This is a genomic window from Pedobacter sp. WC2423, assembly GCF_040822065.1.
GTDB lineage: Bacteria > Bacteroidota > Bacteroidia > Sphingobacteriales > Sphingobacteriaceae > Pedobacter.
In genome coordinates this window covers 2,710,563-2,941,248 of record NZ_CP162005.1, presented here as the reverse complement: position 1 = coordinate 2,941,248, position 230,686 = coordinate 2,710,563, and the positions used below count along the sequence as shown (strand labels likewise).

203 protein-coding genes, 8 tRNA genes and 1 pseudogene (2 of these 212 only partly in view) are annotated in these 230,686 nt (G+C 39.2%); 135 read left to right on the top strand and 77 right to left on the bottom strand.

The window, feature by feature from the left end; all coding sequences use genetic code 11:
* From hisA to hisG, 6 genes are all read right to left on the bottom strand, one after another.
* A protein-coding gene (gene hisA, locus AB3G38_RS11950) for a 1-(5-phosphoribosyl)-5-[(5-phosphoribosylamino)methylideneamino]imidazole-4-carboxamide isomerase (protein WP_367868696.1) crosses the window boundary here: on the bottom strand, positions 1-72 show its start. 678 nt of this gene lie to the left of the window's left edge; only the first 72 of its 750 coding nucleotides appear in the window; its start codon is at positions 70-72; the stop codon falls past the left edge of the window.
* 1 nt (position 73) lies between these two features.
* Positions 74-667 carry an imidazole glycerol phosphate synthase subunit HisH gene (hisH, locus tag AB3G38_RS11945; protein ID WP_367868695.1) on the bottom strand — a complete coding sequence of 198 codons (594 nt, stop codon included), beginning with the start codon at positions 665-667 and terminating at the stop codon, positions 74-76.
* A gap of 1 nt (position 668) precedes the next feature.
* Positions 669-1,802: a bifunctional histidinol-phosphatase/imidazoleglycerol-phosphate dehydratase HisB gene (gene hisB / locus AB3G38_RS11940; protein ID WP_367868694.1), complete on the bottom strand. Its 1,134-nt coding sequence runs from the start codon at positions 1,800-1,802 to the stop codon at positions 669-671.
* A 2-nt stretch (positions 1,803-1,804) separates the two neighbouring features.
* Positions 1,805-2,851 carry a histidinol-phosphate transaminase gene (gene hisC, locus AB3G38_RS11935; RefSeq protein WP_367868693.1) on the bottom strand — a complete coding sequence of 349 codons (1,047 nt, stop codon included), beginning with the start codon at positions 2,849-2,851 and terminating at the stop codon, positions 1,805-1,807.
* Positions 2,841-4,139, bottom strand: coding sequence for a histidinol dehydrogenase (gene hisD, locus AB3G38_RS11930; RefSeq protein ID WP_367868692.1), 1,299 nt, complete (start codon positions 4,137-4,139; stop codon positions 2,841-2,843). Before hisD ends, hisC begins: the two co-directional genes overlap by 11 nt.
* Positions 4,140-4,291: 152 nt before the next feature.
* The gene (gene hisG / locus AB3G38_RS11925) at positions 4,292-5,143 is read right to left on the bottom strand and encodes an ATP phosphoribosyltransferase (protein ID WP_367868691.1); all 852 of its coding nucleotides are present in this window, start codon (positions 5,141-5,143) and stop codon (positions 4,292-4,294) included.
* 281 nt (positions 5,144-5,424) lie between these two features.
* Here hisG and AB3G38_RS11920 point away from each other — a divergent pair, with 281 nt between their 5' ends.
* The 21 genes from AB3G38_RS11920 to AB3G38_RS11820 all read left to right on the top strand — a co-directional run bounded on the left by AB3G38_RS11920 (position 5,425) and on the right by AB3G38_RS11820 (position 24,893).
* Positions 5,425-7,002: a L,D-transpeptidase family protein gene (locus AB3G38_RS11920; protein WP_367868690.1), complete on the top strand. Its 1,578-nt coding sequence runs from the start codon at positions 5,425-5,427 to the stop codon at positions 7,000-7,002.
* 152 nt (positions 7,003-7,154) lie between these two features.
* Complete coding sequence (locus AB3G38_RS11915; RefSeq protein ID WP_367868689.1) at positions 7,155-9,182, top strand: BatA domain-containing protein; 2,028 nt, start codon at positions 7,155-7,157, stop codon at positions 9,180-9,182.
* Positions 9,183-9,188: 6 nt separating this feature from the next.
* On the top strand, positions 9,189-10,451 hold the full coding sequence (locus AB3G38_RS11910; RefSeq protein ID WP_367868688.1) for a dihydroorotase family protein: 1,263 nt from the start codon (positions 9,189-9,191) through the stop codon (positions 10,449-10,451).
* Positions 10,444-11,118, top strand: a complete 675-nt coding sequence (locus AB3G38_RS11905) for a hypothetical protein (RefSeq protein ID WP_367868687.1) — start codon at positions 10,444-10,446, stop codon at positions 11,116-11,118. Before AB3G38_RS11910 ends, AB3G38_RS11905 begins: the two co-directional genes overlap by 8 nt.
* Positions 11,119-11,126: 8 nt before the next feature.
* On the top strand, positions 11,127-11,666 hold the full coding sequence (locus AB3G38_RS11900) for a DUF4199 domain-containing protein (RefSeq protein ID WP_367868686.1): 540 nt from the start codon (positions 11,127-11,129) through the stop codon (positions 11,664-11,666).
* 123 nt (positions 11,667-11,789) lie between these two features.
* Positions 11,790-12,743, top strand: a complete 954-nt coding sequence (locus AB3G38_RS11895; RefSeq protein ID WP_367868685.1) for a glycosyltransferase family 2 protein — start codon at positions 11,790-11,792, stop codon at positions 12,741-12,743.
* Between the two features lie 2 nt (positions 12,744-12,745).
* Complete coding sequence (locus AB3G38_RS11890; RefSeq protein ID WP_367868684.1) at positions 12,746-13,714, top strand: glycosyltransferase family 2 protein; 969 nt, start codon at positions 12,746-12,748, stop codon at positions 13,712-13,714.
* Complete coding sequence (locus tag AB3G38_RS11885) at positions 13,711-14,496, top strand: hypothetical protein (RefSeq protein WP_367868683.1); 786 nt, start codon at positions 13,711-13,713, stop codon at positions 14,494-14,496. Before AB3G38_RS11890 ends, AB3G38_RS11885 begins: the two co-directional genes overlap by 4 nt.
* Before the next feature lie 9 nt (positions 14,497-14,505).
* Positions 14,506-16,011 carry a GH3 auxin-responsive promoter family protein gene (locus AB3G38_RS11880; RefSeq protein ID WP_367868682.1) on the top strand — a complete coding sequence of 502 codons (1,506 nt, stop codon included), beginning with the start codon at positions 14,506-14,508 and terminating at the stop codon, positions 16,009-16,011.
* On the top strand, positions 16,008-17,174 hold the full coding sequence (locus tag AB3G38_RS11875) for a 1-deoxy-D-xylulose-5-phosphate reductoisomerase (protein ID WP_367868681.1): 1,167 nt from the start codon (positions 16,008-16,010) through the stop codon (positions 17,172-17,174). The genes AB3G38_RS11880 and AB3G38_RS11875 overlap by 4 nt, the downstream gene beginning before the upstream one ends.
* 30 nt (positions 17,175-17,204) lie before the next feature.
* Complete coding sequence (gene rseP / locus AB3G38_RS11870; protein ID WP_367868680.1) at positions 17,205-18,536, top strand: RIP metalloprotease RseP; 1,332 nt, start codon at positions 17,205-17,207, stop codon at positions 18,534-18,536.
* Between the two features lie 6 nt (positions 18,537-18,542).
* On the top strand, positions 18,543-19,067 hold the full coding sequence (gene hscB, locus AB3G38_RS11865; RefSeq protein WP_367868679.1) for a Fe-S protein assembly co-chaperone HscB: 525 nt from the start codon (positions 18,543-18,545) through the stop codon (positions 19,065-19,067).
* A 78-nt stretch (positions 19,068-19,145) separates the two neighbouring features.
* Complete coding sequence (locus AB3G38_RS11860) at positions 19,146-19,448, top strand: DUF3817 domain-containing protein (RefSeq protein ID WP_367868678.1); 303 nt, start codon at positions 19,146-19,148, stop codon at positions 19,446-19,448.
* Positions 19,449-19,525: 77 nt separating this feature from the next.
* A tRNA-Leu gene (locus tag AB3G38_RS11855) sits at positions 19,526-19,605 on the top strand.
* A 606-nt stretch (positions 19,606-20,211) separates the two neighbouring features.
* The gene (locus AB3G38_RS11850) at positions 20,212-20,454 is read left to right on the top strand and encodes a hypothetical protein (RefSeq protein ID WP_367868677.1); all 243 of its coding nucleotides are present in this window, start codon (positions 20,212-20,214) and stop codon (positions 20,452-20,454) included.
* Between the two features lie 487 nt (positions 20,455-20,941).
* Positions 20,942-21,553 carry a biopolymer transporter ExbD gene (locus AB3G38_RS11845; protein WP_367868676.1) on the top strand — a complete coding sequence of 204 codons (612 nt, stop codon included), beginning with the start codon at positions 20,942-20,944 and terminating at the stop codon, positions 21,551-21,553.
* A gap of 19 nt (positions 21,554-21,572) precedes the next feature.
* Entirely contained in the window at positions 21,573-22,049 is a 477-nt protein-coding gene (locus AB3G38_RS11840) for a signal peptidase II (RefSeq protein ID WP_367868675.1), read from the top strand.
* Positions 22,050-22,092: 43 nt separating this feature from the next.
* The gene (locus AB3G38_RS11835; RefSeq protein ID WP_367868674.1) at positions 22,093-22,971 is read left to right on the top strand and encodes a helix-turn-helix domain-containing protein; all 879 of its coding nucleotides are present in this window, start codon (positions 22,093-22,095) and stop codon (positions 22,969-22,971) included.
* 338 nt (positions 22,972-23,309) lie between these two features.
* A complete protein-coding gene (locus AB3G38_RS11830; RefSeq protein WP_367868673.1) occupies positions 23,310-23,792 on the top strand; it encodes a hypothetical protein in 483 nt (160 codons plus the stop codon).
* A gap of 25 nt (positions 23,793-23,817) precedes the next feature.
* Positions 23,818-24,414, top strand: a complete 597-nt coding sequence (locus AB3G38_RS11825; protein ID WP_367868672.1) for a Crp/Fnr family transcriptional regulator — start codon at positions 23,818-23,820, stop codon at positions 24,412-24,414.
* A 92-nt stretch (positions 24,415-24,506) separates the two neighbouring features.
* Positions 24,507-24,893 carry a VOC family protein gene (locus AB3G38_RS11820; protein WP_367868671.1) on the top strand — a complete coding sequence of 129 codons (387 nt, stop codon included), beginning with the start codon at positions 24,507-24,509 and terminating at the stop codon, positions 24,891-24,893.
* A 216-nt stretch (positions 24,894-25,109) separates the two neighbouring features.
* Here AB3G38_RS11820 and AB3G38_RS11815 read toward each other — a convergent pair whose 3' ends face one another.
* The 13 genes from AB3G38_RS11815 to AB3G38_RS11755 all read right to left on the bottom strand — a co-directional run bounded on the left by AB3G38_RS11815 (position 25,110) and on the right by AB3G38_RS11755 (position 37,421).
* A complete protein-coding gene (locus AB3G38_RS11815) occupies positions 25,110-26,024 on the bottom strand; it encodes a DUF5996 family protein (RefSeq protein WP_367868670.1) in 915 nt (304 codons plus the stop codon).
* A 9-nt stretch (positions 26,025-26,033) separates the two neighbouring features.
* Positions 26,034-26,591 carry an NADPH-dependent FMN reductase gene (locus AB3G38_RS11810; RefSeq protein WP_367868669.1) on the bottom strand — a complete coding sequence of 186 codons (558 nt, stop codon included), beginning with the start codon at positions 26,589-26,591 and terminating at the stop codon, positions 26,034-26,036.
* Positions 26,592-26,758: 167 nt separating this feature from the next.
* Positions 26,759-27,745: an amidohydrolase family protein gene (locus tag AB3G38_RS11805; protein ID WP_367868668.1), complete on the bottom strand. Its 987-nt coding sequence runs from the start codon at positions 27,743-27,745 to the stop codon at positions 26,759-26,761.
* Between the two features lie 38 nt (positions 27,746-27,783).
* The gene (locus tag AB3G38_RS11800; protein WP_367868667.1) at positions 27,784-29,259 is read right to left on the bottom strand and encodes an aldehyde dehydrogenase family protein; all 1,476 of its coding nucleotides are present in this window, start codon (positions 29,257-29,259) and stop codon (positions 27,784-27,786) included.
* 112 nt (positions 29,260-29,371) lie between these two features.
* Positions 29,372-29,932 carry a Crp/Fnr family transcriptional regulator gene (locus AB3G38_RS11795; protein ID WP_367868666.1) on the bottom strand — a complete coding sequence of 187 codons (561 nt, stop codon included), beginning with the start codon at positions 29,930-29,932 and terminating at the stop codon, positions 29,372-29,374.
* Between the two features lie 153 nt (positions 29,933-30,085).
* Positions 30,086-30,445, bottom strand: coding sequence for a hypothetical protein (locus tag AB3G38_RS11790; RefSeq protein WP_367868665.1), 360 nt, complete (start codon positions 30,443-30,445; stop codon positions 30,086-30,088).
* 203 nt (positions 30,446-30,648) lie between these two features.
* A complete protein-coding gene (locus tag AB3G38_RS11785; RefSeq protein ID WP_367868664.1) occupies positions 30,649-31,284 on the bottom strand; it encodes a DUF2652 domain-containing protein in 636 nt (211 codons plus the stop codon).
* Positions 31,285-31,517: 233 nt separating this feature from the next.
* Positions 31,518-32,435 (bottom strand): helix-turn-helix transcriptional regulator, encoded by a 918-nt coding sequence (locus AB3G38_RS11780; protein ID WP_367868663.1) that lies wholly within the window; start codon positions 32,433-32,435, stop codon positions 31,518-31,520.
* Between the two features lie 28 nt (positions 32,436-32,463).
* The gene (locus AB3G38_RS11775) at positions 32,464-34,041 is read right to left on the bottom strand and encodes a GMC family oxidoreductase (RefSeq protein WP_367868662.1); all 1,578 of its coding nucleotides are present in this window, start codon (positions 34,039-34,041) and stop codon (positions 32,464-32,466) included.
* A gap of 122 nt (positions 34,042-34,163) precedes the next feature.
* Positions 34,164-34,451 (bottom strand): hypothetical protein, encoded by a 288-nt coding sequence (locus AB3G38_RS11770; protein WP_367868661.1) that lies wholly within the window; start codon positions 34,449-34,451, stop codon positions 34,164-34,166.
* A gap of 149 nt (positions 34,452-34,600) precedes the next feature.
* Entirely contained in the window at positions 34,601-35,353 is a 753-nt protein-coding gene (locus tag AB3G38_RS11765) for an SDR family oxidoreductase (protein ID WP_367868660.1), read from the bottom strand.
* Positions 35,354-35,535: 182 nt separating this feature from the next.
* Positions 35,536-36,399, bottom strand: a complete 864-nt coding sequence (locus AB3G38_RS11760) for an SDR family NAD(P)-dependent oxidoreductase (RefSeq protein WP_367868659.1) — start codon at positions 36,397-36,399, stop codon at positions 35,536-35,538.
* A 104-nt stretch (positions 36,400-36,503) separates the two neighbouring features.
* A complete protein-coding gene (locus tag AB3G38_RS11755; RefSeq protein ID WP_367868658.1) occupies positions 36,504-37,421 on the bottom strand; it encodes a helix-turn-helix domain-containing protein in 918 nt (305 codons plus the stop codon).
* Positions 37,422-37,739: 318 nt separating this feature from the next.
* On the opposite strand from AB3G38_RS11755, the gene AB3G38_RS11750 reads away from it, so the two are divergent.
* From AB3G38_RS11750 to AB3G38_RS11725, 6 genes are all read left to right on the top strand, one after another.
* Entirely contained in the window at positions 37,740-38,975 is a 1,236-nt protein-coding gene (locus AB3G38_RS11750; protein WP_367868657.1) for an MFS transporter, read from the top strand.
* 156 nt (positions 38,976-39,131) lie between these two features.
* Positions 39,132-41,147 carry a BCCT family transporter gene (locus AB3G38_RS11745; RefSeq protein ID WP_367868656.1) on the top strand — a complete coding sequence of 672 codons (2,016 nt, stop codon included), beginning with the start codon at positions 39,132-39,134 and terminating at the stop codon, positions 41,145-41,147.
* A 331-nt stretch (positions 41,148-41,478) separates the two neighbouring features.
* The gene (locus AB3G38_RS11740) at positions 41,479-41,997 is read left to right on the top strand and encodes a hypothetical protein (protein ID WP_367868655.1); all 519 of its coding nucleotides are present in this window, start codon (positions 41,479-41,481) and stop codon (positions 41,995-41,997) included.
* Between the two features lie 4 nt (positions 41,998-42,001).
* Entirely contained in the window at positions 42,002-42,208 is a 207-nt protein-coding gene (locus tag AB3G38_RS11735; protein WP_367868654.1) for a helix-turn-helix domain-containing protein, read from the top strand.
* Positions 42,209-42,248: 40 nt separating this feature from the next.
* Positions 42,249-43,373: a serine hydrolase domain-containing protein gene (locus tag AB3G38_RS11730; protein ID WP_367868653.1), complete on the top strand. Its 1,125-nt coding sequence runs from the start codon at positions 42,249-42,251 to the stop codon at positions 43,371-43,373.
* Positions 43,374-43,811: 438 nt separating this feature from the next.
* Entirely contained in the window at positions 43,812-45,446 is a 1,635-nt protein-coding gene (locus AB3G38_RS11725) for an ABC-F family ATP-binding cassette domain-containing protein (RefSeq protein WP_367868652.1), read from the top strand.
* A 108-nt stretch (positions 45,447-45,554) separates the two neighbouring features.
* Here the strand turns inward: AB3G38_RS11725 and AB3G38_RS11720 are convergent, their stop codons facing one another.
* From AB3G38_RS11720 to AB3G38_RS11700, 5 genes are all read right to left on the bottom strand, one after another.
* Positions 45,555-46,457, bottom strand: coding sequence for a PhzF family isomerase (locus tag AB3G38_RS11720; RefSeq protein WP_367868651.1), 903 nt, complete (start codon positions 46,455-46,457; stop codon positions 45,555-45,557).
* Between the two features lie 158 nt (positions 46,458-46,615).
* On the bottom strand, positions 46,616-47,398 hold the full coding sequence (locus AB3G38_RS11715; protein WP_367868650.1) for a helix-turn-helix domain-containing protein: 783 nt from the start codon (positions 47,396-47,398) through the stop codon (positions 46,616-46,618).
* A 90-nt stretch (positions 47,399-47,488) separates the two neighbouring features.
* Positions 47,489-48,136 carry an epimerase gene (locus tag AB3G38_RS11710; protein ID WP_367868649.1) on the bottom strand — a complete coding sequence of 216 codons (648 nt, stop codon included), beginning with the start codon at positions 48,134-48,136 and terminating at the stop codon, positions 47,489-47,491.
* Positions 48,133-49,170 carry an SDR family oxidoreductase gene (locus tag AB3G38_RS11705; RefSeq protein WP_367868648.1) on the bottom strand — a complete coding sequence of 346 codons (1,038 nt, stop codon included), beginning with the start codon at positions 49,168-49,170 and terminating at the stop codon, positions 48,133-48,135. The genes AB3G38_RS11710 and AB3G38_RS11705 overlap by 4 nt, the downstream gene beginning before the upstream one ends.
* Positions 49,171-49,344: 174 nt before the next feature.
* Positions 49,345-50,622, bottom strand: coding sequence for a hypothetical protein (locus AB3G38_RS11700; RefSeq protein WP_367868647.1), 1,278 nt, complete (start codon positions 50,620-50,622; stop codon positions 49,345-49,347).
* A 122-nt stretch (positions 50,623-50,744) separates the two neighbouring features.
* Here AB3G38_RS11700 and AB3G38_RS11695 point away from each other — a divergent pair, with 122 nt between their 5' ends.
* The 3 genes from AB3G38_RS11695 to AB3G38_RS11685 all read left to right on the top strand — a co-directional run bounded on the left by AB3G38_RS11695 (position 50,745) and on the right by AB3G38_RS11685 (position 53,203).
* Entirely contained in the window at positions 50,745-51,434 is a 690-nt protein-coding gene (locus AB3G38_RS11695; protein WP_367868646.1) for a hypothetical protein, read from the top strand.
* A 206-nt stretch (positions 51,435-51,640) separates the two neighbouring features.
* The gene (locus AB3G38_RS11690) at positions 51,641-52,498 is read left to right on the top strand and encodes a helix-turn-helix domain-containing protein (protein ID WP_367868645.1); all 858 of its coding nucleotides are present in this window, start codon (positions 51,641-51,643) and stop codon (positions 52,496-52,498) included.
* Between the two features lie 102 nt (positions 52,499-52,600).
* Complete coding sequence (locus tag AB3G38_RS11685; RefSeq protein ID WP_367868644.1) at positions 52,601-53,203, top strand: class I SAM-dependent methyltransferase; 603 nt, start codon at positions 52,601-52,603, stop codon at positions 53,201-53,203.
* A gap of 102 nt (positions 53,204-53,305) precedes the next feature.
* Here AB3G38_RS11685 and AB3G38_RS11680 read toward each other — a convergent pair whose 3' ends face one another.
* Complete coding sequence (locus AB3G38_RS11680) at positions 53,306-54,097, bottom strand: DUF2625 domain-containing protein (protein ID WP_367868643.1); 792 nt, start codon at positions 54,095-54,097, stop codon at positions 53,306-53,308.
* A gap of 157 nt (positions 54,098-54,254) precedes the next feature.
* On the opposite strand from AB3G38_RS11680, the gene AB3G38_RS11675 reads away from it, so the two are divergent.
* Positions 54,255-55,079: an energy transducer TonB gene (locus AB3G38_RS11675; RefSeq protein ID WP_367868642.1), complete on the top strand. Its 825-nt coding sequence runs from the start codon at positions 54,255-54,257 to the stop codon at positions 55,077-55,079.
* Between the two features lie 61 nt (positions 55,080-55,140).
* On the opposite strand, the gene AB3G38_RS11670 is transcribed toward AB3G38_RS11675, so the two are convergent.
* Entirely contained in the window at positions 55,141-55,647 is a 507-nt protein-coding gene (locus tag AB3G38_RS11670; protein ID WP_367868641.1) for an N-acetyltransferase family protein, read from the bottom strand.
* Between the two features lie 94 nt (positions 55,648-55,741).
* The gene (locus AB3G38_RS11665) at positions 55,742-57,970 is read right to left on the bottom strand and encodes a multicopper oxidase domain-containing protein (protein ID WP_367868640.1); all 2,229 of its coding nucleotides are present in this window, start codon (positions 57,968-57,970) and stop codon (positions 55,742-55,744) included.
* Between the two features lie 445 nt (positions 57,971-58,415).
* On the opposite strand from AB3G38_RS11665, the gene AB3G38_RS11660 reads away from it, so the two are divergent.
* The 12 genes from AB3G38_RS11660 to AB3G38_RS11605 all read left to right on the top strand — a co-directional run bounded on the left by AB3G38_RS11660 (position 58,416) and on the right by AB3G38_RS11605 (position 79,072).
* Positions 58,416-58,895: a peroxiredoxin family protein gene (locus tag AB3G38_RS11660; protein ID WP_367868639.1), complete on the top strand. Its 480-nt coding sequence runs from the start codon at positions 58,416-58,418 to the stop codon at positions 58,893-58,895.
* A gap of 122 nt (positions 58,896-59,017) precedes the next feature.
* Positions 59,018-59,209: a hypothetical protein gene (locus AB3G38_RS11655; RefSeq protein ID WP_068395261.1), complete on the top strand. Its 192-nt coding sequence runs from the start codon at positions 59,018-59,020 to the stop codon at positions 59,207-59,209.
* Positions 59,210-59,834: 625 nt separating this feature from the next.
* Complete coding sequence (locus tag AB3G38_RS11650; protein WP_367868638.1) at positions 59,835-66,863, top strand: SDR family NAD(P)-dependent oxidoreductase; 7,029 nt, start codon at positions 59,835-59,837, stop codon at positions 66,861-66,863.
* Between the two features lie 26 nt (positions 66,864-66,889).
* Entirely contained in the window at positions 66,890-71,197 is a 4,308-nt protein-coding gene (locus tag AB3G38_RS11645; RefSeq protein WP_367868637.1) for a beta-ketoacyl synthase N-terminal-like domain-containing protein, read from the top strand.
* Between the two features lie 41 nt (positions 71,198-71,238).
* Positions 71,239-71,493, top strand: coding sequence for a phosphopantetheine-binding protein (locus AB3G38_RS11640; RefSeq protein ID WP_367868636.1), 255 nt, complete (start codon positions 71,239-71,241; stop codon positions 71,491-71,493).
* The gene (locus AB3G38_RS11635; protein WP_367868635.1) at positions 71,475-72,236 is read left to right on the top strand and encodes an alpha/beta fold hydrolase; all 762 of its coding nucleotides are present in this window, start codon (positions 71,475-71,477) and stop codon (positions 72,234-72,236) included. Before AB3G38_RS11640 ends, AB3G38_RS11635 begins: the two co-directional genes overlap by 19 nt.
* 20 nt (positions 72,237-72,256) lie before the next feature.
* Positions 72,257-73,462 (top strand): glycosyltransferase, encoded by a 1,206-nt coding sequence (locus AB3G38_RS11630; RefSeq protein WP_367868634.1) that lies wholly within the window; start codon positions 72,257-72,259, stop codon positions 73,460-73,462.
* Positions 73,463-73,472: 10 nt separating this feature from the next.
* Positions 73,473-74,678, top strand: a complete 1,206-nt coding sequence (locus AB3G38_RS11625; protein ID WP_367868633.1) for a glycosyltransferase — start codon at positions 73,473-73,475, stop codon at positions 74,676-74,678.
* Positions 74,679-74,694: 16 nt separating this feature from the next.
* Positions 74,695-75,972: a condensation domain-containing protein gene (locus AB3G38_RS11620; protein WP_367868632.1), complete on the top strand. Its 1,278-nt coding sequence runs from the start codon at positions 74,695-74,697 to the stop codon at positions 75,970-75,972.
* Between the two features lie 3 nt (positions 75,973-75,975).
* The gene (locus AB3G38_RS11615) at positions 75,976-77,250 is read left to right on the top strand and encodes a condensation domain-containing protein (protein ID WP_367868631.1); all 1,275 of its coding nucleotides are present in this window, start codon (positions 75,976-75,978) and stop codon (positions 77,248-77,250) included.
* A 1-nt stretch (position 77,251) separates the two neighbouring features.
* The gene (locus AB3G38_RS11610) at positions 77,252-77,800 is read left to right on the top strand and encodes a hypothetical protein (protein WP_367868630.1); all 549 of its coding nucleotides are present in this window, start codon (positions 77,252-77,254) and stop codon (positions 77,798-77,800) included.
* A gap of 213 nt (positions 77,801-78,013) precedes the next feature.
* Positions 78,014-79,072: a PLP-dependent cysteine synthase family protein gene (locus AB3G38_RS11605; RefSeq protein WP_367868629.1), complete on the top strand. Its 1,059-nt coding sequence runs from the start codon at positions 78,014-78,016 to the stop codon at positions 79,070-79,072.
* Between the two features lie 13 nt (positions 79,073-79,085).
* Here the strand turns inward: AB3G38_RS11605 and AB3G38_RS11600 are convergent, their stop codons facing one another.
* The 6 genes from AB3G38_RS11600 to AB3G38_RS11575 form a co-directional block, all read right to left on the bottom strand.
* The gene (locus AB3G38_RS11600; protein ID WP_367868628.1) at positions 79,086-79,241 is read right to left on the bottom strand and encodes a hypothetical protein; all 156 of its coding nucleotides are present in this window, start codon (positions 79,239-79,241) and stop codon (positions 79,086-79,088) included.
* Positions 79,219-79,593 carry a hypothetical protein gene (locus tag AB3G38_RS11595; RefSeq protein ID WP_367868627.1) on the bottom strand — a complete coding sequence of 125 codons (375 nt, stop codon included), beginning with the start codon at positions 79,591-79,593 and terminating at the stop codon, positions 79,219-79,221. The genes AB3G38_RS11600 and AB3G38_RS11595 overlap by 23 nt, the downstream gene beginning before the upstream one ends.
* A 114-nt stretch (positions 79,594-79,707) precedes the next feature.
* On the bottom strand, positions 79,708-80,694 hold the full coding sequence (locus tag AB3G38_RS11590) for an aldo/keto reductase (RefSeq protein WP_367868626.1): 987 nt from the start codon (positions 80,692-80,694) through the stop codon (positions 79,708-79,710).
* A gap of 35 nt (positions 80,695-80,729) precedes the next feature.
* Positions 80,730-81,020: a putative quinol monooxygenase gene (locus AB3G38_RS11585; protein ID WP_367868625.1), complete on the bottom strand. Its 291-nt coding sequence runs from the start codon at positions 81,018-81,020 to the stop codon at positions 80,730-80,732.
* Positions 80,992-81,630 carry an NAD(P)H-dependent oxidoreductase gene (locus AB3G38_RS11580; protein WP_367868624.1) on the bottom strand — a complete coding sequence of 213 codons (639 nt, stop codon included), beginning with the start codon at positions 81,628-81,630 and terminating at the stop codon, positions 80,992-80,994. Before AB3G38_RS11580 ends, AB3G38_RS11585 begins: the two co-directional genes overlap by 29 nt.
* A 146-nt stretch (positions 81,631-81,776) precedes the next feature.
* The gene (locus tag AB3G38_RS11575) at positions 81,777-82,490 is read right to left on the bottom strand and encodes a helix-turn-helix transcriptional regulator (protein WP_367868623.1); all 714 of its coding nucleotides are present in this window, start codon (positions 82,488-82,490) and stop codon (positions 81,777-81,779) included.
* 174 nt (positions 82,491-82,664) lie between these two features.
* Here AB3G38_RS11575 and AB3G38_RS11570 point away from each other — a divergent pair, with 174 nt between their 5' ends.
* Both AB3G38_RS11570 and AB3G38_RS11565 read left to right on the top strand, forming a co-directional pair.
* Positions 82,665-83,171 (top strand): DinB family protein, encoded by a 507-nt coding sequence (locus tag AB3G38_RS11570; RefSeq protein WP_367868622.1) that lies wholly within the window; start codon positions 82,665-82,667, stop codon positions 83,169-83,171.
* 214 nt (positions 83,172-83,385) lie between these two features.
* The gene (locus AB3G38_RS11565) at positions 83,386-83,793 is read left to right on the top strand and encodes a VOC family protein (protein ID WP_367868621.1); all 408 of its coding nucleotides are present in this window, start codon (positions 83,386-83,388) and stop codon (positions 83,791-83,793) included.
* 163 nt (positions 83,794-83,956) lie between these two features.
* Here AB3G38_RS11565 and AB3G38_RS11560 read toward each other — a convergent pair whose 3' ends face one another.
* A complete protein-coding gene (locus AB3G38_RS11560) occupies positions 83,957-84,253 on the bottom strand; it encodes a Dabb family protein (RefSeq protein ID WP_367868620.1) in 297 nt (98 codons plus the stop codon).
* A gap of 135 nt (positions 84,254-84,388) precedes the next feature.
* Here AB3G38_RS11560 and AB3G38_RS11555 point away from each other — a divergent pair, with 135 nt between their 5' ends.
* Entirely contained in the window at positions 84,389-85,372 is a 984-nt protein-coding gene (locus AB3G38_RS11555) for a GlxA family transcriptional regulator (RefSeq protein ID WP_367868619.1), read from the top strand.
* Positions 85,373-85,379: 7 nt separating this feature from the next.
* Entirely contained in the window at positions 85,380-86,099 is a 720-nt protein-coding gene (locus AB3G38_RS11550; protein ID WP_367868618.1) for a glycerophosphodiester phosphodiesterase, read from the top strand.
* A 33-nt stretch (positions 86,100-86,132) separates the two neighbouring features.
* On the opposite strand, the gene AB3G38_RS11545 is transcribed toward AB3G38_RS11550, so the two are convergent.
* A complete protein-coding gene (locus tag AB3G38_RS11545) occupies positions 86,133-87,146 on the bottom strand; it encodes an LCP family protein (protein WP_367868617.1) in 1,014 nt (337 codons plus the stop codon).
* A 640-nt stretch (positions 87,147-87,786) separates the two neighbouring features.
* Here AB3G38_RS11545 and AB3G38_RS11540 point away from each other — a divergent pair.
* The 15 genes from AB3G38_RS11540 (at position 87,787) to AB3G38_RS11470 (ending at position 103,913) form a co-directional block, all read left to right on the top strand.
* Positions 87,787-88,188 carry a response regulator gene (locus AB3G38_RS11540; protein WP_367868616.1) on the top strand — a complete coding sequence of 134 codons (402 nt, stop codon included), beginning with the start codon at positions 87,787-87,789 and terminating at the stop codon, positions 88,186-88,188.
* A gap of 7 nt (positions 88,189-88,195) precedes the next feature.
* On the top strand, positions 88,196-89,263 hold the full coding sequence (locus AB3G38_RS11535; RefSeq protein WP_367868615.1) for a sugar transferase: 1,068 nt from the start codon (positions 88,196-88,198) through the stop codon (positions 89,261-89,263).
* Between the two features lie 46 nt (positions 89,264-89,309).
* Positions 89,310-90,002 (top strand): TolC family protein, encoded by a 693-nt coding sequence (locus tag AB3G38_RS11530; protein WP_367868614.1) that lies wholly within the window; start codon positions 89,310-89,312, stop codon positions 90,000-90,002.
* Positions 90,003-90,026: 24 nt separating this feature from the next.
* Positions 90,027-92,177: an exopolysaccharide transport family protein gene (locus AB3G38_RS11525; RefSeq protein WP_367868613.1), complete on the top strand. Its 2,151-nt coding sequence runs from the start codon at positions 90,027-90,029 to the stop codon at positions 92,175-92,177.
* 21 nt (positions 92,178-92,198) lie between these two features.
* A complete protein-coding gene (locus AB3G38_RS11520) occupies positions 92,199-93,686 on the top strand; it encodes an O-antigen ligase family protein (RefSeq protein ID WP_367868612.1) in 1,488 nt (495 codons plus the stop codon).
* 134 nt (positions 93,687-93,820) lie between these two features.
* Positions 93,821-94,975 carry a glycosyltransferase gene (locus tag AB3G38_RS11515; RefSeq protein WP_367868611.1) on the top strand — a complete coding sequence of 385 codons (1,155 nt, stop codon included), beginning with the start codon at positions 93,821-93,823 and terminating at the stop codon, positions 94,973-94,975.
* A gap of 5 nt (positions 94,976-94,980) precedes the next feature.
* Positions 94,981-96,195 carry a glycosyltransferase gene (locus AB3G38_RS11510; RefSeq protein WP_367868610.1) on the top strand — a complete coding sequence of 405 codons (1,215 nt, stop codon included), beginning with the start codon at positions 94,981-94,983 and terminating at the stop codon, positions 96,193-96,195.
* Positions 96,196-96,201: 6 nt separating this feature from the next.
* Positions 96,202-96,819, top strand: coding sequence for a DapH/DapD/GlmU-related protein (locus AB3G38_RS11505; RefSeq protein ID WP_367868609.1), 618 nt, complete (start codon positions 96,202-96,204; stop codon positions 96,817-96,819).
* A 31-nt stretch (positions 96,820-96,850) separates the two neighbouring features.
* A complete protein-coding gene (locus AB3G38_RS11500) occupies positions 96,851-97,681 on the top strand; it encodes a glycosyltransferase family 2 protein (RefSeq protein WP_367868608.1) in 831 nt (276 codons plus the stop codon).
* Between the two features lie 12 nt (positions 97,682-97,693).
* Positions 97,694-98,494, top strand: coding sequence for a glycosyltransferase family 2 protein (locus AB3G38_RS11495; protein WP_367868607.1), 801 nt, complete (start codon positions 97,694-97,696; stop codon positions 98,492-98,494).
* Between the two features lie 2 nt (positions 98,495-98,496).
* Positions 98,497-99,378 (top strand): glycosyltransferase family 8 protein, encoded by an 882-nt coding sequence (locus AB3G38_RS11490; RefSeq protein ID WP_367868606.1) that lies wholly within the window; start codon positions 98,497-98,499, stop codon positions 99,376-99,378.
* An 11-nt stretch (positions 99,379-99,389) separates the two neighbouring features.
* A complete protein-coding gene (locus AB3G38_RS11485; protein WP_367868605.1) occupies positions 99,390-100,190 on the top strand; it encodes a glycosyltransferase family 2 protein in 801 nt (266 codons plus the stop codon).
* Between the two features lie 6 nt (positions 100,191-100,196).
* Positions 100,197-101,633: an MOP flippase family protein gene (locus AB3G38_RS11480; RefSeq protein WP_367868604.1), complete on the top strand. Its 1,437-nt coding sequence runs from the start codon at positions 100,197-100,199 to the stop codon at positions 101,631-101,633.
* Positions 101,634-102,212: a gluconate 2-dehydrogenase subunit 3 family protein gene (locus tag AB3G38_RS11475; protein ID WP_367868603.1), complete on the top strand. Its 579-nt coding sequence runs from the start codon at positions 101,634-101,636 to the stop codon at positions 102,210-102,212.
* 3 nt (positions 102,213-102,215) lie between these two features.
* Positions 102,216-103,913, top strand: a complete 1,698-nt coding sequence (locus AB3G38_RS11470; RefSeq protein ID WP_367868602.1) for a GMC oxidoreductase — start codon at positions 102,216-102,218, stop codon at positions 103,911-103,913.
* A gap of 32 nt (positions 103,914-103,945) precedes the next feature.
* Here AB3G38_RS11470 and AB3G38_RS11465 read toward each other — a convergent pair whose 3' ends face one another.
* From AB3G38_RS11465 to AB3G38_RS11455, 3 genes are all read right to left on the bottom strand, one after another.
* Positions 103,946-104,839 carry a glycosyltransferase family 8 protein gene (locus AB3G38_RS11465; protein ID WP_367868601.1) on the bottom strand — a complete coding sequence of 298 codons (894 nt, stop codon included), beginning with the start codon at positions 104,837-104,839 and terminating at the stop codon, positions 103,946-103,948.
* Positions 104,840-104,899: 60 nt separating this feature from the next.
* Positions 104,900-105,691 (bottom strand): glycosyltransferase, encoded by a 792-nt coding sequence (locus AB3G38_RS11460; RefSeq protein WP_367868600.1) that lies wholly within the window; start codon positions 105,689-105,691, stop codon positions 104,900-104,902.
* 123 nt (positions 105,692-105,814) lie between these two features.
* Positions 105,815-107,194: a hypothetical protein gene (locus AB3G38_RS11455; RefSeq protein WP_367868599.1), complete on the bottom strand. Its 1,380-nt coding sequence runs from the start codon at positions 107,192-107,194 to the stop codon at positions 105,815-105,817.
* A 400-nt stretch (positions 107,195-107,594) separates the two neighbouring features.
* Here AB3G38_RS11455 and AB3G38_RS11450 point away from each other — a divergent pair, with 400 nt between their 5' ends.
* Complete coding sequence (locus tag AB3G38_RS11450; RefSeq protein ID WP_367868598.1) at positions 107,595-108,461, top strand: beta-1,6-N-acetylglucosaminyltransferase; 867 nt, start codon at positions 107,595-107,597, stop codon at positions 108,459-108,461.
* Positions 108,430-109,452, top strand: a complete 1,023-nt coding sequence (locus AB3G38_RS11445; RefSeq protein ID WP_367868597.1) for a hypothetical protein — start codon at positions 108,430-108,432, stop codon at positions 109,450-109,452. The genes AB3G38_RS11450 and AB3G38_RS11445 overlap by 32 nt, the downstream gene beginning before the upstream one ends.
* Positions 109,453-109,456: 4 nt before the next feature.
* On the opposite strand, the gene AB3G38_RS11440 is transcribed toward AB3G38_RS11445, so the two are convergent.
* Genes AB3G38_RS11440 through AB3G38_RS11425 form a run of 4 tightly spaced genes read right to left on the bottom strand, consistent with a single transcriptional unit; the run spans position 109,457 to position 112,575 of the window.
* Positions 109,457-110,272 (bottom strand): methyltransferase, TIGR04325 family, encoded by an 816-nt coding sequence (locus tag AB3G38_RS11440; protein WP_367868596.1) that lies wholly within the window; start codon positions 110,270-110,272, stop codon positions 109,457-109,459.
* Positions 110,273-110,278: 6 nt separating this feature from the next.
* Entirely contained in the window at positions 110,279-111,373 is a 1,095-nt protein-coding gene (locus tag AB3G38_RS11435) for a DegT/DnrJ/EryC1/StrS family aminotransferase (RefSeq protein ID WP_367868595.1), read from the bottom strand.
* Positions 111,360-111,731, bottom strand: coding sequence for an FdtA/QdtA family cupin domain-containing protein (locus AB3G38_RS11430; protein WP_367868594.1), 372 nt, complete (start codon positions 111,729-111,731; stop codon positions 111,360-111,362). The genes AB3G38_RS11435 and AB3G38_RS11430 overlap by 14 nt, the downstream gene beginning before the upstream one ends.
* On the bottom strand, positions 111,715-112,575 hold the full coding sequence (locus AB3G38_RS11425; RefSeq protein WP_367868593.1) for a beta-1,6-N-acetylglucosaminyltransferase: 861 nt from the start codon (positions 112,573-112,575) through the stop codon (positions 111,715-111,717). The genes AB3G38_RS11430 and AB3G38_RS11425 overlap by 17 nt, the downstream gene beginning before the upstream one ends.
* Positions 112,576-112,929: 354 nt before the next feature.
* Between AB3G38_RS11425 and AB3G38_RS11420 the strand changes: the two genes are divergently transcribed.
* The gene (locus AB3G38_RS11420) at positions 112,930-113,841 is read left to right on the top strand and encodes a glycosyltransferase family 2 protein (protein ID WP_367868592.1); all 912 of its coding nucleotides are present in this window, start codon (positions 112,930-112,932) and stop codon (positions 113,839-113,841) included.
* A gap of 6 nt (positions 113,842-113,847) precedes the next feature.
* Positions 113,848-115,017: a glycosyltransferase family 2 protein gene (locus AB3G38_RS11415; RefSeq protein WP_367868591.1), complete on the top strand. Its 1,170-nt coding sequence runs from the start codon at positions 113,848-113,850 to the stop codon at positions 115,015-115,017.
* Positions 115,018-115,029: 12 nt separating this feature from the next.
* Here AB3G38_RS11415 and AB3G38_RS11410 read toward each other — a convergent pair whose 3' ends face one another.
* From AB3G38_RS11410 to AB3G38_RS11395, 4 genes are read right to left on the bottom strand one after another with little or no spacing between them, the layout of a single operon-like run.
* Positions 115,030-115,785 carry a 4'-phosphopantetheinyl transferase superfamily protein gene (locus tag AB3G38_RS11410; protein WP_367868590.1) on the bottom strand — a complete coding sequence of 252 codons (756 nt, stop codon included), beginning with the start codon at positions 115,783-115,785 and terminating at the stop codon, positions 115,030-115,032.
* A 10-nt stretch (positions 115,786-115,795) separates the two neighbouring features.
* Positions 115,796-119,860 (bottom strand): amino acid adenylation domain-containing protein, encoded by a 4,065-nt coding sequence (locus AB3G38_RS11405; RefSeq protein ID WP_367868589.1) that lies wholly within the window; start codon positions 119,858-119,860, stop codon positions 115,796-115,798.
* A gap of 1 nt (position 119,861) precedes the next feature.
* Positions 119,862-126,407 (bottom strand): amino acid adenylation domain-containing protein, encoded by a 6,546-nt coding sequence (locus tag AB3G38_RS11400; RefSeq protein ID WP_367868588.1) that lies wholly within the window; start codon positions 126,405-126,407, stop codon positions 119,862-119,864.
* Complete coding sequence (locus AB3G38_RS11395; protein ID WP_367868587.1) at positions 126,400-127,191, bottom strand: FkbM family methyltransferase; 792 nt, start codon at positions 127,189-127,191, stop codon at positions 126,400-126,402. Before AB3G38_RS11395 ends, AB3G38_RS11400 begins: the two co-directional genes overlap by 8 nt.
* Before the next feature lie 463 nt (positions 127,192-127,654).
* On the opposite strand from AB3G38_RS11395, the gene AB3G38_RS11390 reads away from it, so the two are divergent.
* The 6 genes from AB3G38_RS11390 to AB3G38_RS11365 are packed head-to-tail and all read left to right on the top strand — an operon-like array spanning position 127,655 to position 137,468.
* Positions 127,655-128,242 carry a TetR/AcrR family transcriptional regulator gene (locus AB3G38_RS11390; RefSeq protein ID WP_367868586.1) on the top strand — a complete coding sequence of 196 codons (588 nt, stop codon included), beginning with the start codon at positions 127,655-127,657 and terminating at the stop codon, positions 128,240-128,242.
* A 25-nt stretch (positions 128,243-128,267) separates the two neighbouring features.
* Entirely contained in the window at positions 128,268-129,509 is a 1,242-nt protein-coding gene (locus tag AB3G38_RS11385; protein ID WP_367868585.1) for a Pycsar system effector family protein, read from the top strand.
* Between the two features lie 7 nt (positions 129,510-129,516).
* A complete protein-coding gene (gene ppk1 / locus AB3G38_RS11380; protein ID WP_367868584.1) occupies positions 129,517-131,583 on the top strand; it encodes a polyphosphate kinase 1 in 2,067 nt (688 codons plus the stop codon).
* Positions 131,580-132,449: an SdiA-regulated domain-containing protein gene (locus AB3G38_RS11375; RefSeq protein WP_367868583.1), complete on the top strand. Its 870-nt coding sequence runs from the start codon at positions 131,580-131,582 to the stop codon at positions 132,447-132,449. The genes ppk1 and AB3G38_RS11375 overlap by 4 nt, the downstream gene beginning before the upstream one ends.
* A 58-nt stretch (positions 132,450-132,507) precedes the next feature.
* Positions 132,508-134,862, top strand: a complete 2,355-nt coding sequence (locus AB3G38_RS11370) for a GAF domain-containing protein (RefSeq protein ID WP_367868582.1) — start codon at positions 132,508-132,510, stop codon at positions 134,860-134,862.
* Positions 134,863-134,873: 11 nt separating this feature from the next.
* Positions 134,874-137,468, top strand: a complete 2,595-nt coding sequence (locus tag AB3G38_RS11365) for a BamA/TamA family outer membrane protein (protein WP_367868581.1) — start codon at positions 134,874-134,876, stop codon at positions 137,466-137,468.
* 62 nt (positions 137,469-137,530) lie between these two features.
* Here AB3G38_RS11365 and AB3G38_RS11360 read toward each other — a convergent pair whose 3' ends face one another.
* The gene (locus AB3G38_RS11360) at positions 137,531-138,334 is read right to left on the bottom strand and encodes a hypothetical protein (protein ID WP_367868580.1); all 804 of its coding nucleotides are present in this window, start codon (positions 138,332-138,334) and stop codon (positions 137,531-137,533) included.
* Positions 138,335-138,558: 224 nt separating this feature from the next.
* Here AB3G38_RS11360 and AB3G38_RS11355 point away from each other — a divergent pair, with 224 nt between their 5' ends.
* Positions 138,559-139,965, top strand: a complete 1,407-nt coding sequence (locus tag AB3G38_RS11355) for a glycogen synthase (protein ID WP_367868579.1) — start codon at positions 138,559-138,561, stop codon at positions 139,963-139,965.
* Positions 139,966-139,973: 8 nt separating this feature from the next.
* On the top strand, positions 139,974-141,248 hold the full coding sequence (locus AB3G38_RS11350) for a glucose-1-phosphate adenylyltransferase (protein ID WP_367868578.1): 1,275 nt from the start codon (positions 139,974-139,976) through the stop codon (positions 141,246-141,248).
* A gap of 413 nt (positions 141,249-141,661) precedes the next feature.
* Here the strand turns inward: AB3G38_RS11350 and AB3G38_RS11345 are convergent, their stop codons facing one another.
* Genes AB3G38_RS11345 through AB3G38_RS11335 form a run of 3 tightly spaced genes read right to left on the bottom strand, consistent with a single transcriptional unit; the run spans position 141,662 to position 145,485 of the window.
* Positions 141,662-142,714, bottom strand: coding sequence for a 2Fe-2S iron-sulfur cluster-binding protein (locus AB3G38_RS11345; RefSeq protein ID WP_367868577.1), 1,053 nt, complete (start codon positions 142,712-142,714; stop codon positions 141,662-141,664).
* Positions 142,715-142,752: 38 nt separating this feature from the next.
* Positions 142,753-144,111 (bottom strand): PAS domain-containing sensor histidine kinase, encoded by a 1,359-nt coding sequence (locus AB3G38_RS11340; RefSeq protein ID WP_367868576.1) that lies wholly within the window; start codon positions 144,109-144,111, stop codon positions 142,753-142,755.
* A gap of 3 nt (positions 144,112-144,114) precedes the next feature.
* Complete coding sequence (locus AB3G38_RS11335) at positions 144,115-145,485, bottom strand: sigma-54-dependent transcriptional regulator (RefSeq protein ID WP_367868575.1); 1,371 nt, start codon at positions 145,483-145,485, stop codon at positions 144,115-144,117.
* A 220-nt stretch (positions 145,486-145,705) separates the two neighbouring features.
* On the opposite strand from AB3G38_RS11335, the gene AB3G38_RS11330 reads away from it, so the two are divergent.
* From AB3G38_RS11330 to AB3G38_RS11270, 13 genes are all read left to right on the top strand, one after another.
* A complete protein-coding gene (locus AB3G38_RS11330) occupies positions 145,706-146,950 on the top strand; it encodes an efflux RND transporter periplasmic adaptor subunit (RefSeq protein WP_367868574.1) in 1,245 nt (414 codons plus the stop codon).
* Between the two features lie 94 nt (positions 146,951-147,044).
* The gene (locus AB3G38_RS11325) at positions 147,045-147,743 is read left to right on the top strand and encodes an ABC transporter ATP-binding protein (RefSeq protein WP_068395383.1); all 699 of its coding nucleotides are present in this window, start codon (positions 147,045-147,047) and stop codon (positions 147,741-147,743) included.
* Between the two features lie 68 nt (positions 147,744-147,811).
* Entirely contained in the window at positions 147,812-150,184 is a 2,373-nt protein-coding gene (locus tag AB3G38_RS11320) for an ABC transporter permease (RefSeq protein WP_367868573.1), read from the top strand.
* 2 nt (positions 150,185-150,186) lie between these two features.
* Complete coding sequence (locus AB3G38_RS11315; RefSeq protein WP_367868572.1) at positions 150,187-152,574, top strand: ABC transporter permease; 2,388 nt, start codon at positions 150,187-150,189, stop codon at positions 152,572-152,574.
* An 11-nt stretch (positions 152,575-152,585) separates the two neighbouring features.
* Positions 152,586-154,979 carry an ABC transporter permease gene (locus tag AB3G38_RS11310; protein ID WP_367868571.1) on the top strand — a complete coding sequence of 798 codons (2,394 nt, stop codon included), beginning with the start codon at positions 152,586-152,588 and terminating at the stop codon, positions 154,977-154,979.
* Positions 154,980-155,016: 37 nt separating this feature from the next.
* A complete protein-coding gene (locus AB3G38_RS11305) occupies positions 155,017-155,700 on the top strand; it encodes an ABC transporter ATP-binding protein (protein WP_367868570.1) in 684 nt (227 codons plus the stop codon).
* Positions 155,701-155,717: 17 nt separating this feature from the next.
* The gene (locus AB3G38_RS11300) at positions 155,718-156,515 is read left to right on the top strand and encodes an ABC transporter substrate-binding protein (protein ID WP_367868569.1); all 798 of its coding nucleotides are present in this window, start codon (positions 155,718-155,720) and stop codon (positions 156,513-156,515) included.
* 112 nt (positions 156,516-156,627) lie between these two features.
* Positions 156,628-156,709 (top strand) — tRNA-Leu (locus AB3G38_RS11295).
* A 123-nt stretch (positions 156,710-156,832) separates the two neighbouring features.
* Positions 156,833-157,069, top strand: a complete 237-nt coding sequence (locus tag AB3G38_RS11290) for a hypothetical protein (RefSeq protein ID WP_367868568.1) — start codon at positions 156,833-156,835, stop codon at positions 157,067-157,069.
* Positions 157,070-157,248: 179 nt separating this feature from the next.
* Positions 157,249-158,604, top strand: a complete 1,356-nt coding sequence (tig, locus tag AB3G38_RS11285; RefSeq protein ID WP_354305761.1) for a trigger factor — start codon at positions 157,249-157,251, stop codon at positions 158,602-158,604.
* 248 nt (positions 158,605-158,852) lie between these two features.
* Positions 158,853-159,542: an ATP-dependent Clp endopeptidase proteolytic subunit ClpP gene (clpP, locus tag AB3G38_RS11280; protein WP_183867973.1), complete on the top strand. Its 690-nt coding sequence runs from the start codon at positions 158,853-158,855 to the stop codon at positions 159,540-159,542.
* Positions 159,543-159,545: 3 nt separating this feature from the next.
* Positions 159,546-160,787 (top strand): ATP-dependent Clp protease ATP-binding subunit ClpX, encoded by a 1,242-nt coding sequence (gene clpX, locus AB3G38_RS11275; RefSeq protein ID WP_367868567.1) that lies wholly within the window; start codon positions 159,546-159,548, stop codon positions 160,785-160,787.
* Between the two features lie 135 nt (positions 160,788-160,922).
* Positions 160,923-161,786 carry an AMP nucleosidase gene (locus AB3G38_RS11270; protein ID WP_367868566.1) on the top strand — a complete coding sequence of 288 codons (864 nt, stop codon included), beginning with the start codon at positions 160,923-160,925 and terminating at the stop codon, positions 161,784-161,786.
* Here AB3G38_RS11270 and AB3G38_RS11265 read toward each other — a convergent pair.
* The 6 genes from AB3G38_RS11265 to AB3G38_RS11240 are packed head-to-tail and all read right to left on the bottom strand — an operon-like array spanning position 161,783 to position 167,053.
* Positions 161,783-162,286 (bottom strand): histidine phosphatase family protein, encoded by a 504-nt coding sequence (locus AB3G38_RS11265; RefSeq protein WP_367868565.1) that lies wholly within the window; start codon positions 162,284-162,286, stop codon positions 161,783-161,785. The two genes, AB3G38_RS11270 and AB3G38_RS11265, sit on opposite strands and share 4 nt — an antisense overlap.
* A gap of 8 nt (positions 162,287-162,294) precedes the next feature.
* Complete coding sequence (locus AB3G38_RS11260) at positions 162,295-163,233, bottom strand: glycosyltransferase family 9 protein (protein WP_367868564.1); 939 nt, start codon at positions 163,231-163,233, stop codon at positions 162,295-162,297.
* 54 nt (positions 163,234-163,287) lie between these two features.
* The gene (gene rfaE2 / locus AB3G38_RS11255) at positions 163,288-163,779 is read right to left on the bottom strand and encodes a D-glycero-beta-D-manno-heptose 1-phosphate adenylyltransferase (protein WP_367868563.1); all 492 of its coding nucleotides are present in this window, start codon (positions 163,777-163,779) and stop codon (positions 163,288-163,290) included.
* Positions 163,780-163,789: 10 nt separating this feature from the next.
* Entirely contained in the window at positions 163,790-164,344 is a 555-nt protein-coding gene (gmhA, locus tag AB3G38_RS11250; protein ID WP_367868562.1) for a D-sedoheptulose 7-phosphate isomerase, read from the bottom strand.
* Positions 164,344-165,327: a D-glycero-beta-D-manno-heptose-7-phosphate kinase gene (rfaE1, locus tag AB3G38_RS11245; RefSeq protein ID WP_367868561.1), complete on the bottom strand. Its 984-nt coding sequence runs from the start codon at positions 165,325-165,327 to the stop codon at positions 164,344-164,346. Before rfaE1 ends, gmhA begins: the two co-directional genes overlap by 1 nt.
* Before the next feature lie 40 nt (positions 165,328-165,367).
* Positions 165,368-167,053 (bottom strand): helix-hairpin-helix domain-containing protein, encoded by a 1,686-nt coding sequence (locus tag AB3G38_RS11240; protein WP_367868560.1) that lies wholly within the window; start codon positions 167,051-167,053, stop codon positions 165,368-165,370.
* A 115-nt stretch (positions 167,054-167,168) separates the two neighbouring features.
* Here AB3G38_RS11240 and AB3G38_RS11235 point away from each other — a divergent pair, with 115 nt between their 5' ends.
* A complete protein-coding gene (locus AB3G38_RS11235; RefSeq protein WP_367868559.1) occupies positions 167,169-167,777 on the top strand; it encodes a hypothetical protein in 609 nt (202 codons plus the stop codon).
* A 57-nt stretch (positions 167,778-167,834) separates the two neighbouring features.
* Positions 167,835-169,148, top strand: coding sequence for a hypothetical protein (locus AB3G38_RS11230; protein WP_367868558.1), 1,314 nt, complete (start codon positions 167,835-167,837; stop codon positions 169,146-169,148).
* A gap of 41 nt (positions 169,149-169,189) precedes the next feature.
* Here AB3G38_RS11230 and AB3G38_RS11225 read toward each other — a convergent pair whose 3' ends face one another.
* Together AB3G38_RS11225 and sppA are read right to left on the bottom strand one after the other, a co-directional pair.
* The gene (locus tag AB3G38_RS11225; protein WP_367868557.1) at positions 169,190-170,080 is read right to left on the bottom strand and encodes an Rpn family recombination-promoting nuclease/putative transposase; all 891 of its coding nucleotides are present in this window, start codon (positions 170,078-170,080) and stop codon (positions 169,190-169,192) included.
* 160 nt (positions 170,081-170,240) lie between these two features.
* The gene (sppA, locus tag AB3G38_RS11220; protein ID WP_367868556.1) at positions 170,241-172,010 is read right to left on the bottom strand and encodes a signal peptide peptidase SppA; all 1,770 of its coding nucleotides are present in this window, start codon (positions 172,008-172,010) and stop codon (positions 170,241-170,243) included.
* 94 nt (positions 172,011-172,104) lie between these two features.
* Between sppA and folK the strand changes: the two genes are divergently transcribed.
* Both folK and AB3G38_RS11210 read left to right on the top strand, forming a co-directional pair.
* Entirely contained in the window at positions 172,105-172,602 is a 498-nt protein-coding gene (folK, locus tag AB3G38_RS11215) for a 2-amino-4-hydroxy-6-hydroxymethyldihydropteridine diphosphokinase (RefSeq protein ID WP_367868555.1), read from the top strand.
* Between the two features lie 20 nt (positions 172,603-172,622).
* Positions 172,623-173,000: an Hpt domain-containing protein gene (locus AB3G38_RS11210; RefSeq protein WP_367868554.1), complete on the top strand. Its 378-nt coding sequence runs from the start codon at positions 172,623-172,625 to the stop codon at positions 172,998-173,000.
* 77 nt (positions 173,001-173,077) lie between these two features.
* Here the strand turns inward: AB3G38_RS11210 and pssA are convergent, their stop codons facing one another.
* Together pssA and rho are read right to left on the bottom strand one after the other, a co-directional pair.
* On the bottom strand, positions 173,078-173,761 hold the full coding sequence (pssA, locus tag AB3G38_RS11205; protein WP_367868553.1) for a CDP-diacylglycerol--serine O-phosphatidyltransferase: 684 nt from the start codon (positions 173,759-173,761) through the stop codon (positions 173,078-173,080).
* A gap of 6 nt (positions 173,762-173,767) precedes the next feature.
* Complete coding sequence (gene rho / locus AB3G38_RS11200; RefSeq protein WP_367868552.1) at positions 173,768-175,504, bottom strand: transcription termination factor Rho; 1,737 nt, start codon at positions 175,502-175,504, stop codon at positions 173,768-173,770.
* A gap of 286 nt (positions 175,505-175,790) precedes the next feature.
* Here rho and pyrF point away from each other — a divergent pair, with 286 nt between their 5' ends.
* The 11 genes from pyrF (at position 175,791) to AB3G38_RS11145 (ending at position 185,630) form a co-directional block, all read left to right on the top strand.
* Positions 175,791-176,621 carry an orotidine-5'-phosphate decarboxylase gene (gene pyrF / locus AB3G38_RS11195; protein ID WP_367868551.1) on the top strand — a complete coding sequence of 277 codons (831 nt, stop codon included), beginning with the start codon at positions 175,791-175,793 and terminating at the stop codon, positions 176,619-176,621.
* A 127-nt stretch (positions 176,622-176,748) separates the two neighbouring features.
* On the top strand, positions 176,749-176,970 hold the full coding sequence (locus tag AB3G38_RS11190; RefSeq protein WP_367868550.1) for a PspC domain-containing protein: 222 nt from the start codon (positions 176,749-176,751) through the stop codon (positions 176,968-176,970).
* Between the two features lie 86 nt (positions 176,971-177,056).
* A complete protein-coding gene (locus tag AB3G38_RS11185; protein WP_367868549.1) occupies positions 177,057-179,681 on the top strand; it encodes a DNA translocase FtsK 4TM domain-containing protein in 2,625 nt (874 codons plus the stop codon).
* 12 nt (positions 179,682-179,693) lie between these two features.
* Complete coding sequence (locus tag AB3G38_RS11180; protein WP_367868548.1) at positions 179,694-180,344, top strand: outer membrane lipoprotein carrier protein LolA; 651 nt, start codon at positions 179,694-179,696, stop codon at positions 180,342-180,344.
* A gap of 114 nt (positions 180,345-180,458) precedes the next feature.
* Entirely contained in the window at positions 180,459-181,220 is a 762-nt protein-coding gene (locus AB3G38_RS11175; RefSeq protein ID WP_367868547.1) for an MBL fold metallo-hydrolase, read from the top strand.
* Positions 181,221-181,277: 57 nt separating this feature from the next.
* Positions 181,278-181,361: transfer RNA gene (locus AB3G38_RS11170), tRNA-Leu, on the top strand.
* A gap of 91 nt (positions 181,362-181,452) precedes the next feature.
* Positions 181,453-182,301: a sugar phosphate isomerase/epimerase family protein gene (locus AB3G38_RS11165; RefSeq protein ID WP_367868546.1), complete on the top strand. Its 849-nt coding sequence runs from the start codon at positions 181,453-181,455 to the stop codon at positions 182,299-182,301.
* Between the two features lie 55 nt (positions 182,302-182,356).
* Positions 182,357-183,070, top strand: a complete 714-nt coding sequence (locus AB3G38_RS11160; protein ID WP_367868545.1) for an SMI1/KNR4 family protein — start codon at positions 182,357-182,359, stop codon at positions 183,068-183,070.
* A gap of 192 nt (positions 183,071-183,262) precedes the next feature.
* Complete coding sequence (locus tag AB3G38_RS11155; protein ID WP_367868544.1) at positions 183,263-184,348, top strand: zinc-dependent alcohol dehydrogenase; 1,086 nt, start codon at positions 183,263-183,265, stop codon at positions 184,346-184,348.
* A gap of 16 nt (positions 184,349-184,364) precedes the next feature.
* Positions 184,365-184,847, top strand: coding sequence for a hypothetical protein (locus AB3G38_RS11150; protein WP_367868543.1), 483 nt, complete (start codon positions 184,365-184,367; stop codon positions 184,845-184,847).
* A gap of 27 nt (positions 184,848-184,874) precedes the next feature.
* Complete coding sequence (locus AB3G38_RS11145; RefSeq protein WP_367868542.1) at positions 184,875-185,630, top strand: OBAP family protein; 756 nt, start codon at positions 184,875-184,877, stop codon at positions 185,628-185,630.
* A gap of 4 nt (positions 185,631-185,634) precedes the next feature.
* Here the strand turns inward: AB3G38_RS11145 and AB3G38_RS11140 are convergent, their stop codons facing one another.
* On the bottom strand, positions 185,635-185,859 hold the full coding sequence (locus tag AB3G38_RS11140) for a hypothetical protein (protein WP_367868541.1): 225 nt from the start codon (positions 185,857-185,859) through the stop codon (positions 185,635-185,637).
* A 109-nt stretch (positions 185,860-185,968) separates the two neighbouring features.
* Positions 185,969-186,235, bottom strand: a complete 267-nt coding sequence (locus tag AB3G38_RS11135; protein ID WP_367868540.1) for a hypothetical protein — start codon at positions 186,233-186,235, stop codon at positions 185,969-185,971.
* Positions 186,236-186,437: 202 nt separating this feature from the next.
* Here AB3G38_RS11135 and AB3G38_RS11130 point away from each other — a divergent pair, with 202 nt between their 5' ends.
* From AB3G38_RS11130 to AB3G38_RS11100, 7 genes and pseudogenes are all read left to right on the top strand, one after another.
* A complete protein-coding gene (locus AB3G38_RS11130) occupies positions 186,438-186,833 on the top strand; it encodes an SPW repeat protein (RefSeq protein WP_367868539.1) in 396 nt (131 codons plus the stop codon).
* Positions 186,830-189,463, top strand: a pseudogene (gene cphA / locus AB3G38_RS11125) (cyanophycin synthetase). Before AB3G38_RS11130 ends, cphA begins: the two are co-directional and overlap by 4 nt.
* A complete protein-coding gene (locus tag AB3G38_RS11120; protein ID WP_367868538.1) occupies positions 189,453-190,301 on the top strand; it encodes a cyanophycinase in 849 nt (282 codons plus the stop codon). The pseudogene cphA and the gene AB3G38_RS11120 overlap by 11 nt, the downstream one beginning before the upstream one ends.
* A 242-nt stretch (positions 190,302-190,543) precedes the next feature.
* Positions 190,544-190,744 (top strand): hypothetical protein, encoded by a 201-nt coding sequence (locus tag AB3G38_RS11115; protein ID WP_367868537.1) that lies wholly within the window; start codon positions 190,544-190,546, stop codon positions 190,742-190,744.
* Positions 190,745-190,948: 204 nt separating this feature from the next.
* A complete protein-coding gene (locus tag AB3G38_RS11110; protein WP_367868536.1) occupies positions 190,949-193,948 on the top strand; it encodes a SusC/RagA family TonB-linked outer membrane protein in 3,000 nt (999 codons plus the stop codon).
* 12 nt (positions 193,949-193,960) lie between these two features.
* Positions 193,961-195,559: a RagB/SusD family nutrient uptake outer membrane protein gene (locus tag AB3G38_RS11105; protein WP_367868535.1), complete on the top strand. Its 1,599-nt coding sequence runs from the start codon at positions 193,961-193,963 to the stop codon at positions 195,557-195,559.
* A gap of 47 nt (positions 195,560-195,606) precedes the next feature.
* Positions 195,607-196,668, top strand: a complete 1,062-nt coding sequence (locus tag AB3G38_RS11100) for a phosphatidylinositol-specific phospholipase C1-like protein (RefSeq protein WP_367868534.1) — start codon at positions 195,607-195,609, stop codon at positions 196,666-196,668.
* Positions 196,669-196,757: 89 nt separating this feature from the next.
* Here the strand turns inward: AB3G38_RS11100 and AB3G38_RS11095 are convergent, their stop codons facing one another.
* On the bottom strand, positions 196,758-198,221 hold the full coding sequence (locus AB3G38_RS11095; protein ID WP_367868533.1) for an ArnT family glycosyltransferase: 1,464 nt from the start codon (positions 198,219-198,221) through the stop codon (positions 196,758-196,760).
* A gap of 60 nt (positions 198,222-198,281) precedes the next feature.
* On the opposite strand from AB3G38_RS11095, the gene AB3G38_RS11090 reads away from it, so the two are divergent.
* The 5 genes from AB3G38_RS11090 (at position 198,282) to AB3G38_RS11070 (ending at position 202,245) form a co-directional block, all read left to right on the top strand.
* The gene (locus AB3G38_RS11090) at positions 198,282-198,404 is read left to right on the top strand and encodes a hypothetical protein (protein ID WP_367868532.1); all 123 of its coding nucleotides are present in this window, start codon (positions 198,282-198,284) and stop codon (positions 198,402-198,404) included.
* A gap of 47 nt (positions 198,405-198,451) precedes the next feature.
* Positions 198,452-199,129 (top strand): HAD family hydrolase, encoded by a 678-nt coding sequence (locus tag AB3G38_RS11085; protein ID WP_367868531.1) that lies wholly within the window; start codon positions 198,452-198,454, stop codon positions 199,127-199,129.
* Between the two features lie 10 nt (positions 199,130-199,139).
* Positions 199,140-200,129, top strand: coding sequence for a UbiA prenyltransferase family protein (locus AB3G38_RS11080; RefSeq protein WP_367868530.1), 990 nt, complete (start codon positions 199,140-199,142; stop codon positions 200,127-200,129).
* 254 nt (positions 200,130-200,383) lie between these two features.
* Positions 200,384-201,826: a GMC oxidoreductase gene (locus AB3G38_RS11075; RefSeq protein ID WP_367868529.1), complete on the top strand. Its 1,443-nt coding sequence runs from the start codon at positions 200,384-200,386 to the stop codon at positions 201,824-201,826.
* 2 nt (positions 201,827-201,828) lie between these two features.
* Complete coding sequence (locus AB3G38_RS11070; protein WP_367868528.1) at positions 201,829-202,245, top strand: hypothetical protein; 417 nt, start codon at positions 201,829-201,831, stop codon at positions 202,243-202,245.
* Between the two features lie 93 nt (positions 202,246-202,338).
* Here the strand turns inward: AB3G38_RS11070 and AB3G38_RS11065 are convergent, their stop codons facing one another.
* Entirely contained in the window at positions 202,339-202,509 is a 171-nt protein-coding gene (locus AB3G38_RS11065) for a DUF2158 domain-containing protein (RefSeq protein ID WP_367868527.1), read from the bottom strand.
* 184 nt (positions 202,510-202,693) lie between these two features.
* Between AB3G38_RS11065 and AB3G38_RS11060 the strand changes: the two genes are divergently transcribed.
* The 6 genes from AB3G38_RS11060 (at position 202,694) to AB3G38_RS11035 (ending at position 208,193) form a co-directional block, all read left to right on the top strand.
* A complete protein-coding gene (locus AB3G38_RS11060) occupies positions 202,694-203,992 on the top strand; it encodes an esterase-like activity of phytase family protein (RefSeq protein WP_367868526.1) in 1,299 nt (432 codons plus the stop codon).
* A 242-nt stretch (positions 203,993-204,234) separates the two neighbouring features.
* Positions 204,235-204,318, top strand: a tRNA-Leu gene (locus AB3G38_RS11055).
* 105 nt (positions 204,319-204,423) lie between these two features.
* The gene (locus AB3G38_RS11050) at positions 204,424-205,467 is read left to right on the top strand and encodes a hypothetical protein (RefSeq protein WP_367868525.1); all 1,044 of its coding nucleotides are present in this window, start codon (positions 204,424-204,426) and stop codon (positions 205,465-205,467) included.
* Between the two features lie 115 nt (positions 205,468-205,582).
* On the top strand, positions 205,583-206,599 hold the full coding sequence (locus AB3G38_RS11045) for an LLM class flavin-dependent oxidoreductase (RefSeq protein WP_367868524.1): 1,017 nt from the start codon (positions 205,583-205,585) through the stop codon (positions 206,597-206,599).
* Between the two features lie 146 nt (positions 206,600-206,745).
* Entirely contained in the window at positions 206,746-207,177 is a 432-nt protein-coding gene (locus AB3G38_RS11040) for a DUF2147 domain-containing protein (RefSeq protein ID WP_367868523.1), read from the top strand.
* Positions 207,177-208,193 (top strand): WD40/YVTN/BNR-like repeat-containing protein, encoded by a 1,017-nt coding sequence (locus AB3G38_RS11035; RefSeq protein WP_367868522.1) that lies wholly within the window; start codon positions 207,177-207,179, stop codon positions 208,191-208,193. The genes AB3G38_RS11040 and AB3G38_RS11035 overlap by 1 nt, the downstream gene beginning before the upstream one ends.
* Before the next feature lie 5 nt (positions 208,194-208,198).
* Here AB3G38_RS11035 and pncB read toward each other — a convergent pair whose 3' ends face one another.
* A complete protein-coding gene (gene pncB, locus AB3G38_RS11030; protein WP_367868521.1) occupies positions 208,199-209,383 on the bottom strand; it encodes a nicotinate phosphoribosyltransferase in 1,185 nt (394 codons plus the stop codon).
* Positions 209,384-209,729: 346 nt separating this feature from the next.
* Here pncB and AB3G38_RS11025 point away from each other — a divergent pair, with 346 nt between their 5' ends.
* Entirely contained in the window at positions 209,730-210,875 is a 1,146-nt protein-coding gene (locus AB3G38_RS11025) for a fatty acid desaturase (RefSeq protein ID WP_367868520.1), read from the top strand.
* On the opposite strand, the gene AB3G38_RS11020 is transcribed toward AB3G38_RS11025, so the two are convergent.
* Positions 210,872-211,387, bottom strand: a complete 516-nt coding sequence (locus AB3G38_RS11020; protein ID WP_367868519.1) for a hypothetical protein — start codon at positions 211,385-211,387, stop codon at positions 210,872-210,874. The genes AB3G38_RS11025 and AB3G38_RS11020 overlap by 4 nt on opposite strands.
* Before the next feature lie 7 nt (positions 211,388-211,394).
* Positions 211,395-212,297: an NAD(P)-dependent oxidoreductase gene (locus AB3G38_RS11015; RefSeq protein WP_367868518.1), complete on the bottom strand. Its 903-nt coding sequence runs from the start codon at positions 212,295-212,297 to the stop codon at positions 211,395-211,397.
* 280 nt (positions 212,298-212,577) lie between these two features.
* Here AB3G38_RS11015 and AB3G38_RS11010 point away from each other — a divergent pair, with 280 nt between their 5' ends.
* Both AB3G38_RS11010 and AB3G38_RS11005 read left to right on the top strand, forming a co-directional pair.
* Entirely contained in the window at positions 212,578-213,477 is a 900-nt protein-coding gene (locus AB3G38_RS11010) for an oxidoreductase (RefSeq protein WP_367868517.1), read from the top strand.
* A 38-nt stretch (positions 213,478-213,515) separates the two neighbouring features.
* Positions 213,516-214,319 (top strand): helix-turn-helix domain-containing protein, encoded by an 804-nt coding sequence (locus tag AB3G38_RS11005; protein ID WP_367868516.1) that lies wholly within the window; start codon positions 213,516-213,518, stop codon positions 214,317-214,319.
* Between the two features lie 221 nt (positions 214,320-214,540).
* Here AB3G38_RS11005 and AB3G38_RS11000 read toward each other — a convergent pair whose 3' ends face one another.
* The 7 genes from AB3G38_RS11000 to AB3G38_RS10970 form a co-directional block, all read right to left on the bottom strand.
* Entirely contained in the window at positions 214,541-215,068 is a 528-nt protein-coding gene (locus tag AB3G38_RS11000; RefSeq protein ID WP_367868515.1) for a hypothetical protein, read from the bottom strand.
* Positions 215,069-215,195: 127 nt separating this feature from the next.
* A complete protein-coding gene (locus AB3G38_RS10995) occupies positions 215,196-215,954 on the bottom strand; it encodes a glycoside hydrolase family 11 protein (RefSeq protein WP_367868514.1) in 759 nt (252 codons plus the stop codon).
* 184 nt (positions 215,955-216,138) lie between these two features.
* Positions 216,139-216,223: transfer RNA gene (locus AB3G38_RS10990), tRNA-Leu, on the bottom strand.
* A 47-nt stretch (positions 216,224-216,270) separates the two neighbouring features.
* Positions 216,271-216,343: transfer RNA gene (locus tag AB3G38_RS10985), tRNA-Gly, on the bottom strand.
* Between the two features lie 43 nt (positions 216,344-216,386).
* A tRNA-Leu gene (locus AB3G38_RS10980) sits at positions 216,387-216,471 on the bottom strand.
* Positions 216,472-216,519: 48 nt separating this feature from the next.
* Positions 216,520-216,592 (bottom strand) — tRNA-Gly (locus AB3G38_RS10975).
* A gap of 136 nt (positions 216,593-216,728) precedes the next feature.
* Positions 216,729-217,214 carry a regulatory protein RecX gene (locus AB3G38_RS10970; protein ID WP_367868513.1) on the bottom strand — a complete coding sequence of 162 codons (486 nt, stop codon included), beginning with the start codon at positions 217,212-217,214 and terminating at the stop codon, positions 216,729-216,731.
* Between the two features lie 137 nt (positions 217,215-217,351).
* Between AB3G38_RS10970 and AB3G38_RS10965 the strand changes: the two genes are divergently transcribed.
* Entirely contained in the window at positions 217,352-219,811 is a 2,460-nt protein-coding gene (locus tag AB3G38_RS10965; RefSeq protein ID WP_367868512.1) for a bifunctional UDP-N-acetylmuramoyl-tripeptide:D-alanyl-D-alanine ligase/alanine racemase, read from the top strand.
* A 9-nt stretch (positions 219,812-219,820) separates the two neighbouring features.
* Positions 219,821-220,411 carry a DUF502 domain-containing protein gene (locus tag AB3G38_RS10960; protein WP_367868511.1) on the top strand — a complete coding sequence of 197 codons (591 nt, stop codon included), beginning with the start codon at positions 219,821-219,823 and terminating at the stop codon, positions 220,409-220,411.
* Positions 220,412-220,429: 18 nt separating this feature from the next.
* On the opposite strand, the gene AB3G38_RS10955 is transcribed toward AB3G38_RS10960, so the two are convergent.
* The gene (locus tag AB3G38_RS10955) at positions 220,430-221,137 is read right to left on the bottom strand and encodes a TIGR00730 family Rossman fold protein (RefSeq protein ID WP_041884462.1); all 708 of its coding nucleotides are present in this window, start codon (positions 221,135-221,137) and stop codon (positions 220,430-220,432) included.
* Positions 221,138-221,155: 18 nt separating this feature from the next.
* Positions 221,156-222,634: a sodium:solute symporter gene (locus AB3G38_RS10950; protein WP_367868510.1), complete on the bottom strand. Its 1,479-nt coding sequence runs from the start codon at positions 222,632-222,634 to the stop codon at positions 221,156-221,158.
* Between the two features lie 125 nt (positions 222,635-222,759).
* Between AB3G38_RS10950 and recR the strand changes: the two genes are divergently transcribed.
* The 6 genes from recR (at position 222,760) to AB3G38_RS10920 (ending at position 226,756) form a co-directional block, all read left to right on the top strand.
* Entirely contained in the window at positions 222,760-223,377 is a 618-nt protein-coding gene (recR, locus tag AB3G38_RS10945; RefSeq protein WP_367868509.1) for a recombination mediator RecR, read from the top strand.
* A 6-nt stretch (positions 223,378-223,383) separates the two neighbouring features.
* Positions 223,384-224,199: an SDR family oxidoreductase gene (locus tag AB3G38_RS10940; RefSeq protein WP_367868508.1), complete on the top strand. Its 816-nt coding sequence runs from the start codon at positions 223,384-223,386 to the stop codon at positions 224,197-224,199.
* A gap of 3 nt (positions 224,200-224,202) precedes the next feature.
* Positions 224,203-225,048, top strand: a complete 846-nt coding sequence (locus AB3G38_RS10935) for an alpha/beta hydrolase (RefSeq protein WP_367868507.1) — start codon at positions 224,203-224,205, stop codon at positions 225,046-225,048.
* A 76-nt stretch (positions 225,049-225,124) separates the two neighbouring features.
* Complete coding sequence (locus tag AB3G38_RS10930; RefSeq protein WP_367868506.1) at positions 225,125-225,649, top strand: OmpA family protein; 525 nt, start codon at positions 225,125-225,127, stop codon at positions 225,647-225,649.
* 118 nt (positions 225,650-225,767) lie between these two features.
* A complete protein-coding gene (locus AB3G38_RS10925) occupies positions 225,768-226,340 on the top strand; it encodes a YeeE/YedE family protein (protein WP_367868505.1) in 573 nt (190 codons plus the stop codon).
* Between the two features lie 2 nt (positions 226,341-226,342).
* The gene (locus AB3G38_RS10920) at positions 226,343-226,756 is read left to right on the top strand and encodes a DUF6691 family protein (protein WP_367868504.1); all 414 of its coding nucleotides are present in this window, start codon (positions 226,343-226,345) and stop codon (positions 226,754-226,756) included.
* 44 nt (positions 226,757-226,800) lie between these two features.
* On the opposite strand, the gene AB3G38_RS10915 is transcribed toward AB3G38_RS10920, so the two are convergent.
* Positions 226,801-227,292: a hypothetical protein gene (locus AB3G38_RS10915; RefSeq protein WP_367868503.1), complete on the bottom strand. Its 492-nt coding sequence runs from the start codon at positions 227,290-227,292 to the stop codon at positions 226,801-226,803.
* A gap of 254 nt (positions 227,293-227,546) precedes the next feature.
* Between AB3G38_RS10915 and trpD the strand changes: the two genes are divergently transcribed.
* The 4 genes in view from trpD to trpA are tightly spaced (at most 42 nt apart) and all read left to right on the top strand, a layout consistent with a single transcriptional unit that may run on beyond the window.
* Positions 227,547-228,533, top strand: coding sequence for an anthranilate phosphoribosyltransferase (gene trpD, locus AB3G38_RS10910; RefSeq protein ID WP_111636232.1), 987 nt, complete (start codon positions 227,547-227,549; stop codon positions 228,531-228,533).
* A complete protein-coding gene (locus tag AB3G38_RS10905; protein ID WP_367868502.1) occupies positions 228,530-229,156 on the top strand; it encodes a phosphoribosylanthranilate isomerase in 627 nt (208 codons plus the stop codon). Before trpD ends, AB3G38_RS10905 begins: the two co-directional genes overlap by 4 nt.
* Positions 229,157-229,198: 42 nt before the next feature.
* Positions 229,199-230,380: a tryptophan synthase subunit beta gene (trpB, locus tag AB3G38_RS10900; protein ID WP_367868501.1), complete on the top strand. Its 1,182-nt coding sequence runs from the start codon at positions 229,199-229,201 to the stop codon at positions 230,378-230,380.
* 35 nt (positions 230,381-230,415) lie between these two features.
* A protein-coding gene (gene trpA, locus AB3G38_RS10895; protein ID WP_367868500.1) for a tryptophan synthase subunit alpha crosses the window boundary here: on the top strand, positions 230,416-230,686 show its beginning. 500 nt of this gene lie beyond the right edge of the window; only the first 271 of its 771 coding nucleotides appear in the window; its start codon is at positions 230,416-230,418; its stop codon lies off the right edge, out of view.

The following is a 230,686-nucleotide window of genomic DNA, read 5'->3' as shown; positions in this document are numbered from 1 at the left end:
CTGGTTATAGTCACCTTCTCTGAGGCGGACAACTTTACCATCTAAAATATCTATAGCGGGGATAATGTACATTTTATTGTTTTAAGTTAGAAAAGTTCAATAATAATTGTTCGCCTGCGGCGCCCGATTTTTCAGGGTGGAATTGTACCCCGTAAAAATTGTCTTTTTGTATTGCTGCCGAATATTGCAGGCCATATGTAGCCGTCGCTATTTCAAAAATAGCGTTATATTCAATAAAGTACGAATGCACAAAGTAAAATTGTGTCTGATTTTCAACACCTTCGAATAGTAAATTGTTTTTAATCTCTATATTATTCCATCCCATGTGAGGAATTTTAATACCCAGATCTTTATCAAATAGTTTCGTTTCCAGTGGTATAATATTCATCAGCTGAGCATCACCTTCCTGCGAATGTGCCGTAAGCAGCTGCATCCCTACACAAATTCCCAAGACAGGTTTTTTGAGCTGTCTGATGGACTCTACCAGTCCGGTTTGGTTCAGTTTTTCCATTGCAGCCCCTGCATGCCCAACACCTGGAATGATCACATGAGAATACTGATCAAAATCATGCTCCGTATTAATCATTCCATAACTGAGTCCCAGTCTGGATAAAGCAGAAGTCAGGGAAAAGATATTTCCTGCACCGTAATTAACGATTCCTATCATTTTATAACATTCCTTTGGTACTCGGTAAAACTAATTTTTCAGCATCTCTTTTGATAGCCATTTTAATCGCTTTTGCGAAAGCCTTAAAGATAGCTTCAATTTTATGGTGTTCGTTGTCTCCTTCAGCCTTAATATTGAGGTTACATTTTGCTGCATCACTGAAAGACTTGAAAAAATGATAAAACATTTCTGTTGGTACATCACCTACTTTTTCTCTTTTAAATTCCGCGTCCCATACAATCCAGTTCCTGCCTCCAAAATCAATAGCTACCTGCGCCAGGCAGTCATCCATCGGTAAACAGAACCCATAACGTTCCAGTCCCAGTTTATTGCCTATAGCTTTGGCAAAAGCCTCACCCAATGCAATTCCGGTATCTTCAACAGTATGGTGCTCATCAATATGTAAATCACCTTTGGCACTGATATTTAAATCTATTGCTCCATGACGCGCAATTTGATCGAGCATATGGTTAAAGAAATTCAACCCTGTCTCTATCTTCGCTTTTCCTGTCCCGTCCAGATTGATTTCAATTTCTATATCCGTTTCATTTGTCTTTCTGATATGGTGAAATTGTCTGCTTCCTGCACTTAGAAAAGTGTAGATATCTACCCAGTTCTGGGTTTGCAAGGCAATTACTTCCGTCAAAGTCTCTGCTTTATCCAGCATTTCTGCCGATCCTAATAAATCATTGTTCCTTAACCAGATTGCTTTTGCACCCAGGTTTTTAGCCAGCACAACATCATTAATCCGGTCGCCAATCACAAAAGAACCTGCCAGATCATATTCGCCAGTCAGAAAATGCTGTAACAAACCTGTATTTGGCTTGCGGGTAGGTGCATTTTCATGTGCAAAAGTTTTATCGATAATAACCTCAGAAAAAACTACCCCTTCACCTTCAAAAGTATCCAGAATAAAATTATGTACTGGCCAGAAGTTCGGCTCGGGATGAGCATCAGTACCCAGGCCATCCTGATTAGTTACCATAACTAATTCGAAATCCAGTTCTGCGGCTATTTTAGCCATATAATACAACGATTTCGGATAAAATTTAAGCTTTGAAAATGAATCTATTTGTTCATCCTCTGGTTCAGTGATCAGTGTGCCGTCACGGTCTATGAAAAGTATCTTCTTCATGCTTAATTAGTTAACGATTTTAAAGCGGATAATAGTATTTCATTTTCTGAAGGAGTACCTACAGTAATTCTTAAACAGCCCTCACAAAGGGTAACTTTTGCACGGTTACGTACAATAATGCCACGGTCTACCAAAGCATCATAAGTACCATTTGCATCGGTTACTTCGACCAGGATAAAGTTGGCATCAGAAGGGTAAACCTTGTTGACCATTGGTAAATCCAATAGTAATTGGGCTAAATGTTCCCTTTCTGCTACTGTAGTCTTGATCCAGTCGTTTACCTGCCCGATATTCGCAAGGGCAGCCAAAGCCAGGTCCTGCGTAGACTGACTGATATTGTAAGGTGCTTTGACTTTGTTCAGAATGTCAATGATCATGCTGGATGCAAAAGCCATTCCCAAACGTAATCCTGCCAGTCCCCAGGCTTTAGAAAAAGTCTGTAAAACCACAAGGTGCGGGTATTCAGTTAATTCCTGTATGAAGGTACGTTGTTTTGCAAAATTGATATAAGCCTCATCAATCACAACCAGGCCTTTAAAATTGGCCAGAATAGTTTCTATATCCGTTCGGATGATTGAATTTCCGGTAGGGTTGTTAGGAGAGCAGATAAAGATCAGTTTTGTATTTGCATCAATCGCCTCTGCTATTCCTTCCAGATCCAACTGGAAATTTGGCAATAAATTTACCTTACGGATTTCTACATCATTAATGTTGGCAGAAACCTCATACATCCCGTAAGTAGGCGGAAGGATGATGACGTTGTCTTTTCCCGGATTACAAAAAGCACGGAATAAAAGATCTATAGCCTCATCGCTGCCATTTCCAAGGAAAGTATTTTCAATCGGAACACCTTTTATTTTACTCAGTGCATCTTTCAAATCCAGTTGTAAAGGATCAGGATAACGGTTAAAGTTTTCTGGTAATGGTGAGCCGTAACTATTTTCATTTGCATCTAAAAACACACTCGCCTGTCCTTTATACTCGTCTCTTGCTGTAGAATAGGGGCGAAGGGTTTTGATGTTTTCGCGTTGTAGGTTTTTAATATCCATCTGATGATTTTAAACGAATGGTGATTGCATTTTTGTGTGCCTGAAGCCCTTCAGCGGCCGCAAGGATTTCTACAGTCGGGCCAATGGCTTTCAAGCCTTCCGGGCTGATCTGCTGAAAAGTAATTTTTTTGATAAAAGAATCAATTGAAACACCTGAATAGGCTTTGGCGAAACCACTGGTTGGTAAAGTATGGTTTGTGCCTGAAGCATAATCCCCGGCACTTTCAGGAGTCAGGTTACCCAGAAATACAGAACCTGCGTTGATGATCAGCGGGATCAGTTCCTGAAAGGATGCTGTAGCCAGAATTAAGTGTTCAGGTGCATAAGTATTACTGAAAGCCATGGCCTGAGCTTTATCCGCTACCAGTACAGCATAAGAATTGGCAATAGCCTGCGCAGCAATGTCCTTTCTTGGTAAATCATTCAGCTGTATTTCGATTTGACTCAGGGTTTCAGTAATAATTGTTTCTGATGTAGAAACCAGGATGGCCTGACTATCAGTCCCATGTTCTGCCTGTGCTAAAAGATCAGAAGCGACAAAAGCAGGATTGGCAGTTTCATCGGCAAAAACCAATACTTCTGAAGGACCTGCAGGCATGTCAATTGCGGTGATTCCTGAAGCCAGTACCTGCTGTTTTGCCTGGGTCACATAACGGTTTCCAGGGCCAAAAATCTTGTAAACTTTAGGTACGGTTGCTGTGCCGAAAGCCATCGCTGCGATAGCCTGTGCACCACCTGCCAGATAGATCTTTTCTATGCCCAGAAGCTGTGCACAGTAAGCCAGGTAACAGTTGGTCTTTCCGTCCTTTTGCGGAGGGGAGCAAACCACAATTTCCTGACAGCCTGCCAAAGTTGCTGGTGTAGCCAGCATTAAAAAAGTGCTGGGTAAAACGGCTGTTCCACCTGGAATATATAAGCCTACCCGTTCTATTGCCCTGGACTCGCGCCAGCAGGAAACTCCCGGCATAGTTTCAACTTTAGCTTCTTGATAAAGCTGCGCTGCATGGAACTTTTTGATGTTGGCATAAGCCGTATCAATCGCAGTCTTTGCTTCAGCAGGAATAGTCGAGGCAATCTTCCCGATCTCTTCTTTTTCGATGAAAAGCTGATCCAGGTTTACCTTGTCAAATTGTAAGGCGTAATTCTTCAGGGCTTTATCTCCATCTGCTTTCACCTGTGCAATGATCTCTTTTACCCTTTCTGCAATACTCGCATCATCAGCTAGTTGTCTCAAACAGAGTTCTTCAATATGCTGTTCAGATAAATCAGTATACTTATAGCGTTTCATCAGTTAAATATTTTTTTTCAATGGTGATGAAGCTTGCATGAGCTTGTTCATTGTTGTTTGGTAGCTGTAAGCTCATGCAGGGTTCAATGTTTTATGCTTTTGTGTTAACTAATGGCTAACGTTAAAAGACGAAAATGGATTAAAAGCGTGGCTTAGGAGATGATCTTTTCTATCGGCATCACCACAATTCCTTCAGCACCAGCAGCTTTCAGGCTGTTGATCTTTTCCCAGAAATCCTGCTCTGCGATAACCGAGTGAACTGCTACCCAGTCTTCTTCAAAAAGAGGCACAATCGTAGGGCTTTTAACTCCCGGAAGCAGGCTTACAACCTTTTCAAGATTTGATTTGGCAACATTCAGTACCACATATTTTGTCTCCTTTGCGCGCAATACCGAACGGATTCTTTGCAATAATTCAATGACATCTTCATTCAGCTCCATGCCTTTACTGGCAATCAGTACAGCTTCAGATTTCATCACTTCACCGAAAGGTTTCAGACCATTGCTTTTAAGTGTTCCGCCTGTAGAAACAATGTCGCAGATTGCATCGCTTAATCCAAGACCCGGGCCAATTTCTACCGATCCTGAAATCGTACGGACAACTGCATTTACCTTATTGTCATCCAGGTATTTCTGAAGAATTACAGGATAAGAAGTAGCAATCGCTTTACCTTCCAGTCCGCTTATATCAGTGATGTCGCTTTCATTTGGAACAGCAATTTTAAGGGTACATTTTCCGAAGCCTAATTTTTGAAGATAGGTCACATCGGCGTTAACTTCTGTGATTACATTTTCGCCAACAATACCCAGATCGGCAATGCCATCCTGAACATATTCCGGAATGTCATCGTCTCTCAGAAATAGAATTTCTAAAGGGAAATTTGTAACAGTTGATATGAGGGAGCTTTTGTAGTTTTCGAATGATAGACCACAATTTTTAAGAATCTCTACGGATTTTTCGTTTAGCCTTCCAGATTTCTGGATAGCAATTTTAAGTGTTTTCAATTGATTGAAATTATTGAATGAAACAGGAAAATAATTCGGAAACAAGTTTTGAAGTACAAAACATTACATATCTATCGCCATAACTGGCGATGGTACAAATGTAAGTGGTGGTTCAAAATATTGTTCATCATAAATATATGTCTCTATTCAATAATGCGTTGCACACTGAGTGGCACAAATATATAGATAGAATTGACAAATCAAAAATATATGGCATTTTATTTGATTGATATATGATACAGCATAACAACGAAGCTGAATTTAATTAAAGAACGCTCATTTTGAAAAAAGCACTAGCCCTTATTTTACCCCTTTGCCTCTTTTTATCGTCCTGCAACTGGTTTAAAACCACACCAGAGATTGGAGTTATCTTATCAGAACATTTTAAGAATAAACTTTATAAAGATTTTGATACCGCAGCCTATCATGTAGTGTTTAACCATCACCTTGATTCCTTAAAGTCTAAATTAAGTAATCCTAAAGTAATCAGTAATTTTTATGCGGATAATGAGCGTAAAAATTTGCTGGTTTCCCGTTTTTATAGCAATGGGGAATTAGATACCCTGAAAAGTTACCTGGAAAACAGTAAAGTACATGGATTGAATCCTGAAATATTCAGATATAAAGATCTGGATCAGGCTTTGGTTGCTTTAACAGCTAATAAATTTAAAAATATCAGCGAAGTATATCCTGTACTGGCTGATCTGGAACTTTTTTCAGCTTCTTCTTTACTGAAATATGATACTTTTATTGGTTACGGGAGTATCAATCCAAAAAAAGTATTAAACAGATATTATGTCACAACCAGCAGACCAGACAGCAGCGCAATGAATAAGGTTCTGGAGACAAAAAGTCTGGTGAAACTATTAAAAGATATTCAGCCTGCTGGTGAAAATTATAAAGTATTACAAGCAGCTCTGGCCAGCCTTGAAAAAGATCCATCCCGTAATGCGGTAGCTATTAAAGCTATTGAAGTGAATATGGAAAGATCCAGATGGAAAATCCCCGGATTAAGTTCGGAATACGTGGAAGTTAATATTCCTGATTTTTCACTGACCTGGTTTAAAGAGCAGGATACTGTAACCCATATGAAGGTTTGTGTAGGTGCCAGAAGGGAAAAAGCTTTTGAAGAAAAGCAGAAAATCTATTCAAAGACACATGCCCTGGATGATAAACCTAAAAATCATCAGACCCCAATCCTGTTAAGTAAGTTTAGTGCAATTGAGGTGAATCCTGTCTGGAATATCCCGGTAAGCATTGCCAAGAATGAAATTTATAACCAGGCCAGAAGAGATCCCTATTATTTATCAAATAATAATATGAAGGTTTATTACAAAGGTAAACTGGTCAATGATACTGATACTATTCAATGGGAAAAATATTCCAGAGAAAATCTTCCTTTCCAATTTAAACAGGGTTCAGGTTCAGGAAATGCACTGGGTAAGTTCAAATTTATGTTTGATAATGGTGCGAGTATTTATTTGCATGATACCAATAATAAATCAGCGTTTAATTCGGCCAGCCGGGCAATCAGCCATGGTTGTGTACGCTTGGAAAGACCTTTGGAGTTTGCACAGAAGATGGTAAATAGTAATGCTGAATATGATCAGTTAAGGATGGAAGTCAACCTGCCACCAGTAGATACCACGAAAATGGGTGTTTACAGAAAAAAACTGGCGAAAAAAGCAGATACTTTAAATGTATTTCAATTGAAACCGAAATGGTTTGGAACCAGGAAAAATATTTCTGTGTTTATTAATTATAAAACTGCCTGGGCCGAAAACGGAAAAATCGAATATCGCAATGATGTTTACGGGCTGGATGATGCATTGTATGCTGCAATGAAAAAATACCTGTAAAAATTTAATTTGAGTGAGTAAAGGCCTGATTTTATATCGGGCCAACACGAACCAGACCAGGGCAGCAATTCTTGTTGAGTTAAATTCTAATTCTTTTGAAATTTCTGTTTTTTACCGAATGATTGTAATTAAATTTATACCTTTGGTTTTTAATGAATTTCCTCTACCCAGGTTTTCTTTTTTCACTGCTGGCGGTAGCTATACCTATCCTTATTCATTTATTTAATTTCCGGAAATTTAAGAAGGTATATTTTAGCAACGTGTCTTTCTTAAAGGCTGTTACAGTACAACATTCTTCCCGCGAAAAACTTCGTAACTTATTAATCCTGGCTTGCCGCATACTTGCCATCATTTTCCTGGTGCTTGCCTTTGCACGTCCATATTGGTCATCCGGATCAGCAGGATCTCCAGAAAATGGAAATCTTGTGAATATCTATATGGATAATTCCTACAGCATGGAGGCGGTTAATAAAGAGGGATCTTTATTAGATGAAGCAAAGCGTAAAGCAAAGGCAATTGCTAAACAATTTCAGCTGAATGATAAGTTTCAATTAACAACGAATGATTTTGAAGGCAGGCATCAGCGCCTGGTCAATGCAGAGGAGCTGGCGAACCTGATTGATGAAGTGAAGGTTTCTCCTGCAGAACGCAGTTTACAGCAGGTCATTAACAGGCAAAACTCAGCAAATGCAGGAAAAAGAAATCAATACAACTATGTGGTTTCTGATTTTCAGCAGCAGTTTGTGGGGAAATCAACCCTGCACACCGGAAAAAATAATTCGCTCAACCTGGTCAGGCTAAAAGCGAATACCATCCCTAATGTTGCTGTAGATAGTATCTGGTCATTATCTCCCGCACATAAGCCTGGTGACCGGGAGAAATTTGTGGTGCAGCTGCGTAATTATTCAGCAGATGCCAGTACAGGAATTCCTTTAAAACTGACGGTCAATAATCAGCAAAAAGCATTGGCTACTTTAAATATTCCGGCTGGAAAATCGGTTCGTGACACTTTAAGCTTTAGCGGTTCAGTTGCCGGGTGGCAAAAAGGAATGGTCAGCATTAAAGACTTTCCAGTCACTTTTGATGACAACCTGGCCTTTACTTTTAAAGTAAGTACTGAACTGAAAGTCCTTCAGCTTAGCGGGGAGAATTCCGGAAAATATATCCATGCACTTTTTGGCACAGATCCTTATTTTAAACTGAGTACGATGCCCGAACCGGCTATCGTTTATGCTGGTTTTCATCAATATAACCTGATTGTAATTACTGGCTTAAAAGCACCTTCCAGCGGTTTGGCCCAGGAGCTTAAAAACTATATGAAAAATGGAGGGACAGTTGTTATTTTTCCTGATCTGGAAGCTGGCGCGGCTGTTTATTCTTCTTTTTTACAAGATTTAGGTATTCCGCAAACTGTTTCTTTAAGCAAGGATACAGTTACTGTAAATACAATCGCACTAAAAAGCAAGGTGTTTAATGATGTATTTGAAGAGATACCTGCAAAATTAGACTTACCGAAAGTAAACCAGCACTTTATTTATGCAGGGAATAACAAAAACGGGCGGGAAGATTTAATGGGATTACCTTTGAATCAGCCATTTTTCAGTAAATACAGATCCGGATCAGGACAACTGTACCTCTGTGCAACCTCTTTGGATATCAAGGACAGTAATTTACCTCAGCACCCGGTATTTGTGCCCTTATTGTATAAAATTGCTTTAACCAGCGTACAGGAACAGCCTTTATATTATACGATCGGGAAGAGTAATTATCTGAGCTCGGCGCCCATTGCCATTAACCCCAATCAGTCGCTCCGTTTAATTTCTGGTAAACAAGAAGTTATTCCGGAAATCAGGCAGGTGCCTGGTCAGACTCTATTGTATGTTGCCGACCAGATTAAAACGCCCGGGGTTTATGAATTGTATAAAGCTGATGCGTTACTCAGTACTTATGCATTTAACCAAAGCCGTACGGAATCAGACCTGCATTATGCTGATGATAAAGCTCTTCAGGAAATTTTTGGACCTCAAAAAGTAAATCTGACGAAACCTGGGGATGATTTGTCATGGAAAGCTGTGGAAAATAACCACACAGAGTTATGGAAACTTTGCCTAGTTTTGTGTGCTGTTTTTTTAGCCATTGAAGCCCTATTGATTCGATTTTTTAACAAATTAAAAATATAAAAAGACATGAACCTTCTCCTCACAGGCGTAACCGTTACCGATCCGAATAGCAAGCATAATCAGAAAATCTGTGATATTCGTGTGGTACAGGGAAAAATCGCTGAGATAGAGCTTACTTTAAAGCCATTGGAAAATGAGCAGGTGATCAATGGTCAGGGTGCTTTTCTGGCGCCAGGATTCTTTGACCTGAACTGTTCTATTGGAGATCCTGGTTTTGAAACCAAAGAAGATATTAAAACAGCAACTGCTGCGGCACAGGCAGGCGGGTTTACTGGTCTGGCTGTTTTACCACATACCAAACCTGTGGTACATTCGAAAGGCGAAGTAGAATATATAATCAATAAAGCTAAAAATAACCTGGTCGATGTTTATCCGCTGGGAGCGATCAGTCATGAGCTCGAGGGAAAAGAACTGGCTGAGCTTTTTGATATGAAAAATGCAGGAGCCATAGCTTTTACGGATGGAAATAAGCCAATCACAGATGATGGGTTTATGAGCCGTGCACTGCAATACTGCAAAGGAATTGATGGTTTACTGATCGTATATCCTGAAAATAAAGCAATCGCCGGTAAATCACAGGTGAATGAAAGTAAAACCAGTGTACTACTTGGAATGAAAGGGATGCCTGCATTAGCAGAAGAAATGCATATTTCAAGAGATATTTTCCTGGCCACTTATCATCAGGCACCAATACACATCACCAGTATTTCTACTGCGGGTGCTGTGGCACTGATTAAAAAGGCGAAGAAAGATGGTTTACAGATCTCCTGTGATGTTGCTGCACATCATTTAGTTTTCACAGAAGAACTTTTGAACGATTTCGACAGCAATTATAAAATTAAACCGCCATTACGTGGCAAAGCGGATATTAAAGCTTTACTGGCAGGATTGAAAGATGGAACTATTGATGCCGTTTCTTCACAGCACCGCCCGCATGAGCCTGAGTTTAAAGATGTGGAATTTGAGATTGCGGCTTACGGAATCACAGCTTTGCAAACGGTATTGCCTTTACTGGTGAAAGCCGGACTGGATGCCGCTCAGATCGTAGAAAAGCTTGCTATTAATCCACGTAAATTACTTAAACTGCAGGTCCCTGTAATTGCGGCTGGTGAAAATGCGAATTTCGTCGTCTTCAATCCCGCAGAAAAATGGGAATACAATAGCACCACTAACCTTTCCAAGTCAAGAAATACCCCTTTATTAAATCAAACCCTGACCGGGAAAGTTCAACTCGTTTATAACAACAATCAATTTCAAGTATATGGATAGTAAAGTACAGAGCGCTCTTGTAGCCTCATTAGATAAATTTGCAGCACTTTCAGGTAATGATTCTTTAACATTACAACAGGATTTACTGGATGTTTTCAATAAGGACCTGGGCTTTTTAGAGAAGGTAGAAGAATTTGATGGTGTATTTGATGAATACCCGGCTTTTGATGAGCTGAGAGAGGTTTATTTTGATTTATTAATGATCAACTTCTTCGCAAGCGATATTAAGAAACTGGAAGAAGATTACCTGGATACTGACGAGTGGGCAGATATCGAAGAAGATACCATTGACCGTGGAACTGAGTTATTAAACTTATTGTTATACATCAATGAGTGTCACGATGAACAGATCAAACCAGAACTGGGAGATTTCTTAAGAGAATTCCTGTTGGTAGAAGAAGATGAGTTCCAGGACGAATTCCATATCTATGAAGATTTGATCAGCAATCAGCAATTAGCAGAAAGCAGCATTGAAGATATCGTTAGTCATAAAGGAATGATTGAGCTTGGCGAAGAAATGGAAGAACTATTTGTTCCTTTTATGAGTTTCTTCAATCAGCCAAAAGCAAATGAGCAGGCGTTTAAAGATTTAGAGCAGTTCAGTGCAAATAAAGAGTTTGATACTGCTGTATATACTCTGATTGCTGTTTTTAACGAAAAAAACTAAGCTGTTTTATGGAACAACAATTAAGAGAAATAGAGATTAAACCGAACAAAATTGCTTTTCAGGCTGCGATTGCCTTCTCGCTTTATACCCTGGCGCTGGTATTTATATTCAAATTACTGAATATTGATACGCAGGATGAGCACATCAGTGTACCTACAAGAATTATCAGTATGATCTGTAGCTACGTGCCTTTTATACTGGCAATTCTGTATGCACAGACCAGGTACAGAACTGAGCTTGGCGGCTATATGAGTTTTGGCAGGGCATTTTCTGCCGGATTCAAAGTTGCAGCCTATTCGGGTCTATTTATAGCTTTGTTGTTTGTCTTATATTATAAAGTACTGGATACTTCAGCGCTGGATCATTCTGTTGACATGGCTCTTGAAAAAGCTGGTGAGGATCAGAAAGCAATTAAGGGAGTAGAAATGATGAAACCTTATCTGGCTATATTTATAGGATTCGGAGCTGCGATTACTTATACTCTTTTTGGGCTGATATTAAGCCTTATCGGTGCTGCGGTATTGAAAAAAGAGAACCCTGCTGTTTAGCAGATTGCCGCAACAATCTCCTGGCTGATCATCGCCAGAAACAGAAGATAAATAGCAAACGTGCAGGTTTTATCATTTTAATTGATAAAATTTGCACGTTATTTTTACTTGAATTTATACTGCATGGACATATCTGTTGTCATTCCCCTGTTTAACGAAGACGAATCATTGCCCGAACTGACTGCCTGGATTGCCAGAGTAATGTCTGACAATAATTTTTCTTACGAAATCCTTTTTGTTGATGATGGCAGTACCGATACCTCATGGCAAGTAATTGAGGAATTGAAAAAGACTTATACAGCTGTCAAAGCAATTAAGTTCAGACGTAACTATGGAAAATCTGCCGCACTGAATGTAGCTTTTGAAGCTTCGCAGGGTGATGTGATTATTACCATGGATGCGGACTTGCAGGATAGTCCGGATGAAATTCCAGAACTGTACCGCAGATTAAGGGAAGAGAAATTCGATATCATCTCCGGATGGAAAAAGAAACGTTACGACCCGATTACCAAAACTATACCTACAAAATTATTCAATGCTGCAACCCGTAAAATGTCTGGCATACAGCTGAATGATTTCAACTGTGGTTTAAAGGCATACCGTTCTGATGTCGTGAAAACGATAGAGGTTTATGGTGAAATGCACCGTTATATCCCTGTAATCGCTAAATGGGCTGGATTCAAAAACATAGGAGAGCAGGTGGTAGAACACCGTGCGCGTAAATACGGGGTAACCAAATTTGGTTTCAGCCGTTTTATCAATGGTTTCCTGGATTTGTTATCTATCTTTTTTGTGGGGAAATTTGGGAAAAGACCGATGCACTTTTTTGGTTCGCTGGGTGTACTGAGCTTTATGATCGGTACAATTATGGCTTTATGGATTATCGGTGAGAAATTATATCACATTTCGATGAACCTGCCAATCAAAAGAGAAGTTACAGATCAACCTGGATTTTATATTGCACTGGTAGCTATTATTGTAGGTTCACAACTTTTCCTTACTGGATTTGTAGCCGAACTGGTTACCCGTAATGCACCGGAACGCAATGACTATCTGATAGAAAAAGAAATACTTTAAGCATGTTTTTTTCGATCATTATCCCTTTATATAACCGGCCACAGGAGATAGACGAACTGCTGGCCACACTTTGCCTGCAAACTTATACGCAATTTGAAGTGGTGGTGGTCGAAGACGGGTCTTCACTCACTGCAAAGGAAATTGTAAACAGGTACGCAGATAAACTGGATATTAAATATTTCTTTAAGCCAAATGAGGGGCAGGGTTTTGCCCGGAATTATGGTTTTGAAAGAGCAAAAGGTGATTATTTCGTCATCTTTGATTCTGATTGCCTTATTCCGCATGACTACCTGGAGACTGTAAAAGACTATTTATATGACCATCATCTGGATGCTTATGGCGGCCCGGATGCCGCGCATGATAGTTTTACCCCGGTACAAAAAGCGATCAGTTATGGAATGACTTCAGTTTTTACCACTGGTGGAATCAGGGGAAATAAAAAACATGTAGGACAATTCCATCCAAGAAGTTTTAATATGGGGGTTTCCAGAGAAGTCTGGGAGAAGGTTGGTGGATTTATACTGACCAGGCTGGGAGAAGATATTGAATACAGTATACGTATTCATCAGCAGGGATTTAAAATTGGTCTGATTCCGGGAGCTAAGGTTTTTCATAAAAGAAGAACAAGTATGTTCCAGTTTTATAAACAGATTCACTTTTTTGGCCGTGCAAGGATCAATATTTATAAACATTTTCCTTCTGAGCTGAAATTGGTACATTTTTTTCCTGCCGTATTCACTTTAGGTGTTATTGCTGTCTTATTACTGAATATTTTTTATCCGCCTCTGGGGTATCTGGGGAACATATTTCTTCTGGTATACTTTATGCTGATATTTTTTCATTCCCTGGTGCTAAATAAATCGTTGAAAGTTGCATTTTTGAGTATTATTTCCTCATTCATACAATTGACAGCTTATGGATTAGGATTTATACAAGATTTTTTCAAAAGAATAGTACTTAAAAAGCAATGATAAATTTTTTAAAGGAGAGCACATTTATAGTGAATGTAGTGATCCGCAAAGCCTGGGAAGTAACCAAAAGGAATTATTTTTCCATTGCTACTTTATGCTTTCTGATGTTCATTACATCAAATGCATCAAGTTTAATGGCATTTTTCCTGAAAGATGTGAATAAAGGGTTGAGTATACTGATGGCGTTTTTTTTCGCCTTATTGTACTTTACCATCAATCTTTCGCTGTTTAAATACATTTTTCACCTCCTGGATAATGAGGAGATTGATGTCAGTATTGTCAGCACGCTGCCTACCCGCCAGCAAATTATCCGTTTTATTGTAGGGATGCTTTATTTTATGCTGGTTATTATCGGCGTTTATGCAGTGGTGATTTTAGTTGCGTTTCCTTTTATTTACACAGGTATAAAAATGAATGTGATTACCAACATTGCTGTATCTGTAGGTATTGTGGCCATATTCATCACCTGGGTAAGGATTTCATTTTTTCCTTTCTTTATTATTGATAAAAACCAGCCTCCTTTTGGCTCTTTAAAATTCAGTTTAGCAATCACTAAAGGAAATTTTACTAAAATATTAATGCTATTGCTGGTATTGGGCGGATTTCATGTGCTCTATCTATTCCTGAATTACCTGCAATGGCCGGTAATTGCATTTTTTGTTAATATACTGAGTTCATTTATTATTGTTCCTTTATCCAGTGTAGCGTTAACAATCGCTTATAGAATGATGACGGGTGCATATAAAGGAGACGAAAATGATATTATTCATAATATAGTCTAAAACCAGTTTATGGGATTAAAAGCAGCATTAAGTAAACCGTTTGCAGCCTTGATTGTAAAAGGGGTAACCCGATGGAAAAAAGATGCGGTAGCTGCACAAAAGGAAACTTTTCACCAGCTGATTGCTGCTGCTAAGGATACTGCTTTCGGCAAAGACCATCAATTCTTGTCCATTAAGAACTACGAAGATTTTAAAAAGCAGGTTCCGGTCAGAGATTATGAAGAGCTGCGGCCTTATATTGACCGGGTAGTAGCCGGGGAGAAAGATGTGATGTGGAAGGGGAAACCCGCTTACTTTGCGAAAACATCCGGTACAACTTCTGGTGCAAAATACATCCCGATTTCTAAAGAATCAATGCCTGAACATTTGAAAGCGGCGCGTAATGCATTGCTGACTTATATTCATGAAACAGGCAATGCTGATTTTGTAAACGGTAAAATGATCTTTTTACAGGGAAGTCCTGTCATGACGGAGAAGAACGGTATCAAAGTAGGCCGCTTATCGGGTATTGTAGCGAACCTTGTGCCTGCTTATCTGCAAAAAAACAGGCTGCCATCTTACCAAACCAACTGTATTGAAGATTGGGAAGAGAAAGTTGATGCGATAGTTAAAGAAACTTATCATCAGGATATGACTTTGATTTCGGGGATACCACCCTGGGTACAGATGTATTTTGACCGTTTGATAGAACAATCAGGTGGTAAGCAGATCAAGGATATCTTTAAAAACTTTCAGCTGTTTGTTTACGGAGGGGTAAATTACGAGCCATACCGTTCGAAAATTGAAACCAGTATCGGCAGAAAGATTGATTCGATAGAAACTTATCCGGCTTCAGAAGGATTTATAGCTTATCAGGATAGCCAGCAGGATAAGAGTTTATTGCTCCTGGCTAAAGCGGGGATGTTTTATGAGTTTATTCCTGCAGATGAATACTATAATGATAACCCTGCCCGTTTGAGCCTGGAACAAGTAGAACTGGATAAAAACTATGCTTTGATATTGAATACGAATGCTGGGCTCTGGGGATACAGCATTGGCGATACGGTAAAGTTTGTCTCTAAAAACCCGTATAAGATTTTGGTAACCGGCAGGATTAAACATTTTATCTCGGCTTTCGGTGAACATGTGATTGGCGAAGAAGTGGAACAGGCATTATTGACTGTGGCCAATGAACAGGGGGTTGGGATTACAGAATTTACAGTTGCGCCTCAAGTGAACCCCGGAGCTGGAGAACTACCTTACCATGAATGGTTTATTGAGTTTTCCAAAGCCCCTGAAGACCTGACTGCTTTTAGTAAAAAAGTAGATAAGGCTTTACAAGAAAAAAATATTTACTACTTTGACCTTATTGAAGGCAAAATTTTGCAGCCGCTGGTTATTCGGACCTTACAAAAAGATGCATTTGTTACTTATATGCGTTCGGAAGGTAAGCTTGGGGGGCAGAATAAAGTTCCCCGTCTGTCTAATGACAGAAAGATTGCAGACAGCCTGATTAATTTGATAAATACGATTTGAAAAATATAGCTATACTGGGGTCCACCGGATCTGTAGGCACCCAAGCCCTTGACGTGATTCGTGCGAATCCTGAATTATACCGGGTTTGTGCGTTGACGGCAAATGCAAATGCTGCTTTACTGATTCAGCAGGCAATGGAATTTAAGCCTCAATTAGTTGTTATTGGTGATGAAAGCCAATATGCAGCGGTAAAAAATGCACTTTCTGGTCAGGGAATGAATATTCTTTGCGGGGAAGATGCTTTATGCGAAGCTGCCTCTTTAACTGCTGCCGATTTTGTACTTACTGCAATTATGGGTTCAGTTGGTTTAAGACCAACTATTGCTGCCATTAAAGCAAAGAAAAAGATTGGGCTGGCTAATAAGGAAACTCTGGTCGTGGCAGGAGAGCTGATTACAAAGCTGGCTGCTGAAAATGGGGTAACGATTATTCCTGTAGACTCTGAACATTCTGCGATTTTCCAATGCCTGGTAGGGGAGGAATTGAGTTCGATTGAAAAAATATATATTACAGCTTCCGGCGGCCCTTTCAGAGGGAAAGACCGCGATTTCGTTGCTAAAGTAAAAAAAGAACAAGCTTTAAAACATCCAAACTGGGTGATGGGGGCAAAGATCACCATAGATTCTGCTTCCTTAATGAACAAAGGGCTTGAAGTAATTGAAGCTAAATGGTTGTTTGATCTGGACATCAGCCAGATAGATGTTATTGTACACCCGCAATCTGTAGTACATTCGATCGTACAGTTTAACGATGGATCGATGAAAGCACAGATGGGCGTACCGGATATGAAATTGCCTATTCATTATGCGATGGCGTATCCAGAGAGAATACAAAGCCAGTTTCCGCGTTTTAACTTCATGGAATATCCTGAGTTGACTTTCTGCAAACCAGATATGGATACTTTCCGTAATCTTCAGCTGGCTTATACTGCATTGAAAAAAGGTGGTAATATGCCTTGTATCATCAATGCAGCTAATGAAATAGTGGTGGAAGCCTTTTTAAATGACCGCATCGGATTCCTCGAAATGAGCGATGTCATTGAGCAATGTATGTCTGACCTGACTTTTATTCAAGCACCCAGCCTGAATAATTATTTAGAAACTGACCAGCATACGCGTATATTTGCCCGTCAGTTAGTAACAAAAAAACATTTAGCGATCTAATATTCAAAAGTAAAAAACACTATATAAAATATGAACGGATTAATTATGGTTGCCCAATTGTTATTGGGATTATCAATATTAGTAATCTTGCACGAATTGGGACATTTTCTTGCGGCGCGTGCCTTCGGTATTAAAGTTGAGAAATTCTATCTGTTCTTTGACGCATGGGGTGTAAAATTATTCAGTATCAAACGTGGAGATGTAGAGTATGGTATTGGCTGGCTGCCTTTAGGTGGTTATGTTAAAATTGCCGGAATGATTGATGAGTCTATGGATAAAGAAGCAATGGCATTGCCTCCCCAGCCATGGGAATTCAGGTCTAAACCAGCATGGCAGCGTTTAATCGTTATGCTTGCAGGTATTTTTGTGAACATTGTGGTAGGTATCTTTATTTTCTGGATGCTGACGTTTAAGTTCGGTGAGACATTTATTCCAAACAGTTCTGTTAAAAATGGGATCAATCCGGGAAGTATCGGAAGAGAGATCGGTTTGAAACAGGGTGACCATGTAATCGCGGTAAACGGTAAAAAAGTAATCCGTTTTGATGAATTGACAAGCTCAAAAGTATTATTGGATAATACCAACCTTACTGTTGTGCGTGATGGCAAGACTTTGGATATCAAAGTTCCTGATAACCTTTTAAACAAGGTTGCAGATCTTGGTCTGGAAGAATTCATCAGCCGTACACCATTGCTGAGTACTGTTGTAGATACAGTAGTTGCCGGCCGTTCCGCATTTAAAGTAGGCATGAAGAAAGGTGACCGTATTGTTGCTGTTAACGGAGTACCTGTGAAATTTGACGCGGATATCCGCAGAGAACTGAAGAAAGAGAAAAATAAAAAGCTGATTGTTGAAGCTTACCGCGGAACTGAGAAACTTAATTTTGAGGTGAGTACGGACAGTGTAGGTACAATCGGAATGGGCTTCAATCCAAATGAAATCAAATTGGAAACGATTAACTATGGTTTCTTTGAAGCATTACCTATTGGTGTAAACCAGGCCTGGATTACTTTCACTGATAATGGTAAAGGGATCTGGAAAGTATTAACTGGTAAAATCAAAGCAAATAAAGCTTTTGCCGGCCCTGTTGCATTAGCACAAAAGGTTTATGGCGGGGTTTGGATCTGGTCGCATTTCTGGGCTTCTACGGCTTTAATTTCGATTGCTCTGGCTTTTATGAACTTATTGCCAATACCAGCACTTGATGGCGGGCACGTGGTGTTCCTGATTGTGGAAATGATTAAAGGCAAGCCAGTAAGTGATAAGTTTTTGGAAGGTGCCCAGATGGTAGGTTTCGTCATCTTATTAAGTTTAATGGTCTTTGTGCTCGGTAACGATATTTTCAAAGCCTTTATTCAATAGCGTTATATGGATTATTTTGAGTTTTATAAGCTGCCTGTATCTTTTAATCCTGATGCACAGCTGGTGAAACAGCAGTTTTATGCGCTGAGTAAAAAGTATCATCCTGATTTTTATATCAATGAATCTGCTGAAAAGCAAGAGGAGGTTTTAGAGTTATCAACGCTGAACAATAAGGCTTACCAGGTATTGAGTGATCCGCAAAAGCGTCTTCATTATATCCTTGAATTAAAGGGGATACTGGCAGAAGGAGAGCATTATGCTCTTCCTCAGGATTTCCTGATGGAAATGATGGATGTGAATGAGGCTTTGATGGAATTGCAGTTTGAACCGGATACGGTAAAACTGCAAGAGATTAAAAAAGAGATTGATCGTATCGCTGATAGTATGGAGCAGGAGCTGGACAGACTGATCGTTGTGTTTGATACGCAGAATAAGGACACTGAAGCGACTACTTTAGCTGCAATTAAGGATTTGTACTATAGAAAGAAATACTTGAACAGGATCAACGATAGCTTGCTTAAGCTGGAATAGGTGTCCCGCCAATGTAAAAAATAAAGATAACCGGGCATTGCTGTCCCGGTTTTTCTATTTTTGGACAAATCTGAATTTATGAGCACTTTATCCCTTTTTAGAAAAGTAGCAGTTGCTGAAGGTATTTCTTACATCGCACTGATTTTTATTGCTATGCCATTGAAGTATTTTGCGAACATGCCTTTGGCTGTAAAATATACCGGGTGGGCACATGGTGTGTTGTTCATGTTTTATTTGGTAATGGTCATCATGTGCTGGATAGAGTATAAATGGAAAATCGGAAAGACGATTTTAGTGTTTCTGGCTTCGTTATTGCCTTTTGCACCATTTTATGTAGATAAAAAGTTAAAGGAAGAGCCTGTAGGTCAGGTGAAAGCATAATATAAGGCGTTATTTTGAAAATAAGTCTTGGATATATTGTCCTGAATATATAGATTTGCATCCCGCTTAATAGCAATGCCCAGTTGGCGGAATTGGTAGACGCGCTGGTCTCAAACACCTGTGGGAAACCGTGCCGGTTCGACTCCGGCACTGGGTACGTTAACAACACTTAAAAGCCTGTAAATTAATAGTTTACGGGCTTTGTTGTTTATGTTGCATACTACATTACATACAGTTTTTGTGGATCAATACGGATCAAGTCATAAACTTGTGGAGCAGGCTCTTTTTTAAGCATAAATTTTGACACGCTAAACAGAAAGTCTTAGATGTCACGGATGCTCTTATGCCTTTGGAAGTTGCGCTGAAAGCTTTCAATTTGCCTGGGAATGACTCAGGGGAAGCAAGGCCGGGCTGTTCGTAAATAAATTCAAAATAGCTAAATCATAAAGCTATATCGTCCGGGTACTGCCTGAGTACTGCCTGAGTACTCGTTAGGGTAAGAGCAATGCTAAAGTAACGTGAGAGCATGGCAAGTCCAAGTCAAAACAACTAGTTGAAACAGCTTGGACTTGCCATGCTTAAAGCCTGTTTACAACCTGGTGTCACCCCGACCACCACTCAGGCACAACCAAGCCATAACTAGTTGAAGATTAATGAAATTATAATTTTCCCTTTGACTAACCCACGGACAACTGCGGACAATTGCAGACAGCTGCGGACAATTACGGACATTTTTTACGCATCAGGATAATCTTTAACGCTAATGGCTTACATTGGTGAAAAGATATTTATTATGGGAAGTTTAACGGGTAAATTTTCAAAGGGAATCCAGGACGATTTCATTTTTAAAGCAGCAGTTTGGCGTACCCGTTGTTTCAAAAGTTCTGTACCTGGCATAATGAAACAAGCAATGGAAACCCAAAGGCATCAGAGAACTTTCGTCAAAGTAGCCAGCCTGGAAAAAACAGGATCTTTCCTCCCCTTAAGAATTCCGCTGAAGCGTTGACCGATCTCTTATCAAAGTAATCAGGAGCGTTTAATAAGGATAAATTGAACTATAAAATCAGGAGGTAATCAGCTGATTAAAAAATCGTAACCAGCTGCTTTGAACTCAAAAAATATCAAACGTGTTTTTTGTAGGTAATCAAATAACCAGGGAATAATGAGAAACCTTCTCACAGTTAAATACAATCCTTGAGCTTTATAATTCATATACAACCCCATTTTTAATGATTATTCAGTCAGAAAGAAATTATTGGCATTGTCAAAAGAGCTTCGATGCCAAATACACAAATCAGCCTATCAACATTTTTGTATAGATCTGCTTTGGTGCTCATGTGCATCCATTGGTGCGCAATCCGATGTTTCAAAATATAACTGCAATAGACTATTTATGCTTCATTTGTCACTTTTGAACATATTTTAGTCACAACAAGCTATTTAGATATCAGGCATAAAAAGGAAATTCGTCATAAATAATATTACAAAACGATATGCCACGAATCAAAGTCCAAAGGAAAAGTACATCAGTTGATATGACAGCGATGTGCGATGTCACATTTTTATTATTAAATTTCTTTATAATGACCTCTACTTTCACTCCCCCGGATCCAGTAAGTATACAGGTACCCTCCTCGACATATAAGATACCAGTGCCAGAGAAAGATCTTCTAATATTAACCATAGGGGGCAAGGGGAAAGTATTTCTTGAAACTTTAGGTTCAGATATTAAGATCGCAACTTTAGAAAAAATGGGCGAACAGTATAAGATTTCTTTCACACCGGAGGAGAAAAAAAGATTTTCATTGATGTCGTCGTTTGGAGTTCCTATCCAATCTCTAAAGCAATATATAATGATGGACAACAAGCAAAAAAAATCCTCTGGATTGAGCCAGGGGATTCCAGCGGATTCAACAAACAATCAATTGTCAGATTGGATTTTACAATCCCGTAAAGCAGTTGCCGAACTTCACACTACGGCAATGAGAATCAGTATTAAAGCAGACCAAAATGAAGAATATCTATCAATTAAAAAGGTTGTTGACATTTTGCAAAAGCAAAAAATTAATAAGTTTAGTTTAATCACAAATCAAGAAGGCAATTAAGGGTAGGAAAAGAACTATAATGAAATTAATTTTAAGAATCACTCTCATACTTTCAATTCTAGTTGTAATTATTGGATGTGACCAGATTTCAAAAAACGTAGCTAGAAGATATCTTACATACAATTCACCAGTTGATGTTATTAATGGCAAAATCATTTTGCTAAAAATAGAAAATTCAGGGGCATTTATGAGTTTGGGCAGCAATGTGCCAAGCTCACTAAAATTTGTCATTCTTACTATAATACCTTTTATAGGCATTGCTGTTGCAACTTGTTACATTCTGCTCAACACTAAATTATTTAATTTACACCTTTTAGGGTGCTGCTTTTTAATCGGAGGAGGCATTGGTAACTTATATGATAGACTTATTTTTGGATCAGTTACCGATTTTATTTATGTCGAGTTATTAAATATTAGAACGGGAATATTTAATCTTGCTGATATATACATTGTTATAGGAACATTAATAACGATCTTTAAAATTATAAACAGGTAAAATTGTATTGAAGATTATAAAGGGAAGATAGCAGAAGAAAGAAATGAAGAAACTGACGATTGCACAAATCCTGGCATCTTTTGGAGAAAATCCGATTGATGAAAATCTACATGTTTATTTACAGAAGAAATCCATTTCCTACTTACCAATTGATTATCCTTTTCGTCTTGATCATTTTACTATACTAATCATTGATAGTGGTGAATGTGAAATTAAATTAGATTTGATTGATTATACCTTAAAAGAAAATGATCTCTTGGTTCTGCTGCCCCATACTGTGGGTCAGTTCATATATTTAAGCGATAACTTGCTTATAAACGTTGTCAGCTTTTCAATTAAGATGCCAATAACTTTAGGCATTGATCATAAGTATTTGGATTCATTCAGATTCTTATCATCCCAATATGCAGGTAAAATAAGTATTCCACAGTATGAGAGTTTGAATGTTAAGAGTCTTATGCAATTATTAGAACAAAAAAATAAATTGGCTGATAACTATCCTTTTAGAGAAGAAATCGTTTTGAATTGTTTTAGACTATTTTTATTTGAGATTTCTGCTATATTTAAAATAAATACGCTCAGTATCAATCATTACAATCGGCAAGAGACGCTTTCTCATGAATTTATAAAGCTTTTACTTGAATATATGCCGGAGAATAAAAAGTTAAGTTTTTATGCGAACCTCTTGTCTGTAACACCAAATTATCTTACGAAATTAACTAAACTATCTACTGGGAAAACTGCAGGAGTTTTAATTGATGAAATGATAATATTGCAATCAAAATTACTACTTCATGAAACTGGCTTATCAATAGCGAAGGTGTCAGAATTATTGTTTTTTACGGATCAGTTTATCTTTAGCCGGTTTTTTAGAAAAAATACTGGCTTAAGTCCTACAGAATATAGAAGACAAAGGATGTAAGATTGCCTGCATCTTGAAGGATCATCAATTATCGGTTCGAGAAGGCTTAGAAACCTGTCAAGGTGTTCAAAGTATTCCTGCTCATGAGTACATTTTGTATAGGGTTGTTTGATTATCCTTAATTCACAGGGACTATTTTGTTCAATCCACTCTAAAGATTTTTATCAAAAATTCAGTTTGTGAATGATGTAAATACAGAACAATTTAAAGTGATTATTCCTAAACCGAATAATTGATTAATGGCGAACAAAACCATCCTAAGCTTATGAATAACTTTAAACATGCTATCGCATAAAACATTTTGCCATTTAAAGTTGTATATATTACAAATCTGAATTATGAGAGCTCTTTTAACTGTGTTGATTTTATGCGCTGTGTTTATAGGTTGTAAAAAGGATAAAAAGCCTGTTGAGCAAATATCCCCCATTTCAGGAAAACTCTATGGTGTTCCTTTTAACGCAAAAGTGATTATAGAAAGATATAACAGCTTTTTTAGGATGCCCAAATATACGCAAGACCAGCTTTTTGCTATATATATTTCTCCAGATGCCGATAAATCATGTGCAAGTGCAGAGCAATCTTTTTTGATTCGCTTAAGCGTCCCTAAGAAAGTAGGTCGGTTCTCGCAAGATGACGTTTATGTGCTTATTTCAGATCCGCGGGACGCTACTGGTAAATCAGGAGCCTTATTTAATTCAGAAAATACGATTATCGAAGTAACCTCGATTACAGCAGATAAGATCATAGGTAAAGTAGACATAAAAGGCTTAGATGCTGATACTGAATTCAAAGGTAGCTTTGAGGCAGCGATTTGTAAGTAATTACGCATAAAAAATATTGCTTGCTTTGGAAAAAACACATGCTGACACCTTACTGATAAATCATGTATTGAAAAGAATCAATTTATCAACAGCTGAACAAATACATTTTACCTCACTTTTTACTTTTAGAAAAATTTTACCACGGCAATATCTATTACAGCAAGGGGAGATTTGTAAATATGAGTTTTTTATAGTTGAGGGTTTTTTACGTTCCTTTTTTGTGGATAAGCTTGGCAATGAGCATACGCTCAATTTTGCTTTCGAAGACTGGTGGATTTCTGACTCTAAAAGTTTTCTTCAATCGCTCCCCTCCGAAATTAATATTGTCGCACATGAACCTACTTTGGTGATGCAAATAGAAAAGGAAATCTTAGATCAACTTTATCTTGATTTTCCGGTATTCGATAAATTCTGGAGATTGCTAAATCAAAATTTCAATCTATCGCAAAGTGAAAGGGTTTTAAACGCTATTTCAATGAATGGAGCTGAGCGGTATAAGGCATTGGTTGTTAAATATCCCAAGATTGAATCTCGCTTAGCCCAAAAGCACATTGCTTCCTACCTCGGAATTACGCCCGTATTCCTAAGTATGATCAGGAGAAGTCATTCAAATATTAAATAAGTTTAACGTATAAAATTAAAATAGTTAAACACGTCCTTAGCCATTAACACGGATATTTGGATTTTTGAATCACCTCCTTAAATAAGACTATTATGAAATTTGATCATGCAGCTTTACAAGTCCAAAGTATGGACAGAGCAATTGCTTTTTACACAGAAAAGTTAGCCTTTACTCTAAATCACAGAGCTATAAATGAAGAGGAACAAGAAGAATACGCTTTTATCTCCGCTGGTGATGTCCGTATTGAATTAATCCAGGATTTGACTGGTGACTATAGCTTGCCTATATTGAGAAAGCCATTTTGTCCCCATTTATGCATGGAAGTTGAAGATTTGGAGAAAGCTGTAAGTGATCTGAAAGCGATGGAAATCCCAATATTAAGGGGGCCATTAAAGATTGAGAATGAAGAAACCTGGGTATATTTTTCCGATCCTGATCACAATGTCCTTGAATTTATACAATGGTATAATAAAAAGTAATGACTCAAATGAAGTCTCGCCCTTTGGCCAAAATTAAATCAGGGTGTTCCCACTTATAGATACCAAGCCAGAGTTAACTCGAATTTTAGTTTTAACTCTGACCTTGGTTTTCAGAAATTATTCATTTTTCTGGAAAGATTGAAACCATAATAATGCACTTCTGGAAATGGATTGGTAAATTTCAGGGAAGTTTTTTATAAAGTCTGTCCATCTATGCTATGTTTTCGCAATTGGTTCTACAAATGCAGCATCCCATTTTGCAATTTTAGCGCCTAAAGCATAAGTGCTTTTTAAAAAAGCCAATAGCTTTTGTTCAGGATCTTCTGACTGCTGTATCTCAGCATAGCATAAAATAAATTCACCCCTATGCTTATGGTAATAGGCCTCTTTGGGTTCAATTTCTGCGGTACTATATCCTTCCGGTTCAGGATAGAGATAACAATAGAATGCTGCTTCTTTTAAATCGTCATTTCCAGACCAGAAGCCAACGGTTTGTACCTCTTGCGAGTAGGCATCCTGAAGCACCCAATTGGGCATTCCGGGCATCTGACCTGGGTGAGGTGGGGCTTTCTTTCCTGAAAAAAAAGCTAATGACAAATCAAATCCTCCCCAAAAGAAATGAATCGGACTGCTTTTACCCTTAAAGCTGCTGCGATGGATAAGAAAGACCTCATGAATACGCAATAAGGCAATGTGAAAGGAGCTAGCCTGATCCCTATCATAAGTGTTGTGGAATTCATCGAGTTCAAAAGGGATGGGATCTACGATTTCCGAGGGAAGAGGAGAAATTGTTACGTCGATATCTATCTCCTTTAATTTCTTTTGAATAGCTCTGTGAAAACCTGCTACAGATATATTTTCCAGGCTGAACTGTTGCGATTCCCCCAAACTTGTTGTTATTTTTAGTTGATGATTTACCAAATCAAAATCTATTTGGAAATCTTTATCCTTATAAGGTATCGTTTGCGTAGTTAGACCAGCAGGTGTAATGTGAAGCGTAATACTCCATGAATGGTTGATCCACGGCATCGTAGCAAGTTTTATCTTTCCAACGATTTGTGTAAATAATTGTAGTGTGCTGTATGTAGGTTTCCCTAAGTTATAGGAAAGTACCGGCCAGTTTTTTTTCATGACTTTAATTTATGCAGCATTCCTTTTAAACCATATTATATACGCATCCACAGCTTTTTGCAAAAGCTCTTTGGTGCTCCCTTCATTTAAATTCCCGTTTTCATCAAAAAGTTCATGCACTTTATGAAGGTAAACTTCAGGTTGCTGCATGGTAGGTACGTTCAGAAATACCAGGCTTTGCCTTAAATGATGATTAGCACCAAAGCCAGATAAATTTCCCGGTGAATTGCTGAAAATGGCCGCAGGTTTTGAATTCCATACGCTTTCACCATAAGGTCGTGATCCTACATCCAGGGCGTTCTTCAAAAGCGCTGGAACTGATCTGTTATATTCTGGGGTTATAAATAAAATGCCGTCAACTTTTGCCATCTCTTCCCTGAACAGGGTGATGGCTGGGGGAACCTCATTGTCGTCATCGAAATCCTGATTGTAGATCGGAAGATCGGCTAATGAAATTGTTCTAAACTTAAAACCTTGTGGTGCCATAGCTAATACAGCTTTACTTATCTTTTTTGAAAATGATTCCTTACGAAGGCTTCCTGCAAGAATGCCTATAACTTTATTCATAATTTCTATATTTTTGATTTGTACATAAAGGGAATTTAATGCAAAGAGGCCGTCTCAATTGGTGTGACCCCAAAAATTGGACAAAAACTTTTGAGGTTCACACTAAAATTCATTGGTTACATAGCATATCTATTGATATATAAAGAATACCTTGATACATTTTACTATTAAACCCCTTTTGTAATGAGTTGCTCCGACAGGCGGGGGAATAGAACTAATGCATTTTGATGGCTTATTTCACTTCTTTGCAGTGGATCACTGAATTGGTGTTGATCAAGATATTGAGTAAAGTCAGCCACTACACCGGCTGGTGCAAAAGGATAATCTGTTCCAAACAAAATATTTTCCCGTTTGGCAAAAGCAGTCAGACTTGGAAGTGAGGTAGGGCTGGAAGCCAATGCGGTATCATAATAAAATTTACGGAAGCTTTGCAGGATTTCTTCATGATTTGGGGTATCAGTCCTGAACACATGGGCCAGTTCGACAAATCGGTGCACTGCATATGGAACAAATCCACCTGCATGCGCAAGTATAATATTGACAGCTGGAAAGCGGCTTATAATTCCATTTAAAACAAGCTGAACAGCTACCCTTGTAGTTGCAAAGGGATAATCTACCAATGGTCCTGCTATTCCCTGCATCGGCGTAATTGGAAGTCCGGGGTGTATGAATACAACGGCTTTTCTATCGTTTAATTCTTGCCATAATGGCAAGAATTGAGCATCCCCGAGATATTGATCTCCGTAATTACTAAACAGTATAATCCCATCAGCATGCAATACATCTAATGCGTATTCAATCTCTGCAAGTGACTCTTCCACGTGTGGCATTGGAAGTGTAGCGAAATTTCCAAACCGCAATGGATTTTTGCTGACCAAACTTGCTGTATATTCATTGATTTTTCTTGCCATACCCGCCTGTGATTCTGAAGCCCATCCAACAATTCCAGGTGAAGTTAGTGACAATATACCTGTTGATATTTCCAAACTATCCATCAGGGCAATGGCTCCCTCAGGTGACCATTTTGGAACTACTGAATTACTCGAATCTCCTGACCTGGGGCCGGAAGGATCGCCACCGTTTGAGTTTAATGCTTCGGACCAGAATGGAGGTAATACATGCTGATGTACATCAATTCTATGCTTGTTATTCATTATATTAAGGTTAAGTTGTTTCTGATTTAATTGTTGATTTAGAAAGGGTAGTTTGGAATTGCTGCATGGGTAGTGATCCACTGCCATTCTGAAAATGTATCAGCATTACTCACTGTGCCATGGCCAAAGCCATTTCCAGATTTACCAACGCCAGCAATAGGTCCGTAAATTCCATGGACAACAGTTTGATCGTTAATATGGACAACGCCTGTTCTGATATGGTCTGCTATATGCTGTGCTCTCACCAGGTTATTTGATACTACTGCAGATACCAGCCCATACTCAGTCATGTTCGCTAATTCTATTGCTTCCTCATCATTTTTGAAGGTTGTAATTGTGGCAATCGGCCCAAAGATTTCTTCATCAAATAGTGGCATTCCAGGCAATACATTGGTCACTACAGTTGGCTCCATAAAAAGATTGTTCCGTTTTCCGCCAGTAAGGATCCGTGCTCCCTTTGCAACACTCTCTTCAAGAATCCTGAGTACATTCAACACTTGTCTCTCATTGATTACCGGGCCTACCTGTACTTTCTCGTCCAATGGATTTCCAACGATTAGCGCCTGTGCTTTTCTAACCAGAGCCTTAGTGTAAGCCTCGGCTATATCTTCATGTACCAGGTGTCTTCCTATAGATAGACAAATCTGTCCTTGATGGAAAAAGCTTCCCCATGTTCCTGCAGCAGCGGCAGCTTCAATATCTACGTCCTCAAGAACAACATATGGATTGTCTCCTCCAAGCTCTAACGCTACCCGTTTAAGTAGTCCGCTGGCATTTGCACCCACAAGTTTTCCCGCTCTGGTTGAACCTGTAAAACTGATCATATCTACTGTTGGCTCTTTTACCAATGCTTCTCCCGTTTCAGGACCGCCTGGCAGAACATGAAACAGTCCCTCAGGAAGATTGGCAAGTTCAAGCAGCCTGGCAAATATGAAACCACCAGATACGGGCGACTGGACGTCTGGTTTTAAGATAACAGCATTTCCCATCGCTAGTGCTGGTGCAATTGCGCGTGCCGCTAAAATGATCGGGGAATTCCATGGAGTGATAATTCCGATTACACCCAGTGGGATTCTTCTGGCGATACTTTGAAAGTCAGGCTCCAATGTTGAAGTAAGAAAACCAACAGGCTGGGTTGCCAGGGCTGCAGCTTCAGTAAATTCTCTTGCTGCCATTTGCACTTCCCATTTAGCTTTTAATAGGATAGAGCCGGTTTCTTTAACCAGGTAAGTGGCTATTTCATCTGAATAGTGATGAATAAGGTTTGCAAATTCTCTTAAAATGTCACCCCTTTGGGCACCTGATTTTTTTGCCCAGCTTTTTTGGGCGATGCGTGCAATTGCTCCGGCATTGGCTATATCTTCTGGTGAAGCGATACCGGTTTGTCCAATGTTGATCCCAGTAGCTTTTTCCAAAATTTCTTCTGTTCCGCGTCCAGGTTTAACCCAGCCATTTATGTAAATCTTACCATTCCATTCATTGTTTAGCAATAGTATTTGCATAATGTTTTTCATCTGTTTTATGTTTATGAATTTGAAGAATGTGTCTTCCCACTTTTTTAATAAAACAAACTTACACCGCTATTAATCCCTGAAATGTGATGTATGATAAAAAACGTAAACACAACTAAATAAAGTTATTAGTTGCAAGTTCCTTCCTTACTCTACTTAAAGTCTCGCGTGTAATACCAAGGTAAGAGGCAATCATCCACTGCGGAACCCGGAGGGAGATTTTAGAATAATGGTTGATGAATTGAAGATACCGCTCTTTGGCTTTGGCCGCAAGAAGTCCATTTACCCTGCCTTCTAAATTGCGAATATATTTGTTGAGGATAATCTCATTATATTCCTTATTGGCGGAAATATCTTTTATGAATTGATTATATTTATGATCTAACTTTATGACATAACTATCTTCTATAGCCTCTATAAAAAACATGGAAGGTTCATTAAGATAAACATTGCTCCGATCGCTGATAAACGAATTCTCCGGCGCGAATTGTATGATGTGATGTTTACCGTCCTGGTCAATAGTATAAGAACGCAGTAAACCGCGTTCAACAAAAAACTCATATCGGCTATTGTCACCTTCCCTTACAAGAAAATCATTTTTATGGATTACTTCTTTATTTAATAAGGGAATAAGCCGGAGCAAGTTGTCTTCTGATATTCCTAATTTAGTCTTCAAATACAACTCGAAGTTCGGCGTAAAAGTCTTGTTTATGCATTTTTCTTTTTTCATTTTATGATACCTTTATAGTATAGCAAAGTTGCTGCTATTCGCGCCTGAAAAAAGGTTAAAACAAGTGAACAAATGGTAAGTTAAAGTACTATATGAATATTAGCGCTCCTTAACCTCTTGTAAAGGATACTGCATATAGAGCAACATAAGGTTCAGGGCAATGAATGGGAGTTCCCTGGCAAATCCGCTTAAATCTTTGGTTTCAAGCTGGAAGCACATCGCGATCAAAAATACAGAAAACATAAAGAAGTCACCTGCATCAAAAGTTCCGGGCAGCACGAATAGCAATCCGCTCACAAATGTTATTATTCCAAGTACGATCAGCCTTGGTTTATCTAATCCGCCTTTGTTGTTTATTTCTAAAAGCTCTTGTTTTGGATTTAGCATGATCAGGCCTTGTTCTGTATTCAAACAGGCTGCTACTACCGTCAGCATAGTGTTTAATATTTGAGTCGTCATTATTATGTTTTTTAATTAAGACAAAGTTGCAGCTAAACACGTACCTGAAAAAGGTCAAAACCGGGGGTAAAAAGGTTAAAAACTGCGATTGCTTAAAGTTTAGGCTTGAAAGTGAACCAGGTGAAAACATTCCTTTAAAACTGAAGTCTAGTTAGAGACTATAGTGTTCTTTACGGATCAGATTTAGTGATGATTAATTCAGGCTAGTAAGGAAAATAAGTATAACAAAGTTCACCTACATCATATTTTTCAGATTGCTGTATACCAAGCAGTGCTGTAACTGCATTTTTTGACGAAGTATCTAAATATTGCTCTGTAATTAACGAATAAGTATCTCTATGAATTGAATTTTTTAATAGCCTGTGTGCCTCAATTAAAGGCTTGCCATAAAGCTTTTCAAAGCGGCCAATAGTAAACTCAGCTATTTCACCATAGTGTACAATAGACTTAATGGATAAAGATGTAACGTTGTTACCATATACTTTTAATTTGGTAATCATTTTGTTAAATGCTAAAAGTATAGCTTCAAACTGCTTTAGGATGACATCAACTGGATATGGTTCTCCATAACGGTAAAAAAGGATGGCATCCCCCTCTATTTCTGAGATATTAAAGAATGGATTATTGACTGTGATGATTTTTTGTAAAAGTTTCGAAACGCTAAGGAGCCCGATAGTGCTCTGTGTCTCCTTCACAAAGGTTGTGTATCCGCTGATGTCCACAATACATATCGTGCCTCGTTGATCAATGGTACTTTTTGACATCTTTGTAGCTTCTTTCTTAATTGAAGTTTTGATGATCCTCTTTTTAAGGAGCAAGCTTGAGTCTGGTGATTTCATAACTATATAATATTATAACTATGACAAATTTGCTAATATCCAGACCTTCAAAAAAGGTTAATCGGGGGGTACAAATGGTGATTTAAGGAATGTAGAAATTGTATTCGCTTAGATGGGTGCATTATTGCTGCTGAATCAATTGTACCGAAAAAGCCAAATAAACAGATTTTTATAACTTGTTTATTTGACGATCTGTACGAACGTATTCTTCTGATTATGAAACAGAGTAATGCTTATTGATCCCGGTATTGCTTAGGTGAAAAACCCGTATTTTTCTTAAAATACTTAGTGAAATTGGTGGGGTCTGAAAAAGTTAGTTTATAAGCTATTTCTGAGATAGATAATGACGAATTTTTAAGCAGACATTGTGCCTCCATAATTGTTCTGTCAGTGATCCATTTTGTTAAGGTTCTACCGGTCTCTTTTTTCACTTCACTTCCTAAATGATCTGCGCTTACAGCAAGTGCACTTGCAATTTGATTGCCATTAAAAATTTCTGTCACCTTGCCACTAATTACATCTCTAAAATGATCATCGAGATATTTTCTAAATCTGACGACCAACATCGAGTATCCAAACTGCTGTCCTTCTAATCTGGGTGCTTCAAATAGCATTTCCTTTACCTTATAAAGGAAAGCAATTAATATATTGGTTATCATCTGATATTTAAACTTGCTCTCCGTTTGGTAATGTTCAAGCAGGGTATCCAGTCTTTTAGACACATCTGCTTCCATATCCTTATTTAAGTATATAGGTGGCGTAGTTTCTGCTACTAAAAATGGAAATTCTTTAAATAGATTACCTAAATAGTATTCTTTAATAAACTTTTCTGTAAAAGATAGGATGAAACCTTTCCATGGCTTTTCAATTATAAAAGATTTCAAATGCCCTGGGGTTGTAAAATAAAAACTTGCAGGCATTAATTTAAATAATACATTATCAATTGTATAGCTGCCCGCGCCATCAACAATCATTAGAAAGTTGAAAAAATTGGTACGAAATGGATTTGACTTCATTGGTTCGTCACTAAGATAACAGTCAAGACTACTTATGGAGAAGTCGTTTTCCTGCACTTCCAACTTACCCAATGAAAGTAAAAATTCAGAAATGGAGTTGTAAGTTGTTATTTGATCTGAATTTATTCTTTTCATAAGAGGTAAGATTAGTAGAATGGAATGATTAGGATAGGATTTCGCTTGCTATTTTCTCTGCTGCCATAATTACTGTTAAATTAGTGGCTGTTGAAGGAACATCAGGAAAAATTGAAGCATCAACTACCCTTAGATTTTGAATGCCATATACCAGTCCAGCTTCATTAACAACTGCCTTTGGATCACCAGCAATACCCATTGGAACAGTCGAAGTGGGATGGTGATAAGTATCTAATGCAGCCATTATGGCCTGCATCAATTCAGCATCCTGATCAGTTTCTATTCCAGGCATAATTTCCCCTGTGAAAAACCTGCTCAGAGGAGAAGTTTTTCCAATCTCTCTTGCAAGTTTAACACCGGCCAATAGCCTTTCCTGGTCTGAAATTGAATCCAGAAAATTAAGATCAATGACCGGAGCATCTTCTGGGTTTCTGCTTGCTAATGTAACCTTACCAATTGAAGAGGGCCTGGTTAGTGCGACAGCCAATACAAAACCAACGCCTGTGGGGCTGTATTTTGGATCCAGCAGATGTGTTGCGGTAATGTGTATATCAAGTTCATTTCCTGTGCTTTTAGCTGACTTTGTCCAGAGAAGGGCACCAATCACTGGTGTTTGTTCACCGGCCAATCCTGGATCTACAGCATAGGCATTATAGTAAAAGGGATGATCAAATAGCTGGCTGCCAACAGGGAGATTTTTGACTAAAGGAATATTCAACTTTTTTAAGTCTGCTGAAGGACCAATTCCTGAGCGTAGAAGCGTTGCAGCACTGCCGTAGGTACCTGAAGAAAGAATGATATGCTTTCCATTTATTATTGTTCCGTTCGCGAGTAAGACACCTGTAGCTTCCTCGTTCTCAATCACTACTTTGTTGACCAGGGTGTCTGCAATTATGATTAAGTTTGATCTTTTTCTTACCCCTTCGTTAAGGTAAGTCATACCCGTATTCATTCGCTCTCCGTTTAAAACATTCATTGGATACGGACCTGCTCCATTTTGCTTATCAGCATTGAAGTCATCAATTCTTTCAAATCCATTGCTTTCGGATGCTTCAATGAAAGCACGCTGCAGAGGACTTACTTCATCGAAACTAAGCTGATGAATAGGGAAAATACCGTTACGTCCATGCCACTCGTCTGCACCTGCTGTAGTCTGTTCTAATTTTTTATAAAATGGAAGAACGTCAGCGTGTGTCCACCCCTGGAGGCCATAGGCTGTCCATCGCTCAAAATCTGCTGCTGTTGCCCGGCTGCTTACTGCTCCATTAAGGGTTGAACTTCCTCCAACTACTTTTCCTCTTATCGCATGGATTGGATGTCCAATGTTACCGGAGACAGATTGGTATCCCCATTCAAGCGCTGGATTTCCATTAGCACCTACTATGCTACTGCTGCTTAATTCTTTTGGATAGGAGTCAGGCTCAAAAATAGGACCGGCCTCAATCAGTAGTACCTTATGTAAGGGGTTTTCACTGAGCCTGGCTGCAAGTACTGCACCTGCCGACCCGGCACCTGAAATTATAAAATCATAATGCTGGTCTGTTAGTGAATTTAAACTTTCACTCTGATGAACAAGATTTGAGGGTATTGAATTTTTATGTATCATAATATTAAAGGTGCTGCAATAATCCTGAGGTTCTTCTTGAGCTTTATCAGCCTTTTAGTGGATTAAATCATTTGTGAAATAAGATCCAGTGATATTCAAGATTAGTAGATTTATATAGATAATTACTTGTTTCTAAGATCGTTAATTGGATGTTGCAGATAAAGTAACACTAAGTTTAACAAGAAAAACGGGAGCTCTATAGCAAATCCTTTGAGATCTCTCTGTTGAAGTTGGAAACAGATGATAATCAATATCACTGAAGCCATTAATAAATTGCCTGCAAAAAAGGTTTTAGGGATCATTATAAGCAGTCCGCTTACTAAAGTAAGTATACCAAGGGCATTCATTTCAGCTTTGTCCAAACCCCATTTGACGAACATTTCTAAAACTTCATGTTTTGGTTCCATCATCAATAGTCCTTGTTTTACACCCATAAAGGATGCGAAAACAATTAATGTTATGGTTAGTATTAAATTTATCATAGTTTTATTTTTGAGTGTTTTTTTAGATGTTTCTACAAACTCATTAGCAGGTAAATCTGCTAATGAGTTGATTTTTATTAAATTTTTGCACCGCCATTTGCTATAAAATGATGGCCCGTGATGAATGAAGCTTTTTCACTGATGACCATAGATACTACATCTGCCACATCCTTTGGTAAGCCCATTCTTCCAAGAGGGGTAGCGTCTATGATCTCTTTTTTATAAGGACTGTCTGCTGGCATTTCGGCAAATATTCCCGCCTCATCTATTGCTCCGGGAATTACGCTGTTAACTGTTACTCCACGATGGCCCAGTTCTTTTGCCAGAACCTCTACGAAGTATTTCGGTCCGACTTTACTGCCGCCGTACAGTGCGAAACCTGGATTTACAAAAACGGTAGTGCTGGATGAAATCACGATTATCCGGCCATGATCACTAATGTGAGCAGCTGCCTGTTGCAAGGTGAAAAATGTACCTTTTGTATTAATTCCAAATAATTTATCATACTGTTCTTCCGTATAATCCACCATAGGAACGTTTACTAACTCCATGCCGGCATTGGCGATCACAATATCAATGCGACCAAAATGTTCAAGTGCCTGACTGAACAAATTTTCGATATCACTCTTTTTTTGGATATCTGCTTTTATCGCAATAGCATCCACTCCAAGCATTTTTATATCTTCTACCGCCAGTTCGGCGGCCTGGGTATCGTTTGAGTAATTCAGCACTACATTAATGCCTTCTGATGCTAATTTTTCTGCGATCGCTTTTCCGATACCTTTGCTGCCGCCGGTAATTATTGCGACTTTATTTGCTGATTTTTTCATGGAAATATAATTTAATGGTGTAGCCAGTATAGTGCAGCTCTTTTGCGCTGCGCTATTTCAGGCAGATTGATTATTGATGTGAAATTGGTAGATATATCACCTTCGGCGGTTTGCGTTGATCAGTAAAAGATCGTTACAGAAAGATTTAGATTATCTTATCAGCCAGATAGGTTGTTGCAATATTAATGCGTTGTAAGGGGAGCGTCATCAAACTTGGTAGAAAGCGCTTGTTTTTTCCAGTTGCTTAAGTCAGATGATAGTGTTGCAATTACTTTTCCTGCACCTTCCACGGCTAAGTCACCTATAAATAATCTTGTTGGGGCATTGTCGCTTTGAGAAGCTTCGTATATGACCTGCGCAGTTTTATAAGGACTCCAAGGCTGCTTTCCATTAATTGATGCAAGAAAGTCTTTGAACCCACCAACGCTTTCTTCATATTCAGGTAATACCTTTGCAGGTGATTTTAATGAACCACCAGCAAAATTAGTACGCATTGGGCCAGGCAAAACAGACATCACTCCAATACCAAAACCTGCAACTTCCAGGGCAAGAGAGGCTGAAAATGCTTCAACTGCACTTTTACTGGCCCCGTAAACACTCATCCCCGGGAAAGGAGCAAAACCGCCGATTGCTGTGATCTGAATTATTTTCCCTTGCTTTTGCAATTTCATTTGTGGAAGAACGCTGGTTGTGGTATTGAAAGCACCCCAGAAATTAGTGTCAAACTGTTGTCTTGCTTCCTCCTCAGAGAATTCTTCAGCAGCGCCAATCAGACCAAAACCTGCATTGTTGACTAAAACATCTATTTGTCCATACTCTGAAATTATTTGATTAATTCCTGCCGTAATGTCAGAACTTTTAGTTACATCCATTTTAATGGGATGTGTCTTTCCAGGAACCAAATCATAAAACTCTGAGAATTGATTCTCATTTCTGAGCGTTCCAATAACTATATTGCCATTTTCTGCTGCTACCTTTGCGATTTCACGACCCAAGCCAGTTGACACACCGGTCACTAACCATACTTTTGAATTTTTTATTGTCATTTCGTTTTAGTTTTACTTTCTTATTTAACTATGACAAATTTGCAGGTATTTGAGATCTCAAAAAAGGTTAAAACAAGTGAAGAAATGGTAAATCCAAGTATAAATTACTGGTTTCGATACTCCTTTGGTGAAAATCCAGTGTTTTTTTTGAAGTATTTAGTGAAATTAGTAGGATCTTGAAAGGTTAGCATATAGGAAATTTCTGAGATGGAAAGAGAAGTGTTCTTAATCAGACTCTGCGCTTCTGTTATTGTTCGCTCTGTAATCCAGTTTGTTACAGTCTTACCGGTCTCTTTCTTTACGACAGTACCCATATAATCAGCACTTACAGAAAGTGCTTTTGCAATCTGATTACTATTAGAAATTGCGGTTACCTGACCTCTTAGTACATCCCTGAAGTGATCATCAAGGTGCTTTCTAAATTTAATTACCAGCGAAGAATAACCGAATTGTTTGCCTTCAAGACTGGGCGCAGTTATAAGAATCTCCTTTACTTTATATAGAAAGGTGATGATTAGATTGGTAAGCATTTGATCTTTGAACTGACTTACCGTCTCATAATGCTCTAGCAACGTTTCAAATCTTTTAAGGAGATCTTCCTTCAATATTTGATTTACATATACAGGCGGGGTAGTCTCTGCAACCAAAAATGGAAATTCTGTAAAAAGGTTTCCTGTATAATACTTTTTAATAAAGGTTTCTGTAAAAGACAGTATGAAGCCTTTCCATGGCTTTTCTATCACAAATGATTTTAAATGCCCTGGGGTTGTAAAATAGAAAGTAGAAGGCTTTAACTCAAAAAATATATTGTCAATAGTGTAATTTCCTGACCCATCAACAATCATGAGAAAATTTAAATAATTGGTTCGAAAGGATTCTGACTCCATTGGCTCATCACTTAAATATCCCTCCAGCCTGCTGATCGAAAAGTCACTGTCTTGCGCCGCAGGTTTACCCAATGATATTAGAAATTCAGAAATAGAATTATAGGTAATAACTTTATCCAAGTTCATTTTTTTCATTGAATTTTTACTTTTAATGGAAGGAAGAATTGCCTTTTCATTCATTGAATAAAAATAGATATAATCCTGGTATAAAAACTTTAATTAATATTTTGTTGAGAACATCAACCTGGTCATCAGATATATCTTCGGGTCAAGCGATACTAGTTTATCCAGATAGCGTAGAAGACTCCTAATCTTTTATGCTCATGCTTGTGAAACGAATCTTTAATATATTGATAAAGCAGAGTTAACACTGAAATGTATGTCTGAGCGTAACTTATTCGTTATCAGTCTGTGAATAGCAAATGTGAAAAACTTATACCCGGATACAAAATCATGACTCAGGAAAAATACTTGACAAAAGCACTTGTTGCAGCAATAATTGTCGCCTCTTTAGGGAATTTCGTAGATATTTATGATTTGCTCCTCTTCAGTATCGTACGTGTGAACAGTTTAAAATCCTTCGGACTGGAAGGTGCCCAACTAACGGAAAGTGGAATTTCTTTGCTGAATATCCAAATGGCAGGATTATTACTGGGCGGAATACTGTGGGGAATGCTAGGCGACAGGAAAGGCAGATTATATGTACTGTTTGGTTCCATATTTATCTATTCTGCAGCCAATATGATGAATGCATTTGTACATTCTACCACAACTTATGGCTTATGCCGCTTCATCGCGGGTATAGGGCTGGCGGGAGAGCTCGGCGCAGGTATTACGCTGGTAGCAGAACTGATGCCTAAAGCTAAACGAGGATATGCCACGACCATTGTAGCTGCTACCGGAGTTTTAGGAACACTGGCCGCATACTTTGTGGCCGATCTTTTTGATTGGCGCACGTCATTCTTTGTTGGCGGATGTCTTGGTTTTATCATCCTTTTACTGCGTATCGGAGTAGCAGAATCGGGGATTTTCAAAGAGTCAAAGGAGGCACTGAACAGAGGCAATTTTTTTGCCTTGTTCAGGAACAGGAAGACTTTTTTTAAATACCTGAGATGTATTTTAATCGGATTACCGTTCTGGACAGTTGCGGGTATTTTTATGACGCTATCTCCTGAGTTTGGAAAGGTGCTGAATGTACAGGGAGAGGTCAATGCAGGAGCGAGTGTTGCCTGTTACTCTGCAGGAATTGTATTTGGTGATATGATCAGTGGTTTGCTGAGCCAGATGCTGCAAAGCCGTATTAAAGCAGTATATGTGTTTTTGGCACTTTCAATGCTATCACTGGTTGTCTTTCTTACACAAAATGGTCTTAGTTTACCACATTTTTACTGGTTATGCGGTGCAGTTGGCGTTGCCACGGGATATTGGGTAATATTTATCACCATAGCTACCGAGCAGTTCGGTACAAATATCAGGGCGACTGTTACGACGACAGTTCCTAACTTTGTGCGTGGTGCTGTAATACCTTTATCTTTACTCTTCCAGCTGTTTAAAACTTATTTCAATGGCTCAATTGTCTCTTCAGGTTCAGTTCTTGTGTTGATCAGTTATGGGATCGCTTTCCTGGCGCTGATGAAAATGAAAGATTCCTTTCACAAGGATCTCAATTATATAGAAGAGTTTAACTAGCTACAGATACAAATGAGGGTCTAAAGCTGGTGCAGCATGATTTATTTTACACACCAGGATGGTAGCTGATCCATAAGTATATCAGTATTTTTAAAGAACTGAAAATATACGTTCAAACAAATAAGCTTCAGTTTTGTCTTATATAAAAGCGCTTTCATGAGTCTCATTCCACAAATATTCAAAAATTCAACTTTCAAAGCTGGTATTGTTATACCTAGTCTGATTTTTATTTTTTCAGTTACTTTGGTATCTAGTTTTTTTCCGGTTCAAACAGCCTCCTTACTTGAAACCGTAAAACAATGGATATTTGTCGATTTGAACTGGGTATATGTCTGGTCTGTGACGATTTTTGTGATTTTTCTACTGGTATTGGCTTTTAGCAAATACGGATCTATACGTCTGGGGGATGATGATGAAGAGCCGGAACATTCTTTTTTTTCATGGATTTCGATGCTTTTTGCTGCAGGAATGGGGATAGGACTAATGTATTTTGGAGTGGCAGAACCTATGTCACACTATACAGAAAAGATATTTTCTGGTATGGATCAGGTTCAGCGGTCAAGAAATGCCCAGCTCTATACATTCTTTCACTGGGGAATTCATGCCTGGGCCATTTATGGTATTGTTGGCCTATCACTGGCTTATTTTACATTTCGTTATAAATTGCCTTTATCCCTGCGCAGCTGTATTTATCCAATATTGAAGAATAAAATTAATGGACCGGCAGGTGATGCGATAGATACATTTGCGCTATGCAGTACTTTTTTTGGCATTACGACCACTCTGGGTTTTGGCGTAGTACAACTAAATGCCGGACTTGTTAAAGTCGGCATTTTAAACGATACCGGATTTTGGTATCAGGCAGGGATTATATTTATTATTATGCTGATTTCTGTCCTTTCAGCAATATCAGGCGTAAATAAAGGAGTAAAATATTTAAGTCAGCTCAACATCATTGCAGCTGTCACGCTGATGATTTTTATTCTTATTCTTGGCCCTACTGTTTTTCTGTTAGGCTCATTTTCAGAAGGCATAGGAAGTTACATAAGCCAATTTTTCACACTTACATTCAATACCCACGCCTATGATGAGGCTAGCCAGCCCTGGTTCTTCAACTGGACGATCCTCTACTGGGCATGGTGGATCTCATGGTCTCCATACGTTGGGCTTTTCATTGCCAGAATTTCAAGGGGACGGACAATACGGGAGTTTATCGGTACAGTGCTGATCATTCCTACCTTCTTCAATCTTCTTTGGATGACGGTGTTTGGCAATAGTGCGACCTGGATTGACCGGGCCAGGGGCGGGGTGCTGAGCGGTATTGCAGGGGACACTGACAAGTTGCTTTTTGCTTTCCTGGATCAGTTTCCCTTTTCTACAGTTACCAGTTTTCTTGCCATATTTATCATTTTTATATTCTTCATCACCTCTGCGGATTCCGGTATTTTTGTAATGGACAATATTGCCTCTAACAATTCCAAAAATTCTCCCAAATGGCAGTTGATATTTTGGGGTGTCCTTTTAGGCCTTTTATCTCTTGTATTGCTTAATGCCGGCGGCCTGCAGGCTCTTCAGACAATGACGCTTATTACTGCTTTACCGTTCTCTTTAATTATTTGCCTGTTTTGCTATAGCCTGGTGGTTGGCCTGCGGATAGATTACAACTATTACAGGAAAGGATATTCTCCTGCAGCAAGCAATTGGTCGGGAGAATTCTGGAAGGAACGCCTGAATCACATCTTATCCTATAAAAACAAAGATGCGGTGAATAGTTTTATCACACAGACTGTGCAGCCGGCACTAGATGATCTTGCAAAAGAATTCAAGGCTAAGCAAATTGTAGCCATGGTAAATGTTCTGGATCGTCCGTTCGCTATTGAATTAACGATCAGACATAAAGTGATTGAAGATTTTAAATACGGCGTAAAAACGCATTCAAAAGCAATATCTGAATTCCTGGTGGATGAAATAAACGTTCCTGGGATCAAAAAAAATACAACCTTTATTCCTATTACCTATTTTGGTGATAATCGTCCGGGATACAACATAGAATATTTTAGTCAGCGGGAAATCATTGCTGATGTGCTCAAACAATATGAAAGATTTATTGAACTGTCTTCGGATGTGAAGAACGAAATGTTCCTGGATAATACCCTCAAAGACCTTACTTAAATTTAAAATTGCTCGTATGGCAAATGCAATTTCATACACATTCCCCTTCCTTTGATTAGATACAACAATAGTCGTCCTTCTTTTGGTAGCGTCAGTTAATTCAAAGTATTCCTGTTCATGGATACAGGTTCGCAGTGTGCACAGTATAGTTTTAGCTTACAAATAGCCTTAACTGGCAGCTACTATTTGTACATCTGAGAATTGACTATAATAATCCAAGGACTGGCTACATCCTGGAAACTTACATTTGGTAATTGTTATTGTTTTATATTGATTAATTATTGTTTTACAGTAATTAATCAATATATTTGTTGTACCTAAAATTACCAATATGAATTCTGTTAAAGTTACCGCTAAAATTTTACTGTACCTGTCCAGATTATTATCTTTTCTTTATTTCATCACGTTCATTTATGCCCTGGTTAGTCTTGAAGGCAGACCCGGATCAGTATTTTTGCATGATGCTGATCAGCAGTTTACCATTTATTTTCCTTTTACACATATCCCGTTTTTACTAGGTTTTTACAACCCCATGTATATCTGGCTCGAATTTCTGCCTCTTTTTCTACTGTACGCACTTTTCTTTCTAATGTTAAGCTATGTATTTGAGGCATTTACACAAAAAAGGCTTTTTACACTCAGAGGCTATAATCATTTGCGTATTTTTTATTGGTCCAATCTAACAATTCCTGTAGTTATGCTATTTTTAACGGAGCTGTTAAGCGAAGCCAGGTTTGATGCCTGGAATATAGTAGGGCTGCATTTATTATTGGGTATCTTTATTTTTTTTATGGCTGCTATTTTCAATCAAGGGCTAAAACTTCAGGACGAACAAGATCTAATCTTTTAAATATATGCCAATTATTGTTAATGTTGACGTGATGCTGGCCAGGCGTAAGATGCAGAGTAAGGATCTGGCAGAGAAGTTGGGCATTACCGCTGCAAATTTTTCTATTCTTAAAACCGGCAAAGCTAAAGGCATCAGGTTTGACACCTTGTCTGCTATCTGCAAAATACTGGATTGCCAGCCTGGTGATATATTGGAACATATACCGGATTAACGCGTGAACGTACTTATATAGATTATTTAAATAAACTAAGATGACATTAAGATTTCTGAGTATCCTGGTACTTTTTGTACTGGGCAGGGCTTCTTTTGCCCAAACTAAAGTAAATAAAATTGATAGCTTACTTGGTTTACTTTATGGAAAAGGTAAATTAAACGGTAATGTACTAGTTGCCGAGAAAGGCAAAATCACTTATCTGAAAAGCTTTGGGATAGCTAATGAATCAACCGGCGAGAAGGTGAATGAAAATACTATTTTCGAATTGGCTTCCTGCTCCAAACAATTTACAGCTATGGCGATAATGATATTAAAGGAGCAAGGTAAATTACGATTGGATGACCCGATGTCCAGGTACCTTCCTAAGCTTTCTTTTTATGATAAGATAACTATACGTAACCTTTTGAATCATACAGGTGGTTTGCCAGATTACCTGAGCATTATGGATACTGTATTTGATAAACATAAGATTGCTGTCAATGATGATATCATAGACATTTTTGCGAGGATTAAGCCAGCTCTTGAGTTTAGCCCGGGTACGCAATTCAGCTACAGTAATACAGGTTATGCAATACTGGCTTCCATCATCGAAATAGCATCGGGAGAAAGCTATGCTAATTTCCTTAAAAAGAACATCTTTGAACCTCTGGATATGCAGCGAACCTTTGTATATAACAGAAGACTGCATCCACAAAAGATCAATAACTATGCGTTTGGCTACATTTATTCTAAATACCTTGCAAAATATCTTTTGCCGGATTCTATTGAAAAAGCAAAAGTTGTATACTGGCTTGATGGTGTTGTAGGTGATGGCACAGTAAACTCAACGGTGATTGATTTACTAAAATGGGACCGTGCACTTTATACAGGTAAGTTAATCTCCAAATCCGGTATTCAAATGATGTTTTCTCCGGCCAGACTGAGCAATGGGACACTTACTAAATATGGCTTTGGATGGAAGATAGAGCAGCATGCGGACTATGGAAAGTTAGTTCGTCACAGCGGAGGATGGCCAGGGTACAAAAGTGATATAGAAAGGCATATCGACAATGATAAGACAATCATTGTTTTGCAAAATCATTATGATGCCGAAGAACCTACCAAGGCTATCAGAAGCATTTTGTACGATCAGCCAGTAGCTTTACCTTCCCGGATCCCGTGAGAAGCTTCACCTAGTCCAACTATGCTTTTTACCTCTTAATTCATGGAGTAAAAACGATAGGTCGTTGTGAGTAGAATCCGAATCTGATTTTAGTTCATACGCATTTTTATTAATCCAGCTAAGAGGCTCCTGGCCGGAGACAGTGAAAACAAATAACAGCATGAACAAAATTGAAATTTTGAATTTTATCCAGTAATGGGCTGAGTACACAATTTTTCATAGGCTTTGTGTAAACGTTTTCTAATAAATGCTTTAAAGGTCAAAATTCCATAACCGAAAATACTATTCGTGAAAATAAAAATGGTAGACAGGAGGTTCATTACTTTTAGTTATCCGGATGACAAATGTTGGAAAGAGAGGAATTCAAATCATCAATAATAAGGTCTGTAATCCGATGTCTTTCCCTTATCTTTGCCAATAACTCAATATTCTCATACTGTGATTAATGTAAACAACATTTCCGTTTCATTTGGCGGAACCACCCTGTTTAGCGACGTAACCTTTTCGATAAACGAGAACGATAAAATTGCCCTCATGGGTAAAAATGGCGCAGGTAAGTCGACCATTCTAAAGATCATTGCTGATGTGACTAAACCTACTTCTGGTAATGTCACCGGGCCAAAAGACGCAGTAATAGCTTATTTGCCACAGCATTTGCTCACTGATGACAAGGTTACCGTTTTTGAAGAAACGATGAAAGCTTTTGAAGAGGTAAACCAGATGCAAAAAGAGCTTGATGAACTGAATGAACAGCTTACTATTCGTACCGATTACGACAGTGATGATTATATGAAGCTGATTGAACGGGTGTCGGAACTGAGCGAGAAATTTTATTCGATCGAAGAGACCAACTATGATGCAGAAGTAGAAAAGGTACTCAAAGGCTTAGGTTTTGAGCGTAAAGACTTTACCCGTCAAACCTCTGAGTTTTCGGGAGGATGGCGCATGCGTATCGAGCTGGCCAAAATTCTGTTAAAGAAACCTGACCTCATCTTATTGGATGAGCCTACCAACCACATGGATATCGAGAGTATACAATGGTTGGAAGATTTCCTGATCAACTCGGCAAAAGCGGTTATGGTGATCTCCCACGACCGTGCATTTGTAGATAACATTACCAGTCGTACCATTGAGGTTACCATGGGCAGAATATACGATTACAAAGCCAAATACACTCATTATCTCCAGCTGCGTGCTGACCGCCGTGTACACCAGTTGAAAGCATACGAAGAACAACAACGTTTTATTGCGGATAACCAGGAATTTATTGACCGGTTCAGAGGCACCTATTCCAAAACCCTGCAGGTGCAATCCCGTGTAAAGATGCTCGAAAAACTTGAAGTTATTGAGATCGATGAAGTTGATACTTCTGCCTTAAGATTGAAATTTCCACCATCGCCACGTTCTGGTCAATATCCGATAATTGTAGAAGAGCTCACTAAAACTTACGGAGATCATGTGGTTTTTGAAAAGGCATCCATGGTAATCGAACGAGGAGAAAAACTGGCCTTTGTCGGTAAAAATGGTGAAGGTAAATCGACTATGATCAAAGCCATCATGAGTGAGATTGATTTTGAAGGAAGTTTGAAAGTAGGCCATAATGCTAAGATTGGATACTTTGCCCAAAATCAGGCGTCATTGCTTGATGAGAATTTAACCGTATTCGAAACCATTAACCAGATTCCACTAAGTGATGGCAGTATAAAAGTTAAAGATCTTCTGGGTGCTTTTATGTTCAGCGGCGATGATACGACGAAAAAAGTTAAGGTACTTTCCGGAGGAGAGAAAACCCGTCTGGCCATGATCAAATTGCTGTTAGAACCCGTAAATGTATTAATACTGGATGAGCCAACCAATCATTTGGACATGAAGACCAAAGACATTATCAAGGATGCCCTGAAGGATTTTGACGGTACTTTGATCCTGGTATCCCATGACCGGGATTTCCTGGATGGACTGGTCAAAAAAGTATTCGAGTTTGGTAATAAGCGCGTCAGAGAGCATTTTGAGGATATCAAAGGATTTCTGGCCTATAAGAAAATGAATAGTTTAAAAGAAATCGAACAAGGTTAAACCTTTCAATTTAACCCCTGATAACTAAAATACCTGAAAAGCCTCTCAGTATTACTGAAAGGCTTTTCAGGTATTTTAGTTAATGTTAGTGTAACTCATGCAGTATGATCAGATTTCAATCTCAGTTTTAAAGACCACTGTAGCGTTACCTTTTATCTTAATCAGTACAGGTAAATCGTGCTCGATTTTGACACTGACATTGATCAACCCGGGCCTGTTTATTTTCTCTCCCTGTTTACCGTTGAATTCGAATAGGTTATCCTTAAAATCCACAATTTTATGCTGTATCAGGTATCCACCTAATGGCCCGTTCGCATTACCTGTAACCGGATCTTCATTTATTCCGATTGCAGGGGCAAACATTCTTCCATGGGTTAATACGTCATCTTCATCCGAGTCAAAGGTGAATACAAAATATCCATTGCAATTGATCTGTTTACTCAGTGCAATCAAACTGCTGTAATTTGGATTCAAATCGTTGAGCTTTTCCCTGCTTTTTATCCCGATCATAACTTTTGAATGCCCTGTAGAAGCAATCTGAACCGGGCATCTTTCATCAGTATCAGCAAAATCAAGTCCTAATGCAGCCAATATTTGTTGAGTCGTTAGGGCATCAAATGCAGGACTAAGCTCAAATTTACCCTGGGTCATGATCACCTGGTAATCTTCATTTTCTTTAATAATCTCGAAAGGAAGTATACCAACCTTGGTTTTAAATCTTAAAATACAAGAATTCAATTGGTGTTCAATAGCCTTTGCATACATCGCGGCAATTGTAGCATGTCCACAAATCGGAACTTCTGCTGTTGGCGTAAAATATCTGATTAAGCCATCAGAATCACTGTCATCAGCAGAGAAAAGAAAAGCCGTCTCAGAATTGTTTAATTCTCTTGCAATCTGTTGCATTTGAGTCTCATTCAATCCGTCGGCATTTACAACTACTCCTGCCGGATTTCCACTAAATCTATCTTTGGTAAAAACATCTATTTGATATATTTTAAAAGTCTTCATATTCGTTTCAAGTTTCTGGTGAGTTTTGACTTTATAAATTTTCAATATGGAATTATTAATGAATCAAGTTTTAAATATATCCAATTTAAGATTTATTGCGGTGAGAACTGATCTGATTTCTTTACTTCAGTGTTACCCCTTACGCAAGCCCTTGATGCTTATTGCCCGAGCGTTGTTGCCGTATAACCGAAATGCTTTTTAAATGCAAAAGAAAAATGCGACAGATCCTCAAATCCCAGATCAAGATAAATTTCATTGGATGCTTTTTTCTCCTTTTCAATAAGAAAATGCGCTTCTTGCAATCGTCTTTGTACAAGCCAGCGATTAGGAGTTTGCTTGAAGATATCTTTAAAATCTCTTTTAAATGCAGACAGGCTTCTTCCTGTAAGGTAAGCTAATCGTTCCAGGCTCACATTAAACTTATAATGTTGCTGCATATAGGCTTCCAGATCGATTCTGCCAGGCTTTCCAAAGTCAAAGAATAAGTTGACCAGCTCTGGTTGTATAGCTAACAGGAGCTGAACGAAGTTTTCTCTGATATGGTCAGTACATTCTGGCATTGATTCCTGAATTTGGTAGGCAGGCAGTTGTTTAAGTATGAAATCTGTAATAGCCGGCTTACTGTCCAGTAGAATAAAAACATCAGAGACAAAATATCCTGCTGCTGAAACACCATATTTCTTTTGATACTTTTTCAGAAATTCCTGATCCAGTACAATCACTATTTTTTCAAATTCATTCTGGTCTTTTTGCTTATTGTATCTTGCCAATCTGTTTTTACGCACGATACAACATTCCCCAGGCTCTATTTTTTTGTGTTTTGTACCATCATAGCCATTCATTTTACCTTTAATTATAAAAATAAAAATGTGCTCCGGTACAAATTGCTCCGGTGAAATCTGCGGGCCGAGGTAACAGGACGTTATGCCAGTGATCTTCATATTAATGCTAATTTACAGGTTTTTGCCACTTTTTAAATACCTGTGTATGAACATTCAGTACACAAATTTCCTATCCTGTTATTCATTCCGCTATTCTTTAGCCAGTTTTTTAATATCACTGATTTCCAGAACCTGTTTGGGGTAACCATTGCGTACTGCATGAATCATGGCCTGGCCCAGTTCATTCAAACTGATTATGCTTTTAGGTGAAAAAACACGGATGATATTTACAATAATTACATAGCGCATTTTAGCATTTTTCTGTCCTTTTACAGGAGACATGCCTCCCGGACGAAAATTATATTGTCCTTTAAATGGCAATTTCATCAGTTCATTTTCAGTTTTACCTTTAACCCTGGCCCACATCATTTTGCTTTTCTCTGTGCTATCGGTACTTGCACCTGTAATGTAATTGAAAACCATAGCTGGATTAATTGCAACCAGTGTTTTCGCAAATTGCAGTGTGGTATCGTAAGTAATGACAGTGTACTTTTCTTCATTCATACCTACAGAACTAATACCGGCACAGAAAAAGCAAGCATCATAACTCTTTAACGCATCACTATAATCTGCTATTTTTAGAAAGTCAGGAACCAGTAACTCCTTTAATTTAGGATGTATAATGTCCAGATGTTTTCTATTGACCATCAATATTGCTGTAATTGCATTATTTTGCAGGCATTCTAATAGAACACCCTGACCCGCCATTCCTGTTGCCCCTGTTAGTATTATTTTCATAGGTTATATTTTATTAGACTTTCTGCTGTAGCCAGTATTGCTTCTTCATTAGATCGTGGCTGCCAGCCTAAAATGTTCCTTGCTTTTTCGTTGCTTGCATTTCGGTTGATGCCCAGCATTGGTGCAATTGCTTTGGCCTTCGGACTGAATAATGCAGCCAGACGGACAAGCCAGTCGGGTAAAGTTTTTGTTGATGCATTTTTTGCTGCTTCCGGTAGCGTATGCTTTAAAAATAAGGCTATTTGTGGCAGAGACATAGTCCCGCCTGCTAATGCAATAAAGCGTTCTCCATGAGCAGCCGGATTAGTCATTGCAAGAATATGTAAGTCTGCAACATCACGAACATCCACGATACCCAAAACCAAATTAGGTATGGCTTTCATAGAACCGTCCAGTATGTTTTTTACTAATTCAAATCCACTTGACAAATCAGCATTGAATGAAGGGCCGAAAATCCCCATTGGATTGATTACAGAAAGCTCTAAATCACCACCCGCTGTTTTTATGAAATCCCAGGCTGCACGTTCAGCTAAAACTTTGGATTTGTTGTAAGCCGATAACCCTTTTTCATTCGGATTTGTCCAGCTTTCTTCTGTAATCAAAGCTGTTTTGTCTTTGTGACTGTAGCCTACTGCTCCGAAATTGGAAGTCATGACTACACGTTTTACACCTGCATCCCTGGCTGCTTTCAATACACGAAGTGTTCCGTCTACCGCAGGTTTTATCATTTCATTTTCGTCTTTAGGGACCTTTAAATTAATGGGTGATGCAATGTGTAAAACATAATCACAGTCTTTTACGGCCTCTTCCCAATTTGTATCACTGGTTAAATCCGCTTCTATAAATTTAAGCTTATCAAATTGAATAATTCCAGCTGTTTTCAGCATGGCTATTATCTCTGTTTTTCGTTTTAAAGAACGCAATGTAGTTTTTACCTGGTAACCTTTTTGCAGCAGCTGATGGATCGCATGAATGCCGACAAATCCAGTACCACCTGTTACTAAAACTAATGTTTGATTATTTTCCTTAAGCATATGAATGAAATGAGGATACAAAGATGAATGTTAATTTGCCATCATGCTTTGTTGAAAAGTCCAAACTTCAATTGTTGGAGAGTTCGGGCCATAGCTATTTGTCGGGGAGTTGTCAATCTGCTGCTCTGTCAATAAATGACTGCCTTGCGATTTTGCAGTTTTATAAGCCTGTGTTTAAAAATTAATGATGCGTTCATCCTTGATAAACCTGGTATCTTTAACGGCTCCGGTGCCATTGAAGCGATATTGCAAGCCAACTATAACCGCAGGCTTACTGGAAAAATGAAGTGAATAGGCCTCTTCACCATTGATAAAAAAACGCATATGCCTGTTTTTACTTTCCACCCGCAATCTGACCCATTGATCCAGGTTGCAACCAAACTTTGAAAGATCTGCATTTTTGCTTTCTACAGTAGTACCGGCCACATATAAAGAAAGATCACCTACACATCCTTTAGAACACAGTGGAATAATAATCGTTTCATCCTTGCAAAGAATCAGCACTTCAACGCGCTGGCAAGCTGCATTGCCCTGGTGAAAATCACTTTTGAGTGTAGTCTCCAAAATAAAATTATCATTCTTGATATCTCCTATATCTTTTACATTATAAAAGCGCAATGCTGGCAATGAGGGTTGTAATGGCAGGTTATATTTTGACAGCAGCGCTTCATTGACCTCTATTTTATTGTTTTTCAGTACTTCATTTTTTTTAAAATATAGTGGAACGGTTCCATCTTTATGGACCATGGCCAGCCAGCCATCAGATGAAATCATCAAATCATGTTCTTTAACTATTTGCTGACCAACAATTAGCTTGGCCCGGTAATAACCAGGATTATAGTAGATCGCAGAATAAGTGTGCTGCTGTGCCGGAACGGCTATTTTGCGGGTTATATCCCAGGATTGGGTGATAAATACCGTGTCTGTACCAGCAGCTACAGCATCGTAATTAAAAATAACCGAATTTGGTACGCCTGTTGTTTTTATTTTGTTACTACTGAATTTATAGAATGAATGCTCAGCAGAGGCTTTAGTTTTAGTAGATAAAAAAAACATTGCATAGCTCGTAATCAGCAATATAGAAAAACCAAAGAACCAATATTGCCATTTTCCACCTGCTTTCTTTATCACTGTTAAGGGTAAGTTCTCTGCGGCAGGTATTGGCAGATGGTCCAAAGGCATCTCGTGTTTAAACTCCCGCCAGTCACTATATCCCGCAAATCTGGCTAATGTATTTAATGTGGTAGTGGTAGGAGTGCTGCCATATTTCAGCCTTCCCCACAATCGTTTTAAGGTAGTGACGCTTAATATTACACCAGTGACGCTCTGGATATCATCACTCAGCTTTTCAAAATCATAGCTTGTCCATTCACTGCTTGCACCCCGGTTTAATTTGTTTTCTATGCATGCTAAACATTTTTTGATATGTACTATTTCCGGGTTATTATTCATTGTAATCTCAATCAATTATAGACTTGCATACGTTTGCACGAATTTGGCGCAGCATTGAATAGTCCTTACCGTAGTTATTACTCACATTTGCCGGACTTATTTATTTAAAAGTATAACAATTTATGACAAAAATAGTAACCAGCCTTTTAAGGCTTATTCATCCCTCAAAAAATGGAGTATTCAAACTTGCTGTTGCATTGTTAATCATGAGCTGTATTATTGGAAGCAGCGAAATTACCCGGGCACAGCACTTAAAGGAGAAATTTAAGGTAGTTAACCGGATGATCAGTCTGGATAAGAAATCTGGAACCATACACCTCAATGAAGCTGAAGGCGCTGGTATTGCCTGGATAAACCATAAGGAATTTATTGAAGGGACAATTGAATTTGATGTGAAAGGAAAAGATAAAATTCAAGGTAGTTTTGTCGGTATTGCTTTTCATGGATTGAATGACAGTACTTATGAGTCCATTTATTTCAGACCTTTTAATTTCCGTGCGAGTGATCCGGACAGAAAGTCTCACGCCGTACAATATATTGCTAATCCAGGATATGACTGGCCAAAACTCCGGGCTGAATTTCCAAATAAATATGAACAACCCATTTCACCTGCACCTGATCCAAATCAATGGTTTCATGTGAAAATAACCGTATCCGGGGAGCTGATATGCGTTTATGCAAATAGGGTTAAACAGCCAGTTCTGAAAGTAAAATCATTGACTCACACCCACGGAAAAATGATTGGTTATTGGGTGGGAAATGGCTCTGGCGGAGATTGGAAGAATTTAAAAATCATTAATTCAGGCTTATGATATATTTTTTGATCAGCTCTATACCTTGCTTGTCCAAAAACATAAGAATAATTAGATTGTATAACATATCAGGTAGTATATTGAAAGGGCAATTTTTTTTAGTTCAAACTGTTAAGATGTATAGTTTCAATCAGGTCTGCTGTGAAACAGCAACTGCATTGTTTTACAAAATGTAACTACATTTGACCTGATGTCAATGAATTGAAATGGAAATTATACCGATCAGGTATATCAATGAAACAAGGAAAGAACCGGATTTCTCCGGGAACTTTAGTATCCGGGATATCAGTGACATCCTTGCTGGAAAGGATATGCTCCAGGAACTTCACAGGCATGACTTCTTTTATGTTCTCATTTTAAAAAATGCTACCGGTCATCATGAAATTGATTTCACAGCTTATACTGTTGGTGATCATTCAGTTTTCTTCATGCGTCCGGGACAGGTACACCAAATCATGTTAAAAGCAGAAAGTAAAGGGTATCTGATACAATTTGGGAATGAATTCTATGCTCTACATGAAAAAGTATCAGGTCAGCTATTAAGCAAAGCAGGCAGTTTCAATTATTATCAGTTTAATCCTGATAAATTTCAAAAGCTACAGGCCATACTAAATGATATCTTTCAGGAATATACCTATAAAGAACAGCAGTATCAGGAAGTTATTAAAGCAAACCTGGACATTTTCTTAATTGAGCTTGTCAGGCAGCAAACCACCGGCATTTCTACTTATTCCAGCCTTTATTCGCAGGAAATAATGGAGAAGTTCTCAGCACTATTAGAAAAGCATGCTTTTGAACATAAGCAGGTAGCTGAATACGCTGCTATGCTAAACCTTTCTATGTATCAGCTGAATTCAATAGCCAGGTCAATGCTGGGCAAAACCTGTTCGGAGCTCATTAACGGATATATGATCCTGGAAGCTAAAAGAAATCTTTTGGCAACAGCAAATCAAATCAATCAAATAGCCTCTCATTTAGGGTATGAAGATGTTTCCTACTTTATCAGGTTCTTTAAAAAACATACAGGGTATTCACCTGAACAATTCAGACAGAACTTAAAATAAATCCTGTAAAACTAATTTTTTGTCCTGCTATGCATGTAACCCGTGATCGTACTTTTGTAGCAGGAAAAGGAATTGTTTCCGGGAAATTTTAAACCAATGTATATGAATCAGTCTGCAGATGAAGAAAATAAATGGAATAACCGCTATCAGGAAGCACATTATGCTTACGGGAAAGGGCCTAACCTGTTTTTTAAGGAATGGCTTTGCAAATTTGAACCCGGATCTATATTAATGCCTGCCGATGGGGAAGGGCGCAACGGAGTATTTGCTGCGCAGCTTGGGTGGAAAGTTACTTCACTGGATCTGAGTACAGCAGGGAAATCAAAGGCATTACAACTTGCTAAAGCGCATCAGGTCACCATGGAATATATTGTTGGTGATCTGGAACAAATGGAATTTGAAAAAGAATCATTTGATGTGATTGGGCTTATCTATGCACATTTTGCAGCCGGCAAAAAATCCTTACTTCATAAAAAATTAGCTGGCTACCTCAAACCAGGAGGGATTATTATCCTGGAAGCTTTCAGTAAAAAGCATTTGCAGCTGAATAACCTCGACCCTAAAGTTGGCGGGCCAAAAGATATTGATATGCTATTCTCTAAAGCAGAGATATCTGCTGACTTTGAAAATTATGATCCGCTGATCCTGGAGGAGGAGGAAGCATTTTTAAATGAAGGAGAATATCATATTGAAAAAGCGCCGTAGTCAGATTTGTTGGCAGAAAGCCTTATTGATGCAAATTAATAAGGTTAATCTAGTTATAATTTAAGGAGCACTGAGTTGAAATGTCATGACTTCACCATGGAGTTATTGTGGTTCTGTAGTGGTTTTAGCACTCAGTTCCTTTTGTTTCTCCAGGTTAAACTTAAAAAGTTCTTCGGTTGAGACTAACTTTCGTTTACATTTTTCTATATCTGTACCTTCTTCTGACCATAAATAGGGGCGGAAACTGTAAGATTTACTTCCATCCAGATTTGCAATAAATTGATTCCATGTTGACCATCTTAAACCTTTATAAAATGCAGAAAGGTCGCTGTCAAAACAGAAACGAATAAATTCACTGTAACCAAGACCAAGAGGTTCCCATTTTAAACTATTGGGAGCCAGGTAATAAACGTTCTTTAAGTCGTCTCCAAATGCACCATAGTTTATAGCAAAAAAGCCACCGGCTGCATCATCAGCTACTAAAAGATAAGCTGGCTTATCACCATATTCCTGAAGTGTTTTTCCTTTGTTCCACTCTGAAACAGAACGGTTTAATTTTTTACTTCCCGAACCCAGAATCCTTAACCAGCCATCATCTACCATAATACCACCGCTATTGTAAATTACCGCACCTAAAGTGGAATAAGTAGAAACCTGGGTATTGAACAATACATTTTTAGCTTCAGCCGAATCAAATTCAAGTACCTGAACTTTGTTTTTTGCAGAGTCAACCCACTTCTGAACCAATGGCCAGGCTGGATCTGTCTGGTTAATTAATTCATTCAGGCTTTGCATTTTGTTTTGTGCAAAGGTTACAGATGACAATAGGGTAAAACCCAGCAGGAAGAAATTTTTGATGGCACTTTTCATTGAAATGGAACTTATCTTTTCCAAATATAGGATGATTTTAATAACCAGTGACCTGAAATATTTTTATAGTTGAAAAAGAAATAACTATTCAGCTTATGGAAAGCTGCAGGGATTAGCATCCATATTATAAATCAACAAGAAGTATTTTATAGTCTGGTGCTAACCTCTAAATTTTAAAGCAATGTTAGGTTCGAAAATCGATTTATTTGGCAATGAGTGGCTTGATGTAGTATTTGATCAGAAAAACAAAAATTATGGTGCTTATATGCTCCGCAGACAAAGTTCTTCCGACACCGTTAAAGCTCTTTTTATTGCAGGAACACTTTTTATCCTGCTATTTTTATCTCCTAAAATTATTAGCCTGATCAAAGGCAGTAATTCATTGGATGAGCATCAGGAAATGACAAGAGAGGTAACCGTTCAGGCTATTCCTCCGGTGGTTAAACAGGAAACTCCACCACCTGCTGCGGTTGTGCCACCACGTTCAAAAGAAACCCATGTTAAATTTCCACCGCCAATTGTTGTGGACAGAGAAGTTGAAACAGATCCGGTACAGCTTAAAGATCTCGTGAATGCCACCCCGGGACAAAAAAACATCGTTGGTGATCCCGATGGACAGATTGTAGTGACAGGGCCAGCCGGTGACGGGCCAGCAAAACAAGAGGCTATGGTAGAAGATAATAAAGTACGTGATTTTATAAATCTGGAAGTTCAGCCCACTTTTCCAGGAGGAATAGCCAAATTTTATGCCTACCTGTCAAAGGCGATCAGGTATCCTGAAGCAGCTCAGGAAGCTGGTTTACAGGGGAAGGTATTCGTGTCTTTCATTGTAGAAAAAGACGGTAGCCTGACGGATATTAAAGTAGAAAAAAAACTCGGTAATGGTACAGATGAAGAGGCTGTCCGTGTGTTAAAAGCCAGCCCAAAATGGAACCCTGGTATTCAAAATGGAAGAGAGGTCCGGGTAAAATATAATATTCCGATCAGCTTTTCTCTTGGTCAGTAAAATAACAAACAGGACGTATCGGTAACCGGTACGTCCTGTTTGTTATTTAAATCACTTCATATTAAGCTGAAACTCTTTTTCCTAATATCTTAAGGCTTTTTTCTTCCCCATCCAGTACGGCTACGTCAGGCAGAGTACCCCAATCTTCAAAGCCAAAATGCCTGAATAATCCTAAACTAGGCTCATTATGAGCAAATATAAACCCCAGAACAGTGGTTATCCCCAATGCAGCACACTTACTTAATGAATCAGCCAGTGTCCTTTTACCCATTCCTTTACCGCGCTGATTTTCTTCCAGATAAATACTTATTTCTGCGGTACCGTTATAGGCAGGTCTGCCATAAAAAGCCTGTAAGCTTACCCAGCCAATAATCTCATTATTTTTATTTTCAATCACCCAAAGCGGATGTTTTTCTGCTGTATGTTGCTCAAACCACTTTATTCTACTCTCTACAGTGACCGGTTCAGTATCTGCGGTCACCATTCTTGAAGGAATTGTTGAATTATAAATGGATACTATAGTGCTTAAGTCAGTTAATGTGGCATTTCTGTAGGTTATTTCTTCCATTTATTTGAATATCTGATTAAAATTGGTCTGATTTGTTCTTTTTATTGCTTTGAACCGGTGAAAATAGAAATGTTATCTGTGAAATTGAAATTTATTAATAGGTTATTGTAATTCCGCCGCCGTATCCCATATCACTATCATAGTGTGTTGACAAGGAAAAATATTTAGTCATCGCATAGCGGAAACCTGCCATATATTCTCTGTCTGTGTTTCCGGAAAGGTTTAACCTTAACCTGTTAGTGATTGGAATATCTTCACGCTTTAACTGAAAACGTAACTTTCCTTTGCTGTCCAGCCTGGCTTCTGCAGTTACCAGCATTGGTAAAGTATACTGCATACCTATCACAAATGCCTTTCTGTTAGACTGGTTGGTCAATTGTCCAAGCATATTTTTCTCGTTATCATTCTTGCTGCTGTTGTAATGATAGTCAAAACCGATGAAAGGCATAAACCATTGCATTTTACCTATATATCTCCCGAAGTAAGTTTCACTTTCAAATCCATGACTTGCCTTCAGGCCCAGTCTCCATTCCGTAGAAACACTATAACGGGTATTTGCTATGCGTGCTGTACCATCACTACCATTACTTTCTAATCCTATATTCGCCATCAGGTGCATTTTTCTATCATCGGCATACAGTTTCTGAATTGCAGCTTCAGGATCAGGAATCAGCAGATTAGGAGGTGAATCCTCATAACTGAAGATTCTTCCCATGCCGCTCATCATATGGTATAATATATGGCAATGGAAAAACCAGTCTCCGCTTTCTGTTGCTGCAAATTCGATCGTATCGGTTTCCATCGGCATAATGTCAAGAACATTCTTTAAAGGTGCATATTCATCCTGTCCGTTCAATACACGGAAATCATGACCATGCAAATGCATGGGGTGGCGCATCATTGAATTATTGTATAATATAATCTTTACATTTTCTCCTTTTTTAATCAGGATTTTATCAGACTCTGATACTGTTTGATGATCAATCGTCCAGACATAACGGTTCATATTTCCAGTCAGTTCAAAACGTAATAATTTCTCAGGGCCCTTTCTTAAAGTCGTTTTTTCAACGGCTTTTAACATTCCATAATTAAGGGTGACCAGATCTGCCTTTTCACTCATCTCCATCCCTTTCATTTCCGGCATATCCATTGGAGAAGCAGCAGCAGGTTTTTTCTTTCCATAATGGTCTCCTGTTACTTCCGGATACATAACCGCATTCATATCCATTTGCTGATTGCTCATTTCCATACCCATCGGCTGCAGATCACCATTCATTTTCATCATGCCGTTCATCATTTTCATCCCTTCAAAGTATTTTAACTTTCCTAAAGGTTTGGCCGGCACTTTAGTTCCACTGCCCAGCCACAAAGAAGCAGAGCCAGTGCGGTCTTCGGCTGTAGATAAGAATTCATAACTTTTTCCTTCGGCAAGAGAGACAATCACGTCATAAGTCTCAGAAGGAGCAATAATCAGCCGGTCAACTTCAACAGGCTGAACATCGTTACCATCATTGGCTACAACAGTAATTTTACCACCAGCATAAGTTAACCAGAAATAAGTAGAAGAACTACCACCAACAATCCTGAGTTTTACCTTGTCGCCAGCTTTAAACTGAGGTTGCTCACTGATCTGTTTCCCATTCGTTAGAAATTTCTCATAGTACACATCACTCACATCCATCGCATTCATCCGCTTCCATTCGTTGATGACCTTAGTTTTGAAATATCCTTTTTGTATCGCCTCAGCATAACTTTGTGTCGTTCCTTTACGAATGGCAAACCAATCATTGGCATTGTGGAGCGAGCGGTCTGCTTCCTCTGGTTTCATGTCAGTCCAGTCGCTTAATACCACGGGAATTGCAGGGATAGCAGGCTCATTTTTCTTGTTGAAAATTAACGCTCCGTACATCCCGCTTTGCTCTTGCAGCATGGTATGGCTATGGTACCAGTAAGTACCGTTCTGAATAACCGGAAATTTATACAAGAAGGTAGCATGGGGTTGAATTGGCATTTGAGTTAAAAAAGGCACACCATCCATGTTATTGGGCAGGAATACACCATGCCAGTGAATAGAAGTTTCCATATCCATCAGGTTATGCACATAGATTTCTGCGGTGTCGCCTTCTGTGAAAACCAGTGCCGGGCCGGGAATACTTCCATTAACCGCCATTGCCATTTTAGGTTTTCCGGAATAATTAACGGTTGTGTCATTGACATAAAGGTCATAACGCACCACTTTTGACCGGTGATTTTTCTCCTGAGCCTGCGTTAATGTTAAACCGGAGAGCCCGGTGAACAGGATGTATATAATTAATGATTTCATTGTTGATTTGTTAAGGAAAAACTGTATTTCGTTTTCTCCATCCAATAGATACTAAGGTTTGCGCTGCCAGGGCGAGTTTGGCCTTGCTATGGATGAAGGTATAAGTAGCTATTTTATAGTTGTCTGCATCATGTTAAATCCCATTTCAGCTCCGATAACGCAAGTAAATTCTACTACCGTATTCAAAAAGAATACAAGAATCAGAAAGGCTGCTTTAAGCATGATGGAACGCTGGATTTTCATGTTATACAAAAATACGCCATAGCTTCTTTGACAGATTTACATAATTTGAATGAAAATATTCAAAATTTTACCTTAGTTGGCAATCCGGTATGGATAAAAACACTCATTTATAACGGTTATGTTTCTAAAAACTGTAAATGAGCTGACATAAAGAAAGAGTGGGAAACCGATATTTGTGACCAGTATAAAATTAAATCATCATATGAAGTTATTAATAACCTGTCTTACTGTTATCTTTTTCTCTCTTTCTGCTTCAGCGCAGGACATAGGTTCAAAATTGCCAAATGCGATCTTTTACAACAGAGATAATACCCCTTTCTCTACTTACAGTATCCCTGGTGGAAAAAAGTCACTGATTATCTTTTTTGACGCAACCTGTGAACACTGTCAGAAAGTTGTGGCGCAGATGAGTAAAAGAACAAAGGAACTGAAAAACGTAAATGTTTACATGATTTCACAAGATGAATACAGATCTATTGATTACTTCATGACCAATTTCGGAAAACCATTTTTACAGCAGAAAAATGTAAAAGTAGTTCAGGATCGTGATCATGTATTTATTATGGCTTTCCATCCAAAACAATATCCTGCTATTTATTTATATAATGCAGATAAAAGCCTGGCATTTACTTCAAGTAATCAAAATGATGTACCTAAGTTTTTTAAGCTGATTAATCCTTAAAAGAATATAACATAGAAACGGCTCTTTCTGATCAAAATCGGAAAGGGCTTTTTTTTGGTCAGAATGTTTGAATAAGTTTAAACCTGTAAGGGAATGTCGGCACAAGTTTATATGTTTACAGGATGGAAGTTAAACTTGACAAAACCACACTGCCACAACATGGCCAGCAGGTGCTATTTCAAACTGTCATTGATGAGGAATACGAGACCTGGCAGGAAGGTATTTACAATGCAAAAGCTGAATACATAAGAATCTCAAAAGGTGATATTTACGACATGTGGGGAGACGTAGTCAGATGGGAGCCTTCAGTTTAACACCTTATGGTCCGAAAGTTTGTTCATTATTCTGCAGAAATCAAAATTAACTCAAAATAAAAGATAAAATCATCTTAAAATATGGTTTTCTTTACCCAATCATGAACCGCATTACCTATTGCTTAAAATGTATGGAATATAAAAACACGGCTGCTATAACCCTATAGTGGCTGTTTTTGTTTTTAAATTATTCATTATTAGTTAATTAGGATTGTGTTTAACGCTTTGTTGAAATTTAGATTTCTTCTTAAAACTCCCTGCAAAATCTTTTATGCCACTCCATCACCGGCTATCTGCTTTATTTCATTTCATTTTGCTTTATCAGGTTTCCAGTTTTTATTTCTTTCATGTTATTATATTGTGAATAAATAATACCTGTTTTATTCTTTTTGTTCATTCCTCTTTCTGAGGCAGAAACCAATAACCAGAGTCGTAAATTTGTTCTATTGAAAGAATTAAGACTCACCTTGGTAATAGTTTTTTCGATTTAGCTAATTTATTAGCTTAATTGGCACTATTGGGGCGATGGGCGGGACAGATTCTTTGACATACTGAAATAACTTGTAATCGACATTTTTGATAGAATAATATCTATAAAGTTTAATATTTATCTACCTAATAATATATGGAAAACCTTAAGATAATCGGAATAACACCATTTGAGAAGCCGGATACCGAACTTGCAGTTGCTTTAAATCAATCAGGAATATTTCCTGTACTCAATCTTGGTTATCAGTTGCCTGAAGCTATTCAGGCATTGAATAAATTAGTGCAAAGTGGTGTTACAGATTTTGGAGTATGTATTCCATCTTCTGATTTGACAACTATAGAACTCCCTGTACAAGTGAGTTTGATTATTATTCCTGATGGCGTAGAATTTCAGCGCAAAGCAGGAGTGAAGCTTATTCGCCAGGTTTATGATTTGAGCTCGGCAAGACAAGCTAAAATTGCTGCTGCCGACGGAATTATTGTGAAAGGAAATGAGGGAGCAGGAAGAGTTGGACATGAATCCTCCTTCGTGTTGTTTCAACGTATCATACAAGAAATCAAAGATATTCCTGTTTGGGTACAAGGTGGTGTTGGTATACACACCGCTGCTGCTTTAATTGCACAGGGAGCTGCCGGCGTTATACTCGATAGTCAGCTGGTTTTATTTCCAGAATGCGGCGTACCTAAAGCTATCAAAGATATTTGTGCTAAATTAAGTGGTACAGAAACCAGGTTATTTGGCGATTACCGGGTATTATCCCGGCCAAACTCACCTGTTATCGAACAGGATATCAACCCAAAAGAATTGACTACCTATTTTAATAACTTCGATCTGGAGAAAAGCTACCTGCCTTTAGGACAGGATATTGCTCTTTCTTCAGATCTTTTTAACAGGTATAAAAAACTAAGCAAACTGGTATTTGGTATCAAAGAAGCTATTTATGGTCATTTAAACCAGGCAAAATCACTGAATGTAATCAGCCCGGAGAATCCTTTAGCTAAAGAACTGAACCTCACTTACCCGATTGCACAAGGCCCGATGACCAGGGTAAGCGATGTTGCACAATTTGCAGATGCCGTATCTGGTGCCGGTGCTTTATCATTTATCGCTTTATCCTTACTCAAAGGAGAAACCGCGAAGAACCTCCTCAAAGAAACCAAAAAACTTGCAGGTAATAAGACCTGGGGGGTAGGTATTCTTGGTTTTGCCCCGCAAGAATTGCGTGATGAGCAAATGCAGTATATCCTGGAAGAAAAGCCGCCAGTAGTGCTGATTGCAGGAGGTCGTCCATCACAAGCTAAACCACTGGAAAAAGCAGGAATCAAAACATTTCTTCACGTGCCATCCGCATCGCTGTTAGATATGTTCTTAAAAGAAGGTGCCCGGAGATTTGTTTTTGAAGGCCGCGAATGCGGAGGCCACGTTGGCCCGCTATCAAGCATGGTGCTTTGGGAAAAACAAATTGAACGTTTACTGAAAGAAGATAATCCGGAACAAATCAGTGTATTCTTTGCCGGAGGTATCCATGATGCCTTCTCTACCGCATTTATCTCGATTATGGCCGCCCCGCTTGCTGCAAGAGGCGTAAAAGTCGGTGTATTGATGGGAACAGCTTATTTATATACCAAAGAAGCCGTAAGTACAGGAGCTATTCAGGATAAATTTCAGCAGCAGGCCGTACAAGCCAGTGACACTATATTACTGGAAACCGCTCCCGGACATGAAACAAGATGTCTTAAATCTCCATTTTCTGATTTCTTTAGTGAAGAAAAAGTCAAACTTCAGCAATCAGGCATAGATAAAAAAGAAATATGGGCAAAACTGGAAACGCTGAATGTAGGGCGTTTACGAATTGCAGCCAAAGGAATAGAACGCAGAGGTGATGCGCTGGTTACGATCAATGAAGCTGAGCAGCTTACCCTGGGTATGTATATGATTGGTCAGATTGCTGCGCTGCAAAATAAAGTAGTTTCATTGCTGGAACTGCATCAGGATGTAGCAGAAGGTAACTACCAGCATGTGTTGAATGCGGCACTTGCTGTTCCGCCAGAAAAAACAGGTAAATCTTTAGACGTTGCAATTGTAGGGATGGCTTGTATTTTCCCCGGAGCAAAAGATCTGGAAGAGTACTGGAGCAATATTATTTTAGGGAAAGACAGCGTAACCGAAGTTCCGGACGAACGCTGGAACAAAGAATTATATTATGATCCGGAATCTGCAGCAGGCGATATGTCACACTCTAAGTGGGGTGGCTTTATCCCTAAAATAGATTTCGACCCGGTTGAATTTGGTATTCCGCCACAATCACTGGCAGCGATAGAGCCTACCCAGTTGCTGACCCTGATGGTTGCCAAACAAGCTATGGAAAATGCAGGTTACCTGGATGGCGGTTATGACCAGGAAAATGTATCTGTAATTATTGGTGCCGAAGGTGGTAACGATCTGGCAAACAGCTACGGATTCAGATGTTTCTATAAACAGGTATTCGGAGATATGCCGGCCGAAATCGATCAGGCTTTGCCTAAAATGACAGAAGATTCCTTCCCGGGTATTCTGGCTAACGTGATTTCAGGAAGAGTGGCCAACAGGTTAAACCTGGGTGGCCGTAACTTTACCGTAGACGCAGCCTGTGCATCCTCTCTGGCAGCAGTTGATCTGGCTTGCCAGGAATTATTTTTAGGCAAATCTGATATGGTGCTGGCAGGCGGAGCCGATTTACACAATGGGATCAATGATTACCTGATGTTTTCAAGCACACACGCACTATCCCGTAAAGGCAGGTGCGCTACTTTTGATGCTGAAGCAGACGGAATTGCATTGGGTGAAGGTATAGCCATGGTGGTTTTAAAAAGACATGAAGATGCTTTGAGAGATGGAGACCGGATTTATTCAGTGATCAAAGGTGTTGGTGGTTCAAGTGACGGTAAAAGTTTAGGCTTGACTGCACCGCGTAAAAACGGGCAGGTGCAAGCCCTGGAACGTGCCTATGATCAGGCAGGAATTACGCCTTCGGTAGTTGGATTGGTTGAAGCCCATGGAACAGGGACTGTAGTGGGTGACCGCACCGAATTAAGTGCATTGACAGATAAGTTTATTCAATCTGGCGCAGTCACCGGTCAGGCACACCTGGGATCTGTGAAAACTCAGATCGGGCACACTAAATGTGCTGCCGGACTTGCAGGTTTGATTAAAGCATCCCTGTCCGTTTATCATGGAATTAAGCCGCCTACCATCAATCTGAAAAACCCGAACAGCTATTATAATGCAAAAACCAGTCCTTTTGCTTTCCATACTGAAGCAGGATTGTGGTCTGAAGAAAAACGTTATGCAGGGGTGAGTGCATTTGGCTTTGGAGGAACTAATTTCCATGCCGTAATTGAGAATAAAAACCCTGTAAGTACTACGGTGCCGACCTTGAAAACATGGCCATCGGAACTTTTTGTTTTCAGAGGTGACACTTACGAAGAAGCAAAAACTAAATTAACAGCAGTCAAAACATTGTTAGACAGTAATGCACAGGTTGATTTAAAAGATATCGCCTACAGTCTGGCTATGGCCGATAGCAAACCCATACAACTGTGTATTGTTGCAGACCGGCCTGAAGACCTGAATATGAAGGTAGAACTTACCCTTTCCGGTATTGAAAGTAAAGACACTTATGCCACCAAAAAAAGAGATGGAAAAGTAGCATTTATGTTTCCCGGACAAGGTAGTCAGCGGATTAATATGGCAAGAGATCTTTTTGTCATCTTCCCGGCGATGCGTGATTTATTAAAAGACTTGCCTGAATATGAGAAAGTCCTTTTTCCAAATGCAGTATTTGATGCAGCTTTGCTCAAAGGACAAAAAGAAGCCATCAAAGACACCCGTATGGCACAGCCTATATTGGGAATTGTCAATCTGGCTATCGCTAATTTCCTGAGAGAATTGGGTATTGTACCTGATATGGTTGCCGGACATAGTTACGGAGAGTTGCCGGCACTATGTTTTGCTGGTGCATTTGCTGAAGATCAATTGGTACAGTTGAGTTCGGCAAGAGCAAAATCTATTCTGGATGCTGTTGAAGGTGAAGATACAGGCGCCATGATTGCAGTCAATGCCAAACAAGAAGAGCTGCAAAAAATCATTTCAGGTTTAACTGATATCTATGCAGTGAATTATAACTCACCACTGCAATGTGTGCTTGCAGGAACCACACCTGCCATTCAGCAGCTGATGGAAGTCCTTAAAGCAGCTAAAATATCATTCAGAGCATTAGAAGTTGCCTGTGCATTCCACAGCCCGCTGGTTGTGAAATCAAAAGAACTTTATCAGCAGGTATTAGCAGATGTTCAGTTCAATGATTTGAATTTACCCGTATGGTCAAATACGACCGCGAGAGAATATCCTGAGCAGGCCGCACAGATTAAAGAAAGATTGACTGATCACCTGATCAAACCGGTTAAATTTGTAGATCAGGTACAGGAAATGTATGCTGCCGGAGCCAGAATATTCATCGAAGTAGGCCCGGGTAAAGTATTGTCCGGATTAACTAAAGCCTGCCTGGGTAAAGACGAAATCCTGATGCATGCAGAAGATAACGGATTGAATAAACTGACCCACCTTTTAAGCATGCTGGCCACTTACCTCTCCACCGGACGTACCATCCACATCGAAAAATTATTTGAAGGCCGGGGCGCGAGATTATTAAATCTCCATGAACCGGCATTGTATAAAAAAAGCCCTACAGTCTGGTTCGTTAACGGCCAGCATGCAATTCCTTCTAACGGGAAATTGCCAGCTAACGGGGCGTTACCTATCATACAACCTATCCAGATGAAAAACAGAGAATTAAGATCAGAACCTTCACAAAACGCTCACTCTGCCGGTGATTTGATGATGCAGGAATATCTGAACAGTATGAAATTATTAATTCAGGCACAGCGTGATGTAATGCTTACCTTTTTAGGGCAAAATGTTCCTTTTAATCAGGGACTGTCTAATCCTGTAGCTTTACCGCAGCCTGCTTTCGCACAACCAGCAGCTCATTTTGAAGCCGCAGTACCGCAAGCCATTGTACAACCACAAGCAGCAGCAGTTCAGCCAGCAGAACAAAAAGATGTTAAACTTGCCTTATTACAGATTGTAAGTGATAAAACAGGCTATCCGCAAGAAATGCTGGGTATGGAAATGGATCTGGAAGCAGATCTGAGTATTGACTCTATTAAACGCCTGGAAATTATAGGTGCCCTTCGTACCGAATTAGGAGGCTTTAGCGGAACTCAGAGTGAAGATACGATCATGGAGCAGCTGGCCGGAATTAAGACCTTAAACGGGCTGGTGAACTGGATTACTGAAAATGCAGTACCATCGGGTACTCACGTATCCGCAACTATCAATATCGAATTAACCGTTAAAGAGAATCAGCCTAAATTTTCAGCAGAAGAGCTGAGAGCGGCCATCCTGTCTGTAGTGAGTGAGAAAACAGGTTACCCGGAAGAAATGCTGGGGATGGATCTGGATCTGGAAGCCGATTTAAGTATTGATTCTATCAAAAGAATGGAGATCATCGGTGAACTGAAACTGAAAATTGGCTTTAGCCAGGGACAGGAGCAGGGCGATGATATCATGGAGAAACTGGCAGCCATTAAAACACTGAACGGGCTGGTGAACTGGATCCTGGAAATTGAGTCAGAAACCAATGAAGTACTTACAGAAGCAAAAAAAATCATAGAAGAAACCGTAGTAGATAATTCAAGTCTTGAAAAATTATCCAGATTACGTTTTGAACTGACCCCGGCAGCAGTATCTGATATTGAAGCGGCTATCCTTAAAGGACAACGTTTTGCCATCACTGATGACGGTAACGGACAGGCTGTCAAGATCAAAAATCTGTTCAAAAAAAGCGGTGCTTTAGTAGATGTGATATCAGCAGGTGATGATTTGGAAAGCTATCAGGGTTTAATTATCCTGAATATGTTTACCACAGCAAAGAAATCAAGCATCATAGATCATTTTGCCATGATCAAACAACTGAATTTTGAAAAGGTGAAATGGGTATATATGATTTCTGATATCAGAAGTCACCTGAATGACAGTGCTGATGTAGAAATGCTGAGACTTTACCAGGGCTATTCCGGATTCTTCAAAAGTCTGGACAGAGAATATGAAAATACCAAGTGCAGAATTGTGAGCCTGGAAACGAAAATGTCGGGTGAAGACATCGCTAACATCACATTGAATGAAATCTTAAATCCTGATAAACCATCGGAAATTATTTACCACGATCAAAAAAGACAGATCATGGAACTGGTTCCAGCAGAATTGGTTACCGGACTTGAAGATTCTCATATCCAGCTGGATAAAGATGCGGTTGTGCTGGTACTGGGAGGTGCTCAGGGAATTACAGCGGAGCTGATGATTCATTTTGCTAAAGACTACCCTTGTAACTATATCCTGGTTGGCCGTTCAGCTGATCCAAAATCAGCCGTTCAGGGCATAGCAGCCTCCTTAAAAACAAAAGATGAAATCAGGAACTTCCTGGTGCAACAGGGTGAACTTAAAAAGCCAGCTGAAATAGAGCAGGAAACAGCCAGGATTTATAAAAACAATCAAATTCTGCATAGCATTGCTATGCTCGAAAGCGGAGGTTCTAAAGTAGTTTATCAATCCATGGATCTGCGTGATGAAGAAGGCCTGAGCCGCTTCGTTGACAGCGTTTACAAAGAATATGGCCGCATTGATGGTGTAGTACATGGAGCAGGTTTATTAGAAGATAAACTGTTTCACAGTAAAACCTCAGAATCTTTTGAACGCGTATTTGATACCAAAGTTACCCCTTTAAGAGTACTTGCAGAAAAACTAAAAGCCGAAACTCAGTTTGTGATCCTCTTTTCAAGTATTGCTTCTGTTTATGGGAACCGCGGACAAACAGATTACGCAGCAGCCAACAGTGTAATGGATAAATATGCCTGGGCTTTGAAACAGAAAATCAACGGGAAGGTACTGGCTATCAACTGGGGGCCATGGAAAGGAGCCGGTATGGTTTCTCCGACACTGGAAAAAGAATACGAAAGAAGAGGCATTGCGCTCATTCCATTACAAGACGGTATGGAAACTTTCTTAAATGAACTCAAATATGGAAAAGAAAGCCAGGTACTGATTATGGCTGGAAATAACTGGTAGCTGATCTGTTTTAAACAATATACCTGATGAAGAAAACGGATGTAGCTGTGATTGGAATGTCCTGTATTTTCCCCGGAGCGGGAGATCTGGATACCTTCTGGAAAAATATTATTAGTAAAGTTGATTCTACTCAAGTTGTGCCACCGGATCGTATTGATCCGGTGCACTTCGATAAAGATTCTACCGGAGTTGACCGTTTTTATTGCAACAGGGGTGGATTTATACCTGAATACAACTTTGATCCACAGCGTTTTGGTATTCTTCCTGTAGCCGTGAATGGCACAGAGCCTGATCATTTACTGACGCTGGATTTGGTTTACAGGGCTTTAGAAGATGCAGGTGTATTTGAAAAAAACACCTCTTTAGCAAAGACCGGTATTATCATTGGAAAAGGGAACTATGCAGGCCCAGGTGCAACAAGGGCTATTGAAATTGTAAGAACTGGTGAACAAATTGCTGCGGTACTGAAAGATTTACTGCCACAACTGGGAACTGAAGACATAGAAAAAGTAAAACATGAATTCCATGCACGTAAAGGTCGTTTCGGCCCGGATACAGCCATGGGATTAATTCCAAATCTGGTCGCCTCACTCGTGGCTAACCGTTTAAATCTGGGAGGTGTCGCCTTTACACTGGATGCGGCATGCGCAAGTTCCTTGATTGCCATAGACCATGCAATTCAGGAATTGAACAGCGGACGCTGTAATATGGTGATTGCAGGCGGGGTACATGTAGGGCAGAATGCAGCTTTCTGGAGCATATTTTCCAATTTAGGTGCACTCTCCAGACAAGAAAAAATCAAACCTTTTGATACCAGTGCTGATGGTTTAATTATCGGTGAAGGTTGCGGATTTGTAGTTTTAAAGCGGTTAGAAGATGCTGTTCAGGATAAAGACCGGATTTACGCCGTGCTTAAAGGGGCAGGGGTCAGCAGTGACGGAAGCGGTACCAGTGTCATGAGTCCTTCGGTAAAAGGTCAGCTCAGCGCAATCACACAAGCCTGGGAGAATTCAGGCTTGTCAGCCAAAAATATCGGTTACCTCGAAGCACATGGTACAGGTACGCCTTTAGGAGATAAAACAGAACTGGAAACCCTCACCCGGTTTTTTGGCTACAATGCTGAATTACCAAAAGCAGGCATCGGGACTGTAAAATCTAATATCGGCCACGCCATGCCTGCAGCAGGAATTGCCGGGTTAATCAAAACCTGTTTAGCCTTATACCATGATGTGCTGCCCCCGACACTGCATTGTGAAAATCCATTGGCACAACTCGCACAAACACAATTTTCAGCAGTTCAGGAGCCGTTGAGCTGGGAGAAATCCGGACTGCCTAAAATTGCAGGTGTCAATGCCTTCGGATTTGGAGGAATTAACGCCCATGTGGTTTTGGAAGGATTTAAGGCCCCTAAAAAAGACAAAGTTTTGCTGCTGGCACGTCCAACGCACGAGGAATTGATCAATGCCCTGGAAAATAATGAGTATAGCGCCGGCACTGGAAATTACCGGATTGCAGTATTTGATCCAACTCCCGAAAGAATCAAAAAGGCAATTAAGATTGCTGCAAAAAATAACCCATGGCGTAATAAACAAGATATCTGGTATACCAATGAACCATTAATCAGTAATGGTGGTAAAATAGCATTTGTTTTTCCTGGTCTGGATGGCCTGGCAGGTGGCGAGGTAGCCAGCGTAACTGATTATTTCAATATCGCAGAAGCCCAGCATGCTAAAGCGGAGGGTTTACTAAGCGATGCCTTAAAAACACTGAATAAAAGCAGTGTACTTGACATCGCCCTCAAACAATTGGGTATACAGCCTGATATGAATGCCGGACACAGCTTAGGAGAGTGGCTGGCAGCAAGATCATCAGAACTGGCTGAAGAAAGTTCAGTTTCACAATTGCTGAAGGTGTTGAACCCGGAAACTTTTGAATTAAAAGATTCGAGATTTATCGCTGTGGGCTGCGGAATAGAACAGCTTTTACCGATCATCGCCAATATCAATGACGTTTATCTTTCGAATGACAATTGCCCGCAGCAGGTTATTTTATGCGGCAGTAAAAATGCTTTAGAAGAGCTGACCCCCATATTAAAAGCAAAGCAGATTTTTCATCAGATTTTACCGTTCCAGTCTGGTTTTCATTCTCCGTTTATTGCAGATAAACTGGAGGTGATACTGGAAGGGATGAAAGATATGCAATTCCGTAAAACAACAACCCCATTATGGTCGGCCACTACGCTGGAGCTTTATCCGGAAGGCTTTGAAGCCATTCGTCAATTGAGTGCAGAACACCTGATTAAGCCGGTGCGTTTCCGGGAATTGACAGAGAAACTTTATGAACAGGGCGCAAGGGTGTTTATACAAATCGGATCGGGTGGATTAGTGGGTTTCATTGATGATACCCTGAAAGGAAAAAACTTCAGTACCATCTCTTCCAATGTACCTGTCAGATCAGGAATTACTCAGCTGCAACGCGTTATTGCAGCACTTTTTGTAGAAGGTAAAGAGGCCGGGCTGAACTTTCTGGGACAAATTAAATCCAGCCCTGTCTTAAAAGGTAAGGGGATCAAATTAGAATTGGGTTTACCAATAATTACCGGTCTGAATAGCCTGAAAGGACTAACAGCAGGAGCATCACCAGTTTACAGCACGCCAAATCCTGCGGTATACGCCAAAGGGCTATTGGAAGATGTAGCTGATCCGGTGATGAAAGCATTCAATGAAAATGTACTGGAAATGGCAAATATACAGGCCGAAATACAGCAGCTGTTCAAAAACAGGATCTTGCAACCTGCAAATCAGGTGAACCGGACAGCAGCACCTGCAGTAGCTGTACCTGAAGTGTTTACGCCACAGGCACCTCAGGTAGCAGCCACACCTTTAAAAAGAGTACCTTTTACTAAACAACTGGACATCACACTGGAGAACTGTCCTTATCTGAAAGACCATGCTTTACTCAGACAGCCTGAAGGCTGGCATTGTGTAGCTGATATGGACCCGGTTATTCCGATGACGATGATCTTTGAATTATTCGGAGAAATAGCCGCAGAACAATCTCCAGGAGAACAGGTTCATCAAATATTGAACATTAAAGTTTTTCAATGGATGAATGTGATCAAACCTTTCCGCGAAACCATTACCGGTGAATGGAAAGATCAGCAGAAGGTATACCTCAACTTAGAGCGTTTTGCGAATGCTGAAGTTGTGCTGGCAAAAAAACTGGGTATACCTGCACCTCAATCTTTTGATATAGGTAAAATCCTAGACATCCAGCGAACTGCGGAACAGATCTATGAAAATCATATGTTTCACGGGCCGGGTTACCAGGGCATTAAATCTTTAAAAGCAGTCGGTGAAAAAGGAATTACCGGTATTATTGAAAGTGGTGCCGGAAAAGGTTCTCTGCTGGATAATGCAGGTCAGCTCTTCGGCTTATGGCTGCAACTGATCCTGACCAAAGACCGGATTGCCTTTCCTGTGAAAATACAGGAGATTGAGTTTTTTGGAAATATGCAGGATCAGCAGGGTGAATTTGAATGTACCTGCGTGCTGACTGATCTGAATGAAGAATTTGCAACGGGTAATTTTATCATGAAACGTGATAACCAGGTATGGGCAATAATCTCTGGCTGGCAGAACAGGAGACTGGAAATAGATGATGCTTTATGGAGCGTATCTATGTCGCCCCTGCACAACCGTTTATCCAAAGAAATCGCACCTGGCATTTTTATGTTTCACAATGCTTATTCAAGAGTAGTTTCCTGGGATTTCATTCTGAAACGTTATTTCAATCAGGACGAGAAAAAGTATCACAACTCCCTGCTGCCTAACAAAAGGAAAACCTGGATGATCAGCCGGGTGGCTGTGAAAGATGCCGTCAGGAATCTGCTCAATAAAGAGAAACAACATGCCTGTTATCCGATCACGTTTGAAATTAAATCGGACGAGCTGCAAAGACCTTACCCTCACGGAGGTCAAACTGCTGGTATCCATGTTTCTTTAGCACATAAAGGGACTGATGCCGTGGGGGTTGCGCGGCTGAACAGACCTGTAGGTATTGATATTGAAACTATTGAAGAACGCAGTGCAGGATTTTTTGAGCTTGCATTTACTGAAACAGAAATGGCCTTGCTCCAGGGGCGGGACAAAGCAGAATGGGCAACCCGTTTCTGGACAGCCAAAGAAGCCTATGGCAAGTACCTGGGCAAAGGCTTGCAAGGGAACCCAAAGGCCTATGTTATAGAAGAGATCACAGGCGAAGAATTACGTATCAAAGACATCATTATAAAAACCATTAAACATCATAACTATATAATCGGATGGACGCAATAACAACGAATCGGCAATTAAATAACAACGAAATCTTTGACTTGATGAAGCAATTCATCACAGAAGTTATCGGGGAAGAATTTGTAGAAGAAATGGACATTACACCGCAAAGTTCTTTTACCAAAGACCTGGAAATGGACAGTATAGAAATTGTATCCTTCTCTGAAAAGATAAAAACACACTTTGGTGAACAGATTGATTTTACAGGATGGTTATCTGCAATGGATCTGGATCAGCTCATTAACCTGAACCTGGAAATGATCATTAATTATATACACGAATGCCAGTCATCCAGGTAAATCAAAGAGAAGTGCATATCCAGGAATTGAATAAAGGGGCGGCTGAGACTGTTCTTTTAATTCATGGCATGTTCAGTAATCTTTCTGTTTATTATTTTAATATCGCCCCGGTACTGGCAGAACATTTCCATGTGGTCATGTACGATCTGAAAAGCCATGGAATGAGTGAACGTGTGCTGGAAGGTTATGACTTGAACAGCATGACTGACGATCTTTGTGCGCTGATGGACGTATTGAAACTCGAAAAAGTGCATCTGGCAGGTTATAGTTTCGGTGGTCTGATTGCTTTGAAAATGGCGATGCGTTTCCCGGAGAGATTGGGGAAGCTGGTGGTTATCGAAGCGCCCGATCCGAATGATGAAAAAACCCGCGGCATTATTGATGACTACAGCAGAGAATTCCTGGAGCACTATGTAGCGAATTTTACAGATACCACGAAGGTAAAAATGGGTAAAAGACAAATGGAGCGTAACCACCAGATGTATGAATATCTGTTTTATCAAACCAGTATCAAAGAAGATATGATTCTGGAAAGCGGATTTTTCAGTACACCAGAAATCAATGCACTGGAAAAGGATACACTTTTACTCTATGGGGCAGCCTCTGATTGTTTGCAGGCAGGAAAACAACTGAATAAACTGATCAGCAACTCCGATCTGATCCCGCTCGACGGTGATCATAATATCCCGATTCAGAAACCAGAAATGGTGGCAAACATTGTAGCCGGGTTTTTTATAAACTAATTCAACTTTATACACGCGCTATGGCAAAATTTGTATTTATTGTTCCTCCGCTAACTGGCCATATTAATCCCACTTTGAGTATGGGAGCTGTTTTACTGCAACGCGGACATCAGGTTGGCTGGATTACACTGGATCCTGACCTGGCTGTTAAATTACCTGAAGGAGGGGAGTTATTACTGATTCAGTATGAAGAAAGCGACCAGCAGAAACAGGATAGTGAACAGTATCTGGATATCATCACCAAAAAGATTGTTTATGGAATTGATAGTATCAAATTTTTATACGAAGAAGTCTTAATACCGCTAAACCGCCATAGCTATGAAGGTATAGTGAGTTTGCTGGAAAAATATAAACCAGACCTGGTGATTACGGATCACCAGATGTTTGCTGGTGCTATTGCAGCAGTGAACCAAAAAATCCCTTATGCAACCTCAGTTACTGCGCCCGCTGCGATTAAGATCATGGACGAGCTGCCTAAAGTCCATGAATGGGAAGTGAACCAGATCGTGGCTTTGCAAAAAGAACTGGGCATTGACAGACCTGCTTCTATAGCCTGTTCAGATATTCTGACGATGGTTTTAACTTCCAGGGAATTTTTTGGGGAACTGGAATTGCCAGCCTCTTATCATTTTGTCGGGCCGGTCATCAACCGCAAACCAGTCCATGCCTTTTTTGATTGGGACTTATTGCAGAAAAATAACAGGCCTAAAATATTGGTCAGTATCGGAACCACTTTTGACCATGAGCATAAAAAGAATTTTTTCACAAAGGTCATCGAAGCTTTTGAAAACGAAGATGTGACTGTAGTGGTCGTTTCTGATCCTTCACTTTTTGACTTCTGGCCTGAGAATTTTATCGTACAGCGGATGGTTCCGCAACTGGAATTATTACCACATCTGGATGCTGTAGTTTGCCACGGCGGGCACAATACGGTCTGTGAAACGCTGATGAATGGTTTACCGATGGTCGTTATTCCAATTGCCTACGACCAGTCACATGTAGCAGGCAGAGTCGTGCGTGTGGGTGCTGGTTTACGTTTGAATTTTAACCGTTTCAAAGCCAGGCACCTTCAGGAAGCTGTTCAGCAAATATTGCAGAATGCCGCATTCAAAACTGCTGCAGAAGAAATTAGAGCCTCATTTATAGCTGCTGGTGGTACTGAAGCTGCCGCTACTTTACTCGAGCAGTTTAGTGTCAACGAACCTTTGTTTTTATTCAATAATTAAAACAGGAATTATGTCTAAATTTTTATTTGTCGTACCCCCTTTTTTTGGCCATATCAGCCCAACCCTTAGCATCGGGTCCAGTTTAATTGCCCGCGGGCATCAAGTGAAATGGATAGGAATTACACCGCTTGCTGCAAAGCATATCCCTGAAGGCGGAGAATTTATTTATCCTGAAGCAGACCTGAGTGAACATCAGGAAGAAATTGACCGGATATTAAAGCGTCAGGATGATGGCCCTGCTTGTTCTGGCCCGGAGGTCATGAAACTGGCACTGGAAGAAACTTATGTTCCATTTGCAAGGATGATGATGAAAGGCCTGGGAAACTTTGTGGACCAGTGGAAACCAGATGTGATTGTCAATGACTGTATTACTTTTGCAGGAGCTTTATGTGCTCATCTTAAAGGCATTCCATCAGTGACCACTACGCCAGTGCCACCAGATGTGATCGGGGATACGCAAACCAGTGCCCCTAAAATATTTGAATGGCAACAACAGCTGATCAAAGGCTTACAAGAAGAACTCGGGATCTATGGAGATGATATTTTTATTCATTCTCATAAACTCAATCTCGTTTTTACCTCTCAGGTATTTGCCGGATTTACAGAGACCCCGCCGCATATGAAATTTGTCGGCCCGGTAAAAGGCAGGCCAAATCATGCTGCTTTTGACTGGGAAAAACTTGCAGCTGCAAAAACACCTAAGGTATTCGTTTCCTTAGGAACTTTATTAGTAGATATCAGAGCTGCATTTTTTCAGAAACTGATTGATGCTTTTGCAGATCAGCCAGTTACCATCATCGCAGCTACGAATCCGGATATCTTTGAGGTATGGCCTGACAACTTTATTGTCAGCAGCTTTGTACCGCAAACAGAATTGATGCCGCATATGGATGCGGTGATCTGTCATGGTGGTTTCAATACTGTCAATGATACTTTCACCAATGGACTGCCTATGCTGATCACCCCTATTGCCTATGATCATTTTCATACGGCTAAACTGATTGTAAATGCAGGCTGCGGAATTAGTATCCGTTACAAGAGATTAAAAATTGCTGATTTGCAAAGCGCTGTTTTCGAATTGCTGGAGAATCCACAATACCGGAACGCAGCTTTAAAAATAAAAGAAACATTTATTGCTTCAGGAGGGAATGACAAAGCAGTGCAGCTGCTGGAAGATTTCGCTGAAGCAGCACAATTGGTCGAAAAGAATAATTAACACTGATGAACCCGACATGAAAAGAAAGCTGCTTTTTGGGGAAAGATTAATGCTTGGTGATGGAAAAACTCCTTTTAATGGAGTGGTCCCAGTTAAAATCCGCGGAGAATTTTCTGTTGCGGGCCTGCATCATGCCTTGTTAAGACTGCAACAGAAACATCCTTTATTGAATGCAGTGATTACCTATGATAAGAATAACCGCCCGTACTTTGCTACAGCTAATGAACGGCCAGTTAAAATTCCGGTAGAAATCCTTCCCAGGCACAGTGATCATGACTGGGAAGCGGAGACAGTCAGGCAATGGCAAACTCCGTTTAAAACAGAACTGGAACCGATGTTACGTATCTCATGGTTAAAAGGAGATGGAGTTTCTGAGCTGCTCATGGTCTTTCACCACTGTTTGATTGATGGCAGGTCCATACTGACTATGCTGACTTCAATATTCGAATTAATTGACAATGGAGATGCTGATATTGGTCAGGAAACCCCCATTAAAGGACTTGCAGACATTGTCCCTGCTGAGATTCTGGAAAGCAGAAAGAAAAAGATAAAAGTGAACCTGATCGGTAATATTGTCGTATTAGCTTTAAGGCTGATGCGGGTGGGAAGAAAAGCTGTAGAAAGAAAAAAGGATTATTTGATTCACTGGAAAATTGATGAAGAGATGACCTCAGAACTTTCCGGTTTCTGTAAACGCGCTGAAGTAACGGTCAATACGCTTTTATGTGCAGTGGTGTTACAAGCTTTTAAAGAGGTAAGAAAAGAAAAATCACATAATAAGATTTCCTGCCCGGTTGATCTGCGTAGTATTAATCAACATATCAAAAAGGACAATATTTTTGCTTTTGGCTCTATGTTCGTTGTCAGCTCTTATCCGGAGCTTGATTTTATGAGCAATCTCAGGGCTATACATCAGGATATTAAGCAAAAGCTCAAAAAACTTGATCCATACCTGATGCTGATGGTACTGGAAAAAGCACATCCTGTACTTCATAAATTCATTCGCTTTTTAAAACACAGTAAATCAAGTAACGATTGTATGTTCTCTAATCTGGGCAGGATAACTATACCTTATCAGTATAAAACATTTGAAATAGAAACCATGTACGCACCTGCTGCAATCGGTCCTCTGGGTAATACAACGTCACTGTTAACCTCTACCTGTCGCGGGCAAATGGACTTTTGCTTCGTTGCCAGCGAAGGATATATTCCCTATACAGAAGGTCAGTCTATACAAACCAGGATCATGTCGATCCTTAAAGAACAATTACAAACACAACTTCAACCAGCATAACAAATGAAAAGAAAATTGATCATCGGAGAAAGAGTGATGTACGTGGACGCAATTACCCCTGTGAATTGCATTTTTACAGTTAAGATCCGCGGGGTTATTGAGCCGGAAAACTTGCGTGCAGCCCTTGATAAAATACAGCATAAGCATCCTTTATTAAGGATGCAAATCGATGATCAACAGGCCGGTGGCCCATATTTTGTTTTGAATGAGCAGCTTAAAGTCATTCCGGTACGAGTTGTTGAACGTAAAGGAGAACAAGACTGGATCAATGAATCCAAAGCAGAATGGGATAAACTGTTTGATGGTGAAAATGAGCCGCTGGCGAGGGTTGTCTGGTTAAAATCAGCGGAAGTTTCGGATATTTTATTAGTGCTGCCACACTGTATTTGTGATGGGACTACGCTGGTAACGCTGATGCAGGAATTATTATTCCTGCTGGATGAACCCAGTATGGAGCTTAAACCTTATGCTTCTTTTCTGTCTGTCAAAGAACTTTTATCCTCTTCTTTTTCGGTCTCACAGGCGAAGGTCTTTAAGGCGCGTCTGTTTTCTTTACTGGGTAAAGCCTTTTTCTATTTTAAGCCGGCCCAGCGTAAAGTTGCAGCAGGAAATAATTACGTGGTGCACTGGAGACTGGATCAGCAGGAGACCGTTGAATTGGTTGAGCGTAGTAAAGCTGCGGGCACTACCGTTCATGCGGCTTTGTGTATTGCGGTCATGAAAGCTTTTCAGCAGGTAAAGGGAGGGAAAGCACATGGAAAAGTCATCTGCCCGGTAGACATCAGGCAGTTTATTCCTGAAATCAAAAATGACACTATGTTTGCCTTTGCACCTATTGTAGAATTAGAGATCAACAAGAATGAGGCGGTAGATTTCTGGAGTAAAGCAAGGATGCTGAAAGCCGATCTGAATACTAAAGTAGAAGCTTTGAAAGTTGCAGAAATGCTTTGGATGAGCGAGTATTTTCATGCAATTGTGGGCCGCATGGTCAGGTTCTTAAAAGCCACAGACGGAACACATGATGTTACGCTTTCCAATATGGGCAGACTCAGAATTGCAGAAAACTACCAGAATTTTGAAGTACTGGCTATTCATAGTCCGACAGTGGCTTTTCCGTGGAGAAATCCAAATACGATGATCGCGAGCACTTTTAAAAACAAAATGGATTTTACCCTGATGTCCAATGATACTTTTTTGACTGAACAAGAAGCCCTGCTCGTTAAAACAGCCACAATGAGCCTGTTATTTGAAGATTTAAAACAATTATCCGTTGCCTGATATGTCTGCACCTGATACAAAAAAAAATGCAGTCACGCTAAAGCGTTTTTTACGTAAGAATTTGCTGTATTATATAATTCCGAATGTATTTTTTAATACGATCATTCCATATTTTAGTTTTACAGACCTGAATGCCGTTCATTTATTTGATGGAGCGCAAAACCTGGCCCGGTTTATTTTGCCGATGGCCTTTTTTCTGCCCTTCATCATTACTTTTGATATTCTGAAAAAGACCATTACACTGTCAGAGAAAGGGCATGCTGAACTCATTCTGCCAGCAGGCTTTAAGAAAGTTAAGTTCATCTTTCAGCTGGCAGGTATTAACGGTTTTTGTACGGTATCATTTGTTTTTGCAGTGATGCTTGGCCTGCATTTTGGCTTTCCTGAACTTTATAATTATAATGGAGCTGTGCTGGCCGTTCTCTTAGGGTTAACAGCAGCGGTATTTTCTGTTCTTTTTACTTACCTGCCGATCAAAAAATTAAAGAAACATCATCTGCCTGATAGGGTGGATGACCGTATTGATGAGCAGCAATTGATCAAAGAATGAAATTTTAATTACCAAGGATGAGCTGTTTCAATTTAGCTATAAATCACGATTGAAAAAACAGCAGTTAATTTACTGAATCAGCGTACTTATCTGTAAAAATGTGAACTTTATTCTTTCTTATCCGTAAAATTTCCGGATTTTTTGCAATGCCTTGTTATTGAAGTTGGTATGATTGAATTTTACTGAAATATCAGGTAATCTTAACCATTAATCATGTCAGTAAACACAAGTACCGTAAACGGTTTAACAGCAGCACTGGAAAGTAAATTTGAGCATTTGTGGCATTTAGTCGGGAATACACCGATGCTGGAATTACATTATGCTTTTCAAGGAAAACCGGGGAAATTATATGTGAAATGTGAACATTATAACCTGACTGGAAGTATTAAAGACAGGATTGCCTTATTTACTTTATACCATGCTTATAAAAATGGGCTGATCAAACCTGGTGATGAAATCATTGAAGCAACCAGTGGCAATACCGGAATTGCCTTCGCGTCGATTGGCAGAGCAATGGGACATCCTGTGAAAATCATTATGCCGGGCTGGCTCAGTAAAGAGCGGATTGATATTATCAAAAGCCTTGGCGCGGAAGTTATACTGGTCAGCAAAGAAGAAGGTGGGTTTTTAGGCAGTATCAAACTGGCTGAAACTATGGCTTTAACAAATGACCATACTTTTTTACCCCGTCAGTTTGAGAATACAGCTAATCCAAAAGCACATGAGGAAACCACAGGTGCCGAAATCTGGGAACAGCTGAGTTTAAATAATTTAATACCTGATGCTTTCGTGGCGGGAGTAGGGACTGGTGGAACTATTATGGGCGTTGGACAGTATTTAAAGCAAAAAAACAAGGCCATTAAAATCCATCCGCTTGAACCGGCAGAATCTCCGACACTAACCACAGGTTATAAAGTAGGAAGTCATAGAATACAGGGGATTTCTGATGAGTTTATTCCGGCAATTGTAAAACTGGATGAACTGGATGAGGTAATCCAGGCAAGCGATGGGGATGCGATCTTAATGGCACAAAAATTAGCCTGTCAGTTAGGGCTGGCCGTGGGGATTTCTTCGGGTGCGAACGTGATCGGAGCGATAAAATTACAACAGGAATTAGGTATGGATAGCTGTGTGGTTACTATATTTTCTGACAGTAATAAAAAATATCTGAGCACAGACCTGATGAAAGAAGAGCCCGTTAAAGCAGATTACCTGGCACCAGAAACGGAGTTTTTTCAGTATAAGCCGATTGGCAGATTGAATAAATTTTAAAGGCAGGCAGAAACTAATGAATGACCAATGTGGTATGGTGCATCCGCTGTTTAAGTTCCATAGCGGTGAATTCTTCCACATTGATCAGTTCAATAAATCTTTTTTTATTGAATTCAGGATTTAGCTGAATCAGGCTGCAGGCTAATTTAATCTTCTTTTTTTCTGACACCGCTAAGGTCAAACTGATTGTTGATGTTACCAACTATATTGTCATTGTCTTTTTTTAGCAGGTTCATTTCTACCTGGCCGCTGCTATGGTCAAACGTAACCGTAACCGTAGAATCTTTTAAGGTAACCGTTTTAAAAGGCATCTCTTTTTTCTCCGCTACACTGGTGATGCCGCCGGCCAGCTGGCCATCTTTCAATTCAAACTTTACCAGCGCATCGGTATTGCCGTTGGGAAGTCCTTTAATGACGATGTTCCACTGACCAACAAAGTAAGTGTCATTTTTTTGAGCTGATGCAGCACTGGTTATCAATAACAGGACTACAAAAGATAACATAAAGCTTAATTTCTTCATAATTGTCTGATTAAATATTTTCTTTAAATATAAATAATAATCAGTCAAACGTAAGAAGCCGGTCTATGTCTTTTTATAAACATTCGAACCGGCTTCTGAAGAAGGGGTTTTGTATTATCCGGCTAATGCAATTGCTTTATTCAGGCTGTTTAATTCATCAGTACTTAAACTCATATCCATTGTTTTTGCGTTGTCAATTGCTTGTGCAGCATTTCTTGAACCCGCAAGTACAATGCTCACCCCTGGTTGCAAAGTAGTCCATCTTAACACGACTTGTGCAACTGTTGCATTTTTGCTTGCTGCAATTGGCTCAATCGTCTGCAAAAGTGCTTTTACTTTTTCAGGATCAAACTGACCAAAATAACCATTACGGTGATCATTGGATTTAAGCCTGGCATCTTTGAAATATTTACCCGTTAATAATCCTCTTTCAAGCGGGCTGTACACAATGATACCCATATTGTTTTCCAGGGTATAAGGAACAATTTCTTTTTCGATTTCCCTGTTCAGCATACTGTAAGCAACCTGGTTTGAAGCAAGGCTAATTGTTTTTTGTGCTTCTTTTAGCTGATCAAGGCTATAATTACTCACACCAGCTGCTCTGATTTTTCCTTGCTTGATCAATTGATCAAGCGCTTCCATGGTTTCATCAATAGCTGTCGTAGCATCAGGCCAGTGCAATTGTAAAAGGTCGATATAATCAGTCCCTAAACGTTTTAATCCCTCTTCTACTTCTTTAATGAGATTACTTTTAGCAGCATATTTATAAACAGGTATACTTTTACCAGCTGCTCCGGCATCGAAAAAGAATTCTCCTTTTCCATTGTTGCTGCCATCCCAAACCAATCCGAATTTATTCAGCAACTGGATTTTCGAACGATCTCTTCCTTTAATTGCTTCACCAATCAGTTCCTCACTTAATCCGAACCCGTAAAATGGTGCAGTATCGATACTGGTTACTCCGTGATCCAGTGAAGCATGAATGGCATCAATTGAATCTTGTTTTTCATTTCCACCCCACATGGTTCCGCCGATAGCGAAAGCACCATGGGTAATTGCTGATAAGTTTAATTCTGTATTTCCTAATTTTCTGTATTCCATAATTATATAGTCTGATCACTATCAGAAGCAGGTGTTTAGCCTGCTCTTTTAGTGATATGTATGATGGGTGAACCATCTAATATTGTAGCAGCATCTGCTGCAAATTTTTTAATATGCGGGGTTACATTGTGTAAATCCCAATCTTCCTTGCTTGCCCATTCTTCATGGAAGATAAACAGGTTTGGATCTTCCTGAACCTGGTGCAGGTCATATTGCAGACAAGCAGCTTCAGTTTTTGATCCTGAAACCAAAGTTTTTAAAATCGCTTTTAATTGTTCAGCGTTTCCTGGTGTACTTTTAATGATTGCTGTCAGATAAAAACTCATGTTCTTGTTTTTGATTAATGAAAGTATTGGTTAAATGTTCCTGATATAATCTCATATCATTGACAATATCAGCATTCTTCTCTACATCGTGAAAATGGATACCAGCCAATGGTTTCATACCTGTAAAAGCATTCATGCGGTGAAAGCCAAATAATACACCATCATCTTCACTACGCTGATCGAAAAACTCACCAGGTAACGTGAAAGCAGCAACTGGTGCATTCCAGGAAGAGGTTACCATATATTTTTTGCCTTGTAAAGAACCACCAGTTCCGTAATTAATATTAGGGTTGGCTGAAGAACGGCCGTCGTTGCTGTAGATCCCTTTCTGGTGACCTTCAGTAAATACCACGTCAATATATTTTTTTAAGCCATTAGGAACCTGGAACCACCAGATAGGGGTATGGTAAATTACTACATCGGCCCATACATAATTTTCTACTTCCTGTGCAGGATCATATTCATCATTGATATCAGTTGACCTGATTTCAAATCCAGGCTGACTTTTAAAGAAGTTTAGTGTTGCATTGAAAATTGTGTTGTTAAAACGACCTCCGGAGTGTCCGAAAACCTGTCCTCCGTTAATCACAAATATTTTTTGATTTTTCATTTTGCAGATCTTTTAATTTCCAGGACAAAATTAAGTCTTCTGCTGCTCTCATTAAAATAGTATGAATCATAGTAATGTATCATAATTATAATACATTAATGATCTGCCGATTTGCTGTAGTCAGCTTTCTGATCGGGTATAACAATTTACATCATCGTATTGATCCGGATACTTGCTTTGATCAGAGCCATTGCTTTAATGTATTCCATGTTGATGTCTTTTGGGGCATGTGCCGTATTATGGCTGATTAACCTGATATAATCTTCCCCTTTTTCCGAATGATGAACATATCTTAATATAGTGGCATCATCTCCGTCAATATTGATTAATAACAAATACATCTCGCCATAATAGATTCCTTCTTTCAGGTTATTTACCTTTTTATAAATGACGATGTCACCGCTTTTCAAAACGGGATACATACTTTCTCCAAGAATATAAAGGGCACCGTCACTTTTTGGAAGTTTAGGGATCTGTATATAATCAATGATATTTGGCGGCTGGTTAAAAAAATCAAGCAGACTTCCGGAGGGGTTCATTTCATAAAGCGGAATCCCCTGGTGGTGCTGAAGATTGTTGCTGATTCCTGTTGCGGTTGGGTGAGTTCCTGCTGCCTGATGGGTTAAGGAAACATCAGCCTCCTTTTTAACCTTCTTCATTTCTCCTGAATCATTAAACATCCATTCGAAACTAATGTCAAGATCGTTGCATAACTTCACGATGAAATCCACTTTAGGAACGATTTTACTCCGGTAATTCCTGATGTTAGCTTCGTTTGTTCCCAGGGCAGCGGCAAATTTTGAATTGTTATCCTCAAAATAAGTCACAGCTATCTCGTTGATCTTTTTAATTATATCCATTTTGATAAAAAGAATTATCCGGCTGTAAAGATTGCATAAAAAGAATAATTATAACTGATTTTACCAGGCAAAATAATTAGTAATTGTCTGGAATGCCCCCTGAAATTGACTTTTCAGGCAAGCAATAATGTATAGCTTATCTATTTATCTTAGTATAGATTTTAAACATAAGTTATGGAAACAATTCTGTTAGACACAGACCGCACGTTTACTACGTTATTACAGGTGATCTCTTCGTTCGATGAGCAGCAGTTAAATGAGATCCCTTTTGCTGATAGCTGGACTGCCGGACAAGTTGCACAACATCTTATACTCGCTAATACAGGATTTATAGAAGTGATGCAGGGACCTGTAAAAGATGCCGGCCGGGAACCAGATCAGCTGGTGGCACAGATCAGAGCTGATTTCCTGAATTTCGGGACTAAAATGAAATCTCCGGATTTTATTCTGCCCCTGCCCATCAGTTACAGTAAACAAAGGCAGCTGGGGACACTGGAAAATATCAAAAGCAGTTTAATCAATTTGATACAGACTATGGAACTTGATCAGATATGTTTGACATTTGAGTTGCCTGGATATGGTTTTCTGACGCGTACCGAAGCCATATATTTTGTGAATTACCATAGTCAGCGACATACGCATCAGCTGAATACTATCTATCAGTATTTATCAGCAGTATAACATGTCTATTCCTGATTTGACTTGACAAAGTTTAGGTTAACTCTTAAATTTAATTAAAGTATGGAAAAGCCAAGAAAAGGATCAAAAGGTGGTCGGTTAACCATCTATGATGACAGTTTTAAAATTTCAGTAGCCCGGGAATATTTGACGGGTGAATATAGTTCATATGCTCAACTTCGTGTAATGAGTTATCAATCAATTTAATCTTAAGCTTATGGCAATGTTTAAAGAGGTGAATGCATTCAGTGGTTTCTCCGTAAAGGAGATAGACGAAGCAATCAGATTTTACGAGAATATACTGGGATTGGAAATTTCCCGGACGATGGGGCAGTTGGTATTGCATATCGCAGGCGGAGGAACTGTATTCGTTTATGCTAAACCTAATCATGTTCCGGCAACTTTTACAGTTCTTAATTTTCCGGTGATCAACCTGCAGGAATCAATGAATGAATTGCGCAAAAGAGGAATAGAATTCATCATTTACAAAGAGGATGGCTTTGAAACCGATGACCAGGGAGTATTTCATGGCGGTGGCCCCAGGATTGCCTGGTTCAAAGACCCGTCTGGCAATATCTTGTCCGTTTTGGAAAAAGGCAATGCTGATGAAAAAAGACAATACTGATGAAAACTGATTGGCCTGTTTAAGATGGCCCGATTGCAAGTTTAATGCAGAAAGGAAAGTAGAACAATTGCAAAATGATCCCTGAGTTCAGGAATCATTTTGCAGGTACTATTTGAAAAATATTGGGTTTGCAGTTTCAAAAAAATTGCAATTCACTAATTGCTTAAATGGCGTCGTAAATGATAACCTTTTCGAAGAGGCCTCTGAATTCATCTAAAAAGGCTATATGTATAGGGTGACCCTGGTAAACATCATGACCAGCAAGATCTTCAAAAAATAAAATCAATGAAAAGGTATAAGTTGTATCTACAACTGCACGTTCAATAGGAGCAGGAGCTCCAATATGGATTTTTGTTGCAGTTTCTATCTTTTCTAAAGATTCAAGGCCTTTTCTGAATGCACTTTTTTGGTCTGCTGTGGTATCCGCTTTTAACCAGAATAAAACATGGTGAGCTATCATAGTATATTTTTATTTTTTTCTTCTGCAAATGTAATAACCTTCTCCAGTATACAAGAAAAACAAGCACGCCCCCGATCATAATGGATGAATACTTTGACTTTTATGTGTTATATTTAGGTATTAAAAAATAATCAAATGATAAAACTTGGTCTTCTCCTAACTAATCAGTACAGATTATTAAGTGTAGCAGCTATACTGGATGTCTTTGAAACAGTCAACAAACTTTATCTTCAGGATGGACATCCGGCTCCTTTTCAAATTGATTTATTTTGTAGTGATGACAGTTTGCTAAGCAACCCAGGTACTTATTTTTATGGCTACCAGCCATTGTCTATTCAAAATCCATCCAAACAAGAGCTCATTTTGATTCCTTCGTTTATCAATGAAGATATAAAGCATGCCATTGCTGAAAACTATCCGGCAATTACCTGGTTGAACCAGCAATATGCAGCAGGCGCAGAACTGGCCAGTTTTTGTACCGGTGCTTTCCTGTTAGGTGCAACAGGACTGCTCAATGGGAAAATTGCAACCACACATGTAGATGCTTGTGCAGATTTTGCTTCTGCATTTCCAGAGGTCAGCCTTCAGGCAGAGAAGACAGTTACCCAGGACGGCAGGTTATACACCAGTGGAGGAGCAACATCCAGTTTTCATTTGATGCTGCACCTGTTACAGATACATTGCGGAAACGCAATTGCCATTAAAATCGCAAAGCTTTTTGCTATTGACATGGACAGACATACGCAATCTTATTTCAATACCTTCCAGATTTCCAGAAAGCATAATGATGATCTGGTTGCAATGGCGCAGCAAAAAATAGAAATGGCTTATCATAATACCGGAACTATTGAAGAAATGATTAAAGATATACCTGCCAGCAGGCGAAATATAGTCAGGCGTTTTAAACAGGTTACCGGAATTACACTCATTGAATACTTACAGCAGACCCGTATTGAAGCTGCAAAAAAATTGCTGGAGCAAACTGTTGAACAGATGACGGAAGTAATTTATAAATCAGGATATAATGATCCTAAAGCTTTTAGAAAAGTATTCAGAAAAGCAGTTGGGATGACACCGAGCGAATACCGTGATAAATTCTATTTAGGAACAAGAGCCTGATCCTGTAATGAACTGGAATAACAATAAAGTAATTGCGCATCGGGGTGCTTTTAAAAAGAATAACCTGCCTGAAAATTCAATTGCTTCCTTAAAAGAGGCGATCAGATTAAAATGCTATGGATCTGAATTTGATGTTCATTTGACTAAAGACAATTTAATTGTTGTAAATCATGATGAAGATTTTCAGGGGATCCCGGTTGCCTCTTCCACCTATGCTGAATTAAGGCAAAAAACGCTACACAATGGGGAATACCTTCCAAGTCTGGAAGCGTATCTGAAAGAAGGAATGAAGCAGGATCACACGAAATTGATCCTGGAAATTAAAGTCGCTGCCAATCTTCCGGATACTTTAATTCTTACTGATGCAGTGTTTGCAATGGTGCAAAAAATGAATGCCGGAGCGTGGATAGAGTACATTAGTTTTAGCTATGAGGCACTGCTGCGGATATTACAGCATGATCCTGCTGCAAAGACTGCATTTCTTGCTGAAATTAATGATGAGCTTCCTGTTGAAACCTTAAAAAGAGATCATATCCAGCAGGTTGATTATGACTTTTGTATTTACCAGACCGGAGATTGGTTTAACCGTGCTCACAGTCTGGGTATGACGATCAATGCGTGGACCGTTAATGATAAAAAAGATATGTTAACCCTGCTGGAAAACAAGATCGATTTTATCACTACTAACGAACCGGAATTATTGCTTAGCTTAATGAAGTCAGGCTGATTTATTTTGTTTAATGTGTTTAATTCATTTGAATTAACGTGCAGGGCTAATGCTCTTGTAAATGAAATTATGCAGGGCTGCTGTGGTAACTTTCAGGTCGGCTGATAAGTACCATATGTTGTTCACCCTGATACCTTTACTGGAAGAATCCAGTGGGAACCTTGCTTGTTCGATGGTCTTGCTTTTTGAATTCAGCAGGTCTCCGCCAATTTTAAAGAGATTCATACCTGATAAACTTGTTTCCATATTCGGTAAAATCTGATTCATAAATACCGGGTATAAAGCCGGGCCTGCACCTTTCATCTTATTAAACAGTGCAATCAGGACGGTTCTTTGTCTTTCAGTCCGTTCGTAATCGCCACGGCCAACTGCTCTGATCCTGGTGTAGGCCACAGTTTGTCTGCCGTTTAATACCTGGATACCAGGGTTGGTTACATTCACAGGAGGGATGTTCTCAATAATAGAAATCTCTTTCAGGTAATTATTCAGGTAAGGGATTTCTTCCGGTTTAACATTGATCTCTACACCACCAAGCGCATCGATCATTTTAGCAGTCCCGAAGAAATCAACATTGATATAATCCTGGATGTCCATATCAAAGTTCTGATTAATAGTCTTGATAGCCAGCTGAGGGCCTCCAAAAGCAAATGCAGCATTGATTTTATCCATTCCTTTGCCTTCTATATTCACATAGGTATCCCGCATTATAGAGGACATTTTGATCTTTTTGGTTACCTGGTCAATCGTAATAATCATGATCACATCAGAGTTCCCTTCCTGGTTCTTATCCCGTCTGTCTACTGCAAAAAGTGCCAGGTTGATGGGCGGGGTAGCCATAGCAGCAATCCTTTTCTGTGTTTTCGGGGAGATGCCCAGTGCAGCCGGAGTTTTGATCAGTTTAACCACAGGGCGTGGAACTGTTGTTTCTGCAGGAGTACCTGCTGGCGCAGTGCCTGTTGGTGGAGTGGTTAAGCTGGTCGTGTCTTGTGCTGAAACTGAAAAAGAAATTGTACTGAACAGCACCAGGCTTAAAAAGATATATTTCATAATAACAGGGTAATCATTAAGTTAATTATTTGTAATCAATTTATTACTTGCAAATTATGTGCTAACTATCAGAGAAAGAGCTATTGTTTTGAATTTCAGTGGAGTTTAATTCCTGCAAATACGCTCATTCAGAGCACTGGGGGTATAAATTTTACAGTTAGTTGAGATAATTCCCCTAATTTTAAGCTTCTGGGGCATTTATTGCCAAATCGGGAAATTAAAAATGTGATTATCTTTATAAAACATCAATGGTATCAAATTAAACTGATATATATACCTTTATTGCCTTGAACAGGCTGTTTGCTAATATTCCGGGCTTCAGGTTAAATAAATTACCTTATTTTAGCTCTTGATTTATAGTTTTTCCAAAGCACTCCTTCAGGAATTATATTTCGCCGCTGATTTTGGCAAGATATTGGGAATATAGAATGTAAATACAATAGGTACTGATAATTGGAAATTATTTTATCAATCCATATTAAATTATAAAACTGATGTTTATTTTAATTCGTAATTGTTGATAGGATGTATAACTTGCATAAGAATTGATTGTCATGGTTTTGATACAATAAAATGCGGTTATTTAATCAAATAATAAATTTCTGAATAATATTAATCTACATCTTAAATTCCCCTTTAAATGGAAAATGTCTCATTTGGTAAAAAGCAAATTTTAATAGTTGACGATGAGCCAAGTATCTTAAAACTACTCAACTTCATCCTCTCAAAGCAGTACGCTGTTCATGCAAAGGAGAGTGGATATAAAGCGCACTTGTGGTTAGAAGAAGGAAATTTTCCTGACATTATTATTCTGGATTTGCACATGCCTCATTTTGATGGTACTTCTTTTCTGAAAAGTATTAAGATCAGTGGTTATTACCGGGAAATCCCTGTTATTATTTTATCAGCAGCAGAAGATCTGGATAAAATTGTTGCAAATTTACCATTCAAAGTAGAAGCATACTTTCCTAAACCTTTTAACCCGGAGAGTTTGAAAAATGAAATTGCCAGAGTCTTAGCTACATTAACAACTGCTATTTAAAGAAATAATGGATTATAATTACAAAGGAATGAGGTTGGTTTACTGCGGTACTGAACTTTCAGCTGAATCAGCTGTGATTTTAGGGCAGGAGTATAATATTGTCCACCTGGATGACTCCTCTAAATTAGAGGCCTATTTAAGTTCTTTATCATTGTTCTCGACACCTGATGTGATTATGATCGAGGTTGGAGCGCAACAACAGGAAGCAGTCTTTGCTATTATTGCGAAGATCAAGAATAACCCGCTGACCAGCGGACTGATCATTGTATTGTTGGCACAGCAACATGATGCGAAGTTAAGAGCAAGGGCAATTAAAGCGAAAATACATGATTTGTATTTCCTTCCTTATCAAATGGAAGATCTGAAAGACAGGTTGAATTTCTTAATCAAATTTAAACTGATCAAACCGAACATCGAACAGCTTTCTGTGATTAAAAAACAAAAAGAATATATTATACCAACTTCCAAGAGGATTTTTGATGTGGTAGCTGCCGGCGGGGTATTGCTCGTTTTATCCCCATTTTTACTGATTGTCGCATTATTTATCAAACTGGATTCAAAAGGGCCTGTCATCTATAAAAGTAAAAGAGTAGGTACTGGTTACAAGATCTTTGATTTTTATAAGTTCAGATCAATGAAAGCCGGTGCGGATAAGGAACTTATAAATTTATCGGCCCTGAATCAGTATGCAGATGATGGAAGTGGTACGAATGCGTTTGTGAAAATTAAAAATGACCCGCGTGTAACTAAACTGGGTAACTTCTTAAGAAGCTCCAGCATAGATGAAATTCCACAATTACTGAACGTCCTGAAAGGGGATATGTCTTTAGTAGGAAACAGGCCTTTGCCTTTATATGAGGCCGAAATGTTAACGTCCAATGAATGGTCAATGCGGTTTTTAGGCCCCTCAGGTCTCACTGGCCTATGGCAGATCAGCAAAAGAGGAAAAGCAGATATGTCTGATACAGAACGTAAAAAACTCGATAACTTTTATGCAAGGAATTACTCCGTATGGTTTGATATGAGTATCATGTTAAAAACCTTCCCTGCCTTGTTCCAGAGAGAAAAAGTATAAATAGATAAAATCAACCCTATTAATAATCAATTAAAATAATAATCAAATGAAAAAAGTATCTGCTCTCACAGTTCTTTTACTGTCGTTTCTATGCCTGCACGTATCTGCACAGGACTCGATTATCGGAGACATCAATTACGGCATGCTGGACAAATATATCCAGGCTGCAAAAGAAAACTATCCAAAACGCAAGATACTAAAAGCACAGGAAGATGCAATTAAAACTGGTATAGCTGTAGCAGAAATATCTTATCTTGATATGTTCAGTGCTTCTTATTTTTATCGCCCTGGTGATAAACAAGCAATCAGTACACCTGGCCAGACTGCAAATCCGTATATTGTAAATGGTATTCAGTATGGGATCAGCTTAAACCTGGGCGCTTTCCTGCAGAAACCATTTTTAGTTAAACGTGCAAAAGCTGACTATAAAGTTGCTCAGTTACAAACAGCTGATTATGATTATGCTTTAGTAAATGAAGTGAAAAAAAGATATTATACCTATATTCAAATGTTAAGTGAACTGAAAATTAAAACTCAGACTGCACAGGATAACAATGGGGTAGCTGAAAATCAACGCCGCAGATTTGAAAAAGGTGAGATTCCGTTGGATGCTTATAATGGAAGCAGAGTTCAATTGTCAGATTCTAATTCTGCTAAAATACAGACTGAAGTGAATTTTCTGAATGCGAAAGATGCATTAGAAGAGATTGTTGGCAGAAAACTTACCGACATTAAATAAAATAATTCAAGTTTATTACTGAAAATGGACATTCAAAGATTTTTAAAGCTGCTCAAAAGATATATATGGATACTGATACTGGTACCTGTAGTCGCTGCCGTTATCACTTATTTTCTATCTAAAAATATTCCTAAAGAGTATAAATCTCAGGTTCAGATTTCTACTGGTCTGGTAGATCAGTCCAAGCAATTGTCTTCACAGACACAGAACGATTATTTCAAGACCAGTCAGCAGTTCAGTAATATTATTGAAAAGATGAAAATGAGAAAGATCATGAGTATTCTTTCTTATAATCTGATTATTCATGACCTGGAAAATCCGAAAGCTGCGTTCAGAAAATACAGTCCTAAACTGGATTCTCTTCCTGCTGCGCAGAAATCGGAATTGCTGAATACCTACAAGAAAAGACTTGCGCAAAAGGTTCCGGTTACCGTTTATGATAACAAAGGGAAATTCAAATTATATGATATCCTGCAATCGATGGGTTATGGTGAAGCTGCCCTGAATAAAAAAATGATGATTTACAGACCTGATAACAGTGATTTTGTCAATATCGATTTTACTTCAGAGGATCCGCTTTTATCTGCTTATGTGGTCAATACTTTAGCCACTGAATTTATCAGCAATTATAGTATTGATGTTTATAACAATCAGAATAACTCTATAGCTGTGCTTGATTCCTTGCTGAAAAAGAAGGAAAGAGAAATGAATGCTAAAAACGGAGCGTTGAAAGGCTTCAAAATGAAAAATGGGGTACTGAACCTGAACGAACAGGCAGCTACAGTTTATTCTCAAATTTCTCAGTATGAGGAAAGAAAAGCACAGGCAATCCGTGATATTCAGGCAAACCAGGGTGCACTTTCTGCGATCAAGAACAAATTAAGAGGAGTTGGGGACCCTTACATGGGGGGGACTGTTGTAGAGGATAACAATACCATTCTGAATTTAAAGAGCGAATTGAAAGCAGCTAATGATCGTTATATTGATAACAGTTTCAGACAGTCTGATAAACGTAAAATAGATTCTCTGCAGACTTTAATATCCAGACAGTCTGCAAGAAATTCTGATAAAAATGTAGTAGACCCCCAGATTGCGAAACAAGGATTAATACAGCAAAAAAATAACCTGGAGATTTCAACAGAACAGATTAAAAATACGATCAGCTCTATTGATAAACAACTGGCGAAGTTGAAAGGACAATACAATACAATGGTTCCTTTTGATGCCGGCATACAAAATTATGAGCGTGATGCTGATATTGCGACCAAAGACTATATGGCCGCACTGGAACGGACCAATACAAGCCGTACAGAGCAAAATACGGGTTTAAAACTTCAGGTTGCACAGGTGGGTTTACCTGGTTCTGCTGAAGCTTCAAAAACTATTGTATATATCGCTTTATCGGGTATTGCTACTTTTGCAGTTTGTTTCTCTCTTCTGGTATTGCTGTTTATAACAGACCATTCTATCAATACCATTCACCAGCTGGAAGCTGCGACCAAAATGCGTGTACTGGGTAGTTTGAATTATATTCCTGAGCAGGTTACAGATATCAAATCGATCTGGAATGATACTAAAAATAATAACTATACGATCCATAAAGATTTGCTGAGATCATTAAGGTTTGAGATTGGTGATGAAATGGCGAAGGAAGACAGCCGCGTATTGGGGATTACAAGTTTAGGTGTAGGAGAAGGAAAAACATTCCTGGCTTCGAACCTGGCTTATGCTTATGCGATGACTGGTAAAAAAGTATTATTGATTGGTGGTGATCAGGTAGCCCCGGTCTTGTCAGACTCTAAACAGTTACAAATCAGTCAGAACTTTGAGACCTTTTTGGTGAAAAGAGAAATACAGATTGATGACATGATTACCCGTCTGAATAAGATTGATGAAACCAGATCTTTACTGGAAATCCAGAGTGAAAGAAATCTGAGAGCTGGATTTGATGTACTTAAAAAACAATTTGATATCATTATCATTGATGTCAATAGCTTATTGAATATTAACCTGGCCAAAGAATGGCTTTCATTTACAGAGAAGAACGTTGCTGTATTTGAAGCAGGCAAAACATTGACTGGTTCAGACAAAGATTTAATAGCCTTTCTTAAGAAACAGCCTGGATTTATGGGCTGGGTGATAAATAAAATAAAATTAGCCGGAATTGATGGTTAATTTAGCGGTAGATATTTAATTATGCAGCGAGATTCTAATCACCTGTTTTTAAAGAAGTCGAGAATAAAGTTTTTAATTTTTGGTCTTTTAATAGCGGGAATATCCAGTTTTGCGGTTGCAAAACTGGAATTTTTAGTTCCGGTAGTATTAGCGCTGCTGGCCGTATTTACTGTTTACCTGATTTTTCTTTTCAGAAATCCAAAGGTAGGGCTGGTAACCTTAGTCATTTACTGTTTTTTACTGGGCTTTCTGGGCAGGGAAATAGGGGGCCTGTCTTATGGAATGGGGATTGAATTACTGCTGGTCCTGACCTGGCTGTCCTCCTTGATTTATTATAAAAAGGAAGACTGGCTGGTGATCCGTAATGACCTGAGCTTATTATTCCTGATCTGGTTTATTGTCAGCGTCATCGAAGTTATTAATCCTGCCGGAGCAAGTGTAATGGGCTGGCTGATGGAAATCAGGTCTGTTGCCCTGTATCCGGTATTGCTTATTCCTTTGAGTTTTATTGTATTTAACAAGAAGAGTGATCTTGATCTTTTCATTAAACTGATTCTTGGTTTAGCTCTTGTGGCTGCATTGAATGGGATTAAACAGATACATTTTGGCTTATTTCCTGGTGAACAGCGGTTTATTGACGGGCCGGGTGGCGCTACCCATTTGATTTTCGGCAAACTGCGTGCATTCTCCTTTTATGATGCAGGGCAGTTTGGTGCATTTGAGGCTGTATTTGTAGTGATGGCTGTGGTACTGGCTTTGGGCTCGTCCAGGCTTTGGAAAAAAGTAACTTTATTAACTCTTGCTGGTTTTTACGGCTATGCAATGTTGCTTTCCGGTACAAGAGGGGCATTTTTTGCCCTGGTTGTCGCGGCAGTTTTTGCGATATTTCTGACTAAAAATTTCAAGGTATTGTTTTTAGGTGGTTTGTTTATGGCCGTCTTTTTAGGTGGATTGAAATACACGACTATCGGAAGTAACTATTATGAAATTAACCGTTTCAGAAGTTCTCTGGATCCTGAAGATCCATCCTTGAATGTTCGTTTCAATACACAGCGGATTTTGAGGGAATATCTTAGTTCGAGGCCTTTTGGTGGTGGATTGGGCGTTTTAGGGGCCTTCTCGGAGTATAACCAGGATAAATTTCTCTCCATTATACAGCCGGATAGCTACTGGGTTAAAATCTGGGCCATGTATGGCATTGTGGGTTTAACGCTGTGGTTTAGTATGCTGATGTATATTTTAGGAAAATGCTGCGGGATTATCTGGATGATACAGGATAAAAAACTGAAAGTAAAACTGATTGCAATCCTATCAGCCAGTGCCGGGATTTTCTTTTGCAGTTATGGAAATGAGGTGATCAATAATATGCCTTCTTCTTTAATTGTCTGTATTTCATTTGTGCTGGTTTATCTGGGACCGAAATTTGATAAAGAAATTGCACAGGAGAACTTAGTAATTGATACGAGTAACCTTGATAACAGCAGCCTCATTGTAGTTAAACCTATTTAATCAGACCCGTCATGCCATTTGAAATATTTCTTATTCCTGGTTTACTCTTCTTTGCTTATGGATTTTATAAGTCCAGAAAGTACTTTGAGCAGCAGCAGGCAAAAGAAGAAAATAATTAATAAAAAGGATTGCTCATGAAGATAACGCTCTGGATAGTTCTGCAAATTATTATTGGATACAATCTTGTGCTTCCAATAGTACTTTTCCTGTTTTATAAGCTCTTAAGCAAAAAGAGAAGGAACACGCTGTATCAAACAGACTATGATTACGCCATCATTGTGACTGCCTATGAGCAAACCGGGCTTTTGCACCAGGTGGTGGATTCTTTGTTGCAGCTGAATTATAAAAACTACCTGATTTATGTCGTAGCTGATAACTGTGATATTTCCAATCTGCATTTTAACAACGAAAAAGTAATCCTGCTCAGGCCAGAGACTGTTTTAGCGAGTAATACCAGGTCACATCTTTACGCAATCAGCCATTTTAAAAGAGCGCATGAGATCCTGACTATTATTGATAGCGATAACTTGACTGACCCTGAATATCTCCATGAATTAAATGTGTTTTTTGACCAGGGATTTGAGGCTGTACAAGGCGTCAGGGCGGCTAAAAACCTGAATACAACTTTTGCCTGTCTGGATGCAGCAAGAGATATCTATTATCATTTTTATGATGGGGAAATCTTATTTGAACTGGGCTCATCTGCTACACTGGCCGGATCTGGAATGGCTTTCAAAACAGACTTGTACAAAGCATGTTTTGAAAACCTGGATATCACCGGGGCAGGATTTGATAAGGTATTACAGGCACAGCTTTTAAAGCAGGGAAAACGGATTGCATTTGCTGAAAATGCAATTGTATTTGATGAGAAAACTACCAATTCCGCACAGCTGGTTAATCAGCGTTCCAGATGGATCAATACCTGGTTTAAGTATTTTGGCTACGGGTTTGATATTTTATTTAAGGGAATCAAAGGATTGAACTGGAACCAGTTTCTATTTGGTCTGATCTTGTTAAGGCCGCCTTTGTTTATGTTCATCTTGTTATCCATGATCTGCGCCTTTATCAATTTGTTTATTTTCCCTTTTTATGCTTTGATCTGGTTCATCGCTTTTGGACTTTTTGCGGCTGGTTTCCTGATCGCACTGCTGCGTTATCCTACGGATTCCAGAATTTACAAATCCTTAATTAACATTCCTAAGTTTATATTTTTTCAATTGTTATCTTTAGTGCACGCAAAGCAAGCTAATAAACGCTCTGTTGCCACTAAACATGATGTTACCTCATAAATTATATGATTAGTCAACCACAGGAAGAAATCATTTCGGGAAGAGATATCGTCATTGTCGGTCAGCAGCCATGGGATGTTAATATTGGCAGCAATTGCAAAAATATTGCTATTGAGCTGGCTAAGCATAATCGGGTTTTATATGTGAACTCTGCATTAGACAGAATAACTTTGCTCCGGAACAGAAAAGATAGTAAGATTATCAAACGTAAGGCGGTCATTAAAGGAAAAGAGAATGGTTTGATCCCGGTTACTGATAACTTATGGACTTTATATCCGGATGTATTGATAGAATCTGTGAACTGGATTAATAATTTCAACCTTTTCGACTGGTTAAATAAACGGAATAACAGGCTTTTTGCGAAATCAATTTTAAAAACAACTGCATTACTGGGCTTTAAGGATATCATACTCTTCAATGATAATGATATGTTCAAGAGTTTTTACCTGAAAGAATTTCTGCATCCTTCGTTAAGTATTTATTATTCCAGAGATTTTATGCTGGCTGTGGATTACTGGAAAAAACACGGGACGAGAATTGAACCGGCACTGATTAAAAAAAGTGACCTGTGTGTTGCAAATTCCACTTATTTAAGTAATTACTGTAAACAATATAATCCGGCTTCTTTTTATATTGGTCAGGGCTGTGAGCTTGATATTTTCACCAGTTCAGCGGCTTTACCTGTCATACCAGCTATTGATCGCTTAAAAGGGGCTAAAATCGGCTATGTAGGCGCATTACAAAGTATTCGCCTGGATATAGAATTGATTGCGCATATTGCAGTAACCAAACCAGATTGGAATATCATTCTGGTAGGCCCTGAAGATGATGTGTTTAAAATGAGTAAATTACATGAAATTCCGAACATCCATTTTCTGGGTGCGCAGAAACCTGAAGATTTACCGCAGTATATCAATGCATTTGATTTATGTATTAATCCTCAGCTGGTGAACCAGGTGACCATCGGAAACTATCCAAGGAAAATTGATGAGTACCTGGCGATGGGGAAACCTGTGGTCGCTACCCATACCGAGGCCGTAACGATTTTTGAAGAAACGGTTTACCTTGCTGAAAATAAAGAGAGTTTTGTTACATTAATTGAAAAAGGCTTAGCGGAAAATACAGAAGAATCAGCAACTTACCGGGTGAAAATTGCACATTCACATTCCTGGGAAAATAGTGTAGGTGAATTGTATAAGGCTATTAATCAAGTTATATAAATATAAATGTCATTATCCGCGAAAATAAAAGCAAATCCGGTACTGAAAAAGATAGCACACCGAATGTTGATTCCTGCTAACGATTTCAGACCAAGATTATGGGTTAGATTATTTATAAATCCTTTTAAACATAAAAGAGGAAAGGGGTCAATTGTCAGGTTCAGGACCAGGATTGATGTTTTTCCTTTCAATCATTTTGAATTGGGCAATTACAGCCTGATTGAAGATTTTTCGACCATCAATAATGGCGTTGGAGATGTAGTGATCGGTGAAAAAACCATCATCGGGATTGGTTGTACAGTCATTGGCCCGGTTGTGATCGGAAATCATGTGATGTTAGCGCAAAATATTGTAATTTCAGGACTGAATCATGGCTATGAATTAATTGATATCCCTCCAAGTGAGCAGCAAACGGTTACTAAAAATATAACGGTCGGAGATGAAGTCTGGATTGGTGCAAATTGCGTAATTACAGCTGGAGTTACCATTGGTAAACATGCGATAATTGGTGCCGGAAGTGTAGTGACTAAAGATATACCTGATTATGCTGTTGCGGTTGGAAATCCGGCAAGGGTGATAAAAGTATATAATTTTGAAAATAAGATATGGGAAAAGGTAAAATAACTTTGAGTTTATCCTTCCAAAGCTGAACGTTATGAAACATCAATATAATCCCGTCTGGATAGATCAGTTTCTTTATACTTATGAGAAGTATGAGGATATTGATCCTGCTGTATTTTCGGCAGTCAATAAGGATCTTGACCAGGTACAAAGTAAAGAGCCGCTGGTAAGTGTGGTCGTAATTGCATGGAATGAGGAGATAAATATCCTGCGCTGTGTGGCTTCTTTGTCTAAAATGGTTACTCAGATCCCTTTTGAGATTATTGTGGTGAATAATAATTCAAAAGATAAAACACAGCAAACGATCGATCAGCTGCATGTGAAATCTTTTAATGAGCTGACCCAGGGTGCAGGGCCGGCCAGACAAAAAGGACAGGAAAATGCTTTGGGCAAATATATCTTAACCGCTGATGCTGACTGCTTTTACCCTGAAGTCTGGGTAGATGAAATGATGCGTGTACTTACACAAAAAGATGTAGTCTGCGTGTATGGAAGATATTCTTTTATCGGAGAACCGGGTTTTCCGAGGTGGAAACTCAGGATATTGGAGAAATTAAAAGATGCCATGGCCGAAATCAGGCATATTAAACAGCCTTATTTCAATACTTTTGGTATCAGTATGGGGTATGTGAAAGAATTTGGCCTTAAAATTGGCTTTATCAAAATCAACAGGAGAGGTGAAGATGGACAACTTTGTATGGATTTGATGCGCTATGGTAAAATCAGGCAGGTAAAATCCAGAAAGGCGCGGGTATGGACAGGAGTAAGAACACTGAGCCAGAACGGATCTTTTTATAATATTGTAATTTCCAGAATCAAAGAAGACCTTAAAAGATTTAAGTATAATTTTATTACGCGAAATTAATATATGTCCACAATGCCAGTAAATGCAAAGGAGAACCTGTTTGATGATGTTACCCTGCTGATTACCCACTATAACAGGAGTAGTTCTCTGGAACGCCTGCTGCGTACTTTTCAAGAACAGCAGGTCGGTTTTAAGGAGATTATTGTTTCTGATGACTGTAGTGATAGTGCTCATTTGGGCCAGCTGGAAAAGATGGCACAGGTTTATAACTACAGGCTGATTAAAGCAAAAATCAATGGCGGATTAGGAAATAACCTGAATAAAGGCCAGCTGGAAGTAAAAACGCCTTATACTTTATATGTGCAGGAAGATTTTATTCCGCTGCCTGCTTTTGCGGAGCATTTTAAGGATGCGATGGACATGATGCATGCAGAAGCAGATCTGGACCTGGTCAGATTTTATGCTTATGGCCCTTATCCTTATTTAAAGCCTTATCAAAAAGGTTTCTCTACGATGGTGTACAAGCCATGGTTTACAGATAAAAACAAAATATACAATTATAGTGATCACCCTCATTTGCGCCGTTCTTCATTTTTTGAGCGTTTCGGTCTATATACTGAGGGCATAAAGTCTGACAAAACGGAATATGAAATGTGTTTATCTTTTATTCAAAATAAAGGAAGAGCACTATTTTATGACCAGTATGATAGTTTGTTCTTGCAGGAGAATTCTTCGGCAGAGCCCAGTACAGTAACCAGAAGTAACTGGAGACAAAGCGGGAACCCGTTAATCTCCCTCGTCAGGCTGGTCTACAGGCAAATTAAGTATAACTATGATCTTCATCTCAATACCAGGTTCAAAAGACGTAAATAATTATGGAAACTAATTCTCGCATATCTGTTGTAGTGGCTTGTGATAATCACTATGTGATCTTAATGGCCGCCTTATTGAAATCAATTGAAATGAATCATTTGAGTGATCATATTGTGGATATTTATATCGTTGATGATCATATCTCTAAAACTAATAAGAGCAAGCTCACCGGATCACTGGTCTTGAAAAAGATTAACCTGATCTGGTTAAAAATGAGTGAGATTATCCCGGAAGGAGTTAAACTGCCACTGGTTAATAATTCCTATCCGCTGAATACTTACATCAGGTTGCTGATTCCTTATTTTATGCCTGAAGAGATTAAAAAAGTTATCTTTTTAGATGTTGACATGATTATGCTGGATGATATCAGTAACTTATGGAATATCGAAATCGGGGATAAGGTGATCGGCGCAGTCAATGATAATGCTGGTGACCATGAGAAAACGATTGCTGAAGGTATCGAAAACTATAAGGAATTAGGGCTTGATCCAAATCAAAAATACTTTAATGCAGGCCTTCAACTGATCAATACAAAGCGGTGGCTGGAGCAGGATATTACGCAGAAAACCTTTGATGCGATCAATAACAATAAAAAATACGCTGGTTTGGGTGATCAGTATGGTCTGAATATATCTTTATGCGGGAACTGGCATGAAATTGACAGAATGTGGAACTGCTTTTCAGTTTGTACAGATCCAAAGCCTAAACTGATCCATTATTTTCATAGAAAGCCTATTTATAAAACCTACGCTTACAACTATAGAGAAGAATTTTTTCATTACCTTAACCTAACCGCATGGAAGGGTTTTAAACCAATCGGAGAAACAACCCGGTATATGAAAAAGATTAATAATATCTTTGAGAAGATAAAACTGTTATTCTAACAAGGCGCTCAATGACGAAGAATTCAAATCAGCTTATTTCTGGTGTTACGTTACTCATTACGCATTATAACAGAAGTGAGTCTTTACTGCGGTTGTTAAAAACGATAGCCGGGCATGACATTTCTTTTGAGGAGATTATCGTTTCTGATGACGGCAGTAAAAAGGAACATCAGGATCGTTTAAAAGAGATGCAGCAGGAATTAGGCTTTACGCTGATTACAACCCCGGTTAACAAAGGATTGGGCAACAATATCAACAAAGGTATGGATGCAGTGAAATCTCCTTATATCCTGTACATACAGGAAGATTTTGTACCTAAAGCTGCTTTTATTACGGCCTTAAAAGACGGGCTGGAAATCATGAAATCAGAGGGGCAATGGGATATTGTCCGTTTTTACTCTTTTCCATGGTCACCTTATCCTTATTTGAAGCCTTATCAAAAGGGCTTCTCTAAAATGGTCTTTAGCTTATTGCCATGGTATACCAACCATCTTAAATTTCATGTGTACAGTGATCATCCGCATTTGAAAAGAGCGGGCTTTACAGAGAAGTTCGGCCGTTACTTTGAAGCGCCGAACGGAGATGTTACAGAGATGAAAATGTGCAGGTCTTTCCTGAAAAATAAGGGCAGGGCACTCTATTATAAAAATTATAAGGAGTTGTTTGAACATGATAATCCGGAAGATGAACCCGGACTTTTCAGGCCAGATAAGGTGAAGACCAAAACTTATGCAGATATTAAGCCTTTATACTGGGCTTATCTGAAATATAAACTGATGAAGGATACGGTATCTTTTGTACTGAATAAATAGTGACCTATGAGTAATAAAAAATTAGCTATCTCCGGTGCAAAATGGACAACCATTTCAACTGTTGTCAATACCGTGCTTCAATTTGCCCAGATAGCGATTTTGGCCAGGTTGCTGGAGCCTTCTTCTTTCGGTATTGTCAGTATCAGTACTTTGGTGATTACCTTTTTGGGGATTTTTGCCCATTTTGGTTTCTCCAACTCTATCGTTTATAAACAGGAAAGTGACAATAAAGTGTTATCTACTATTTATTTTCTGAACCTGATGATCGGTGCTGCGATGTTCGTGATCATTTATTTCGGTGCACCGCTGCTGGTCATGTACTATAAAGAGCCGCGTTTACTGGAAGTACTTCATATTTCCGCTTTTTATTTCCCTATCGTTTTTCTGGGGCAGATTTACAATATCCTGCTGGAAAAAGAACTTAAATTCAAGTCTCTGGCTTTAACGGAAATTGTATGTTCCATATTAGCAACCACAATCACGATTATACTCGCTTATAAAGGCTTTCAGGCCAAGTCATTAGTGTTCGGTCTTTTAGCTGGGCAGACACTCAAAATGCTCGTTCAGAATGTAATTGGAAGGGTATATTTTTCTCCGGTATGGTATTTTAAGCTGAAGGAGATTAAAGAACACCTGATGTTTGGTATCTATAATATCGGGGACAGTCTTTTAGGTTTTGCGAACAGCAATATGGATACGATCCTGATTGGTGGTTTATTAGGGGTCAAAGAACTGGGTTATTACACGATTGCCTCGCAGGTTGCAATTTATCCGGTGGCAAGGATCTGTCCGATTATTGTACAGATCTGTTATCCGATCATGGCCAGAATGAAAGAGAACCTGGAACAGCTGAAAGGTGCCTATCTGAAGATTGTTGATTTTCTTTCTTATGTAAATATTCCGCTGTTGGCCGGCTTATTTTTAATGTCTGCCAACGTGATCCCATTAATTTATGGTCCGGGATGGGATGCGACAGTTCCACTGATTAAGATCTTTGTTTTTACAGGTATATTTTCTTGTCTGATGTACCCGCTTTCTACAGTAGCTTATTCTACGGGTAAACCGAAATTGTTGTTTTACCTGAACCTGATCACCCTGGTGATTAAATTCCCGTTGATTTACATCATGGCCAAACATTATGGAATTATGGGAATTGCTTATGGATTCCTGATCACTACTTTTATCACACTGGTGATGAACTTCTTCCTGATTCAGTTTATGGTGGGTGATTTTATGAAAACGTTTCTGGAAAATATTGCCAAGCCGATTTTATTCAGTGTGGCCATGGCGGTAGTTATCTTATTGTATAAGCAGTTTATAGGAAATACGGGGACTTTCCATACCCTGGTTCAGATTGCTTTGGGTGGACTGGTTTATGCGGGCTTAACATTGAAATATAAATTATCATTCTCTGAAATTAAAAACCTAAAGCAATCCTTGTAAGTGGACAGAAGATTATATATTAAGAGTGTCTTCGGTCTGGTTGTAGCAGGAGCAGCTTCTTTTTCTATTTTTAAATGGGTAAGTATAAACAGGGCCATCGTCCCTGCAGATCTGATTCAAAAAAAAGAAATGCTGGCTGAGCTTGCAGAACTGATCATCCCTCAAACGGATACACCGGGAGCAAAAGCTGCGATGGTAGAAGATTATATCCTGGCGGTTATGCTGAACTGTACGCCCGCAAAGGAACAAAACAAGTTTATTGATGGAATTGCCGAATTAGAAGACTATACCGCTGATCAGTATGGTAAAGAGTTTTTGAAATGCAGCCCGGCAGAAAGAAAAGCCGTGTTAAAGCATATGGCTGAAAATTCATCAGGTTATTCTTACAAAATCCTGAATAAGATTAACAACAAGATTTTTGGGAAACCATTTTTCCTGAAGCTCAGAGAACTCACTGTTGAAGGTTATTGTCAATCCCGGTTAGGAGCTACGCAAGGGCTTGCCTATGATTATATACCCCATACTTTTGAAGCCTGTATCCCACTCCTTAAAAACCAGAAATCCTGGGCAACCAAGTAAATTATGTACATCAGCGATAAAAATAAACAGCTCAATACTTATGATGCCATCGTAATTGGTTCGGGAATCAGTGGAGGGTGGGCTGCCATGGAACTTTGTAAAAAAGGGTTAAAGACGCTGCTTTTGGAAAGAGGCCGGGATGTGAAACATATAGTGGATTATCCCACTGCAATGCTCAATCCCTGGGATTTTAAAGCAGGGTTGAACAATACCATGAAGGACCGGGAGATTGATCCTGTTCAGAGTGCGGCTTACAGCCCCGCTGACAAACATTTTTATGTCAGTGACGCTGAGCATCCTTATGTACAGGAAAAGCCGTTTAACTGGTACAGAGGCTATCAGGTGGGTGGCAGGTCACTGACCTGGGGCAGACAATGTTACCGGCTGAGTGATCTTGACTTTGAGGCCAACCATAAAGATGGTTCCGGTGTGGACTGGCCAATCCGGTATAAAGACCTGGAGCAGTGGTACAGTTATGCAGAATCATTTATTGGGGTAAGCGGAAACCGGGAAAACCTGGCGCAGTTGCCGGATGGTGAATTTTTAACACCGATGGAGCTGAATTGTATTGAAAAGCATTTGGGCGATTCTATCCGCAAGCATGATGAACACCGGTTATTAACGATTGCAAGAGTGGCTAATTTAACCAGGGGGTGGGATCACCGCGGTCCTTGTCAAAACAGGAATCTTTGTAACAGAGGATGCCCTTTCGGCGGATACTTTAGCAGTAACAGCTCGACTATTCCTGCGGCTATGGCTACGGGTAACCTGACTTTAAGACCGTTTTCGATTGTAACTGAGCTATTGTTTGATGAACATAAGCAAAAGGCTAAAGGAGTGCGGGTAATTGATACTTTAAGCCATGAGGTGCATGAGTTTTATGCGAAGATTGTTTTTGTCAATGCTTCTACTATTGCAACTGCGGGTTTGCTACTGAATTCTGTTTCTCCGAGGTTCCCTGACGGATTCGGTAACGGAAGCGGACAGTTAGGACATAACCTGATGGATCACCATTCTTCGGCGGGTGCATACGGGGTACATGAAGGTTATACAGATCAGTATTATAAAGGAAGAAGGCCCTGCGGATTTTTGATCCCGAGATACAGAAACCTCCAGGAGGATAAAAGCCTGAATTTTAAAAGAGGGTATAACATCCAGGGACATGGTGAACGTCAGGAATGGATGGATAAAACGCAAAGCATAAACGGATTCGGGGAAGATTTTAAAGCGCAGCTGACCACACCAGGCCCATGGACGATATGGATGGCCGGATGGGGGGAATGCCTGCCGTACTTTGATAATAAAGTCTCATTGGATAATTCCCGGAAAGATAAGTGGGGACAGCCCTTACTTAAAATTGACTTTGCTTTCCGTGAAAATGAGCATAACATGATGAGTGATATTCAGCATACCTCTGCCGAAATGTTTGAAAAAGCTGGGTTCAAGAATATTGATACTTTTAATTATAACAAACCGGGAGGTTCAACCATCCATGAAATGGGAACTGCCCGTATGGGACATGACCCCAAAACATCTGTTTTAAACAAGTTTAACCAGATGCATGAGGCGAAGAATGTTTTTATTACTGATGGCAGCTGTATGACGTCCTCTGCCTGTCAGAATCCATCTTTAACTTATATGGCCTTAACTGCAAGAGCGAGCCAGTTTGCTTATGAGCAATTAAAGAAGGGTGACTTATAATTTACAGCGTGACTTATAATGTACAGGGTGGGTTATTTAAGACCCACCAGGTTTCTGAGTTTTTCCAGAATGTTATAGAATTTCTTTAAATATCTTGAACTTTCACCAATTGGTTTGAAGTTTTTCCACGCTGTCATGTTCAGGTAAGAGAAAAATATTTCTTTATACTTTTCACTGAATTCATAAGATTTATAAATCGGCTTTCTTCCGGTAAAGTGGATCAGGAACGGTCTTTCTTCTTCAGAGTAAGCAAAACGGTTCCATAGTGGATCCAGTTCCTGCCAGTGGAGTGCCAGCACGGCATTCAGCCCATACTGATCCTGAAATACGGCGTGTTTTTTATGCTGGGTAAGGCAGGTCAATACTTTATTGGTAATGTCTGCATTTTCCCATTTATCAATATCCAGCACCATTAATCCGGCATTGAAATATTTATTATCGGCTGGTATGCCTAATTCTTCGTAATTACTGATTCCACCCCAACGGGTTACGACCTGTATAAACTGATCCTGAACAGCGCCAACAATGTTATTGCCCAGATCGGTATGCCATAACTTACTGACATCTTCCAGCATAATCATGTCTACATCCAGAAAGATGATTTTCTTGATATGTTTAGGGATGAAATGAGGGATGAACAACCTGGTATATATATTTAAGGGCAGACTGCTTTTGTCAACAGGCAGCTTCGCATCCTTCGGCAGGCATTCTGACATCGCCATCCAGTGAATGGTCGTGAGCTCCTGATTGCTGGCATTGCGTATTCTCGCCTTATTTTTATTGGTAATGCCATCTTCTACGATAAAGAACTCCAGTTTTTCACCAGAATGATGGTTTACCTCAATAGATTTGATTAATGCTGCCAGTAAAATAGCATAGTGATTATCACAAACACAAATTATAGCAATAGGATCCGATTTTTCCATCAATTTTAACGTAGTTCTTTTTTTATAAATATATCTAATTCAGGTCTTAAACCCATTTCATTATTTAGTGAGCAGCTGCGCATTAAGTTTTAAAAACTTGTATTTTGCATAGAGCCATTTGGCAGCAATAAAAGGAACACTATTGCCGCTCTTCCATGATTTCCTGAAAGTTGCTGTACTTGGTTCTTCTGCTGAATTTTCCTGTGTCAATAAACCATAATGATCATCATAGAAAAGGCACCTGCCTTTGTTTTTAATAAAAGCAAAACTCATCTGCATTTCAGTCTGGTCACCATTCAGGCCTTCAGGGTATCTGCCAAAGTCTTTAAGGAAGGTTGATCTGCGTAAATGCGGATGGTCACCGTACAGATAAAACTTCAGGTTATTGGTATACCATGGGGCCAGGTGAAATACTTTTTCAGAGAAGCCAAGCTTATATGGTGTCATATAAGGGTAGGGCGAATAGGAATACAAAGTGACCATATCCCATTGCTTATCTTGCTGCATAATTTGCAGGGCATCGGTGAAATGTTCGGGGAAAGTATCTTTAGGAACGAAATCTTCCTGTATGTACAGTGTGTATTCTGTATGGACGCTATCCTGGCCTTTGTTTATATTATTCCCCAATCCTTTATTTACTGGGGTAGTAATTAACCTGAAAGTATAATCCTCCTGTAGTTTTCCGATGTAGTGCAATTGACTTTTTTCGCTGCCGTCGTCAGAAATAACGATGTCGCCGAAATGACAGTTTAACTCTTTAAAAGCCTTTAGGAGCCGCTCCAGCGACTTACATCTATTGTAATGGGTAATGAGTAAAGTAACGCTTTTAAAGTGGTATGGAGTGTTCATCATCTATGAATTGCCCGGCTAATGAATATAAATGTAATAAGTTTGTTTGACAACTAGGCAGATAGAGTGCCAAAAAAAAATCTCAGTTCATAAATGAGCTGAGATCTTAATTTATATTTTTGTTGCTTATTCCACAGCGCCAATAGAAGGAGCGGTTGCACTTCTTGCTTTACCATAAAAATCGGTAATGACAAATGGTGTTGGTCTGCCTTTGTATTTTGCAGGTGAAGTGCTTGTTAAATTGAATGAAGTCTGATCTGAGATTCCGGCTTGTGTAGCGGTTTCATCATATACATTATACGAAGCGTTTGGAATAACTTCAGCCCATTGTAAAGCAGTCAGTTTCTGGTTTGGCATGAAGTTGAATCCAAGGTTATTGTAAACATCAACTTTACCGCCCGACATGCCGTATACGTCAACTACAGCTGCCTGCCAGTCATTCGAAAGATTTAAATTACCACAGGTATTATTGAAGATAATGGCATTGGTAAATGTTGTTTTTCCTGGCGTAATCCTATCTGCATAAGCCTGAACTTCAAAACCTGAATATTTACGGGAGTTTAAAACAATGTTGTTATAGATCAGAATGTCTTTTGGGGTACTGCCAACAGTGTGTCCCCAGGCACGGATTGCATTTCCCTGGTGGTTGGTCACTAAGTTATCGTGAAATCTTCCGTTTCCTGCAATCTGAAAGATACCGTTATGGTTATTATTGCTGGTGTTGATATTGTTGATTTTGTTGTTGTGGATGTTATAGTCTTCTACATTTCCCATAAAAACAACCGTACCCACATCAGGCGAATTCTGGAAGTCAATGTTGGCAACTTCAATGTTCTTCACTAAACCATAAACAACTCCGCCCTGAATATATCCTCCTGTAGTCAGGAACTGAGCTGTGTTGTCACAAGACATGTTCAGGAATCTGAGGTCTTTGGAATAAGAGCCTTCTGTGCCGTCATAAATATCATTGTATTTGAAGGTAATATCCAGATCACCGATATTTTTAAAAGATGCGTATTGAAATGTGAATTTATTCAGGCTGCCTGTAATGACTACTGCTCTGTAAGAGTTATCTCTGAATGAGAATCCTTTAGCCAGTCCCGGGGTTCCGTCTCCGGAGATATATACATTTTTTAAGTTTTCAAGAGACATGGCATTATAATTTCCTGCAAGTTCTACCAGCCCGTCATTTTTGAAGGTAATCGGACATCCATCGGCAGAGATTACATTCTTGATATTGATAGAAGTATAGTTTCCTCCTTTGATTTTAATCAGGTCATTACATTGTATACCAAAGGTAGCACCGTCAAAATTCAAAACTCCTGAACCTGTGCCAATACTTACCGTTCTTTTATAAACAACTGGTGCGGGCGCTTTGCTCGTATCAGGCCCTTGTCCGGGAACAATCACCGAAACATCGGGATTTTCAATAATATTCTTTTTACAAGAAGCTAATAATAGAATCGAGGAAAGAGAAAAGATGAATATAATTGATAATGTTCTCATTTTTAGTGGTATAGTTTTGTCCATTATTTTTTCAGCTTGATGCATAGTTACACATATATTTATAAACCAAAGAATATTATTGATAAAAATGGGGAAATTTGGGTAATTATTTCCCGATTGCATGGGTTGCTGTAAATTGATTAACACCATAGAAATGTGTTTGAATAATTTTTGGCAGGATGGGGCTATATTGCTGAATCGAAAATTGCTGCCAAAAACAACTAATTTGACCGGGATTGATTTATCAGGTGCTGATTATCAGTCGTTTTTGCCAGAAATAGCATAATCATTTTTATTTATGATTAGTTTTGCACTATTTTAGAGCTCTCTTTAGATGAATACAGCTCATGAAAAATATAACGCAATGCGGATTTATAATTGGAGTTAATTTAATTTTTCTATGCGTATAGCTTACATCATAATTGCCCATAAAAATCCTGAACAGCTGAACCGTCTTTTGTTAAAGATGCAGCATCCTGATTTTGATTTTTATATCCACGTAGACAAGAAGGTTGATATCAGGCCTTATGAATTTATGGGAGCTATTGAGGGGGTTAAATTCATACAGCACAGATCAATTTGTAATTGGGGAGGGTATAGTACGCTTCAGGCCATGGTAAATTCCCTGAAAGAAGTATTGCTGAATGAAAAGGAATATGGGTTTTATAACCTGTTAAGTGCCCAGGATTATCCGCTGAAAAGCAATGAAGAGATCAATTCGTTTTTTCAGCAGAATGCAGATAAGTCATTTATCTATTATGAGGCTGAAGATTCCAGGTGGTGGGAAGGCGCAGTTTATAGATTTCAGCGTTATCATCTGACTGACTTTAATTTCAGCGGCAAGTTCTTTATAGAAAACCTGCTGAATAAAATACTTCCTGTACGTAAGTTCCCGCTGGCAATGAAGTTGTACGGAGGAAGCAAGTCGAGCTGGTGGAGCATCAATAAAAAAAGTGCCGCCTATCTCGCTAATTATTTCGACTCAGCGCATAAAATCAAGAAGTTTCTGAAGTTTTGCTGGGGAACAGATGAGTTTGTGATCCCTACCATCTTAATGAATTCACCACAAAAGGATTATATTATCAATGATAACTTACGTTATATAGATTTTCCGGATGGTATGGCGAATCCAAAAATTCTAAGGCTGGCAGATCTGGATAAAATGATTTCTTCTAACATGCTTTTTGCCAGGAAGTTTGATACTGGTATAGATATTGATATTTTAGCTGCAATTGATGAACATACCTCCCAAATTAACCGGGCTTAGTCCTGATCAGAATTTAGTCTTTCTTTCTTACGGTGCTGAGTCTGAATTTCGCAGAGCTATCTTTAGTATTTTAAGTTTTTATGCCTGGGCAGCTGCCAGTGAACTGGGGCGGACAAGGATTCTCGTTTATACCGACCAGCCCCATTTTTTTCAAACGTATCTGGATGAGCCGGAAATTGAATATGTTCTAATGACTCCTGCACTGATGGAAGAAATGTTAGGAGGGACAGTATTCTATCATCGCCGGAAGATTGCTTCCATTGACATGACTTTGAAGAAGTACCCGCAAGACAATGTGATTTTTATTGATTCAGATACCTTTTTTACGGGGGATGCGACCTTACTCTTACAAGGAATAACTAAAGATCATGCTTTCATGCACAAACGTGAATATACTTTTGAACAGGGGCTGGGTATTTTTAAGAGCTTTAATGAGGGAGAATTTCCACAAGCATTTATCGACTATATTGCTGACCGTGATTTAATGATTGGCGGGAAACCGGAAAGGTTTACCAGGCATGATTATGGCTGGAATTCGGGGGTATTAGGTTTACACAGTAGTTTTGCGGAATATATGCCTGATGTATTCAGGTTAAATGATGAATTTTATGAGAACTCCCGCTGGTTTATCAGTGAGCAGATTGCTTTTTCATTGATCTTACAGCGGAGAAAGATTTTACAGGAGGCAGATGAATTTGTACTGCATTACTGGGGCAAACGTCAGAAGGTGATGCTGGATCAGCTGCTGATTAATTTCTTCCGTAAATATAACCTGACCGCATTAAAAGATAAAACACTGCTCAGAAAAACAGCAGCGCGCTGGAAGTTCAAAGTTGAAGTTGATATAATTCAGGAACAGGCAGCAATTGCGCTTTCTTTGGGATCGTGGTTATATGGGCTGAAAAAGAGTGCACAAGTATTGCTTAAAGACCCTTTTAACCTTTTATTGTATAAAGAGTTAATTACAGCAGCAAGCACAAAAAGAAAATAGCAGGCTATTGCGGCCTGATTTTCCACAATGATCCTTCATACCGGAATGGTTTGAACTGGACATAATATTTTTCATTCGCTGCAATGAATTCATATTCTTTCCCGTAATTTTCACAGAGTTTATCCTGGATTTTGGCCCTGCTAAAGAAATAGCATGGATAGGAGGCTTCAATTCCGTAAAATACCGGGGGAACATGCTGAATAGTGATCCTGTCGGTATTGCTGTTGTTATAGCCTACATAATCCAGCATAATATAGGGGATTCTGGTTTCTTTAACTTCATCCAGCAATTGATAGGGTTTGTCAATATACTGCAGCACACTACAGATCAGAAAGAGCTGAGGTTTGTTTTCTGCCAGACACTCCTGGATGCTGCTGTAGAATTTAATATGTTCATTCTCAAAGTGTTTCTTTCCTGCTTCCACGAATTTTGGCTGTTCGATAATGCACCACTTTAATTTCTTTAAATGCTTCAGGTAGGGATAGTTTTGATAATAAGTAGTGCCCAGAGAGCCGCCAAAGTCTATTACAGTCAGCTCATTATCATGAGTAGAGGCAATGTATAACAGTGTTTTGAGTAAAGGGAAATTCATCTGAACGGTATCATAGGTTATCCCGTCCCGTTCATAGGCAATCTCCTTATTTTTAACCTGGTAAGTCGTTTCGATAATCCGGTTCAGGATATGATCTTCATCATAACCTTTGCATTTCTCTTTAGCCTGTTCATAGGTCTTGTAATTACCTTTCCAGCCATATTTAAAACTATACCATCTTAAAGTATTTACAATAGGAGGGGCAAGTTCTTTCAATAAATAGAACATCCTTCGTTATTTTAAATGAAACTTATTCATGACTTCAGTGACGCGGAAAATTTCTTCTTCTGTATGTGCAAAAGAACAAGGCAGACTGAGCGTTTGCTGGTGTATTTTTGCTGAGATCGGGTAATCGAAACTTTGAAGTATATCTTTTAAAGCCACCTGATCCTGGGGGGCTACCGGATAATGAACTTCCGTACCAATCTGGTGCTCTAGTAAATATTGTTTCAGCTGATCTCTTTCCGGGTGCAGGATGTTATAGATATGATATACATTATAAAAATCCGGATTTAATTTTGGCTTCACAAATGAATCGCTCAAATGTTCCGTATAAATTGCTGCCAGTTTTCTTTTATGGGTATTAATTTCATCCAGGTGAGGCAGTTTAATCCTTAGAAAAGAAGCTTGTAATTCGTCCAGTCTTGAATTATAACCGATTACTCCGTTATGATACTTCTTTTCCGAACCATAATTTCTTAATTGTTTGAGTTTATCGTAGTCTGATGCTGTGCGGCATAAAATAGCTCCTGCATCACCCAGAGCACCTAAATTCTTTGTCGGATAAAAACTAAAAGCACCAAAATCACCAAAAGTTCCGGCTAATTTTCCTTTATATTTTGCGCCATGTGCTTGTGCGCAATCTTCAATTACTTTCAGCTGATGTTGTCCGGCAAGTTCCAGTATGGGGTCCATGTCACAGCATTGGCCATATAAATGAACGACCATGATAGCCACAGTTTTTGGGGTAATGGCAAGGGAGATTTTTGCAGGATCAATATTATAGGTATGACTGTCTGGTTCAACCAGTACAGGAGTCAGGCCGCACTGAATAATGGCCAGAATAGTAGCGATATAGGTGTTAGAAGGGACAATGACTTCGTCACCTTTCCGGAATTTGCAGCATTGCAGGGAAAGGATCAGTGCATCCAGGCCATTGGCCACCCCAACTACATAATTTGCCTGGTGGTAAGCTGCATATTCCTGTTCAAACTGCGCAACTTCTTCTCCGAGTATATACCATCCCTTATCCAGAAAATCAGCAAACTTACTTTTAAACTTTTCTTCAAATGGACGGTTGAGTATTTTCAGGCTTTCATATGGAATCATAAGGCTCATAGATATAGTCTTTAGGATCAAATGCGGTAGAGGCCAGTACTAAAAGAATTGCATCTGCTGAAAAATCGTGCATCACATGCCAGTCTTCGGGTAAGAGCATTAAACATTTTTCAGGGTTGTCTAAGTCAAAAACCTCTGTTTTTTTTCCGTTATTGTTGGTGATTTTGCAGGATCCTTTGATACAGATAGCGGCCTGATGGGTTTCATGATGTCTGTGACCTCCGCGGTCAGTATCATCTACAGAGTAGATGTAGAATAGTCTTTTAATTTCGAAAGGAACAATATTATCAAGCACTGTCAAAATGCCTCTGCTGTCTTTAAAAGTTTGTATATTAAGTATGTGCGCCATTTGCTAATAAGTTCTTGTCTATTAAATTGAGGATTTCCGGATGCTCGGACATATTAAATTTTCTTGCAAACAGCATTTCTGAAGCTGCAATTTTTTCGAAGTCACTTTCATCCAGCGTTTTCGGGTTAGCTCCCCCTGCTGACCAGTCAATATACCGGTAATTGTTATTGACAATTCTATCTTTGTACCTGGAATTCAATAGTATGGTCTGGAAAACAAATTCATCACTCGCCCAGCATAAAGAAAAGAAGTATTTAAGTTTCTTATCATTCTCGACGGTGTGAACTACGTGTAAGGCAACTTCCGGGCTTAACATCCAGAACATAGATTTACCATAGGGATGCAGGTTATAAGGGAGTTTTCTTTTAGGCATGATTTTATTGATCAGGTTTTCCAGCCTGTATTTGCCAACGAAGTTATAGCTGCTCAGGAAATATTTTTCCATTCTGATCAGCCCTTCTTTCCAGTCGTTTTTGATGTCACGGTAACTTAAGAACTCTTTACCTTTGTTTTTGATGAAGAAATCATTAATATGATCGGCAGATTTAAGCGGATAATCTTGTCCGCTCAGAAAATTAATAAAATCATACCTGATACCTGTTCTTGAAATTTCTTTGATACATTCAAAGGTTGCGGTCACTGTACTGAAACCTGCCCATTTGACATCGATCCTGTTGTTAATGAAATAAACGTTAGGGGTATCTTTAAGGAATAAATGGGGATTGATGTCAAATTTCTTATCTACATGAATATAGAAATCAAAATTAGGATGAGATAAACTTTTGATCATTCGCTCTGTTTGTTCAGGATTGGTATAAGTAAGGATCAAATGGGCAATACGCATTTTCAGGTAGAGTTAATGAAGTTTTCGTGTCAACTGTAACACCGACCCTATAGAAAAAATGGTGCCAGTATTAAAAAGTGATTAAAATGCGCAATGCTATTTTATAATAATTAATGTTTAAATGCTAACAGGCAATAAATTTAATATTTTATCACTGTTGTTCATTGCTGATTTCAATTTAAAGTTCTTAATCTCATTTTTTGCCCAAATTGTAGATCCTCTTGTACAATCTGAATTTATAAAATCTTTTTAGCTGGCTAAAATTATCGCTTATCGTTTTGGATTACTTATTGCTCACAACGGCATAATCATTAGTATCCGTTTACTGTACGGAAATTATTACTTTTACAAGGAATGAAACGCACTTCAATCATAACCGTTAATTTTAATCAGCCGGAAGTAACCCTGGATTTCCTTCAATCGGTAAAGCTTCATACGCATCTGGCCGGGGTGGAGGTTATTTTAGTCGATAACGGAAGCAGTGAAGATCATTCTGCTGTTTTTCTGAAAGCATATCCTGAACTTATTTATATTTCTTCTGCTGAAAACCTGGGCTTTGCAGGTGGAAATAACCTCGGAATTGCAAGAGCAACAGGTGAATATCTTTTATTTCTGAATAATGATACCGAAATTACCGGAAACCTGGTGAGTGAGCTGACCGGAGCGCTGGATAAAAATCCGGAAATCGGTTTAATCTCTCCTTTGTTATTGTATTTTGATGCGCCGGAGGTGATTCAGTATGCAGGTTCAACCAAAATGAATTATATCACCTGCCGGAACAGGACGATTGGCGCGCTGGAAACTAACCGGGGACAATATGACAAGGTTTTTGAGGAAACGGCTTTTTGTCATGGTGCTGCTATGATGTGCCGTAAGGCTGATCTGGAAATAGCAGGATTAATGGAAAATAACTTTTTCCTGTATTATGAAGAGCTGGACTGGTGCGAGAAATTTAAAAAAGCAGGTAAAAAGATCTGGTTTACCGGCCGTACCCTGGTTTACCATAAAGAATCTATGAGTGTGGGAAAAGAAAGTAAGATCAAAACCTACTTTATGACCCGCAACAGAATGCTGTTTATCCGCAGAAATACCAGCTGGCTGAATGCGTTGCTTTTTAGTTTGTATTATATCGGTATTGCCAGCCCGAAACAGGTATTGATGTATAGCAGAAAGAATAGGAAAGATTTGATCCATTGGGTGTTTATGGGTTTGAAATGGAATTTTACCCATTCAAAAGATAGTAACGATTTAGGCTTTAAAATATAAATATTGATGATTATAGTTTTTTGGATCAGCATTTTTCTGATTGTATATACGTTTGTGGGTTATGGTTTTATACTTTATCTGCTGGTGAAAATTAAGCGGTTATTCAGTAAACCATTCGTTTTTAAAGCAGATGCAGTTTTGCCATCGGTTACATTAATGGTCGCAGCCTACAATGAAGAAGATATTATTGAAGAAAAGATAAAAAATACTTTGGAGCTGGATTACCCTGAAGATAAGCTTCAGCTGATTTTTATTACCGACGGTTCTTCCGACCAAACCGCAGCAAAGGTAGGTCAGTTTAAAGAAATAACACTTTTACATCAGGATTTAAGAGCAGGGAAGATGGCCGCAATTAAACGGGCTATCCCTTTGATTAACGGGGCAATTACCGTATTTACCGATGCGAATACTTTTTTAAATACGGAAGCGATTAAAGAATTGGTGAAACATTACCAGAATCCCAAAGTTGGTGCTGTTGCAGGAGAGAAAAGAATCCTGGTGGAAGCTTCGGCCGATGCCAGTTCGGCAGGGGAAGGATTTTACTGGAAATATGAATCTAAACTAAAGAAGCTGGATTATGAATTATATTCAAATGTAGGGGCAGCAGGAGAACTGTTCAGTATCAGAACTGCCTTGTATCAGCCTGTTGAAAGTGATACGATCATTGATGACCACATGATTGCGATGCGCATCGCGGAAAATGGTTATATGATTGCTTATGAACCGGCTGCTTATGCCATGGAAACTGCATCGGCAGATGTCAAAGAAGAGCTTAAAAGAAAGATCAGAATAGCAGCAGGAGGGATACAATCTATCCTGCGCCTTAAAAAAGCAGCAAATCCATTCCGTAATTTTGTATTTACTTTTCAATATATCAGCCACCGGGTTTTAAGGTGGACGATTGTACCTTTTCTTTTGATCCTGGTTTTTGTACTTAACGGCATCATTGCATTGACCTGGCCTGAAGCCTTTTACCAGTGGTTATTTGCTTTGCAAGTGCTTTTCTATGGACTAAGTGTCATCGGGTTTTATTTTGAACAGCGGAATATCCGGGTAAAGGCCTTATTCGTTCCTTATTATTTCTGCATGATGAATTATGCTGTACTGGCCGGGATTGTCCGGTATTATCAGAAAAACCAAAGTGCTGCCTGGGAAAAGTCGAAAAGGAAAACCTGATTTTAAGCGTTTTTAGCGGTTTAGTAATAAATCATCATTGAAGGTTACTAAAGTAGTATTGATGGGCACTGATGCGGCCGGTGTAACTATACTGAGTAAATAATCAGCAGCTAACGTGGTAGTCTGCATATTCCAGTGTTCAGCAGTGGTTGTCAGCAACGAAGGGATGAGTTGCGTTCCATCCAGACAACTCAGTAACTGAACATGGTTATCCAACCCTTTGCCCGTTGCTTTTACAAAAGCTTCCTTTCTGGTCCAGAGGATAAAGAAATCTTTGACGGGGTTAGTACTGGCGGCTAAAAAATCCAGTTCAGCCTTAGAAAAAAGGACTTCTGCAACCGGTCGGAAATCAAAATCCGGACGTGCCAGTTCAATATCCACGCCCAGCTGATGACGGGAGAGCGCAATAATGGCATGACTATCACTGTGTGAAGTATTAAAATGCAGCGCTGTGTTCCCCGCTAAATGTGGTTTGCCATTGGTACCGGTAACGAAATTTAGTTCCTGCGTTTCGCAGCCCAGATAAGCGGCCAGCAGGATTTTTAACAGCGCTCTTCTGACGATAAATCTGTTGGTGTCTCTTTCAAAATGAAAACGATGGGCCCGGTTTTTCTCTTCCACAGAAAGGACTTTTTCCAGTAAGGCGATCCTGTTCAGGTAAAGACCGGTATCAATAGTCCAGGCCAGCAGCGCATTCGCTGTCAATTCCGGGTGAACTGGATTTACAGGCAGGGTCTCGGTATACTGGCAAAATAATCGGGCGGACATCAATCAAAATTTAAGAGACACTATCTAATACCTGCTGTAAAGTCCTTGCAAATTCTTTATCGTTAGGAGCCAGCAGCATTGTTTTATGATCTCCGGGGACATCATGTACTTCTACTCCTTTCAAGGCATATTTCTGCCATCCGAGGTATTTGAAATCTTCCACAAAGTAAACATTATCGGTCGCTCTGAACAAATGTATTTTCTCTTCGAAAGGCGCCAGTTTATAAGCCTGGTAAGCAATATCATACTTCTTGTCAATCCGCCTCATGATCTCATATATTCCTCCTGATTCTGCTTCTGCTTCGGTTTGGTGCTGGCCGCCAAAGATTTCCTTTAACCTGGTGGTGATGATATGTCTTTGATAGTTAACTGTTGCTTTAGGGTCCTTCAGGAATGAAGTGATGATCCACCAGAATTTTGGCAGCTGTTTCTTTACTCTTTCTTTAAAAACGGAGAAATTATTTCCGTGGAAGTCCAGGTTTTTTGCATTGGTATCAAAAATACCCAGCATTTTAATCTCATGTCCCAGTTCTCTTAATTGTCTGGCCATTTCGATCACCACATAACCTCCAAAAGAATATCCTGCAAGGGCATATGGACCGTGTGGATTCTGGGCCAGTATGCTTTCGATATAATAACGGGCAATGTCTTCCATGTTGTCCATAGGTTCTTCCACGCCATCCAATCCTTGTGCCTGAATGCCAAACACTGGTTGTTCCTGGTCTACATGGAGTCCGATGCCACTAAAGTTAAGGACATTATACCCGCCTCCATGAACAATATATATCGGGGTTTTTGTTCCCGATGGTTTAATGGGAACCAATGAAGTATAAGTAGTGGGCTTGTTCTGTCCGTCCAGTAATTTACCTAAAGTCCGGATGGTCGGATATTCAAATAATGTAGCCAGCGGCAAACCATGTCCATTGACTTTTTCTATATGGATCATGAACTGAATGGCGATGAGTGAATGTCCGCCCAGTTCAAAGAAATTATCGTCAATACCAATCTCTTTAACATCGAGTAATTCTTCCCATAGTTTGACGATGGTGGTTTCAGTTGGAGTCTGCGGCGCGGTATATTTGCTGAAATCACCAGCATGCAGATGGTCAGGTGCAGGCAATAATTTCTTGTCTATTTTACCGCTGCTGGTTCTTGGAAATTCCAAAACCCAGACAAATACAGAAGGGATCATAAAAGCGGGTAATCTGCTCTGTATCTCATTCCTTACAAAAGCGGTATCCTGATTTCCGGTGGCAGAAGCTAAATAAGCAACCAGCCTTTTGCGTCCGTTATGATCTTCCTTCGCGGTTACCACAACTTGTGCAATCCCCGGAATACGGTTTAATACTGCTTCTACTTCTCCAAGCTCAATCCGGTAACCCCTTATTTTAACCTGATCATCATTACGACCAAGGAACTCAATATTCCCATCGGGTAAAATCCTGGCTAAATCTCCTGTACGGTAAGCACGTACCTGTTTTCCGTCAGATAAAGTTAAAATGACAAATTTTTCGGCAGTCAGTTCCGGCTTGTTTAAATAACCGGCAGCAAGGCTGGCACCAGAGATACACAATTCCCCGATTTCTCCGGGAGCCAGTATTTCCAGATTTTCTGTAGTAATATGAATGGCCGTATTGGAAACCGGGCTTCCTATATGAGGTAAAGCCGGCCATTTTGATGGGTTTCCTGTTAATTTCAACTGCGTAACTACATGACATTCAGTAGGGCCGTATTGATTGTAAAGTATACAGCCCGGAACAGCCCGGAAAAATTGTTCGATCTGCGGGGTAATTTTTAATTGCTCGCCGGCAGTCATCACTTCTTTTAAAGCTTTGGGGAATTTACCCATGCTGGCTGCGGTTTCGGCCAGGAATTGTAAGGCCACAAAAGGCAGATAAATCCTGTTGATTTTTTTTAATTCAATCTTATCGAGCAGGTTATCAGGATTTAACCGGAGCACATCATCAATCAGGATCAATTGTCCGCCAGCACAAAGCGTGCAGAATATTTCCTGAAAGGATACATCAAAAGTTAAAGGTGCAAATTGCAGGGTTATACTTCCGGCGCCGGCAATTGAATTGATCATTTGCCACTGGATTAAATTGACCAGGGCAAGCTGTGTCATATAAACGCCCTTAGGTTTTCCGGTAGAGCCTGAAGTATATAAAACATACCCGTTCGGGTTCTGCTGTTTGCTGTTTTGTACGGGCAGACTATAGGTGAGGTCAAAGTCTATCGTTTGTAAATCCAGTTGTTGAAAGAACTTGTTTTCTACAGCTCCGGCAATACAAAAATGGAGATTTGAGTCATTGATAATCTGGCTCAGCCTGATTTCGGGATAATTAGGGTCAAGCGGCAGATAAGCTTTTCCTGCTTTAAGAATCGCAAGGATAGCAACAATCATGTTAATGCCGCGGGTAGTGCTGATCCCGATGATTTCTTCGTTGGGTGCACGGTTCAGGATAGCCCTGCTCAGGTTATCAGCCCTGATATCCAGGTTGCTGTAGCTGATAGATTCATCCTGAAAAGTAATCGCAGTCTGATCTTTAAAAATGGCTGCCGCTTTTTCAAATAAACCCTGGACGGTGAACGCTTTCAAAGCAGCAATTTCTGCGCTGAAATCGGTCGTGGTTACTGCTGCAATAGCCGTACTTCTTTTAAATACGGGGGCTGAAAGAAAATATGGATTATCCTGCTGAACTAATGCTTTGAGTTTCTGCTCAGGATGTGTGGTGATAAACTTTAAAATGTTTTCAAAACCAGCCATCATTTGCTGGATGGTCTGCTGTTCAAATAACTGCGTATTATAAGACCATTCCAGTACAAAAGAATTTTCTGAGCCGCTGGCATTGATGAACAGTTCAAAGCTTTCAAAAGCCCTTGGGTTACTGATCAATTGATAATCAAGGTTATCAAAAGAAACGCCGTCATCTAAACCCATGTCTACATTGAAAACAACAGGAGCCAGGGGGATCCTGGAAGGGTCTCTTGCAATCTTCAGGTTTTTCAGCAGATTACCCCAGGTAATCTGCTGATGATCGAAAGCATCCAGTACAGCTGATTTTCTGAGCTTCAGGTATTCTTTGAAACTGTAGTTTTTATTCGGATAACTTCTGACAGGCAGGAAGTTTACACAATGTCCTACCAGGTTATAATGCCCGGTAACGGATTGTCCGGAAGCCGGTAAACCGACAACAATGTCTCTCTGCCCGGTTAACAGGTGCAGGAAAACTTCAAATGCAGCCAGGAAAGTGATCACCAGGCTGCTTCCTTCAGCTTTTCCGGTTGCTTTCAGTGCATGGATCAGTTGTTGGGAAACGTGGAAATCTAACCGGTTACTTTTAAAGGTCCTGAGTTGCGGACGTTCATGATCAGTGGGTACATCCAGTACCGGGATCTGCTGTTCATACTGGCTGAGCCAGAACTGTTCATTTGCTTTGCGCGCTGCACTCCCGGAGAAAGCCAGCTGCTCATAGGCAAAATCAGTTAAGGAGGTCACTTTCGCTAAATCGGGATTGGCCTTTTTGACCAGTGCAGTATAGATTTTACTGATGTCCTGCAAAATTATTCCCAGTGACCAGCCATCACAGATGATATGATGTCCTGTAAAAGTGAAATGGTATTCCTGATCGGAAAGCTTTTGCAGACCGGTTTTAAACAGCGGGCCATTTAAGAGATCAAACAGGAACAAGGCGTCACCATTTACGTATTGTCTGATCTCCTGTTCCTGCTGCGCTGAGCTCAATGCAGATAAATCTGTGTAGACCAGTTCATCTTTTACCTGGTCAAAAATAAGGATAGTCGCACCGTCTCTGCTAAAAGCAGACCTTAAGGCCTCATGACGCTGTGCTACTCTTTTGATCGTATCTTTTAATAATTCAGGCTCAATATTTCCTTTCAGACGGAGTGAAACAGATTCGTTATAAGCTCTGCTCGCATCATTCCCACCCAGCATACAAGAAGTCCAGATTTCTATCTGAGGCTCCGTTGATGGTGCAGTACGAATGATTTCTCCAGCTATAAAAGGGTCAAAATCAACTTGTTTGTAGGTTATGTTTTGTTTACGTACGCTCATTTTAACTATTTGACTCTACCTGAAGATATTTTTCCGGATTTTCCGGATCGGTGATAAACCAGGCAGGATTTCCTGATTGATCTCTTCCTAGTCTTGCACCTGGAACAGGCGGTTGAAGTACGGAGATTCCATTGGAACGGCCTGCTTCTGTTAAAGACGGAGATTCATTTAAGGGGATCAACCCGGCTTTAATTAATTCACTTGCACTTTCTTTGAATTTTGCTGCAATCTGATTGATCTCATCCAGTGTATGCGCTTCGGTCACAAAACAAGGAAAACCATCCCAGATATGAATCCCTTTATACCGCATCAAGGTAAATAGCAGCTCACTGTATGGATATTCTGTTGTAAATTTGAGCTTCCACAAAGAACCAAAATGAGCAGCAAACAGCGGCAGGTTCAATTCCTCAATGATCTCATTTAATAAGCCGGCCAGATAAGTGGTATTGTTATTTAATTTGAGCTGGAATTCATGACCTTTTGCTTTCATATATTCCAGACTGGCTTTACCAGCCGCCAGTGCCAGCGGGTGTCTGACAAAGGTTCCGGCAAAATAAGTAACTCCTGCTTCCGGATAGGAGGCGTCACCATAAGACCAGAAGCCACCATCCAGTGCATCCATGAATTGTTTTTTTCCGGCGATAGCTCCGATAGGTAAACCTCCGCCAATTACTTTTCCATAAGTACCCAGGTCAGCCTGAATGCCAAATATGGCCTGTGCGCCACCCTGATGAGCACGGAAACCAGTAATTACTTCATCAAAGATCAGTACTGTTTCAGATTTCAGCGTAATTTCCCTGATTTCTTTCAGAAAGTCAACCGGCTGAAATTCTGGTCTTCTGCTTTGTACAGGCTCTACCAGAACCGCAGCAATTTCATGTGCTCTTTCTCTGATGATATTTAATGATTCTTCAGTCCCATAATCCAGGACCAGCATATTTTGTACAGCCTCGGGCATAATGCCCGGAGCTGCCGGAAAGCTTTTTAATTTTTTAGTTCCCCTGATAATAACTTCATCGTTAATTCCATGGTAAGAGCCCGAAAAGGAAACGATTAAAGAACGCCCGGTCACTGTTCTGGCAATTCTCATTGCTCCTAAAACAGCCTCAGAGCCAGTATTACATAGGGCAGCACGGTCAAAACCAGTAAATTCACAAATCAGCTGGCTGACCTCACCGGCAAGCTCATGCTGCGGACCTATTTCATATCCTTTTTCTACCTGTTCGAGAATTGCACTTTTCAATACAGGGTGCTGATAACCCAATAAGTTTGAGCCAAAGCCATTCAAAGCATCGATGTATTCATTTCCATCAATATCCCATAAATGGCTTCCAAGAGATTTATTGGCGACAATAGAATAAACGATTTCTTTGGTATAAGGTTTAAATCCGGATACCACACGGGGATCTGCCATATGAGCCCTGTGTTTTTGTGTATAAGCTTTACTGGCAGCAGTTTTTTGATTGTAACGCTGGGTTAATTGCGTTAAGAATTCTTTTTGTTCAGGCGTTAAAGCAGCTGAACTTTTTTCAATTCTTGCAGTAGCCCCAAATGGTTTTTTAATTTCTATTAACTCCTCCGCAGAAATAGCTGTTGTTGTGGTGTCTGGTGTTCGTATGGGTGCAGAAGAAACCGCATCACGGTAAACCGAAGGCGCAGATCCACTCATCAATTCCACCTGTTTAGTCAATAACTGTAACTGCTGGGCGATTAATCCAAGAGCAGTGTCGGCAGGGGCAAAAGCAGCAGACCTGTTCACAGCCTGGTTATAGTCAGGTGAAACGGGTGTGGCTGCGGGAGCTGGTTCCTGTGCCGTATTTTTAGCTATATAAGAAGCAAGTGCATCAATAGTTGAATATTCTTCATTCAGTTGTCTGAAGCTGACCGGCAGAGAGAATTCTTTTTTAAAGGTAATTGCGACCTGTGTCAGCAGCAATGAATCCAGTCCGATCTCAATAAAACTTCTATCTGGGGTAACACCATCCATTTCAATTCCAGAGGCATTTTCCAGTAAGTGTTTGATCTTTTCAATCAGTGTATCTTTCCTCATGGCAGTCAGGGGATTTGTAGTGATTTGGTGAGTATTGGTTAGTGTGTTTTGTCTGATCTTGTTTTTAGGTTCTGCCCAGTATCTTTTTTTATGATAACGGTAAGCAGGCAGCTCAATGCTCCGCCTGTGCTGGTTGTGGTAGAATGCTTTCCAGTCTGGGGTTAATCCTGCTAACCAGGTTTTTCCCAAAGCAGTTAAAATCGCATCATAAGAACCTGCGGCCTCTTTTTTATCCAGACTGGCAATTGCAGTAAAGGTAGTTTTCGCTTCATGCTGCCAGGCCAGCGTGGTACAGGTATTTCCCGGACCTGCTTCAATCAATACCGGGTGATCCAGTGCCAGTATGGTATCCATGGCTGGAGAAAAACGAACTGTTTTTCTTAAATGTTCTGTCCAGTAACCAGGGTTCTGTGCTTGTGCATCGGTCAGGAAATCACCCGTAACTGTAGAAACAATTGGTTTTTGTGGTCTGTTTAATTTGACCTGACTTACAATTTCACTAAAGTCTTTGAGGATAGGATCCATCATCGCAGAGTGAAAAGCATGGCTGGTTAGTAATCTTTTATGTAAGATCAGCTTTTCATCAAGATTAAGCTGAAAGGCATCAATATCTTCATTTTTTCCGGCAACAACACATAATTTAGGGCTGTTTATTGCTGCAATAGCTAAAGTTTCCGGAAGGAATTGCTCAATTTCCAAAGCAGAAGCCCTGACACTTAACATACTTCCTTCTGGTAATTCGCTGACCATTGCACCACGGGAAGCAATAAGTTTAAGACCATCTTCTAAAGTGAAAACCCCTGCTAAATGTGCAGCAACGTATTCTCCAATACTATGTCCGCAAAGGATAGAAGGCTGTATTCCCCAGCTCATCCACAAACGGGCAATGGCATAAGAAGTGATAAATAAAGCAGGTTGTGTGTATTTTGTGTTGTTTAACAGTATGCCAGCTTGCAGGTCATCAGCTGCTGCGTAAATCAGCTGCCTGATATCCTGATCCAGATAAGCCATTAAAATCGATGCACATTCATCAATGGCTGCTTGATAAACAGGTTCGTTTTTATAGAGTTCAACGCCCATTCCAGGGTACTGTGCACCCTGACCAGGAAATAGAAATACCGTTTCGCCGGGCAGTGTTTTAACAATAGCCGTAGATACCTTATTTTCTGCTGTTAAATCCTCTGTAGTACCAGCAACAAAAAAACTGCGCTGTAAGAAATCTGCTCTTGTGGTTTGCAGGGTATAAGCAACGTCAGCATGGTTAAGTTCAGCTTGTGTATGAAGGTATGTTTTTAAAACCGATTCATAAGCTTGTAAGCTGTCCGCTGATTTAGCTGACCAGGTAAACAGGTTTTTTAACCGGCCCTGATCTTCATTCAATGCTTTTAAATGGTCATGTTCTTCTACAATGACGTGAACATTTGTTCCTCCGACACCAAAAGAACTTACACCTGCTCTTCTGATTTGAGCCGTATCCCAGGGTTTTAAATGTGTGTTGACATAAAATGGCGAACCGGCAAATAGTATATCCGGATTGGGCTTCTCAAAATTGATAGAAGGAGGGATCTGCTTATAATATAAAGCAAGGGTTGTTTTGATCAGACCGGCCACACCAGCAGCAGCAGTCATATGGCCCATGTTGCTTTTAATAGAGCCTATGGCACAAAATTGCTGGGCAGTCTGCGCTCCGAAAGCCTGTTTCAACCCTTCAATTTCAATCGGATCACCTAATGGGGTAGCTGTTCCATGTGTTTCCACATAAGAAATTGTAGCAGGATCAATACTGGCATCCGCAATAGCCATTGCAATTGCAGCAGCTTGTCCATCGGTACTTGGGGCAGTAAAACTCCCTTTAGTGCCTCCGTCATTGTTGACACCAACACCTTTAATGAGTCCGTAAATGGTATCTCCGTCTTGTAAAGCAGCAGCCAGTGTTTTTAAAAGGACAACTCCTGCCCCGTCACTGAATACTGTTCCGGTAGCCTCTGCATCAAAAGAACGACAATGGCCATCGCGGCTTAACATGGCGCCTTCCTGGTAGATATGTCCGCTATGGATAGGCGAAGTAATACTTGCCCCGCCAGCAATTGCGACATCACATTGGTTTTTCCGCAAACTTTCTACTGCCTGGGTTACCGCAAGCAGCGAAGTAGAGCAAGCAGAGAAAACACTTACTGCAGGGCCTTTCAAGTCCAGTTCATAGGCTGTGCGGGAAGAGATATAATCTTTTTCATTGACCGTCATGACCTGGAAGCTTCCAACCTGGTTAATCAGGTCGGTATTTCCTGCTACATTATGCTGGAAATAACTGTTATTTCCGGAGCCTGCAAATACGCCGATCAGTCCATCATAAACTGCAGGTAAATGTCCTGATTTTTCCAGTACATCTCTGCTGATCTCCAGGAATATCCTTTGCTGGGGATCCATGAGTTCGGCAAGCTTAGGATTGATCCCGAAAAATGCAGGATCAAACAAATCAGCCCCATTTAAAATACCTCTCGCTTTTACATATTGCGGATCATTTCTGAGCTCATCGGGAATAGAAGAATCAAGGTCTTTAAAGAAAGTTATCGTTTCTTTCCCATGGCGTAATACTTCCCACAATTCTTCTATGGTATCCGCACCTGGAAATTTACCAGCCATGCCAATAATTGCAACAGGCTGTCCCGGATCTGAAATCCGTTCTCTTTGTTTTTTTGGCACTGCTGATGCCGCATCAAGATATTTAACGAGCCCGCTGATTTGCGGGAATTGATAAAGTTTAGTAATGGGCAGTTCGATATGATATTCAGTTCTTAAAGAAGAAACTGTTTTTAAAGCTAAAAGGGAGTTCCCACCCAGTTCAAAGAAATTATCATTGATCCCGATCTGGTCTATTTCCAGTACGCGGGCCCAGATTGCAGCAATTCTTTTTTCCAGTGGAGTCCTGGCCGGACTATAAAGTACGGCTAACTCAGGTCTTTTACGTTCGGGTAAAGGAAGGTTTTTCTTGTCTACTTTACCGCTGGTTGTTTTGGGCAGATCTTCCATCCAGATTAAAGCGGAAGGGATCATATATTCAGGCAATTGTGTTTCAAGTTCCTGCCTGATCAGACTTGTATTTCTGTTTTCAGGATCGGCAACCAGATAGGCAAGTAACCTGTACTGGCCACTTAAATCCGCTTTAGCGGTAACTACAGCTTGTCTGATACCTTTGATCTGGTTGAGGATAACTTCAATTTCACCCAATTCAATTCTGTAACCTCTGATTTTAACCTGATCGTCCTTTCTTCCCAGGAACTCAATAGTGCCATCATTTTCATAACGGGCAAGGTCGCCGGTCAGATAAACCCGGGTTTGCGTACCATTTACAGGAATCCGGACGAATTTTTCTGCGGTTAACTCCGGCCTGTTCAGATAACCTTCGGCAAGGCTGCTTCCTGCAATTGCCAATTCTCCGGTTTCTCCTGCCTGCAGCAGATTTTTGTCCTGGTCTAAAATGTAAATACTTGTATTGGAGACCGGCCGGCCAATATTTGGCAGTAATGGCCAGCTGGCAGGTGCTCCGGTTAGTTTAAGTTCAGTAACTACATGACATTCTGTAGGTCCGTACTGGTTAAAAAGTACACAGTTATTTAATCCTTCAAAGAATTCTCTGACTTGCGGAGTGATTTTCAATTGCTCACCAGCAGTCATGATTTCTTTTAAATGTGCAGGATATTGTTGATTACCGGTAGCAGCTTCAGCTAAAAATTGCAGGGCTACAAAAGGAAGGAAAATCCGGTCTATAGCAGCTTCGCTGATGAAATTAAGCAGGTTAACAGGATCGAGTCTTAAATCATCCTGAATAAGGACTAAAGTTGCCCCTGTAGTTAATGTGCAGAATATTTCCTGAAAAGACACATCAAAGGTGATCGGTGCAAATTGTAAGGTTTTACTGCCCGGACCTGTTATTGAATTCTTTTGCTGCCATAAAATAAGATTGACCAGGGCAGCCTGTGTCATGTAAACTCCTTTAGGCGTGCCTGTAGAACCTGATGTATACAGTACATAAGCATTGGGATTTTGCGTAACGTGCAGTTCTTTCTCCTGATGCTGTGGTATAAAAGCAGTGTGATGTGCAATAATATTTAATGCAGAACCAAAAATTTCCTGCTCTTCCAGTGGACAAATACAGGTTTTAATTCCCGAATCAGTAATGATCTGCTGTAATCTTTGTTGCGGATAAGCGGGATCTAAAGGAAGATAGGCTTTCCCGGACTTCAGTATGGCGAGTATGGCGATAATCATATCGGCAGACCGGGTTGTACTTAAGCCAATAAGCTCTTCATTGGTTAATTCAGTGATTTTTGCACTTAAGTCAGTGACTCTTTGTAAGAGTATGTCATAAGAGAGCTGCTCCTGCCCGAAAGAAAGCGCAGTAAGTTCTGGGAAATGCTTTGCCGTATCCTCAAAAAGAGAATAAACAGAAGGAACAGCTCCCAAATCAATAAAATCCTGTTTAGTAATGTTATGCATTAATTTCTGATTTTTTTAACTGATCATATATGTCTTTCCTGATAAACAGGCGTTTCATTGCAACCGTGGAATGTGCCAGTACATAACCGGCTTTCCTTAATTTATCACAGCTTCTTTTGATTCTGAAATGGAATGATTTATCCTTTGTGTTGTAAATTTCGTCGAATTCCACCAAAATAGCTTTAACATTTAGCTTATCTTCAATAATTGTGTCAATCACTTTATACTCAGCACCTTCTATCTCTATTTTGAGCAGGTCTATGTGCTCATGATGCAGCGCTTTCATGAGATTACTTAAACGATCAACAGGTGCCTCAATAAAATTCTTTGATTCCGTAAATAAAATGGCGGAATGAGAGGAATAGTTCTCTCTTTCAGGATCATAGAATTTCAATGTTTTTTTCTCGTCCCAAAGACCAACCGGAATAAATTCTATTTCGGAAAATTGTTTACTGCTGATCTTATAAACGTAAGGAGCAAGGGTTTTATCCAGTGTAAGGGGTGTTCCATGATTCACATAATCTTTAACTTCATTAAAATGGTTAATACCATAAGGGGAGGGATCAAAAATGTAAACCCTGGCGTCGAAAGTTATTTTAAGCTCTGTATCGAAAGAGATGTCTTCGCCGGCACCCACACAGTAACAGATGGAATGTGATCCTAAAAAGTGATCAGGGACCATATATCCATGTCTTGGAGAGCCGAAGTAGCTTAAGTTTTTCAATGGTTGTACGTTCGATTGATGATGAATGCCAAGCATTCTTTTGATAAATTGAGTTGCCATCCTAAGAATGCGGTTGATTTTGCGTTAAAATTACGTGCTGACTGGTATGATCTTAATATAAGGAAAATCAGGTGAAATTCTCTTAATTATTTAAATACAATCAGCCTGTTTCTGCTATGGGTTATTGAACTTATTTGTTGCATTATTAAATATGACTTCAAATTTTGGTTGAGCTGCTAAATTAAGCATTCTTTTATTTTTGGTGTTTAAAGAATAATGAACAAAGATCGTTCCTGTTCTGAGGATTGGAAAAACCAGTCCGGAATAACTTGTTGCTGTTTCGGTTTAAAACAAATTGTCATTATTTTGTTACCATTTGATCTGGTCTGTATTCAGGGACGAAAGGGTTTCTTTTTATTCATCAGGGTATTATTTTCCCCAGTTAAATTCAATACTTTTGGAATTCGGAAAGCGGTCTGAAATTTAGCAGACTTGTTCAGCAGAACCTATTGAAACAATGCTTATGGATAAAGATGAAATCGTAATTAGTGAGATCTTAATTGCTGCCAAATCTTTGTTTGGGAAGTTCGGATTAAAAAAGACCACTATAGAAGATATCTCTGCGGCAGCCGGAAAAGGGAAAAGTACGCTTTATTATTATTTCCCCGGTAAAAATGAAATCTTCGCTGCCGTGGTTAAAGATGAGATGAAAGCAGTGATTAAGAATTTGCGCGAAACAGTAAACGGGGTACTTTCTGCGAAAGATAAACTGAAGGCTTTTCTGAATTTTCAAAGTACAGCTATCCTGGAATTCCGCAGTCTTTATCAAGTGATTTTTGTAGATATGATTGAATCCAGGAGGATGTTGCTGCCCCTTCGTTTAAAATATGAACAGATGCAGCTGGGTATGATCAGTGAAATTATTTTGGGAGGGACACAGAGTGGTGAATTCAAAGATCTTTCTGCTGAAAGTATTCATAAGATGTCTTTTGTACTGATTGTTGCTTTCAGAGGCCTGCACTTTCCGCTTTCCATTAATCCTTCAGCAGTACAATCCCATGAATATTTTGATGAGCTGGTAGATATGCTCATTGAAGGTATTGGGAATTAAGAATTTAAACCTCCATATTTATAAGATGAATTACCTGGATATACTAGATCAGGTCAGAGCGCATGTCTCAAACTTGTTTCACATTAATAAAGACGAGAGATTAACTTACCATAACTTGCTGCATACTGAGCAGGTGGTTAAAGCTGTAGTTAAAATAGCCAATCATTATCAATTGTCAGATCATGATTTTTTTGTAGTCAGCGTAGCCGCGTGGTTTCACGATATTGGTTACCTGATCAACTGTGAAAAGCATGAAGAGCGCGGGGCAGCACTGGCTAAGGAATTTCTGGAATCAAAGGGCGCGGAACCAGAATTAACGGGTTTGGTGACCAATTGTATTCTGGCTACAAAAATGCCTCAGCATCCGGTTGGATTGTTAGAAGAGATTGTGTGTGATGCCGATCTTTTTCACCTGGGCAGTGAAGATTTTAAGGAACGAAATAAACTGATCCGTAAAGAAGCAATTGCCTTTATAGGAAGAGCTATCGATAAAGAAGAATGGCGTGCAAAAACCATTGTCCTTTTCGAAATGCACCATTACCATACCGATTATTGCCAGGATTTACTGGCCGCAAAAAAAGAATCAAACCTGAACGAATTGAAAGAAAAAGTGTTTAAAGACAAACATGGAAAAGCCAAAGAAGAGGCTCTTCATGATGCTGCTCCGGTTAGCTCAGAAAAACATACGGAAGTAGTAGCGGAGAAAAAAAATAAAGATAAAAAGGAGAAAAGTGACCGTCCTGATAAAGGGATAGAAACCATGTTCCGGATTTCTTCTGGTAACCATCAGCGTTTAAGTGATATGGCAGATAATAAAGCGCATATCATGATCTCCACCAATTCTATCATTTTGTCAGTTACTTTAAGTGTACTGCTGCGTAAACTGGAAGATAATCCTCATTTGATCATTCCGACATTGATCTTGTTGATTATTTGTGTGGTAACCATGGTCTTCTCGATCCTGGCAACCAGGCCTACTGTACCCCCGGGAACTTTTACTCCACAGGATATCGAAGAAAAAAAGGTGAACTTATTGTTCTTTGGTAATTTTTACCGGATGGCACTGCCTGATTATGTGAACGGAATGCAGAAAATGATGGAAGACAGAGATTTCCTTTATGGTAGTTTAATCCGTGATTTATATTCTCAGGGTGTAGTTTTAGGTCGTAAATACCGTTTGCTGAGGATTGCCTATAATGTGTTTATGTTCGGTATCATTGCTTCGGTTCTTGCCTTTGTTATTGCCAGTGCGATAGTCGCTTTATAAAAATACGATGACAGAATATACCTTTTTTAACCGTGATCTGAGCTGGTTAAGTTTTAATGAGCGTGTGCTGATGGAAGCCGAAAATGAGCAGGTCCCTTTATTGGAACGCATCAGGTTTCTGTCTATTTATTCTTCCAATCTGGATGAATTTTACCGCGTCAGGATGCCGGTTTTGATGGCTATTGATAATTTTGACGATAGTACCGGATTAAATAATAACTATTATAAAGCTCAGTTTTTAATCAATCAGCAGCAGCAAAGGTTCGGGCATTTACTGGCAAATCATCTTTTACCGGCCTTAAAAGCAAAAGATATCCACTGGTTATACAATGAAGTGATTCCTGAATCTATAACAGACGAATTATCCCGGATTTTCTTTAATGAGGTACTGGCTTACATCAGGTTGTTTTCAGTAGCGAAGGATGAAGATGGTTTCTTTGCTGAAAATAACAGGTTATACCAGGCGGTGATCCTGTCGGACGCGGCTGGTATAGAGCGTCTGGAGTTGATTACCATTCCTTCTGACGCGTTACCAAGATTGTATACTGTCAATAAAGAGGATCAGAAATATGTTGTTTTTCTGGATGATATTATCAGAAATAATCTGGACTATCTTTTTCCTGCCGAAGAGATCAAAGGGGTTTTTAATATTAAAATCACCAGAAATGCGGAGATGAATCTTAAAGAAGAAATCGAAGATCTGGATGAAGATATCACGATTGCGCTGGAAAAAGAGTTAAAGAAAAGGGATCTGGGTACAGCTACCCGGTTTTTATGTCAGCCCGGAATACCACTAAGACATCTTTACAAGATTATTTACGCACTTAATCTGGCCAATTCTTCGGTTGTAGCGGGTGGGTATTACCACAATATGAAAGATCTGAGTAATTTCCCACTCCATGAAGCAGAATTAAACTATCCGAAGTGGCCGGCATTGCCAGGTCTGCTGCTCAAAAAGGAAGAAACTCTTTTTGAGCAGATATTTAAAAAGGATCTGATGGTTCATGTGCCTTATCAGAACTATGATCCGATATTAAGATTTTTTAATGAAGCTGCAAATGATAGTTTCACAGAAGAAATTTATGTGACGCTTTACCGGGTTGCTGACAATTCCAGGATTGTGAATGCTTTAATGACGGCTGCAAAAAACGGGAAAAAGGTTGCTGTAATGGTGGAGCTGAAAGCCAGATTTGATGAAGCTAATAATATCAAATGGGCTTCCCGCATGAAAGCTGCGGGCGTAAAAATCATTTATAGCAACAAAGAACTGAAAGTACATGCAAAGGTAGCTCTGGTTAAAAGAACGGTCAGGAATCAAAGTCATTATCTCGGATTGCTGGCTACAGGAAACCTGAACGAATCAACAGCACGTTTTTATACGGATCATATTTTATTGACGGCTAACCAGGCCATGCTCGCAGAGCTGAAACAGCTATTTGGTTTCCTGAATAAGAAAAAGAAAAAACCACAGCTGGAAGACGCTATTAATTTTGAACATTTATTAGTGGCTCAATTCAATTTGCAGCAGAAATTTATAGCATTGATAGACCGTGAAATCAGCAATGCCAAAAAAGGACTGTCCTGTGGAATTGTGATCAAAATGAATAACCTGGAGGAGCGCGTCTTAATTTCCAAGCTTTATGAAGCTTCAGCTGCAGGAGTAAAAATACAATTGATTGTGCGCAGTGTCTGTTGTCTGATCCCGGGAATTGAAGGTCAAAGTGAAAATATTACGGTGAAACGTATCGTAGATCGTTACCTGGAACATGGCCGGATCTTTCTTTTCCATAACAACGGGGAGAAAGAGGTTTATATGGGATCGGCCGACTGGATGAACAGGAATATTTATGGAAGAATAGAAGTCTGTTTTCCTATCTGCGACCAGGAATTAAAAATGAAACTGATAACAATCTTAAATTTACAATTAAACGATACTGTTCAGGCGGTTGAACTTAACGCAGAGTTGCAAAATAATTATTGCGCTGGTGAAGTTAAAATCCGCTCTCAACATGCTATTTATAATTTTCTGAAAGAGACTACTACTGCACATCCCATTGAACTTAACGCATCATGAAAGCATTTCTTAAAAAGCTGAGTTACCTTTTGCCACTACTGATTTTGATCGGTTTTTATGCCTGTAAGCCTGCAAAACAATCTTATTCAAGCCCTAAAGGATATGATTTCAATCATCCTGAGAAATTTATCATGCCTGAAAGTTTGCACGAAATCTCTGGAATTGCTTTTTACAAAGGCAAAAGTGATACTGTCTATTCTATACAGGATGAGGAAGGCCGCCTTTACAGACAAGCCTGGGGAAATAAAAAACAACAGCATGCAATTTTTGGTAAAAAGGGAGATTATGAAGATCTGACAATTTTAAATGAGACAGTCATTATCTTAAGAAGTGATGGCACACTTTTCACTTTTCCTTTTACAGCGGCTATTCAGCCGAAAGTGAAAAAAATTAAAGAATGGAACGATATCCTTCCGGATGGTGAATACGAGAGTATCTATGCCGACCAGCAAACCAACCAGGTTTACCTGCTGTGTAAAAACTGTAAAGGAGATAAAAAAAACCAGACGATGTCTGGTTCTATTTTTACTTATAATCCGGCGAAAAATGAATTGATTGCTTCTGGCAATTTCTCTATGGACCTTAGCGGGCTGGTAACTTCCGGACAGATTCTGAAAACTGGTTTGAAAGCTTCCGCATTAACAAAAGATCCGCATTCAGGAGATTGGTATATTCTTTCTTCGGTGAATAAGCTGCTGATTGTAGCCAGTCCGGACTGGAAAGTTAAAAGCGTACACCGGTTAAATTCTGCTATTTTTGCTCAGCCCGAAGGAATAGCTTTTGATAACCAGATGAACTTGTACATTTCTAATGAAGGTGATGAACTGAGTTCTGGAAATATTTTAAAGTTTAAGCGTAAACCCTGAGAATCTGATTAAATTTATATGAATGCCAATTAATGACTCTTATAATTGAAAACAAAAAATGCAGGCAATAACGATTGACTTTAACAAGTACGTGTGCGGAGATGAAGTAAATGGGATGAAAGCTGATATCCGGCTTTCCTTGAAACCATTTATCACTTTTCTGACGGAAAAGATTAAGGTAGAAAAGACAGCCAAAATAAATTTCTATAACTATCTGCTGGGGGAATTTTCTGCTTTTCCAGAATTGAAGGATCCAATTCCTGCTGCCAATGTGACTAAATACAATCACTTGTATGAATTGATTTATACTGCGCTGTCGCCGATTATCAATGAAGAAAAAGAACAGCTTTGGGCTTTAAGTAAACCGGTTTGCCCTTGTTTTCACTACGGTACAAATGCTTTTTATAAAGTGCTGATGGATGATAAAAAGGAAGGTTTGAATACAGATCTGGCTTTACCATCTCAACAGGAAATGCAAAAGACGATGCTGACCACGCTGTACAACCTGGTGTTGCAAAAGTTTTACAACTTTAGCCTGGGAACAGATCAGCATGTGATCAAATCAATCATTGACCACGATACGCAATTATTAAAATATTATAAATTAAATGTAGATACCCGTTTTGTAGAAGTGACCAGTATTAAACCTTTACCGGAACTAACGCTTCAAAATGTAAAGGAGTATATGCAGGATGAAACTAACAGCCTGGATACCTTAATGACGCTGCTGCCTTCAGAAATGTTCCGTGTGGAAGGGGTTTCTATTGTAAGCTTAGTAGATATTACCGCAGAATATGCTTTAGAGTCTATTAAAAATGCTATTATATCACATAACCAATGTCAGATAGGATGGAGTACTTCCTCAATTTCGACGGCATTGAAGTCTTTAGTGGGCAGTGATCAGATCTCCTTCGGATTATTGCCTTATCTGAAGTTGAACGATAAGGTCTTACCTTACTTTCACGAAGGTTTTCAAAGTGTAATTATTCAGCAGGCAAAAGTAAATGGGATCAGTGAACTGGAATATTCTAAACTCGTAGAAGACTTTGTGGCCAACCCGCGCAGACTGATCTTTCCTGAGGTTAATATAGAAGAGTATTCCACTTTTCCAATGCTGACGCTGGTTGCGGATGCTGGAATTAAGTCTTATGCTATTTTTCCATTGTATTACAATGCTAAACTTATAGGCTGTCTGGAACTTTATACGAAAGACAGCACTGCTTTCAATGGCAATACTTTGTCCAGAATTGAGAGTGCGTTTCCTTTACTTGCCCAGCTTTACCAGAATATCATTGTTGATTTTAACAACGAGATCACGGCCATTGTAACCGATAAATTTACAGCCCTTCAATCTGCTGTGAAATGGCGTTTCAACGAGGTTGCTTACCATTATATGCAATCTGGAAAGTGGAAGAAAAACCTCCCTATTGAATCCGTTTATTTTAAGGATGTTCATCCTTTTTATGGGGCAATTGATATCAGGAATTCTAGTATTGAACGAAACCTGATGATCAGGAAAGATTTATTTGCACATTTTGAGATCCTGGAAAGTGCATTGAGAAACCTGAAAGCTATTATCCCGGAAATTGTAGAGGATGATTTTCCAAGACAGCACTCTTCCTGGGACCATAAAGGTTTTGATGAAATCTCTGACCGGGAAATCATGAAAACTGATGATTATTTACAACATCAGCTTCCTCCGTATCTGAATGTGCTTAAAGAAATTTATCCTGGAGCTGAAGGGATTATTAATGAATATTTTGAGCTGACACGCCAGGGAGGAAAGATCTTTGAAAACAGGGATAATTATGAGCAAAGTATGCAGGCGATCAACCATGCAGTGAATAAACATCTGGATCAGTTCAACGCGGAATTACAAGAGGAACATCCTTGTTATTTTGAGAAATTCAGAACTGATGGGGTTGAGTTTGATATTTACCTGGGGCATTCGATTGCTCCTGACAGAGAATTTGGCGATGAGCTGGTAGCTGATTTCCGGTTGAGACAACTGAAAGCTATTGCGGAGATTACCAGGCTCACACATGAGCTGAAACCAACCTTGCCAATTCCTTTGGAAACGACACAGCTAATCTTTGTTTATGAGAAGATTATTGACATTAGTTTCCGTATTGATGAGCAAAGATTTGATGTGGAGGGAAGTTACAATATCCGGTATCAGATGGTGAAGAAAAGGATTGATAAAGCACATGTCAAAGAAAGCTCAGAGCGTTTGACGCAGCCGGGTAAAATAGCAATTGTCTATTTTAATGGTTCAGAGGCAGATGAATATATGCTTTATATCCATAAATTACAGCAACAGGGCTTACTGACCGATCAGGTGGAGTACCTGGAGGTCGAAGAATTACAGGGGGTGGAAGGACTTAAAGCATTGCGCGTAACAGTTGCAGTTTAAAAACAGATTAAATGATCATAATTTCCAGAAAGAATAGGATAAACCTGACAGTATCATTAACTGCTCTGTTTTTTAGTTTTCCACTATTGACAAATGCCCAGCTTCAGCGTACAAAGGATTCTATTACCATAGCGATTGCTCCTGAATATGACGCGGTATCCAAAACACACCGTTTCTTTTTAGGGGAGAATTACCGTAAACAATGGGCTACGCCTGTAAAGATGCGGATTGTTGATTTGCAGCAAGAACATGGCGGAATGAAATTCCTGCAAATGGGCGGTGGGATGCAAACCCGTTCGATGCGTTTAGAGGATGCTTCGGGCAGGGAATGGGTATTAAGAACGGTACAAAAGTATTCTGAAAGAGGCTTACCTGAAAATCTGAGAGCAACGATTGCAAAAGATATTGTACAGGATCAGATCTCTACGAGTCATCCTTATTCTGCGTTAATCGTTCCTCCGCTGGCCGATGTGCTTGACCTTCCTCATGCGAATCCCGAAATTGTATATGTTGGAGATGATCCTGCACTGGGGCAGTACAGAAAGGATTTTGCCAATGCGGTTTATTTGCTGGAAGAACGGATGCCAACCGGTTATGAGAAAAGTGATAATACTATCAAGGCGCAGCGAAAAGCAGAAGAGGATAATGATATCCATTTCAACCAAAAACTGGTATTGAGAGCAAGATTGCTTGATTTTATTGTAGGAGACTGGGACAGACATGAGGATAACTGGAGATGGCTGAAACTGGAAGATAACAAGGGAGATAAGGAATATGTTCCTGTTCCGCGTGACCGGGATAAAGTGTTTTTTAAGTCTTCTGGTGTATTTCCGTGGATTCTATCTCATCAATGGCTCAATGCTAAACATCAGCCTTATGAACCAAATATCAGAGCGGTTGACCAGTGGAACTTTTATCAGCGTTATTTTGACAGGTATTTCCTGAGCGGACTGAGTGAAAAAGACTGGCAGGAAGAAATCAAATATGTACAGCAGAAACTGACGCCTGCCATTTTACGGAAATCAATGCTGCTGATGCCAGCTGATATTTTTGCTCAGGGCGGAGAGCAGACGCTGCAAATCATGATTGCCAGGAAAGATAACCTGGAGAAAAGTGCAATGACTTATTATCGTTTCCTTGCGGCTACAGTTGAAATTCCGGCTTCCGACAAAAGAGAGTATTTTGAGGTGAAGCATAAAAAAAATGGAAATATAGAACTGACGGTCAGCAATATTAAAAAGAGTGGTGAAACAGGCAGAAAGTTATATCACCGTACTTTTGATCCTAAGTTAACTCACGAAATCAGGTTGTATGGAATGGGAGGGGACGATATTTTTGAAGTTACCGGAGAAACTAAATCCCCGGTCAAAGTCCGGATGATTGGTGGAGATGGCAATGATCAGTTTGTAATCGATAAAGCATTGAACCATAAATCCAATACTTATATTTATGACCGTTCAGATCAGGACAATGAAATTCCAGCTGCTAGTGTGGCTAAACTTCGTTTGTCAACGGATACAGCTGTAAATCAGTACAATAAAAGAAGTTTTGTATTTGATCAGTTTGGTCCGCTGTTTCATGTCAATTATAATATTGACCAGGGAATACAGGCAGGCGTAGGGCTGATACTGGAGAAACAGGGATTCAGAAGAACTCCTTATGCTTCTCATCAGGAGTTTTGGGTAGATTATTCAACGGGCCGTAAATCCTTTATTCTAAATTACGCCGGAGATTTTAAAAAAGCGATTGGAAATACTAATCTAAAGGTCAATGCGAACCTGCTGGGACCAAATAACCTGAGTAACTTCTTTGGCCTGGGTAATGAAACTGCGTTTATCAAAGAGGATCCTAAAGGGATGTCCTATTACCGTAACCGATATGATTACCTGACGGCAGATTTTCAGGCTTATAAAAAAGCAGATAAATGGACAGTTGGTGGCGGACTGGCTACTGAATACTATACCAGCAGCCGTTCAGGGAATGAAAAGCGGTTCCTGAATGACTTTAACCAGAGTAATCCGGAAGAATCAGTTTTCTCAGATCGTATTTATGCAGGTCTGATTACTGAAGTGAAATATGATTCCAGAGATAATATCTCTATTCCTAAAAAGGGAATGTATTGGAATACCAGGATTACTGCTAATCAGCAGCTTAACGGAGATCATGAACGTTATGGAAAAATACAATCAGAGTTCCGTTATTATATGAATCCGGGACAATCTGGTTTTGTGATTGCGAACCGTTTGGGTGGAGGTACAACGGTTGGGGATCCTGAATTTTTCCAGCAAATGCAGTTAGGTGGGGTGCATAATCTTCGTGGTTTTCATACCAACCGCTTTACTGGGAAGTCTATGTTGTATTACAATCTTGATCTGCGTTTGAAGTTATTTGACTTTACTTCTTACATTGTACCAGGTTCACTGGGCCTTTTAGGCTTTAATGACGTGGGCCGTGTATGGGTGCCGGGACAAACTTCCAACCAGTGGCACCACGGTTATGGTGGTGGCATTTACATTGTTCCGGCAGATTTAATCCTGATCCAGGCAGCAGTAGGTTTTTCAAAAGAAAGTACGATGCCTTATATCTCAGTAGGATTTAATTTCTAAGATTTTATAAAAAAACAGGTGCAGTGCTGATTCAATAATTAGTCCTGCACCTGTTGAGTCTGTCAGAGTTCTTTATATACCACCTTTATAACACTTTTCACACCATCTACGGTTGAATTGATAGTTTCAGGATAACCATCTTTGTTAAAAACGTAATTGAAACTTTGATTCATACCGGGGTTTAACAGGTCATTGCATTGCTGTATGTTATTGCGTTCTGAGAGGAAGAGGTTTATTCCGGAAGGGAAAAGGTTATTCTCTTTTTCCAATTGCAGTAACCATATATAGTTGCTCTGTTTAAATAACCCATTTTTGAGGTCATAATCATAATTCAGGTTATTGGTAATGCCTTTTTCAAAAGTCAGGCTGCCGGTCTCATTATATTTTTTCTCCTGTTCAGCAATCTTTCGGTCATTTGCATCGAAATAACTAACTTTAATGACTTGATTGTTAGTGTCGTAATCTAGGTCGTAAAACCCGGTCTGTGTATATTTATTTCCCTTGATCTTATACGTGGTACCCTTGATTACTCTGCCTTTTTCATCCAGCTCGTAGTTCGTACCAGAAACAGGCTCATTATTCTTAAGCCGCTCTAATTCCACCGGTTTATCCATCTTGTCATAAGTGATTGCTATACTTCCACCATCTTCGTGTGTGATCTTCAGTATAGAAAACAAAGGGGTATAGTTAATGACTATTTTGGACTTGCCGCTCCCGAGCTGTACCGGAATTAATTTTCTGTTTCCAGTCTCCACTACCGGGGGAATAATTTCAGGAGACTGAACAGGTTCATCTTTCTTTTTACAGCCCAGGCATCCTAGTAAAAAGATCAGGCTGATCGATAAACATCTTTTGTGAATTTCCATATCAATAATAAATTTAATATTTAATTAAAACCTCAACTTACTTCTGTATTTCCATATAATGTTTATTTATTTAAATAAATATCCTAACAATAACAAAATAAGCCTGATAGGCTTTGAAAAAAAATAATACAATTTAATGAAAAACAAACTGCACTTATTTGGGTTATAACTCATATTTTAATAGCAAATTTAAACAGCTTCTTATTTCAGTATTCCAATAATTTATGGAAATAATTCATCTCAGTGCAGAATGTTATCCGATAGCTAAAGTTGGCGGATTAGGGGACGTAGTAGGCGCATTACCAAAATATCAAACTAAACTAGGCCATTATGCTAAGGTGGTAATGCCGGCTTATAACAACTCATTCCTGCTGCAAAACGAATTTGAAGTGGTGTATGATGGATGGGGCAATCTTGGAACCCGTCATTTTCCTGTTCGTATCTTTAGAGAAAAAACCAATAAACTGGGTTTCGATCTTTATCTTGTTCATATTGCCGGACTCACAGACCGTGATAAGGTGTATGGCTATGAGGATGATACTGAACGTTTTCTTGCTTACCAGATTGCTGTTTTAGACTGGATTAACCAGTGGGAGCATCGTCCGGATGTAATCCATTGTCATGACCATCATACTGGCCTTGTTCCATTTATGACGGGCAATTGTGAGAAATATAAAGACCTTAGAAATATCCCGACTATACTAACTATCCATAATGCACAATATCAGGGGCAATTTGGATGGGATAAGTTAGCTTACCTGCCAGCTTTTGATCTTTGGAGATCGGGATTGCTGGAATGGAAAAAAGATATTAATCCACTGGCTTCAGCTATTAAGTGTGCGTGGCGCGTAACGACAGTTTCTCCAAGTTACCTGGAAGAAATCAGTTACAATGCAAATGGGCTGGAAGGTCTTTTAGCAAGTGAAAGGGGAAAGTCTGCCGGAATTCTGAATGGTATAGACAATGAAGTATGGGATCCGCAGAAAGATCCTATGTTAACAAAAAATTACACGATAAGGACGGTAGAAAGTGGAAAGAAAGCAAACAAAGCGGCCTTATGTGATGTTTTTAATTTAGATCCTTCAAAACCGCTGTTTACTTTTATTGGCAGGCTGGTAGGAGAGAAAGGGGCGGATTTATTACCTGCAATTTTCCATAATTCTTTAGCACATAGCTATGGGAACATAAATATTCTTGTATTGGGATCGGGTGATCCTGAGGTTGAGGAAAAATTGATGGAGTTAAAGGAGTGGTTCCCCGGAAATTATAACGCTTATATTGGTTACAATGAAACGTTATCTCACCAGATTTACGCTGGAGCGGACTTCTTATTGATGCCTTCAAGGGTAGAGCCTTGCGGGTTAAATCAGATGTATGCTTTGCGTTATGGTACGGTACCGGTTGTAAGAAGAATAGGTGGTTTAAAAGATACGGTGGTGGATATAGGTGATGGTGGGTTTGGTATTTGCCATGACCAAACAAGTGTAGAGGATGTTGGACATGCGATTGGAAGAGCTTATGACCTTTATCAGAATAAGAAACAGATAAAGGAAATTTTAAAGTTCACCATGCAATTGGATCACTCCTGGGATAAGGCAGCCCAACAATATATAGATCTGTACCAAATGTAATTTATCATATGACTGAAAAAGTACTAGGAGTTATCCTTGGCGGTGGCCAGGGCTCCAGATTATCGCCGCTTACGCAGACCCGTTCTAAGCCCGCAGTTCCAATTGCCGGGAAATATCGTTTGGTAGACATTCCTATTTCTAATTGTCTGAATTCTGGTATTCACCGCATGTTTGTCCTTACTCAGTTTAATTCGGCTTCTTTAAATAAGCACATTAAAAATACATACCATTTCAGCCATTTCAGTGATGCTTTTGTGGATATTCTTGCGGCAGAGCAAACGCCTGATAATCCAACGTGGTTTCAGGGAACGGCTGATGCTGTGCGTCAGACGATGCATCATTTGTTGCAGCATGATTTTGAATATGTCCTGATCTTATCGGGTGATCAGCTGTACCAGATGGATTTTAACGAGATGTTATTGGCGCATGAGGAGAGTGGGGCAGAGGTGACTTTGGCAACTATCCCGAGTACGGCTAAGGATGCAACGAGTTTTGGTATCTTAAAGGCGAATGAGGAAAATATAATTACTTCTTTTATTGAGAAACCGAGTGCCGATTTATTGGTGGACTGGGCTTCTGATACTGGGCCGGAAATGCAGGCTGAGGGTCGTAATTACCTGGCGTCAATGGGTATTTATATTTTCAACAGGGATTTACTGGTGAAGATATTTGCGGAGAATCCTGAGGAAAAGGATTTTGGTAAGGAAATTATTCCGCGTGTGTTAAAGACGCAGCGTGTACTGAGTTTTCAGTATGAGGGGTATTGGACGGATATTGGTAATATCTGCTCTTTCTTTGAGGCAAATTTAGGGTTGACGGATGATATTCCAAAGTTCAATTTGTTTGATAGTAATCAGAGTATATTCACCAGGCCAAGGATGTTGCCGCCAACCAAGATTTTAAGTACTTCGTTAGTGAAAGCGGTTATTGCGGAGGGTTGTATTTTAAATGCGGACCTTATTAAGCATTCTGTGATTGGTATCAGGTCAAGGATTGGTAATGGTACGTCTGTAGAGAATACTTATATCATGGGTAGTGACAGGTACCAGACGCTTGCCGAGATTGCGGAGGAAAATGCTGCGGGAAGACCGCTGATTGGAATTGGCGACAGGTGCAAGATTTTTAACGCGATCGTTGATAAGAATTGCAGGATTGGGAATGATGTAGTGATTAATGGTGGGGTTCATTTAGAGGATGGGGATTTTGAGTGTTATGCGGTTAAGGATGGTATTGTGGTTGTGAAGAAGGATGCAGTAATTACTGATGGAACGGTGATTGGGTAGGGGTTCTCCTGAAGGTCAATAAAAAAAGGTTAAGCAGTTTTCTGGCTTGCGTTCCCTGAAGAGGGATCCGAGGCTCAGAAAATTGCTTAACCTTTTTTTATTGATTCAGATTTTAACCCTTTCCCGATAACCGTTTCATCAGTTTACAACGCAATCGCTTATTTCACAACTTTGTGGTTGGTTAATTTGGCTAGCTGGTTAGATATCGTTATGGATCGCTTATTACTTGTTGTTGATGGCTAGCTGGTTAGATATCGTTATGGATCGCTTATCTCTTAATGATTTTTTGGAAGAATCCAGAATTAAATGCGAATTCAAGTTTTGAATTTGATAGAATTTTAAGGCATAGAATTATACAGAACCTTAGCGTGATAGATCAGACAGAACTTTTACATATAGAGTTTGGTGGAGTCTTAGATTACAATTTTAGTGTTGTTTTGGGTAGGGTGCCCTGTACAGATCAGCACTCTTCCGGCTGCTATTTCTTCATCGGTTAAGACTTCGTTATAGTCCATTCTGACGCCGCCTTGGGTGCAGGAAGCTACGCAGGAACTGCATATTCCGGCTCCGCAGCTGTAGGGTACATTGATGTTATGCGCAAGAGCCACTTCCAGGATTCTTTTATACCAGGGTACTTCTAATTGGTAGACGTTTTTATTGAATTCAAGGATGACGGTGTAGGTGTTTTTGTCTTTGATGACCTTCTCGGTCATGTCGTCGTCGTCTGCTTCATCTTCGGGGATGAAATAGGTTTCTTTTTTTATCTGGTCTATACGGAAGCCTAAGCCTAAAAGGGAAATGCGGCACATCACCATGTAGTCAATGGGGCCGCAGGTGTAGCATAGGGCATCGTATTGGTCGTACTGGATGTTGGAGTTGTAAAGATCGTGGAATGCAAAGCTGTTGAGGCGTGCGAGTTGCAGGTTTTTAGAGTCGCTGAATAGATAGATTAGTTTAAAGCGTTCGGGGTAGTCTTTTTGCCACTGGTTCAGTTCTTTGTAAAAAAGGGTTGTTGTGGCGGAACGGTTGCTGTAGATCAGTACTATTTTTGAGCTTTCTTCTTGTAGCAGGGCCGTTTTCAGAATGGAATAAATGGGGGTAATACCTACGCCGGCTGCAAAGAGAAATACGGTACGTTTGATGGTTTTGACAGGAGTGTAAGTGAAAATTCCTGTTGGGGGCAGTACGTTCAGGATATCTCCGACAGCTGTTTTGTGGTGGAGATATTTAGAGATTTCTCCGTTTTCTACGAGTTTTACTGCAATACTAAGGGGTTCGTCTATTGCGGGTGAGCTGCAAATGGAGTAGGAACGCCTGATTTCTTTGTTGTTAACCTGAAAGAGTACGGTCAGGAATTGTCCGGCTTCATAGATTAGTGGAAGGCCATTTACGGGTTCAAATTGAATGAAGACGTTGTTTCCGGGACGTTGTGAAATTTCAGTAATACGTAATTGCAGGGTAGTCATAGGATGCAAATCTATCGATTTATTTTATAAAGGGTCGCTTAAACATAATTGAAAACGAGGGAGAAGATGGTCTTTTCCTGGGGTATTGAGCTGACTTCGAGATTGCCGTAATGCATTTTCATAATGTTACGGGTGATGGTCAGACCGATACCGGAACCGTTTTTCCTGGTGGTGAAAAATGGGACGAAGATTTTCTCTGCGAGTTCTGGTTCAATTCCTTTACCGTTATCAGTAACGTCAATAAAGAGTTTGTTTTGTTCCAGGCGGTAGTCTATTTCTATTTGAGGATTAGTGGTGTCTTCCAGGGCATGGATGCTGTTGGTGATCAGATTGATTAAGGCCTGCTCTACCAGTTTTAAGTCTATGTTGATGGTGATTTTTGAAGAGGTTTGCCCCACAGTTAGTTTGACGTTTTTTGCAGAAGCAAAGGGTTGCATCAGAATCTGGATGTGTTGCAGGATCTCACCGATGCTATGGGATTCGAGTTCGGGGGTCGGCAGTTCAGCAATTAAACGGTAGTCTTTGACGAAGTCCAACAGGCCGATAGAACGCCTTTTAATGGCTTGGATTGCAGGTTTGAGGTCTTCAAGCTCCTCTTTATTCAGGGAGTCTTTGTTAGTGACCATCGTATTGACGGTATCGGAAAGGGAGCTGATCGGGGTAATGGAATTCAGGATTTCATGGGAGATTACCCCGATGAGCCTGTTCCATGCTTCTATTTCTTTTTGCTCAATTTCATCCTTGATGTTCTGGAAAGAGATAATTCTGTAATTGGTATTGTAAAGGTTGATCGGGATGACTTCGGTAGAGAGCTGGATCAGTTTATCCTGGATTTTTAATTCAAGGAATCTTTTGCCGCCTTTTTCTATGCGCTGTATTTCAGCAGCGAAAAGTGGAAGGTGCTCTTTCAGGCGATGCCAGTATTTATAGGCGGGTACTTTCAGTAAGGCCGCCGCGGCTTCGTTAAAGAAGGAGATTTCGGCTTGTTCGTGTACGGTATTGTTGTCTTTGAGTACGATTACACCTACGGGGACCTGCTGAAGGATGGTTTTAATGAGCTGAAACATAGCGTCTTGTTCCAGCTGGATGTCTTTATGGGTTTTAATGATGTCATCAAAAGAGCTGTAAAGGTCAGGAAAGCTGCCTTTGGTGCTTTTATTTCTGAAGTTTAAGGTGTGGTCACGGGTTTTGATAGCGAGTATAAAACGTTTGATATCAGCTCTGATCTGATTGATATAGTTATAGAGGGAAATGATACTGATCAAAAGCATACAGGAGACACCGGCAATGGTAAACCAAAGCTGGGTTTTGAGTATCAGATAAGTCAGCAGCAGAGCCAGCGAATTGATGAGCAAAAGATTAAGGAGCAGCCTGAAAGTGAAACGTTGATAAAACATAAGCTATAATCCGAATTTTTCTATTCTGCGGTACAAGGCTGCACGGGTCAGACCGAGTTCTGCTGCTGCACGTGATATATTTCCTTTGTGGTTTTCTATGGCCTTTTGTACCATCATTTTCTCCATTTCTTCCAGGTCGAGCGTTACAGGCATGGGAGAGGTGCCACCGAATCTTTGTGGACTCAATTGTAAATCCAGTTCTGTAATCTCTTTACCATCGGCCATGATAATGGCACGTTCAATAACGTGCTGCAATTCCCGGACATTCCCAGGCCAATGATAGTTTAATAAGGTCTTTTCTGCTTTTTCAGTGATATTGGTGATGTTTTTATGATACTTTGTACTAAATATATGTAAAAAATGATTAGCGAGCTGTATGATGTCTTCTGCGCGTTTATGCAGGGGAGGAAGCTCCAGTTCTACGGTGTTAATCCGGAAAAGCAAATCCTGACGAAAGGTTCCTTTGGTAACCATTTCGTTCAAAGGCATATTGGTCGCAGTAATAAGCCTTACGTTTACTTTACGGTCTTTGCTCTCTCCTAAACGGGTCACTGTCCGGTTTTGCAGTACGGTAAGAAGTTTGGATTGCAGGGGCAAGGAAAGGTTCCCGATCTCATCCAGGAAGATAGTTCCGTTATCGGCTAGTTCGAATCTGCCGGGACGGTCATCGCGCGCATCTGTAAATGCACCTTTGGCGTAACCGAATAGTTCACTTTCAAAGAGATTTTCATTGAGTGAGCCTAAATCGACATGCATGAAAATATGGTTTTTTCTGAGGGAGTGTTTATGGAGTTCGTAGGCGAATACTTGTTTTCCGGTACCGTTCTCTCCAAGAATTAATACATTGGCATCGGTTGGGGCTACCTTGATCAGGGTGTTTTGTAGCTGTTTGATAGGTTCGGAAGTGCCGATGATATGCTCAAATTTACGCGCCTGATCGTTTTGGATAGAGGTGTTTATCTTTTCTAGTTTTTTGACTTTTTTAGTGGATTGCCTTAATTTAGAGGCAGCGGAAAGTGTTGCATAGAGTTTTTCATTTTCCCAGGGTTTAAGGATAAAGTCTGTTGCACCTTTTTTGATCGCCTGTACAGCCAGCTCCACATTGCCATAGGCGGTCATCAGAATAACTACATAATCTTTATCAATAGATAGAATATGTTCTAACCAGTAGAGTCCTTCACGACCATTGCTGGCTCCTTTCTGATAGTTCATGTCCAGCAGAATGATATCTATTTCGTTATGGCTCAGGAGAACATTGATCTCCTTTGGTGATTTACAGGTAACAACCTGGTTGAAATGCTGCTTCAGAAAAAGTTTTGCACTTAACAGGATATCATCATCGTCATCGATTACTAAAACGTTCGCTTCTGTCATTTTGTAAGATTTTAGGCAGCTTTAATGGGTAATCCGGTCAGTTTAAAGAGCTGCTGGACAAAAATAGCGGAATTGTCCGTTGCTGTACAACAGGTGTCCGATAATGAACGGTATTTTTCTATTAAAATGATTTAAGTTATTGATTTTTAGTTATTTAAATATGTTTTTCTGCTTTGGCATATGCTTAGCTTAAGGCCACATAGATATTACAATAGTTATCATGGATAAGATCATCGAAAAAAAGAGATTCAGTACTAAAAAGATATTAATGATTACGGGGGGGATTTTGTTAGCTGCTTTGGTGGGATATGGATATAAGCTGTCATTGAATAAGGTTTATAAAGCTGATGCAGATAAACTCACGCTAAGTAAAGTTAAATATGGTGACTTTGAGGATGTAGTTTTATTGAATGCGAGTGTAGTACCCTTAACTTCGGTAATTGTCAGTTCTCCGGAGGGGGGAACGGTAGCTGAAATTTTTACAGAGAATGGGGCTAGTGTTGTCAAAGGTACACCGCTGTTAAGAATCGCTAATCCAAATGCATTATCTAATTATACTTCGAGCGAAACCAGTATTATAGAACAGATTAATCAATTGCGTAAGGTACGTCTGGATCTGGAACAAAATCAAAGGGTAATGGCTCAGGATATGATGGTGATCGAGAATACACTGAGAACGGCGGGCAGGAAATATAAAATTGATAGTACGCTGTTCCTGAATAAAGTAATTACCAGGGAAGAGTTTAATACTTCGAGCCAGGATTATGAATATAATAAAGACAGAAAAGCAATCTTAAAACAGGCAGTTAAGCAGGAAAATCAGAGCAGGACAATGCAGTTACAGCAAATTGATGTTTCTGTTACCAGGATGAATGAGAGCCTGGAAACTATCCGCAAAAATATAGAGAATATGACTATTAAAGCCCCAGTTTCGGGAAGATTATCTTCTTATGACCCTGTGATCGGTAAATCTTATACGGCCAATGAGATGCTTGGAAAGATTGATGTGATGCAGGGGTATAAGTTACAGGCTGGAGTAGATGAATATTATATCAACAGGGTAAAGGAGGGGCAATCTGCTAATTGTGAGTTTAATGGGAAAACTTATCGCCTTACGGTCAGAAAGGTGATTCCTGAAGTTACAGCGGGGCAGTTCCAGGTAGAATTAGTTTTTGAAGGGAAATCACCTGATGAGTTAAGAAGAGGATTATCTTTACAAGTAAAACTTACGCTTTCAGATAATAGTAAGTCTCTGCTACTGGCACAGGGGCAGTTTTTTCAAAGTACCGGAGGTTCATGGGTATTTGTGCTGAAGAATGGTAAAGCTCAGAAAAGAAACGTAAAAATAGGCCGTAAAAACTATTTGTATTATGAGATCATGGAAGGTTTACAGAAAGATGAAGAAGTGATTACTTCTTCTTATGATCAATTCAATCAATATGATATTGTAGAGGTCAGTAAATAATCAAATAGCAATAGTATAATTAAATAATCAGCAAGTCAATTCGTAAAAGACATAAAAATTCGTAAAAAGACATAAAAATATAAAGCATCATATCATGATAAAAATTGAGAACCTGGAAAAAGTATACAAAACGGAAGAAGTAGAAACAACCGCACTGAATGGAATCAATATGCACGTTAAAGCGGGGGAGTTTGTGTCTATTATGGGCCCGTCGGGCTGTGGAAAGTCTACTTTATTGAACGTAATGGGGCTTTTGGATAAACCAGAAAGTGGCAGTTATAAGTTTCTGGAAACAGAACTGCTGACCATGAATGATAAAGAACGCTCCAATTTTCGCAAAAGAAACATGGGTTTTGTATTCCAGAATTTTAACCTGATCGATGAGCTTACGGTATTTGAAAACATCGAATTGCCGCTGATCTATAATAAGGTTGCCGCACCTGAGCGTAAGCGCCTGGTCAATGAAATGATTGAAAGGATGAATATCGTAAACCGGAGCGGCCATTTTCCGCAGCAGTTATCCGGAGGTCAGCAGCAGCGTGTAGCAGTTGCAAGGGCTTTGGTTACTAAACCAAAATTGGTATTGGCAGATGAGCCTACGGGTAACCTGGACAGCTCTCATGGAAATGAAGTGATGGAACTGCTTTGCGAATTGAATGAACAAGGAACTACCATTGTCATGGTGACCCACTCTTCGCACGATGCAAGCTTCTCTAACCGGATTATTAACCTGAAAGATGGACATGTAATTTCTGAAAAAGTAAATAAAGCAAGGTCTGAAGAGCTTATTTAAGCAACGTTTTCATTTAAAAAGCGTCAACCTGTAAAAGAACCACTGACGATTAAAGCTGAACCTCATTTATGTTTAAACTCAACCTGAAAATCACCTTAAGGAATCTCTGGAGAAATAAAACTTCTTCGTTAATTAATATCAGCGGACTCGCTATTGGTTTGGCTTCCTGCTTATTGCTGATGTTGTATGTTGCTTACGAAAAGAGCTATGATAACCAGGGAAAGGATGCCGGAAATGTTTATAAAGTGATGACGAATTTTCTGGACATTCACAGAAAGGTTGAAGCCACGGGAGAACTTACAGGAAATATGATCGGGCCAGCGTTAAAGGAAAATTATCCTGCTGTGAAAGCGATGAGCCGTTATGAATGGGGAGGACCGAAATTAATCGCCAACGGAACCAAAAGTTTTAAAAAGAGTGGCCGGTTTGCGGATGCAGCTATATTGAATGTATTTGATTATACTTTTATTTCAGGTGATCAGAAAACTGCCCTGAATGCACCTGATAATGTAATTGTTACCGAATCTACTGCTAAATTATTATTTGGGACAACGGATGTACTGAATCAAACGGTTCGTTTTGAGAATAAGCTTAATCTTAAAATTACGGGGGTGGTTAAAGATATCCCTGGTAATACTTCTGTCTATTTTGATTTTTTGATGCCCTGGTCACTTTATGAAACCCAGCTTGATTGGGTAAAACAACCCATGTGGACTAATTTCAACTGGTCAACTGTGGTCAGGCTGGATCCATCAACCGATATCGGACAGTTTAATCAAGAGATCAAAGGGCTTATGGAGAAAAAACAACCTGATGCCAGAGCTTCTGCTTTCGTTTACCCATTAAGCAAACTCCATCTCTATGGTAATTTTGTCCACGGAAAGAGTGTTGGAGGAAAAATTGAACAGGTGCATTTATTTATGGGACTGGGTATTGGGATTTTGCTGATTGCCTGTGTCAATTTTATGAATATGGCCACTGCAAAATCTGAACGCAGAGCCAAAGAAGTCGGAATCAAAAAAACTATTGGTGCAACAAGGGGAAGCCTGATCAGTCAGTTTCTGATGGAATCACTGGTGTTAACCTTTTGCAGTTCAATTATGGCTATTGTTATTATTGAGCTGGCATTACCTTCGTTTAATAACTTATTGGGTATAGAACTGGGTATTAGTTATTCAAATACAGCGCTATGGGCTGGCCTGATTTCGGTAGTTTTACTCACCGGCCTGATTGCCGGAAGTTATCCTGCCTTTTATTTATCTTCTTTTAATCCAGTGCAGGTCCTTCGGAAAAAAGGCGGTAAAATCCAGGGACAATTGATCAGTTTCCGGCAGTTATTAGTCATCGGACAATTCAGTTTTGCAGTAATATTGATTATTGCAACCACAGTGATCTATCAGCAGATACAATATATTAAAAACAGGCCGGTCGGTTACAAAGTCAATGAACTGGTAGAAATGGAGCAGGATGGTAATCTGGTTAATCAATTCGATGTACTAAAAGCTAAATTATTGCAGTCCGGAGCTATAACTGCATTGGCACAATCTTCAACCAGTATGACTGTAGAGGGTTCAAATTTCACTGGCATGCAATGGCCGGGATCTACTCATGCTGATGAGCTGTTTACCTTTAATCAAATTGCTACAACCTATGATTTCATTAAAACTACGGGTGTAAAATTACTGGAAGGAAGAGAGTTCTCTCCTTATTTTGCTTCTGATAGTGCAGCTGTGATGGTCAGCCGTTCGGCTGTGAAAAGGATGAATTTAGTTAATCCGGTTGGCCAGATTGTTATTTATCATGGAGAGAAGCGAACTATCGTAGGTGTATTCGATGATTTTATCTGGGGTTCACCTGCTCAGGTAGACCGGCCAATGGTCATCGGTTTTTACCAGGGATGGGGAGGAACAGTTATTATGCGTTTAAATCCGGCAAATGCACCTGCGGCTAACCTGGCAGTGATTGAGAAGATTACTAAAGAAATTAACCCGGCCTATCCTGTAAAAGTGAATTATGTAGATCGTTTATATGCGGGGAAATTGAATGCACAGCGGGTGTTAGGTGTATTGTCTAATCTGTTTGGCGGACTGGCTATTTTTATCTCCTGTCTTGGTTTATTCGGACTGGCTGCCTTTAGTGCGGAACAAAGGACAAAAGAGATTGGGGTTAGAAAGGTACTGGGTGCTTCTGTAGCACATCTGATGCAGTTGCTTTCTTTAAGTTTTCTGAAAATGGTGCTGATCGCTATTGTAATTGGTATTCCTATTGCAAATTATATCATGAATGGCTGGCTGAGGAATTTTGAAATTCATACAACTATCAACTGGCTGGTCATTGTACTGGTCGCTGCAGGCACTTTAGGAATTGCGCTGATTACTGTAAGTCTTCAGACCTATAAAGCCGCAAAAACTAATCCGGTCCAAGCTTTAAAATACGAATAATCATGTTCAGACTCAATCTTAAAATTGCCCTGAGGAACCTTTGGAAAAACAAGAGTTATACTTTGATTAATATAGCGGGTTTATCTATTGGTATGGCGGGCTGCATCCTGATCTATTTATTTATCAGTTATCAATTGAGCTTTGATCAGCGGTATAAAAACAAAGACAGAATTTACCGGGTAGTTAGCCATGCATATTATGCTGGCGGTGAAGAATTTGATAATGCAGTGCCCTTGCCTTTAGCTAATGCGATGCGCAATGATTTTGGAATGCTGGAAAATGTTGCTGCGTTAGAATCGGTATGGGGAATAATTAAAATCAAAGATTCCAAAGGAAATGTGAAAGTCAAGATTAAAGACAGGGCATTTTATGCAGCGCCTGATTTCTTTAAAATATTTGATTATCAGTGGTTGCACGGAAATCCGGAGCAGGCTTTAAAAGAGCCGAATACAGTCGCACTTTCTCAAAAGACGGCTGAGCGGTTTTTTGGAGACTGGCATCAGGCCATCGGCAAAACTATCAATTTTAAAAATGATAAGGATCTTAAAGTTACCGGGGTATTCGCTGATATTCCAGAGAATAATAGTAATGTGATTAATATTGCAATTTCTTATGCAAGCTTTGAACATAGAAATCAAAAACGCTGGGGATCAATATCTTCAGATTCTGAATGCTATATTTTACTCAAACCAGGTGTAACAATTGCTGATCTGGAGCGTCCAAAAGTTGCATTCCTGAAAAAATACTATGTCGAAAAGACAGTTGGAAAACCAGATCATCTTTTTCAACCGCTTGATGAAATCCATACAGATGAACGTTTCAGTAATTTTTCTGGCAAAATAACCAGTAAAAGTGAACTGCTTGGCCTTACAGCGATAGGTGTGTTGCTGCTAATTACCGCATGCATCAACTTCATTAACCTGGCTACTGCACAAGCGGCAGGCAGGTCTAAAGAAGTTGGTGTACGCAAGGTCATGGGAAGTGGTAAAAAACAACTCATGATCCAATTCCTGACGGAAACAATGCTGCTGACTTTCATTGCATTATTAATGGCCTGCGCAATCACAGAAATTGCTTTGCCGGGCATGTCAGCTCTGTTTAAAGAAAAAATAACGTTCAATCTGCTGGAGAACCCGGTCATTTTTGTATTTATTCTTTGTATGGTCTTATTTGTCGGCTTTTTATCCGGCTTTTACCCTGCAATGGTGATGTCAGGATTTAGTCCGGCGCTGGCTATTAAAAACAAGGTGAATATCAGACATGGTGGTGGAATATTACGTAAGGTGCTGGTTGTTGTTCAATTCTCCATCACAATTGTACTGGTTACTGGTACATTGGTTATTCTGATGCAAATGAAATTTATGAGAGAAAAGCCTCTTGGATTTAATTCATCGGCAATAGCGCTGATCAATGTTCCATCAGATAGTTTGAGTAAACTGAAGTTTGATATTCTTAAAACCAGGATTCTGAACGAGCCTGGTGTTTTAGCCGTAAGTTTTTGTAATTCTGCGCCCGCTGCTGAAAGTAACCTGACGAATGAATTTTATTACGATGGCACTGTGATGGAAGATTTCCAAGCCAATATCAAGTTTATTGATGCGGATTATTTGAAGACTTTCGGATTGCAGCTTTTGGCTGGCAGATTTTTGACTAAAAGTGATACGATCCGTGAATATGTGGTGAATGAAACTTTATTAAAGAAGTTAAAGGTTGTACATCCACAGGATGCTATCGGGAAGATGATTATTTTAAGCGATCATCGTGCTCAGGTAGTTGGCGTGGTAAAGGACTTCAATAATAAGAGCCTCAGAGAATCAATTTCTCCTATTTTGATGACGACACGTAAAGATGGTTATGCTGCTCTTTCTGTGAAAATGGATGCGCAGCAAATTCCGGATGTGATGAAGCATGCAGAGAAAATCTGGAATGAATATTATCCGGACTATGTTTATTCTTCTGATTTTATGGACGATAAAATCAATAAATATTATGAAAGCGAGCAGGTAATGGGTACGCTGTTCAAAGTATTTGCACTGGTTATCATATTTATTTCTTTCATCGGTTTATTTGGCCTGATCTCTTTCGTTGCAGTACAAAGAACCAAAGAAATGGCTATTCGTAAAGTATTGGGCGCAAGTGTATTTGAGCTGGTCAGTATGCTGAATACAACTTTTATTTTCCTGATTTTATTGGCGAATCTGATTGCCTGGCCGGTCGCCTATATTTTTATTCAAAAATGGTTATCTGGTTATGCTTACCGCATTACGCTTAGTATCTGGCCTTTTGCAGCCGCCATGTTTATTTCACTGATGATTACGCTGATTACCGTAAGTTTCCGCTCTTATAAGGCGGCGAAAACCAATCCGGTAGATGCGCTTAAATATGAATAAAAAAACGCAGGATGTTTAGACTCAATCTCAAAATCGCATTCAGAAACCTCTGGAAGAATAGAGGATATACCTTTATCAATATTGCAGGTTTATCTGTAGGTATGGCCAGCTGTATCCTTATTTTCATCTTTATCAGGTACCAGCTGAGTTTTGATCAGCAATTTGTCAATAAAGAGCGGATTTACAGGGTAGTTTCTTATTGGAAATATACAGCTAAAGAAGACTTTCAAAGTGGAGTTCCAAGACCTTTGGCGGCAGCTATGCGCAATGACTTTGGCATGCTGGAAGAGGTTGCTGCATTACAGCGCGATGGTGGAATAATCAAGGTAAAAGACGAGTCAGGGAACGTGAGGTTGAAAACAGCTGAAGACGTATTTTATGTAGAATCAGGCTTTTTCAGGATATTCGATTATACCTGGCTGGAAGGAAATCCGCAACAAGCGCTGGTACAACCGAATACTGTTGCGCTTTCTCAGAAAATGGCTTCCAGATTTTTTGGTGATTGGCATAAAGCAGTTGGACAGACTTTTCAATACCGGGATAAGCTCCTTAAAGTAACAGGTGTATTTGCGGATATTCCTGAAAACAATAGTAATCCTATAAATATTGCAATAGCCTATGCGGGGTATGAAAATAAAGATATGAAAGATTGGTATGCTGTATCATCCAGTTCAGAAGTCTATATTTTATTAAAAAAAGGAGTGGACGTTGCTGATCTGGAAGGTCCTAAAAATGCTTTTCTGAAAAAATATTATACAGATAAAGAATCAAATGGTAAAGAAGATCATTTTTTTCAACCATTAGCTGAACTTCATCAGGATGCAAACTATGGCAATTTTTCGGGGAAGATTATAGAGAAAAGTCAATTGGCTGGCCTGGTCGCAATTGGTGTGTTTTTAATGCTCACAGCTTGTATCAATTTTATTAACCTGGCAACTGCCCAGTCCATAGGCCGCTCTAAAGAGATAGGGGTGCGTAAAGTAATGGGTGGCAGACGAAAACAGCTGATGGTTCAGTTTCTGACCGAAACATTAGCCATTACCATTTTCGCTTTACTGATCGCTTGTGTATTGACAGAGGCTGCCTTACCAGGCATGAATTCCTTATTCAGGGAAAAGATCTCTTTTAGTATGCTGGCTCATCCGGTAATTTTTGTTTTCATGATCGGACTTGTACTGTTCATTAGTCTGATTGCTGGTTTTTATCCGGCGATGGTGATGTCAGGTTTTAATCCTATGCTGGCCATCAAAAACAAAGTTAGCCTGGGTAATTTGGGTGGTATTGTTTTGCGTAAGGTATTGGTTGTATTCCAGTTTACGCTTACTGTTGTTCTGATGACCGGAACGTTTATCATCATGAAACAAATGAAATATATGCGGGAAAAACCATTGGGATTTAATCCTACGGCAATTGCCATGGTAGATGTTCCAGGTGATAGTCTCAGTAGGTTAAAGTATGGACTGTTGAAAACAAGGATATTGAATGAAACTGGGGCACGTTTTGCAAGTTTATGCAGTAATGGCCCTTCCTCAATGGATGTTGATCATATTAATTTCTCTTATAATGGAAAGAAACCAGGGTTTCAGGTGGGCAGTAAATATGCAGATGCAGCTTATTTTAAAACGTTTAATTTACAACTGATTTCAGGAAAGGGTTTTTCTGAGAATGATAGTTTACAGGAGTATATTGTCAATGAGACCTTCCTTAAAAAATTAAATATGGTTAGCCCCGAAGATGCGATCGGACAAAAAGTTGCATTGGGTGGAAGTGCTGATCAGATCTCCATTGTGGGGGTGGTGAAAGACTTTAACAATACAAATCTAAGAGAGACCATATCGCCGGTCCTATTCCATAAAAACCGTAAAAAGGCCAGGGTAATTGCTGTTAAAATAAATACGCAAAATATTCCTGCCACAATGAAAAACATAGAATCTATATGGAATTCTGTTTATCCGGATCATGTGTATGAGGCAACCTTTATGGAAGAACAGCTCAATAAATATTATGAGAGTGAGCAGCTAATGGGTATGCTGTTTAAAGCATTTGCATTAGTCATCGTTTTTATATCTTTTATTGGTTTGTTTGGATTGATTTCTTTTGTTGCTACACAAAGAACTAAGGAAATGGCAATACGCAGGGTTTTGGGTGCGGGTACTTTAGAATTGGTTAGTCTGTTGAATTTTTCCTTTATCGTGCTGGTGCTTTTAGCTAACCTGATTGCCTGGCCAATAGCCTATCTGCTCATCGATAAATGGTTATCTGGTTATGCGTACAGGATTGAGTTAAATATCTGGCCTTTTTTAATGGTAACCTCAATTTCAATGGCAGCAACCTTGCTGACGGTGAGTTTCCGCTCTTTCAGCGCTGCCAGAACTAACCCCGCAGATGCTTTAAAAGACGAATAAATACAAATAGAATACTAAATCTTATATTTATCCAAACATGATACAATTACAGAATATAGAAAAATACTATGCAAACAAGGGACTGAAAAGTTATATCCTCAGACATGTGAGCACAACCATTCAGCAAGGTGAGTTTGTTTCGATTATGGGGCCTTCTGGTGCCGGGAAATCTACTTTACTGAATATTTTGGGGATGCTGGAAGAACCTACTTATGGCAGTTATGAGTTTATGGGCGAAAATGTAGTTTCCCTGAATGAGCGCCGCAGGATAGAGCTTTACAGAAATCATATCGGTTTTGTTTTCCAGGCTTATCATTTGATAGATGAAATGACTGTTGCCGAGAATATTGAAGCACCTTTACTTTATAAAAAGGTAGGCAGCGCGGAACGCAAAAGCCGTGTAGCAGAAATGCTTGATCGCTTTAATATGGTGGCTAAAAAAGATCTTTTTCCGAATCAGCTATCGGGAGGTCAGCAGCAGTTGGTGGGGATTGCAAGAGCACTGGCAGCACAACCACTGATTATCCTGGCAGATGAGCCGACTGGGAATTTACAGTCTGCACAGGCTTTGCAGATCATGGATCTTTTCAAAAAACTGAATGAAGAAGAAAACATTACGATTATCCAGGTAACGCACTCTGAAATCAATGCAGGTTATGGCACCCGGATTTTACATTTGCTTGATGGAGTAATCAGTGAAGATCTTCAGGTGGGCGTATAAAAAAGTATATTTGTTCCATGTTACGTCAGTTTACCGATCAGCTTAATCAAACCATTGCGCTAAATTATCCGCCAAAGCGGATCATCTCTATTGTGCCTTCCCAAACCGAATTATTATTCGAACTGGGATTAAATGAAGAAGTGATCGGACTGACTAAGTTTTGCATTCATCCTGCGCAGCAGTTTAAAGCTAAAACTAAAGTAGGAGGCACGAAAAAGCTGAATATCGAGCTGATCAGAAGTTTGAAACCTGATCTGATTATTGGTAATAAAGAAGAGAATACGAAAGAAGACATAGAATTGCTGCGGAAAGATTTTCCGGTATGGATGAGTGATATCTTTACGCTGGAAGATGCAATGAAAACTATAACGCAGATCGCAGAATTAGTAGACAGGCAACCTGAGGCGGCTTATTTAAATTATCTGATCAATGCGGGCTTTACAGATCTGCAAACTTTAGCTTTAGAACAGGGGATTGATAAAACAGTCGCTTACCTGATCTGGAAGGGGCCTTATATGCTGGCCGGAAGAAATACTTTTATTGATGATATTTTGGTTAAAAACGGACTGACCAATGTAATTAAGACAGATCGTTACCCTGAAATCGAACTTCAGGAGCTGGCTGCATTAAAGCCGGAACTGATTTTACTCTCTTCGGAGCCTTACCCTTTCCGGGAAAAGCATATTGAAGAGTTGAAAATAGCAATTCCAGCGGCCAAAGTAATGCTGGTAGACGGAGAAATGTTCTCTTGGTATGGCAGCAGATTGGTCAAAGCGGTTCAATATTTATTTCAGTTGCAAAAAGAATTAAAATAAATTGGCTTAAAATGAATGCGTTAGCTGTTTAGGGGTGAAATAAATGCAAAAGGTTTTTGATAATTGATAACTATCTCTATCTTTGCAGTCCAAACAAAAACAATTCCTAACTGCGGATGTGGCGTAATTGGTAGCCGCACCAGACTTAGGATCTGGCGCTTCACGGCGTGGGGGTTCGAGTCCCTTCATCCGCACAAGAATGGTGATAGATTTAATTATCTGTCACCATTTTTATTTTAAGAGGTTTTTTATTGATACTTTACTTGCAGCTAGTCCGATAAATTAGGTTAATTTTGTACTGTTATTGAGGTGCAAAAATGAATAAGCTGCTCAGAAAATATGATTTAGTCTTATTGGAATACAACGAAATCATTGTTGAAAGTTTCCATAGAGAAGATTATAAAGAGTATAATGAGATTTTATTATCAGCCAGCAGCTGTGCTGTAGAAGGCAATACTTTTACAGTTGATGAAACCCGTAAATTAAGAGAGCAATATTTGTCAGGTCTTCAACTAATTCTTAAACCTGATTTTTCTGCAAAAAATGCGGCTTAAAATAACATTAAAAACACAATTTGATAATTAACTATGTCTTATTCGGGAAAATTAATACTTTTGGCACCTCTATTGAAGAGGGGGTATCGAAGAGTTTATATCCTTCATACGCGTAAATCCTCCATGAATACCGGCGGGATTTCAATAAAAAGACATTTAAACACCATTGATTTAGAAAGATGAATATTACACAGGAAAAAATTGACAACTTAAACGCAGTTGTAAAGATTAAAATTTCGCCTGAAGATTATACTGAAAAGGTCGATAAAACTATTAAAGAACAAGCGAAAAAATCTACCCTTCCGGGATTCCGTAAAGGAATGGTTCCTGCTGCTCATATTAAGAAAATGTATGGTAGAAGTATCCTTGTTGAAACTATAAACGCTTTATTAAGCGAAAACCTGAATAAATTCCTGACAGAAAATAAAGTTGAAATCCTTGGTCAGCCAGTTCCGGTTGTAGATAACACTAAAGATTTTAAATGGGATGGTACTGATGCTTTTGAATTTGACTATGAAATTGGTCTGGCTCCAGCAGTTGAAGTTAACATCACTGCGAAAGATAAATTTACACAATACAATGTAAAAGCAGATGACGAGACTTTAGCTTCCCGTATCAAAAACATCCGCCGCAGCTATGGCAAAATGACAAACCCGGAAGTTTCGGCAGACGATGATGTACTTTATGCCGAATTAGCACAACTTTCTCCTGATGGTTCAGTTTTTGAAGGTGGAATTACCAATACTGGTTCTATCCGTTTAGATCAGGTTAAAGACAAAGCAATTTTAAAATCTTTAATCGGACTTAAAAAAGATGCAGTACTTGAATTAGATCTTCAGAAAGCATTAGGGAACAATCAGGCGGTAATCGCTAAGTTGTTAAACATTGGTGAGGATGAAGCTAAGGATCTGCAATCTAAATTCCAGGTAACGGTTAAAAATATTAACCGCTTAGAGGAATCTGATTTGAACCAGGAGTTCTTTGATAAAATATTTGGTGAAGGTATCGTTACTGACGAAGCTGGTTTTACAGCAAAAATCACAGAAGAAATTGAAGGTATGTTTAAACAGGATGCGGATCGCAAACTGCAAAATGACATGTACACTCAGTTAACTGAAAACGTGAAAATGGATTTGCCGGATGAATTTTTAAGAAAGTGGTTAAAAGCTACCAACGAAAAATTATCTGATGCAGAACTGGAAGAAGGTTATAACGATTTTGCGAAAAACCTGAAATGGACTTTAATTGAAAATAAAATCATTAAAGACAACAGTATCGAAATTAAATACGAAGATGTATTCCAAACAGCTAAACAACGTTTAGATGCACAATTCAGAATGTACAGTCCAGCTCCAATGCCGGAAGATCAGTTGTCACAATACACAGCTACCTTCCTGCAGGAAAAAGACAATGCAAACCGTATATTCGAAGAGGTAAAAGCAATTAAAGTTTTTGAATACATTCAGTCGGTTGCCACTTTAGACCAAAAAGATATAGCTTATAATAAATTTCAAGAGTTAGTTGAATCTGTATAACAGGTTTCTCAAATTTCTTTAATCTTATCGTAAGGCGGCTTTATTAAAGCCGCCTTACTTATATAAAGCTATTTCTGAACTTTGTAAATTAATAAGCTGAATTTAAAAAGCTGGTTAATTTTACAATAACCAAATAATTTGTCAACTTAGTTTGATTAATTTGGATTTGATAAAAGCTAGTCCCCTGTAAAAAGGGCGCTCAGTCAAACCACAAAACAAAAATAGAAACTCGATAAACTTATATACAGATGAATATAGATAAAGACGAATTTAGAAAATATGCAGTTAAACATCACCGTATAAACGGCTTAAATGTAGATCGTTATATTGGTCACACAAATAGTTCACCAAAAAGCATGACCCCATACATCATTGAAGAACGTCAGTTGAACGTTGCTCAGATGGATGTTTTCTCCCGTTTAATGATGGACAGAATTATCTTTTTAGGGGATGCGATCCATGATGGTAATGCAAATATCATTCAGGCACAATTACTGTTTTTACAGTCAACTGATAACAACAGAGATATCCAGATTTATATCAATTCACCGGGTGGATCTGTTTATGCTGGTTTAGGTATTTATGATACCATGCAGTACATTACTCCTGATGTAGCTACTATCTGTACAGGTATGGCAGCATCAATGGGCGCAGTTTTATTAGTAGCAGGTGCTAAAGGTAAACGTGCAGCATTAACACACTCACGTGTGATGATCCACCAGCCTTCAGGAGGTTCACAAGGTGTGGCTTCAGATATGGAGATCAATTTAAGAGAGATGCTTAAATTGAAAAAAGAATTATATGATATCATTTCTGACCATTCAGGACAGACTTACGAATGGGTGGAAAAAGCATCTGACCGTGATTACTGGATGAAAGCTGATGAAGCCAAAAGCTTCGGAATGATTGATGAAGTATTAGGTTCGAATAAAAAATAGATAATGGCTAAACAAACTAAAGAATCCCGTTGCTCTTTTTGCGGTTCAAGTAAGCAGGATACTTTAATGCTTATTGAAGGGCTTGATGCATACATTTGCGATAAATGTGTGACACAGGCTCACCAGCTGGTGCTGCAGGAATTTGGCAATAAACAAGCTAAATCACTGGATGCTGCCGGCCCCCTCTTAAAGCCGATGGAGATTAAAGCGCATATTGACCAATACGTTATTGGGCAGGATGATGCTAAGAAAGTACTTTCTGTAGCCGTATATAACCACTATAAAAGGTTAGGACAGAAGATTGATGCAGTGGATGAAGTGGAGATTGAAAAATCTAACATCATGCTGGTTGGAGAAACCGGTACAGGAAAAACTTTACTGGCGAAAACAATCGCTAAAATCCTTCATGTACCTTTCTGTATCTGTGATGCTACGGTATTAACAGAAGCAGGGTATGTGGGTGAAGATGTAGAAAGTATCCTGACCCGTTTGCTTCAGGCTGCAGATTATGATGTGGCTTCTGCTGAACGCGGAATTGTTTATATCGATGAGGTAGATAAGGTTGCACGTAAAAGCGATAATCCTTCTATTACCAGAGATGTGTCAGGAGAAGGTGTACAACAGGCTTTATTAAAGATCCTGGAAGGTACTATCGTGAATGTTCCGCCTCAGGGTGGACGTAAACACCCTGATCAGAAAATGATTCCTGTAAACACGAATAATATCCTGTTTATCTGTGGCGGTGCATTTGATGGTATTGAACGTAAAATTGCCAACAGATTACGCACACAGGCTGTAGGTTATAAAGTTAAAAAGGATGACACTGAACTTGATCTGGACAATCTGTACAAGTATATCACGCCTGCTGATTTAAAATCTTTTGGTTTGATTCCTGAGCTGATTGGACGTGTTCCGGTATTAACTCACCTGAATCCGCTGGATAAACAAGCATTACGTAATATATTAACGGAACCTAAGAATTCTTTATTCCGTCAGTATGTGAAATTGTTTGAATTTGAAGGTGTAAATCTTGTATTTGAAGATGAAGTTTTAGACTTTATCGTAGATAAGGCCATGGAATATAAGTTAGGCGCAAGGGGATTAAGGTCTATTTGCGAAGCTATTATGCTGGATGCAATGTTTGACATCCCGTCTGATCCAACGATTAAGGATCTGGTCATCTCGCTCGGATATGCGGTGGAGAAATTTGAAAAGGCAGACTTTAAGAAGTTAAAAGCTGCCTAAAGATTTTAAATCCCCGTTTTAACGGGGATTTTTTTTTAACTTGTTATTTGACCACAATTAACCAGTATCAGGAGGTTTGTCCTGAAAATTGTCCGCTCTCTGGCTGCTATGGTGCAGTCCATAATTATTAATGATATGAACGAAGAAAAAGAAGTAAAAAAAGACGAGGCTATTGTAAAAAAATCGAAGAAGAACAAAGAAGTAGATTCACCGGTAAAAGCGGGTTTGAAATCTAAAGGAGATATAGTTAAAAACTGGTTGCCAAGATATACCGGCCGTCCGCTGGAAGAATTCGGAGAATACATTTTACTGACTAATTTCAGTAAGTACCTGCAAATGTTTTCGGAATGGAATGGCAATGCGCCAATCATGGGATTGGATAAACCAATGCAAAGTGTTACTGCAAACGGGATTACAATTATCAATTTCGGAATGGGAAGCCCAATGGCGGCAACCATGATGGATTTACTGACTGCAATTATGCCTAAAGCAGTACTGTTTTTAGGCAAATGCGGTGGATTGAAAAAGAAAAATCAACTAGGAGATCTGATTCTTCCGATTGCTGCAATCAGGGGAGAAGGTACTTCTAAAGATTACCTTCCGGCAGAAGTGCCTGCATTACCTTCATTTGCTTTACAAAAAGCAATTTCTACGACCATCCGTGACCATTCACGTGATTACTGGACCGGAACCTGCTATACGACTAACCGCAGGGTTTGGGAGCATGATAAGCATTTTAAGAAATACCTTAAAACTTTGAGAGCAATGGCAGTAGATATGGAAACAGCAACAATTTTTACCACTGGTTTCGCTAACAAAATCCCTACCGGAGCTTTATTGTTAGTTTCTGATCAGCCAATGATTCCTGAAGGCGTGAAAACTACTGAAAGTGACAGCACAGTAACGACAAATTATGTAGATACCCACCTTAAAATCGGTATTGATTCTCTGAAACAATTAATCAATAATGGATTAACTGTGAAACACCTTAAGTTCTAAACAGAATCAGTGTTTTTGGGATAATCAAATAAGCGTAGACTTCCTGTATGATGGCTTACCGATGACCAGTCATCAAATGGGAAATCTATGTATACCACACTTGCAGTAGGCAGATTATAGACGTGTGCATCAGCAAGATAATTCAGAAAATCTGTTAATCCGGGGTTATGTCCGAAAAGTGCCACCTGGTTATATTGTGGGTCAAGTTTATTCACTATGGCCAATAAAGCGGTTATATTAGCCTCGTAAATGGATGGTTCTTTAAGAATATTTTCCTTTGGTATATTCCAGGTTTCTGCAAAGTGTTTTGCAGTGGTCAAAGCTCTTTTAGCCGGACTGCTCACTAATAATTCAGGAATAAGATCCCTTTTACTCATACGCTCCGCCATTTCAGGAGCGTTTTTGTTACCCCTGTGATTTAACGGTCTGTCAAAGTCAGCAATTCCGCTTGCCGCCCAGTCCGATTTGCCATGTCTTACTAATATCAGTTGTTTTGCCATCCTTTTTCTTATTCGTTTGAGAAATTAACAATTATCTCCCCCGGAAGTTTTTCCATACAATCGAAATGTCCAAGCGGGCATTTCTCTAATCCGAATTTGGAGCAGGGTCTGCAGGCTAAATCAATACCTGCGAGTAACGAGTTTTTTATTTTATAAGGATAAACGCCTAGTAATTCGGGCGTGGTGCCTCCCCAGATAGAGGCTATAGGTTTATCAAATGCTTCGGCTATGTGGGTTAGCCCGGTATCAAAACCGATTACCTTATGTGCCTGGGAAACAAGGAAGACAGACTGATCCAGATTGGTTAGTCCACAGGTAGAATAAATATTTGCCCCTACAGCTTGTTTAATCTCTTCTGCGTTGTCTTTGACATCATTACCGCCTAGTAGTACAATCGGAAGATTAATCCCTTTACAGATCTCTATAATCTTATGATTGGGTAATCTTTTAGTGAAATGTGTTGCACCAATAACAAAAGCAACAAATTTTTCCTGATGTGTAGCAGGTAACAGGTCCTGAATCTGATATTCCTTCGCTACATAATAGTCAATTGGTTTGTTGTCATTTTCTACCCCAAGAAATTTCACCGTTTCCAGGTACCGGTCTACCAAATGATCTTTAGAGAAAAGACTGGTCCATTTAAATTTAAGGGCCAGCCATTTTTTTACCGTATCTTTTTTATAAGTAGAAGAAGGGATACGGGTCGATAACTTGATAATTGTTGTGCGAAGGTTATTGTGCAGATCAATAATCAGGTCAAATTTTTCGGCTTTTATATCTTTGATTGTTTCTGCCAGCGTTGGTTTTAAGAAATGTAATTTTGTTAAATAAGGGTTTTGCTGATAGATATATTTAAACTGTTCTTTAGTCAGAAAGTGAACTTCACAGCCTGGTATTTGCAGTTTTAAACAGCGGATAACGGGTGTGGTATAAATAATATCACCCATTGAACTGAATCTGATAACCAATATCTTTTTAGGTATGTTCAAAAGTCTGGTACGTTAAGAGTTTTTTATTTTTTCAATGATTGCGGTAGAAGAGTATCCTGGTAAAAAGCTTAATACCTGTACTTTGCCGCCATTTTCAATCACTTCTTTAGCGCCCGCAATTTCTTCTATTTTATAATCGCCTCCTTTAACCAGTACATCTGGCAGGACTTTTTTTATGAGTTCCAATGGGGTATCTTCATTAAAAAAGACCACTGCATCAATAAAAGACATCGAACCCAAAATGACAGATCTGGTGATTTCATTATTGACTGGTCTTGACGGGCCTTTTAATCTTTGTACAGAATCATCGCTGTTCAAACCAATAATCAGAATATCCCCTAAGCTTGCTGCTTCAGTTAAGTAAGTGATGTGTCCGGCGTGTAATAAATCAAAACAGCCGTTCGTAAATACAACTTTCTTGCCTTCTCCTTTCCAGTAATTCACCAGTGGATTGAGTTCAGTTAAAGAAACAATTTTTGGGCTTAAGGAATGATTGATACTCATGTTGACTAATTTAATATAAGTTATCTACTGCTTTACAAAAGATATGTCCGATCAGGATATGCATCTCTTGTATACGTGCTGTAACATCATCAGGTATAATAATGTTTAAATCGCATAAATTATTCATCTGGCCGCCGTCTCTTCCTGATAAACCTAGTATTTTACACCCCATTTCTCTGGCTGTATGTAAGGCCTGGATAATATTAGGGCTATTACCACTGGTCGATATGGCTATAAACAGATCGCCAGGACGGGCAAAAGCCTCTACTTGTCTGGCAAATACCCTTTCAAAACCGTAATCATTACTGATCGCTGTTAAAGCAGAGGTATCTACAGTCAAAGCTATTGCTGGTAAGGCTTTACGGTCTTTAACGTATCTTCCGGTTAATTCAGCGGCTATATGCTGGGCATCAGCGGCGCTGCCACCATTACCTGCCAGGAGTACTTTTCCTCCGGCGAGAACGGTGTCTGTAACTAGTTTACAGCCGTTTTCGATTCCAGGAACCAGTTTGGCAATAACCTGGTCAATTGTATTTTTATGATGATTAAGTTCTTCTAATATCATTAGTTTGTTGTTTTGATAGCGGCTAAAATTTCATCAACCGTTGTAGTGGCACTGCCAATGTGTTTAATCACAATGGAAGCTGCATAGTTTGAAATCTGACAAGCTTCTTCTACAGTCAGGCCCAAAGTTAAGCAATAAGCGAGTGTCGCAATTACAGTATCACCTGCACCGGTAACATCATAAACTTCGGTAGCCATGACTGGCAGGATCTGATGGCTGTCCGGGGTAATAATAGCTATTCCTCCTTCAGAAAGCGTTACAATTAAATAGGCTGCATGAGTGGTGTTAAAAATAACTTCAGCAGCTTTAACCAGCTCTTCAGGACTATGTATTTTCTCCGTTTTTGCTGCCTCCGCAAGTTCTTTACGGTTTGGCTTAATCATAAACGCACCTTTATATTTGGTGTAATCAAGTCCTTTAGGGTCAACGAGGATTCGTTTTTGATGCTGGTTACAGTAATCGATCAGTGTGAGACATAAAGTTTTAGTGAGCAGGCCTTTATTGTAATCAGAAAGGATAATGATATCACTGGCTTCGATATGGGCATAAACCGCTTTCAGGAAATTTTCTTCCAGCACAGCTGAAATATCATGTGTTTCCTCATGATCTATCCTTACAATCTGATGGGTAGAGGCAATTACCCGTGTTTTTACAGTTGTCGGACGTGAACGATCAGTTAAGATCAGCTGTGTGTCAATATTTTTAGTTTGCAGTATCGCTTTAATTTCTTCTCCAAAACTATCATCGCCAATAATACCGGCAAGGGATACCTGGGCACCCAGATCGATCAGGTTACTGGCAACGTTAGCTGCACCACCAATTATTTTATTTTCTTTTTTGACATTTACAATAGGTACAGGTGCTTCTGGTGAAAGCCTGGACGCACTGCCAATGATATAATGGTCAAGCATCAGGTCACCTATCACAAGGATCCTGGGTTTTTGACTCTGATGGTGTGCATGATATAACTTTTCTGCAAGCATGTTTATAGATTAATGTTCAAAGATAGGTATAATGGTATACTTAAATCCCGGGTTTTACGCTGTTAAAAAAAGTCGTAATTTCAGCTAAAGTGAATGCGTTCAAACACTGTTTTGCTTGCAAGCCTCCTTTTCTTCCGATGTATACACCGTAGTGCATATCTCTGAAGCCTTCCATACGGTGGGCATCAGGATTAACCGAAAGCAATACCCCTTTTTCCAGTGCATAACGATGCCATCTCCAGTCCAGATCTAAACGCAGTGGATTAGCATTAATTTCAATGACTACATTATTGGCTGCACAGGCATCGATGATTTTAGCATAATCTATAGGGTAACCTTTACGGCTGAGTAATAGGCGTCCGGTTGGATGGCCCAAAATTGTTGTGTAAGGGTTTTCCACTGCTTTAATCAGTCTTGCTGTTGCCTTTTCTTCATCCATTCTTAAATTGCTATGGACTGAGGCCACAACAAAATCAAATGTTTTGAGCACATCATCATTGTAATCCAGGGAGCCGTCATTCAGAATATCACTTTCAATTCCTTTAAATATTCTGAAAGGTGCCAGCTTTTCATTGAGGGCGTCAATTTCTTTATGCTGGGCGAAGATACGCTGCTCATTTAGCCCATTGGCGTAAAATGCAGATTTAGAGTGATCACACATACCAAGATACTCCAGATGAAGGGTTTCTTTACAGTAAACAGCCATTTGTTCTAAGGTATGTACGCCGTCACTCCAGGTAGAGTGGTTATGAAGACTTCCTTTAAGGTCATTGTAAGTGATCAGTTCTGGAAGTTTGTTTGCTTTTGCAAGCGCAATTTCGTCCAGTCCTTCTCTGAGTTCCGGAGTCACGAAAGCGAGTCCGGCTTTGCTGTAAATAGCCTCTTCATCTGCAAAAGGACCATCGCCAGCTAAGGCTAAAACTTCCGTTACATGAGCTTCATTACCGGTTAGTTTAAAGAGATTCAGCTCATAAGCTGCTTTCGGGTAAATGTGTAACTGTATTTTTAAGCCGAAAGTGCTCATCGCTGTATATTGATTTTCTGTCTGTTGTTCGAAAATGAGGTCTTTCAGTAGCGGAAGACTGGCTACAACAGCTGCCGGATCTTCTGCACCGATCACAAAATCAAGTTCATTGATAATTTCGAGGTATCTGCGGTATTCTCCGGCAACGCTGAATAAAGTATTTTTACTGAGCTTATTTAACCAGATTTCCAGTTCTGCCGACAAAGTACTGACCAGTGTTTCTGCTTGCGCATACAGGAATTTACCCTGGGCAGCCATCTTAAACTCAATGACTTTTTTGATTTCTTCCTGTGTTTTTAATCCAAAACCTTTGGCCTCTATCAGGCGGTTTTCGTTACAGGCATAATAAAGTTCTCCGATGTTCTCAATGCCGAGGTCTTTCCAGATCACCACAATCTTTTTTGGACCAATACCTTTGATGCCAAGCATTTCAACAATTCCTTCTGGTGTTTCTGCAAGAATATGCTGCAGTTCTGTCATTGTTCCGGTCTGAAGCAATTCTGCAACTTTAGCGGCAGTACTTTTACCAAATCCATCGATTTTTTCGATTTCTTCGACGGTTTTACTGCTGATTGCATAAGGTAGCTTGTCTACTTTAAATGCAGCATTTGCTATAGATTTAATTTTGAAAGGGTTCTCCTTGTGAAGCTCCATCAATTGTGAAAGGAGTCTGAGACTACGGGCTATGGTTTTGTTTTCCATCGGTGGTAAAAATAAATAAAAAGAAGCGTTTTTTCGGAACAATGTGTTTCTGATCCTGTTACTAAGGATGTACCTGTTGTTTTCAGGAAAGTATACAAACTAATATTTGATATTGATGAAGAAATTAAATTATACGGGATTGCTGCTGATTGCTGTAGCTACGGCTTGTCATTCTCCGGAAAATCAGAAGAAAGATCCTTTATCAACTGCGCATGCGGTTACTGCTAAAGAAGAGCAAAAAATAGATAGCAACAGGCTGATTGTTGCTGGTAAACAGGCGGGTAATATTTATCTTGGGCAGGATGTACAGGATGTATTTAAATTATTAGGCAAACCTGATGATGGTGATGCAGCGATGGGAAGTGCATTGGCAATCTGGAATAAAAAAGAGCCGTTGCTTATCTTTTCTTCTTATCGGGACAGCAATATGGTGATTAAGGCCGTTAAACAAGTTTCTGTTTCTGCTCCTGGTTTTAGTACAGCAGAAGGAATTCATACTGGTGTAAGTTTAAAGGCATTAAAGGCAGCATATCCTGAACTTGAAAAAGCAGCAGCCTATACACATCTCCAAACAAAAGCCGGGCTTACGGTTTATGATGCTGTAGCTAAAGGAATTGCCTTTGATATACAAAAGGATATTTGTACTGCAATTACTATACATCCTTCCAATAAATCTGTTAATGAAGTTTATCTGACCATGTACCCGGGCTGGAAGAAATTGTAAGCTGCGCATCTGGTTCCCTGGATTATACTTATCTTATGGGAATATCATTTTATTCTTATGAAAAAGCATTTCAATAAAGCTATCTTTTATATTTTATCCTTGTTTCTTTTTGGCGGGATTGTATCTTGTAAAAAAGAAAATACTGCTACCGATCCACCTGTTGGGGTCAAAAACGGTGCAGCAGATACGCTGGCTGTTTTATTCCGGAATTCGTACCGGGTGTATGAAATGCAGCGGAATGCGATCGGGATTTACAGAGACTCAAAATTATTTAAGGGAACTGATTATCATCCGGCTTCTGTAGCTAATATTGGCATCGGACTGGTATCACTTTGTATTGCAGATCAAATGAAATGGGTTAATGATGCAGATAAACAGGCTGTTATTACCCTAAGAAGTATTCTTGCACGCAATAAGACTTTTAAACTGGATGTAAATGCAGCTGGATTTCCGCGGCATTTTGTGAATATGGAAACTGGTTCACAGGAATGGGGTTCTGAATACAGTACAGTCGATGCGGCTATTATGGTTTCAGGAGCTTTATTTTGTAAGAACTATTTTAAAAATAATCAGACAATTTCCGGGCTTGCGGATTCTTTATATCAATCTATTGACTGGTCAAAAGCAATTGCCGATCCGCTAACTGGTAAGCTTTATCTTACGCTTGATGCAAATGGTAAGGGGATAGGTACTACTTCAGTTTATAACGAATACATGCTGCTGGCTCACCTGGCTTATAAAGCAGAGAATGGGAAAGGAGGGCCTGCAACTAATTTATGGACTAATTTCTACGCGAATACAGCCAATTTACCTAAATCGAATTATGCTGGTTATGAGCTCCTTACTGATTATCCGGGTTCATATCTCTCTGATTTTATTCCTCAGTTTTGCTATTATCTGTGTCAGCCTTATTCGGCAAGCCCGGCTTATATGAACTATATGAAGAATGCAATGCTGGCCGATCAGCAGTGGTGGACAGGAACTGGTGTTACAGCACGTTACGAATGGGGGCTGGGAGCAGGGAGCGATCCTTCCGGCTACCATGCAAATCGAATTAATGACAATGCCGGACAGGTGGTTTCTCCCCATATTATAGGTGGTTTTATTCCGGTTAATGCTACTGCAAAGAATGATTTGATGAGCTTATACAGAGCTAATAAAGGAGTTTACAAACTTCCTGGAACTGCTTATGATATTTTATGGAGATATAGTAAGAAGGATCCTGCCTGGACAGCGAATGAAGTTCAGGGGATTGATTATTCAACAATGCTTTTCGGACTGGCTACCTTAGATGAGCATTGCGGTAAAGATTTTTTTACCGTAAATAATAATTATAAGTTTCCTGCATTTGCTTTTGTGAGTGTGAAATGATTTAAAGGTGAGGCTATAGCATATTATAGCCTCACCTTTGGTTAAAGGCCTTCTATTTCTTCAATAGAGAGTGCAGTAAACCCGGCAATTTTAGCCAGCTCAAAATTTTCTTCTTTCATTTTTTTGGCAATGGCCAGTGCAGTTTCATGTTTTCCTTGTTCAAGCCCTCGTTCAAGCCCTTTTTCCATCCCTTCTTTTTCTGCTCTTTCTTTTGCACATTCCATCAAGCCTATATCGTCTTCTTCCTGTTGTAAAATCGATATGTATAAAAGTTGTTGTTCTGGTGATAATTCGTTCATTTCAGCGATCTTAAATATTTTTTCAAAAACACGTTTATCCAGATATTTAGGAATCTGATTTAAACTGTGCATGTGTTTGAGCATATAAACCCATTTGTCCAGCTCATTTTTCAGTTCATCTTCTTTCTTCTCAAATTTAGGCAGTTCCAAAAACTTAAATCCCAGTCCATTGTGGAATATTTTACCTGTACCTGTATTCACCAGTGAAATACTTTGCAAATAATCATCACTCAGACAATTCTTCATGTTAAAATCCAGGATTGCAATCAGGAAAACTTCTTTCAGTTTAACTTTCCAGTTACCCTTGCTCATCAACTTCTGCTGTTGAATGAGCCGGCTCAGGTAAAAAATGCAGCGATCTTCAAAATTATCATGTGCTGCCCGCTGCATCTCCACGATAAATTGCTCACCCTTGTCTCCGGTACATAACAAATCGAAGAAGATCTTTCTATCCTCCTTGCCGTCACCAGCGAGTTCAGTTGGATTATATACAAGATCAATAATGTGTTTTTCTCCCTCAAACAATGCGTTTAAAAAGGCGATCATGGTCTCTTTATTAGGCTCGCCGCCGAAAAGGTGTTTGAATCCAAAATCTGATAATGGATCAATGTATTTATTTGTTATAGCCAACATAATTCTTAATAATTTATGGAAAGCTAATCAAGTTTTATATTTAAAAGGTAATAAATATCTAAATTGTATATAAAAAGTTTTATGAAGAAAAAAAATTAAATAAAAAAGCTGCCTCACAATTACTCGTGAGGCAGCTTTTTTAGCTTTTATAAAAGTGATGCTACTGAATATTGATTTCGAATGGCATTCTTGCCTGGATACCACTGTTAACCACTACCTTTTTCAATTGCTGATATAACAGGAAGTTTTCTCCGAATTCCTGTTTTGCATAATACATTCTTACATTATCTCCCGCATCTGATAAGAACGATTTTAAAGGATCTGTTTTCTCAGGATATTCTACAATTTTATAACTGCTTAGTTTCGCTTTTTTACCAGCGGCAACAATTGCATCATTAAAACTGCCGATTTTATCTGCCAGACCGATTTTTACTGCATCAGTACCTACCCAGACATGTCCGCCTCCTATAGAGTCGATATATGCTTTAGAGCGCTTACGTCCTTCTGCAACGCGGCTGGTGAAAGTATCATAGACATGGTTAACATCTGTTTGAATGATTAATCTTTCTCCCGGAGTTAACGGACGGTTTGTACTCATGATATCAGCATACTGACCTGTTTTTACACCGTCAAAAGTAATCCCTATTTTATTGGTTAACAGGTTCTGGAAATTAGGAATAATACCGAATACACCAATAGAACCAGTAATGGTATTTGGCTGTACAAAAATAGAATCGGCTGCACAAGCAATATAGTAACCGCCCGAAGCCGCAACATCGCCGAAAGATGCCATTACAGGTTTTACTTTTTTAGCCAGTACAATCTCTCTCCAGATCACGTCTGATGCCAGTGCACTTCCGCCACCCGAATTTACACGAAGTACAATAGCTTTAATTTTATCATCCTGTCTGGCTTTTCTGATGGCACGTGAAATGCGCTCTGAACCGATTGATTCATCACTGCCTTCACCACCTGTAATATCGCCATTGGCATAAATGACAGCTATTTTGTCTTTGCTTTCAGTGTTTTCTTCTTTCTGATTGGTTGCATAGTCATTGATAGTCACAGTAGCGATAGTTTCATTTTTGCCTGTTCCGCTCAATGCTTTCAGTTCATCAATGACTTCATCCTTGTACTTAAGGCCATCTATCATTTTATAAGCCAATGCATCCTCAGGAGTCTGAATTTTATAAGTATCAGCCATTTTATACAAACTATCTTTTGGAATATTTCTGGATACAGAAATACCTTCCAGGAAAGTACTATATAAACCACCAAGGTAAGCGGTAACCTGCTGACGGTTGTAATCGCTCATTTTAACATTTGTGAATGGCTCTACTGCACTTTTATAATTACCAACGCGGATAATCTGTGCTTCTACACCCAGTTTTTCCATAGCGCCTTTAAAAAAGGTCAGCTGAGAGCTAAAGCCTTTGAATTCTAAAGCACCTTGTGGGTTCAGATAAACTTTATCAGCAACTGAAGCCAGGTAATAAGCGTCTTGTGTATAAACCTCGCTATAAGCGATGATCTTTTTTTTACTGCTCTTAAAGTCAATCAAGGCATCTCTTATTTCTTTTAAAGTTGCTTTTCCTGCTCTTGGAGAACTTACATTCAGATAAAGACATTTAATGTTATCATCTGTCTTTGCTCTTTTTAAGGCCCGCATCAGATCGTTAAAGCCAAGGCTTTTTCCGACGTTTGAACCTATAATAGGCAGGTTGTCCAGTGTTTTGTTTGGTGTACGTTCTTTAATGGTCTGGTCAAGGTTCAGGTAGAGCACCGAGTTACTGACAACATCCACAGTTTTGTCGCTGTCTATTGAAGAAACCAGTGCGACCACAAAAACTATAAAGAAAATGGCAATAAGGAAAGTGGAAATGATAATTCCTACGACGGTAGCAAAAACATATTTAAAAAATTCTTTCATGTGGATGTTTAATATTTAATTTGTAAATATATTAAGAAACTAACTGAGATTTATCAACTAAATTCAGGCTTGCTCTTAATGAATTAGCTTTGATATGGGATTGGATTATAAAACGGTTTATTTGTTACTGGGAAGTAACCTGGGAGAAAGAAAAGAGTTAATTGAAGAAGCTATTTCAAAGATTGAAAGCCGTATCGGGTCAATAGTCTCCAAATCAGCTTTATACGAGACTGCCGCATGGGGTAACGAAGATCAGCCCCCTTTTTTGAATGTGGCAATTGGTGTGGAAACAAACAAAACTGCTGATTTGGTGTTGGACTTAGCATTGGAGATAGAACAAGAACTGGGCAGGATAAGATTAGTGAAATGGGGTGCCAGGCTGATTGACATCGATGTGATTTTATATGGACAGGAAATCATTAATGATGGAGAGCGGTTGCAGGTTCCGCACCCAAGGATGCAGGACAGGAGATTTGTATTGGAACCCTTAGCAGAAATTGCAGGAGAAGTTGAGCATCCTGTGTTTAAACAGCGTATATCAATATTATTATCTTTATTAAAAGATAATTTAACCGTGTATAAAATATTATAAATTTATTAGTTTTGTTTCAAATGATTGACGAAGAAAAAAATAACAGCCCCCTTGATCTGTCTTATCTCCGGGATATGTCTGGTGACAGTGCTGAGTTTATGATTGAAATGATAGATATGTTTAAGGTACAAACACCTTTATATGTTGCAGATCTTGAACAATCATTTGAAGCTCAGGACTGGGAAAAGATGGCAGGCTATGCACATAAAATAAAACCTACGCTATCTTACGTGGGCAGAGAAGATGCCCGCGGACATCTCCAGTTGATAGAAAATAATGCACGGGATCTGAAAGATCTTGAGGACATGCCGCGCGTATTGAAAGAATTGAATGAATTTGTAGAAATTTTGTACAGACAGCTTGATGAAGCGAAAGCGGAGTTGGCAAAAAGATTGTAAAAGGAATCTTTAAAAAACAAAAAAGCTGTCAGTGAATCATAAGATCCGCTGACAGCTTTTTTTTATCAGGTCATTGATTACAGCTTCGGCACACGCCTGAAATGTAATAAAGATAAAGCAATGTAAAGTACCAGTACAAACGGAACCGCAGCGAATTGCAGAAAAGCAATCAATATTGCTGAAAGAATCAGAAATATGAACTTTATTTTATTCGGTTCCCATTTAAATGAGCTGAATTTCAAAGAAAAAATCCTGATTTCACTGGTGAGCAAAAAACTCATGATCACTGTAATGGCAATTAGTAAAACAGAAGAACCAATCAATGCCGGATAATCTTTCCGGATAAATGGCAGGGACACAATAAACAAGGTATTCATAGGTGTATTTAAACCGATGAAATCTTCTGTCTGCCTGGTATCTATATTAAACTTAGCCAGACGCAGTGCAGAGAAAATGGTCATCATAAATCCCAGGTAGGGCAGGTATGGAGAGGAAAAATCACTCTGTGTAAGTAACTGGAACATCACCACTCCTGGTAAAAATCCAAAACTTACCATATCTGCTAAAGAGTCAAGCTCTTTGCCAATAGGGGATTTCACATGCAGCAACCTGGCTGCAAATCCGTCAAAAAAGTCGCATATACCGGATATTAATACGGCATATGCTGCAATATTTAAATCTCCTTTAAATGCAAAAACCACGCCTATACATCCCGAAAAGAGATTGGCACAGGTTAATGCATTGGGAATGTGTTTCTTCATATCCGACTAGCTGTTCATAGAAATTAAGAACTCTTCATTAGTTTTTGTGTTCTTGATTTGTGCCTGAACAAACTCCATAGCCTCCTGTGCATTCATATCTGCAAGGTGGTTACGTAAGATCCATACGCGCTGTAAAGTATCTCTGTCATGTAATAAGTCATCTCTGCGCGTACTCGATGCTGTGATATCAATAGCAGGGAAGATACGTTTGTTAGACAATTTACGGTCTAATTGTAATTCCATGTTACCTGTTCCTTTGAATTCTTCGAAAATTACTTCGTCCATTTTAGAACCTGTATCTGTTAATGCAGTTGCTAAAATAGTTAAAGAGCCTCCTCTTTCAATGTTACGGGCAGCACCAAAGAAACGTTTTGGTTTATGTAAAGCGTTTGCATCCACACCACCAGATAAGATTTTACCAGATGCAGGAGCAGTTGTATTGTAAGCACGGGCAAGGCGTGTAATTGAATCCAGCAGGATCACTACATCATGTCCGCATTCTACTAAACGTTTTGCTTTTTCCAATACGATATTGGCAATCTTAACGTGACGTTCAGCTGGTTCATCAAATGTAGAAGCAATAACTTCTGCACGTACGCTTCTTGCCATGTCTGTTACCTCCTCAGGACGTTCATCGATCAGTAAAATAATCAGATAAACTTCAGGGTGGTTTTTAGCAATCGCATTGGCAACTTCTTTCAACAGGTTTGTTTTACCAGTTTTAGGTTGTGCAACGATCAAACCACGCTGACCTTTACCTATCGGGGTAAATAAGTCAATGATACGGGTAGAGTAGTTATTGGTTTCTGTGAAAAGATTTAATCTTTCTGTCGGGAATAATGGAGTCAGGTAGTCAAAAGGAACTCTGTCTCTTACATCAGCTGGTAAACGGCCGTTGATAGTTTCTACTCTAACCAGTGGGAAATATTTTTCGCCTTCTTTTGGAGGACGGATACTTCCTTTAACTGTATCTCCGGTTTTTAAACCGAAAAGTTTGATTTGAGATTGTGAAACGTAAATATCATCCGGTGAAGAAAGGTAGTTGTAATCTGCCGATCTTAAGAAACCATATCCATCAGGCATAATTTCCAATACACCTTCGTTGGTGATCGTATTGTCGAAATCCAGGTTTGAATAACTGTTTTCGTTTTGCTTCTGATTGCTATTGTTACCGTTGTTGTTATTATTATTTTTTGGTCTGTTGTCTTCTCTTACAGGTTTTGCCTTTTTAATTTCGGTATGTGCTGTAACAGCTGGCTGAACAGCTTGTCTTTCTTCAGTTCTTGGTGCCGGAGCAGTAACCGGAGCCGGAGTTTCTGATTGAACATTTCCATCAGTCACTGCTGCTACTGGCGCAGCTTCAGGCTGAGCTTGTTCTTCTTGCTGCGGTGTATCGAATAAAGATGCTCTGTTGAAATTATTACCGTTATTAGTCGCTGGCGCCTGTTCTGCCTCGTCTTTAGGAATACGTGTCCTTTTTCTGAGCGGTTTCTCTGCTGTATTAATTTTCGGAGCTTTTGGTTTAGCTGTTTTTGCCGGATTTTCTTTGGCAGTATCTTTACTGATTGCTGTTTCAGGAACATCAATAGCAGGTACAGCTTCAGGTTGTTGTTCATTGATTTGATGAATAACTTCAACCAATTCAGCTTTACGCAAATCATCAGCATTCAAGATCCCCTGAGATTTTGCTAACTCCCGCAATTCTGCAGTAAGTTTTTCATTTAATTCTGTTTTGTTAAACATTATGTGGGTGTAGAGAAATTTTTATAAACGAAATTATTTATCAGTAGATCAAGCAAAAAAAATGCAATTATGAATTTGAAAATAGAACAAATTTTTGTGAGATTTTCTGGAATGATCAGATAAACTTTTGAGAATTATGTTGCAATTGTATGTAATTGTATTCTAATCTCCAAGTAAAAACGAAAATTGTTATAAAGATTTTACTTAATTATGTGCAAAACTCATCTTAAATAGGCTCTGAATTGCTGTAGAAAATTTGGCATATTTGCGCATAATCTAAGTCCAAATGAACAAGAAGCAACTATTTGAACAAATTCAAGCTAAAAAATCGTTTTTATGTGTTGGACTCGATCCGGTATTGGAAAATCTTCCAAAACACCTGTTGAGTTTTGAAGATCCGATATTTGAATTCAATAAACAAATTATTGAGGCGACTAAAGATCTGTGTGTTGCCTATAAACCGAACACAGCATTCTATGAATCAAGAGGTTTGAAAGGCTGGGAGAGTTTACTAAAAACATGGGCTCATATTCCTGAGGATATTTTTACTATTGCAGATGCGAAAAGAGGGGATATTGGAAATACTTCTGCAATGTATGCGGATGCTTTTTTCAATGCAGAGAAATCGGGAATGAGTTTCGATGCAATTACGGTTGCGCCTTATATGGGTAAAGACTCTGTGGGACCTTTTTTAAAGTATGAAGATAAATGGGTGATTTTACTGGCACTAACTTCAAACGAGAGCCATAGTAATTTCCAGTTGTTTGAAAACGGAGATGGAAAGCTTTATGAAGAAGTGATCCGGGTATCTTCTGAATGGGGAAGCAGTGATCAGCTCATGTATGTTGTTGGCGCTACAAGAGGAGCTGAGTTTGCAAATATCAGAAGGCTTGCACCAGAAAATTTTTTACTGGTTCCTGGTGTTGGTGCACAAGGCGGAAGCCTGGCAGATGTCTGCGAATTCGGCTTAAATGATACCTGCGGTTTACTGGTTAATTCATCAAGAGGGATTATTTATGCAGGTAAAGGGGAAGACTTTGCAGAGAAAGCAAGAGCGGAAGCTTTAAAATTGCAGCAGGAAATGCAGGTTATCCTTGAAAAATCAGGATTATTGTAAGTTTCCGGGCAATAAAAAAGAAATCCTGATCTGAGAAAAAATGTTTAAATTGCTATTGGCATTGGTGTAAATAAAGATTCCTGTTTGGGGTATGATTATTGCACTTGCCTGTTATTAAATTAAAAGCATGTTTCAGAGCATCGTTACCTATTTCGAGAAGCAAAGTTTTGGGGTCTGCACTTATATTGCGGATCGTTTTGGTATGTCGATCAGTAAAATCAGATTATTCTTTATCTATTCTTCTTTTCTGGCAGTAGGTTTTCCTATTGTTTTTTATATCATGGCTGCGCTTATTTTAGACGTCCGCCATTATATCAAAAGGATCAGACAGCGGATTTGGGATTTATAAATTTATTCTGCTGTTATAAATCAGCATAACAGAGGTCATACAACTATATATTTTATATTTGTTGTTTATTAATACAGTTACGAAAAATGTCGTTAAGGGGAAACCAATTTAAATCTAATTCATTCAAAAACGAATACGGGGAGAAGCCAGGTTCAAAAGCATCGTCCAAAGAACCAAGAGCAAGATTTGAACGGATACCTTCACTGAATTTTCAGGATGAAAGGATTTTGAAAATTGCAGGCTTGTTTTTTCTGATTCTATCTATTTATTTCCTTGTGGCCTTCACTTCCTACCTGTTTACCTGGCAGGAAGATTACAGTTATGTAATTGATGCAAATGGTGGCTGGAGCAATCTTTTTAAAACGGTAGAAGAACTACAACAGCATAATATTCCTTTTGTGGTACAAAACTGGCTGGGTAAGTTTGGTGCCTTATTATCTCATCAGTTTATCTATGAGTGGTTTGGTATTGCTTCCTTTTTATTTGTTTTCGTATTTTTTGTGATCGGTTACCGGTTATTGTTTAAGGTCAAAATATTTGCACTGGAAAAAACGCTGGGTTACAGCTTGTTTTTCCTGCTGTTCCTATCGTTTACTTTTGGTTTCTTACATTCATTTATTGCTGATTCTCCGCATTATCTGGAAGGGGAAATTGGTTACTGGACTAACCGTTTACTGGTTGCCCAGGTTGGCGTAACCGGAGTTGGCGGGCTGATTGCATTTTTAGGGCTGACGATTTTAATCATTGCCTATAACATCGACTTCAAATTCCCGGAAAGGGTACGTGCCGAAGAAGAGGAAGAGCTCATCCCTGAAGCTTCCGGTAATGCTTTCTCAGGCTTTAAAGAGCCTGCAGAAAGAGTTGTTCCTATAGAACGTCTATCGCCTTTAGCAGCGAAAGAAAATATAGAACGCCCTGAGCAGATAGAGTTTACCTTAAATGACAGGCTGGCTTCTGAGCGCAAAAAGGAGCAGCAGAATATTACATTAACACCAGGTCGTTTCCAGGAGCAGGAAGCTGAACCGGAAGTTATCGTGCCAAGAGCACCTGTAGTGAATATGATGAACGCACCGATCATTCTTTCTCCGGCAGTAGAACCTATTAAGGAATTGATCTTTGAAGAAGTTAAACCAGAACCTGAGCTAACGATTCAGAAAACTGAAGAGGAAAAGAAATCGGATGAGCTGGTAGAACAGTTTGGTAATTACGATCCTACACTGGATCTGGCAAGTTATCAGCTTCCTCACCTGGATCTGTTGGAAAACTATGGATCGAATAAGATTTCTGTCAATGCGGATGAGTTAGAGGCCAACAAAAATAAGATAGTTGAGACGCTTAACCATTATAATATTGAAATCGATAAGATCAAAGCGACTATTGGCCCAACGGTAACGCTTTATGAGATTATTCCTGCTCCGGGAGTAAGGATTTCAAAAATCAAGAACCTGGAGGATGATATCGCCTTGAGTTTAGCGGCATTGGGTATTCGTATTATTGCGCCAATGCCAGGTAAGGGTACAATAGGTATTGAAGTTCCGAATATGCATCCTGAAATGGTCTCTATGAAAAGTATTCTGAATACGGAGAAGTTCCAGAAAACGGATATGGATCTGCCTATTGCTTTAGGGAAGACAATTTCTAATGAGGTTTATATCGCCGATCTGTCTAAAATGCCCCATTTACTGGTTGCAGGAGCAACCGGACAGGGTAAATCTGTTGGTATTAATGCAATCCTGGTTTCTCTGTTGTATAAGAAACATCCTTCACAGCTTAAATTTGTATTGGTCGATCCAAAGAAAGTGGAGCTGACATTGTTCAATAAGATCGAGAGGCATTTCCTGGCGAAACTTCCGGGAGAGGCGGATGCGATTATTACGGATACTAAAAAGGTAATCCATACTTTAAATTCATTGTGTATTGAGATGGATCAGCGTTATGATTTGTTAAAAGATGCACAGGTGAGAAACTTGAAGGAGTACAATGAGAAGTTTATCAAACGGAAGCTGAATCCAAATAATTCACACCGTTTCTTACCCTATATTGTACTGATTGTAGATGAGTTTGCTGATTTAATGATGACCGCCGGTAAAGAGGTGGAAACGCCGATTGCCCGTCTGGCTCAGTTGGCGCGTGCGGTAGGTATTCACCTTGTACTGGCTACACAGCGTCCTTCGGTAAATATTATTACAGGTACAATTAAAGCGAATTTCCCGGCAAGGCTTGCTTTCAGGGTATTGTCTAAAATTGACTCAAGAACTATCCTGGATAGTGGTGGTGCGGATCAGCTGATTGGTCGCGGGGATATGTTATTATCCACCGGAAATGATCTGATCAGGCTACAGTGTGCGTTTGTAGATACACCTGAAGTTGATCGTATTTCTGAGTTTATTGGTAACCAGCGTGGGTATCCAGAGGCTTATCAGTTGCCTGAATATCTGGATGAGGCGGCAGAATCTGCTAAGTCTGATTTTGATCCGAATGATCGTGATTCAATGTTCGAGGATGCGGCCCGGCTGATTGTTATGCATCAACAGGGGTCTACTTCTCTGATACAGAGGAAGATGAAACTGGGTTATAACAGAGCAGGCCGGATTATCGATCAGCTGGAGGCTTTTGGTATTGTTGGCCCTTTTGAAGGAAGTAAGGCAAGAGAGGTATTAGTGCTTGATGAGCATGAATTGGAACAGTTATTGAGCGGCCTGAAGAAATAACCAGAAGAGCAGATGAAGAAGATATTAAGTGCGTTACTGATTGTATCAGGAATAAGTTTCGGTAGTTATGCTCAGCAGGATGTTAAAGCAAAGGCTATTTTGGGGGAGGTAAGCAAGAAATATAAATCTTATGATATTGTAAAGGCAGATTTTAGTTTTACACTCGAAAGTCCTCAAAATAAGGCGAAAGAAACTCAGCAGGGGACGCTGATTGCAAAAGCTGCTGCTAATAAATATAAAGTGATCATGACTGATCAGGATATGATCAGTGATGGTAAAAGCCAGTGGACTTATCTGAAAAAAGATAAAGAAGTACAGGTTTCTGTTGCAGATAATGGCAGTGATGCATTAAACCCTGCAAAGGTGTTTACTTTGTATGAAAAGGGGTTTAAATATCTTTATACTGGCGACCAGAAAGTAGGGCCAAAGGTTTATCAGATGATAGATTTATCTCCTGTAGATTCAAAGACTTCTTATTTTAAGATCCGGTTAAGTATTGATAAGGTGGCTAAGCAATTGTCAAATGTTTTAATTCTGGACAAAAACGGTAATAAATATACGTATACCATAAAATCATTTATGGGCAATGCGAAGGTTCCGGAATCGACATTTACATTTGATGCGAGGAAATATCCTGGTGTTGAAGTAGTTGATTTGCGGTAATCAGATTAAAGATAAATGGGGTTCAGACAAGGCGTCTGAACCCTTTTTTTGTTATTTTTGAACTACATTAGACTCTGTTTTAATTTTAAACAGGATCTTATAAACCAGCTGCTTTTGAAAATTACATTTTTAGGTACTGGCACTTCCCAGGGAATTCCTGTGATTTGCTGCAATTGTGAAGTTTGCCACTCTGATGACCCAAGGGACAATCGGCTGAGGGTATCTGTATTGGTAGAAACGGGTGACAAGACGATTGTAATAGATAGCGGGCCTGATTTCAGGTATCAGATGCTGCGTGCTGGTGTTAAGGATCTGGATGCAATTGTGTATACCCATGAGCATAAAGATCATGTAGCGGGTTTGGATGATATCCGCCCTTTCAATTATTTGTTGCAGAAGAACATTGATATTTATGCGACAGAAAGAGTTCAGGATGCTTTGAAAAGAGAGTTCTCCTATATTTTTGCGGAAAAGGTTTATCCGGGGATTCCGCAGATCAATATACATACGATTGCTACGGAGAATTTTTATATCGGAAAAACGGAATTGATTCCTCTGCAGATCATGCATTATAAGTTACCGATCCTGGGTTTCAGAATTAATGATTTTACCTATATCACCGATGCGAAAACTATTTCACAGGAAACGATTGCTAAAATAAAAGGAACAAAGGTTTTAGTCGTGAATGCTTTGCAGGTTGAAGATCATATATCGCATTTTACTTTAGGAGAAGCGATTACCTTTGCACAGGAAATTGGTGCGGAGATGACTTATTTAACGCATATTGGCCATAATATGGGGAAACATGCGGATGTGGAAAAGGAATTGCCGGATAATATCAGGCTGGGGTATGATGGACTGGTTATAAATTTATAATTTTTAAAATAGTTGCTCGATTATAGCGAATAAATATATATTTGCACCTCACAAGATATCCGGGTGGCGAAATTGGCAGACGCACCACCTTGAGGGGGTGGCGCCTGAAAAGGCGTGGCAGTTCGAATCTGCTTCCGGATACTTCAAAAAACGATGGCCAATTGATTAGTTCAATTGGTCATTTTTGTTTGCTAGCTTGCTGCTGATTAAACCTATAACAAAAGAAGCTAATATGGTAAAATTCGGTGCGTCTTTATTATCATGGATCTTGCCAGAGTGGAAGGCCGCTGAAGGAGCTTATGCAATTCAAAAAACCGCAGCGGCAGGGTTTGATATATTAGAAATCTTATTACCTCCTTCGATGAATATTGATACCGCAACTGTGCGGAAACAATTACAAGAACACCATATTCAGGCCATCTGTTCTTTTAATCTTCCTGCTGATTGCCACATCCCTTTTTACCCCGATCAGGCATATGAGGCTATTAAATCGGCACTTGATAAAGCTGCCGAACTGGAATCTGAAATTCTTGCCGGAGTGTTGCATAGTGGTATTGGTGTTTTTTCAGGTTCAGTAAAGACCGTTCAGGAAAATGAAACTCTTGTACAGGTATTAACTTCATCTGCCGATTATGCCAATCGTCTGGGCATAACGATGTGCCTGGAACCTGTTAACCGGTATGAAAGCTATATATGTACTTGTGCTGCTGATGTGCTGGATTTAATTGAACAAGTTGGTTCGCCTGCATTGGCACTTCATCTGGATACCTTTCACATGAATATTGAAGAAGATAATTTTCGTGATCCTGTGATCCAAAGTGGCACATATTTAAAACATATGCATATCACAGAAAGTAATCGGGGCATGCCAGGAGAAGGAAATGTGCGCTGGGATGATCTCTTTGAAGCCCTCGCAGAGATTAACTATGATGGAGCACTTGTATTAGAAAACTTTTCCTCTTCCATTGAGGGGATGTCAGAACGTGTCAGCCTGTGGCATCCTTCCAAACATAATGCGCAAAATCTGGCCGAAGGTAGTCTGGCTTTTATCAAACAAAAGGCTTTAGCTTATGGCTTGTAAAATAGAACGCTTCATTGTTTTAGCTAATTAATAGAAATAAATATTAGCTTGCGATATGGAACTGCATCCGGAAATTAAAAAATTTATAGAGAAGAAAATAGAACCAGACAATCTTTATCTTCCGCACAATTATCCTGAAGTCAATACTTTCGGGGAATTTCAACAGGGATATAAATATATTGAAGATACTGGTGAAACTTTAACTGGTACAAAATCATCTGATTTTAAGGAAAGCTGGTATGTAATCTGTTCTAATGAGATGAGTGATCCTTTTTACGTGGATTTATCTGAACAGGATCAGGGTTTCCCTGTCTATTTTTCATGGCACGGAGCCGGAAGCTGGATACCGGTCAAAATAGCTGATGATTTAAATGATTTTACAGCAAAATTGCTGAGCATAGAAAAAGTTGATCAGGATAAAACGAAATTACTTCAGTTGCTGAAGAAGAATTTTGATTTGACTATTGAGTTGTGGAAGGAAATGTATACATCAATTGAAGAAGAAGAGGAAGATAGTGTTGAAGAGACAGATACAGAACCTTCAGAGTGGATAAGGGGAAAAGTGTTGATTAGAGATATCGGTCAGCAGAAGATGAAAATTGTACATTATTTGAAAGAGCATTTCAAATTAACTCCACAACAGGCTTTAGCATTAAGTAAACAAAAGGATATTGAAGTCGACCAGGGCCATCTGCTCTATCTCAAGGGGCTTATTAACCATCTGAAGGAACTCGGTGCGACAGCTGAATTTGTAGCCGATCAGTTATAACATTCTTACTGAATAATAAGTATAAATCTTTTTTATGCGATAAGTACTCCTTTTCAAAAAAACTGAAACTTCATTATATAGGCATTGTTGACAAATTGTTTAAAGGAATTTTGAATTCAAACAATTAAGATTCATATTATGCTAGCAATGAATTATCGAGGACCCTACAGGGTCCGTGCCGGGCAAAAACCTATGCCTGAAATATTACATCCAGAGGATGCAATTGTGAGAGTTACCCGTAGCTGTATCTGCGGATCAGATCTTCATCTTTATCATGGTATGGTGCCTGATACACGTGTCGGAACAACATTTGGACATGAATTTACTGGTGTTGTAGAAGAAGTCGGACCGCTTGTACAGCGGTTGAAAGTAGGTGATCAGGTTCTGGTTCCTTTTAATATTGCCTGTGGAAGATGTAATTTTTGTAAACAGGGACTTTATGGTAATTGTCATGAATCTAATCCAATGGCAACAGCTGTTGGAGGTATTTTTGGATATAGTCATACGGCTGGTGGTTTTGATGGAGGACAGGCAGAATATGTACGGGTTCCCTATGCAGATGTTGGTCCGACAGTCATTCCACCCGGTATGGATCTGGATGATGCTGTAATGCTGACCGATGTAGTACCAACAGGTTATCAGGCAGCAGAAATGGGAGGAATTAAACCAGGCGATACTGTCGTAGTTTTTGGTGCGGGGCCGGTTGGTATCATGGCAGCGCGTTGTGCCTGGTTTTTTGGCCCTTCGAGGGTGATTGTTATTGATCATATTGATTATCGTTTAGAATTTGCTCAAAACTATGCCCATTGCGAAGTATATAACTTCAAGTCCATGGAAGATCCTGTTGTGTTTTTAAAAAAGACAACCGACTGGTATGGCGCCGACGTTTGTATAGATTGTGTAGGATGCGAGGCAGAAGGCAATACGCTGCAAACATTCACTGGCCGGATTATGATGATGCAGGCAGGTGCAGGTACTGCACTTCAATGGGCTATCAATTCTGTTAAAAAAGGTGGAATTGTTTCTATAGTTGGTGTTTATGGTCCTCCTTTTAATCTCATCCCTATAGGAAATGTATTAAATAAAGGGATTACCATACGTGCAAATCAGGCTGCTGTAAAACGCCTTTTACCTAAACTTATTGATCATGTTCAATCCGGAAGATTAAATCCTAAAGAGCTGATTACTCATCGTGTTCCTTTAGCTGAAATAGCTGATGCTTATCAGCTGTTTTCTTCTAAACTGGATAACTGTATCAAAGTCCTGCTTGTACCCTAAATTAAATATTCAGAGAATGAAAAATAATAGAATAGATTACAAAAGTATACCTGGCTGGGGCATGGATGCAGATCCTGATAATGAGCCAACTTATCCGATGAAAAATTATACTGGTGATGATCACCACAGAATAAATTATGAAAGGTCTTTACAACAGACAGAAACAGTAGAAATCCTGCAATCTAATGAGCGGCCGGCTTTATCGGTTGTTTTTGGAACTACAATACCACCATCAGGTTTGAGCGGCAGGATAAGACGTTACGCTTTCAGGCATAGTGAAGATCGTTACCGGCATTGGCTGCCACTTTTGATTGCCGATCGTATTCAGGTTTATGAAGGGATCATTGATGATCTTGGAAAAGGTTACTTCCCGAACATTTTTGCAGAAAAAGGATGGAAGGCTGCATGGAAGTATAATACAAAAAGTTTGATCACTAAAGTTGGTATAACAGCCTCAGTAGCCGTATTTGTAATGCTTTCACTCAGACGTGAAAAATAATTTTTTCATTTTAAGTCTACTTAATTTATGAAACAGCTAATTTTAATTTTTGGATTGTTGGTTACAGCAGCATGTAACAATCAGAATTCTCCTTCTAATATAGGAGAAGCAGGAGCAGAGAAATCGGATAAAGATAAATTGCTGAATACAGGTGCAGAATTACTTCAGCATAAAGCACCAATCAATGCAATAGCTACCTATATGGATGGATTTCATTTTTATAATGGTAACCCTGATGCACAAATGGAGGCACATCATTATGTAACGCAATTAAGTGAAGACCTTTACCAGGCTGTCATTTATGATGGAAACCAAAAAGATGCAAAGCTTATGGGGGTTGAATATATTGTAACAGAGAAATTGTTTAAAGGATTACCTGAACAGGAGAAAAAATTATGGCACAGCCACAGATATGAAGTGAAATCGGGGCTGTTAACCGCACCAGGAATTCCTGACAGGATTGAACATGAACTGATGGAAAAACTGGTTTCTACTTACGGAAAAACAATTCATACCTGGCATACTGATCAGGAGAATAGTTTGCCTGTAGGTGCTCCAATGATTATGATGGGGTTTACCCAGGATGGTCAGATCCATGATCATCTGATCAAAGAAAGAGATACCAGGTTTAAAATCAATACAACAGAAATCAGAAATAAAAGGAATGATATTGCTGTAAAAGAGATTGTTTCTGGTGCTGATGCCTGGAAGAATGGGGAATTCAGGCAATTTACTATATCTTCTGAAATTGATTCTGCTTTGCATAAACACCAGAAGCAATAAAAGTTCAGTGGTCATCTGTTTCTTGTGGCCTTCTGGAGGTATTAGAATCTACAGCCCACCCTTTTTTAATATTACTGTCCTCAGGCCGCTTGTCTTCGAGGCCTTTTAAGCGATAAGGACTATCAGGATCTCCTTCAGTTTGTTCTTCTGGCTCATTTCCCAGATGCTCTTTGGAAAGATCCTGATGCTCATTTTTATGATCTGGTTGTTTTTCTGATTCGTTGTTCATCTGCTGATATTTTAGTAATCATTCTATTGCTATTAAATTTCAAGTCACGGCCAATGTTTCATTTAACAACACCAGGCAGCTAAAGGCTGGCTGGTGTTGTTTTGATAAATTAGTGGTTTTGAGGTGGCATTGTGGTGGCACCATTTCCATTTCCATTGCCGTTCCTGTTCAGGGTATCACGCTTTGACCATCCTTTTTTCTTCGTCATTTTTTTGTTTGAAGAGTTTTTTTTCGTTGTTTGTTTTTGACTTGTGGTGTCCTGTCTTTGTCTGGTAGTGTCTTGTTTTCTTCTTGTGGTGTCCTGCTGAGGTGTGCTGATTGCAAATGCTGTCCAACAGAATGTGCTGAATAACATCATCATGAATAATCTTTTCATTGGTTAAAGTTTTAAATGAATAATTTGAATTAATATACGCTGAAACATACTATACCCCTGGTCGGTTTTTGCGTTTTTTAAATCAGGTATAAATCACCTGATTTAACTTTTTAAACCCGTATTTAATTAGTCAAATCAGGTATTTATCCGTTAAACTTTTATAAAAACCGAAGGTTATTAATGCTCACTAATCCATACAATTATGAACATTATAAGCAGAAAATGGCATGCATTTCTCGATTATCTTTCAGGTATAGTACTTATCGGAGCACCCTGGATATTCGATTTTTATTTTTCGCACCGTGGCGCAGCTGCAGCCGTATTAGCTGGTGTATTAATATTAATTCTTTCCATTATAACTGATTATGAAGGTGGCCTTATCCGTATGGTCCCAATGTCCATGCATTTGAATATGGACATACTTCTGGGTATACTTCTGGCCGTTTCACCCTGGTTGTTTGGTTTTAGATATGAAGTTTATTTACCTCATCTGCTGATGGGGCTTCTTGCATTATTTGCAGGTATTTTAACCATGCGAAGGTCATTAAGTGAAAAAAAATATACCAATCAAACTGACCACAAATCTATTATTAAATGAAGATTTTAGAGTTAAAAGTGCTTAGAGGGCCAAATTACTGGTCAAATTATAGAAAAAACTTAATAGTCATGAAATTGGATATTGGTATTTATGAAAAATTACCAACAAACAAAATTAATGATTTTGCAAAAAACCTGGTGACTACTCTTCCTTCGCTTGCTGTGCATAGATGCTCAGTTGGGAAGGAAGGAGGTTTTATGTCAAAAGTAAAAGAGGGAACTCCGCTTAGCCATGTCGTATAACATGTAGCATTGGAGCTTCAGTCTCTGGCAAGTATGGATTGTGGATTCGGACGTACCAGGCTGTCAGATAAACAAGGAATATATACTGTTGTATTTTCCTATCTTATTGAAAATGCCGGTTTATATGCTGCAAAAGCTGCAGTAAGACTGGTTGAAGCTATTGTTGCCGGAAAGGATTATCCGCTGGATTTAGCTATTGAACATCTGAAATCTATATTTTACCGTGAAGCTCCCGGACCAAGTACTCAAAGTTTGATCACAACAGCAGAAACACGTAATATTCCGGTATACAGGCTGGATAAACAAAGTCTGGTCATGTTGGGACAGGGCAAAAATCAAAAAATTATCAGTGCAACGATAGCCTCTACGACAAGTAGTATTGCTGTTGATATAGCTGGTAATAAAAGTCTGACTAAAAAAATTTTAGCGGATAATTATATTCCCGTACCCCAGGGACTGGTTATAAAAAATCAGGAAGAACTGGATGAAGCAATTAAGAATCCCGGCTATCCATTTGTAGTCAAGCCTTTAAACGGCAACCACGGGAGAGGTATTACCACGAATGTAAACTCCAGAAAACAGGCAATAGATGCCTTCATTAATGCGAAAACAATTTCTGACCAGGTGATTATTGAAAAACATATTTATGGAAACGACTATCGGATTTTGGTGATAAATTATGAGCTGGCAGCTGTTTCTAAGAGAATTCCTGCTATTGTTACCGGAGATGGCAGTTCAACAATCCAGGAATTAATTGACCAATTAAATCAGCATCCGGATCGTGGTGAAGGGCATGAAAAAATACTTACTAAAATTAAAATTGATAAAAATACACAGTCAATACTGAAGGAACATGGCCTGACACTTAATTCTATATTAAAAAAAGATAAAGAATTAAGAATTAAAGATACAGCGAACATATCTTCCGGAGGTACTGCTTATGATGTTACCGGACTTATACATCCGCAAAATGTAATCCTTGCAGAAAGAGCAGCCCGTCTTATTGGTCTTGATATTTGTGGTATAGATATGATTGCAGAAGATATTGGTATTCCTGTTAACCGGGATAATGGAGCAATATTGGAAATCAATGCGGCACCAGGATTACGTATGCATCTTCATCCCTTTAATGGAAAGGGCAGGAACGTTGCAGCACCAATCATAGATATGCTTTTTCCAGATGCACATCAATCCAGAATACCATTGGTAGCTGTGACCGGAACAAATGGAAAAACGACCACCACGCGCTTCATTGCTCATTTTGCGAAATGTTCAGGTTATATACCAGGATTTACTTCGACTGATGGTATTTATATTGATGGTAACCTGATTACTGAAGGAGATTGTGGCGGACCAATCAGCGCTGGCGTAGTTTTAAGAGATTCTTCAGTAGATTTTGCTGTGCTGGAATGTGCACGCGGGGGAATATTAAGGTCGGGGCTGGGATTTGATTATTGTAATATAAGTGTAGTAACTAATATCGCTGCAGACCATCTGGGTTTAAGCGGGATCAATACTTTAAAGGAGCTGTCTGCTGTGAAATCTGTAGTTCCAAAAAGCACTTTTAATGATGGTTTTGCTGTACTGAATGCTGATGATGAGTTAGTTCGTGTAATGCAGAAAGATTTGTCCTGTCATATTGCTTTATTTAGCATAGATCCTGAAAATGAACATATTGTTGCGCATTGTGAAGCGGGTGGGCTCGCTGCAATAATTGAAGATGAAACATTCGTATTGTGCAGAGGGAAAATAAAAATCCCTTTGTTGCCGGTCAAAGAGGTTCCGTTAACACTTAATGGAAACCTTAAATGTATGATTAAGAATTCTTTAGCTGCAATATTGGCTGCTGTTGCATTGGATATGCCTATAGAAAAGATACGGTATGGAATGAAATCTTTTATGCTTTCACCGGAAATGACTCCAGGAAGAATGAACAGGTTTGAGTTCAGCAAATTCACACTGGTTCTGGATTATGTTCATAATCCAGACGGATATATGGAATTAAGAGATTATCTGCACCATGAACAGGCGAGCTATAAGATAGGTATTATCGCAGCGGCTGGAGACCGAAGGGACGAAGATATTATGCTGCTTGGTCAATATGCTGCTGAAATTTTTGATGAGCTTATTATCAGACATGATAAAGATGGCAGGGGCCGTAACAATTGGGAAATCAGTGAGCTGCTTATCAATGGAATCCTGAAGTCTGGTCCGGACAAAAAAATAATTATTATTTCTGATGAGGCTGAAGCTATTCGCTATGCCTGTAATTACTGTCCTGAAGGGGCATTGATATTTGTAAGTAGTGATAACATCAAAAATTCGCTTTCTCTGATAAAGGAATTAAAAATGAATGATAATAAAAATCAGATTAATTATGAAGCCTAAAGGTAAATTAATGATCATTGGTGGCGCAGAGGACAGAAGCGATGGCACTGATCATGAAGTAAAGAATGACAATTATAAAAGATTTAAGCTGCTTAAGGAACTTTTACCCGCTCATGATTCAAAAGGAAAAATTGAGATTATTACTACAGCCACAACAGATCCGGAAGAAATGGAAAAAGTTTACAAGAAAACCTTTGCAGATATCGGATATAAAAATATTGGATTCCTGCATATCAGGGATAAAAAACAAGCCAGAGAAGAGGAGAATTGTAAAAGAGTAGAAGCGGCAAAAACTGTTTTTTTTACAGGTGGTGATCAGCTCAGATTCTCCACTATAATCGGAGGAACACCTATTGCTGAGCTTATCAGGAAAAAATATAGGAATGAAAGCGATTTTATAGCTGCTGGTACCAGTGCTGGCGCTATGGTGATGTCAGAAATTATGATTTGCGGGGGAGGTTCCGGAGAAGCACTTCTTGGATCGGACCTTCACACTGCTTCAGGGCTTGGCCTGATTTCGAATTGTATTATAGATACGCATTTTATTAAAAGAGGACGTTTTAGCAGGCTTGCTCATGCTATTATTATTAATCCGGGAAATCTGGGTATAGGGCTGGGTGAAGATACAGCTCTGGTTATCCACAATGGTAATGACGCAGAGTGCAGGGGATCTGGTATGGTTGTGTTAATAGATGGTGCATACATAGAACAGACAAATATTAGTGAAGCCGATGAAGCTTGTCCGGTTTATGTAGAGAACCTGAAGGTTCATTTACTTACCGAAAGCTGCAGGATTAATCTTGATACGCGTAAAATGTCTGCACCATTAACGGTATAAAATCAAGCCGTAATCTGACCGGTTGAGATTGGCAATGTCTTTATTCTTTTCTGTTGCATTAAATATGCCTTTTTACTTTAAAACAGGTTTGCTGTGATCTTTCTATTATAGTTATTACAGCTATATTTTGGTACTTCACGTAAATATATGACTGGTTGCCGTAATAATATAAAGTTGTAAATATTATTGACTTAATTTCCAGAACTGAAGCTTAAAAGACTATTTAACCTTAAACAGATACCATGGGCGCAAACAATGATTTATTTCTTGATATAGTGGAGTTCAATGCGAAGTCAGGATTTGTCTCAGACGAACTTGAATTATTAACGAATGAACAAACAGGTGGTTTGTCGATGGAATATATAACAAATCTGTTAAAGTGCAGGATTCTTGAACAGCAGTTAAATGAGCTAAAAGGTTTATTGAGTAAACACAACTCTTAGGACTGTAAAAGCTTATTTACCTCATACTTTCTGCATTCTCTTAAATATTTATCATGTTTTATTAATACTTAAAAGTTATTCAAATGTTATTATAATGATAACATGCTATGATTGTTCTTAACAATTTGATAACTTCAATGTATATCCGTATTAAACTGAGAGCCACATCTTTGACGGAATTTTAAAGCTTAGATAAAACCATTTATGAGAAAAAACTACAAATTAATTTTCGTGGTTACCCATTCTTTTCAGCAGAAGGCATTTTTGCTGCTATTCATGCTGGCCATCTCTGTCTGTACTTATGCACAACAACAGACCAGAATTATTAAAGGAAAAGTAACTGATGAAAGCAATGGCGGTTTACCTGGCGTTACTGTCAGGGTTAAAGGAACTAAATCAGCTACCTCTACTAACCAGGATGGTAATTTTACGATACAGGTCAGTGGTCCACAAGACATCCTTGTATTTAACATGCTTGGAACCCTCACCAAAGAAGTAACAGCTGGTAACAGTCAAAACTTAAACATTACACTCGTTACCGATAGTAAACAGTTAAAAGACGTAGTTGTAATTGGTTATGGCACTTCAAGTAAAAAGGATTTAACAGGGGCAGTGACTTCTGTAAATTCCGAAGAGTTTAATCAGGGGGTAATGACGAGCCCTGCGCAATTGCTGCAAGGTAAGGTAGCCGGATTAAATGTTACTAAAAGTGGTGACCCAAATGCAAAGCCATCTACTATATTAAGAGGGCCATCTACTTTACGTGAAGGAGCAGCACAAGAACCTTTTTACGTGATTGATGGTGTTCCCGGAGCATCAATCGACCTGTTAGCACCAGCTGATATAGAAAGTATAGACATTTTAAAAGATGCTTCTTCTACTGCTATTTACGGTTCAAGAGCTGCAAACGGAGTAATTATTGTCACGACCAAAAGATCAAAAGGAGGACAATCCAGACTTTCTTATAGTGGATATGGTGCAGTAGAAAGTGTGTCTAAGAAATATGATATGCTCAGCGGACCAGAATTGCGTCAGTATTTGAAAGATAATAAACAGGTCTTAAATCCTATTGATGATGATGGATCTGATACCAACTGGCAAAAAATGCTGGAAAGGACTGGTTATTCACAAAATCATAACTTGTCTTATGGTGGTTCGGGCGCATCTTCTGAATATGGTGCAAGTGTCAATTATTTCGACAACCAGGGAATCCTGAAAAACACATCTTTAAAAAGAACGATTGTCCGTGCTTATGTAAATCAGCGGTTTTTTAATGACAGACTTAAATTAGGTTTGACGATCACCAACAGTGCTACTACTGGTAATGACATTTATCAAACTCAGGCACTCTCCAACATGTTGTTCTATTTGCCTACGGTAAGTCCTTTCAATGCGGACCGGACTTATAAAGAAAACTATGACAGAACAGGTAGCGGTACAAGAAATCCACTGTCAATTGTAGACAATAACAGTATTAAAAATGTAAACAATAAAACCCTGATCAATGGGATGGCACAAGTGAACATCTTATCCGGTTTGAAATTTACAGCAAGTTTATCTACGCAAAAAGATCAGAATAATGCGAGCTCTTATTTAAACAGCCAGTCGGGACTTGCCAGAGGAGTAAATGGACAGGCCATCAAAGCTGATGTGCTGAATAAATCTGAAGTGATAGAAGGATACTTTAACTATGATAAAGTATTTGGTCAGCACAGTTTGAAATTACTTGCTGGTTATTCCTGGCAAGAAGACCGGACTAATGATGGTTTCGGTGTAACTACGCAGGGATTCTCCAATGATAACCTGGGTGCAAACAATATCTTTTTATCTAACCCATCTTTACTTTCACAAATTACATTTGCCAACTCGCCAATCTCCACGCTGAGATTAATCTCATTTTATGGCAGAGCGCAATACAATTACAAAGAGAAATACTTGTTTCAGGCCTCTTTAAGAAAAGATGGTTCTTCTGCTTTCGGTATCAATAGCCGCTGGGGATTATTTCCGGCAGTATCTGCGGGATGGAGAATTATTGGAGAAGATTTTATGAAAAGCGTACCTGTGATCAGTGATCTGAAATTGAGAGCCGGTTATGGTAAATCAGGAAATAGTCTTGGTTTTGATGCGTTCTCTGCTTTATTGGTTTATGGAACACCTGCAACGAGCAGTAAATACCTGAACAACGGGGTCATCAGCAATGCAATCGGCCCGGTAAGAAATGAGAATCCAAATCTGAAATGGGAAAGTACTGCGACTGCCAATATTGGATTGGATTTTGGTTTATTCGGGAACAGAGTTACAGGCTCAGTAGATTACTATATCAAAAAGACCTCTGACCTGATCTATTCTGAGTATGCTGTTTCTACCACGCAGTATTTTTTACCTACCATTACTGCCAATGTGGGCAAGATCAAAAATACAGGTATTGAATTATCTTTAAATGCTTTGGTTGTAAAAACAAAAGATTTTAGCTGGAATACTTCACCAAATATTGCGCACAATAAAAACGTAGTAGAGACATTATCTGATGATTTCTACAAAATCTCTTATATACAAACCGCAGTATTGGGAGGTAAAGGACAATCTGGAAATTATAGTCAGATTATACAGCCAGGAGAAGCACTGGGAACTTTCAAACTTTGGAATTATGCAGGTAAAAATGCCGCAGGTGTAAGTACCTATGTCAATGCAGCCGGACAAACGATTGCCACTCAGCCTTTAACATCTGATGCTAAAGTTGCAGGTAATGCACAGCCAAAATATATCTATGGATGGGGCAACAGTTTTACCTATAAAAAATTGGATTTCAGTTTCCTTGTACGCGGAGTATTGGGAAATAAGATCTTAAACGCTACTGCGGCCGGTCTGAATACACCTGCTGATGCTAAATTACAGAACATTCCAAGATCTACACTGGGTGAATCTTTCAATGATGGAAATGCTTACCTGATTTCTGACCGTTACCTGGAAAGTGGTTCTTATTTACGTTTGGATAATGCTACGTTAGGTTATTCCATTAAACCAAAGGTGCAGACCATTAAAGCGATCAGGCTTTATGTAACGGCAAACAACTTATTTGTAATTACTAAATACACTGGACTGGATCCGGAGATTAACATCGGAGGTTTAACACCTGGTATTGATAATAACAACTATTATCCTAAGACCCGCACCTTCAGTCTCGGTATTAACGCATCATTCTAATTTCAACGAACAATGAAACAGATATTTTTATTAACGGCGGCATTTGCTGCCATGTTAGCCACTGTCTCCTGCACAAAACTGGATGTAAAAGTGGAATCTCAATATGTAAAAGATAACTTTCCTACTACTGATGCTGATTATGCGGCTTTATATGGAACCATGTACTCTAACCTTTCTTCTCAGTTTGGAGTACCTTATTTCAGAATGCAGGAAATGTCCACAGATGCTGCGATTTTACCAGCAAGAGACGGAAATTTTGATGACGGCGGGCAGTACAGACAGTTGCACTACCATACCTGGACATTTGATCATCCTAACGTAAAAACAATTTGGGAATGGGGATTTGGAGGAATTAACAACTGTAACCGTTTAATTTCGGTGACCAATGCTTCTTCAGCATCAGATGCAAAAAAAGCTTCCGGAGTAACAGAAATAAAAACGATGCGCGCATTGTACTACTTCCTGATGATGGATCTTTACGGTAATATTCCTATCATCGATAAGTTCCCGGTAGAAGCAGGCGCTTTACCCGGCACAACGAGCAGAGATAAAGTATTTGAATTTATCGAGAAAGAATTGCTGGCAGTTATCCCTAATTTACCTCAGAAAACAGGAGCGAATCAGAAGTTGTTTTACGGAAAACCAACACGTGGAATGGCTTTCGCTTTGCTGGCTAAAATGTATTTGAATTCACAAGTATATACAGGAAAGCCAAGGTATACAGATGCCGTAGCTATGGCTGATAGTGTAATGAAAAATACAACTTATCAGCTGGATCCTAAGTATGCTGATATTTTTGATGTCAATAATGGTCCTCAAATCACAGAAACAATATTTGCTATTCCTTATGATCAGCAGATTCCAGGTAATCAGATGACCAGGTTCGGATTCTATCCTGCACTGGCTACTGCTTACGGGATTACAGGAGTAGGTTTTAGTATTTCTATGAGTACCACACCAGAATATTATGACCGCTTTAATCTGGCAAATGATATCAGAAAAAGTTTTTGGTTGGTTGGGCCTCAGTTTGCACCAGATGCGAACAGAAAACCTGATAAGACAAAGCCGGTATACATTGCAGGTACAACACAACAAATTGTATTGACACGTGATCTGATTCTTAAACCAGGTAAACCCATGGATGTGGGTAATACTGTAGCTGATCAGTCAAAAGGAATCCGTTCGGTTAAATACTGGCCGGATGTGAATGCAATACAAGCTACCCGTTTAAACGGTAATGATATGCCTTTTTTACGTTTAGCAGATGTCATGCTGATGAAAGCAGAAGCTATTTTGCGTGGTGCTTCGCCAACAGCAGTAAATGGAGAAATGCAGACTCCACTTGCTTTAGTGAATAAGATCAGGGCAAGGGCAGGTGCAGAAGCAGCCACAAGTGTTGATTTGGAATCTTTACTGGACGAAAGAGCAAGAGAGCTGAGTTGGGAAGCCTGGAGAAGAAATGACTTGATTCGTTATGGTTTGTTTGAGAAAGAATATCCTTTACAAAATGATGTACTTTCAATGAATAAAGATGTTGCGAGAAGACTTTATCCGATCCCTGCAACTGAACTGCAGTTAAATTCCAATTTAAGACAAAACCCAGGTTATTAATTCTTTTAAACAGCCGGTTTTTTCCGGCTGTTCTCATTTTAATACTTATGATAAAGACAGTTTCCAGCGCATTGCTATTGTTCGTATTTCCATTATTGATACCAAAAGATGGGGATAATTTACCAATTAATAAGATCCAGGTTATTGGATCACATAACAGTTATAAGAAAGCGATTGATCCTCATTTGTTTGACGTATTCAGGAAAAAGGATTCTGTATCGGCCAGCAAGATAGACTATGAGCATATTGGTGTAACCGAACAACTTGATCTTGGGTTAAGAAATCTTGAAATTGATGTTTATGCAGATGCAAAAGGAGGGAAATATGCACATCCCCGGGGATTGAGCTGGGCAAAAGATCAGGCTCCCTACGATGTAGCTAAAGAAATGGATGCACCAGGTTTTAAAGTTTTTCATATTCAGGATCTGGATTTCAGAAGTGATTTTCTGACCTTGAAAGGCGGATTGGCAAAATTGAGAAAATGGTCGGATGCACATCCGGATCATACCCCGGTATTTATCACACTGGAAGCTAAAGACAATAAAATAAAAGGGGAGGGTTTCAGTGATCCCGAACAATTTACAGCAGAAACATTTGATGCGCTGGACAAGGCATTGCTGGATGGACTTGGCATAGATAAGATAATCACACCAGATGTGGTGAGAGGAAATTATAAAACATTGGAAGCCGCAGTCTTAAAAGATAACTGGCCTTTACTTTCAGCAGCAAGAGGAAAGTTTCTTTTCATTCTTGACCAGAAAGGGGAGAAGATGGAACTTTATATCAAAGGTCATCCTTCACTAAAAAACAGGGTATTATTTGTAAATGCTGCTGCCGGCAAACCTGAGGCTGGCATGATGATCATCAACAATGCTAAAGACCCAATGATTCCTCAGCTGGTTAAAAAAGGGTATATTATCCGTACCCGTGCAGATTCTGATACACAGGAAGCGCGCCGTAATGACCGCTCTAATTTTGATGCAGCATGTGCTTCGGGAGCCCAGATCATTACTACCGACTATTATTTAAAGAGTACTCATTTTAAATCTGACTATGTAGTGAGTTTTAAAGATGACAAGTATTTCAGAGTGAATCCGCTTTTTAAATAAGGTTAATATATTTAATTCCAGTGGTTGATCCCGGTCTTAACAAGCTGAATCAGGCGGCTCTTCACTAATGGAGAGCCGCTTTTATTTTTTTAAGGTTTCAACGTAATTAAACTAACCTTTACATCAAATGACGTATAAACATTTTCTTGTTTCCCTAACGTGGAGAGATGGCTCATCAGGCGATCTGTAGGGTTTACATTTTTTAAATAATACCAGGCAGGCTGATCTATTTCATCGCCAATATCCGTTAGAATAAGATGATTATAAATTACCCAGATTCTTTTTTTTCCTTCAAATGATTTAAAATCCTTTTGTAAATGATTCAAGTAGTCCGGATAGCTGGTTGAAATTTTGCGGTAATCTCCTCCTTCGAGCGCGGTAAAATTATAAGGGTAAGTATGCTTGTAAAAACGATAGCCAGGCAGGTCATTCCAATACACATAAACTAAGTCACCCGGTTTAAACTGACTATTGATATAAGCCAGTGCCTGTTTTTGAAAAGATCTTTTATGAATGATAAATTCATCCGGATATGCCAGTGTTTGTACGGCGCTGTAAACTGGTGCTGCAATCAAGAGGATAAATAACAGCAGTTTCATTCGCTCAGATTTGAAAAAAGAACCAATCTGATCTATTCCTTTGACAATAAAGAGGAGGAGCAAAGGGCAAATAAAAACCCAGAACCGTTCATTTAAAGGGTAAAGTTTAAGGCCTGAAGCCAGGCACATAAACAAAAAAGGAAATAGCAGGATCAGCGCATATTTTTTCTCTTGAATAAAAAGCCATATTCCGTAAAATAACCCGATCAGAGGTAACCACGGAGTATTCAGGATTGCTTTAAGCAAAACAGAATTTCCAGTATATAATTTCCAGCTCAGGCCAAGCGGATATGCTATTAAATGATATAAAGCCGCAGGATACCAACGCAATTCCTCCATGTTGACTGGTGGCAATGGCATAAAATAATGATAAAAATCAAACCATTCAGCTGCCCATTTAGACTCCGCATGTTTGTGTGTAAATAACAGGTAGTTCAGGGCAAAACCAGCTACCCATAATAAAAAAGGAACGAGTTGCCTGAAAAATAATTTCCAGTCTCTTCTGTAAAGATTTTTACAGCTGATGCCAGTCGCAATTCCAGCCAGAATAAATATAGAAGAGTAAGAAAACCAGAGAATTACTGCTCCTGAAAGCCCCCAGGTCAGGAGTGATCCCCAGGTTAACCGATGCTGATAGCGGATATAAATATACAAGATCAGTACGGTTGCCAGCAGCTCAGTTGAATACTGTTTAATCTCAACGGAATGGAAAACAAGGGGAGGAGCCATTGCTAAAATGGCAACCGCCGTTACTGCTGCCAATGGGCGAAGAAAATATTTGGCTACAGGAATGAACAGCACAATTGAAACTATACCGCACAGCATAGGAAATAGACGCAATACCATTTCATTCGTCCCTAAAAGATAAATGCATGTTTTAACGCTCCATAAAAAACCAATCGGGGCTTTTTGCTGATAGTCCAGCGGGTGTGTTACCAGCTCAATATAATTCATTTTGATCAGGCTGGTAGCCAGATAACATTCATCCAGCCATAGCGAACGGTTATAAAAAAGATGGAAAAGACGAACGAATATACCGCATCCAATAATTATACTGTACCAAATATTTTGGTTTTTGAGATCGCTGGATTGTTTTTTACACATATGAGTGATATTCAGTCATTGGAAGCTTTTTAATTAGTGCAAATAATTTATAAATTTAAAGATTATTTAAATAGCCATAGGTGAATGTTATAGATTGGGGGAAAATAAAAGTACTGATTCTTGATGTAGACGGTACTTTATACAATCAGTCCGGATTAAGAAGAAAAATGTTATTTGCCTTGCTAAAATACTATTTAGTGAGACCGTTACAACTCAAAGATCTTCTGATTTTATATTTTTTTCGTTCAGAACGTGAAAAAAGAGCGGGTTATTGCAGTAATGATCTTGAAGTTGAGCAATACCAGTGGTGTGCAGCTAAAGTAAATATACCTTTGGAAAGGATTAAAAATGTCGTTTCGAAATGGATGTTTGAATTTCCAAATCCCTATTTATATGCTTGCCGATACGCTGAATTATATCCATTTTTGCAGCTGTTAAAAGGGCATCAGGTCAAAGTGGCTATTTACTCAGATTATAAGGCAACTGACAAGCTAAAAGCTTTAAGGGTTGAAGCTGATTTAGTGGTTGCATCTACTGATGCACGGATTAATTGTTTGAAACCGAAACCAATAGCGTTGTTTCATATCATGGAGCATTTTGATGTTAATTCAGCAGAATGTCTTTATATAGGTGACCGTGACGAACTGGATGGAATATGTGCTGACCAAGCCAAAATAGGCTACCTCAATATCAATAAATATAACTCAGGTACTTTATATACAGTGCTTGCAAATAGTTTAAGAGAACATTATAAATAAGAGATTGTAAATGACGGTTAAAAAAAAGGCGGGTTTTAAAGATTATATAGCCCTCGCCCGCCCGGATAGCTGGGTAAAGAACATTTTCATGGTACCCGGGATGCTGTTTGCATTATCCGTATTTAAAACTCCTATAGACAGTCATCTGTTCTTTAAAATCATTGTCGGGATTATCAGTACTTGTTTAATCGCATCGGCAAACTATGTAATCAATGAATACCTGGATGCGGATTTCGACAGATTTCATCCTTTAAAAAAGAACAGGTCTTCCGTTGTATATACGGTAAACCCAAAGTTAGTTTACCTGGAATACGGTGTTTTGGTAATTATTGGCTTGTCATTAGCTTATCTGATCTCCTATAAATTTATACTCCTTTCAGCATTTCTTTTGTTCATGGGGGTTATTTATAATGTAAGGCCTTTCAGGAGCAAAGAGCGTGTATTTCTTGATGTACTCTCTGAATCAGTTAATAATCCTATCCGTTTTGGTTTAGGCTGGTTTATATTTTCTCCCGCACTAGGTGCTCCGGACAGCAAATGGGATTTCGACTGGATCAATACTTTTCCTCCAACCAGTATCATTGTTGCCTACTGGATGGGAGGTGCATTTTTAATGGCTACTAAACGTTTTGCAGAATACAGGATGATTGGAAATCCTGAAACAGCTGGTCAGTACCGGAGATCGTTTAAGTTTTATACCGAGAACAGCTTACTGGTCTCCATGTTTTTTTATGCGATTACCTCTGCCTTTTTTATGGGTATTTTCCTGATTAAAGACAGAATAGAATTACTGGTTAGTTTTCCGTTTTTTGCTTTGTTATTTTCCTGGTATCTCAGAATTGGATTATTAAACGATTCTCCGGTTCAAGGTTCCGAAAAACTACATACACGTAAGTGGTTTATGTTATATTTATTTCTTTTTACGGCATTGCTTTGCATTTTGATGTTTGTTGATATTCCATGGCTATATTGGTTCCTTAAAAACGCATCCAATTATTAGTTATCCAATTGATGGAAAAAAACAATAAATAGATGGAGCCTTTGACAAGTAAATAGATGAACCCGACATAATCAAAATAATTATTAAACCCGAAGGGCAATAATTATTTTGATTATCAAAGGCTCCATCTGACGGAAAAAACAATAAGTAAATAGATGAACCCGACATAATCAAAATAATTATTAAACCCGAAGGGCAATAATTATTTTGATTATCAAAGGCTCCATCTGACGGAAAAAACAATAAGTAAATAGATGAAATACGATTATTACGATTTAATTATTGTCGGTACCGGCTTCTCTTCTACATTTTTTCTGAAGAAATATCTGGAAAAGAATAAGGGAGTGAAGAAGATTCTTGTGCTTGAACGCGGACAGTTATTCCCGCATAGTGAAAGATTAAAGCTCAAAAGAGGGGAACTTGCTGATTCCCCGGCTTCTGGTAACTCGTGGGAAGATCAGATCATTAATAAAACCCCGGAAAAAAGATGGCCTTTTACTACCGCTTTTGGAGGAAGTTCCAATTGCTGGTGGGGATGTACACCGAGATTTATGCCTTCTGATTTTAAAATGAAAACGTTATTCGGGGTAGCAAATGACTGGCCGGTCACTTATGAAGAGCTTGATCCTTATTATGAGGAAGCAGAAGAAATAATGGCTATTTCCGGGCCTGAAGGAACACCTTTTCCTAAGAAAAGTAAATACCCGCTTCCACCTCATAATTTCAGCCCGATAGATAAAATACTGAATCAGAAATATGGCAATCAGTATATCAGCCAACCTACTGCAAGAGCAAGCAGAGGTACAAAAGGAAGAAATCAATGTATGGCCAACTCAAGCTGTGATGTTTGTCCGGTAGATGCTAAATTCACCATAGAGAATTCTGGTATTGACGTTTATCAGAACGCACAGGTAGAGCTTTTATATGGCGCACAGGTTTACCGCCTGGAAACCGCAGGCAATGTGGCAAAAAAAGTGTGTTACGTGAAAGACGGAAAGGATTATGAGATTGCCGGGGAGGTTATTGTTCTGGGGGCTAATCCAATGTTTAATTCGAATATCCTGTTAAATTCGGGTGATCGTAATCCATTGACTGGTAAAGGATTTGGAGAGCAGCTTGGCATGCAGGTTTTAATTTACCTGGACAACCTGAAAAACACCGGCGGCAGTACCTGGGTAAACGCAAATGGTTATATGTTATATGATGGCAATCACCGTAAAGATTATGCTGCCTGTTTGATCGAAACCAATAATGCACCTTATAATATCCGGCTTGAAAGAGGTAAATGGTTAAACATGACTTCTTTCCGGATGATTTTTGAAGATTTACCGCTGGTCACAAATTATATTACCACCACTTCAGATAAGCTGGTTCCTGAAATCAATTTTAAAGGCGGCAGATCCGATTATGCGCTGAAGGGAATGGAAAATATGAAAAAAGTTCTTCCGGGAATTCTATCGTGTCTTCCTGTTGAAAAATTAAAATTCCTGGATCCTTTTCCTAATGAAGGACATATTTTAGGAGGTACAAGAATGGGTAAAACTGCGGCAGACAGTGTAGTGGATAAAAATATGGTTCACCATCAATACAGAAATGTTTTTGTACTGGGCAGCGGTTCGTTTACTACTTTTAGTGCCTCAAATCCAACGCTGACGCTATCAGCTATGTCATTGTATGCTGCAGATCATTCATTTTAGCTATGAAAAGAAGAACATTCATCGCCATGGCAGGTATCGGAACAGGATTATTAATTCTTCCTCCTGCATTATATATTGCTTCTCCGGTGCTGCGGAAACACGCCGTAATGTTAATCAGAGAAGAACTGTATTACCTGAAACTGGATACTGCCGGAGTAGAGCAGTACGTCAATGATTATTTTAGTTCTTCTTCCAATAATGTGATGACTAATTTAAGGTGGAAGGCCTTTTATTATTTAGGGATCAAAGCGGAGAAGTCAAACCAGATTTTTGAACTGATCAAGTTCTACCTGCTGTCAACAGATTTTTTTATCCATAAAATGGATGAAAGTAAACTGGTCAGCTATCTGGGGTTGTATAGTCCTTATAAAAGCCCTGTTCCAAATCCTTATTCTTTTGTATTATATCCTGCTGATTAATAAATAGCGTTGGACAGAGCTGAAGAATACTTTTGTTTATCCGGATGGATTTCATAAATTCCTCATTAATCTGATCAATGAGGAATTTATCTTTTAAACTACAGCTTCAACCAGAAGATCTTCATGCAGCGTTACGCTTTGGAGGGATTGGTTCTGATCAAACCAGAAACAAGTCACATAATCTGTTTCTGTTAAAGGACCCGCAGTCATATTCGGCCCGCCTGATTTTAGCGCTACAATTGCGCCTGTTGTAAATTTTGCCATAGGATTCTTTTTAATATTTGATACTACGAGTATAAGTAATTTCTACTGAAAATGTATTATTTCTGTGTTATTAATTAAATACTTATACAATTTTGAAATAGTTATGGAGTTATTAAACAATGCTGGCTTAACACTGAGTTGACAGTGTAACCATTTTTTTGTAAAACATATCTAAATACATTTTATGAAAAAAGCTATACTATCATCGTGCCTTATGCTTACTGTATCCTTATATTCCTGTAAAAAGAATAATGGAGGAACACTTGCCGGAAATATAACCTATCCCGATATGGCCGAAGCTTCAGATCCTGCAGTATTGATGACTGCCGCGAATGGGGTAAAAGTATATAATGGAGGCTTTGGTTCTGCTGTAGCAGCTGATCCCAATGATCCTTCGGTTTTTTACCTGTTAACTGACCGTGGCCCCAATGCAGATGGGCCAACCGATAACGTGAAAATATTTGGTAAACCTGACTTCACGCCTCAGATTGGTAAATTCCGTTTAAAAGAAGGAAAATTGGTCTTAGAGCAAACTATCTTATTAAAGAATGCTGCCGGGATCAACTTAAATGGTTTGCCAAATCTGACAGGTGCCGGTTCAACCGATGAAACAGCTATTGACCTTAACGGGACAGTTCTGGCACCAGGTAAGGACGGACTTGATTCCGAAGGATTGGTTCGCGCTGCTGACGGCAGTTTTTGGGTGAGTGATGAATATGGGCCACATCTGGTTCACTTTGATCCGTCCGGAAAGACTATTGAGCGTATAAATCCATTTGGAGATGGTACAGGTGGCCGTAAACTTCCTGCGGTATTGGCAAAACGTAAACCGAACCGTGGTATGGAGGGTTTAACCATAACTCCTGATGGAAAAACTTTGGTAGGTATCATGCAGTCGCCAATGTTCAATCCATCTAAAGCAGAAGTAAAGGGATCGGTTGTGCTGCGTATTTTAACTTTTGACATTGCTACCGGCGCAACTAAACAATATGCTTATTTACAGGAAAATACATCGTTAACAGGAGTTAGTGAAATCCTTGCAGTTAATAATACCACATTTTTAACACTGGAAAGGGATGGAGATTATGGAGGAGCACTAACTAATCCGGCTACCTTCAAAAAAGTATTTAAGATTGATCTTTCTCAGGCTACAGATATTTCTGACATTGCAAATAGTGCAACAGGCAAATTATTCGGGGGTAAAACTCCTGAACAATTAAAAGATCTGGCAGGTCTGCAGACCGCAGGCATCGTACCAGTCAGCAAAACAGTTGTGCTTGACCTTTTAAAAGATCTGCCGTCCGTTTATCCGCATGATAAAGCAGAAGGGATGGCTTTAGTAAACGGAAACACTCTGGTAATCTCCAATGATGATGATTTTGGGGTAATTCCTGGAGATAAAGGTTCATTTGCACCTAAGATCCTTCCTGCTACGAATACCGTTGACCGTAACAGATTATATTTTGTGAAGATTAAATTATAATATTTTTCAATAAAAAATAGAAGAGGACTCTTGCCGGGCAGGCAAGAGTCCTCTTTGTAATTGTCAGATTATCTGATTTGTAGCTCAATCTTTGTCTTTGATCGCTTTCAATCCGGTTATTTAAAATGATTTACTGTCAGCAGTCCTTCCTTTAAAACGTGAACAAATTTGTTGAATATTTTATATCATTTAATAAATAATGCTACATTTGTCGCCACAGAGCGGATATCCAGAATTTTAATGCCCGGATGGCGAAATTGGTAAACGTTGCGGTCTCAGAAGCCGTTGGAGTAAGATCCTTGAGAGTTCGAGTCTCTCTTCGGGCACACCAATATCAAGCTCATTAAAGCCTGTAAACCGAAAGTTTACAGGCTTTTTATTTTTTAACAGCATCTTTGCTGTCATAAAATATCATAAGAACTATCATTTATATGCTGAGGAGAAAGAGAATAGTACTGGTTATCATTTGCCTGATTTATACGCTCAAGGTAAATGGACAAACAACTTGTAAAGTAATGCCCGACTCTCTGGGCAGAGAACTGGCAGCAGCCTTCTTAAATAAAGAAGACCTGAGCCAGGTACCAATCTTTCCAGATGAGCCGTCTGCAGCACCATTACTGATCAATGCGTGGAATAAGTTGTTGAATAAGGCAAAAACCAAGAACATTACTCCGGAAAGCACCACTTTCTATCACAGTTATTTTTCAACCAACCAGGTTTTAGACAACGCACAAACACCAGACAGGCTCACCTTATATGTTGTATTTAAACATGCTGCTGATACACTGGCTATCAGACTGGACTTATTAAAGCAGGATGACCACTGGCTTTTAACAGCTGTTAAAGATAATTTCTTTGGACTGAAGACTACGGAAAGTAATAAAATTAGTTTTGAACCTGTGATCGGGAATGAAGAGCCAGATGCAACAAATGCTGCACCCATCTATTCGGCTCACAATTCTATTCAAGATAACCATTGGGTAACAGCAGGAACCTGTGTTTCAGACCCTAAGATTTTTATCAATGCTGTATTAAATGATATGGCCGCGCATACCCCGGTAAAAGACCTTCCTTACCTGCTTTCTGAAGCAGATTTTATCCAATATTTCCGATCAGATATTTTGCAAATGGCAGGTAATAAATTAAAAGGTTCGCCGGGTGCTCAGGAGAAAGAAATATTAACAAATATTCAGAGCCTGATGACTAAACATCCTGAACAGTACTATAGTGAAATATTAAATGATATCAGTTCAGTTTCCAGTTATCTTGAAACTACCAAATACGCAATCAGCAAGAATAAATCAGTAAGCTATAAGATTGGAAATTATGACAATGACCTGTATGCAGGTGGTAAGATCAGTTTGGAAGTCACCGTTAAATTTGGAATTGAAAATGGTGAAGATACGATTCAGTTTTCTGGGTACTGGATTAATGGTAAATGGATACTTGCCGAATTAGACAGGTTATCAATTTAAGCCTTGCAGCACTTCTGTATGTAAAGTCAAATCTTTGAGTCCAGGGTATGTTTACCAGTACTAATCTCTAATTTTATAAAACAGGGAAATATCCTGTCTTATAGAGAGCTCCATAATGGTAAATGAAATACATCAAAACAAACTATCAGGTATCCGGTATTCAGTCTTAGATTTAGCAACAGTAGTTGCAGGAAAAACACCTGCTGATACTTTTGCGAACAGCGTTGACCTGGCGCAAAATGCAGAGAAATTTGGTTATACCAGGTATTGGCTGGCAGAACATCACAATATGATTAGTGTGGCCAGCTCAGCAACTTCTCTGCTGATCGGTCATATCGCCGGCAATACCAAGACCATCCGGGTAGGTTCCGGTGGAATTATGCTGCCTAATCACTCCCCGTTAATCGTTGCTGAACAGTTTGGAACTTTAGCCTCGTTATATCCGGGAAGAATAGATTTAGGACTTGGCCGGGCACCTGGTACCGATCAGACTACTGCTATGGCTATCAGAGGAGAGCGGTTTAATGCGGTACATGACTTCCCGCAGGATATTGTCAAATTACAAACCTTTTTCTCCGCAGATAATGCAAATAGCCGTGTCAGAGCAATTCCTGGTGAGGGATTGGATATTCCAATCTGGATATTAGGCTCAAGTACCGACAGCGCGCGTTTAGCTGCGGCTATGGGGCTTCCTTATGCTTTTGCGAGTCACTTTGCTCCGGCTCAGTTCCTGACCGCAATCAATCTTTATCGTCAGAATTTTAAGCCTTCTGAACATCTCAAAGCACCTTATGTAATTTCCTGTGTCAATGTAATCGCTGCGGATACAGATGCTGAAGCAGACAGACTGGCCACCTCTTTAAAACGCTTCTTTATGGGCGTGGTAACTGGTAAACTTGAACTATTACAACCACCGGTTGACAATATGAATGATGTCTGGACTGATTATGAAGAGGAAGCAGTGAATCAAATGATAGCCTGTTCGTTTTTTGGCAGTCCACAAACTATCAAAGAAGATATGGAATCTTTCATCAAACAGACGGGAGTCGATGAGATTATGGTTACTTCTCACATTTTTGATCATCAGGCAAGATTGCATTCCTATCAGCTTTTTGCAGAGCTGATGAAATAGATTACAAACTTAGTGGCATCAAAAAAAAGATTTAAAACCCGGCATTGTCATTTGATAAAGGATAATGAACAAAAACAAAAAACCAATGAAACCATAGTTGTTTACTAGGTGTAATTTGTAAATTAGCCTAAACTAAATATAAACTTATGAGATACATTTCACTGCTTTTACTGATTACAGCAATTTCCTTTACAGGTTTTGCACAAAACAAAGATGCTATTCTTGGTCAATGGATTAACTCTACAAAAGAGGCACATGTAGAGATTTATAAAAAAGAGTCTAAATATTTTGGTAAGATTGTATGGCTAAAAGCTCCAAAAGATGAAAAAGGCAATGCAAAAACGGATATTAAAAATCCCGATGCTAAACTGAAATCCAGGCCTATACTAGGAATGGAAATACTGAAGGACTTTGTTTTTGAGGATGGAAAATGGACTGACGGTAAAATTTATGATCCTAAATCTGGTAAAACCTATAGCTGTAATATGAACCTTAAAGACAACGGTGATTTGAATATGCGCGGGTATATCGGTATCTCAATTATTGGAAGATCTGAAGTCTGGAAAAAAGTTAAATAATGCGAATACTCCTGTACCTATTATTGCTGACGCCTTTTACTGTATTTTCACAAACCTACGAACTAAGTACTGTTAGTACTGGAACTAATACCAGTATCAGAGGGATGTCTGTCGTCTCTGACAGCGTTGCCTGGGTAAGTGGAAGTAATGGATTCATTGGCAGAAGCACAGATGGAGGTAAGGAGTGGACATGGACAAGACCTAAAGGTTATGAGAAACTCGATTTCAGAGATATTGAAGCCTTTGATAAAAACCATGCAGTAATTGTTAATGCAGGTTCTCCGGCTTACATTCTTCGTACAGAAGATGGAGGGAAAAACTGGACTGAAACCTATAAAAACCTGGACTCTGCGATATTCCTTGATGGAATGTCATTTTGGGATAAAAAACATGGGATCATCTTCGGTGATCCCATTCAAAACCACTTGCAACTGCTGATTACGGATGATGGGGGATGTAACTGGAAAGATGTATCTGCGAGGTTAAAACAGACTATAGCAACTGGCGAAGCCGGTTTTGCTGCAAGTGGCACTGGAATTAAGACCCTGGCCGGAGGAAAAGTATGGATAGCCACAGGTGGCACAAAATCAAATATTTATGCTTCTGATAATTACGGGCTGAGCTGGAAAAGGTATGACTGTCCGATCTTACGCGGAAAGAGCACTACCGGGGCGTTCTCCATAGACTTCTGCAATGAAAATCAGGGAATAGTAGTTGGTGGTGATTATGAAAAAGATAAAGAAAATACAAATAACGTGTTACTCACCAGCGATGGGGGGAAATCATGGTCAAAACCGTCCAGACCTGTCTTCGGTTTCCGTTCTGGTGTAATCTGGTATGATGATAAAACTTGTTTTGCTACCGGCACCTCAGGAACTGATGTTTCCAGAGACGGGGGGATGAACTGGTATCACATCTCTGAAGAAAGCTTTAATGTAATTCAGAAAGCAAAAAACGGCAAGCTTATTTTACTTGCCGGTGGTAAAGGATTGATCTACAGCTTAAAAATCAAATAAGCTGACTAATCAATTTCAAGAATCTCTTTAGCAAGTGTAATCATTTTCTCTGTACCAGTATATTTCCCATGCTCATCAGATAATTTGATCACATCTGTCCACTGCTCATTCTGAGGTTGAGCCTGGGTCATTTTGATTACGATATTCATAGGTTCAGGACCGGCATCATTAGTCAGGTTAGTCCCAATACCGAATGATATACCAATCCGGTTACGGCAATGACCAGCAATCCTGGCAACCTTTTCATAATTAAGCGCATCAGAAAAAATGATAGTTTTGGTTTGTGGATCTATAGCCATCCGCTCATAATGTGCAATCACTTTATCTGCAAACAATAGCGGATCACCACTATCATGTCTTACTCCGTCAAATAACTTGGAGAACATCTTGTCAAACTGTCTGAAAAACACATCAGTTGTATAAGTGTCTGATAAAGCAATTCCTAAATCTCCGCGGAAAACCTGTACCCAATGCTCTAAACCTAATGAATTGGCCATTTTAAAACCATAACGTGCTGCATGGAACATGAACCATTCATGTGCATGCGTTCCAATTGGCTTGGTTTGATGAACCATGGCCATATGTACATTACTGGTTCCGATAAATGATCCCTCCCCATATTGCTGTAAGGTCTGCAATACCAGGCGGTGAATGGCGTAAGAATACCTGCGGCGCGTGCCGAATTCAGCAACTGTAACCCCAAGATCACGATAGTTTTCAATCTTTTTCTTCGTTCTTTCGATTACCTCTTCATTGCTGATTCTTACCGCATGGGTCAGCTCATAGAACAGCTCGCAGATCAGGGACATGATTGGAACTTCCCATAAAATTGCACGATACCATAAACCTTCAATATGTATTTCTAACTGATCACCGATTTGTTCAATATGCACTTCATCTGGTTGATAACGATAGCCTTCCAGAAAATCCAGGTATAGCGGATCAAGATAAGGGCAGTTGACCTGCAAGAATTTTTTCTCTTCCCGGGTTAACCGTAATGCTGGCATTTCATTCACCGCTTTACGCAGTGCATCACCAAAACCTGGTGGAAAAGAATGTTTGCCACGGTTTATAAATTTATAACGCACTTTGGCATAAGGGAACAAACGTATAACACCCTGTTGCATGGTGAATTTATAAAAGTCATTATCAAGGATGGATATAATTGAAGTAACAGGTTGTATAGTCATATTTGAGGCTAATCATTAATTAACTTAACACAATTCGGGCCAGTAGCTGATTGATCAGCCTCAAATATAAATTTAATTGGCAGCTAATAAAGCTGCCAGTGGTAACCATCGGGAGAAAATTAAGGAAAATATACTTGTATAGTCACTTTATCGTTATAGTGCTGTGCAAGGGAATCTGCGGAGTCAACTATAAAACAATAAGATTTTTGTACTGAATGATAAAGATGTCTTAACAAGACATGGTATAAACATGCACTATATTTACAGGAATATAATTTGCAGCACAGCATAATTTACAACAATACATAAACAGGCTCTTAAAGTCGAAGCGGGGAAAACACACAGGATGACTAAAAAAGTCAAGTTTATTAATACCAGTCAGTCAACATTTTATATTACAGTACGAAAAAGGGTTGATACTTATTTTACAACAAATAATATTTCTATCCATGCAAATGGAGCCATGTGGTTTAAAGCCGCATTCTTTCTAACAAGCTTAACAACACTATACCTGTTGATTCTGTTCGCAAATCTCAGTCTGCCAATCTTATTCATACTAGCTATTTTATTAGGTGTATCCGGTGCATTTGTAGGTTTTAATATCTGTCATGATGCTATTCATCACTCCTTTTCTGGTAACGCTACTGTCAATAAGGTTTTTAGTTTCGTATTTAACCTGATTGGTGCCAGCCCATATGTATGGAATATTTGCCATAATATTGTACACCATACCTATACAAATATTGCTGGTCATGACGAAGATATTGATGTAGCGCCAGGTCTTATCCGGTTTTCTGATACTGAAACCGTCAACAAACTGCAGAGATATCAGCATTACTATGCATTTATATTGTACAGCTTTTCTATGTTATCATGGGTTTTCAGAAAAGATTATAAGAAGTTTTTTCAGCATAAAATCGGAGAACATACTGTAGTTCATCCCCGGGTCGAATATTATAAACTCTTTGGCTACAAAGCAATTTATTATTTCCTTTTTATAGCCCTGCCTTTGATGATTATGCCGATTACCTGGGGACAATTTTTAATTGGTTTTCTGGCGATGCAACTTGCCCAGGGCTTAGTACTTGGCCTTGTATTTCAACTGGCACACGTAGTAGAAGGAACTGACTTTCCTTTGCCGGATGAAGAAGGGAATATAGAAGAAGCCTGGGCTGCGCATCAAATGAGAACTACTGCAAATTTTGCCGGAGGAAGTAAAATAGCTGCATTTTTATGCGGAGGATTAAATCGTCAGATAGAACATCATCTTTTTCCAAAAGTATGTCATATCCATTATCCTGCAATAGGTGCTATTGTTAAAAAAACAGCTAAAGAATTTAATCTTCCTTATATAGAAAGTATCACCTTTGCAGCTGCTTTACGATCTCATTACCGGATGCTGCGCAGGCTAGGAAAAGAAACTTATCAAACGAATAAAAACATTAACAGGGAAGTTGATATCGTTCCGGAAACTATTGTGATTGTGCTTTAAAATTTTTCTCTGACCGGAATCCTTTTCCATAAACTTTGATCGATTTGACTGGTATCTATATCTTTGATCCAGAACAAATCCGGAGTGAGATATACAACCTGACAAGTTTTATAAATTGGGTAGATTTTTTGATCAGCGCCACAGCCTTTCCTTCTTAAAACTATCTGAGTACCCGGGCTGTCTTTATACGCAAATAAAGTACGGTCTGTACTCCAGCTGCACATACCAGAAAAAATGGTTATAAAAGCCAGGAATGCAGCAAAAAATGCAGCCACAACGGTTAAACCTGTTTTTATAAGCAATAGCTTTCTGCTATCTGCTTTCTTTAGCGTGCCGGATAAAGTAAATATTACAGCTGTTTGTAACCCATAAAATACAAACAGCTGATGAAAGTTTCCGCTTTTTCCAATTTTGATTTCAAGCGGGATAACTTTTCCGAACAGCGCTATAACTACCCAGCAGCTAATGGCAGCTATTGAAGTCCAGAATACAAGTCTTTTAAGTACATGCATTAAAAAATTATTTAGTATTCAGGTAATTGGTCATGTTGACAAGAACCTTCTCTGATAGTCTTTGTTTCGCTTCAAAAGTAAAGCCACCAAACTGATCTGATAAAATGATATTTTCATGGCCTGCAAATTCTTCTGCAAAATCTCCAACTCCATCTGCATCAAAGATGGCAAAGTTCCTGGCATCCGCAATCCAGTTTAGAAAAGCTTCCTTCTCAAAAGGCACTCCTAAAGATGTATTGACAAGAATTGAATTTGGTTTCTTTAACTTAAACTCTTTTGCTGTAAGTAAAATTGTGTTTTTTGGTAAATGTGTTGAAATGATATCACATGATTCCATTAACTCTTTCAGCGGTAAAAATGTAATCCCATTTTTTTCCTGTTCATATTTTCTGCTGCGGTTAAAATAATATACCTGCATTCCAAAATGCTGAGCAGTCTGTGCGACCATTAATCCTAATGTTCCAAGACCAATAATCCCTATGCTTTTGTTTTTTAACTCCATAGGCTCATCTTTCCATCTTGCCTTTATTAAGCCTTTGAGTAAGAAAATCAGCTGTGCGAATATAAATTCTACCGCTCCTTCATCTCCATAATCTCTAACCCCTTTTACCTGGATACCTTTTTGGCGGGCTGCCAGAATATCAACATTTGCAGCAGCTTCATCATACAAACTGCAGCACATACCAATATATTTTAAATGAGAAGTCTTTGCAATAATTTCTGCTGTGATTTTTGTTTGCCAGCTTACCAGTACAGCATCTGAATCACCAATCCGGGCAAGCGTTTCAGCATCATCCTGAGGATAATCCCTATATATGCTGATTTTATTTTTTGATAAAGCAGCAAGCTGTTCTATAATTTCTTCAGTCAGGCCGCAGTTATCTATAATGGTTATCTTTTCGAATTTCATGCTATCGTTAATTAATTATCAGCAATGCGAATATATATTAATTGTAATTATTAAGATCTAAGTTAAATAAAAAGAAGGGACGGCCAGCCCGTAAGAATCACCTGATCGGAAGGTAAGTGAATAACAGTCATGGTCTTATCTCATATCAAATTAAAGTCACAAATCCATTTTGCCTCTGCGGTTAATAAGCTGAGCTTCATAACAAATGAAAATTGAGCTTTTAAACAAAACGTTCCTCCTGAATACTACCGAACTTTAACTCAACAAAAATTATAAAAAAATGACAAGTTCAGCAACAATGACAAAAGTTTGGTTTATCACCGGAAGTTCAAGAGGATTAGGAAGAAACCTGGCCGAAAGTGTACTTGCAAGTGGAGCTAATGTAGTGGCAACAGCCCGTAACCCGGAACAATTAAACGATCTTCTGGCCAAATATCCGGATCAGCTTTATCCTGTAAAGCTGGACGTCACAGATCAGGAGCAAATTAACCAGGCAGTTAAAGCGGCTATCGGGCATTTTGGCCATATTGATGTATTGGTAAACAATGCTTGTTTCGGAATTACCGGAGCTGCCGAAGCTTTTACTGATCAGGAAGTGCGCAGTCAGCTGGAAACTAATTTAAATGCACCTATTGCTATTACCCGTGCTATTTTGCCCTATATGCGTAAACAACGCTCAGGAAGGATTCTTCAAATCAGCTCTGTGGGAGGAAGAGTTGGTCATTTTGGACTCACGATTTATCAGGCTGCTAAATTCGGTCTGAGTGGGTTCAGTGAAGCACTGGCTCAGGAAGTTGCTCACCTTGGAATTTATGTAACCAGCATTGAACCAGGTGGATTTCGTACAGACTGGGCTGGTGATTCAATGAGTTATGCGCAAAAAGCGGCAGGTTACGAATCTACTGTCGATCAGATAGCCGGACTTTTTAAAGCAGGTAATTTCGTACCCATGGGAGATCCTGACAAAGCAGCAAAAGTAATGATTGAATTAGCTGATCATCCCAAACCACCTGTACATTTGATTTTAGGCAGCGAAGCCGTAGGGCTTGTAAAACATGCTGAAGCTTTGAAAATGGCGGAATTTGAAGAATGGATACCGGTATCTGTCTCTACAGACCATGCAGACGCGGTAAATTTTCTGGAAACTGAAGAAGGAAAAACTTTGTTGAAAAAAGCATAAACCAATAGCCTGTTTAATCCTATATATTTGAGCTTGATATGTTCCAGAAAGAAGAAGCTAATCAATTGACCCAAATACTCTATTCCTGCTACTTTACCAAAAGCAGGGAAGGGGAGCAGTTCGTACCTGAACATATTTTTACTTATCAGATTTCCGGGACCCTGCATATCAATGATGGCCACCAATCACATATTTTTAAGGAAGGTGATTTTCGGTTCTGCAAAAGGAATAATCTGGTTAAGTTCACTAAAATACCACCTGAAAATGGAGAATTCAGATCGATATCGGTTCGTCTTGACCAGCAAATGCTTCGTGATTTTAGTGTTGAATATGGTTATGATAAGGTTAAAAAGCATAATAGTGAGATTATTCAGGAATTAAAGCCCGACCCAATTTACAAAAGTTATATGGATTCTCTTCTTCCTTATCAATTCAAACAACCAGAGAATCAAAAACTATTGTCCTTAAAACTGAGAGAAGCTATGCTGATCCTGTTGCAAACTAATCCGGAACTGGCTGATACCTTATTCGATTTTACAGAACCGGGAAAAATAGATCTGGAAGCCTTTATGAATAAGAATTTTCACTTCAATGTAGAGATGAAAAGGTTTGCTTATTTAACCGGAAGAAGCCTGGCTACTTTTAAAAGAGATTTTGAAAAACTTTATCAAATTCCCCCAGGCAGGTGGTTACAGCAAAGAAGATTACAAGAAGCATATCATTTGATCAAAGAAAAAGGAAAAGCGGTTTCGGATGTCTATCTGGAGGTCGGGTTTGAGGACCTTTCACACTTCTCTTTCGCTTTTAAGAAAAAATACGGACTGGCACCTTCAAGAATATAGCAATAAAGAATCGGATTATTTAGAATGTTATAATTACTCAGGCTTTGTAAGCGCGGATACTTTTTATAAACCATAATTTTTTAACTGACTTTACGATCTGTGTAAAAACAAAAAAAAACCTTCATTAAAGAAGGTTTTAGAGCGAAAAATAGATTTGAATTTGCAAACCAGACCTATATCCAGGAATGGAAATACCTATGTATATTATTTGCGGGCCTGGTTTATTTACTATTGATCTTTGTTTTTAATAATCCCTGATATGCAGGTTCTTCAGTCTTTTCCATACCATCAGAAATTTTTATCCCGGCTTTCTCAAACTCCCGGATTAATCTTTTATCGAAATTTGTGATATAAGATGCAAATGACAAAGAATCTTTTTCTTCAGGAATTGTATTAAAAGGAATAGACTGTTCTTTAAATTTGTGTAAAGTGGCTTTAGTACTATCGTTGCCTTCAAGAAGTACTGAGTCTCCTTTGTAGGTAAGCTTAGCTACATATTGACTCGTAAGGTATTTTAAAGAATCATTTTCTATTTTATAAGGAAGCTTGAACCGGCCAACTTTCTGATTATAAAAAACTATGTATTGCGAATCAATATCAAATTCGCTATATCCATTGGCTAGTGAAAATCTATGCCATTTTCCGATAAGTGATTTTTTATTTACTGCTATGTTTTTACGATTCGGTGAATCACAGGCAGAAAGAGCAAAAATGGAAAAAGCAAGAAAATAAAGTGTTGATCTCGTCATAATTAATTGTTAAACAATATTAAAAGAGGTATTCTTAGTTCAAGTAAATGATAGGAAATACCATAAAAATACTGCCTGGCAAAAAGCCGGGCAGTATTTTTATGGTATTAATTTTTTAAAGCAGCCTTTATTGTTGTGCCCAGATTGTACAGTTAATATTGCCACTGGTATTAGATCCCCATGTCTCTGAAACCATAATGGCCGGAATATTTAACTGACCAAGCGTATATCCTAAGCTTTTCCATTTGTTATAGTGGTTGGCAAAAGTAATGACGCGGTTTTGTCCGGTAGGAGCTTTTGTAACTCTGGAGCTGTAAATCTGTCTGAAACCATCACCACCATCAATATTTTTACCTGGCATCAAACGGGTCCATACATTATAACCTGTACCATCGCTCTCAAAAGTGCCCAGGAAAGTGCCGGTATGAGGGGATTCTTTGCCCCATGTTTCGTTCACATAATACTCATAATAAGGGGTTCTGCTCCATCCATACCAGCCGAAAGTACCACCACCAGTATTTGAATAACTGGCAAGATTATATCCTATTTTGTAGGTGGTGGAACCAGTAGGATAACCTTTACCGCACGTAAAATTACCATTAAATCCGTTCCAGTTAACGCTGTAATTTCCGGCTGCACCATTTGCATAATTAACTGTACCGGTAGCGCCATCGCTTTTCCAAAGTGACCAGAAGAAGCCATTATGTGTGCCTGATTGGTAGGATTCGACTGCTGCTTTACCTGTAGGGGCAGCGCTCTCCTCAGGCTCCGCATTTACCTCTTTTTTACAGCTTGTTAACATTGTAGAGCCTGCAAGCATGATGATTGCAAACGTGCCAAGAGCAACCTTCCTGGTTACTTCTTGTAATGAGCTTTGTTTTTTCATATAGGGTTTTGTTTGTTGATGAAGCAAAGAAAACATATTTGAAAATGAAACATTGCTAATAATCAGCAAAATTGTTACACAAATGTTCAATGTGAAGCATTGGAGCTTAGCTATCAGCGTAACAAAAAATTACGTGCAAATAAAAACGGGAAAGAGTTGCAAAATCAACATCTTTCCCGTCCAGTACTCAGAGCGGGAATCGAACCCGCACGACTTTTAAGGTCACAGGATTTTAAGTCCTGCGTGTCTACCAGTTCCACCATCTGAGCAGGTGTTAACCTTTTAAAAATAAAAACCTTCTTAGAGAAGGCTTTAGAGCGAAAGACGAGATTCGAACTCGCGACCCCGACCTTGGCAAGGTCGTGCTCTACCAACTGAGCTACTTTCGCATTGGTATAGTATTATCGGTTCTGTATAACTTTATACAGTGAGTACTCAGAGCGGGAATCGAACCCGCACGACTTTTAAGGTCACAGGATTTTAAGTCCTGCGTGTCTACCAGTTCCACCATCTGAGCAGGTGTTAACCTTTTAAATAAATGCTTTCCGGTAAAGAAGACACTTAGAGCGAAAGACGAGATTCGAACTCGCGACCCCGACCTTGGCAAGGTCGTGCTCTACCAACTGAGCTACTTTCGCATTGGTTTTATCAACATCATCCGATGTTTCCGTCACATTCGCAAGGCTTAAACTGTATACCTTGTTTCCGTTTGGGATTGCAAATATAAGGACTTTTATATTACTGTCAAGTTATTTTGAATAAAAAAAACAGGTATTAACTTAAGTTATTGTCCTTCAGTACTTCAGAAATCAAATTATTTTCAAAGCCCTTCCCCATAAGGTAGGTAATCAGCTTATATTTCCTCTTATAGGCATCTTTCTCTATTAAAACTGCTGATTTCTTTTCAGCAGCAGCGAGGATAGTTTTTAAATAATCATCATAATCAATAGAATTAAGTGCCTTTAAAATCATTTTCTCCGGAATCTTTTTCAATTTAAGGCCCTGTTTGATCTTCACCTTACCCCATTTCTTGATGTTAAACTTACCAGACACATACGCCATCGCAAACCGTTCCTCATTCAGAAAGTTATTCAGGATAAGTTCTGTAATCACTTCTTCGACCTCATCATGGTGCAATCCCCAATCGTAAAGCTTATTTCTGATTTCCTGTTGCGCACGCTCCTGATAAGCACAGTAACTTTCTGCTTTAACTAAAGCGGTTCTTTTATCCAGTGCCGGTTTTGAATATTCTTTTTCCAATACGAATTACAGTTTTATATAGCTGACACTGCAAATATCCGCATTATTTATTACAGCCCGTTTACAAATAAGCGATAAACTAAACCGATCAGGTTCTTAGAAAAGTTTAACTTTATCCCATTCTAGTATTCGGATCAATGAGTGAAATAAACTATACCATTCAGCAGTTAGCTGAACTTTTAAATATAAAATCCTTCGAATTAAAACATCCCGCTTTAATTAATAGCCTCCTTATAGACAGCCGTGTCGTAATCAGCCCGGAAACCTCTTTGTTTTTTGCGCTATCAGCAGCCAGAGACGGACATGAATTTATTGCAGAAGCCTATGCCAATGGTATTAAGAACTTTGTAGTGAGTAAAGCCGGATACCAGGAGAAATTTCCTGACGCTAATTTTCTTTTAGCAGACAACGTGCAGGCTGCCTTACAGCTCATCGCAATAAACCACCGCAAATCATTTGGCCTGGAAGTGATCGCGATTACAGGAAGTAACGGAAAAACTATCGTTAAAGAGTGGTTATACCAGTTACTATCAGCAGACTTCCAGATTGTCAGGAGCCCAAAAAGCTTTAACTCTCAGCTGGGTGTACCCCTTTCTGTCTGGCAGATTCATCAGGATCATACACTTGCAATCTTTGAAGCTGGTATTTCTAAAAATGGAGAAATGCAGCAGCTGGCTCAAATTATACAGCCAACAATTGGTATCCTGACAAATATAGGAGAAGCCCATGCCGAAGGATTTACTTCCCAGGAAGAAAAACTGAAAGAGAAATTGAAGCTCTTCAAAGACGTCAGACTATTTATTTACAGTCCGGATTATACTGGAAATATAACTGCTGATGAACTGCCAGGTGAGCAGCAATTTTCCTGGAGTACAAAAACTGAAGCAGATTTGTCTATCCTGTTTGTTGAACCAATAAATGGAAAAAGCTATGTGAAAGCACTTTACAAAGGAGAAGAAATCGAATGCCTGCTTCCTTTTGGTGACCGTGCATCAGTAGAAAACGGAATTATCTGCTGGGCTGCCTTATTAGCTCTCGGATACACTCCAGAACAAGCTGATATTCGTTTAGAACATCTGACAGCCGTCAACATGCGTCTGGAATTAAAAAATGGAATCAATCAATGTTCTATTATTGATGATTCCTATAGCGCTGATATTTCTTCACTGGCTATAGCTCTTGATTTCCTGAATCAGCAAAACCAGCATCCGCTGAAAACGCTGATTTTATCAGATTTACCTGAAACGGGAAAAACAGATCCGGAACTCTATACTGAAATTGCGGCCTTACTTAAACAAAAGCAAGTGGACAGGCTGATCGGCATAGGGCCTCATATCAGTGCATTTGCCTCTATGTTTGATTTATCAAAATCATTTTATGAAAGTACAGAAGAGTTCATTCAAAAATTTACTGAAATAACTTTTAACAGTGAAACAATCCTGGTTAAAGGAGCAAGGCGATTTGAATTTGAACGGATCAGTAAACTCCTGACACAAAAAGTTCATGGAACAGTGATGGAGATTGATTTAAACGCATTAGCCAGCAACCTGAAATTTTATAAATCAAAATTAGCACCCGGTGTCAAAGTAATGGCGATGGTGAAAGCCTTCTCTTATGGCAGCGGAAGTTTTGAAATTGCCAATTTATTACAATACCATAAAGTAGATTATCTTGCTGTAGCCTATACAGATGAAGGAATTGCACTCAGAAAAGCAGGAATTACCTTGCCGATTATGGTGATGAGTCCTGAGCCATTTGCTTTCGAGGCAATTCTGAAGTATAAACTGGAACCTGAGCTTTATAACCTTGACATTCTGAAAGCATTCGTTGCTTTCTTACCCGATACGCAAACTGCTTATCCAGTGCATATTAAGATTGATACAGGAATGCATAGATTAGGATTTGAAGAACCAGATCTGCCAGAATTATTACCTCTGCTAAACCAGACGAAAAAGCTCCAGGTAATGTCTGCATTTTCTCATCTTGCAGCGAGTGAAGACCCAAAGCATGATGAATTTACAGGTTATCAGCTTAAAACCTATCTGCACCTTAGCGGAGCTCTGCGCAAAGGATTGGGTTATAACTTTATACAGCATATTTCTAATACTTCAGCGATCACCAGGCATCCGGAAGCACAATTGGATATGGTCAGAATAGGTATAGGTTTATATGGATTTGACAGTGGGCTCGCAGATAAGAGCGGACTGCATACCGTAGCAGTTTTAAAAACCACAATTACGCAAATAAAGACAGTAGGACCAAAGGATACTATCGGTTATGGCCGATGGGGAGTTTTACCCGAAGGGGGCACTACAGCAACCGTCAAAATAGGTTATGCAGATGGTTACCGCAGGTCTTTCGGCAATGGAACAGGGAAGATGCTGGTCAACGGTAAACTGGCCCCGGTAATCGGTACAATTGCCATGGACATGTGTATGCTGGATGTTACCGGACTGGATGCTAAAACTGGCGATGAAGTCATTATTTTCAATAATGAGCTGACGGTTGACGATTTAGCGAAACAAATTAATACTATTCCCTATGAGATTTTAACAAATATATCTCAAAGGGTAAAACGCATCTATTTTTATGAGTAGTTTTGTGTTATGAATAAGATTGGGAAGGCACTGTTAAATTACCTCATTAAGGGGTTATTGATTGTATTGCCTATAGCTTTAAGTATTTACATTGTCATTTGGGCAGTTACCACCGTTGATAGCTGGCTGAATGTCAATAATATTCTGGGAGTTGACCCGAGAACAGGAGAAAGCAGGAATATTCCAGGCCTGGGGCTTGCGCTGGTTATTGCGTTAATTCTGGCTGCGGGAATATTTGTGACCAATTTTGTAACTGAGCCTATGTACAACTGGTTCAACCGCTGGATGAACAGATTACCCGGGCTGAATTTTATTTATTCTTCTATTAAAGATCTTACTGAAGCATTTGTTGGAGATGAAAAGAAATTTAATCATCCTGTTTTGGTAGAAATGACCGCGGATATTAAGAGAATTGGCTTTATGACGCAGAATGATCTGTCGTCTATTGGCTTACCCGGAGATTGTATAGTTTATTTTCCTTTCTCTTACTCTTTTGCAGGACAGGTTTGCGTCATTTCTAAAGATAAAATCAAAGAATTAAATATGAATGCTGCTGATGCGATGAAATTAGTGGTATCAGGAGGGGTTAGTCATCTCTAACCCCTGCTAAATATCAGCCTAGAAATTAGGTTTCAGAACGTATTTATCATAGAATCTGAAGATATGTTCCGTTGCTTCCTCAGCGGTATCTGCTAATCTGAACAGATTTAAATCTTCTGCATGGATATTATGTTCTTTCTCTAACATGGTATTTTTGATCCAGTCAATTAATCCGCCCCAGTAATCCTTACCTAACAATACGATAGGGAAACGGGCAATTTTACCAGTTTGGATTAATGTAATCGCTTCAAACAATTCATCCATTGTTCCCATTCCACCAGGTAATACGATAAATCCCTGTGAATATTTCATGAACATTACTTTTCTTACAAAGAAGTAATCGAATTGCAGTAATTTGTTGTGGTCAACATATTTATTGTGGAACTGCTCAAAAGGCAGGTCAATATTCAATCCTACAGATTTTCCTCCATTCGTATGGGCACCTTTATTACCAGCTTCCATAATACCAGGGCCACCACCTGTAATTACACCATAACCGCGGTCAGTCAGCAACTTACCGCAATCTACCGCCATCTGGTAATATTTATTCGTTTCAGCAGTTCTTGCAGAACCAAAAATAGATACACAGGGGCCAATTTTAGCCAGCTTCTCAAAGCCATCTACAAATTCAGCCATTATTTTAAAGATCTGCCATGAGTCGGTTACTTTGATCTCCTGCCAGTTTTTGTTTTCAAAAGCGCTTCTTATTTTCTCTTCACTCGTCATTTTATGCTTATTTATATTTTAAAATTTAGTTTGGTCAGCCGTATTTCTTCCGGTAACCCAAAGTAGTAAAAATGTAATCAAACCGTTTAGCACAATCAGCTCAAAGCTCATTGCATAGCCAAACCATTTTATACTGTGTGTATTGATCACAAAACACAACACAGGGGATGCAATACACAGATAAGGTACTAATTTATCTGCAACTGCTTTCTTTGTCAGCATCCCGAAAGCAAATAAACCTAACAGCGGGCCATAAGTATAACCTGCTGCGGTAAATATTGAATTGACTACAGAATCATCATTAATTGCTTTAAATACCAGGATTACAGCAACCATAACGACCGAAAACCCAATATGTACCCAGTGCCGCTGCGTAACCAGCTTAGGATCGTTCTGATTTTCTTTTTTATCAAAATGCAGGAAGTCCATACAAAAAGAAGTGGTAAGGGCTGTTAATGCAGAATCCGTTGTCGCAAATGTTGCAGCCGTTAAGCCCAGCATGAAAATAATCCCTGGAATGATATTTAAATGGTTTAAAGCAATTTCAGGATAAAGATGATCCGGCGTTTTTAAGTCAGCAACTGCTATGCCATTATTTGCAGCATAAAGGTATAGTAAAGCGCCTACACTCAGAAAAAAGATATTCATGACTACAAATACCCCTGTAAAAGTGAACATATTTTTTTGTGCTTCTCCAATACTTTTCATGCTCAGGTTCTTTTGCATCAGATCCTGATCCAGCCCTACCATGGCTACGGTAACAAAAATACCTCCTAAAAACTGTTTGAGGAAGTGAGATTTGCTGCCCAGAAAATCTTCCCAGAAGAATATTTTGGAGTAACTGCTGTTTTTTACCGCTTCAAAAGTGCCTGCTATATCCAGATGCAGTGATTTTGCGATGAATATAATGGAAAGGACGACCGATAACAGCAGAAATACGGTTTGCAGTGTATCGGTGATGATAATAGTTTTAAGGCCGCCTTTATGGGTGTAAACCCAGATTAATACCAGGCAGAGTACTATTGTTAACCAGAAAGGAATGTTCCAGGCATCAAAAATAAATTTCTGGAGTACAATAGCCACCAGGTATAATCTGAACGAAGATCCGATAGTTCTGGAAATCAGGAAGATTACGGCGCCTGTTTTATAACTGTAAGCACCCAGCCTTCTTTCCAGATACGTATAAATGGAAATGAGGTTCATCCGGTAATAAAGGGGTAAAAGGACGGTGGCTACAATGATGAAACCTACTGCGTTACCCAGTACAAACTGGAAATACCCAAACTCACCTTTGCCAACTGCGCCGGGCACAGAAATAAAAGTTACTCCCGAAAGGGCTGTTCCAATCATTCCGAAGGCTACCAGATACCATTTTGAATTGCGGTTCGCAATAAAAAATGAGGCGTTGTCAGAGGAGTTCCTGGAGGTGAAATAGGCTACTCCTATTAAAAGAGCAAAATATCCTAACAGAAAGGATAAAAGTATGGCGGGAGTCATATATAATTATACTTTAGGAGCTAAATGTAATAAAATCATCTGCTAAAAATCAAAAGGGTGTTTAAAAAAGTGGCGGTAATTTTTAAACAGTCTCTAAATAACAGAAGATAAATATAAATTTGTAAATGAATTTTTCTTCCAAGCTACTCGAAGATGCTGTTAACGAATTTTCTAAACTACCTGGGGTAGGACAAAAGACTGCATTGCGTCTGGTACTGCACTTATTGAACAAGGAACAAGAGGAAGTAGATACTTTCGGGAACTCCATCATCAGGCTGAGAAAAGAGATCAAGCACTGTAGCATCTGTCATAATATATCAGATCTGCCCATATGCGGGATTTGCAGTTCCAATAAACGGGAGAAAGAAATAATTTGTGTAGTCGAAGATACGCGTGATGTCATGGCTGTAGAAAACACCTCTCAGTATTTTGGCGTTTACCACGTATTAGGCGGTTTAATCTCTCCAATGGACGGGATCGGGCCATCCGATCTGTTTATTGACTCGCTGGTTCAGCGTGTGGCTACAACACCCGTTAAGGAGGTTATTTTAGCCCTAAGTGCGACGATGGAAGGAGATACAACCCTGTTTTATCTTTACAAAAGACTCAAAGACTTTCAAATACCAATTACCACTATTGCCCGCGGAATCGCTTTTGGCGGTGAACTGGAATATGCAGATGAAATCACTTTAGGCCGCTCAATAGTCACCAGGGTACCCTATGTCAATTCAATAACCAAATAAATCACGATGGATTTTAAGAATAAAGTAGTCATTATTACCGGTGCTTCATCGGGTATAGGAAAATCATGTGCCGAAGAATTTGCTAAACGCGGTGCAAACTTAGTACTGGCAGCCAGGCAATTTGTGACTTTATGTGAAGTTACTGCCGATCTGGAAAAAAGATACGGGATTAAAGCTTTGGCCGTACAAGCTGATGTCAGTAAAGAAGCAGATTGTGAAGCACTGATTAAACAAGCCCTGTTAACCTTTAATCAGATCGATATTATGGTAAATAACGCAGGTTTATCTATGCGTGCGCTCTTTAACGAACTTGATTTATCAGTCCTTAAAAACCTGATGGATGTGAATTTCTGGGGTACAGTTTATTGTACTAAATATGCATTACCTGAAATCCTGAAGACTAAAGGAAGCATAATTGGCGTTTCTTCTATTGCAGGCTATCGTGGTTTACCGGGCAGAACAGGTTATTCGGCATCCAAATTTGCCATGAATGGATTTATGGAAGCGCTGAGAACAGAGATTCTGCATACCGGGGTGCACGTGATGGTGGCTTGTCCGGGATTTACCACTTCGAATATCAGGGTGGCGGCATTGGCGAAAGATGGTACCTCACATGGAGAAACCAGTATGGAAGAAGGAAAGATGATGTCCTCAGAAGAAGTTGCGGTAAATATTGTCAATGGAATTGCAGCACGTAAACGTACGCTGATCATGACCGGACAGGGTAAATTAACGGTATGGATCAATAAACTGTTTCCGGCACTGGCCGATAAACTGGTATTTAATCACTTTACAAAAGAGAAGAATGCCTTAATTAAATAAAGAATGACCCACATAAAAAAGCTACTGATGTTATTTGCCTTTCTGGGACAATTCTTCGCTTTAACGGCTAAAGTAAAAGCACAAAAGAACATTAATTATACTGCGGTAAATGATCAGTACAGGCAACTGGATGTCTTTTATCAGAAAGATATAACCAAAGCTAAAGATGTGGTGGTTTTTATTCATGGAGGCTCATGGAGCAGCGGGAAAAAAAATATATACTGGTGGCTGGGAAGAAACCTGGCCCGTAAAGGAGTAGTTACTGTAAATATCAATTACGGATTAGCGCCGGCTTATCAATATGACCGCATGGCTGAAGATTGTGCACAAGCCGTGAAATGGGTAAAAGAACATATAAGTGCATATGGTGGGAATCCGGAAAGGATTTTTCTGATGGGACATTCTGCCGGAGGGCATCTTGCAGAACTCATTAATGCTGATCCGGTTTACTTTAAGCAGGCCGGTATAGCGAATCCTGTAAAAGGTGTGATTTTGAATGATGCCTTTGGTCTGGATATGAAAGAATATATGACCAGTGCGGAAAAAGATAACAACTATGATGATTTTCTGCGCACCTTTTCTAAAGATCCGGTAATCTGGAAAAAAGGTTCTCCTTTACATTATGCCGGGAACATTAAAAACCCGCATCTGATCTTTTATGGAGAGAAAACTTATCCTGCAATACAGCTTCAGTCCGAAAGGCTGAATAAACTACTTATAAATGCTCAGGTACCCTCTGAACTGCATATTATCCCTAAAAAGAAACATATAGGAATGATCTCGCAAATGGTATTTGGCAGCAATCAGCTTTATGACTTCATCATTGATTTTTTAAAACGCAATGCATAATTTACTATCTGTCTATTGAATTTATTTATGTTTACAATTCACAAATTTTAACCTTTAATAAGAAACAAACACGAAAATGAGATTTCAAAAAACACACTTACTATTAGCTGGTATCGGCTTATTCGCCTTTTCTCTTCAAGCTTGTAAAACGAAGAAAATAGTTGCAAAACCTAATCCACCGGTAGCAGTAGAAAAACCGGTAGAAAAACCAGTAGAGAAAGCCCCTGTAGAAGAAAAAGTGGAAACTCCTGTACCAGAGAAACCAAATTTTAACTTCTCTAATGTCCAGTTTGAATTTAACTCTGACGTATTGAAAACTGCTTCTTTCCAGATCCTGGATAATGCAGCGAAAGAAATGAAAAAAGATCCTTCAGTTAAATTTGTTCTTTACGGAAACTCTTCGGCTGAAGGTACACCTGAGCATAACATGTCATTATCAGTAGACCGGGCAAACTCAGTAAAATCATATTTAGTGAATGCAGGTATCAGTGGCAGTAATTTATCAGTAAAAGGATTTGGTGCAACAAAACCAATTGACAATAATTCGACTGAAGCAGGTAAAGAATTAAACCGCAGAGTAGAAATTAAAGTAGCGCAATAAACAACGCTTTAACTATTTCATAGCTGGCCGGAGGCACCCGTTTTTAAAAGGTACCTCCGGCCATTTTTTTATAATGCCGAATAAATAATGGAACTTACCCACTCCATAATCCAGAAACATGAGTATCCTTGAATTTATAAAACAACCCTGGCCGTGGTACGTTGCCGGTCCGCTGATCGGAATGACTGTACCCATACTGCTGCTGATCGGTAATAAAGCATTTGGAATCAGCTCTTCCCTGCGTCATATCTGTGCCGCCTGTATACCGGCTAAAATCCCTTTCTTTCAATATGACTGGAAAAAAGAAGCCTGGAACCTTTTCTTTGTCGCGGGCATATTTTTGGGTGGTTTTATTGCCACATCCTTACTCTCTGATCCTTCAACTATCGTATTGAACCCTAAACTTATAACTGAGTTATCAAGCTATGGTATCACAGATTATCATTCGATGGTTCCTGCACAGCTGTTTAACTGGTCTTCGCTATTTACTTTGCGCGGACTGGTGATGATGGTTGGCGGAGGTTTCCTGGTTGGTTTTGGTACCCGTTATGCCGGCGGATGCACAAGTGGTCACGCTATTATGGGGATTTCAACTTTACAATGGCCTTCTCTGGTCGCTACCTGCTGTTTTATGGCTGGTGGTTTTATCATGGCGAACTTTATTCTTCCTTACTTCCTTTTACTTGGTTAATCATGAAGAACAATCTAAAATATCTGCTGGTAGGTATCGCATTTGGTGTCGTTTTCGTCAAGGCCGAAGTCATCAGCTGGTTCCGCATTCAGGAAATGTTCCGGTTACAATCTTTTCATATGTTTGGTGTCATTGGCAGTGCAATCGCAACAGGTATGCTTTCGGTGTGGCTCATTAAAAAATTTAATATCAAAACTATCAATGGTGAAATGATCACTTTTACACCGAAGACTTTCAATAAAGGCCAGATTTACGGAGGTTTGATTTTTGGCTTTGGCTGGGCCATTACAGGTGCCTGTCCGGGGCCGTTATTTGCACAAATAGGCACAGGGGCAACCGTCATCAGTATTACCTTGATCAGCGCCATTGGAGGAACCTGGGTTTACGGAAAATTTAAAGATAAACTACCGCATTGAAAAAGGGTGTTTTTCTCAAAAAAAAACACCCTTTGGTTATTTATTTAAGACTCACCAATTCCGCTAATCGATGTAATCTCATTATTTTCAAGCCTGATCTCAATTCCATGTTCTGTATCCAATTGATAACGGATCGGAATAATGATAGTCTGATTATCCTCAACCCTGATTTGCAGCATATCTCTCATGTATTCAAAATGTTTTTCTGCTGTATCAATATTTAATGGCGCTTTTCCTGATTTTTGTTCATGCTCATAATAAGGTGCATATAATCTTTGATAACGCTCAAAACCTTGCGCTTTGATGGTTAAAAGTACATTGGGAAGATTATTCAGGAATGCTGAAAATGTATCTGCATATTCATCAAGACTGGTTTGATCTGGAGGAGTATCAATTTCATCCCCATCTTCATCAAACTCACTTCCTAAAAATATTTCTACCTCCTGTTCGCTGAAATTTGGAATGTTATATTTCTGATCAGCAGCATAGCCCATTAAGGTTTCAGTTATCTGACCCCAGAATTTGTGTTTGCTCATTTGAATTACAGTTTTTGTTCGTATGCGAATGTAATGGTAAATAAGTAATTTGTCTTCTCAAAAAAATAATTCAACAAATAGTTGTTCCTTTCCAAAAACAATTCCATATTTGTTTTACAATGATACAAACAAACGGACTTAACATTTGGTGGTGGCACAGCGATAGCGCGGTGTAACCCTATTTTGTACGTTTTATTTTATATACAATATTTTGAGGGTTGCTTTTTAAGCAGCCCTTTTTTTTTGATTCCCCCATGAAGAAAATACTCAACCACTTATTCGAAAACAAGTCTTTTAGCAGGGAAGAAGCCCAGCGGATTTTGATAGCAATTGCCTCAGGGGAATTTAATACTTCGCAGATTGCGGCGTTTATTACGGCCTTCGGGATGCGTAATATCACCGTCGCAGAGTTGCAGGGATTCCGCGATGCGATGCTTGACCTTTGTGTAAAAGTCGATCTTTCCAATTACGAACTGGTTGACCTTTGCGGTACCGGAGGTGATGGAAAAGACACTTTTAATATTTCTACACTCGCTTCTTTTGTAGTAGCCGGAGCAGGATATAAAGTGGCTAAACACGGTAACTATGGGGTGTCCTCAGGCTGCGGTTCTTCCAATGTCATGGAGTACCTCGGTTATACTTTCACTGCTGATCAGGACGAACTAAAAAGAAGTCTGGACCGCGCAGGAATCTGCTTTATCCACGCTCCATTATTCAATCCTGCGATGAAAATTGTGGCGCCAATACGCAAAGACTTAGGTGTTAAAACCTTTTTTAATATGCTGGGGCCAATGGTTAATCCGGCGCAGCCGAAAAACCAGATCGTAGGGGTATTCAGTCTTGAACTTGCCCGCCTGTACGCTTATCTTTACCAGGATACAGATAAAAACTATACGATTATACATGCTGTGGATGGCTTTGATGAAGTTTCACTGACGTGTGATTTTAAAACATTCAGTAAAAACGGAGAGGCGCTGGTTAAAGTAAGTGATCTTGGTTTTGAGGAATTTGATGTGCATGAAATTGTTGGTGGCGATACGATTAAATCCTCAGCTCATATCTTTACCAGCGTATTGCAGGGCACAGGTACTGATCCGCAAAATAATGTGGTGTTGTGTAATGCTGCAATTGCGATTCAGACAATTAAACCAGAACAATCTTTTGCAGATTGTTTTTATGAAGCAGAATCTTCACTGGTTGGTGGAATGGCTTTGAAAAGTTTCCAGAACCTGATCGGATGAAACACAAACTGAAAATCTGCGGGATGAAAATACCAGCTAATATAGCAGAGGTTGTTGCTTTACAACCCGATTATATCGGCTTTATCTTTTATTCAGGGTCTAAAAGGTTTATTGAAGATCTTGATCCTTCGCTGATTAAAAATATACCGGCAATTATAAAAACTACGGGTGTATTCGTGAACGAAGACCTGGAAACTGTGAAAAATGCGATCGTAACTTATAAATTGAAAGCTGTTCAGTTACATGGTCAGGAAAGCGCAGCTTACTGCAAATCACTGAAAGGGCATGCAGAAGTAATCAAAGCTTTTGGAATTGATGAAAACTTTGATTTTGATACGCTGGATGAATACCAGGCTTATACAGATTACTTCCTTTTTGATACACAGACTGCGGATCATGGAGGTTCGGGGAAAACATTTAGCTGGCAGCTCCTGGAAAACTATAAAAACAGGAAACCCTATTTTCTGAGCGGTGGGATAGGAGTGGAACAGCTTGCTGAACTGGAAATGATTCAAGACGAAAGGTTATATGCGATAGATGTCAATAGCAGATTTGAACTTTCACCAGGATTAAAAAATACCGTATTACTCAGTACCTTTAAACAGGCGCTTGATAAAATTTAAAAATTACAAAGTTGTTATTGCAACTTATAAAAAGATAAGACTATGAATTATTTTGTAAATGAAAAAGGTTATTACGGAGATTTTGGAGGAGCATACATTCCTGAAATGCTTTATCCGAATGTAGAAGAACTGAGACAGAATTATCTCAAAATTATTGAGGATGCGGCGTTTCAGAAAGAATTTCATGCCCTGCTGAAAGATTATGTAGGCAGGCCTTCTCCGCTTTACCTGGCTAAGCGGTTATCAAAAAAATACAATGCGAATATCTTTCTTAAAAGAGAAGACCTGAACCATACCGGGGCGCATAAAATAAACAATACAATTGGTCAGATCCTGCTGGCAGAGAAATTAGGTAAAAAGCGGATTATCGCTGAAACTGGTGCCGGACAGCATGGTGTAGCGACAGCAACAGTATGCGCGTTGCGTGGTCTGGAATGCGTTGTATATATGGGAGAAATTGATATTCAGCGTCAGGCACCCAATGTAGCCAGGATGAAAATGCTGGGTGCTAAAGTAATTTCCGCAGTGTCAGGAAGTAAAACCCTGAAAGACGCAACCAATGAAGCCATGCGTGACTGGATCAATAATCCTGTAGATACACATTATATCATAGGATCTGTCGTTGGCCCGCATCCTTACCCCGATATGGTTGCTATCTTTCAATCTATCATTTCTGAAGAAACCAAAAAGCAACTGACCGAACAGACCGGAAATGATCAGCCTGATTATGTTCTGGCCTGTGTAGGCGGTGGAAGTAATGCAATGGGCATGTTCTATCATTTTATCAATGATGAAAACGTAAAGCTGATTGCCATTGAGGCAGCGGGTAAAGGAGTAAGTACAGGGTTTTCGGCAGCAACTACCTTTCTGGGTAAAGAAGGTGTATTGCACGGCAGCAGAAGTATCCTGATGCAAACCGCAGACGGACAAGTGGTAGAACCACATTCTGTTTCTGCCGGACTGGACTATCCTGGAATAGGCCCGCAGCATGCGCATCTTTTCAAAACAACCCGGGCAGCATATGTTTCGGTTACAGATAACGAAGCACTGGATGCAGGTTTGCTTTGTACCCAGATGGAAGGAATTATTCCTGCAATTGAAAGTGCACATGCGCTGGCTCATTTAGAGAAAATGAAATTTAAAGGTGGAGAAAATGTAGTCGTTTGTTTGTCTGGCAGGGGAGATAAAGACATGGATACTTACATGAAGCATTTCGGTTTTTAGCAGCCTTATTATATATCTTATAGCATACCAATCAAATGAACAGGATTAATAAAATATTCAAAGAGAAAAAGAATAACATACTATCCATATATTATACTGCAGGTTACCCAGGTTTAGGTGATACGGTTGCAATTGCAGCTGCATTGGAAAAAGCAGGAGCAGATATGCTGGAAATAGGATTCCCTTATTCAGATCCGGTAGCAGACGGCCCGGTTATTCAAGCCAGCAGTAAATTATCCTTAGATCAGGGAATGGACTTAAACCTGTTATTTGAACAGTTGAAAGAATTGCGCAAAACAGTCACTA

What these genes read in the sequence shown, in the direction of transcription:
- AB3G38_RS11760 (WP_367868659.1), bottom strand. Translation starts at nt 36,399, where the DNA reads ATGACAATAAAAAATTCAAAAGTATGGTTAGTGACCGGTGTGTCAACT.
- AB3G38_RS11750 (WP_367868657.1), top strand. Translation starts at nt 37,740, where the DNA reads ATGACTCAGGAAAAATACTTGACAAAAGCACTTGTTGCAGCAATAATT.
- AB3G38_RS11765 (WP_367868660.1), bottom strand. Translation starts at nt 35,353, where the DNA reads ATGAAAAAATCAGCAAATAAAGTCGCAATAATTACCGGCGGCAGCAAA.
- AB3G38_RS11095 (WP_367868533.1), bottom strand. Translation starts at nt 198,221, where the DNA reads ATGAATTATATTGAGCTGGTAACACACCCGCTGGACTATCAGCAAAAA.
- AB3G38_RS11860 (WP_367868678.1), top strand. Translation starts at nt 19,146, where the DNA reads ATGAGCACTTTATCCCTTTTTAGAAAAGTAGCAGTTGCTGAAGGTATT.
- AB3G38_RS11905 (WP_367868687.1), top strand. Translation starts at nt 10,444, where the DNA reads ATGGATAGTAAAGTACAGAGCGCTCTTGTAGCCTCATTAGATAAATTT.
- AB3G38_RS11670 (WP_367868641.1), bottom strand. Translation starts at nt 55,647, where the DNA reads ATGGAAGAAATAACCTACAGAAATGCCACATTAACTGACTTAAGCACT.
- ppk1 (WP_367868584.1), top strand. Translation starts at nt 129,517, where the DNA reads ATGACAGAATATACCTTTTTTAACCGTGATCTGAGCTGGTTAAGTTTT.
- AB3G38_RS11820 (WP_367868671.1), top strand. Translation starts at nt 24,507, where the DNA reads ATGAAATTTGATCATGCAGCTTTACAAGTCCAAAGTATGGACAGAGCA.
- AB3G38_RS11335 (WP_367868575.1), bottom strand. Translation starts at nt 145,485, where the DNA reads ATGACAGAAGCGAACGTTTTAGTAATCGATGACGATGATGATATCCTG.
- AB3G38_RS11375 (WP_367868583.1), top strand. Translation starts at nt 131,580, where the DNA reads ATGAAAGCATTTCTTAAAAAGCTGAGTTACCTTTTGCCACTACTGATT.
- AB3G38_RS11080 (WP_367868530.1), top strand. Translation starts at nt 199,140, where the DNA reads ATGACGGTTAAAAAAAAGGCGGGTTTTAAAGATTATATAGCCCTCGCC.
- AB3G38_RS11440 (WP_367868596.1), bottom strand. Translation starts at nt 110,272, where the DNA reads ATGTTCTATTTATTGAAAGAACTTGCCCCTCCTATTGTAAATACTTTA.
- AB3G38_RS11460 (WP_367868600.1), bottom strand. Translation starts at nt 105,691, where the DNA reads ATGATGAACACTCCATACCACTTTAAAAGCGTTACTTTACTCATTACC.
- pssA (WP_367868553.1), bottom strand. Translation starts at nt 173,761, where the DNA reads ATGAAGAAACACATTCCCAATGCATTAACCTGTGCCAATCTCTTTTCG.
- AB3G38_RS11630 (WP_367868634.1), top strand. Translation starts at nt 72,257, where the DNA reads ATGGCAAAATTTGTATTTATTGTTCCTCCGCTAACTGGCCATATTAAT.
- AB3G38_RS11800 (WP_367868667.1), bottom strand. Translation starts at nt 29,259, where the DNA reads ATGAAAAACATTATGCAAATACTATTGCTAAACAATGAATGGAATGGT.
- AB3G38_RS10965 (WP_367868512.1), top strand. Translation starts at nt 217,352, where the DNA reads ATGAGTGAAATAAACTATACCATTCAGCAGTTAGCTGAACTTTTAAAT.
- AB3G38_RS11230 (WP_367868558.1), top strand. Translation starts at nt 167,835, where the DNA reads ATGAAAAAGCATTTCAATAAAGCTATCTTTTATATTTTATCCTTGTTT.
- AB3G38_RS11690 (WP_367868645.1), top strand. Translation starts at nt 51,641, where the DNA reads ATGGAAATTATACCGATCAGGTATATCAATGAAACAAGGAAAGAACCG.
- AB3G38_RS11365 (WP_367868581.1), top strand. Translation starts at nt 134,874, where the DNA reads ATGATCATAATTTCCAGAAAGAATAGGATAAACCTGACAGTATCATTA.
- AB3G38_RS11355 (WP_367868579.1), top strand. Translation starts at nt 138,559, where the DNA reads ATGGAAATAATTCATCTCAGTGCAGAATGTTATCCGATAGCTAAAGTT.
- rfaE1 (WP_367868561.1), bottom strand. Translation starts at nt 165,327, where the DNA reads ATGCTTGCAGAAAAGTTATATCATGCACACCATCAGAGTCAAAAACCC.
- AB3G38_RS11010 (WP_367868517.1), top strand. Translation starts at nt 212,578, where the DNA reads ATGACAAGTTCAGCAACAATGACAAAAGTTTGGTTTATCACCGGAAGT.
- AB3G38_RS11775 (WP_367868662.1), bottom strand. Translation starts at nt 34,041, where the DNA reads ATGATACATAAAAATTCAATACCCTCAAATCTTGTTCATCAGAGTGAA.
- rfaE2 (WP_367868563.1), bottom strand. Translation starts at nt 163,779, where the DNA reads ATGAGTATCAATCATTCCTTAAGCCCAAAAATTGTTTCTTTAACTGAA.
- AB3G38_RS11315 (WP_367868572.1), top strand. Translation starts at nt 150,187, where the DNA reads ATGTTCAGACTCAATCTTAAAATTGCCCTGAGGAACCTTTGGAAAAAC.
- AB3G38_RS11840 (WP_367868675.1), top strand. Translation starts at nt 21,573, where the DNA reads ATGAAATTAATTTTAAGAATCACTCTCATACTTTCAATTCTAGTTGTA.
- AB3G38_RS11065 (WP_367868527.1), bottom strand. Translation starts at nt 202,509, where the DNA reads ATGGCAAAATTTACAACAGGCGCAATTGTAGCGCTAAAATCAGGCGGG.
- AB3G38_RS11740 (WP_367868655.1), top strand. Translation starts at nt 41,479, where the DNA reads ATGAATTCTGTTAAAGTTACCGCTAAAATTTTACTGTACCTGTCCAGA.
- AB3G38_RS11880 (WP_367868682.1), top strand. Translation starts at nt 14,506, where the DNA reads ATGGGATTAAAAGCAGCATTAAGTAAACCGTTTGCAGCCTTGATTGTA.
- AB3G38_RS11490 (WP_367868606.1), top strand. Translation starts at nt 98,497, where the DNA reads ATGGAAACTAATTCTCGCATATCTGTTGTAGTGGCTTGTGATAATCAC.
- AB3G38_RS11180 (WP_367868548.1), top strand. Translation starts at nt 179,694, where the DNA reads ATGAAGAAGATATTAAGTGCGTTACTGATTGTATCAGGAATAAGTTTC.
- AB3G38_RS11165 (WP_367868546.1), top strand. Translation starts at nt 181,453, where the DNA reads ATGGTAAAATTCGGTGCGTCTTTATTATCATGGATCTTGCCAGAGTGG.
- AB3G38_RS11635 (WP_367868635.1), top strand. Translation starts at nt 71,475, where the DNA reads ATGCCAGTCATCCAGGTAAATCAAAGAGAAGTGCATATCCAGGAATTG.
- AB3G38_RS11160 (WP_367868545.1), top strand. Translation starts at nt 182,357, where the DNA reads ATGGAACTGCATCCGGAAATTAAAAAATTTATAGAGAAGAAAATAGAA.
- AB3G38_RS11500 (WP_367868608.1), top strand. Translation starts at nt 96,851, where the DNA reads ATGAAACATCAATATAATCCCGTCTGGATAGATCAGTTTCTTTATACT.
- AB3G38_RS11695 (WP_367868646.1), top strand. Translation starts at nt 50,745, where the DNA reads ATGACAAAAATAGTAACCAGCCTTTTAAGGCTTATTCATCCCTCAAAA.
- AB3G38_RS11330 (WP_367868574.1), top strand. Translation starts at nt 145,706, where the DNA reads ATGGATAAGATCATCGAAAAAAAGAGATTCAGTACTAAAAAGATATTA.
- AB3G38_RS11815 (WP_367868670.1), bottom strand. Translation starts at nt 26,024, where the DNA reads ATGAAAAAAAACTGGCCGGTACTTTCCTATAACTTAGGGAAACCTACA.
- AB3G38_RS11015 (WP_367868518.1), bottom strand. Translation starts at nt 212,297, where the DNA reads ATGAAATTCGAAAAGATAACCATTATAGATAACTGCGGCCTGACTGAA.
- AB3G38_RS10955 (WP_041884462.1), bottom strand. Translation starts at nt 221,137, where the DNA reads ATGACGAGTGAAGAGAAAATAAGAAGCGCTTTTGAAAACAAAAACTGG.
- AB3G38_RS11045 (WP_367868524.1), top strand. Translation starts at nt 205,583, where the DNA reads ATGGTAAATGAAATACATCAAAACAAACTATCAGGTATCCGGTATTCA.
- AB3G38_RS11685 (WP_367868644.1), top strand. Translation starts at nt 52,601, where the DNA reads ATGAATCAGTCTGCAGATGAAGAAAATAAATGGAATAACCGCTATCAG.
- AB3G38_RS10915 (WP_367868503.1), bottom strand. Translation starts at nt 227,292, where the DNA reads ATGAGCAAACACAAATTCTGGGGTCAGATAACTGAAACCTTAATGGGC.
- AB3G38_RS11485 (WP_367868605.1), top strand. Translation starts at nt 99,390, where the DNA reads ATGACGAAGAATTCAAATCAGCTTATTTCTGGTGTTACGTTACTCATT.
- gmhA (WP_367868562.1), bottom strand. Translation starts at nt 164,344, where the DNA reads ATGATATTAGAAGAACTTAATCATCATAAAAATACAATTGACCAGGTT.
- AB3G38_RS11435 (WP_367868595.1), bottom strand. Translation starts at nt 111,373, where the DNA reads ATGATTCCATATGAAAGCCTGAAAATACTCAACCGTCCATTTGAAGAA.
- AB3G38_RS11890 (WP_367868684.1), top strand. Translation starts at nt 12,746, where the DNA reads ATGTTTTTTTCGATCATTATCCCTTTATATAACCGGCCACAGGAGATA.
- AB3G38_RS11610 (WP_367868630.1), top strand. Translation starts at nt 77,252, where the DNA reads ATGTCTGCACCTGATACAAAAAAAAATGCAGTCACGCTAAAGCGTTTT.
- AB3G38_RS11675 (WP_367868642.1), top strand. Translation starts at nt 54,255, where the DNA reads ATGTTAGGTTCGAAAATCGATTTATTTGGCAATGAGTGGCTTGATGTA.
- AB3G38_RS10905 (WP_367868502.1), top strand. Translation starts at nt 228,530, where the DNA reads ATGAAACACAAACTGAAAATCTGCGGGATGAAAATACCAGCTAATATA.
- AB3G38_RS11705 (WP_367868648.1), bottom strand. Translation starts at nt 49,170, where the DNA reads ATGCTTAAGGAAAATAATCAAACATTAGTTTTAGTAACAGGTGGTACT.
- rseP (WP_367868680.1), top strand. Translation starts at nt 17,205, where the DNA reads ATGAACGGATTAATTATGGTTGCCCAATTGTTATTGGGATTATCAATA.
- trpB (WP_367868501.1), top strand. Translation starts at nt 229,199, where the DNA reads ATGAATTATTTTGTAAATGAAAAAGGTTATTACGGAGATTTTGGAGGA.
- AB3G38_RS11550 (WP_367868618.1), top strand. Translation starts at nt 85,380, where the DNA reads ATGAACTGGAATAACAATAAAGTAATTGCGCATCGGGGTGCTTTTAAA.
- AB3G38_RS11090 (WP_367868532.1), top strand. Translation starts at nt 198,282, where the DNA reads ATGGAAAAGACGAACGAATATACCGCATCCAATAATTATACTGTACCA.
- AB3G38_RS11370 (WP_367868582.1), top strand. Translation starts at nt 132,508, where the DNA reads ATGCAGGCAATAACGATTGACTTTAACAAGTACGTGTGCGGAGATGAA.
- AB3G38_RS11560 (WP_367868620.1), bottom strand. Translation starts at nt 84,253, where the DNA reads ATGATAGCTCACCATGTTTTATTCTGGTTAAAAGCGGATACCACAGCA.
- AB3G38_RS11445 (WP_367868597.1), top strand. Translation starts at nt 108,430, where the DNA reads ATGAACATACCTCCCAAATTAACCGGGCTTAGTCCTGATCAGAATTTA.
- AB3G38_RS11835 (WP_367868674.1), top strand. Translation starts at nt 22,093, where the DNA reads ATGAAGAAACTGACGATTGCACAAATCCTGGCATCTTTTGGAGAAAAT.
- AB3G38_RS11730 (WP_367868653.1), top strand. Translation starts at nt 42,249, where the DNA reads ATGACATTAAGATTTCTGAGTATCCTGGTACTTTTTGTACTGGGCAGG.
- AB3G38_RS11190 (WP_367868550.1), top strand. Translation starts at nt 176,749, where the DNA reads ATGTTTCAGAGCATCGTTACCTATTTCGAGAAGCAAAGTTTTGGGGTC.
- AB3G38_RS11790 (WP_367868665.1), bottom strand. Translation starts at nt 30,445, where the DNA reads ATGACGACTCAAATATTAAACACTATGCTGACGGTAGTAGCAGCCTGT.
- AB3G38_RS11350 (WP_367868578.1), top strand. Translation starts at nt 139,974, where the DNA reads ATGACTGAAAAAGTACTAGGAGTTATCCTTGGCGGTGGCCAGGGCTCC.
- AB3G38_RS11020 (WP_367868519.1), bottom strand. Translation starts at nt 211,387, where the DNA reads ATGCATGTACTTAAAAGACTTGTATTCTGGACTTCAATAGCTGCCATT.
- AB3G38_RS10935 (WP_367868507.1), top strand. Translation starts at nt 224,203, where the DNA reads ATGACCCACATAAAAAAGCTACTGATGTTATTTGCCTTTCTGGGACAA.
- AB3G38_RS11310 (WP_367868571.1), top strand. Translation starts at nt 152,586, where the DNA reads ATGTTTAGACTCAATCTCAAAATCGCATTCAGAAACCTCTGGAAGAAT.
- AB3G38_RS10960 (WP_367868511.1), top strand. Translation starts at nt 219,821, where the DNA reads ATGAATAAGATTGGGAAGGCACTGTTAAATTACCTCATTAAGGGGTTA.
- clpP (WP_183867973.1), top strand. Translation starts at nt 158,853, where the DNA reads ATGAATATAGATAAAGACGAATTTAGAAAATATGCAGTTAAACATCAC.
- hisD (WP_367868692.1), bottom strand. Translation starts at nt 4,139, where the DNA reads ATGAAACGCTATAAGTATACTGATTTATCTGAACAGCATATTGAAGAA.
- AB3G38_RS11580 (WP_367868624.1), bottom strand. Translation starts at nt 81,630, where the DNA reads ATGAAAAATCAAAAAATATTTGTGATTAACGGAGGACAGGTTTTCGGA.
- AB3G38_RS11345 (WP_367868577.1), bottom strand. Translation starts at nt 142,714, where the DNA reads ATGACTACCCTGCAATTACGTATTACTGAAATTTCACAACGTCCCGGA.
- AB3G38_RS11845 (WP_367868676.1), top strand. Translation starts at nt 20,942, where the DNA reads ATGCCACGAATCAAAGTCCAAAGGAAAAGTACATCAGTTGATATGACA.
- AB3G38_RS11075 (WP_367868529.1), top strand. Translation starts at nt 200,384, where the DNA reads ATGAAATACGATTATTACGATTTAATTATTGTCGGTACCGGCTTCTCT.
- AB3G38_RS11895 (WP_367868685.1), top strand. Translation starts at nt 11,790, where the DNA reads ATGGACATATCTGTTGTCATTCCCCTGTTTAACGAAGACGAATCATTG.
- AB3G38_RS11130 (WP_367868539.1), top strand. Translation starts at nt 186,438, where the DNA reads ATGAACATTATAAGCAGAAAATGGCATGCATTTCTCGATTATCTTTCA.
- pncB (WP_367868521.1), bottom strand. Translation starts at nt 209,383, where the DNA reads ATGACTATACAACCTGTTACTTCAATTATATCCATCCTTGATAATGAC.
- AB3G38_RS11535 (WP_367868615.1), top strand. Translation starts at nt 88,196, where the DNA reads ATGGATTATAATTACAAAGGAATGAGGTTGGTTTACTGCGGTACTGAA.
- AB3G38_RS11320 (WP_367868573.1), top strand. Translation starts at nt 147,812, where the DNA reads ATGTTTAAACTCAACCTGAAAATCACCTTAAGGAATCTCTGGAGAAAT.
- AB3G38_RS11035 (WP_367868522.1), top strand. Translation starts at nt 207,177, where the DNA reads ATGCGAATACTCCTGTACCTATTATTGCTGACGCCTTTTACTGTATTT.
- sppA (WP_367868556.1), bottom strand. Translation starts at nt 172,010, where the DNA reads ATGAAAGAATTTTTTAAATATGTTTTTGCTACCGTCGTAGGAATTATC.
- AB3G38_RS11830 (WP_367868673.1), top strand. Translation starts at nt 23,310, where the DNA reads ATGAGAGCTCTTTTAACTGTGTTGATTTTATGCGCTGTGTTTATAGGT.
- AB3G38_RS11555 (WP_367868619.1), top strand. Translation starts at nt 84,389, where the DNA reads ATGATAAAACTTGGTCTTCTCCTAACTAATCAGTACAGATTATTAAGT.
- AB3G38_RS11270 (WP_367868566.1), top strand. Translation starts at nt 160,923, where the DNA reads ATGAACGAAGAAAAAGAAGTAAAAAAAGACGAGGCTATTGTAAAAAAA.
- AB3G38_RS11395 (WP_367868587.1), bottom strand. Translation starts at nt 127,191, where the DNA reads ATGGCAACTCAATTTATCAAAAGAATGCTTGGCATTCATCATCAATCG.
- AB3G38_RS11060 (WP_367868526.1), top strand. Translation starts at nt 202,694, where the DNA reads ATGAAAAAAGCTATACTATCATCGTGCCTTATGCTTACTGTATCCTTA.
- AB3G38_RS11120 (WP_367868538.1), top strand. Translation starts at nt 189,453, where the DNA reads ATGAAGCCTAAAGGTAAATTAATGATCATTGGTGGCGCAGAGGACAGA.
- AB3G38_RS11785 (WP_367868664.1), bottom strand. Translation starts at nt 31,284, where the DNA reads ATGAAATCACCAGACTCAAGCTTGCTCCTTAAAAAGAGGATCATCAAA.
- AB3G38_RS11050 (WP_367868525.1), top strand. Translation starts at nt 204,424, where the DNA reads ATGCTGAGGAGAAAGAGAATAGTACTGGTTATCATTTGCCTGATTTAT.
- AB3G38_RS11900 (WP_367868686.1), top strand. Translation starts at nt 11,127, where the DNA reads ATGGAACAACAATTAAGAGAAATAGAGATTAAACCGAACAAAATTGCT.
- AB3G38_RS11640 (WP_367868636.1), top strand. Translation starts at nt 71,239, where the DNA reads ATGAAGCAATTCATCACAGAAGTTATCGGGGAAGAATTTGTAGAAGAA.
- AB3G38_RS11400 (WP_367868588.1), bottom strand. Translation starts at nt 126,407, where the DNA reads ATGCATAACATTACTAAACAGGATTTTATTGATTTGGGAGCTGTTCCT.
- AB3G38_RS11810 (WP_367868669.1), bottom strand. Translation starts at nt 26,591, where the DNA reads ATGAATAAAGTTATAGGCATTCTTGCAGGAAGCCTTCGTAAGGAATCA.
- AB3G38_RS11405 (WP_367868589.1), bottom strand. Translation starts at nt 119,860, where the DNA reads ATGAGCGTACGTAAACAAAACATAACCTACAAACAAGTTGATTTTGAC.
- AB3G38_RS11735 (WP_367868654.1), top strand. Translation starts at nt 42,002, where the DNA reads ATGCCAATTATTGTTAATGTTGACGTGATGCTGGCCAGGCGTAAGATG.
- AB3G38_RS11885 (WP_367868683.1), top strand. Translation starts at nt 13,711, where the DNA reads ATGATAAATTTTTTAAAGGAGAGCACATTTATAGTGAATGTAGTGATC.
- AB3G38_RS11420 (WP_367868592.1), top strand. Translation starts at nt 112,930, where the DNA reads ATGAAACGCACTTCAATCATAACCGTTAATTTTAATCAGCCGGAAGTA.
- AB3G38_RS11665 (WP_367868640.1), bottom strand. Translation starts at nt 57,970, where the DNA reads ATGAAATCATTAATTATATACATCCTGTTCACCGGGCTCTCCGGTTTA.
- AB3G38_RS11005 (WP_367868516.1), top strand. Translation starts at nt 213,516, where the DNA reads ATGTTCCAGAAAGAAGAAGCTAATCAATTGACCCAAATACTCTATTCC.
- AB3G38_RS11545 (WP_367868617.1), bottom strand. Translation starts at nt 87,146, where the DNA reads ATGAAATATATCTTTTTAAGCCTGGTGCTGTTCAGTACAATTTCTTTT.
- AB3G38_RS10940 (WP_367868508.1), top strand. Translation starts at nt 223,384, where the DNA reads ATGGATTTTAAGAATAAAGTAGTCATTATTACCGGTGCTTCATCGGGT.
- folK (WP_367868555.1), top strand. Translation starts at nt 172,105, where the DNA reads ATGGGATTGGATTATAAAACGGTTTATTTGTTACTGGGAAGTAACCTG.
- AB3G38_RS11595 (WP_367868627.1), bottom strand. Translation starts at nt 79,593, where the DNA reads ATGAAGAAATTAAGCTTTATGTTATCTTTTGTAGTCCTGTTATTGATA.
- AB3G38_RS11755 (WP_367868658.1), bottom strand. Translation starts at nt 37,421, where the DNA reads ATGAAAAAAATGAACTTGGATAAAGTTATTACCTATAATTCTATTTCT.
- AB3G38_RS11470 (WP_367868602.1), top strand. Translation starts at nt 102,216, where the DNA reads ATGTACATCAGCGATAAAAATAAACAGCTCAATACTTATGATGCCATC.
- AB3G38_RS11585 (WP_367868625.1), bottom strand. Translation starts at nt 81,020, where the DNA reads ATGAGTTTTTATCTGACAGCAATCATTAAAAGTACACCAGGAAACGCT.
- trpD (WP_111636232.1), top strand. Translation starts at nt 227,547, where the DNA reads ATGAAGAAAATACTCAACCACTTATTCGAAAACAAGTCTTTTAGCAGG.
- AB3G38_RS11530 (WP_367868614.1), top strand. Translation starts at nt 89,310, where the DNA reads ATGAAAAAAGTATCTGCTCTCACAGTTCTTTTACTGTCGTTTCTATGC.
- AB3G38_RS11145 (WP_367868542.1), top strand. Translation starts at nt 184,875, where the DNA reads ATGAAACAGCTAATTTTAATTTTTGGATTGTTGGTTACAGCAGCATGT.
- AB3G38_RS11410 (WP_367868590.1), bottom strand. Translation starts at nt 115,785, where the DNA reads ATGTCCGCCCGATTATTTTGCCAGTATACCGAGACCCTGCCTGTAAAT.
- AB3G38_RS11040 (WP_367868523.1), top strand. Translation starts at nt 206,746, where the DNA reads ATGAGATACATTTCACTGCTTTTACTGATTACAGCAATTTCCTTTACA.
- AB3G38_RS11625 (WP_367868633.1), top strand. Translation starts at nt 73,473, where the DNA reads ATGTCTAAATTTTTATTTGTCGTACCCCCTTTTTTTGGCCATATCAGC.
- pyrF (WP_367868551.1), top strand. Translation starts at nt 175,791, where the DNA reads ATGAACAAGAAGCAACTATTTGAACAAATTCAAGCTAAAAAATCGTTT.
- AB3G38_RS11655 (WP_068395261.1), top strand. Translation starts at nt 59,018, where the DNA reads ATGGAAGTTAAACTTGACAAAACCACACTGCCACAACATGGCCAGCAG.
- AB3G38_RS11290 (WP_367868568.1), top strand. Translation starts at nt 156,833, where the DNA reads ATGAATAAGCTGCTCAGAAAATATGATTTAGTCTTATTGGAATACAAC.
- AB3G38_RS11745 (WP_367868656.1), top strand. Translation starts at nt 39,132, where the DNA reads ATGAGTCTCATTCCACAAATATTCAAAAATTCAACTTTCAAAGCTGGT.
- AB3G38_RS10995 (WP_367868514.1), bottom strand. Translation starts at nt 215,954, where the DNA reads ATGAAAAAACAAAGCTCATTACAAGAAGTAACCAGGAAGGTTGCTCTT.
- AB3G38_RS11390 (WP_367868586.1), top strand. Translation starts at nt 127,655, where the DNA reads ATGGATAAAGATGAAATCGTAATTAGTGAGATCTTAATTGCTGCCAAA.
- AB3G38_RS11210 (WP_367868554.1), top strand. Translation starts at nt 172,623, where the DNA reads ATGATTGACGAAGAAAAAAATAACAGCCCCCTTGATCTGTCTTATCTC.
- AB3G38_RS11385 (WP_367868585.1), top strand. Translation starts at nt 128,268, where the DNA reads ATGAATTACCTGGATATACTAGATCAGGTCAGAGCGCATGTCTCAAAC.
- AB3G38_RS11505 (WP_367868609.1), top strand. Translation starts at nt 96,202, where the DNA reads ATGTCATTATCCGCGAAAATAAAAGCAAATCCGGTACTGAAAAAGATA.
- AB3G38_RS11450 (WP_367868598.1), top strand. Translation starts at nt 107,595, where the DNA reads ATGCGTATAGCTTACATCATAATTGCCCATAAAAATCCTGAACAGCTG.
- AB3G38_RS11620 (WP_367868632.1), top strand. Translation starts at nt 74,695, where the DNA reads ATGAAAAGAAAGCTGCTTTTTGGGGAAAGATTAATGCTTGGTGATGGA.
- AB3G38_RS11780 (WP_367868663.1), bottom strand. Translation starts at nt 32,435, where the DNA reads ATGAAAAGAATAAATTCAGATCAAATAACAACTTACAACTCCATTTCT.
- recR (WP_367868509.1), top strand. Translation starts at nt 222,760, where the DNA reads ATGAATTTTTCTTCCAAGCTACTCGAAGATGCTGTTAACGAATTTTCT.
- hisB (WP_367868694.1), bottom strand. Translation starts at nt 1,802, where the DNA reads ATGAAGAAGATACTTTTCATAGACCGTGACGGCACACTGATCACTGAA.
- AB3G38_RS11155 (WP_367868544.1), top strand. Translation starts at nt 183,263, where the DNA reads ATGCCTGAAATATTACATCCAGAGGATGCAATTGTGAGAGTTACCCGT.
- AB3G38_RS11110 (WP_367868536.1), top strand. Translation starts at nt 190,949, where the DNA reads ATGAGAAAAAACTACAAATTAATTTTCGTGGTTACCCATTCTTTTCAG.
- AB3G38_RS11915 (WP_367868689.1), top strand. Translation starts at nt 7,155, where the DNA reads ATGAATTTCCTCTACCCAGGTTTTCTTTTTTCACTGCTGGCGGTAGCT.
- AB3G38_RS11525 (WP_367868613.1), top strand. Translation starts at nt 90,027, where the DNA reads ATGGACATTCAAAGATTTTTAAAGCTGCTCAAAAGATATATATGGATA.
- AB3G38_RS11340 (WP_367868576.1), bottom strand. Translation starts at nt 144,111, where the DNA reads ATGTTTTATCAACGTTTCACTTTCAGGCTGCTCCTTAATCTTTTGCTC.
- AB3G38_RS10930 (WP_367868506.1), top strand. Translation starts at nt 225,125, where the DNA reads ATGAGATTTCAAAAAACACACTTACTATTAGCTGGTATCGGCTTATTC.
- AB3G38_RS11520 (WP_367868612.1), top strand. Translation starts at nt 92,199, where the DNA reads ATGCAGCGAGATTCTAATCACCTGTTTTTAAAGAAGTCGAGAATAAAG.
- AB3G38_RS11430 (WP_367868594.1), bottom strand. Translation starts at nt 111,731, where the DNA reads ATGGCGCACATACTTAATATACAAACTTTTAAAGACAGCAGAGGCATT.
- AB3G38_RS11325 (WP_068395383.1), top strand. Translation starts at nt 147,045, where the DNA reads ATGATAAAAATTGAGAACCTGGAAAAAGTATACAAAACGGAAGAAGTA.
- AB3G38_RS11025 (WP_367868520.1), top strand. Translation starts at nt 209,730, where the DNA reads ATGACTAAAAAAGTCAAGTTTATTAATACCAGTCAGTCAACATTTTAT.
- rho (WP_367868552.1), bottom strand. Translation starts at nt 175,504, where the DNA reads ATGTTTAACAAAACAGAATTAAATGAAAAACTTACTGCAGAATTGCGG.
- AB3G38_RS11455 (WP_367868599.1), bottom strand. Translation starts at nt 107,194, where the DNA reads ATGAGAACATTATCAATTATATTCATCTTTTCTCTTTCCTCGATTCTA.
- AB3G38_RS11510 (WP_367868610.1), top strand. Translation starts at nt 94,981, where the DNA reads ATGATTAGTCAACCACAGGAAGAAATCATTTCGGGAAGAGATATCGTC.
- AB3G38_RS11650 (WP_367868638.1), top strand. Translation starts at nt 59,835, where the DNA reads ATGGAAAACCTTAAGATAATCGGAATAACACCATTTGAGAAGCCGGAT.
- AB3G38_RS11850 (WP_367868677.1), top strand. Translation starts at nt 20,212, where the DNA reads ATGGCTTACATTGGTGAAAAGATATTTATTATGGGAAGTTTAACGGGT.
- AB3G38_RS11590 (WP_367868626.1), bottom strand. Translation starts at nt 80,694, where the DNA reads ATGGAATACAGAAAATTAGGAAATACAGAATTAAACTTATCAGCAATT.
- AB3G38_RS11070 (WP_367868528.1), top strand. Translation starts at nt 201,829, where the DNA reads ATGAAAAGAAGAACATTCATCGCCATGGCAGGTATCGGAACAGGATTA.
- AB3G38_RS11700 (WP_367868647.1), bottom strand. Translation starts at nt 50,622, where the DNA reads ATGAATAATAACCCGGAAATAGTACATATCAAAAAATGTTTAGCATGC.
- AB3G38_RS11605 (WP_367868629.1), top strand. Translation starts at nt 78,014, where the DNA reads ATGTCAGTAAACACAAGTACCGTAAACGGTTTAACAGCAGCACTGGAA.
- AB3G38_RS11720 (WP_367868651.1), bottom strand. Translation starts at nt 46,457, where the DNA reads ATGAAGACTTTTAAAATATATCAAATAGATGTTTTTACCAAAGATAGA.
- hscB (WP_367868679.1), top strand. Translation starts at nt 18,543, where the DNA reads ATGGATTATTTTGAGTTTTATAAGCTGCCTGTATCTTTTAATCCTGAT.
- AB3G38_RS11300 (WP_367868569.1), top strand. Translation starts at nt 155,718, where the DNA reads ATGTTACGTCAGTTTACCGATCAGCTTAATCAAACCATTGCGCTAAAT.
- AB3G38_RS11710 (WP_367868649.1), bottom strand. Translation starts at nt 48,136, where the DNA reads ATGAAAATAATACTAACAGGGGCAACAGGAATGGCGGGTCAGGGTGTT.
- AB3G38_RS11660 (WP_367868639.1), top strand. Translation starts at nt 58,416, where the DNA reads ATGAAGTTATTAATAACCTGTCTTACTGTTATCTTTTTCTCTCTTTCT.
- AB3G38_RS11240 (WP_367868560.1), bottom strand. Translation starts at nt 167,053, where the DNA reads ATGGAAAACAAAACCATAGCCCGTAGTCTCAGACTCCTTTCACAATTG.
- AB3G38_RS11480 (WP_367868604.1), top strand. Translation starts at nt 100,197, where the DNA reads ATGAGTAATAAAAAATTAGCTATCTCCGGTGCAAAATGGACAACCATT.
- AB3G38_RS11140 (WP_367868541.1), bottom strand. Translation starts at nt 185,859, where the DNA reads ATGAACAACGAATCAGAAAAACAACCAGATCATAAAAATGAGCATCAG.
- AB3G38_RS11570 (WP_367868622.1), top strand. Translation starts at nt 82,665, where the DNA reads ATGGAAACAATTCTGTTAGACACAGACCGCACGTTTACTACGTTATTA.
- AB3G38_RS10950 (WP_367868510.1), bottom strand. Translation starts at nt 222,634, where the DNA reads ATGACTCCCGCCATACTTTTATCCTTTCTGTTAGGATATTTTGCTCTT.
- AB3G38_RS11495 (WP_367868607.1), top strand. Translation starts at nt 97,694, where the DNA reads ATGCCAGTAAATGCAAAGGAGAACCTGTTTGATGATGTTACCCTGCTG.
- AB3G38_RS11100 (WP_367868534.1), top strand. Translation starts at nt 195,607, where the DNA reads ATGATAAAGACAGTTTCCAGCGCATTGCTATTGTTCGTATTTCCATTA.
- AB3G38_RS11260 (WP_367868564.1), bottom strand. Translation starts at nt 163,233, where the DNA reads ATGGGTGATATTATTTATACCACACCCGTTATCCGCTGTTTAAAACTG.
- AB3G38_RS11715 (WP_367868650.1), bottom strand. Translation starts at nt 47,398, where the DNA reads ATGAAGATCACTGGCATAACGTCCTGTTACCTCGGCCCGCAGATTTCA.
- AB3G38_RS10925 (WP_367868505.1), top strand. Translation starts at nt 225,768, where the DNA reads ATGAGTATCCTTGAATTTATAAAACAACCCTGGCCGTGGTACGTTGCC.
- clpX (WP_367868567.1), top strand. Translation starts at nt 159,546, where the DNA reads ATGGCTAAACAAACTAAAGAATCCCGTTGCTCTTTTTGCGGTTCAAGT.
- hisH (WP_367868695.1), bottom strand. Translation starts at nt 667, where the DNA reads ATGATAGGAATCGTTAATTACGGTGCAGGAAATATCTTTTCCCTGACT.
- AB3G38_RS11575 (WP_367868623.1), bottom strand. Translation starts at nt 82,490, where the DNA reads ATGGATATAATTAAAAAGATCAACGAGATAGCTGTGACTTATTTTGAG.
- AB3G38_RS11415 (WP_367868591.1), top strand. Translation starts at nt 113,848, where the DNA reads ATGATTATAGTTTTTTGGATCAGCATTTTTCTGATTGTATATACGTTT.
- AB3G38_RS11645 (WP_367868637.1), top strand. Translation starts at nt 66,890, where the DNA reads ATGAAGAAAACGGATGTAGCTGTGATTGGAATGTCCTGTATTTTCCCC.
- AB3G38_RS11910 (WP_367868688.1), top strand. Translation starts at nt 9,189, where the DNA reads ATGAACCTTCTCCTCACAGGCGTAACCGTTACCGATCCGAATAGCAAG.
- AB3G38_RS11515 (WP_367868611.1), top strand. Translation starts at nt 93,821, where the DNA reads ATGAAGATAACGCTCTGGATAGTTCTGCAAATTATTATTGGATACAAT.
- AB3G38_RS11615 (WP_367868631.1), top strand. Translation starts at nt 75,976, where the DNA reads ATGAAAAGAAAATTGATCATCGGAGAAAGAGTGATGTACGTGGACGCA.
- AB3G38_RS11105 (WP_367868535.1), top strand. Translation starts at nt 193,961, where the DNA reads ATGAAACAGATATTTTTATTAACGGCGGCATTTGCTGCCATGTTAGCC.
- AB3G38_RS11235 (WP_367868559.1), top strand. Translation starts at nt 167,169, where the DNA reads ATGAAGAAATTAAATTATACGGGATTGCTGCTGATTGCTGTAGCTACG.
- AB3G38_RS11225 (WP_367868557.1), bottom strand. Translation starts at nt 170,080, where the DNA reads ATGTTGGCTATAACAAATAAATACATTGATCCATTATCAGATTTTGGA.
- AB3G38_RS11425 (WP_367868593.1), bottom strand. Translation starts at nt 112,575, where the DNA reads ATGCGTATTGCCCATTTGATCCTTACTTATACCAATCCTGAACAAACA.
- AB3G38_RS11770 (WP_367868661.1), bottom strand. Translation starts at nt 34,451, where the DNA reads ATGATGGAACCAAAACATGAAGTTTTAGAAATGTTCGTCAAATGGGGT.
- AB3G38_RS11465 (WP_367868601.1), bottom strand. Translation starts at nt 104,839, where the DNA reads ATGGAAAAATCGGATCCTATTGCTATAATTTGTGTTTGTGATAATCAC.
- AB3G38_RS11265 (WP_367868565.1), bottom strand. Translation starts at nt 162,286, where the DNA reads ATGGCAAAACAACTGATATTAGTAAGACATGGCAAATCGGACTGGGCG.
- AB3G38_RS11000 (WP_367868515.1), bottom strand. Translation starts at nt 215,068, where the DNA reads ATGACGAGATCAACACTTTATTTTCTTGCTTTTTCCATTTTTGCTCTT.
- AB3G38_RS11115 (WP_367868537.1), top strand. Translation starts at nt 190,544, where the DNA reads ATGGGCGCAAACAATGATTTATTTCTTGATATAGTGGAGTTCAATGCG.
- AB3G38_RS11805 (WP_367868668.1), bottom strand. Translation starts at nt 27,745, where the DNA reads ATGAATAACAAGCATAGAATTGATGTACATCAGCATGTATTACCTCCA.
- hisC (WP_367868693.1), bottom strand. Translation starts at nt 2,851, where the DNA reads ATGGATATTAAAAACCTACAACGCGAAAACATCAAAACCCTTCGCCCC.
- AB3G38_RS11150 (WP_367868543.1), top strand. Translation starts at nt 184,365, where the DNA reads ATGAAAAATAATAGAATAGATTACAAAAGTATACCTGGCTGGGGCATG.
- AB3G38_RS11305 (WP_367868570.1), top strand. Translation starts at nt 155,017, where the DNA reads ATGATACAATTACAGAATATAGAAAAATACTATGCAAACAAGGGACTG.
- AB3G38_RS11540 (WP_367868616.1), top strand. Translation starts at nt 87,787, where the DNA reads ATGGAAAATGTCTCATTTGGTAAAAAGCAAATTTTAATAGTTGACGAT.
- tig (WP_354305761.1), top strand. Translation starts at nt 157,249, where the DNA reads ATGAATATTACACAGGAAAAAATTGACAACTTAAACGCAGTTGTAAAG.
- AB3G38_RS11185 (WP_367868549.1), top strand. Translation starts at nt 177,057, where the DNA reads ATGTCGTTAAGGGGAAACCAATTTAAATCTAATTCATTCAAAAACGAA.
- AB3G38_RS10920 (WP_367868504.1), top strand. Translation starts at nt 226,343, where the DNA reads ATGAAGAACAATCTAAAATATCTGCTGGTAGGTATCGCATTTGGTGTC.
- AB3G38_RS11565 (WP_367868621.1), top strand. Translation starts at nt 83,386, where the DNA reads ATGGCAATGTTTAAAGAGGTGAATGCATTCAGTGGTTTCTCCGTAAAG.
- AB3G38_RS11360 (WP_367868580.1), bottom strand. Translation starts at nt 138,334, where the DNA reads ATGGAAATTCACAAAAGATGTTTATCGATCAGCCTGATCTTTTTACTA.
- AB3G38_RS11135 (WP_367868540.1), bottom strand. Translation starts at nt 186,235, where the DNA reads ATGAAAAGATTATTCATGATGATGTTATTCAGCACATTCTGTTGGACA.